189 protein-coding genes, 1 tRNA gene and 3 pseudogenes (1 of these 193 cut by a window edge) are annotated in these 182,202 nt (G+C 66.5%); 106 read left to right on the top strand and 87 right to left on the bottom strand.

The features are described 5' to 3' along the window. A protein-coding gene (locus B3Z70_RS11145) for a polysaccharide deacetylase family protein (protein WP_292045558.1) crosses the window boundary here: on the bottom strand, positions 1-612 show its start. It extends 2,814 nt beyond the left edge of the window; only the first 612 of its 3,426 coding nucleotides appear in the window; its start codon is at positions 610-612; its stop codon lies off the left edge, out of view. A 401-nt stretch (positions 613-1,013) separates the two neighbouring features. Next, positions 1,014-1,607 (bottom strand): hypothetical protein, encoded by a 594-nt coding sequence (locus B3Z70_RS11150; protein WP_292045559.1) that lies wholly within the window; start codon positions 1,605-1,607, stop codon positions 1,014-1,016. A 543-nt stretch (positions 1,608-2,150) separates the two neighbouring features. On the opposite strand from B3Z70_RS11150, the gene B3Z70_RS11155 reads away from it, so the two are divergent. The 10 genes from B3Z70_RS11155 (at position 2,151) to B3Z70_RS11200 (ending at position 11,663) form a co-directional block, all read left to right on the top strand. Next, the gene (locus B3Z70_RS11155; RefSeq protein WP_292045560.1) at positions 2,151-3,905 is read left to right on the top strand and encodes a site-specific integrase; all 1,755 of its coding nucleotides are present in this window, start codon (positions 2,151-2,153) and stop codon (positions 3,903-3,905) included. A gap of 13 nt (positions 3,906-3,918) precedes the next feature. After that, complete coding sequence (locus B3Z70_RS11160; protein ID WP_292045561.1) at positions 3,919-5,013, top strand: terminase large subunit domain-containing protein; 1,095 nt, start codon at positions 3,919-3,921, stop codon at positions 5,011-5,013. Between the two features lie 3 nt (positions 5,014-5,016). Then, complete coding sequence (locus B3Z70_RS11165) at positions 5,017-5,589, top strand: hypothetical protein (protein ID WP_292045562.1); 573 nt, start codon at positions 5,017-5,019, stop codon at positions 5,587-5,589. Positions 5,590-5,632: 43 nt separating this feature from the next. After that, positions 5,633-6,931 carry a hypothetical protein gene (locus tag B3Z70_RS11170; protein ID WP_292045563.1) on the top strand — a complete coding sequence of 433 codons (1,299 nt, stop codon included), beginning with the start codon at positions 5,633-5,635 and terminating at the stop codon, positions 6,929-6,931. Positions 6,932-6,942: 11 nt separating this feature from the next. Next, positions 6,943-7,296 carry a hypothetical protein gene (locus B3Z70_RS11175; RefSeq protein ID WP_292045564.1) on the top strand — a complete coding sequence of 118 codons (354 nt, stop codon included), beginning with the start codon at positions 6,943-6,945 and terminating at the stop codon, positions 7,294-7,296. Between the two features lie 66 nt (positions 7,297-7,362). Beyond that, positions 7,363-8,271, top strand: coding sequence for a major capsid protein (locus B3Z70_RS11180; RefSeq protein ID WP_292045565.1), 909 nt, complete (start codon positions 7,363-7,365; stop codon positions 8,269-8,271). Positions 8,272-8,459: 188 nt separating this feature from the next. Further along, entirely contained in the window at positions 8,460-8,981 is a 522-nt protein-coding gene (locus B3Z70_RS11185) for a DnaT-like ssDNA-binding protein (RefSeq protein WP_292045567.1), read from the top strand. Continuing rightward, entirely contained in the window at positions 8,978-9,982 is a 1,005-nt protein-coding gene (locus B3Z70_RS11190) for a hypothetical protein (RefSeq protein ID WP_292045569.1), read from the top strand. Before B3Z70_RS11185 ends, B3Z70_RS11190 begins: the two co-directional genes overlap by 4 nt. 152 nt (positions 9,983-10,134) lie before the next feature. After that, on the top strand, positions 10,135-10,530 hold the full coding sequence (locus B3Z70_RS11195) for a hypothetical protein (protein ID WP_292045570.1): 396 nt from the start codon (positions 10,135-10,137) through the stop codon (positions 10,528-10,530). 515 nt (positions 10,531-11,045) lie between these two features. Next, a complete protein-coding gene (locus B3Z70_RS11200) occupies positions 11,046-11,663 on the top strand; it encodes a recombinase family protein (RefSeq protein WP_292045571.1) in 618 nt (205 codons plus the stop codon). Between the two features lie 67 nt (positions 11,664-11,730). Here B3Z70_RS11200 and B3Z70_RS11205 read toward each other — a convergent pair whose 3' ends face one another. Further along, complete coding sequence (locus B3Z70_RS11205; RefSeq protein WP_292045574.1) at positions 11,731-12,531, bottom strand: hypothetical protein; 801 nt, start codon at positions 12,529-12,531, stop codon at positions 11,731-11,733. A gap of 53 nt (positions 12,532-12,584) precedes the next feature. Continuing rightward, on the bottom strand, positions 12,585-13,157 hold the full coding sequence (locus tag B3Z70_RS11210) for a hypothetical protein (RefSeq protein WP_292045576.1): 573 nt from the start codon (positions 13,155-13,157) through the stop codon (positions 12,585-12,587). Positions 13,158-13,767: 610 nt separating this feature from the next. Here B3Z70_RS11210 and B3Z70_RS11215 point away from each other — a divergent pair. From B3Z70_RS11215 to B3Z70_RS11225, 3 genes are all read left to right on the top strand, one after another. Beyond that, a complete protein-coding gene (locus B3Z70_RS11215) occupies positions 13,768-14,280 on the top strand; it encodes a hypothetical protein (protein ID WP_292045578.1) in 513 nt (170 codons plus the stop codon). Beyond that, on the top strand, positions 14,280-14,831 hold the full coding sequence (locus B3Z70_RS11220) for a hypothetical protein (RefSeq protein WP_292045580.1): 552 nt from the start codon (positions 14,280-14,282) through the stop codon (positions 14,829-14,831). Before B3Z70_RS11215 ends, B3Z70_RS11220 begins: the two co-directional genes overlap by 1 nt. Before the next feature lie 451 nt (positions 14,832-15,282). Continuing rightward, on the top strand, positions 15,283-15,492 hold the full coding sequence (locus B3Z70_RS11225) for a hypothetical protein (protein WP_292045581.1): 210 nt from the start codon (positions 15,283-15,285) through the stop codon (positions 15,490-15,492). Between the two features lie 37 nt (positions 15,493-15,529). On the opposite strand, the gene B3Z70_RS11230 is transcribed toward B3Z70_RS11225, so the two are convergent. The 3 genes from B3Z70_RS11230 to B3Z70_RS11240 all read right to left on the bottom strand — a co-directional run bounded on the left by B3Z70_RS11230 (position 15,530) and on the right by B3Z70_RS11240 (position 17,436). After that, a complete protein-coding gene (locus tag B3Z70_RS11230; RefSeq protein ID WP_292045583.1) occupies positions 15,530-16,012 on the bottom strand; it encodes a hypothetical protein in 483 nt (160 codons plus the stop codon). Further along, positions 16,009-17,136 (bottom strand): hypothetical protein, encoded by a 1,128-nt coding sequence (locus B3Z70_RS11235; RefSeq protein ID WP_292045585.1) that lies wholly within the window; start codon positions 17,134-17,136, stop codon positions 16,009-16,011. The genes B3Z70_RS11230 and B3Z70_RS11235 overlap by 4 nt, the downstream gene beginning before the upstream one ends. A 208-nt stretch (positions 17,137-17,344) precedes the next feature. Beyond that, positions 17,345-17,436 (bottom strand) — tRNA-Ser (locus B3Z70_RS11240). 125 nt (positions 17,437-17,561) lie between these two features. Between B3Z70_RS11240 and B3Z70_RS11245 the strand changes: the two genes are divergently transcribed. Genes B3Z70_RS11245 through B3Z70_RS11260 form a run of 4 tightly spaced genes read left to right on the top strand, consistent with a single transcriptional unit; the run spans position 17,562 to position 22,388 of the window. Continuing rightward, entirely contained in the window at positions 17,562-19,067 is a 1,506-nt protein-coding gene (locus B3Z70_RS11245; RefSeq protein ID WP_292045587.1) for an exopolysaccharide biosynthesis polyprenyl glycosylphosphotransferase, read from the top strand. Between the two features lie 11 nt (positions 19,068-19,078). Further along, on the top strand, positions 19,079-20,524 hold the full coding sequence (locus B3Z70_RS11250; RefSeq protein ID WP_292022731.1) for a lipopolysaccharide biosynthesis protein: 1,446 nt from the start codon (positions 19,079-19,081) through the stop codon (positions 20,522-20,524). Further along, the gene (locus B3Z70_RS11255) at positions 20,521-21,456 is read left to right on the top strand and encodes a glycosyltransferase family 2 protein (protein WP_292022717.1); all 936 of its coding nucleotides are present in this window, start codon (positions 20,521-20,523) and stop codon (positions 21,454-21,456) included. The genes B3Z70_RS11250 and B3Z70_RS11255 overlap by 4 nt, the downstream gene beginning before the upstream one ends. Next, the gene (locus B3Z70_RS11260) at positions 21,456-22,388 is read left to right on the top strand and encodes a glycosyltransferase family 2 protein (protein WP_292022719.1); all 933 of its coding nucleotides are present in this window, start codon (positions 21,456-21,458) and stop codon (positions 22,386-22,388) included. The genes B3Z70_RS11255 and B3Z70_RS11260 overlap by 1 nt, the downstream gene beginning before the upstream one ends. A gap of 7 nt (positions 22,389-22,395) precedes the next feature. On the opposite strand, the gene B3Z70_RS11265 is transcribed toward B3Z70_RS11260, so the two are convergent. Together B3Z70_RS11265 and B3Z70_RS11270 are read right to left on the bottom strand one after the other, a co-directional pair. Beyond that, complete coding sequence (locus B3Z70_RS11265) at positions 22,396-23,097, bottom strand: hfsB (protein ID WP_292022721.1); 702 nt, start codon at positions 23,095-23,097, stop codon at positions 22,396-22,398. A 48-nt stretch (positions 23,098-23,145) separates the two neighbouring features. After that, complete coding sequence (locus B3Z70_RS11270) at positions 23,146-24,585, bottom strand: GumC family protein (protein ID WP_292022723.1); 1,440 nt, start codon at positions 24,583-24,585, stop codon at positions 23,146-23,148. Positions 24,586-24,707: 122 nt separating this feature from the next. Between B3Z70_RS11270 and B3Z70_RS11275 the strand changes: the two genes are divergently transcribed. Continuing rightward, complete coding sequence (locus B3Z70_RS11275; RefSeq protein WP_292022725.1) at positions 24,708-25,460, top strand: polysaccharide biosynthesis/export family protein; 753 nt, start codon at positions 24,708-24,710, stop codon at positions 25,458-25,460. A 21-nt stretch (positions 25,461-25,481) separates the two neighbouring features. On the opposite strand, the gene B3Z70_RS11280 is transcribed toward B3Z70_RS11275, so the two are convergent. Then, on the bottom strand, positions 25,482-25,787 hold the full coding sequence (locus tag B3Z70_RS11280) for a sel1 repeat family protein (protein ID WP_248116989.1): 306 nt from the start codon (positions 25,785-25,787) through the stop codon (positions 25,482-25,484). Positions 25,788-26,073: 286 nt separating this feature from the next. Here B3Z70_RS11280 and B3Z70_RS11285 point away from each other — a divergent pair, with 286 nt between their 5' ends. The 3 genes from B3Z70_RS11285 to B3Z70_RS11295 all read left to right on the top strand — a co-directional run bounded on the left by B3Z70_RS11285 (position 26,074) and on the right by B3Z70_RS11295 (position 28,529). Then, complete coding sequence (locus B3Z70_RS11285; protein ID WP_292022726.1) at positions 26,074-26,658, top strand: RcnB family protein; 585 nt, start codon at positions 26,074-26,076, stop codon at positions 26,656-26,658. Between the two features lie 158 nt (positions 26,659-26,816). Next, positions 26,817-27,863 (top strand): RcnB family protein, encoded by a 1,047-nt coding sequence (locus tag B3Z70_RS11290; protein ID WP_292045589.1) that lies wholly within the window; start codon positions 26,817-26,819, stop codon positions 27,861-27,863. Between the two features lie 348 nt (positions 27,864-28,211). After that, complete coding sequence (locus B3Z70_RS11295) at positions 28,212-28,529, top strand: hypothetical protein (RefSeq protein ID WP_292045590.1); 318 nt, start codon at positions 28,212-28,214, stop codon at positions 28,527-28,529. A 66-nt stretch (positions 28,530-28,595) separates the two neighbouring features. Here the strand turns inward: B3Z70_RS11295 and gatB are convergent, their stop codons facing one another. Next, entirely contained in the window at positions 28,596-30,098 is a 1,503-nt protein-coding gene (gene gatB / locus B3Z70_RS11300; protein ID WP_292045592.1) for an Asp-tRNA(Asn)/Glu-tRNA(Gln) amidotransferase subunit GatB, read from the bottom strand. 96 nt (positions 30,099-30,194) lie between these two features. On the opposite strand from gatB, the gene B3Z70_RS11305 reads away from it, so the two are divergent. After that, positions 30,195-30,542, top strand: coding sequence for a hypothetical protein (locus B3Z70_RS11305; RefSeq protein WP_292045594.1), 348 nt, complete (start codon positions 30,195-30,197; stop codon positions 30,540-30,542). 72 nt (positions 30,543-30,614) lie between these two features. Here B3Z70_RS11305 and adhP read toward each other — a convergent pair whose 3' ends face one another. From adhP to B3Z70_RS11335, 6 genes are all read right to left on the bottom strand, one after another. Further along, positions 30,615-31,646, bottom strand: coding sequence for an alcohol dehydrogenase AdhP (gene adhP, locus B3Z70_RS11310; RefSeq protein ID WP_292023341.1), 1,032 nt, complete (start codon positions 31,644-31,646; stop codon positions 30,615-30,617). A 150-nt stretch (positions 31,647-31,796) separates the two neighbouring features. Continuing rightward, positions 31,797-33,314: an aldehyde dehydrogenase family protein gene (locus tag B3Z70_RS11315; RefSeq protein WP_292023343.1), complete on the bottom strand. Its 1,518-nt coding sequence runs from the start codon at positions 33,312-33,314 to the stop codon at positions 31,797-31,799. Positions 33,315-33,451: 137 nt separating this feature from the next. Next, complete coding sequence (locus tag B3Z70_RS11320) at positions 33,452-34,426, bottom strand: GAF domain-containing protein (protein WP_292023345.1); 975 nt, start codon at positions 34,424-34,426, stop codon at positions 33,452-33,454. Positions 34,427-34,509: 83 nt separating this feature from the next. Next, positions 34,510-35,988, bottom strand: a complete 1,479-nt coding sequence (gatA, locus tag B3Z70_RS11325) for an Asp-tRNA(Asn)/Glu-tRNA(Gln) amidotransferase subunit GatA (RefSeq protein WP_292023347.1) — start codon at positions 35,986-35,988, stop codon at positions 34,510-34,512. A 2-nt stretch (positions 35,989-35,990) separates the two neighbouring features. After that, entirely contained in the window at positions 35,991-36,278 is a 288-nt protein-coding gene (gene gatC, locus B3Z70_RS11330) for an Asp-tRNA(Asn)/Glu-tRNA(Gln) amidotransferase subunit GatC (RefSeq protein WP_292023350.1), read from the bottom strand. 111 nt (positions 36,279-36,389) lie between these two features. Further along, on the bottom strand, positions 36,390-36,905 hold the full coding sequence (locus B3Z70_RS11335) for a hypothetical protein (RefSeq protein WP_292023352.1): 516 nt from the start codon (positions 36,903-36,905) through the stop codon (positions 36,390-36,392). 73 nt (positions 36,906-36,978) lie between these two features. On the opposite strand from B3Z70_RS11335, the gene ruvX reads away from it, so the two are divergent. From ruvX to B3Z70_RS11360, 5 genes are all read left to right on the top strand, one after another. After that, on the top strand, positions 36,979-37,458 hold the full coding sequence (gene ruvX, locus B3Z70_RS11340; protein WP_292023354.1) for a Holliday junction resolvase RuvX: 480 nt from the start codon (positions 36,979-36,981) through the stop codon (positions 37,456-37,458). Beyond that, positions 37,455-38,378, top strand: coding sequence for an AEC family transporter (locus B3Z70_RS11345; RefSeq protein WP_292023356.1), 924 nt, complete (start codon positions 37,455-37,457; stop codon positions 38,376-38,378). Before ruvX ends, B3Z70_RS11345 begins: the two co-directional genes overlap by 4 nt. A gap of 51 nt (positions 38,379-38,429) precedes the next feature. Further along, on the top strand, positions 38,430-39,413 hold the full coding sequence (locus B3Z70_RS11350) for an aspartate carbamoyltransferase catalytic subunit (protein WP_292023358.1): 984 nt from the start codon (positions 38,430-38,432) through the stop codon (positions 39,411-39,413). After that, positions 39,410-40,684 (top strand): dihydroorotase, encoded by a 1,275-nt coding sequence (gene pyrC / locus B3Z70_RS11355; RefSeq protein WP_292023360.1) that lies wholly within the window; start codon positions 39,410-39,412, stop codon positions 40,682-40,684. The genes B3Z70_RS11350 and pyrC overlap by 4 nt, the downstream gene beginning before the upstream one ends. Before the next feature lie 66 nt (positions 40,685-40,750). Next, positions 40,751-41,674, top strand: coding sequence for an alpha/beta hydrolase (locus B3Z70_RS11360; RefSeq protein ID WP_292023362.1), 924 nt, complete (start codon positions 40,751-40,753; stop codon positions 41,672-41,674). Between the two features lie 6 nt (positions 41,675-41,680). Here B3Z70_RS11360 and ubiM read toward each other — a convergent pair whose 3' ends face one another. Both ubiM and B3Z70_RS11370 read right to left on the bottom strand, forming a co-directional pair. After that, a complete protein-coding gene (gene ubiM, locus B3Z70_RS11365) occupies positions 41,681-42,862 on the bottom strand; it encodes a 5-demethoxyubiquinol-8 5-hydroxylase UbiM (RefSeq protein ID WP_292045596.1) in 1,182 nt (393 codons plus the stop codon). A 61-nt stretch (positions 42,863-42,923) separates the two neighbouring features. Continuing rightward, the gene (locus tag B3Z70_RS11370) at positions 42,924-43,856 is read right to left on the bottom strand and encodes a glycerophosphodiester phosphodiesterase family protein (protein WP_292023366.1); all 933 of its coding nucleotides are present in this window, start codon (positions 43,854-43,856) and stop codon (positions 42,924-42,926) included. A 127-nt stretch (positions 43,857-43,983) separates the two neighbouring features. On the opposite strand from B3Z70_RS11370, the gene plsY reads away from it, so the two are divergent. Beyond that, positions 43,984-44,622: a glycerol-3-phosphate 1-O-acyltransferase PlsY gene (plsY, locus tag B3Z70_RS11375; RefSeq protein WP_292023368.1), complete on the top strand. Its 639-nt coding sequence runs from the start codon at positions 43,984-43,986 to the stop codon at positions 44,620-44,622. Continuing rightward, positions 44,619-45,689: a DNA-processing protein DprA gene (gene dprA / locus B3Z70_RS11380; RefSeq protein ID WP_292045598.1), complete on the top strand. Its 1,071-nt coding sequence runs from the start codon at positions 44,619-44,621 to the stop codon at positions 45,687-45,689. Before plsY ends, dprA begins: the two co-directional genes overlap by 4 nt. Before the next feature lie 3 nt (positions 45,690-45,692). Here dprA and B3Z70_RS11385 read toward each other — a convergent pair whose 3' ends face one another. Then, positions 45,693-45,884 carry a hypothetical protein gene (locus B3Z70_RS11385; protein ID WP_292023372.1) on the bottom strand — a complete coding sequence of 64 codons (192 nt, stop codon included), beginning with the start codon at positions 45,882-45,884 and terminating at the stop codon, positions 45,693-45,695. Positions 45,885-46,022: 138 nt separating this feature from the next. Between B3Z70_RS11385 and topA the strand changes: the two genes are divergently transcribed. Beyond that, positions 46,023-48,650, top strand: coding sequence for a type I DNA topoisomerase (gene topA / locus B3Z70_RS11390; RefSeq protein WP_292023374.1), 2,628 nt, complete (start codon positions 46,023-46,025; stop codon positions 48,648-48,650). Between the two features lie 57 nt (positions 48,651-48,707). Here the strand turns inward: topA and B3Z70_RS11395 are convergent, their stop codons facing one another. Then, complete coding sequence (locus tag B3Z70_RS11395) at positions 48,708-50,018, bottom strand: TCR/Tet family MFS transporter (protein WP_292023376.1); 1,311 nt, start codon at positions 50,016-50,018, stop codon at positions 48,708-48,710. 178 nt (positions 50,019-50,196) lie between these two features. On the opposite strand from B3Z70_RS11395, the gene ettA reads away from it, so the two are divergent. From ettA to B3Z70_RS11415, 4 genes are read left to right on the top strand one after another with little or no spacing between them, the layout of a single operon-like run. Then, positions 50,197-51,864 carry an energy-dependent translational throttle protein EttA gene (ettA, locus tag B3Z70_RS11400; protein WP_292023378.1) on the top strand — a complete coding sequence of 556 codons (1,668 nt, stop codon included), beginning with the start codon at positions 50,197-50,199 and terminating at the stop codon, positions 51,862-51,864. A gap of 24 nt (positions 51,865-51,888) precedes the next feature. Next, a complete protein-coding gene (locus B3Z70_RS11405) occupies positions 51,889-52,116 on the top strand; it encodes a DUF433 domain-containing protein (protein WP_292023380.1) in 228 nt (75 codons plus the stop codon). After that, positions 52,113-52,442, top strand: a complete 330-nt coding sequence (locus B3Z70_RS11410; protein WP_292023383.1) for a DUF5615 family PIN-like protein — start codon at positions 52,113-52,115, stop codon at positions 52,440-52,442. Before B3Z70_RS11405 ends, B3Z70_RS11410 begins: the two co-directional genes overlap by 4 nt. Continuing rightward, positions 52,439-53,365, top strand: a complete 927-nt coding sequence (locus B3Z70_RS11415) for a 2-hydroxyacid dehydrogenase (RefSeq protein WP_292023385.1) — start codon at positions 52,439-52,441, stop codon at positions 53,363-53,365. The genes B3Z70_RS11410 and B3Z70_RS11415 overlap by 4 nt, the downstream gene beginning before the upstream one ends. Positions 53,366-53,381: 16 nt before the next feature. Here B3Z70_RS11415 and B3Z70_RS11420 read toward each other — a convergent pair whose 3' ends face one another. Further along, positions 53,382-53,795: an EF-hand domain-containing protein gene (locus B3Z70_RS11420; RefSeq protein ID WP_292023387.1), complete on the bottom strand. Its 414-nt coding sequence runs from the start codon at positions 53,793-53,795 to the stop codon at positions 53,382-53,384. A gap of 119 nt (positions 53,796-53,914) precedes the next feature. On the opposite strand from B3Z70_RS11420, the gene B3Z70_RS11425 reads away from it, so the two are divergent. From B3Z70_RS11425 to metH, 4 genes are all read left to right on the top strand, one after another. Continuing rightward, entirely contained in the window at positions 53,915-54,874 is a 960-nt protein-coding gene (locus tag B3Z70_RS11425) for an ArsR/SmtB family transcription factor (RefSeq protein WP_292023389.1), read from the top strand. A gap of 1 nt (position 54,875) precedes the next feature. Next, positions 54,876-55,817, top strand: coding sequence for a methylenetetrahydrofolate reductase [NAD(P)H] (gene metF, locus B3Z70_RS11430; protein WP_292023391.1), 942 nt, complete (start codon positions 54,876-54,878; stop codon positions 55,815-55,817). Beyond that, a complete protein-coding gene (locus B3Z70_RS11435; RefSeq protein ID WP_292045600.1) occupies positions 55,814-56,896 on the top strand; it encodes a homocysteine S-methyltransferase family protein in 1,083 nt (360 codons plus the stop codon). Before metF ends, B3Z70_RS11435 begins: the two co-directional genes overlap by 4 nt. A gap of 151 nt (positions 56,897-57,047) precedes the next feature. After that, positions 57,048-59,714, top strand: coding sequence for a methionine synthase (gene metH, locus B3Z70_RS11440; RefSeq protein WP_292023396.1), 2,667 nt, complete (start codon positions 57,048-57,050; stop codon positions 59,712-59,714). 51 nt (positions 59,715-59,765) lie between these two features. On the opposite strand, the gene B3Z70_RS11445 is transcribed toward metH, so the two are convergent. The 3 genes from B3Z70_RS11445 to B3Z70_RS11455 form a co-directional block, all read right to left on the bottom strand. Continuing rightward, complete coding sequence (locus B3Z70_RS11445; RefSeq protein ID WP_292023399.1) at positions 59,766-60,320, bottom strand: hypothetical protein; 555 nt, start codon at positions 60,318-60,320, stop codon at positions 59,766-59,768. Between the two features lie 137 nt (positions 60,321-60,457). Continuing rightward, a complete protein-coding gene (locus B3Z70_RS11450; RefSeq protein ID WP_292045604.1) occupies positions 60,458-63,613 on the bottom strand; it encodes a TonB-dependent receptor in 3,156 nt (1,051 codons plus the stop codon). Between the two features lie 209 nt (positions 63,614-63,822). Beyond that, the gene (locus tag B3Z70_RS11455; RefSeq protein ID WP_292023403.1) at positions 63,823-63,966 is read right to left on the bottom strand and encodes a hypothetical protein; all 144 of its coding nucleotides are present in this window, start codon (positions 63,964-63,966) and stop codon (positions 63,823-63,825) included. A gap of 72 nt (positions 63,967-64,038) precedes the next feature. Between B3Z70_RS11455 and B3Z70_RS11460 the strand changes: the two genes are divergently transcribed. Next, entirely contained in the window at positions 64,039-64,941 is a 903-nt protein-coding gene (locus B3Z70_RS11460; RefSeq protein WP_292023404.1) for an MBL fold metallo-hydrolase, read from the top strand. A gap of 8 nt (positions 64,942-64,949) precedes the next feature. Here B3Z70_RS11460 and B3Z70_RS11465 read toward each other — a convergent pair whose 3' ends face one another. Next, positions 64,950-65,624, bottom strand: a complete 675-nt coding sequence (locus tag B3Z70_RS11465) for a DUF1499 domain-containing protein (protein WP_292023406.1) — start codon at positions 65,622-65,624, stop codon at positions 64,950-64,952. 29 nt (positions 65,625-65,653) lie between these two features. Then, entirely contained in the window at positions 65,654-67,282 is a 1,629-nt protein-coding gene (locus tag B3Z70_RS11470) for a long-chain-fatty-acid--CoA ligase (protein ID WP_292023407.1), read from the bottom strand. Between the two features lie 157 nt (positions 67,283-67,439). Here B3Z70_RS11470 and udk point away from each other — a divergent pair, with 157 nt between their 5' ends. Further along, complete coding sequence (gene udk, locus B3Z70_RS11475; protein ID WP_292023409.1) at positions 67,440-68,087, top strand: uridine kinase; 648 nt, start codon at positions 67,440-67,442, stop codon at positions 68,085-68,087. A 197-nt stretch (positions 68,088-68,284) separates the two neighbouring features. Here udk and rpsU read toward each other — a convergent pair whose 3' ends face one another. Next, positions 68,285-68,527 carry a 30S ribosomal protein S21 gene (gene rpsU, locus B3Z70_RS11480; protein WP_087120183.1) on the bottom strand — a complete coding sequence of 81 codons (243 nt, stop codon included), beginning with the start codon at positions 68,525-68,527 and terminating at the stop codon, positions 68,285-68,287. A 188-nt stretch (positions 68,528-68,715) separates the two neighbouring features. Between rpsU and B3Z70_RS11485 the strand changes: the two genes are divergently transcribed. Continuing rightward, complete coding sequence (locus tag B3Z70_RS11485) at positions 68,716-69,363, top strand: COQ9 family protein (RefSeq protein WP_292023412.1); 648 nt, start codon at positions 68,716-68,718, stop codon at positions 69,361-69,363. Positions 69,364-69,604: 241 nt separating this feature from the next. Here the strand turns inward: B3Z70_RS11485 and B3Z70_RS11490 are convergent, their stop codons facing one another. Both B3Z70_RS11490 and purE read right to left on the bottom strand, forming a co-directional pair. Then, complete coding sequence (locus B3Z70_RS11490; RefSeq protein ID WP_292023414.1) at positions 69,605-70,687, bottom strand: 5-(carboxyamino)imidazole ribonucleotide synthase; 1,083 nt, start codon at positions 70,685-70,687, stop codon at positions 69,605-69,607. After that, positions 70,688-71,179, bottom strand: a complete 492-nt coding sequence (purE, locus tag B3Z70_RS11495) for a 5-(carboxyamino)imidazole ribonucleotide mutase (protein WP_292023416.1) — start codon at positions 71,177-71,179, stop codon at positions 70,688-70,690. Positions 71,180-71,354: 175 nt separating this feature from the next. Between purE and B3Z70_RS11500 the strand changes: the two genes are divergently transcribed. Then, entirely contained in the window at positions 71,355-71,918 is a 564-nt protein-coding gene (locus B3Z70_RS11500; protein WP_292023418.1) for a GGDEF domain-containing protein, read from the top strand. A 24-nt stretch (positions 71,919-71,942) separates the two neighbouring features. Here the strand turns inward: B3Z70_RS11500 and B3Z70_RS11505 are convergent, their stop codons facing one another. The 4 genes and pseudogenes from B3Z70_RS11505 to B3Z70_RS11515 all read right to left on the bottom strand — a co-directional run bounded on the left by B3Z70_RS11505 (position 71,943) and on the right by B3Z70_RS11515 (position 76,413). Further along, positions 71,943-73,745 (bottom strand): autotransporter domain-containing protein, encoded by a 1,803-nt coding sequence (locus B3Z70_RS11505; RefSeq protein WP_292023420.1) that lies wholly within the window; start codon positions 73,743-73,745, stop codon positions 71,943-71,945. Between the two features lie 114 nt (positions 73,746-73,859). Then, the gene (gene serA, locus B3Z70_RS17205) at positions 73,860-75,089 is read right to left on the bottom strand and encodes a phosphoglycerate dehydrogenase (RefSeq protein WP_349677239.1); all 1,230 of its coding nucleotides are present in this window, start codon (positions 75,087-75,089) and stop codon (positions 73,860-73,862) included. 135 nt (positions 75,090-75,224) lie between these two features. Beyond that, positions 75,225-75,752: pseudogene (locus B3Z70_RS17210) on the bottom strand (HAD-IB family phosphatase); the annotation flags it as partial. A 121-nt stretch (positions 75,753-75,873) separates the two neighbouring features. After that, positions 75,874-76,413 carry a hypothetical protein gene (locus B3Z70_RS11515; protein WP_292023425.1) on the bottom strand — a complete coding sequence of 180 codons (540 nt, stop codon included), beginning with the start codon at positions 76,411-76,413 and terminating at the stop codon, positions 75,874-75,876. A 201-nt stretch (positions 76,414-76,614) separates the two neighbouring features. Here B3Z70_RS11515 and B3Z70_RS11520 point away from each other — a divergent pair, with 201 nt between their 5' ends. Then, positions 76,615-77,538, top strand: coding sequence for an Hsp33 family molecular chaperone (locus B3Z70_RS11520; protein WP_292023427.1), 924 nt, complete (start codon positions 76,615-76,617; stop codon positions 77,536-77,538). Positions 77,539-77,577: 39 nt separating this feature from the next. Here B3Z70_RS11520 and phoB read toward each other — a convergent pair whose 3' ends face one another. From phoB to B3Z70_RS11550, 6 genes are all read right to left on the bottom strand, one after another. Further along, on the bottom strand, positions 77,578-78,270 hold the full coding sequence (gene phoB / locus B3Z70_RS11525; protein WP_248118897.1) for a phosphate regulon transcriptional regulator PhoB: 693 nt from the start codon (positions 78,268-78,270) through the stop codon (positions 77,578-77,580). A gap of 20 nt (positions 78,271-78,290) precedes the next feature. Then, positions 78,291-79,016, bottom strand: coding sequence for a phosphate signaling complex protein PhoU (phoU, locus tag B3Z70_RS11530; RefSeq protein WP_292023429.1), 726 nt, complete (start codon positions 79,014-79,016; stop codon positions 78,291-78,293). A 4-nt stretch (positions 79,017-79,020) separates the two neighbouring features. Beyond that, the gene (pstB, locus tag B3Z70_RS11535) at positions 79,021-79,971 is read right to left on the bottom strand and encodes a phosphate ABC transporter ATP-binding protein PstB (RefSeq protein WP_292023431.1); all 951 of its coding nucleotides are present in this window, start codon (positions 79,969-79,971) and stop codon (positions 79,021-79,023) included. 4 nt (positions 79,972-79,975) lie between these two features. Beyond that, entirely contained in the window at positions 79,976-81,280 is a 1,305-nt protein-coding gene (gene pstA / locus B3Z70_RS11540) for a phosphate ABC transporter permease PstA (protein WP_292023433.1), read from the bottom strand. After that, positions 81,273-82,703 (bottom strand): phosphate ABC transporter permease subunit PstC, encoded by a 1,431-nt coding sequence (gene pstC, locus B3Z70_RS11545; protein WP_292023435.1) that lies wholly within the window; start codon positions 82,701-82,703, stop codon positions 81,273-81,275. Before pstC ends, pstA begins: the two co-directional genes overlap by 8 nt. 153 nt (positions 82,704-82,856) lie before the next feature. Next, a complete protein-coding gene (locus B3Z70_RS11550) occupies positions 82,857-84,254 on the bottom strand; it encodes an ATP-binding protein (RefSeq protein WP_292023437.1) in 1,398 nt (465 codons plus the stop codon). 150 nt (positions 84,255-84,404) lie between these two features. Here B3Z70_RS11550 and B3Z70_RS11555 point away from each other — a divergent pair, with 150 nt between their 5' ends. From B3Z70_RS11555 to ychF, 10 genes are all read left to right on the top strand, one after another. After that, on the top strand, positions 84,405-86,693 hold the full coding sequence (locus tag B3Z70_RS11555) for an ATP-binding protein (RefSeq protein ID WP_292023439.1): 2,289 nt from the start codon (positions 84,405-84,407) through the stop codon (positions 86,691-86,693). A 131-nt stretch (positions 86,694-86,824) separates the two neighbouring features. Then, entirely contained in the window at positions 86,825-87,457 is a 633-nt protein-coding gene (locus B3Z70_RS11560; RefSeq protein ID WP_292023441.1) for a 50S ribosomal protein L25/general stress protein Ctc, read from the top strand. Between the two features lie 104 nt (positions 87,458-87,561). Continuing rightward, positions 87,562-87,801 carry an antitoxin MazE-like protein gene (locus B3Z70_RS11565; protein WP_292023442.1) on the top strand — a complete coding sequence of 80 codons (240 nt, stop codon included), beginning with the start codon at positions 87,562-87,564 and terminating at the stop codon, positions 87,799-87,801. After that, positions 87,798-88,124: a type II toxin-antitoxin system PemK/MazF family toxin gene (locus B3Z70_RS11570; RefSeq protein WP_292023444.1), complete on the top strand. Its 327-nt coding sequence runs from the start codon at positions 87,798-87,800 to the stop codon at positions 88,122-88,124. Before B3Z70_RS11565 ends, B3Z70_RS11570 begins: the two co-directional genes overlap by 4 nt. After that, positions 88,121-88,729, top strand: coding sequence for an aminoacyl-tRNA hydrolase (gene pth / locus B3Z70_RS11575; RefSeq protein WP_292023446.1), 609 nt, complete (start codon positions 88,121-88,123; stop codon positions 88,727-88,729). The genes B3Z70_RS11570 and pth overlap by 4 nt, the downstream gene beginning before the upstream one ends. Before the next feature lie 49 nt (positions 88,730-88,778). Further along, on the top strand, positions 88,779-89,165 hold the full coding sequence (locus B3Z70_RS11580) for a DUF2946 family protein (protein WP_292045605.1): 387 nt from the start codon (positions 88,779-88,781) through the stop codon (positions 89,163-89,165). A 67-nt stretch (positions 89,166-89,232) separates the two neighbouring features. Continuing rightward, complete coding sequence (locus B3Z70_RS11585; protein WP_292020770.1) at positions 89,233-91,290, top strand: TonB-dependent receptor family protein; 2,058 nt, start codon at positions 89,233-89,235, stop codon at positions 91,288-91,290. Then, on the top strand, positions 91,290-92,660 hold the full coding sequence (locus B3Z70_RS11590) for a PepSY-associated TM helix domain-containing protein (RefSeq protein WP_292020773.1): 1,371 nt from the start codon (positions 91,290-91,292) through the stop codon (positions 92,658-92,660). The genes B3Z70_RS11585 and B3Z70_RS11590 overlap by 1 nt, the downstream gene beginning before the upstream one ends. 12 nt (positions 92,661-92,672) lie before the next feature. Beyond that, the gene (locus B3Z70_RS11595) at positions 92,673-93,167 is read left to right on the top strand and encodes a copper chaperone PCu(A)C (RefSeq protein ID WP_312084795.1); all 495 of its coding nucleotides are present in this window, start codon (positions 92,673-92,675) and stop codon (positions 93,165-93,167) included. 73 nt (positions 93,168-93,240) lie between these two features. Beyond that, the gene (gene ychF / locus B3Z70_RS11600; protein WP_292020775.1) at positions 93,241-94,335 is read left to right on the top strand and encodes a redox-regulated ATPase YchF; all 1,095 of its coding nucleotides are present in this window, start codon (positions 93,241-93,243) and stop codon (positions 94,333-94,335) included. On the opposite strand, the gene B3Z70_RS11605 is transcribed toward ychF, so the two are convergent. Next, the gene (locus tag B3Z70_RS11605; protein WP_292020777.1) at positions 94,328-94,867 is read right to left on the bottom strand and encodes a hypothetical protein; all 540 of its coding nucleotides are present in this window, start codon (positions 94,865-94,867) and stop codon (positions 94,328-94,330) included. The genes ychF and B3Z70_RS11605 overlap by 8 nt on opposite strands. 111 nt (positions 94,868-94,978) lie before the next feature. On the opposite strand from B3Z70_RS11605, the gene B3Z70_RS11610 reads away from it, so the two are divergent. Both B3Z70_RS11610 and B3Z70_RS11615 read left to right on the top strand, forming a co-directional pair. Then, complete coding sequence (locus tag B3Z70_RS11610; RefSeq protein WP_292020779.1) at positions 94,979-97,189, top strand: TonB-dependent hemoglobin/transferrin/lactoferrin family receptor; 2,211 nt, start codon at positions 94,979-94,981, stop codon at positions 97,187-97,189. Between the two features lie 36 nt (positions 97,190-97,225). Next, positions 97,226-98,200 carry a DUF6607 family protein gene (locus B3Z70_RS11615; RefSeq protein ID WP_292020781.1) on the top strand — a complete coding sequence of 325 codons (975 nt, stop codon included), beginning with the start codon at positions 97,226-97,228 and terminating at the stop codon, positions 98,198-98,200. 63 nt (positions 98,201-98,263) lie between these two features. Here B3Z70_RS11615 and B3Z70_RS11620 read toward each other — a convergent pair whose 3' ends face one another. Both B3Z70_RS11620 and B3Z70_RS11625 read right to left on the bottom strand, forming a co-directional pair. Then, positions 98,264-99,697, bottom strand: coding sequence for a hypothetical protein (locus tag B3Z70_RS11620; RefSeq protein WP_292020783.1), 1,434 nt, complete (start codon positions 99,695-99,697; stop codon positions 98,264-98,266). A gap of 74 nt (positions 99,698-99,771) precedes the next feature. Next, positions 99,772-100,761 (bottom strand): helix-turn-helix transcriptional regulator, encoded by a 990-nt coding sequence (locus B3Z70_RS11625; protein WP_292020785.1) that lies wholly within the window; start codon positions 100,759-100,761, stop codon positions 99,772-99,774. A gap of 92 nt (positions 100,762-100,853) precedes the next feature. Between B3Z70_RS11625 and B3Z70_RS11630 the strand changes: the two genes are divergently transcribed. After that, complete coding sequence (locus B3Z70_RS11630) at positions 100,854-101,078, top strand: hypothetical protein (RefSeq protein WP_292020787.1); 225 nt, start codon at positions 100,854-100,856, stop codon at positions 101,076-101,078. A gap of 5 nt (positions 101,079-101,083) precedes the next feature. Here B3Z70_RS11630 and B3Z70_RS11635 read toward each other — a convergent pair whose 3' ends face one another. The 9 genes from B3Z70_RS11635 to B3Z70_RS11675 all read right to left on the bottom strand — a co-directional run bounded on the left by B3Z70_RS11635 (position 101,084) and on the right by B3Z70_RS11675 (position 108,356). Continuing rightward, complete coding sequence (locus B3Z70_RS11635) at positions 101,084-102,199, bottom strand: acyltransferase family protein (RefSeq protein WP_292020788.1); 1,116 nt, start codon at positions 102,197-102,199, stop codon at positions 101,084-101,086. A gap of 45 nt (positions 102,200-102,244) precedes the next feature. Next, on the bottom strand, positions 102,245-102,637 hold the full coding sequence (locus B3Z70_RS11640; RefSeq protein ID WP_292020790.1) for a hypothetical protein: 393 nt from the start codon (positions 102,635-102,637) through the stop codon (positions 102,245-102,247). Next, positions 102,637-104,061: an NAD(P)(+) transhydrogenase (Re/Si-specific) subunit beta gene (locus B3Z70_RS11645; protein WP_292020792.1), complete on the bottom strand. Its 1,425-nt coding sequence runs from the start codon at positions 104,059-104,061 to the stop codon at positions 102,637-102,639. Before B3Z70_RS11645 ends, B3Z70_RS11640 begins: the two co-directional genes overlap by 1 nt. Positions 104,062-104,074: 13 nt before the next feature. Further along, a complete protein-coding gene (locus B3Z70_RS11650; RefSeq protein WP_087119857.1) occupies positions 104,075-104,341 on the bottom strand; it encodes a hypothetical protein in 267 nt (88 codons plus the stop codon). Next, a complete protein-coding gene (locus B3Z70_RS11655; protein ID WP_292020794.1) occupies positions 104,338-104,673 on the bottom strand; it encodes an NAD(P) transhydrogenase subunit alpha in 336 nt (111 codons plus the stop codon). The genes B3Z70_RS11650 and B3Z70_RS11655 overlap by 4 nt, the downstream gene beginning before the upstream one ends. A gap of 2 nt (positions 104,674-104,675) precedes the next feature. Next, positions 104,676-104,954 carry a hypothetical protein gene (locus tag B3Z70_RS11660; protein WP_292020796.1) on the bottom strand — a complete coding sequence of 93 codons (279 nt, stop codon included), beginning with the start codon at positions 104,952-104,954 and terminating at the stop codon, positions 104,676-104,678. Next, positions 104,951-106,084 (bottom strand): Re/Si-specific NAD(P)(+) transhydrogenase subunit alpha, encoded by a 1,134-nt coding sequence (locus tag B3Z70_RS11665; RefSeq protein WP_292020798.1) that lies wholly within the window; start codon positions 106,082-106,084, stop codon positions 104,951-104,953. The genes B3Z70_RS11660 and B3Z70_RS11665 overlap by 4 nt, the downstream gene beginning before the upstream one ends. A gap of 135 nt (positions 106,085-106,219) precedes the next feature. Then, positions 106,220-106,492 (bottom strand): aa3-type cytochrome c oxidase subunit IV, encoded by a 273-nt coding sequence (locus tag B3Z70_RS11670; protein ID WP_292020800.1) that lies wholly within the window; start codon positions 106,490-106,492, stop codon positions 106,220-106,222. A 70-nt stretch (positions 106,493-106,562) separates the two neighbouring features. Next, positions 106,563-108,356 (bottom strand): M3 family oligoendopeptidase, encoded by a 1,794-nt coding sequence (locus tag B3Z70_RS11675; RefSeq protein WP_292045607.1) that lies wholly within the window; start codon positions 108,354-108,356, stop codon positions 106,563-106,565. A gap of 130 nt (positions 108,357-108,486) precedes the next feature. Here B3Z70_RS11675 and B3Z70_RS11680 point away from each other — a divergent pair, with 130 nt between their 5' ends. The 3 genes from B3Z70_RS11680 (at position 108,487) to B3Z70_RS11690 (ending at position 112,292) form a co-directional block, all read left to right on the top strand. Then, entirely contained in the window at positions 108,487-108,912 is a 426-nt protein-coding gene (locus B3Z70_RS11680) for a DUF1203 domain-containing protein (RefSeq protein ID WP_292045609.1), read from the top strand. Between the two features lie 51 nt (positions 108,913-108,963). Then, positions 108,964-110,733, top strand: a complete 1,770-nt coding sequence (locus B3Z70_RS11685; protein ID WP_292020805.1) for a DUF4153 domain-containing protein — start codon at positions 108,964-108,966, stop codon at positions 110,731-110,733. 107 nt (positions 110,734-110,840) lie between these two features. Beyond that, the gene (locus B3Z70_RS11690) at positions 110,841-112,292 is read left to right on the top strand and encodes a sigma-54-dependent transcriptional regulator (RefSeq protein ID WP_292020807.1); all 1,452 of its coding nucleotides are present in this window, start codon (positions 110,841-110,843) and stop codon (positions 112,290-112,292) included. 158 nt (positions 112,293-112,450) lie between these two features. On the opposite strand, the gene B3Z70_RS11695 is transcribed toward B3Z70_RS11690, so the two are convergent. The 3 genes from B3Z70_RS11695 to ykgO form a co-directional block, all read right to left on the bottom strand. After that, positions 112,451-112,762, bottom strand: a complete 312-nt coding sequence (locus B3Z70_RS11695) for a hypothetical protein (RefSeq protein ID WP_292020810.1) — start codon at positions 112,760-112,762, stop codon at positions 112,451-112,453. 12 nt (positions 112,763-112,774) lie between these two features. Beyond that, the gene (locus B3Z70_RS11700) at positions 112,775-113,050 is read right to left on the bottom strand and encodes a DUF2312 domain-containing protein (RefSeq protein WP_248118868.1); all 276 of its coding nucleotides are present in this window, start codon (positions 113,048-113,050) and stop codon (positions 112,775-112,777) included. A gap of 160 nt (positions 113,051-113,210) precedes the next feature. Beyond that, entirely contained in the window at positions 113,211-113,336 is a 126-nt protein-coding gene (ykgO, locus tag B3Z70_RS11705) for a type B 50S ribosomal protein L36 (RefSeq protein WP_008263184.1), read from the bottom strand. A gap of 461 nt (positions 113,337-113,797) precedes the next feature. Here ykgO and B3Z70_RS11710 point away from each other — a divergent pair, with 461 nt between their 5' ends. Continuing rightward, the gene (locus B3Z70_RS11710) at positions 113,798-115,081 is read left to right on the top strand and encodes a lytic murein transglycosylase (RefSeq protein ID WP_292020811.1); all 1,284 of its coding nucleotides are present in this window, start codon (positions 113,798-113,800) and stop codon (positions 115,079-115,081) included. Positions 115,082-115,141: 60 nt separating this feature from the next. Here the strand turns inward: B3Z70_RS11710 and B3Z70_RS11715 are convergent, their stop codons facing one another. Together B3Z70_RS11715 and thiS are read right to left on the bottom strand one after the other, a co-directional pair. Further along, positions 115,142-115,924 (bottom strand): HisA/HisF-related TIM barrel protein, encoded by a 783-nt coding sequence (locus tag B3Z70_RS11715; protein WP_292020813.1) that lies wholly within the window; start codon positions 115,922-115,924, stop codon positions 115,142-115,144. A gap of 61 nt (positions 115,925-115,985) precedes the next feature. Continuing rightward, the gene (thiS, locus tag B3Z70_RS11720; RefSeq protein ID WP_292020815.1) at positions 115,986-116,186 is read right to left on the bottom strand and encodes a sulfur carrier protein ThiS; all 201 of its coding nucleotides are present in this window, start codon (positions 116,184-116,186) and stop codon (positions 115,986-115,988) included. Positions 116,187-116,385: 199 nt separating this feature from the next. On the opposite strand from thiS, the gene aroQ reads away from it, so the two are divergent. The 5 genes from aroQ to lepB all read left to right on the top strand — a co-directional run bounded on the left by aroQ (position 116,386) and on the right by lepB (position 120,414). Beyond that, a complete protein-coding gene (gene aroQ, locus B3Z70_RS11725; RefSeq protein WP_292020817.1) occupies positions 116,386-116,832 on the top strand; it encodes a type II 3-dehydroquinate dehydratase in 447 nt (148 codons plus the stop codon). Positions 116,833-116,877: 45 nt separating this feature from the next. Next, positions 116,878-117,369 carry an acetyl-CoA carboxylase biotin carboxyl carrier protein gene (accB, locus tag B3Z70_RS11730; protein ID WP_292045611.1) on the top strand — a complete coding sequence of 164 codons (492 nt, stop codon included), beginning with the start codon at positions 116,878-116,880 and terminating at the stop codon, positions 117,367-117,369. A 3-nt stretch (positions 117,370-117,372) separates the two neighbouring features. Continuing rightward, a complete protein-coding gene (accC, locus tag B3Z70_RS11735; RefSeq protein ID WP_292045613.1) occupies positions 117,373-118,725 on the top strand; it encodes an acetyl-CoA carboxylase biotin carboxylase subunit in 1,353 nt (450 codons plus the stop codon). Further along, positions 118,695-119,402 (top strand): leucyl/phenylalanyl-tRNA--protein transferase, encoded by a 708-nt coding sequence (gene aat / locus B3Z70_RS11740; RefSeq protein WP_292020110.1) that lies wholly within the window; start codon positions 118,695-118,697, stop codon positions 119,400-119,402. The genes accC and aat overlap by 31 nt, the downstream gene beginning before the upstream one ends. Before the next feature lie 250 nt (positions 119,403-119,652). Next, positions 119,653-120,414: a signal peptidase I gene (gene lepB, locus B3Z70_RS11745; RefSeq protein ID WP_292020108.1), complete on the top strand. Its 762-nt coding sequence runs from the start codon at positions 119,653-119,655 to the stop codon at positions 120,412-120,414. Positions 120,415-120,449: 35 nt separating this feature from the next. On the opposite strand, the gene B3Z70_RS11750 is transcribed toward lepB, so the two are convergent. Genes B3Z70_RS11750 through B3Z70_RS11760 form a run of 3 tightly spaced genes read right to left on the bottom strand, consistent with a single transcriptional unit; the run spans position 120,450 to position 121,864 of the window. Next, positions 120,450-120,794 (bottom strand): hypothetical protein, encoded by a 345-nt coding sequence (locus B3Z70_RS11750; protein WP_292045615.1) that lies wholly within the window; start codon positions 120,792-120,794, stop codon positions 120,450-120,452. Positions 120,795-120,815: 21 nt separating this feature from the next. Then, positions 120,816-121,475, bottom strand: coding sequence for a DUF2155 domain-containing protein (locus B3Z70_RS11755; RefSeq protein ID WP_292045617.1), 660 nt, complete (start codon positions 121,473-121,475; stop codon positions 120,816-120,818). Next, positions 121,472-121,864 carry an NADH:ubiquinone oxidoreductase subunit NDUFA12 gene (locus B3Z70_RS11760; protein ID WP_292045619.1) on the bottom strand — a complete coding sequence of 131 codons (393 nt, stop codon included), beginning with the start codon at positions 121,862-121,864 and terminating at the stop codon, positions 121,472-121,474. Before B3Z70_RS11760 ends, B3Z70_RS11755 begins: the two co-directional genes overlap by 4 nt. Before the next feature lie 217 nt (positions 121,865-122,081). Here B3Z70_RS11760 and B3Z70_RS11765 point away from each other — a divergent pair, with 217 nt between their 5' ends. From B3Z70_RS11765 to B3Z70_RS11775, 3 genes are all read left to right on the top strand, one after another. Then, positions 122,082-124,709, top strand: a complete 2,628-nt coding sequence (locus B3Z70_RS11765; RefSeq protein ID WP_292045620.1) for a TSCPD domain-containing protein — start codon at positions 122,082-122,084, stop codon at positions 124,707-124,709. Positions 124,710-124,766: 57 nt separating this feature from the next. Continuing rightward, positions 124,767-125,261 carry a pentapeptide repeat-containing protein gene (locus tag B3Z70_RS11770; RefSeq protein ID WP_292023543.1) on the top strand — a complete coding sequence of 165 codons (495 nt, stop codon included), beginning with the start codon at positions 124,767-124,769 and terminating at the stop codon, positions 125,259-125,261. A gap of 81 nt (positions 125,262-125,342) precedes the next feature. After that, a complete protein-coding gene (locus B3Z70_RS11775; RefSeq protein ID WP_292023541.1) occupies positions 125,343-126,233 on the top strand; it encodes a pentapeptide repeat-containing protein in 891 nt (296 codons plus the stop codon). Positions 126,234-126,294: 61 nt separating this feature from the next. Here B3Z70_RS11775 and aspS read toward each other — a convergent pair whose 3' ends face one another. After that, positions 126,295-128,127 carry an aspartate--tRNA ligase gene (aspS, locus tag B3Z70_RS11780; protein WP_292023539.1) on the bottom strand — a complete coding sequence of 611 codons (1,833 nt, stop codon included), beginning with the start codon at positions 128,125-128,127 and terminating at the stop codon, positions 126,295-126,297. Between the two features lie 164 nt (positions 128,128-128,291). Here aspS and B3Z70_RS11785 point away from each other — a divergent pair, with 164 nt between their 5' ends. The 5 genes from B3Z70_RS11785 (at position 128,292) to B3Z70_RS11805 (ending at position 133,768) form a co-directional block, all read left to right on the top strand. After that, entirely contained in the window at positions 128,292-128,579 is a 288-nt protein-coding gene (locus tag B3Z70_RS11785) for a YciI family protein (protein WP_292023537.1), read from the top strand. 87 nt (positions 128,580-128,666) lie between these two features. Then, positions 128,667-129,341, top strand: a complete 675-nt coding sequence (locus B3Z70_RS11790; RefSeq protein WP_292045621.1) for a DnaA ATPase domain-containing protein — start codon at positions 128,667-128,669, stop codon at positions 129,339-129,341. A gap of 126 nt (positions 129,342-129,467) precedes the next feature. Further along, positions 129,468-129,968 (top strand): DUF3617 domain-containing protein, encoded by a 501-nt coding sequence (locus tag B3Z70_RS11795; protein ID WP_292023626.1) that lies wholly within the window; start codon positions 129,468-129,470, stop codon positions 129,966-129,968. Positions 129,969-130,064: 96 nt separating this feature from the next. Next, positions 130,065-132,281, top strand: a complete 2,217-nt coding sequence (locus B3Z70_RS11800) for an RNA degradosome polyphosphate kinase (protein WP_292023623.1) — start codon at positions 130,065-130,067, stop codon at positions 132,279-132,281. Next, the gene (locus B3Z70_RS11805) at positions 132,281-133,768 is read left to right on the top strand and encodes a Ppx/GppA phosphatase family protein (RefSeq protein WP_292023621.1); all 1,488 of its coding nucleotides are present in this window, start codon (positions 132,281-132,283) and stop codon (positions 133,766-133,768) included. Before B3Z70_RS11800 ends, B3Z70_RS11805 begins: the two co-directional genes overlap by 1 nt. 161 nt (positions 133,769-133,929) lie before the next feature. Here B3Z70_RS11805 and rnd read toward each other — a convergent pair whose 3' ends face one another. Continuing rightward, the gene (gene rnd, locus B3Z70_RS11810; RefSeq protein WP_292023619.1) at positions 133,930-135,078 is read right to left on the bottom strand and encodes a ribonuclease D; all 1,149 of its coding nucleotides are present in this window, start codon (positions 135,076-135,078) and stop codon (positions 133,930-133,932) included. A gap of 80 nt (positions 135,079-135,158) precedes the next feature. On the opposite strand from rnd, the gene purM reads away from it, so the two are divergent. From purM to B3Z70_RS11825, 3 genes are all read left to right on the top strand, one after another. Continuing rightward, complete coding sequence (purM, locus tag B3Z70_RS11815; RefSeq protein ID WP_292045623.1) at positions 135,159-136,196, top strand: phosphoribosylformylglycinamidine cyclo-ligase; 1,038 nt, start codon at positions 135,159-135,161, stop codon at positions 136,194-136,196. A 4-nt stretch (positions 136,197-136,200) separates the two neighbouring features. Beyond that, positions 136,201-136,785 (top strand): phosphoribosylglycinamide formyltransferase, encoded by a 585-nt coding sequence (gene purN, locus B3Z70_RS11820; RefSeq protein WP_292023614.1) that lies wholly within the window; start codon positions 136,201-136,203, stop codon positions 136,783-136,785. A 249-nt stretch (positions 136,786-137,034) separates the two neighbouring features. Continuing rightward, the gene (locus B3Z70_RS11825; protein ID WP_292045625.1) at positions 137,035-139,089 is read left to right on the top strand and encodes a M13 family metallopeptidase; all 2,055 of its coding nucleotides are present in this window, start codon (positions 137,035-137,037) and stop codon (positions 139,087-139,089) included. Between the two features lie 80 nt (positions 139,090-139,169). Here B3Z70_RS11825 and B3Z70_RS11830 read toward each other — a convergent pair whose 3' ends face one another. From B3Z70_RS11830 to B3Z70_RS11845, 4 genes are all read right to left on the bottom strand, one after another. Beyond that, positions 139,170-139,370 (bottom strand): glycine zipper 2TM domain-containing protein, encoded by a 201-nt coding sequence (locus B3Z70_RS11830; protein ID WP_292020118.1) that lies wholly within the window; start codon positions 139,368-139,370, stop codon positions 139,170-139,172. A gap of 178 nt (positions 139,371-139,548) precedes the next feature. Continuing rightward, on the bottom strand, positions 139,549-139,968 hold the full coding sequence (gene ndk, locus B3Z70_RS11835; RefSeq protein ID WP_248119067.1) for a nucleoside-diphosphate kinase: 420 nt from the start codon (positions 139,966-139,968) through the stop codon (positions 139,549-139,551). A 77-nt stretch (positions 139,969-140,045) separates the two neighbouring features. Continuing rightward, on the bottom strand, positions 140,046-140,465 hold the full coding sequence (locus B3Z70_RS11840) for a type II toxin-antitoxin system VapC family toxin (protein ID WP_292020121.1): 420 nt from the start codon (positions 140,463-140,465) through the stop codon (positions 140,046-140,048). After that, entirely contained in the window at positions 140,462-140,803 is a 342-nt protein-coding gene (locus tag B3Z70_RS11845) for a type II toxin-antitoxin system Phd/YefM family antitoxin (RefSeq protein ID WP_292020122.1), read from the bottom strand. Before B3Z70_RS11845 ends, B3Z70_RS11840 begins: the two co-directional genes overlap by 4 nt. Positions 140,804-140,849: 46 nt before the next feature. Here B3Z70_RS11845 and abc-f point away from each other — a divergent pair, with 46 nt between their 5' ends. Together abc-f and B3Z70_RS11855 are read left to right on the top strand one after the other, a co-directional pair. After that, positions 140,850-142,736, top strand: coding sequence for a ribosomal protection-like ABC-F family protein (abc-f, locus tag B3Z70_RS11850; protein WP_292020124.1), 1,887 nt, complete (start codon positions 140,850-140,852; stop codon positions 142,734-142,736). Then, a complete protein-coding gene (locus tag B3Z70_RS11855; protein ID WP_292020127.1) occupies positions 142,733-142,975 on the top strand; it encodes a DUF2164 domain-containing protein in 243 nt (80 codons plus the stop codon). The genes abc-f and B3Z70_RS11855 overlap by 4 nt, the downstream gene beginning before the upstream one ends. A 195-nt stretch (positions 142,976-143,170) precedes the next feature. Here the strand turns inward: B3Z70_RS11855 and B3Z70_RS11860 are convergent, their stop codons facing one another. Beyond that, a complete protein-coding gene (locus tag B3Z70_RS11860; protein ID WP_292020129.1) occupies positions 143,171-143,872 on the bottom strand; it encodes an AIM24 family protein in 702 nt (233 codons plus the stop codon). A gap of 122 nt (positions 143,873-143,994) precedes the next feature. On the opposite strand from B3Z70_RS11860, the gene B3Z70_RS11865 reads away from it, so the two are divergent. After that, positions 143,995-144,795 (top strand): DUF4198 domain-containing protein, encoded by an 801-nt coding sequence (locus B3Z70_RS11865; RefSeq protein WP_292020130.1) that lies wholly within the window; start codon positions 143,995-143,997, stop codon positions 144,793-144,795. 24 nt (positions 144,796-144,819) lie between these two features. Here the strand turns inward: B3Z70_RS11865 and B3Z70_RS11870 are convergent, their stop codons facing one another. Further along, entirely contained in the window at positions 144,820-145,029 is a 210-nt protein-coding gene (locus B3Z70_RS11870; RefSeq protein WP_248119054.1) for a DUF3126 family protein, read from the bottom strand. A gap of 191 nt (positions 145,030-145,220) precedes the next feature. Here B3Z70_RS11870 and B3Z70_RS11875 point away from each other — a divergent pair, with 191 nt between their 5' ends. After that, a complete protein-coding gene (locus B3Z70_RS11875; protein WP_292045627.1) occupies positions 145,221-145,364 on the top strand; it encodes a hypothetical protein in 144 nt (47 codons plus the stop codon). 7 nt (positions 145,365-145,371) lie between these two features. Here B3Z70_RS11875 and cysE read toward each other — a convergent pair whose 3' ends face one another. After that, entirely contained in the window at positions 145,372-146,199 is an 828-nt protein-coding gene (cysE, locus tag B3Z70_RS11880) for a serine O-acetyltransferase (protein ID WP_292020134.1), read from the bottom strand. A 17-nt stretch (positions 146,200-146,216) separates the two neighbouring features. After that, positions 146,217-146,846 (bottom strand): NUDIX domain-containing protein, encoded by a 630-nt coding sequence (locus tag B3Z70_RS11885; protein ID WP_292020136.1) that lies wholly within the window; start codon positions 146,844-146,846, stop codon positions 146,217-146,219. Positions 146,847-146,891: 45 nt separating this feature from the next. Here B3Z70_RS11885 and B3Z70_RS11890 point away from each other — a divergent pair, with 45 nt between their 5' ends. Together B3Z70_RS11890 and B3Z70_RS11895 are read left to right on the top strand one after the other, a co-directional pair. Continuing rightward, positions 146,892-147,485, top strand: coding sequence for a nitroreductase family protein (locus B3Z70_RS11890; protein ID WP_292020138.1), 594 nt, complete (start codon positions 146,892-146,894; stop codon positions 147,483-147,485). 74 nt (positions 147,486-147,559) lie between these two features. Continuing rightward, positions 147,560-148,222 (top strand): DedA family protein, encoded by a 663-nt coding sequence (locus B3Z70_RS11895; protein ID WP_292020140.1) that lies wholly within the window; start codon positions 147,560-147,562, stop codon positions 148,220-148,222. On the opposite strand, the gene B3Z70_RS11900 is transcribed toward B3Z70_RS11895, so the two are convergent. Next, positions 148,194-149,024, bottom strand: a complete 831-nt coding sequence (locus B3Z70_RS11900) for a DUF817 domain-containing protein (protein ID WP_292020143.1) — start codon at positions 149,022-149,024, stop codon at positions 148,194-148,196. The two genes, B3Z70_RS11895 and B3Z70_RS11900, sit on opposite strands and share 29 nt — an antisense overlap. Before the next feature lie 146 nt (positions 149,025-149,170). Between B3Z70_RS11900 and B3Z70_RS11905 the strand changes: the two genes are divergently transcribed. Both B3Z70_RS11905 and B3Z70_RS11910 read left to right on the top strand, forming a co-directional pair. Next, the gene (locus tag B3Z70_RS11905) at positions 149,171-150,283 is read left to right on the top strand and encodes a sensor histidine kinase (RefSeq protein ID WP_292020144.1); all 1,113 of its coding nucleotides are present in this window, start codon (positions 149,171-149,173) and stop codon (positions 150,281-150,283) included. Further along, positions 150,280-150,681: a response regulator gene (locus tag B3Z70_RS11910; RefSeq protein ID WP_292020146.1), complete on the top strand. Its 402-nt coding sequence runs from the start codon at positions 150,280-150,282 to the stop codon at positions 150,679-150,681. The genes B3Z70_RS11905 and B3Z70_RS11910 overlap by 4 nt, the downstream gene beginning before the upstream one ends. 10 nt (positions 150,682-150,691) lie before the next feature. Here the strand turns inward: B3Z70_RS11910 and queF are convergent, their stop codons facing one another. Beyond that, positions 150,692-151,153: a preQ(1) synthase gene (gene queF / locus B3Z70_RS11915; protein ID WP_292020196.1), complete on the bottom strand. Its 462-nt coding sequence runs from the start codon at positions 151,151-151,153 to the stop codon at positions 150,692-150,694. Between the two features lie 422 nt (positions 151,154-151,575). Here queF and B3Z70_RS11920 point away from each other — a divergent pair, with 422 nt between their 5' ends. The 5 genes from B3Z70_RS11920 to B3Z70_RS11940 all read left to right on the top strand — a co-directional run bounded on the left by B3Z70_RS11920 (position 151,576) and on the right by B3Z70_RS11940 (position 154,166). After that, positions 151,576-152,508: an NAD(P)H-dependent flavin oxidoreductase gene (locus tag B3Z70_RS11920; RefSeq protein ID WP_292020148.1), complete on the top strand. Its 933-nt coding sequence runs from the start codon at positions 151,576-151,578 to the stop codon at positions 152,506-152,508. Positions 152,509-152,543: 35 nt separating this feature from the next. After that, positions 152,544-153,254 (top strand): TorF family putative porin, encoded by a 711-nt coding sequence (locus tag B3Z70_RS11925; protein ID WP_292020150.1) that lies wholly within the window; start codon positions 152,544-152,546, stop codon positions 153,252-153,254. A 175-nt stretch (positions 153,255-153,429) separates the two neighbouring features. After that, positions 153,430-153,642 (top strand): cold-shock protein, encoded by a 213-nt coding sequence (locus B3Z70_RS11930; RefSeq protein WP_292020152.1) that lies wholly within the window; start codon positions 153,430-153,432, stop codon positions 153,640-153,642. Positions 153,643-153,726: 84 nt separating this feature from the next. Then, positions 153,727-153,888: a hypothetical protein gene (locus B3Z70_RS11935; protein ID WP_292020153.1), complete on the top strand. Its 162-nt coding sequence runs from the start codon at positions 153,727-153,729 to the stop codon at positions 153,886-153,888. A 23-nt stretch (positions 153,889-153,911) separates the two neighbouring features. Beyond that, positions 153,912-154,166 carry a hypothetical protein gene (locus B3Z70_RS11940; protein WP_292020155.1) on the top strand — a complete coding sequence of 85 codons (255 nt, stop codon included), beginning with the start codon at positions 153,912-153,914 and terminating at the stop codon, positions 154,164-154,166. A 2-nt stretch (positions 154,167-154,168) separates the two neighbouring features. On the opposite strand, the gene B3Z70_RS11945 is transcribed toward B3Z70_RS11940, so the two are convergent. Genes B3Z70_RS11945 through B3Z70_RS11960 form a run of 4 tightly spaced genes read right to left on the bottom strand, consistent with a single transcriptional unit; the run spans position 154,169 to position 157,400 of the window. Further along, on the bottom strand, positions 154,169-155,329 hold the full coding sequence (locus B3Z70_RS11945) for a cystathionine gamma-synthase (protein WP_409410532.1): 1,161 nt from the start codon (positions 155,327-155,329) through the stop codon (positions 154,169-154,171). Further along, the gene (locus B3Z70_RS11950; protein ID WP_292020157.1) at positions 155,329-155,766 is read right to left on the bottom strand and encodes a DUF2442 domain-containing protein; all 438 of its coding nucleotides are present in this window, start codon (positions 155,764-155,766) and stop codon (positions 155,329-155,331) included. The genes B3Z70_RS11945 and B3Z70_RS11950 overlap by 1 nt, the downstream gene beginning before the upstream one ends. After that, a complete protein-coding gene (locus B3Z70_RS11955; RefSeq protein WP_292045629.1) occupies positions 155,763-155,990 on the bottom strand; it encodes a DUF4160 domain-containing protein in 228 nt (75 codons plus the stop codon). Before B3Z70_RS11955 ends, B3Z70_RS11950 begins: the two co-directional genes overlap by 4 nt. A 9-nt stretch (positions 155,991-155,999) precedes the next feature. Continuing rightward, the gene (locus B3Z70_RS11960) at positions 156,000-157,400 is read right to left on the bottom strand and encodes a cystathionine beta-synthase (RefSeq protein ID WP_292020160.1); all 1,401 of its coding nucleotides are present in this window, start codon (positions 157,398-157,400) and stop codon (positions 156,000-156,002) included. Between the two features lie 105 nt (positions 157,401-157,505). Here B3Z70_RS11960 and rnr point away from each other — a divergent pair, with 105 nt between their 5' ends. Further along, entirely contained in the window at positions 157,506-159,815 is a 2,310-nt protein-coding gene (rnr, locus tag B3Z70_RS11965) for a ribonuclease R (RefSeq protein ID WP_292020162.1), read from the top strand. Between the two features lie 13 nt (positions 159,816-159,828). On the opposite strand, the gene B3Z70_RS11970 is transcribed toward rnr, so the two are convergent. Beyond that, positions 159,829-160,212 (bottom strand): hypothetical protein, encoded by a 384-nt coding sequence (locus B3Z70_RS11970; RefSeq protein WP_292020164.1) that lies wholly within the window; start codon positions 160,210-160,212, stop codon positions 159,829-159,831. A 60-nt stretch (positions 160,213-160,272) separates the two neighbouring features. On the opposite strand from B3Z70_RS11970, the gene B3Z70_RS11975 reads away from it, so the two are divergent. The 3 genes from B3Z70_RS11975 to B3Z70_RS11985 are packed head-to-tail and all read left to right on the top strand — an operon-like array spanning position 160,273 to position 161,946. After that, positions 160,273-160,767 carry a hypothetical protein gene (locus B3Z70_RS11975; protein ID WP_292020166.1) on the top strand — a complete coding sequence of 165 codons (495 nt, stop codon included), beginning with the start codon at positions 160,273-160,275 and terminating at the stop codon, positions 160,765-160,767. A 44-nt stretch (positions 160,768-160,811) separates the two neighbouring features. After that, positions 160,812-161,528, top strand: coding sequence for an NUDIX hydrolase (locus B3Z70_RS11980; RefSeq protein WP_292020168.1), 717 nt, complete (start codon positions 160,812-160,814; stop codon positions 161,526-161,528). Positions 161,529-161,532: 4 nt separating this feature from the next. After that, positions 161,533-161,946, top strand: a complete 414-nt coding sequence (locus B3Z70_RS11985) for a DUF5990 family protein (protein ID WP_292020171.1) — start codon at positions 161,533-161,535, stop codon at positions 161,944-161,946. A 2-nt stretch (positions 161,947-161,948) separates the two neighbouring features. On the opposite strand, the gene B3Z70_RS11990 is transcribed toward B3Z70_RS11985, so the two are convergent. After that, entirely contained in the window at positions 161,949-162,515 is a 567-nt protein-coding gene (locus B3Z70_RS11990) for a hypothetical protein (RefSeq protein WP_292020173.1), read from the bottom strand. A 126-nt stretch (positions 162,516-162,641) separates the two neighbouring features. Between B3Z70_RS11990 and rpmG the strand changes: the two genes are divergently transcribed. Beyond that, entirely contained in the window at positions 162,642-162,809 is a 168-nt protein-coding gene (rpmG, locus tag B3Z70_RS11995; protein WP_003164451.1) for a 50S ribosomal protein L33, read from the top strand. A 74-nt stretch (positions 162,810-162,883) separates the two neighbouring features. Here the strand turns inward: rpmG and B3Z70_RS12000 are convergent, their stop codons facing one another. Further along, the gene (locus B3Z70_RS12000) at positions 162,884-164,245 is read right to left on the bottom strand and encodes a PleD family two-component system response regulator (protein ID WP_292020175.1); all 1,362 of its coding nucleotides are present in this window, start codon (positions 164,243-164,245) and stop codon (positions 162,884-162,886) included. After that, a complete protein-coding gene (locus tag B3Z70_RS12005; protein ID WP_166622562.1) occupies positions 164,242-164,607 on the bottom strand; it encodes a response regulator in 366 nt (121 codons plus the stop codon). Before B3Z70_RS12005 ends, B3Z70_RS12000 begins: the two co-directional genes overlap by 4 nt. 106 nt (positions 164,608-164,713) lie before the next feature. On the opposite strand from B3Z70_RS12005, the gene B3Z70_RS12010 reads away from it, so the two are divergent. Genes B3Z70_RS12010 through B3Z70_RS12020 form a run of 3 tightly spaced genes read left to right on the top strand, consistent with a single transcriptional unit; the run spans position 164,714 to position 168,063 of the window. Continuing rightward, positions 164,714-165,982: a DNA polymerase IV gene (locus B3Z70_RS12010; RefSeq protein WP_292020177.1), complete on the top strand. Its 1,269-nt coding sequence runs from the start codon at positions 164,714-164,716 to the stop codon at positions 165,980-165,982. Between the two features lie 8 nt (positions 165,983-165,990). Then, positions 165,991-167,286 (top strand): nicotinate phosphoribosyltransferase, encoded by a 1,296-nt coding sequence (gene pncB / locus B3Z70_RS12015; protein WP_292020180.1) that lies wholly within the window; start codon positions 165,991-165,993, stop codon positions 167,284-167,286. Positions 167,287-167,322: 36 nt separating this feature from the next. Next, the gene (locus tag B3Z70_RS12020) at positions 167,323-168,063 is read left to right on the top strand and encodes a polysaccharide deacetylase family protein (protein ID WP_292020182.1); all 741 of its coding nucleotides are present in this window, start codon (positions 167,323-167,325) and stop codon (positions 168,061-168,063) included. 119 nt (positions 168,064-168,182) lie between these two features. Here the strand turns inward: B3Z70_RS12020 and B3Z70_RS12025 are convergent, their stop codons facing one another. Beyond that, entirely contained in the window at positions 168,183-169,100 is a 918-nt protein-coding gene (locus tag B3Z70_RS12025) for a hypothetical protein (protein ID WP_292020184.1), read from the bottom strand. Positions 169,101-169,221: 121 nt separating this feature from the next. On the opposite strand from B3Z70_RS12025, the gene B3Z70_RS12030 reads away from it, so the two are divergent. Both B3Z70_RS12030 and B3Z70_RS12035 read left to right on the top strand, forming a co-directional pair. Beyond that, positions 169,222-169,680 carry a RidA family protein gene (locus tag B3Z70_RS12030; protein WP_292020186.1) on the top strand — a complete coding sequence of 153 codons (459 nt, stop codon included), beginning with the start codon at positions 169,222-169,224 and terminating at the stop codon, positions 169,678-169,680. Then, positions 169,677-170,840: a GNAT family N-acetyltransferase gene (locus tag B3Z70_RS12035; RefSeq protein WP_292020200.1), complete on the top strand. Its 1,164-nt coding sequence runs from the start codon at positions 169,677-169,679 to the stop codon at positions 170,838-170,840. The genes B3Z70_RS12030 and B3Z70_RS12035 overlap by 4 nt, the downstream gene beginning before the upstream one ends. Positions 170,841-171,058: 218 nt before the next feature. Here the strand turns inward: B3Z70_RS12035 and clpA are convergent, their stop codons facing one another. Further along, complete coding sequence (gene clpA, locus B3Z70_RS12040; protein WP_292020188.1) at positions 171,059-173,365, bottom strand: ATP-dependent Clp protease ATP-binding subunit ClpA; 2,307 nt, start codon at positions 173,363-173,365, stop codon at positions 171,059-171,061. Positions 173,366-173,378: 13 nt separating this feature from the next. Then, the gene (gene clpS, locus B3Z70_RS12045; protein WP_017504641.1) at positions 173,379-173,708 is read right to left on the bottom strand and encodes an ATP-dependent Clp protease adapter ClpS; all 330 of its coding nucleotides are present in this window, start codon (positions 173,706-173,708) and stop codon (positions 173,379-173,381) included. Between the two features lie 171 nt (positions 173,709-173,879). Between clpS and B3Z70_RS12050 the strand changes: the two genes are divergently transcribed. Continuing rightward, entirely contained in the window at positions 173,880-174,353 is a 474-nt protein-coding gene (locus tag B3Z70_RS12050) for a nuclear transport factor 2 family protein (protein ID WP_292020190.1), read from the top strand. Positions 174,354-174,412: 59 nt separating this feature from the next. Here the strand turns inward: B3Z70_RS12050 and B3Z70_RS12055 are convergent, their stop codons facing one another. After that, on the bottom strand, positions 174,413-174,904 hold the full coding sequence (locus B3Z70_RS12055) for a phasin family protein (protein WP_292020192.1): 492 nt from the start codon (positions 174,902-174,904) through the stop codon (positions 174,413-174,415). Between the two features lie 308 nt (positions 174,905-175,212). On the opposite strand from B3Z70_RS12055, the gene B3Z70_RS12060 reads away from it, so the two are divergent. From B3Z70_RS12060 to B3Z70_RS12075, 4 genes and pseudogenes are all read left to right on the top strand, one after another. Then, positions 175,213-176,691, top strand: a complete 1,479-nt coding sequence (locus tag B3Z70_RS12060) for a D-alanyl-D-alanine carboxypeptidase (RefSeq protein WP_292045630.1) — start codon at positions 175,213-175,215, stop codon at positions 176,689-176,691. Between the two features lie 65 nt (positions 176,692-176,756). Next, positions 176,757-176,996, top strand: a pseudogene (locus B3Z70_RS12065) (radical SAM protein); the annotation flags it as partial. A gap of 102 nt (positions 176,997-177,098) precedes the next feature. Then, positions 177,099-177,410: a hypothetical protein gene (locus B3Z70_RS12070; protein ID WP_312124063.1), complete on the top strand. Its 312-nt coding sequence runs from the start codon at positions 177,099-177,101 to the stop codon at positions 177,408-177,410. Next, positions 177,407-178,129 (top strand): annotated as a pseudogene (locus B3Z70_RS12075) (radical SAM protein); the annotation flags it as partial. The gene B3Z70_RS12070 and the pseudogene B3Z70_RS12075, both read left to right, overlap by 4 nt. Here the strand turns inward: B3Z70_RS12075 and B3Z70_RS12080 are convergent. From B3Z70_RS12080 to B3Z70_RS12090, 3 genes are read right to left on the bottom strand one after another with little or no spacing between them, the layout of a single operon-like run. Next, complete coding sequence (locus tag B3Z70_RS12080; RefSeq protein WP_292045631.1) at positions 178,068-178,304, bottom strand: hypothetical protein; 237 nt, start codon at positions 178,302-178,304, stop codon at positions 178,068-178,070. The pseudogene B3Z70_RS12075 and the gene B3Z70_RS12080 sit on opposite strands and share 62 nt — an antisense overlap. Beyond that, on the bottom strand, positions 178,301-178,513 hold the full coding sequence (locus B3Z70_RS12085) for a hypothetical protein (protein ID WP_292045633.1): 213 nt from the start codon (positions 178,511-178,513) through the stop codon (positions 178,301-178,303). Before B3Z70_RS12085 ends, B3Z70_RS12080 begins: the two co-directional genes overlap by 4 nt. 9 nt (positions 178,514-178,522) lie before the next feature. Continuing rightward, the gene (locus B3Z70_RS12090) at positions 178,523-178,828 is read right to left on the bottom strand and encodes a plasmid stabilization protein (protein WP_292045635.1); all 306 of its coding nucleotides are present in this window, start codon (positions 178,826-178,828) and stop codon (positions 178,523-178,525) included. A 426-nt stretch (positions 178,829-179,254) separates the two neighbouring features. Between B3Z70_RS12090 and B3Z70_RS12095 the strand changes: the two genes are divergently transcribed. Together B3Z70_RS12095 and B3Z70_RS12100 are read left to right on the top strand one after the other, a co-directional pair. Then, the gene (locus tag B3Z70_RS12095; protein ID WP_292045636.1) at positions 179,255-180,052 is read left to right on the top strand and encodes an AbrB family transcriptional regulator; all 798 of its coding nucleotides are present in this window, start codon (positions 179,255-179,257) and stop codon (positions 180,050-180,052) included. Then, a partial coding sequence (locus B3Z70_RS12100; RefSeq protein WP_292045638.1) for an AMP-binding protein occupies positions 180,049-182,202 on the top strand: 2,154 nt, incomplete at its 3' end. The genes B3Z70_RS12095 and B3Z70_RS12100, both read left to right, overlap by 4 nt.

A 182,202-nucleotide genomic window follows, 5' to 3' on the forward strand; every position in this document is an offset into this window, starting at 1 on the left:
GAAGCCGACCAGCCGGTCCATGACGTGTTGGGCATTGCCCGGCGACAGCATCCGGTCGATCCGGCCGGCGTCGAAATGGCCTTCCGTGGCGTTGCCGACGACCGGCACGATCTTGACTCCATGCGCCCGCGCCGCCGCGATCAGGGGCTTGGTGGTCGGGTTGCGCGTCGGGTCCCAGTCCTTGGTCAGGATGTCGCCGCCGTCGTCGCGCAGCTCGATCCAGGTCGGATAGACATGGGTCAGATCACCCGCGTGGCGCGTGAAGGAATCCAGCGCCCCGTCCTCCCACGGTGCGAACCAGGCGCCGGCGATGGGTGCGCCATTAGTCGATGCAACCTGGCTCGCCGGACGCTTTCTATGGGCGATGTAGTTCAGCAGAGCCCGCTCGGCCCCATGGGTGCGCCGCGCGACCACCGATGCGGCGGGCGACACCACCGACAGCCCCGTCAGGCTGGGCAGAATCATCAGACTGGCCACGAATCCCGCCAGCACGATCCCCGCGACGATCGCCGCCGCCATCGCGGCCATCCGCATCCGCCGCGCCCGACGCCCCGTCGCGTCCAGAAACACCGCCGGCCCGTCGCCATGCGGTTTAGAAGCGTCCGACGTCATCTCAGCCCAACCCCGTCGCGGCCAATCCCGCGTCACTTCGCCGCATATCCATCAAGAACGGCGGGATATGGGCGAAGCTGCGCCGAGGACGGGCCCTGCGGATCCCACGTCGCAGCGCCCAGCCGCGTCGGGGATGCCGCGATTACGCACGCTCCTTGCGCGGTGACGCGATCTGTCGATCTTTTGAAAAGAGAGAAAAGTGGCGGAGACGGTGCCACACAATCCAGCAAATCCGGACTTTTGATCCACGGGACTGTGCCAAGGTGGCACGATTACCCGTTACTTTATCGGACGTTGCGTTGACGCACTATGCGGCATCGCGTTCTTGCTCGCCCTTCACCAGTCCCTTGAGGTCGTCGGCGATGATGTGGCCGTAGCGATCAGCGGTGATTTTCAAGCTGCTATCTTTCGATACCTCTAGCTGCATCGCGCCTATCAGCGGCTTCTATGACCCGCATGATTTTTCGATGATCGACCGTGTTTTCCAAGTCGAACATCGCTCCGAATAAACTTGTCTGCCCGACAACCTCAAGCGGACCGAGTGACGCTGTAAGCCTGCCAAACTTCATCGACATCCTGAAGCCGCCCACAGTCATCATCCATAGCCGGGTGGACCCTATGACCTTCGTCCACGGCATCGCGACAAGCTTGTCGGCCTCGAAGGGCTGACCGTTAAACGACTGTCGGTATCGGCCGACCTCGATTGAAAGTCCTGGAAGCGTATCAAGCGGCGCACCGAACGCGATCTCTCCGGCTTTCCACTCGAACTCTCCTAAATCGATGTGGTGCCAATCCCTTTGGCTGGTGACGGAGGATCGCCAGATCACAGACACGATCCATCGAGCGATCACGACAGGATCAATGTCGTCGATGCGATAATAGAAACGGCCAAAACCTCTATTCCGCGCTGCAAAGCTCGTTGCGAGGTCGAAGAATGGCTCGTCCAATTCTCGTCCTAACTGTGCGTCGTGTTTGGCGCACAGGATGTCAGTCACGAACATCCCGTTGGGGTATTTCGCAGAAATCCGCTCGGGAGTGACGAGCAGATTCCCACCTTCGGACTGATCGGCTCGTATCCAACGAGCGAAACCCTGCGGAATAATGTGGGATTTGATTGTCTGAGTTTCGGGACAGTTTGGTGCGCGACACCGGCTCATTTTCGAATCCTAACGTCGTAGCACCGTGCCAGACCGTGCCAAGCTAAGTTGATAGAGGCAGCAGATCGTGCCAATCGTGCCAAGTCACGGGGCACAAGACTGATTTCATTTCCGAGAATAGAAAGCAGGGAAACCGTGCCAAGGGCCAGATTTCCCCGCTGAAACCGTGCCAACCGTGCCAAGAACGGACCATTTGGCTCGCATGGCACGGCACGATACGGCCAGATGGCCGTAAGTTATTGTTTTTACAGGGAATGAATGGCGGAGACGGAGGGATACTCTGCTGTGTGACATTTCGCGGGTTGAATCGTAAAGATTATTGGTTTTGCGCGCCTTTTTGGCTTGCGCGGTCACACATTTTGTCACACATCGCGTCTCGAAATGGCCCGCGTTCCCGCTCACCTCATCATTCGAAACGGCGTCTATAACTATCGTCGGCGCGTCCCCGCCGACCTACGCAGCAATCCTGTATTCAAGGGCCGGGATGTTTTTCAGGCGTCCTTGGGCGTGCGGACGCTGAAGGAGGCGCGCAGGGTCGTCCAAGAACTGAGGCTGGATGAGCTATTTGAGAGGCGATTCGCCCCTGTGGCCGACGTCGAAGGCGGCACGGTCCTCACCCCCTCCCTCCTAACTCACCTCGCCCGAGAACAGTACGAGCGCGGCTTGGAGTCGCTTCACCGCGAGCGGATGGAGGAAACCAACGAACACCGCGAGTGGCTGGACGAGCTGGCAGCTCAGGAACTTGGTGCGCTCAACGACCCCGTCTGGTCGAGCGACGCTCGCGCTCGGTTGCGTCGCGACGCTGATCCCTACCTTCAATCTCGCGCCGAGATCGCCGCCAAAAAGCTAGGCATCGACCACGACGCCGTCGCGGTACGAAAGATTGCCGATGCGCTTTTCGAGGCTGAAGTCAGCCTGACCGGAGCGCGGGTGGAGTTGGCATCGGGGCGCACCCTTACGACGACACCAGCCTATGCCTCATCGCCATCCGGAACCTCGAACGCCCCGACGCAACGCGAGGCGCATTGGACCTTCAAGCGACTTGCTGAAGCGACAATGCGCCAACACCCGAAAGGGGAAAGCTGGGAGCATAAGGTCAAGGTCGTCGCGGCACTGTTCGACGAGTACGTTGGCTCGGCACCGATCTACAAAATCGACCGACGCATGGTCAGAAACTTCGTGAACGATCTTCACCACATGCCCGACCGTATGACGATGCGGTTCCCGAAGATGACCCTGAAAGAAGCAATCGCGGCGAACGAAACGCGCGAGAAGCCGTACGGCACGATCTCTCCCAACACCGTGCGCGATGGCTACTTCTCAATCCTGCGCTGGGCGTTCGGCCATGCCGTCGAACTTGAGGCAATCCCCCTGAACCCCTGCACAGCGACCAAAATCCGAGGGGCGACGAAGGGCGATGGCCGACGAACCCGAAACCCCTTCAAGGTGAACGAACTGAACGCCTTCTTCCGCCTCCCGATGTTCACGGGCTGCTTGTCGGAAGATCGCCCGAACACGCCCGGCGACTACACTTTCGACAATCACCGTCGATGGGCTCCGCTTGTCATGCTTTTCACTGGCGCGCGGCCTAGCGAGATCGCTCAGCTCGCCGTCAGCGACATCAAGGGTGACGCCAAGCACCCGTACATATCGATCCTGACCGAATACGACCCCAATGATCCGGACGACGAACGCGACTTCGTCGTCTCCCACAAAACGGAAAATGCCCGACGCGACATTCCTCTACACCCGGAGCTGATCAGCCTAGGCTTCCTTCGGTACGTCGCTGATCGTCAGCGCTCCGGCGATGTGCGGCTATTCCCGGAGTGGAAGCTCCCTGCCGCCGGTCGCAAGCTCTATTCGTCCGCTTCGTGGATCAGGAACACGAATGAACGTCTGATCCCCAAGATTACTAACCGTCACCCAAGGCCGACCCTCTACAGCTTCCGCCACACGTGGAAGACGCAGATGGCGCTCCATCAGGTTCCGACCCAATATCAGAACCAGATTCTTGGACACGCTCAACAAGGCATGGACGATCACTATCTTGGCCGCATGGATATCGAACACACCTACGCTGCTATCAAGAACATTTCTTTCACTGGACTCGATCTAGACCATCTGAAATCTTACTGACGACAGTCATGACATGTGGTACTATTACCACATGTCTTATTCTGCGATGGTGTCTAGATGGCAAAACGGTTCTAGCGGCTTCTTCAACTTTCTTGACGATGTAAAGCCGGTCGTCCGGTCTTCAAAGGGCGGGTTCATCCCCTTCATCCCCGGCCCGCGCGAACGGGCCGAAATCGTCAAAGCTCTCGACGGTGATCATTCGACGGTCGTGTTCTCGTGGCCCCGGAGGCACGGCAAGACGGCCACCAGCGTCATGATCATCCTGTGGCGCTTCCTGACGCGGCGCACCGAAAATATCGCCATCGTCGCCAACTCGGAAAAGCAGGTCGTGGACACGGCGTTCCGGGCGTTGCGCGAGGCGTTCGACAACACGCCCATGCTGAAGGCCCTTGCGAGCGCCGGAACGGTCGTGGTCGGCGTGGACTCGATCCACTTCCCCGCAACGTCGTCCGTCATCCAAGCCTACAGTTCGAACCCGTCCGCATTGTGGGGAAAAAAATTATCTGCAGCCCAACTCAGCGAGCTTCACGCCTCGAAGGGTTCCGCCGTCCTAGAGGTGCTGACCGGCTCCCTGTTGGACAGCGAAGGGTCGATGATGTTGATCGACTCGACAGTCGGCCCCATGTCCTCGCCGCTGTATGACCTCTATCAGGCGCACATCGCTGGCGACGATCCAAGCCTGTTCTTTAGCCATATCAGCTATACAGACCTCGATGACGCTTGCGCGAATGGGCCGTCGTGGATCGACCCTGTGAAGCTGCGCGCGGCGTCCAGACGGATGCTCCCTTCGACCTTCAACTTGATGCACCTTAACCGCTGGGGCGATGCTTCCGGGCTGCTGATAGACGCCGACACCCTCTCGAAATGCACAGAGGTCAGCTACCTCCCTGATCCAAAAGCTATCGCCGCAGGAGCCAGCTACGTCGTCAGTGGCGGGCTAGACCGCGCATTCGGCGGGTCGAAGCACGGCGACAGCACTATCACGACAGCCATCGTCATGACCGTGCAAGACGATGAAGAGCATTACTACGTCCTAGATAGCGAAGCGGTGCTATTCTCGCGTCTCGCGGGGATCAAGGCAAACCTCAAACGCTACCATCGCGATTGAAGAATGAGCCGGTGCGGCCTCGAAACTTATGGCGCGCAGGACGTTTACGATTGGGCGCAAGCGGAGCCTTTTGCTGACGGGACCGAACTTTTCACTCCGTCTCGAAAGGCTCAGTTTCAAGCCTTCACGTTGATGGCGACCGCCGCCGCAGAGGGTCGCCTTCACATTGACCCGCGCTTCACCCGCCTGATCGACGAACTTCGCACGTTCGAGATCGTGGACGACGGCAAGGAGACGGTCGGCAACGAAGCCCTTCCCAAGTTCGGCCACCCACGCGGTCGGCATGACGACGCGGTGTATAGTTTGGCCTGGGCGATGTTCGCCACGCGCGAGGTTACGCTCAACCCTTACGAACTTCAGGGCGTGAGGTGCACCGACACCGGCCCCGCTCGTCATATGTGCGCCCTGAACGGCGGCGCGGTCATTCCTATGTGCGCGCGATCCTGTCGATCTATGCGGCGGGCCTTTGATCTCTTCGACCAGTATGCAGCCCGCAGCCCTCGCAATAACCTTCCCATCGAAAGTTTCATCATCGACAAGTTAAAAAACGTCGGAAGCCATACGATTCCTCGCTGATTGCCTGTTGCTTGAAAGCAACAATGCGTGATATACTTATGTCATGTTGGGATTTAGCGATGAAAGGAAATCGTTCCTAGATTTGGTTCGGAAATCGGAGACGCGAAAACTACGCGCCGCCGAAGCCCTAGCCTTCTTCGACGACAAACAAGATGAAACGACAGCCACGCTGATCAAGCGTCGCTTCGCTAACCCGGAGTCCTTCCGGGTGTTTCAGGTCAATATTGTCAAGAAAATCGTGTCCCGTCGCGCCACGGCATATCAGACGCCCCCGGTTCGCACATTCGAGGGATGGGATCAGGCCGCCGCCACCGAGCTTTATCAAAACGCCAACATCGACGCCGTTCTGAAGCGCGCCAGCAAACTCACCAAGCTACTCAAGACGACCACCCTGCAAGTCGTGTGGACCGAGCCGCACGGCCTTCAAGTGCGCGTCCTCACGCCCAATATTCTCGATGCGGAATGGACCGACCCGGAGCATCCCGAGCGGATGGTGGTCACTCATGCCGCCATCGACCCGGCCAAGACCACCTATGCCGATTGGACGGCGACGACCTACCAGCGTCGCAACGCCAACGGCCATCCTATCCTGACGCCCGGCAACGCCAATGGCGTGAACCCCTATGGCATCCTCCCCTTCGTCCCGCTTTTTGACCGCTTACCAGATGCCGACTTCTTCCTTCCGGGCGGCGACGACCTCATGGGCGCTCAAAAGGCGCTGAACGTCGGCCTGACAAACCTGTGGCGGGCGGTTGAACTGCAAAGTCATGGTCAGGCCGTCGCCAAGGGCCTTCCGATTGGCGACCCGATCCAGACCGGCCCGGACAAGGTGATCTTGCTCCCGAAGGATGGCGAGTTCGCCTACGCAGCGCCGAACACACCCATCCCCGACATTCTCGAGGCGCTCGAGTTCTTGATGCGCTCAACGGCATCGACGAACGACTGCACCGCTGACGTTCTCGACCTGTCGAAAACAGCTGAGTCGGGTTCGGCCCGTGAAGCTCAACGGATCGACCTGAAAGAGGCTCGCCTGGACGATATTGCCCTATGGCGCGGCTATGAGCGTCGCCTGTTCGAGGTGATCAAGCGCGTGGTCAACACACACCGCCCCGGCACGATCCCGGAGGCTGCTACCGTCCGGGCCGACTTCACCGAGCTTCAGGATAACCTCACGGAGTCCGAAGTCCTCGCCAATCTGAAGGAGCGGGCCGAACTCGGCATTTCGTCCCCGGTGGACGCGCTGATGACGCTCAACCCGGATGGTTACGCTACTCGCGAAGACGCCTACCGCGCGCTGCTTTCTCGTAAACAAGAGACGGAAGAACTGACGCTAGGGCTTTGAAAGGAAAACACATGACTGAAACGACTGAAACCCCGCCTATCGACCTCACGGAGGACCTGGCCCAACTGAAAGCCGAACTGCAAACGCTCCGCGACCAGACCGACGCCATGCGCGCCGACAACGACGTGGACGGGCTGATCGGCAATCTGACAACCCTGATCCCCGAGGCAGACCGCGCCGCCCTCCCGACCGAGGGGACCGCCTTCAATCGCCTGTTCGCTCACGTCACCGCCGCGCTGAAGGCGGCCAAGACGCCAGCCGTCCCCACTACGGACACAACCCGTCCTCCGACCACTCCCGGCCCGGACGACTTCACCAAACTGCCCGCTCACGCCCGGATGGCTCTTGGCTACGCCCAAGCCTAACCGCGCCTTCTCCACCAATACCCACCGCTGGCCGCGCCAGCAGAAAGGATTTTCAAGTCTATACACATGCTGACTCAAGTCGAATGGAGTAAACTCAACCCGAACCCCTTGCAATCCGGCGTTGTCGAAGTTTTCGCCCGCGAGAACCCCGTTATTGCCCTGATGCCGTTCGCCAACGTGGCGGGCAACGCATACACCTACAACGTCGAGGACACTTTGCCCGGCGTGGAGTTTCGTGGATACAACGAAGGTTATTCGGAAAGCACGGGCGTCATTAACCCGCAGACCGAACGCCTGACGATCATCGGCGGCGATAGCGACTTTGACGTTGCTCAAATCGCTCAACAGACCGGCGACAACGACACCCGCGCCATCCATGACGCCATGAAGGCAAAGGCCATGTCGCTGAAGTGGCTGCAAACCTTCTTCGACGGCGACACCGCCACCAATCCCAAGGCGTTCGACGGCATTAAGAAGCGTCTGACCGGCAACCAGATTATCAGCGCCGGCACGAACGGCGGGGCATTGACCCTCGCCATGCTCGATGAACTGGTGGACGCCGTTCAAGGCCAGCCTTCCGCCATCTTCGCCCGGAAATCCGTGATCCGCGCCTATCGAAACGCCCTGCGCGCGTCCGGAGGCACGACTCCCGAATCCATCATGATCCCGAACTTTGGCCGTCCGGTGATCGCTCACAATGGCGTTCCGATCCTGCCTATCGAACTGGACACGCAGGGGAATGAAATCCTGACCGGCGACGAGAGCCACGGGACGAACAACAAGACGACATCGGCCTACGCCGTCCGCTTCGATCTGGACGCGCTGCACGGCATCCAGACGGCTCCGATCAGCGTCCGAGACCTTGGCGAGGTGGACGACAAGCCCGCCTATCGGACCCGCACCGAATGGTATTCCGGCATCGTTCTGAAATCCGGTCGATGCGCCGCCCGCCTCAAGGGTCTGACGAACGTCTGACCCGCACCCCAAACGTCACCGGGTCTCCTTTCTCTCCCCGGTGACGACGGACGCCCCCTCGTAACTCAGCAAAGGCACGAGAGGGCGTCCCCACACGGCGACCGCGCCCAACACGCGAGACGCCGACAAAGCAGGCGGGCCGGGATTCGCAGCCCCGGTCCGCCTTCGCTGACTCTGGAACCCGCAGCATGGAATATTACACCGACGATCTATCCCCTGAAGACAGCCTGATCACGCTAGAGGCCGCAGACACCATTCTCGCGACAAGCCTTCATGGCCGCGAATGGACAGCCCGCGCCCAAGCCGACAAACAAGCCGCTTTCGACGACCCCGAACTTTCCCCGCAACGCGACGACGATAAGGCCGCCCTGATCGACGCCAGCGCCGTCATGGCCGCGCAACCGTGGAAGGGTCGCAAAGCGTCTTCGGATCAAACCCAGGCATTCCCTCGCATCGCTGTCTATCTCGACACCGGAGAAGCGGTAATCGGCGTTCCCGCCCCCATCCAGCGCGCCACGGCATTGCTGGCCGCCCATCTGTCCCGGCGCGCGGATATGCCGATCACCGCCGAAACGATGGTCAGCTACGCCATCGGAGAGACAAGCGGCATCTTCCGTGCGCCGTCCCTCGACGAACTGCCCCGCCACGTCCGCCAACTGATCACACCATACCTGAACGCCGGATCGGGCTGGACGGCGGTGCGCGCATGATCGTCCCCGACCACTTCGACCAGCAACACGCCACCTTCACCGGAGAGTTCCTAGACGCGCTCAAGAAGGCTTACGGCGACGCAATGGATGCCGTCGATATCAACGCCTTGATTGCGGCTCTTGAAGCTGGTGATGAAGCCGCTCTAGCCAAGGTGCTGAACCTCGACGAGGGCCTACACTCTGGCCTCGCTGTGGCGTTCAGCAACGGGCTTTTCTATGCGCTGCTCGGCAACATCGTCATCGCCATGAAGGCGTTCGCGACCCGTCATCGGTCACAGACGAATCCACAAGCAGAGGTGGACCGGCTTCGCGCCGACATAGAACGGAACATCCTTCAACCTCTTGCCCGCCGTTCCTACGAAGCGGTCACGACGGCACACCGCGAACTTCTCAAAGGCGACATGACAGCCCGCGCAAAGGCGGAACTGATCATCCGGTCAATCGCAATGGCTCCGGATCAGGCCCGATCAGCAGCCCATTTCGCCCGCGCCCTCCACGAAGCCATGACATCCAAGGACAAGACCGTTCAGGACGGCAAAACCTATGTCACACAGCCCACGGCCAAGCTGATCATCCAAAGGCACATGAAGCACCTGAACGCCGCCCAGCGATCAGCCCTCCGCACGGCCTTCGGCAACGGTATGACCCTTGAGGCGAACACTGGCCTGATCCAGCGCCATGACAACGCCCTGATCAACTACCGGCAATCGGTGATCGCCCGACAAGAGGCGACACGATCCATACACGTTGGAGAATACCTGGCCTTCAAACAGGGCAAGGCGAACCGATCCATCCCACGGGACGCCCGCCGATACTGGAAGACCAGAGGCGACGAGCGGGTTCGCCATGATCACCGGATGGTCACGGCGATGAACCCGAACGGCGTTGACGTAGGTCAGGCTTTCCAAACGCCTCTAGGCCCGGTCATGCACCCGCCGCTTGAGGTGAACTGTAGGTGCAGGATCGTGGTCAGAAGGCCATCCGATCCCGACGACGAATAGCCCTTCAACCCCGGATGGTGGGCCTGCGGATTTGAGTGGTGATGGTGCGGTTTCAAAGTTTTTGGGACCAGCCCCCTATCTATCCGCCGCTCTTACCCAGCCACTCCCTGCCGCGACCCACGAAACACCCGCCCGGAAAGGAGGGCGATACGATGAACCAAACAAATAGACACATCGAAACGGCGGACCTATCCGCCGTCTTCAACCTCGAAATCGCAGGACAGAAGGTGGATGGCCGCACCGTCGCAGCCCGATCCTTCCGGATGATCGCAGGCGACTTGATGGATCAGCTCGCCCGCCAGCCAAAACCTTCGGAAGCGGTTATGATCCGACAGGCCGCGACCTTGGCCTTCTTATGCGACCGCGACACCGCGTGCCTGATCGCCGGGGAGAAGTTCGACGAAGAGAACTACCGGCGCAACACACAGGCGCTCGGCGCGGTGCTGATCAAGCTCGGCATGGCCGCGAAGAGCCGGGATGTGACGAAGGGTGGATCAAAGGGCGGAGACCCGTTTGCCGACGCGATCAATAATGTTTGGAAGGCGTGAAATGGACGGTAGCAAATCGATCCGAGCGTTATCAGCTAATCTTTTCGAGGATTAGATGCTGTCGTGCAGCACGAGCCGCACTGTCACGAGCGGCGTCGCGCATTTGTCGAGCCATCGATTCTGCGCTTCGTTGCGCCATGCTCTGCCGTAGAGTTTTAGAGGCAACGTCTTCAAATGCCGCGAGTTGGGTCACGCATCGGTCAGCGGCCCTACTCACAGTAACCTCGATGACTTCGGGTCCTTCGGCATCCAGTGTTATCGATTCACTCAACACGCACTCACGATAAGCCTGCACGTAATCGTCCGTTGGCGTGAGGTCCAAGGGGGATTGGGCGAGGACGAAGGCGAGAGCGAGCAACATTCAGGCATTAGGTGCGGAGAAATGTCAAAAGACAAGTCTTCATCATCGGCTCAAAAGTTGTAAGTTCTGCGCCATAGCCCAAAAGATAGCTGTACTCGGATTTTGAGCTAATATATGAGCTAGGGATATCGACGCCCTATCTTTTGAGCCATCCATGCACCGCATCGCCTACTTCCGGGTCAGCACCGGCGACCAAAGCATTGAAGCGCAGCGGGCCGCGATGCCCGGTCCATTCGATAGGGAGTTCGAGGACGTGGGTGTTAGTGGTGCAATGCTCGCCGCATCCCGGCCCGGATTTGCAGACTTACTCACCCACGTCAGGGCCGGTGACACCGTGTATGTCTATGCCGTTGACCGTCTAGGCCGCGATGCGCTGGACGTTCAAGCCACGGTGCGCCGCTTAATCCAAGCTGGCGTGACGGTGGACGTGCGAGGTCTAGGGCCTATCGGGAAGGGAGTAGGAGAACTGATCCTAGCCGTCCTAGCCCAGGTCGCGGACATGGAGCGCCATCGCATTGCAGAGAGAACAGAGGCGGGCCGCAAGGCCGCGCGCGCATCCCTAGCGGTTACAGGCAGGACGCACCGTGGGAAGACAAGTCTAGGGCGACCAAAAGCCCAGGAAAGCGACGACGTGGTGACGTGGAGAAAGAGAAACAACGCCAGTATAAAAGACACGGCAACGCATTTCAGGCTTTCCACGGCTACAGTGAAGCGGTATTGTGCGATGACTAATACTGGCGATATCGAAGAACTGTCATTGATCAGTAGTTGATAGCTTTCTAGCTTCTTAGCTGCCTCCTTTTTCTAGTGTGATAGCAGGGCGACCACCCCACTCCGGATCAGGATGACGCTCTCTCTCGGCGCGTCTCTGGCAGGATTTCCTCCCCGGCGCTGGTGATGCGGAGTGTGCCGCCGTCGGGCATGGTTATCCGAATATCCGCCTTCGCGCCTTGCTCTTTGGCATTCGCTCTTGCGACAGCGACGATCACGTCGTAGGCGGCGCTCTCATCCAGTGACGAATGCAGGCGAAGTGCGGTTGCCGATGCATCCATTGTAAATAGATGAGGCTGATACTTCGCGTAATCCTCTCCAGACCAACGAAACTGCATATAGCCGCGCTGGGGATCGAAAGCGGTTCCGGCCTGAACTATTCCCTGGAACGCTGCCTTTTGATCTCGATAGGTGTCCAGCAGCTCGGCGGTTGTGTTGTGTCGGTCATCAATCACCATCATGGTTTTCATGATCTCTTGCCCACCTAGCTGACCGGCCCGCGCCACTTCCTCCGGGGTAAAAATATAGCGGGTTAAGCTGGTGGCGAACGGACGCATCTCCAATGAGAGATGATCTAGAAACGGGCGTCCCTCGCGCGCAGCAGCCTCCCGCGCCAAAGCAAGGCGCGCTGCTCCCTCGTCAGCAGCCTTTCGAATGTTCTGCTGTGCAGCGTAAATCTTATTGAGCTTGTGGATCAGCGAGAAGTCGATCTGCTGGTTACGCTCTTTCTTTTCGCTGGCCTTCGCTTCACGGGCCGCCTTCAAGCCCCATCGATATGCAGCATAAGCGCCTGCCAAAGCGCCGAAGATGCCGATGCCGCCGCCTATGATGTCACCAACATATTCGGGCCGTTCAGGCGGCAACTGCACAGCCGTAGCCGTCATCCCAGATTGGCCGGTAGAAGGAGTCGCCATACCTGCGCTCACATTCCGGACGTGAATGCGATAAAAACGCCAACCGCCATGATAGCGAGCAGCACATAGACCCACGCAGGCATCGCGTCCGAGTCCCTCAACGGCGCATTCGCTAGAAGGCCGTTCATGTTGGGATTCACCCGCTCGGCATAGGACGGGCGGCCAATAGTGGGAGGCTGACTGGGCTCGAACGTCGATTGAACAGCAGGGGGGCTGATGGCTTCCGAAGTGGAAAGAACCTCACCACAGAAGCGGCACTTAGTAGCGGCCTTCTTGATGATTTCCGCACACACTGGACAAAGGCGTTCGTCCGACACCTTCCGGACCGCGACGCCGGTCGCCTTGAGCGCCCGCCACGACGTGAGGCTGATGCCGCTATCGTAGTTGACCTTGATTACAGCATTCCCGCCGACCTTCGCAGCCAGCGCCTTCAACCGGGTATTCACCTCATCCATGCTTGGCGCACTGGAAAAGGCATGAGACGCCTCGCATTTCGCCTCTACCTGGCGGATGACTTCGAACTCGAAGTCCGGCGTCCCCGTGAAGATCTCGACTTCTTCTACCTTAGTTGCCATGCCCACCCCGGCTCTTCATCACAAACGTGAGCATGAGCTAACCGCAAAATCGCGTCAGGTGAAGGCGCAACTATCAAGAGTTGCCTTGAAATAGGGCTTGCGACCCATTCAGCTCGCAAGCCGGCACCGACATCCATCTAAGCAGCGATTGGCGTTCCACGGCCCGGAAATCGGCCTTCTTGGCGATAGTTGAAGCAACGCCGGTATGGGTTGTTTTGAGAAGGTTGCCTTCGAACGCCGGGAGCGGCTCTTGACACGCTACCCCTCTCCCACGAAGTTTTATAGAATCTGAATATTCTAATGAATCCGAATCTTTATAAGATTATATACAGCTCGTATCTTCACTCGCTACCGCTCATTCAGATACTCGCGAGGAAAGGGGGTCGTGTCAAGATGCAAATCGTTCGACCCGACACATTTTCGCTCTTTCTCCGGCAATCGGGACACACGATTGATCAAGAAAACTACATCAGGGCCGTGTCGAGGTCAGGTTTTGTCTCGGAAATAGAGACTAGCGTGATAGGAATGTAGCAATCGTGGTCCCGAAAGGAGAAATGGACTCGCTTTGACGATGCCATTGCTATACAATGGCGCCATGTCATCAACCACAGAGGCTATGCCGACCGCCACCACCCCGAAATCCCGCCATGTGCGGATCAACGACGCCAGCTACCGGATGCTCGACTTCCTGTCGGTCATGCGTGGCGAACCCAAGGGCTTGCTGCTCTACCGACTGCTCCGGGAGGGGTTGAAGATTTATCAGGAGGAAACGGCATGGAGTCCGGCTCCACCGCCGTTCGTCATCAAGCCGACCTGTGCGAAGGTCGGAAACGCTGTCCTGCTCTATAACCCCTTCATCGACGCCGCCGCTCTCACCGGCAAAGAAGCCGTCGCCCTGGCTGACGCCATCACCGATACCCTTGAAGGACGCCCGGTCGCCGCCTTCCAGATCATCACCGCCGAACACGGCCACACCATCCGGCTTAAGCCCGCTGGTCGCCGCATCCACCTCATCATCAACGACACCGACTTCCCGATGGCCCTTCCGGTCGCACGGGATGTCGCCGCCGCGCTGGACTCCGCCAGCGTCCACGCCACCGAAAACACGGTGGTCCCGAGCGTCCACTAATGGGCGCTCTTCGCATTCCGGCTTCTGATCTCGCGGAATGGGCCGATGATATGGGCGCGACCCACTTCATCACCCTGACGGCGGGCTGCTATCCGGAACGCTCGTTCGATCCGGATGTCAGCTTTCGGCCTGACCTTTCTCGCCTTGCCCGTAGGATTGGCCGGGAGCTTTGCGGCCTTCCACGCCGTAAAGACCCGACACCGGGTGACCTCCCCTCGTTCGCAGCGTTCTACGAGCCAACGACGGGATCAGGGACGCCCTATCCACACATCCACGGATGGATCAGCCTGACGGGGAACGAGGAAGAGCATCTGCGCGCAATCCTTCGAACCTATTGGGGTCAGGACGACAAACCGGAGATCACCTCACCCTTCCTCCGACACTACCCGTCACGTCCTCGTGCGCCGAAGGCCGTCTGTCGAAACCCGACGTGGGAACCGACATTCGATCTTGAGCGCATCCGATCAATCGGCGCGGCGATCTACAGCGGCAAGGGCTACGCCCGAACCGGCATGACTTACGATTGGGGAACAATCCTCAACGTCACCTGACAGCAAACGACCACCACAACGCCGCGATACAAGCCAACACGACCAAACGACCAAACGACCAGACGTATAGCCCTCCGGAGGTAGCCGCATCGGCCCGGAGGCTGGGAAGCAAGAAGTCAGTCTTCGGCCCCCACGACCAAGCCAGCAGCGCCAGCCTAGAAACGAAAGAGGCTCCGCAGCACGTCAGCATTGAAATCCGGCACTGGGGGACGCTCCGGAGCCGGACTCATAATCATGCCTACCAATCAGAAGACATAACCAATCAGAACAAACTCAATCAGAAAACATAACCAATCCAAGAGAATGACCAATCAGAAGACATCACCACTCCGTACGAAAATAATCATTCAGAAATCCGATTAACAATCCGCACAGTCAAGTATCCTAATCTAAATATCCCTCCCTCAACAACGCCTCTTCGATTCGTCGAATCCAACATGTCGGGGGACATATGCAAGACCACCATGCCGAACTGATCGACCTAGACCTGTTCTGCGAAATCATGGACCAATCCGTGATCATCGAAGCGATCCGGGAAGGCGACCTATACCTTCACTTCCTCAAGCACCCGCTACGTGGCGTCATTACAGGCGTACAAGCGGGAAGCGCAGTCCTGATGGTCCAGGGTGGCTATTCCGATATCAGGGAGCGAATGACCTAGGCAAAGACTGGAAGGGTGATCAGGCCGTCACCCTTCTTCATTTCCGAAGAGCTTCGTAGAGGTCCGGTCGTATTTCGGCGACATGGACGGCGGCTTGCGCGAAGTCGCGAGAGTCGAGTGGACCCGTCGCTTTCCTCAACCCATCATCCGCATCGACAAGCGCCTCCACGTACACATCGGCCATAGCCTTCTCACGGTCGTCCAATAGACTGTACGCGCTTTCGAGAGTGTTACGCTGCTCCACCAGATTGGCTTTGATTTTTTCCCTCGTGGGGGAAGTCAGATCGCCCTTGGAAACTTCCTGCACGAACGACACGACTAACGGGTCGAACGCCTTCGATGCTTCGACAAACTGGTTCACCTGAGCGGTACGGTCTTGACGGGTCGCTTGATAATCGGCGCTGCACATACCGACGCCAAGCGTCACCAAGCCACCTACCGCAGTCGTGCACAGAAAGCCGATTACGACGAGCAATCGGCTAGCTGGCTTTCCTTCGTGAGCTGCGATTGACATCGTCATGGCTGCGAGTTCGCGGGGTCCGGAATGACCTTTATCGCCGTGGAGAGGCCGGTAGCCTGCTCAGCGTCGCGCGCTTGAACGCAAACTTTATGCCAAGCGCCGAGGTCCATCATCTTAATCGCCGCCATGGCCTGCTCCTGCACCTCAAGCGCACAGGGATCATCCCCCGCGACCGCGCTATTGACGATTTGAATATCAACCGCCCCATCAATCCCAGCGGTCGCGACAGCTAGGAAAACAGCAGCAGTGATCGGCAAAATCTTCTTATTGAATAGGCGTAACGCACCGGGCGAGTTGATGTTCGCCGTCAGTTCGGGGACGAGGTCACGGTTGGCTTTTAGCACAGCAAGCGCAGCTGACATATCCATCAGCTTTGCCGGTTCATGCCCCTCTTCGACAGCGGCAAGCACACCAGACACATAGTTCAAGAATGACTGGATGTTGTAGTCATCAAGCGTGCTGAAATCGGCCTCAGTGGTTTTTAGCCGAGCGCTGTAGGTTTCACCGATGGCATATTGATCGAACGCGGCCTCCAAAATCTCGTGCCGAAGGCTCCGGTCAATCGCCATAATGGGCGTCGGCTTTTGAAGCCGGTCGCGGAGGATTGGGCCAAAACGGGCTTTTGGCTTCTTGCCGATCCAGCGAACCTTCCGAACAGGCACGCTCTCACCGGGGTAGAGGCTGATGTCGTTGACGACGACTGGCGGCCCCTCCAACTCGCCGATCAGCACGTCGCTGAAATAGCCCGGGCCGGGTACGACAATGATCGTTCCGATAGGAAGGGTATAATAGAGACGTTCAATCGCCCCCACGTATCGCCCCACACGACGCCCCTTTGCAGCATCGACATAGTCGGCTGGATCGCGGGACGGTTCGTCGCCGACGCGATGGGCGCGATGCCACGACCTAAGCTCCATAGACCGGACCACGGCCTGTCTTAGGGCATCCCTTTTGGGACGACCGCCAGCAAAGTTCAGGCGGATATCAGGGAAATCGAGGAAGACGGCTTTTTGTCGAACGAAGTCTTCATACAGGGAAAACCCATCACCGGGCCGGATGATGTACATGTCCTCACGTGCGCCAACGAAGCGCGTCGCGATATCGACCTTTACCGCCGTAGCCATCAACCATGTTCTCCCTCGTGTAGGCCGTGCATATCGAGGCGCGGAGAGCGTGTCTATCCATGACCCACACGTTGCAACGCGACAGAATCACCACTTTGAATGCACCCATCCACAGCAGATTGACGGCCCAAGTCGCGTCACACAAAGCGCCACACAATCCGCCGCGAAGCCGCTTTAAGCGATTGTTTTTACTGAGCTTTTAGGAAAATGGCGGAGACGGAGGGATTCGAACCCTCGGTACCGGTTACCCGGTACGACGATTTAGCAAACCGTTGCCTTCAGCCACTCGGCCACGTCTCCTGCGAGGGCGTCGATAGCGGAGGCTGATGCGTCGCGCAATCCGGTTCGCGCGAAAGGGTTCATGTTAACGCGACATAGAGGCCGAAGCGGCAGAATGGCGTTTCGTCAAACGGCTCCGGACCCCGATGCTCGACCGCCCCGACAGTCTCGCCGCCCGCGCGCCGGGCCAGGGCGGCGCCGCACAGGACAAGGGCCGCGCCGCGCGGGGACCGTTCCGGCCCGAGGTCTGGCTGAACGCGCGCCAGCGGTCGGCCGTGCGGTTGTCGGCCCATTATTTTCGTCTGATCGACGTGCTGGCCGTGCTCGGCGTGACCCTGGCGGCGATCTTTGCAGTTCGGCCCGCCGCATTAGGTGCGATGACGATGGCCGACGTCGCCCCGCTGGTGCTGGGCGCCGCCTCGGCGCTGGCCGCGCTGCGGGCGTTTCAACTTTATCGATTCGCACGCGACCAGACCTGGGTGCTGCATCTGGTCGGCGTCGCCGCGTGCGGCCTGATCGCCGGTTGCGGCGCGATGCTGGCGTGTCTGGCGGTCGGCGCCGACGACATGGGACGGGTCGGGACCTGGGCGGCGACGGTCACGGCCGGTCTGATCGGCCTTCATTGTGTCTGGCTGGGACTGATCGCGCGCTGGCGGCGGCAGGGCGCCCTGTCGCCCAATATCGTCGTGGTCGGCGCGACCAGAAACGCCCAGACCCTGATCGAACAGGCGCTGGAGCGACGCGACATGAACGTGCTGGGCGTGTTCGACGACCGGCTGGCCCGCGCCCCGCAAAGCGTCGCCGGCGTGCCGGTTCTGGGCGACGCCAACGCCCTGATGACCCACCGGATCATGCCCTATATCGACCGGATCGTGCTGGCCATCGACCCCGAGGCGGGCCAGCGGGTGCGCGATCTGACCCAGCGCCTGCAGACCCTGCCCAATCCGCTGACCGTTCTGGTCGATTCGGAGTTGGGCCGCGACGGGGTGCTGAACCGCCTGGCCAATGCGCCCCTGGCCGCCCTGGACGGCCCCGCCGACCGCGACCGTCGCGCGTTCAACAAGCGGATGCAGGATCTGCTGCTCGGCGCCCTGGCCCTGATCGCAGCGGCGCCGATCATGGCCATGGTCGCCCTGGCCGTGCGTCTGGACAGCCCCGGCCCCATCTTCTTCCGTCAGCGTCGCCACGGCTTCAATCACGAGAGCATCGTGGTGTGGAAGTTCCGGTCCATGCGCCATGCGGCCGCCGACGCCACCGCATCGCGTCAGGTCTGCGCGGACGACGACCGCGTGACCCGCGTGGGGCGCTTCATCCGCGCCACCAGCCTGGATGAACTGCCTCAGATCTTCAACGTCCTGTCGGGCGAGATGTCCCTGGTCGGTCCCCGCCCCCACGCCATCGGCATGAAGACCGGAGAGACCGAATCCGCCCTGTTGGTCGCCGAATACGCCCACCGCTGTCGCATCAAGCCCGGCATGACCGGCTGGGCCGCCATAAAGGGATCGCGCGGCCCGGTCGACACCGAGGCCCAGGTGCGCGAGCGGGTGCAGCTGGACATCGAATATGTCGAGCGCCAGTCCTTCTGGCTGGACCTGTGGATCATCGCCGTGACCATCCCCGTCCTGCTGGGCGACCGGGCGGCCGTGCGTTGAGCGAGCAGCGCATGTTCTGGCGCGGCGTCTGGGGCTATCTGCCGGCCCAGATCGTCCAGGGGGTGGTCGGTTTCCTGACCCTCTATGTCTTCACGCGCCTGCTCAGCCCCGCCGACTTCGGCCACTACGCCCTGGCGTTTTCGGTGACGACCCTGGCCCATACGGTGACCTTCAGCTGGCTGGAAGCGTCGATGGCCCGGTTCTGGGCGGCGGAGCGAACGCCGGAGGGAATGGCGACCCATTTCGCCAGCCTGTATCGCACCTCCTTCGCCATCATCGCCGTCTTCATCCCCATCGCGGCCCTGGTCGTGTGGCTGGCGCCGCTGACGCCGGCGTTCAAGGTGGCGGTCGCGTTCGGCCTGGCTGGCGCGCCCGTCCGCAATCTGGCCAAGCTGGCGCAGGAGCGGTTCCGCGCGGCGGGCGAGGTGTCCAAGGCCGCCGGCGTCGACATCCTGGTCGCCGTGCTGGGCTTCCTGGTCGGGGCGGGGTTCGCGGTGGCGGGCGCCGGCGCGGCCTCGCCGCTGCTGGGTCTGGCCATCGCCCCCCTGTTCGCCCTGCCCTTCATCCTGCCGGGAGAGTTGCGTCAGACGACGGGGGGGACGGTGGATCGGGTGCGGCTGCGGGCCTACGCCGCCTATGGCTATCCGATCGCGGCGTCCCTGACCCTGGCGCTGGTGCTGGCCTCGACCGACCGTTTCCTGCTGGCCGCCTTCATGGATGCGGCGGCGGTGGGCGCCTATCACGCCAGCTACAGCCTGGCGAACCGGACGCTGGACGTCATCTTCATCTGGCTGGGCGCGGCCGGGGCGCCGGCCATGGTCATGGCGCTGGAGCGCGGCGGGCGCGAGGCGCTTCGCAAGACGGCGCTGGAGCAGGGTTCGACGCTGATCCTGATCGGCCTGCCGGCCGCCGTCGGCCTGTCGCTGGTCGCGCGACCAATGGCGGAACTGATGATCGGGCGTGATCTCAGGGACGCCGCCGCCCTGGTCACGCCGTGGATCGCGGCCTCGTCCTTCCTGTCCGGGTTGATCGCCTATTATTTCGGCTTCGGCTTCACCCTGGGCAAGAAGACCGGGCTGCTGCTGATCACCATGGCCATCCCGGCGTTGTGCAACGTGATGCTGAACCTCTTGCTGATCCCGCGACTGGGCGTGGCCGGAGCCGCCATCTCCACGGCGGCCAGCTTCGCCATCGGTCTGATCGCCTGCCTGCTGCTCAGCCGTCGCGCCATCGCCCTGCCCGTGCCTTGGGACGCGCTGGCGCGTTGCGGCCTGGCCTCGGCCGTCATGGCCGCCATGGTCCTGATGCTTCCGCCGCTGGGCGGTCTGGTCGAGCTGATCCTGGACGTCGGCATAGGCGGCCTGGTCTATGCCGGCGCCGCCCTGGCGCTGAACGCCGCCGGAGTCCGCGATGTGCTGAAACGCCTGGTCCAGGCCCGCCGCCGGGCAGCCGCATGACCGGGGCCGCCATCCACGATAACGCCGCCTGGGCGGCCGCCCGACCGACGATCTCGGTCCTGATCCCGTTCCTGCGCGACGATCCTCAGGCGCTGATGGAGCTGCTGGATCGAGAAGCCGAGGCATTGAACGGCGCGGTCGAGCTGATCCTGCTGGACGACGGCACGACGGACGCCGCCCTGACGGAACGGCTAAGGGCTGCCGCGGACGCCTTGCGTCTGCCCGTTCGTCTGATCTCCCTGCCGTGCAACGAAGGACGCGCACGGGGACGCAACCGCCTGACCACCGCCGCGCGCGGTCACGCCTATCTGTTTCTGGACAGCGACATGCGACCCGACACGCCGCATTTCCTCCAGACCTGGCGCGCCCTGGTCGCCGAGACCGATCCGGCGGCGGCCTTCGGCGGGTTTTCGCTGGATCAGGCCCCGACCGACGCCCGTTTCGCCGTTCACCGCGCCCTGTCGGCGGCGTCCGAATGCGTGCCGGCTGCGACCCGCGCCCTGACGCCCGAGAAATACGTCTATACCTCCAACCTGCTGGTGCGGCGCGACGTCTTCGCCGCCGAATCCTTCGATCCCGGCTTCACCGGCTGGGGATGGGAGGACGTGGAATGGGCCATGCGCGTCTCGCGCCGATTCGACGTCGTTCATATCGACAATCCCGCGACACATATGGGCCTGGATACGGTTGAGGATCTGGCGCGTAAGTTCGATCAGGGCGCGGCCAACTTCGCCCGCGTCGTCGCCCTGCATCCCGCCATCGTCCAGACCTACCCCAGCTATCGCGCCGCGCGGGCCTTGAAGCGTCTGCCGCTGCTGCCCGCAGTTCGCCGGGCGATGAAACAGGCCGCCGTGACGTCCGTCCTGCCGGTAAAGGCTCGCGCCTTTGCGCTGAGGCTCTATCGCGCCGCCGTCTATGCGGATGCGATCTGATGGCCGCCGACGTCGCCGTCATCATCCCCACGCTGCGCCGGCCAGAGGGGCTGGAGCGCGCCCTACGCTCGGTCTTCGCCCAGGTCGGGTCGCTGGATCGCATCGCCGCCGTCGTGGTCGCCGACAATGATCCCGACGGCTCGGCTGCCCCGCTGGTGCAGCGGCTGCAGGCCGAGGCGCCCATCCCGCTGATCTACGCCCATGCGCCTGTTCCTGGCGTGGCGACCGCGCGTAATGTGGGTCTAGCGGCGACCGATGCGCCTCTGATCGCCTTTCTGGACGATGACGAAGCCGCCTCGACCGGCTGGCTGGCGGCCCTGCTGGACGCTCAGGCCCAGACCGGCGCCGATGTCCTGTTCGGTCCCATTCGCGGCCGCGTGCCGGAAAACACCGGCTGGACCACAACCTACCTTGAGCGGTTCTTCGGGCGCGACGGGCCGGACGTCACCGGCCTGACCGACGACATCCACGGCTGCGGCAATAGTCTGATGGTGCGCGCGACCGCCCTGCCCGGCGACGCGCCGTTCGACGTGGCGACGAATGAGACCGGAGGCGAAGACGACCGCCTGTTCACTGGCCTGATGGCGCGCGGCGGCCGCTTCGGCTGGGCCGCAGGCGCCTGGGTGGACGAGTTCGCGCCGTCGCATCGCGCCACCCTGCGCTACGCCCTCACCCGCGCCTTCGCCTATGGCCAAAGCCCCAGCCAGATGGCCGCCGACCGCCGCGACTGGCCGGGCGTCATCAAGTGGATGCTGGTCGGCGGCGCTCAAACCGCCGTATGGGGCGTCGCGTCGCTCGTATCCGCCATCCTGCGCCGTCCTGATCGGGCCGAAACCTACGACCGCTGCGCCCGAGGCCTCGGCAAGTTGTTCTGGACAAAGGGCTTCGAGCCGAAACTGTACGGTGCGGCCATGCTGGCGCGCGCCGACTGATCCAGCGTCAGCCCGTCAGACGCTGCAGGAATCCCGGCGCGCGATAGGTCGAGCGGTTCATCACCACCCCGGCGATCCGCCCGCCCACCGCCTCGATCTCGTCGCGCAGGATCACCGGCGCGCTGGCGGCCGTGCTTTCGGCCGCGACCACCATGACGGTGGTGTCGACGAAGGGGGCCAGGATGATGGCCATGTCGTTGCGGTCGGCCGCCGGGGCGTCGATGACGATGGTGTCGGCATGGGACCGCAACGCCTCCCAGTATCGGGGATCGCCCAGCGCCTCGACCCGATGCCCGGACCGCAGGGCCTCCATGTGAAAATGCGTCACCCACAGCCGGCCGCCCAGACATGGCCGGGCGGTCATCAGGCGCGCATCCGGCACGGGCCTGCCGTCGCGCCCGGTTACGCGCGGCGTCACGGCGTAGAAGCTGGACCCGTCGGGCGAGGCCTGGGCCGCCTTGCCGATCTGACCGAACCGATCCGGCTCGGCCGACACGGCCTCCAGCTGCCCCTGTTGCGCCAGGTCGCCGTCGATCAGCCACACGGGTTTGCGCGCCCGCACGGCCGCCAGACGCGCGAACTCGCGCGCCACGGTCGAGACGCCCTCTCCGGTCGCGGCGGCGGCGAACTGGATGACGCGCGCGCGGTGCGCCGGCGCGGTTCCCAGCGCGGCCCACAGACCCGCCATTTCAGACGTCAGATCGACCATCGAATCGCCAAGGCGCTCCCTCGAACCCCTAGCCTAGCACGGCTGTGGTCAGGCCGCCTTCGCCGGCGCGACGGCCAGGACCGGCATGTCCAGCGTCCGACCGACCGAGGCCGGCGTGCTGAAGCCCCGCCGCGTGAACACCCGCAGCAGCCCCACGCACAGGGCCGTGAAACCCGCGAACAGGAAGACCGCCGCCAACAAAGGAATCTTCAGGCTCTTGCCCGTCGAGGGCGGCTGGGCGCGTTCGATGACGGTGACATTGTCGGCGCCGGCGGCGACCAGGGCGTTGTCGGCCCGGCTCTGCGTCTCGCGCTGCTGGAACTCGCGGATCGAGGCGCTGAGAACCTCGCGATTGCCGGCCAGGGTGGTGTTCTCGGATTCCAGCGCCGTCAGCCGCGCCTGACGGCCGCGAATGTCGTTCAGCTGACGATCCAGGACCGACAGACGCGCCGCCAGCGAATCCCGCTCGGCGCGCGTGTTGATGCGGTTGGTCTCCAACTCGGTCCAGACGGGGTTGGGGCCGGTTCGCACCTCCTTGGCCCCCACCGCTGTCCCGGTCGAGACATAGGCTTGAAGCTGGTTGATGCGCGCCTCGATGTCCTTCACCGGCTGGGCGTCGGGCTGATAGCGCGACAGCAACTGTTCGCGCTCGGTGCGCAGCTGCAGCACCTGATCCTGGGCCGAGATGTTCAGATCCTGCTGCAGCGCCACCTCGGCCGGCGTCCCCGCCTGTTGCGCCACCAGGGTGTTCAGCCGCTGGCTGGTCTGGTTCAGCTGGCTCTGGGTCGACATCCGGTCGGTGAAGACGCTCTGATAGGTCGCCGCCAAGGTGGCTTTGGCCGCTGCGAAGTCGCCGATCTGGTTGGAGGTCAGGAAGGTCTCGTAGGCCCGATCCGCGTCGCCCAACTCATCCTCGAAGGCGACGCGCTGGCTGGCGATGGCCGGCGTCTTGTCCTGAAACACTTCGCGACGATAGATCAGATATTGTTCGATCACGGCGTTCAGCACCCGCGCCGCGCGCTCGGGATCGTCGGCCTTGTAGGTCAGATGGATGACCGCGCTGCCCGGCGCCGTGGCGACGCCCAGGCTGGCACCCACCGTCTTGATCGCGGCCGCCTGCGCGCGTTGCGGCCCGCCCTTCGGCGCCTCGCCCAGGATTGCGGCGGGGCCCAGGGCCTGGACCACCTTCTGGCGCACGGCGCTGGAACCCAGGATGGCGGCTTCGGAGTTGGCGACCTCGTCGCCCTGCGGCGCCTGGCCCCGCTCCGCCGTACCGACACGCGGCTGATAGACATATTCCTGGCCGACGCCGGCGAAGACCGATCCGGTGGCGGTGTAGCTCTTCTTCAGCGTCATCGCCGCCGCGAACCCCAACCCCAGGATCACGACGAAGACCAGGATCATAAGCAGCAGTTCGCGAAACAGCAGGCCGATCACGTCCAGCACGCCGTAGCGCGGTCTTGCCGTGACGTATGCCGTGGAACGCATCGGGCGCGCCGAATCCCTTGAAAGACCTGTTCCTCTCACCCTTCGCCCACCGGCGTTAACCGATGATTACCCATAACCGACGACCCTGCCTCCAACCGCTGCTCTAGGGCCGACCGATTCTCATGCCGACAGATCGCCGCCTGTTCCTGCTGACCCTGGGTTCAGCCTCGATCGCCGCCTCGCTGGCGGCGTGCGGCGGCGGCGCGGGTGTGTCGCATTCTTCTTTCGAGGCTTCGCGCGCGCGGGATCGCGACCTCGCCGGCATACCCTTCGCCGATTGGACGGACCGGCCGCCGGAATATCTGCTTTATCCCGGCGACGAGATCGAGGTGGCCACGCCCACGGCGTCGGAGCTGACGCGCACGGTCAAGGTCGGACCGGACGGTCGAATCGCCCTGCCCCTGATCGGGTCGGTCATGGCGGCGGACCAGACGCTGCCGCAACTGCAACAGAACCTGGCCGGCGCCTATGCGTCCCAGCTGATCCGGCCGGTGGTCGAGGTCACCCTGCGTCAGGCGGGGCCGATCCGCGTCTGGGTCGACGGCGAGGTCCGCACGCCAGGCGTGTTGGAGATGGTGGGCGAGCTGGACGCCTATCAGGCGATCATCCAGGCGGGCGGCTTCGCCCCGACATCGCGCCCGGACCAAGTGGCGCTGATCCGTCGCGGTCCCGGCGGCTCGCGCATGATGCGGGTCGTCGATCTTCGGCCGCGTCGTGGCGAGGTCGCGCCCTTGCGGCGCGGCGACATCCTGTTCGTGCCCCGCTCGACGCTGGGCGAACTGGCGGCCTTCTTCACCCAGGTCCGCGCCGCCCTGCCCATCGGCTTCAGCTATTCGATCAATGGCACGCGCGGCAACGGCTTCGCCCAGTTCTGACGCGCCATCCGGCAGGTCTGGTCAGGCGACCAGTTGCACCACGCCCTGGTCGATATAGCGGCGCGCCGCCTTCTGGGCCTCGGCGATCTCCTCGCGCTCCATCTCCATGCTCATCTCGCGGCGATAGACGCGCGCCTCGACCGAGCCCTTCATGGCCGCCAGGTTGAAGATCATATGGGCCGACACCCGGTCCATCGGGCAGCCGCCCGATCCGGCCGAATACATCATGCCCAGCTTGAACAGGTCGTCGCCGGACATGTCCGGCGTCGGCAGCGGCAGCCCGTCGTTCTGGGCCTGCAGATCATGCGCCAGTTCTTGCGCGTTCATCACCGTATCTCCCGAACGGGCGCCGTTCTGGCCCCGCCTTATGAGACCTCATCAAATACCGGCGGTTTGAAGTTAAAGTTAACGGCGAACGGCGTCGTGCGGACTTTTCAGTAAAGCAGGAATGAATACTCGCCCGGCGATTCACCGGTCGAAAACCCGGTTGCGAACGGCTTCTAGAACCTGACCGCGCCATTCAGCGGGCATTCAGCCGCCGGGCGCGAAGTTCGGGTTCATCAACGGGTCGATCCGGCGTCTTCGTCGGCCGCCCAGGAATGGAGCACTTCAGATGAACCGCCTCACCAAGGCCGCCGTCGTCGCCCTCGCCCTGTCGACCACAGCCGTGCCGATGCTCGTCCAGGCCCAGGACCGCGACCGCCGCGAATATCGTCAGGATCGACGCGACGACCGCCGCGACTTCCGCAACGAGCGGCGCGATGATCGCCGCGACTGGCGCGACGGTCGATATGCCGATCGCGGCGACTACCGGCGTGATCGCCGCGACGACCGCCGGGACTATTGGGCCGAGCGTCGCGACGACCGTCGCGATTGGCGCAACGACCGCTGGGATCGCAACAATCGCGACTGGTGGCGCGGCCGTGCGGACTTCCGCGGCTACAACGGTCCGCGCGCGGGCTACTGGTATGCGCCGAGCTACGGCTATTACCGGGTCGAGCCGCGTTACTCGGGCTATCGCTGGCGCACGGGCGGCTATCTGCCGTCGCAGTACCGCAGCTATTATGTCCGCGACCCGTATGTTTACGGCCTGCGCGAGGCCCCGCGCGGCTATCGCTACGTCCATGCCGGCAACGACATCCTGATGATCGCCGTGGCCACCGGCCTGATCGCCAGCGTCATGTCCGGCGTCTATTGAACCCATTTGACGCCAGTATCGAGAAGCCCCGCAGTCGTCTGCGGGGCTTTTTCAATGGGACGAAGCAAGCTGAAACCCATGTTCAGTCCGGGTTCATCGCCATCGCCGCATCGTCATCCCAAGCCGCCGGCCAACCGGTGTGCAGGAACGCAAAGACCATGAAACGCCTCCTGATGGCTTTCACCGCCATCGCCGCCGTCGCCGGCCCCTTGGCCGCCCCGCTTCAAGCCCTGGCCCAGGATGCGACGGAACAGCCCGCGCCACGTCGCGAACGTCCAGATCGCGGCGCAAATCGCCCGGACCGTCCCGCGATGACGCGCGAGACCCAGCCCCGCTTCGAGCGGCCGGCGCGCCCCGATGCCGGCGGTCCTCGCCCCGACCGGCCCCAGGGCGGGTGGAACCGACCTGACCGGTCGAACGGCGGCCAACGGCCCGAACGGCCGGAAGGCGGCTGGAACCGACCCGACCGTCCGAACCCTGGCGGCACGCGACCGGAACGGCCAGAAGGGGGCTGGAACAGGCCGGACCGGCCTAACACGGGCGGCACGCGCCCTGATCGCCCCGACGCCGGCGCCCCGCGCCCGGATCGGCCCACGCCGGGCGGTCAACGCCCAGAGCGGCCGGAAGGCGGCTGGAACAGGCCGGACCGGCCCGGTCCTGGCGGCGGACGCCCGGATCGTCCCGAAGGGGGATGGAACCGCCCAGACCGGCCGAACCCTGGCGGCTCGCGTCCCGGACGTCCCGACGGCGGCTGGAACCGGCCCGATAGGCCAGACGGCTGGAATCGACCGGACCGTCCCCGCCCGGGCTGGAACAACGATCGCGAGCGGGAACGTCTGCGCCGCGAGTTCCGTCAGCGGTTCGACGCCGAGCGCTGGCGGCGCGACTTCTACCGCAACCACCGCGCCGACTGGTGGCACAACGACAACCGCTTCAGGGGCTATGACGGCTTCCGGGCCGGCTTCTATTTCGCGCCTGGCTGGGGCTATTACAGCGTGCCGCGATCCTATTGGGGTCGCAACTGGTCTGTCGGCCAATATCTGCCCGAGGCCTTCTGGCGCTACCAGCTTCAGGACTGGCGCACCTATGGCCTCGGCTATCCGCCGGCTGGAACCCGCTGGGTTTCGGTCGACAACAGCCTGTATCTGATCGACGAATACGACGGCTATATTGTCGACGTCGTCCGAGACGCCTGGCGCTGGTGATCCCCAGCAAAATTTTTCTTCCTTAGGCCCGACAACCTTGGATGTCGGGCCTTTTTCTTGCGTGACGCGCCGACATTGCGCCGTTCGGATGTCGCCGGACGCCCAACCTTGTCGATCTCTTGACCTGCCGAGGCGGCTTTCGACACTGAACGGCCTGCGCCTTGGTCAGTGTTCATCCCGTCGATTTGGCGGTCGTCGGCTTGGACGCGCGACATAGACAGCAACGTGCCATCTGAAGTCTTCGATTGGCCACGGCCAGAAAGGGCCGCGATGGACGACGATCCTCCGTGTCGTCGCAACCCGACGACGCCCCGTTTTTTCAAGACGCCCTCACGGAAGGATATTCACATGAAGATCGCCTTGACCGCCTTGGCTTCCAGCCTGTTGTTGGCCGGCGCCGCCGTGGCGCAGGAAGCGCCCGCCGCACCGCCGCCTCCCCCGCCCGTCGATCACGCCGGGCCGCATGACCCCGCACACCAGCCGCCTTCGCAGCCTGACGCGCCGGTCCCGCCCGCTCCGCCGTCGCCGCCGATCGAACAGCCTGCGCCGCCCCCTGCGCCGCCTGCCGACCCGAACACGCCGCCAGCGCCGCCGGAATTCCCCGAACCGCCAGCGCCCCCTGCGCCTCCGGCGCCGCCCGAACCGGCGACCCCGCCTTCGGTCTGAACCGATACTGAAAAGGCCCCCGCAGATCGCTCTGCGGGGGCCTTGTTCTTGTAGCCGCGTCGGTCGTCAGAGGCCCAGCTTGGCCTTCAGGATGTCGTTGACCGCCGCCGGGTTGGCCTTGCCGCCCGTGGCCTTCATGACCTGACCGACGAACCAGCCGATGGCCTGGGGCTTTTCGGCCACGGCCGCCGCCTTGTCGGGGTTGGCGGCGATGATCTCGTCCACGGCCTTTTCGATGGCGCCGGTGTCGGTGACCTGTTTCAAGCCGTGCTTCTCGACCACCTCGGCCGGCGAGCCTTCACCGTTCCAGACGTGATCGAACACTTCCTTGGCGATCTTGGACGAGATGACGTTGGTCTCGATCAACTCCACCAGTTGCGCGACGTGCGCCGCCGGCAGCGGATTTTCGCTGAAGTCCTTGCCTTCGGCGGCCAGGCGCGCCGAGACCTCGTTGGTGACCCAGTTCGACACCAGCTTGGCGTCGCGGCCCTTGGCCGCCGCTTCGAAATAATCGGCCTTGGCCTGCTCCGAGATCAGCACGATGGCGTCGTATTGCGACAGCCCATAGTCGGCCATCAGACGCTTGCGCTTGTCGTCCGGCAGTTCGGGCAGGGACGCCTTGATCTCGTCGATCCACGCCTGTTCCAGATCCAGCGGCAGCAGGTCGGGGTCGGGGAAGTAGCGATAGTCCTGCGCCTCTTCCTTGGACCGCATGGAGCGCGTCTCGCCCTTGGTCGGGTCGAACAGGCGCGTCTCCTGCGTGATCGAACCGCCGTCCTCCAGGATTTCGATCTGGCGGCGCGCTTCATATTGGATCGCTTGAGAAATGAAGCGGAAGCTGTTGACGTTCTTGATCTCGCAGCGCGTGCCCAGATAGCCGAAGTCGCCGCTGGCCTTGAACTTCTCGTAGTTGCCCGCGCGACAGACCGACACGTTCACGTCGGCGCGCAGATTGCCCTTCTCCATGTCCCCATCGCAGGTGCCGAGATAGATCAGGATGGTCCTGATCTTCTTCACATAGGCCACCGCCTCTTCCGGCGTGCGCAGGTCGGGGCGCGACACGATCTCCATCAACGCCGTGCCGGCCCGGTTCAGGTCGACGTAGCTCTCGGTCGGCGACAGGTCGTGGATCAGCTTGCCCGCGTCCTGCTCCAGGTGCAGGCGCTCGATGCCCACGTTGAAGAAGCTGCCGTCCTCGGCCTCCACCTCGACCACGCCTTCACCCACGATGGGGTAATAGAGCTGGCTGATCTGATAGCCGGTCGGCAGGTCGGGATAGAAGTAGTTCTTGCGGTCGAACTGGCTGCGTTTGTTGATCTGGGCGCGCAGGCCAAGGCCCGTCTTCACCGCCTGTTCGACACAGTGTTTGTTCAGCGTCGGCAGCATGCCGGGGAAGCCCGCGTCCACCAGCGACACCTGCTCGTTCGGTCCCGCGCCGAAGCCGACGGCGGCCCCGGAGAACAGCTTGGCCTTGGACGCCACCTGGGCGTGGATTTCCAGCCCCATGACGATTTCCCAATCGCCGGTGCGGCCCTTGATCGTTTTCGCGTTCGAAACAGTGTCGGTCATGCGCCCGTCCTAGCGCCCTCGTCGGCGGCGAGAAAGGGGGCTGTCTTGATGATGTCGCGAAAGGCGATCAACTTCCGCCTCTCAACGGAGATTTCCATGATCAAGACCCTGTTCGCCGCCGCTGGTGCGGCCTCCCTTCTGGCGGCCGGCGCCGCCTCGGCCCAGACGGCGCCGGCCCCTGCCCCGGCGCCCGCCCACGACCATCACGCCGCGGATCACCAAGCCGCCCATCCGACGATCGACAGCACCATCGAGGCCCTGGTGGCCGACCCGGCGACCAAGGCCGTGCTGGACAAGCATCTGCCCGGCATCGACCGTCATCCCGCCTACGCCCAGTTCAAGGGCATGACCCTGCGTCAGGTCGCGCCCTTCTCTCAGGGCAATATCACCGACGCCAAGATCGCGGCCATCGACACCGATCTGAAAGCCATCCCGGCCGCCTGATCGCGCCTGCGGGCAAAAAAAGGGGCGGTCGGTTCGCCCGGCCGCCCCTTTCATCGTCTGACCCGCATTGGATCAGTTGATGTTCATCACCACACGGCCCTCGATCTGGCCCTTGTGCATCCGCAGGAAGATGTCGTTGATGTTCTCCAGCGGCTCGACCGAGACCGTCGCCTTGACCTTTTCGTCGGCGGCGAACTGAAGCGCCTCCTGCAGGTCCAGCCGCGAACCGACGATGGAGCCGCGGACCGTCGTTCCGTTCAGCACCATGTCGAAGATCGACAGCGGGAAGTCGCCGGGCGGCAGGCCGTTCAGCGCGATGGTGGCGCCGCGCGACGTCATGTTGACCGCCTGTTCGAAGGCCTTGGGCGACACGGCCGTGACCAGCACCCCTTGCGCGCCCCCGTCCGTCTGGGCCTTGATGTCTGCGGCGGGATCGTTTGACGTCTTCGCGTTGACGGTGACGGTGGCGCCCAGCCGCCGCGCCAGGTCCAGCTTGGCGTCGTCCACGTCCACGGCGGCGACGTTCATCCCCATGGCCTTGGCGTACTGGACCGCGACATGGCCCAGGCCGCCGATGCCCGAGATGACCACCCAGTCGCCCGGCTTGGTCTCGGTCATCTTCAGACCCTTATAGACCGTCACCCCCGCGCACAGGATCGGGGCGATGTCGTTGAAGCTGACGTTGACCGGCAGATGACCGACGTAGTTCGGATCGGCGATGGCGTATTCGGCGAAGCCGCCATTGACGGAATAGCCGGTGTTCTCCTGCTCGTGGCACAGGGTCTCCCAACCGCCCAGGCAGTGTTTGCAATGGCCGCACGAGGAATAGAGCCACGGCACGCCCACCCGGTCGCCTTCCTTGACCAGCTTTACCCCGGCGCCCACCGCCGAGACGTAGCCGACGCCTTCATGGCCGGGAATGAACGGCGGGTTGGGTTTGACGGGCCAGTCGCCCTCGGCGGCGTGCAGATCGGTGTGGCACACGCCGGAGGCTTCGATCTTGACCTGGATCTGACCCGGACCCGGCTGGGGCACGGCGACCTCTTCGATGGTCAAGGGCTTGCCGAACTCGCGCACGACGGCGGCCTTCATGGTCTTGGACATGGAATGTCCTCCTCGATTTCAAGGGAAGGCGACGGACGGGCCGAAAGCAGGACATCGGCCCGCCCGCCGGGCAGTTTCGCACGCCATGGAAGTGGTTCGGCGCGCAAGGCGAAGGATGGCCGATCCGAGGTCGGCCATCCTTGATTCAGATCAGAAGAAGCCCAGCTTGTCGGGGCTGTAGCTGACCAGCAGGTTCTTGGTCTGCTGATAGTGATCCAGCATCATCCGGTGGTTCTCACGCCCGATGCCCGACTTCTTGTAGCCGCCGAAGGCTGCGTGGGCCGGATACTGGTGATAGCAGTTGGTCCAGACCCGCCCGGCCTGAATGGCGCGGCCGGCGCGATAGGCGGTGTTCATGTCGCGCGACCACACCCCGGCGCCCAGGCCGTATTCGGTGTCGTTGGCGATGGCGATGGCCTCTTCCAGCGTCTTGAAGGTGGTCACGGCCAGGACGGGGCCGAAAATCTCCTCCTGGAAGATGCGCATGTTGTTCGTGCCCTTGAACACGGTCGGCTCGACGTAGAAGCCGCCCGACAGGTCGTCCTTCAACACCGCCTGATGGCCGCCGGTCAGCACCTCGGCGCCTTCGTCCGCGCCGATCTTCAGATAGCCGAGTATCTTCTTCAGCTGCTGGTCCGACGCCTGGGCGCCGACCTGGGTTTCGGGATCGAGCGGATCGCCCTGTTTGATCGCCTTCACCCGCGCGATCGCCTTCTCGATGAAGGCGTCATAGATGTCTTCATGCACCAGGGCCCGGCTGGGGCAGGTGCAGACCTCGCCCTGGTTCAGCGCGAACATGGCGAAGCCTTCCAGCGCCTTGTCCAGGAAGGCGTCGTCGTGATCCATCACGTCCTTGAAGAAGATGTTCGGCGACTTGCCGCCCAGCTCCAGCGTCACCGGAATGATGTTTCTGGTGGCGTATTCCATGATTTTCTGACCGACGGCGGTCGAGCCGGTGAAGGCGATCTTGGCGATGCGCGGATTGGTGGCCAGCGGCTCGCCGACCTCGACGCCGGTGCCCGACACGATGTTCAGCACGCCGGCCGGCAGCAGGTCCTGGATCAGTTCGACGACCAGCAAAATGGAGGCCGGGGTCTGTTCGGCCGGCTTCAGCACGATGCAGTTTCCCGCCGCCAGGGCGGGAGCGATCTTCCACGCCGCCATCAGGATCGGGAAATTCCAGGGAATGATCTGCCCCACCACGCCCAGCGGCTCGTGGAAATGATAGGCGACCGTGTTGTGATCCAGCTCCGAAATCCCGCCTTCCTGGGCGCGGATGCAGCCGGCGAAATAGCGGAAATGGTCGATGGCCAGCGGTATGTCGGCCGCCAGCGTCTCGCGCACCGGCTTGCCATTGTCCCAGGTCTCGGCCTCGGCGACGGCCTGCAGGTTCTGTTCGATCCGGTCGGCGATGCGGTTCAGCAGCAGGGCGCGTTCCGCCACGCTGGTCTGGCCCCAGGCGTCCTTGGCGGCGTGAGCGGCGTCCAGCGCCTTTTCGACGTCGGCCGCGTCCGAGCGCGCCACCTCGCACAGGACGCGGCCGTTCACCGGGGAGGTGTTATCGAAATAGCGGCCGTTGACCGGCGGGACCCACTGTCCGCCGATGAAGTTGTCATAGCGCGCCTTGAACTTGGGGGTGGCGGCGCGGCTGAATTCGGGCTTGTTCATGATGGCTTCCTGACGTGTTCCTCGGGCGTCGCTTATCGACGTCGTTGGGACCGGAAGCTCGTCCTCGGCGCGCGTGGGCGCCAGACCGCCCGCTCATGGTGCGCTGCAAACCTGTCGCAGGTTTGCGACAGTCGCGATCAGTGGGCGGCGCCGGTCAGACCCAGCCGGTGCAGTTTGCGATGCAGGGTCGCGCGGCTGACGCCCAGCCCCCGCGCCGCCGCCGACACATTGCCATTGTTCAGCGCCAGAGCTCGCCGGACCGCTCCACGCTCGGCCTCCAGAAGGTCCGCCTCGATGGAGCCGCCGCCCAGAACCTCCGACGCCGCCAGCTGTGCCGCGATCCGCTCGTCCGTGATGGCAAGGGCCAGTCGCGCCGCGCGCGTCGCCCCGACCACCAGGTCGTCGCGGTCCACCGCCAGCAGGGCCGACGTATTGCGTTCGGCCACGTCGCCGGCCAGCACGATCCGCGCTTCGGAAAACGCCTTGCGGAAGGCCTGGGCCTCGATGGCGCGCGCCGCGTCGGCCACGGCGGCGGTGATCAGCCCCAGCATGGCCTCGGTCTGATCCGCCCGGCACGACGACACGTCCAGCGCCCCGGCCAACCGCCCCAGATGATCGTAGATCGGATGGCTGGAACAGCTCAGGCCGGTGTTTCGCGCGTGAAAATGCTGGTCGCGGTGAATCGTAACCGCCCGCTTTTCGGCCAGGGCCGTGCCGATGCCGTTGGTGCCCTCCACCGCCTCGGACCAGACGGCGCCGGGCCACAGGCCCCAGCGATGGAAGGTGTCGTCGTCGCTGGCCATGCCGCGGCGCTCCACCGGCACGCCCGAGGCGTCGCACAGCAGAACGCAGCATCCCGCGTCGCCCACGGCCAGGAACAGCCGATCCAGCACGCCTTGGGCCGCCTGCGTCACCGGCTCCATCGCCTCGCGCGCGGCCCGCAGTTGCCCTTCGGTCAGGGTGACCACCTGGCCTCGACTTTCAGGGTCCAGGCCATACAGCGTCATCGACCGTCGCCACGACGCCGCCAGCGCCGAGCGCGCCGGCCCGGCCCCATCGTCCAGCACCTGTTCGATCAGGCTGCGGTGGTCGTTTCCCGTTCGCTCGCCCATGGTTGGCTCCCAGGTCTTGCAACTGGAGCCATCAGACGCCCGCGGACCGCGGGCGTCAATGCGACCTTCCTACGCCGGACGGCCTACCACCAGCGGCCCGGTTTGGCCGTAAAGCCCGCCGCCCGTTCCAGCGCCGCCCCGACCTGGAAGACCGTGGCCTCGTCCAGCGCCTTGCCGATGACCTGAAGCCCCAGCGGCAGACCGCCGGAATCCACGCCCGCAGGCACCGAAATCCCCGGCAGACCGGCCAGATTGGTCGTCACGGTGAAGACGTCGTTCAGATACATGGTCAAGGGGTCGATCTGCTTGTCGCCCAGAGCGAAGGCGGCCGAAGGCGTCGATGGCGTCAGGATGGCGTCCACCTGACCCCAGACATTGTCGAAGTCCTCGGCGATGCGGCGACGCACCTTCAACGCCTTGACGTAATAGGCGTCATAGAAACCGGCCGACAGCACATAGGCGCCGATGGTCAGGCGACGCTGGACCTCCTTGCCGAAACCCTCTGCGCGCGAGGTGGCGTAGAGGTCGTCCAGCGACTTGAACTCTTCCGCCCGATGCCCGAACCGCATCCCGTCGTAACGGGCCAGGTTCGACGACGCCTCGGCCGGGGCCACGATATAGTAGGTCGGCAGGGCGTATTTGGTGTGCGGCAGGCTGATCTCGACGATCTCGCAACCGGCGTCCTTCAGCCAGGCCACGCCCTGATCCCACAGCGCCTGAATCTCGGCCGGCATCCCGTCGACGACATATTCGCGCGGCACGCCGATGCGCAGGCCCTTGACCGACTGACCCACCGATTTCGTCCAGTCGGGCGTCGGGACGTCGAGGCTGGTGGAGTCCCTGGCGTCGAACGAACACATGGACTGCAGCAGCAGGGCCGCATCCTCCACCGTCTTGGTGATCGGTCCGGCCTGATCCAGCGAACTGGCGAACGCCACCATGCCGAAACGGCTGGCGCGGCCATAGGTCGGCTTGATGCCGACCGTGCCGGTGAAGGCGGCGGGCTGGCGGATCGAACCGCCGGTGTCCGATGCGGTGGCGGCCAGGCACAGGTCGGCGGCGACAGCCGAGGCCGAACCGCCCGACGAACCGCCCGGCGTCAGATCGGCGTTGGAGCCGCTGGACTTCCACGGGTTCTTCACCGGACCAAAGGCCGAGGTTTCGTTGGAGGAGCCCATTGCGAACTCGTCCATGTTCAGCTTGCCCAGCATGACCGCGCCGTCGCGCCACAGATTGGCGGTCACGGTCGATTCATAGGGCGGCACGAAGCCGCGCAGCATGTTGGAGCCTGCCGTCGTCTGCACGCCCTCGGTGCAGAACAGGTCCTTGATGCCCAGGGGCGCGCCTTCCAGCGCCCCGCCCTCGCCCGCAGCCAGACGGGCGTCGGACGCCTTGGCCATCTCCAGCGCCTTGTCCGCCGTCACCTCGACATAGGCGTTCAGCGTCGGGTTCGAAGCTTCGATATTGGTCAGGAAAGCCTGGGTGATCTCGGCCGAGGAAAATTCCTTGGCCTTCAGGCCATCGACGGCCGCCTTCAGGGTCAATTTCGTCAGGTCGCTCATGATCAATCGACCACCTTGGGCACGACGAAGAAGCCGTCGGCCGATTTCGGAGCATTGGACAGCACGTCTGCGATCTTGTCGCCGTCCGTGACCACGTCTTCGCGCAGGCGCAGCGGCTGAGCCACGTTAGAGGTCATCGGCTCCACGCCTTCGACGTCCACCTGATCCAACTGCTCGATCCAGTTCAGGATGCCGTTCAGCTCCTGCGCCAGCGGCTCCAGCCGATCCTCGGGGGTCTTGATGCGGGCGAGATGCGCAACCTTGCGCACCGTCGCAGCGTCGATGGCCATGCGGCCCTCCAATCGAAAGTGTTGGGTTGAATGCCCATTGGCGCTTGTCGATCGCCGCCATTCAACAAGGCCCAACTAACCGCCCAACCCTCGATTCACAAGGTTACAGCCTCATTGCGTCGTGCTGACGTCGATCCCGTCCGGCGGCGTCTCGCCGTTCCGGGCGAAGTCGATCTGCACCGTTCGGTTCGTCTTCAGAATATTCCCGTCCGGCCCCGCCGTGTCCTGACGCACCGCGAGCACGACCCGCCCGGTCTTCGCCTCGGCCACCCGCCATTCAGCGTAGTCACCCAGCGGATAGGCGCTCCACCCCTCGGACGGGCCGCCGAACAGGGCGAAATAGGTGACCAGGCCGTTCACCGCTGGATCGCCGCCCGACAGGCTGAACACTTTGGCGTCCAACGTCGGCAGGGCATGGAACTGCGAGATGTCGGCCGCCGTGCCCATCTCCTCGCCGGGAATGACCGGATGACGCGCGGGCGGACCGACGGGTCGGGCCGGCGCCTTGGTCACGGACATCGGCGTGGGCGCGGGCTTGGCGCCCGCCGTCTTGCGCGGCGCCTCGGCCGGTCCGCAGCCGCACAGACTTAGAGCCAGAACCGCCGCCGTCATGGAAACTCCGCGCATTTCGCCGTCCTCCATCCTCGCCGCCGTCACCATCGCCTTTGACTTCGCCGCGCGCCAGTCCTAACCGCAGGCCGTGCCCGTTCTCGACCTCCTCGATCTGCCCGCCGCCTGCCCGCCCGACACGCCGTGGATGGGGCTGGATCTGGGCGAGAAGACCATCGGCGTCGCCGTGTCGGACGCCACGCGCCTGATCGCCTCGCCGCTGGAGCTGATCCGCAAGTCCAAGTTCACGCATGAGGCCGAACACCTCTTCAAGCTGATGAACCACCGCAAGGTTTCGGCCCTGGTCATCGGCCTGCCCGCCAATATGGACGGGACGGAAGGCCCCCGCGCCCAGTCCTGCCGCGCCTTCGCCCGCAATCTGGAGCGGCTGCGCCCCGTCAACATCGCCTTCTGGGACGAACGCCTGTCCACCAGCGCCGTCGAACGCTTCCTGATCGAGGACCTGGACCTGAACCGCAAACGCCGCGCCCAGGTCGTGGACCGCACCGCCGCAGCCTGGATTCTGCAAGGGGCGCTGGATCGGGTGCGGGATCAGGCGACCTGGATTTGACGGCCCTGATCGCGGGCATCCTGCCCGTCTTTCTGATGATCGCCCTGGGCTATGGCCTGCGCAAATCGGGGTTCCTGCCCGACGACGCCTGGCGGCCCATCGAGAAGCTGTCGATCAACATCTTCTATCCCAGCTTCCTGATCCCCGCGATCTGGCACGCCGATCTGGCGGGGGGCGGAGCAACGGTCGCAGGCGCGGCGGCCGTGGGGGCGACCCTGATCGTGGCGGCGGCGACGCTGGCGGCCAAGCCCCTGATCAAGCTGGACGGCCCCGCCTACACCAGCGTCTTTCAGGGCGTGATCCGTTGGAACAGCTTCGTCTTCGTGCCGGTGATCCAGTCGGTCTATGGCTCGGAAGGCACGGCCCTGGCCGCCGTGGCCATCGCCTTCATCATTCCGGTGACCAACATCGCCTGCGTGGCCGTGCTGGCGAAGTGGGGTTCGCTGCGGCGCGAGCCCTCGGTGCTCGGCCTAATCAAGTCAATGCTGGCCAATCCGATCCTGCTGGCCTGCCTGATCGGTCTGGCGCTGAACCTGCTGCGCGCGCCGCTGATCCCCGGCCTGTCCGAGGTCATGGACCTGCTGGGCGCCGCCGCCCTGCCGCTGGGCCTGATCGTGGCCGGGGCCGGCCTGTCCTTCGCCGAGGTGAAACGCCGTCGCAAGACCATCGCCGCCGTCACCCTGGTCAAGCTGGGGATCATGCCGCCGCTGATGTGGTTCATCGCCTGGACGCTGGGCGGCGACAGTCTGGCCCAGGGCATCGCCCTGATCTGCGGCGCGGCGCCGGGGTCTGCGGCATCCTATGTGCTGGCGCGTCAGATGGGCGGCGACGCGCCCCTGATCGCAGGCGTCATCGCCCTGACCACCGTGGGGAGCGCCGTCGTCATTCCCATCCTGCTGGCCCTGTTCCACTTCGCGTGACGGGCGCGAAGTCTGGCGTTTGGGGCGAGTCACGCCTATAGCCGCGTCTCGATGACCCAGCCGCCCACCGTCACCGACCAGACCATTCAAGAGCGGCTGATCCCGTTCCCGAAACCCCACTTTCTCGCGGCATCGGACCTCAATCCGTTCGTCACGCCGCAGTTGCTGGAGCTGGGCGACGCCTTCGTCGACTTCAATCGGCAATCGTCCAAGGCGTTGGATGTGCTGCACGGGCGAACGGTGGTGAACCTGTTCTTCGAGAACTCGACCCGCACCTCGTCGTCGTTCGAGATCGCGGCCAAGCGTCTGGGCGCCGATGTCGTCACCATGCCGGTCGCCTCCTCCTCGGTGAAGAAGGGCGAGACCCTGATCGACACGGCGGTCACCCTGAACGCCATGAAGCCCGACATTCTGGTCGTGCGCCACTCGGCCTCGGGCGCCGCCGAACTGCTCAGCCAGAAGGTCGGCTGCGCCGTGGTAAACGCCGGCGACGGCCGCCACGAACACCCCACTCAGGCCCTGCTGGACCTGTTGTCCCTGCACCGCGCCTTTGGCGATGTGACCAGCCTGACCGTCGCCATCTGCGGCGACATCACCCACAGCCGCGTGGCCCGATCCAATGTCGCCCTGCTGCAGATGATGGGGGCGCGGGTCCGCCTGATCGGCCCGCCGACCCTGGTGCCCGGCGACGCCGACCGCTGGGGCTGCGAGGTTTTCCACGACATGCGCGAGGGGCTGCAAGGCTGCGACGTGGTGATGATGCTGCGCCTTCAGCTTGAGCGGATGGCCGGCGCCCTGGTGCCCTCCACGCGCGAATATTTCCGCTTCTGGGGTCTGGATCGCGAGAAACTGGCCTGGGCCAAGCCTGGCGCCAAGGTCATGCACCCCGGCCCGATGAACCGGGGCGTCGAGATCGATTCCGACGTCGCCGACGACCTGAACGTCTCCCTGATCCAGGATCAGGTCGAGATGGGCGTCGCCGCCCGCATGGCCGTTCTGGCCTCCCTCTCCGCCCGTTGGGGAGACGCCCGATGACCACTCTGGCAATCGTCAACGCCCGCCTTCTGGACCCCGCCAGCGACTATGACGGCCCGGGCGCCATTCTGGTCGAAGACGGCCGCATCGCCCGCATGATCCACGGCGCCGCGCCGGATCTGGCCGCCGATCGGATCATCGACGCCGACGGCCTGTGCCTGTCGCCCGGCCTGATCGACATCCGCGTCAAGACCGGCGAACCCGGCGCCGAGCCCAAGGAGACGCTGAAGTCCGCCAGCCTGGCCGCCGCCGCCGGGGGCGTCACCACCATCGTCGTCCAGCCCGACACGGACCCCGCCATCGACGACCCAGCGGTGATCGACTTCATCCAGCGTCGCGGCGCAGCGCTGAACCTGGTCAATGTCCGCGCCGCCGGCGCCGCCACCAAGGCGCTGGACGGCCAGCGCATGGCCGAGATCGGTCTGATGGACGAGGCCGGCGCTCTGTATTTCACCGACGTGGACAAGGTCATCGTCAACAGTCGCACCCTGCAACGGGTGATGAGCTACGCCGCCGCCTTCAACGCCCTGATCGCTTGCCGCCCGTCCGATCCCTGGCTGACCGAAGGCGCCGTCGCCGCTTCCGGCGAACTGGCCACGCGCCTGGGCCTGTCGGGCAGCCCCGCCATCGCCGAACGCATCGGTCTGGAACGCGATCTGGCCCTGGTCGAACAGACCGGCGCCCGTTTCCTCGTTGACCAGATTTCGACCGAAGGCGCGCTGGAGACCCTGGCCCGCGCCCGCGCCAAGGGGCTGGAGGTCGCCGTCAGCGTCTCGATCAACCACCTGTGCTTCAACGAGGTGGACATCGGCGACTATCGGACGTTCTACCGCATCGACCCGCCGCTGCGTTCGGAGGCCGATCGTCAGGCGCTGATCGAGGCCGTGCGCGACGGCCTGATCGACGTCATCACCTCGGCCCACGCCCCCGCCCCCGCCGAGGACAAGCGCCGCCCGTTCGCCGAGGCCGCGCCCGGCGCCATCGGGCTTGAGACCCTGCTGCCCGCGGCCCTGACCCTGCATCATGAGGACGGTCTGGATCTGCTGGACGTGCTGCGGCCCCTGACCCAGGGGCCCGCCACCCTGTTGGGTCTGGACGCCGGCGTCCTGGCCGAGGGCGCGCCTGCGGATCTGATCCTGTTCGACCCTGGCGCCCCCGTCATCATCGACGCCGACGCCCTGCACTCCAAGTCCAAGAACTCCCCGTTCGACGGTCGCAGGCTGCAAGGCAAGGTGATCGGAACCTGGGTCGCGGGCCGCAAGGTTCACTGAGCTTCCGCCTTTCCGCCATATTTCGACCTAGGCTCTGCGACAGTGAAGCTTGTCGAGGAATCGGTCATGACGCTCTTGAGACGCCCCGCTGGCCTAGGCCTGGTGCTTGTCGTCGGCGCCGTCATGGGGTGTTCGAAGCAGGCCGACGCCCAGTCCTCGCCAACGCCCGATGCGGCGGAAGGCGCGCCCTATGTGTTGAAGGGCACCCAGGTCTGGACGGCGCCCGACCCCGTCTCCGGTCGCGACTACGAAGTCTTCGTCAGCCTGCCCGCCAGCTACGAGACAAGCCCGAATCGCCGCTATCCGGTCGTCTATGTGACCGATGCCGACTACGCCTTTCCGATCATCCGCCAGATCGCCCGGCGGGTGAACCTGGACGGACCCGTGATCGAGGAATTCATCCTGGTCGGCCTGTCCTATTCGCGCGGCGACAACGGCACGGTCAGCCGCAACCGCGATTATACGCCGACGCCAAACGGCCCCAGCAGCGCCAGTTCAACCCTCCACGGCGGCGGCCCTGCCTATCAGACCTATCTGAAAACCCAGGCCCTGCCCTTCGTCGAGAAACGTTTCCGCGTCGATCCTGCCCGCCGCGTCTTTCTGGGACATTCCTACGGCGCACTGCTCGGCGCCCAGATTCTGTTCACGGACCCCGGGCTGTTTCATGCCTATGTTCTGGGCAGCCCGTCCTTCTGGTATGACAAACGACACATGATGGGGATTGAGGCGGAATACGCCAGAACCCATCGCGACCTGCCCGCCGACGTCTTCATGTATATCGGCGGCTGGGAGGTTCCCGGCCCGGACCGCCGCAACACCTCGGGCGCGGACATGGTCGGCGACGTCGGCGCCATGGAACGCGCCCTGAAATCGCGGGGCTATCCGCATCTGACCGTCCAATCCGTCGTCTTGCAGGACGAGGACCATCTGACCGTCGCCCCGGTCGGTTTCACGCGCGCGCTGACGGCGGTGCTGCCCGCCCGTCCATGACGGCGCCTAGGCCGTCAGCATCCGCTTCACCACCGCCTTGAACGGCGCGGTCGCCTGACCGGCGCGCAGCATCGCGCCGCGCGCCAGTCTGGCGGGCGGCGTCTCCTGGGTGAAAAGCCGCACCAGGGCGTTCGTGCCCTGATAAAGCGGCCAGCTGGCCAGTCGATGTTCGTGCTGGTATCGCGCCAGCAGACGCCCCGAACCGATGTCCGCGCCTCGCGCCCCGCGCACCACCTTGGCCAGCGTCTCCTGCCCGCGCAGACCCAGGTTGAAGCCGTGGGCGGTGACCGGATGCATCCCCACCGCCGCATCACCGATCAGGGCGAAGCCCTCGCCCGCGAACCGATGGCTCCAGGTCGTGGCCAGCGGATAGGCGTGGCGCGCACCGACCAACTCCAACCCGGTCAGCCGCCCCTGCAACCGCCGCTCCATGGACGACGCAAAGGCCTCGGGCGATTGCGCCATCAGGTCGGCGATGGCCGGCGCCGCCAGGGTCATCACCACCGAGGACATCCGCTGCTGGGGGTCCGCGACCGGCAACAGGGCGATGGTCTGGCCGTGGTCGAACCATTCGGTCGCCACATGACCGTGCGCCTGATCGTGCCGCATCCGGCAGACCATCATCGACCGCCCCAGCCGATTGATCTCGGCCCCCACGCCCAGTCGGTCGCGCATGAAGGAAAAACGCGAATCCGCCGCCACGATCAGATCGGCCCGGATCGTCGTCCCGTCGTCCAGCGTCAGCCGCCCGCGCGGCCTCCGAGGCCCGATCCGACAGTCGGCCACCCGCCGTCCGAGCATCAGGTCGACGCCCGCCTGCCCCTCGACGACCTCGAACAACGCGCGCCGGATCAGGTGATTGGGGATCAGCACGCCCAGCCGATCCGCATCCGCCGCTCCAAAGGTCAGGGCGAAGGGCGAACCGCCGTCCAGCACACGCGCCTGACGCAAATCCGAGAGGTCATCCGCCGGTATCCGGTCCCAGACGCCCATCGCCTTCAACAGACGCATCGAATGGTGGGTCAGCGCGATTTCGCGTCCGTCGAAGGCCGGATCGCGCAGGCTCGTCTCTGACTGCCCCTCGATCAGGGCGACGGACAGCCCGGCTCCCGCCAGCGACCGGACGAAGGCCAGGCCGGCCGGCCCGGCCCCGACCACGGCGATATCGAACGTCAGATCCTGGCTCATCCCTGCGCTCCTGCCCGATCGCGCGGCCGCCGCCCTTGATGCAGCGCAAACCTGGCCGAGGTCAGCGCGGACGCGGACAGGTCGCGGCCCTGGCCACCTCGGCGCCCAGCACCGACTTGACTGCCAGCGGCGTATCGGTGGCGATCACCGTCACCCCCTGGCGCACCAGGTCGCGATATTCCGATACGTCGCCGTCGGCCGCATAGCGGTCGTCGCGCCGAACGCCCTCGGCGCCCAGGGTGCCGAACTGCACCTCCACCCCGGCTTCGCGCAACGCCCGCCACAGCGCCGGCCGTTCCTCGCGCGTGCCGGTCCAGGCCAGGATTTGCGGCGCGTTCAGCCCCTGCAAGGCGTCCACGCCGCTCAAGCCCGCCGAAATCATCATCTCCGGCGCCATCGTCGCCACCGCCCGCGCATCGGCGTCGTTATAGGTGATCAGGATGACGCGGTTCGCCGCGCCCGACCGCCGCACCTGGTCGATCACCGCGCGCGCCAGATCGACGGTCGCGCCGCCCTCTGCGGGTTTCAGATCGATGCTGGCGATGGCCCCCACGCGACCGGCGGCGTCCAGCGCCTCGCCCAGCGTCGGCGGCGCGGCGCGTGTCAGGGCGCCGTTCGACGCCTTCAGCCTCGCCCGCTTCACCTGGGCCAGGGTCAGATCCGCAACCCGCCCGCGCCCGGTCGTGGTCCGCTCCATCGTCTCGTCGTGCATCAGCACAAGATGCCCGTCCTTGGTCAGAACCGCGTCCAGTTCCAGGATCGCATTGGGAATGGCCCGTCCCGTCGCCTCGATGGCCGCGATGGAGTTTTCCGGCTGGTCCGGCGCCGAAACCGCCCGGTGCGCCGAGATCGCTGCGCCGCCCTCGCGCACGCAGTCGAAATAGGCGGCCATCGCCGGTTCTTCGGCAGGCGGCGCGGCAGGCGCCGGCGCGCCGACGCAGGCGGCCGTGAACATCAGCAAGGCGACGGCGGCGACAGTCGGGATTTGGCGCATCGAACTCTCCTGCAGGGCGGGCGGACCAGACGCTGCACAGATCGCCGGGTCAAGAGGTCGGATCGCCCTTGCTCCGCGCCGTCCGCCGACGCATTTTGCCGCAACGACACGCGGGGAGCGAATCAAAGTGCACGATCTGGCGGGCCCGGCGGTGGGAACCTTGGCGCTGGTCGCCTTAGGCGGCTATCTGCTCGGCTCCATTCCGTTCGGCGTGGTCATCACTCGCGCGGCGGGCGCCGGCGACGTGCGCAACATCGGCTCGGGAAATATCGGCGCGACGAACGTGCTGCGCACCGGCCGCAAGGATCTGGCCCTGACCACCCTGCTGCTGGACGCCGGCAAGGGGGCCGCCGCACTTCTGATCGCAAGGCATCTGTTCGACAGCGAACTGGCCGGCGCCATCGCCGGCGGCGCGGCCTTTCTGGGCCACCTGTTTCCCGTCTGGCTGGGCTTCAAGGGCGGCAAGGGCGTCGCCACCTTCTATGGCATGCTGCTGGCCGCCGCCTGGCCGTTGGGCCTGATGGCGGGGGCCGTCTGGCTGCTGTCGGCCTTCCTGTTCCGCTATTCGTCGCTGGCCGCCCTGATCTCGTCGGCGACGGCGCCGTTGCTGGCGCTTCTGCCCCTGGCGGCGGTGGGGCTGCCGGTCGGGTCGCCCGTCCTGCTGCTAACCGTTTTCGCCGCCGTGCTGATCTGGGTGCGTCACCACCAGAACATCGCCCGGTTGCTGAAGGGCGAGGAACCGCGCATCGGGGCCAAGAAGGCGTGAGCCTGGCCCCGGCCGAACGTTTCGCGCGGCTGCGGCTGGCCCGCACCGACCGCATCGGTCCCGTCGCCTTCACTCAGCTCTTGGCGCGCTACGGCTCGGCCATCGCCGCGCTGGACGCCCTGCCCGGCCTGATCCGCAAGTCCGGCGCCTCCACGCCCCCGCCGGTCGAGGCCGTCGAGCGTGAACTTGCGGCGGGCGAGGCCCTCGGCGCGCGCCTGCTGGTGCTGGGCGACGCTGGCTTTCCCGAAATGCTGGCCGCGCTCGATCCGCCGCCGCCGATCCTGTGGACGCGCGGCGACGCCGGACTGCTGAACCGCCCCTGCGTCGCCATCGTCGGCGCCCGCATCGCCTCGGCGGGCGGCCAGCGGATCGCGCGCGGTCTGGCCCAGCAACTGGGTCAGGCGGGCCATGTCGTCGTTTCCGGCATGGCGCGTGGCATCGACGCCGCCGCCCACGAAGGCGCCCTGCCGACGGGGACCGTCGCGGTTCTGGGCGGCGGGGTAAGCGATATTTATCCGCCCGAACACGCCGACCTCTACGCCCGCCTGACGGAGCGCGGCTGCATCGTGTCCGAAAGCCCTGTCGGCGCCCGCGCCCAGGCGCGCGACTTCCCGCGCCGTAATCGCATCATTTCCGGCCTGTCGCGCGGCGTCGTGGTGGTCGAGGCCGAGCTTCGGTCCGGCTCCCTGATCACCGCGCGCCTGGCCGCCGAACAGGGTCGCGACGTCTTCGCCGTGCCCGGCTCGCCGCTGGACCCCCGCGCGCGCGGCCCGAACGAACTGCTGCGCCAAGGCGCCATCTTGTGCGAGGGCATCGAGGACATCGAGCGCGCCTTCCACACCCTGCGCACCCTGCGCGAGCCGCCGTCCGAGCCCTTGCGCTTCGATGACAAACTGGACCAGGCCTTGCTGGATCGGGTCGCCGCCCTGCTTTCGCCCACGCCCACGCCGCGTGACGAGATCGCCCGCGCCCTGAACGCCCCGGCTGCCCAGGTCGCCGCCGCCCTTCTGGAACTCAGCCTGGTCGGCCGCGCCGAACTGCTGCCCGGCGGTCTGGCGTCGATCTAAGGGCTAGCCGGGCGGCAGCGCCGCCGCGCCGGCCGCATCCTCCAGCAGGCCCGCCAAACGGCCGTCGCCTTCTTCACGCGCCATCCGCGCCATTTCCAGCGCCATGGCCCCGATATATTCTCGTGTCGGAAAGGCCCCGGCCTCGATGTCGTTCTGATCGTCCGGCGGAGCCGCCGGTTCCCTCGCGCTGGCCATGATCGTCTCCGTTGTCCCGACCGCAATCTAACCGCGCCTATACAAAAAACAACTACCTATGGATGTAAGGCGACAGGTGCGATTGACACACGGCTCCGCTCCAACCACGTTCGCGCCCCTTCCCGAGACCGGACCGATATGAACCTCGTCATCGTCGAGAGCCCCGCAAAGGCCAAGACCATCAACAAATACCTGGGCTCGGACTATGAGGTCCTGGCCTCGTACGGTCACGTCCGCGACCTGCCGTCCAAGGATGGTTCGGTCCTGCCCGACGACGACTTCTCCATGCACTGGGAGGCCGACGCCAAGGGCGCCAAACGCCTGTCCGAAATCGCCGAGGCCGCCAAGCGCGCCGACCGCGTCATCCTGGCGACCGACCCCGACCGCGAAGGGGAAGCGATCAGCTGGCACGTTTTGGAAGTGCTGAACAAGAAGAAGGCGCTGAAGGACACGCACGTCGAGCGCGTCACCTTCAACGCCATCACCAAGTCGGCCGTGCTGGAGGCCATGGCCAATCCGCGTCAACTGGATATGGAGTTGGTCGAGGCCTATCTGGCCCGCCGCGCCTTGGACTATCTGGTGGGCTTCACCCTGTCGCCGGTTCTGTGGCGCAAGCTGCCGGGCGCCCGTTCGGCGGGGCGGGTGCAATCCGTCGCCCTTCGCATCGTCGTCGATCGCGAAATGGAGATCGAGAAGTTCAGGCCTCAGGAATACTGGTCGATCGAGGCCGACCTGAACGCCGACAGCCCGCCCTTCACCGCGCGCCTGGTCAAGCACGCCGGCAAGCGGGTTCAGCGTCTGGACATCAAGGACGAGGCGACCGCCAGCGCCGCGCGTGCCGCGATCCAGGCCGGCGACTTCACCATCAACTCGGTCGAGAAGAAGCCGGTCCGCCGCAATCCGTCGCCCCCCTTCACCACCTCGACCCTGCAGCAGGAAGCCTCGCGTAAGCTGGGCTTCACCGCCCAGCGCACCATGCAGGCGGCGCAGAAACTGTATGAAGGCGTCGACGAGACCGGCGGCCTGATCACCTATATGCGGACCGACGGCGTGTCGGTCAGCCCCGAAGGTCTGGCCCAGGCGCGCGAGGTGATCGGCAAGGAATACGGCCCCGCCTATGTCCCGACCGAGCCGCGCTTTTACAAGGTCAAGGCCAAGAACGCCCAGGAAGCGCACGAGGCGATCCGCCCGACCAATATCGCCCGCCATCCCGATTCCGTCCGTCTCGATTCGGATCTTCAGCGTCTGTACGAGCTGATCTGGAAGCGGATGGTCGCCTCGCAGATGGAGGCCGCGCGTCTGGACCGCACCACGGTCGAGATCGAGACGCCGGACGGCCAGACCGGCCTGCGCGCCACCGGCCAGGTGGTCACCTTCGACGGCTTCCTGGCCGTCTATGAGGAAGGCCGCGACGAGAAGCAGAAGGGCGCGGAGGGCGACGAGGGCGAGGACGACACCAGCCGCCTGCCCGCCCTGAAGGAAGGCGCCAAGGCCAAGGTCGACGCCATCCGCACCGACCAGCATTTCACCGAACCGCCGCCGCGCTATTCGGAAGCCACCCTGGTCAAGAAGCTGGAAGAACTGGGCATCGGGCGCCCGTCGACCTACGCCTCGACCCTGTCGACCCTGCGCGACCGCGAATATGTCCGCGTCGACAAGAACCGCTTCTATCCCGAGGACAAGGGGCGGCTGGTCACGGCCTTCCTCGAGCAGTTCTTCAAGAAATGGGTCGAATACGACTTCACCGCCGCGCTGGAGACCCGTCTGGACGAGGTTTCGGCGGGCGACCTGAACTGGAAGGTGCTGCTGCGCGAGTTCTGGCAGGACTTCCACGCCGCGACACAAGCCGCCGGCGAACTGCGCACCACCGCCATTCTGGACGCCCTGAACGAAAGCCTGGGCGCCCATATCTTCCCGGACAAGGGCGACGGTTCCGATCCGCGCGAATGCCCCCTATGCCACCAGGGCCAGCTCAGCCTGAAGACCAGCCGGTTCGGCGCCTTCATCGGCTGCTCGCGCTATCCCGACTGCAAATACACCCGCCCCGTCGCCAGCCCCTCGGCCGAGGACGGATCGGCGGAAAGCGGCGACCGCGAACTGGGCCTCGACCCGGCGACCGGCCAGCCGGTGCAGCTGAAGATCGGCCGCTTCGGACCCTATGTCGAAATCGCGCCGCCGGACGGGGAGAAGCCGAAACGCTCGTCCCTGCCCAAGGGCTGGTCGCCGGCATCGCTCGACCTTGATCGGGCGCTGCGCCTTCTGGCCCTGCCGCGCGAGGTTGGGGTCCACCCGGAAGACGGCAAGATAATCACGGCGGGCCTGGGTCGTTACGGGCCTTTCGTCCTGCACGCCGGCACCTATGCGAACGTCTCGGACATCGACGAGGTGTTCGAGGTCGGCCTGAACCGCGCCGTCGCCTTGCTGGCCGAAAAACGCGCGGGCCGTCCCGGTCGCGGCGCCGCCACGGCCCCGCTGAAGGACCTGGGCGCCCACCCGGAGACGGGCGAGCCGATCCACGTCATGGCTGGTCGCTTCGGTCCCTACGTCAAGTCGGGCAAGATCAACGCCACCCTGCCCAAGGGAACCGCGCCCGAAGACCTGACCCTGGAAGACGCCCTGCCCCTGCTCGCCGCCAAGGCCGGCGCCGCGCCCAAGAAGAAGGCGCCCGCCAAGAAGGCCGCCGCTCCGAAAAAGGCTGCGGCCAAGAAACCGGCGGCCAAGAAGGCTCCGACGAAAAAGGCTGCAAAGCCCAAGACCGAAGACTGATCCGTCGTCGCCCTTTCCGTCACGCCGTGACGGAAAGGCGCGTTCGGCGCGGCTGCGTCAGCGCGGGTTCGTAACCATCGCCGAACCCCTCTCGGCCCGTTCCGCCCGGCGCGCGGTGATCCAGGCGATGACGCCGGCCAGCGCCAGGACCACGGCGGAGATGTAGAAGCTCAGGCCCGGGGCGTGGACGACGGCGTCGACGAGGCCCAGGCCGTGCCGGTCCAGCCAGGTCGTCAGAGGGGCGAACCCGCCGCCGACCGACAGCGAATAGATCCAGCCGAAGAACAGCGGCGAGGCGACGCCGGCGATGGAGGCCACGCTCATGGTCGCGCCCTGAAGTTGGCCCTGTTCGCTCTCGGACACCTGTCGGGTCATTAGCGACTGAAGCGTCGGCATGGCCAGCCCCCAAAGGGCGTTCGGCAGCATGGCGGCGACGAACATCCATCCCGTCGGCGCCCAGCCCATCAGGCCGATGCCGACCGTGCCGCCGACCAGGCCCAGCAGCATGGTCTTGCGGTCCCCCAGCGCCTTCGTCACCGGCCCCACTACCAGCCCCTGCATCCCCATGTCCAGCGCCCCGACCATGGCCAGCAGCAGACCCACCTCGCGCGGCCCCCAGCCATAGCGATACTGGGCATAGAGGACGAAGACCGCCGAGAAGACGTGGTGGGCGAAGTGCAGCAGGAAGGTCACCCCGGCCAGGCCCGTCAGCTCCGGGTGACGGCCCAGCAAGACCATCGCCCCCACGGGATTGGCGCGCCGCCAGCTGAACTTCATCCGCTTCTCGACCGCCAAACTCTCGGGCAGGATGATCAGGCCATAGAGGAAGGCGATCCCCGACATCAGGGCGGCGGCCCAGAACGGCGCACGCGGGCTGATCTCGCCCAGGAACCCGCCGATCACGGGACCCAGCACGAAGCCCCCGGAAAAGGCCGCGCCGATCAAACCGTAGGCCTTGGCGCGCCCCTCGACCGGAGTGACGTCCGCCATATAGGCGTAGATGGTGGTGAAGCTGGACGAGGTGACGCCCGCCACGATCCGCCCGACCGCCAGCCACCACAGGTTCGGCGCCACCGCCATCAGCACATAGTCGATGGCCAGCCCCGCGCAGCTCAGCAGGATCACCGGCCGACGCCCGTACTGGTCCGACAACGACCCGATGATGGGCGAGGCGACGAACTGCATCCCCGCCCACAGCGCCACGAAGACGCCGTTGATCACGCCCGCCTGGGCGTTGGAGCCGACGAAATCCTCGATCAGCTGCGGCAACACCGGGATGATGATGCCCATGGCGACGATGTCGAGCACCGCCGTCACGAAGATGAAGCCGATGGCCGCCTTCAATCGACGGTCCGATATTGCGGTCATGGGGCAGGTCTCTGCTGTTTGGTCAGGCTCAATACGCGCCGGATACCGCTTCGCACAGCGCCGATTGGGCGCCGTCGCCGGCCTGCCCGCCCCTCGCCTCATTTGCTCTCGGGCCTCAGGATCGCTACATCCGCGCCATCCTCCCATCCGACGAACCCGAAGGGCGACACCGCACCTCATGGCGCAGCAATATATTTTCCAGATGCAGGGTCTGACCAAGACCTTCCCCGGCGGCCGCAAGATCTTCGAGAACATCTGGCTCAGCTTCTACAACGACGCCAAGATCGGCGTCGTCGGCGTCAACGGCTCGGGTAAGTCGACCCTGCTGAAGATCATGGCCGGCCTGGACACCGAGTTCACCGGCGAAGCCCGCGCCGCCGACGGCATCAAGCGCGGCTATCTGGAGCAGGAGCCCCAGCTCGATCCCGCCTTGAACGTTCGCCAGAACGTCGAGGCCTGGTGCGAGGAGAAGCAGTGGGTCAACCGCTTCAATGAGGTCGCCGCCGAGCTGGGCGAAAACTACACCGACGAACTGATGGAGGAGATGACCTCCCTTCAGGAAAAGATCGACGCCGGCGACGTCTGGGACATCGACAGCCGCATCGACCAGGCCATGGGCGCCCTGCGCTGCCCGCCCGACGACTGGGAAGTCACCAACCTGTCCGGCGGTGAAAAGCGCCGCGTCGCCCTGGCTCGCCTGCTGCTGTCCAAGCCGGACATGCTGCTGCTCGACGAACCGACCAACCACCTGGACGCCGAATCCGTCGCCTGGCTGCAGCACCACCTGGAAAACTTCCCCGGCTGCGTCATCCTGGTGACTCACGACCGCTACTTCCTGGACCTGGTCACCAAGTGGACGTTGGAGCTGGATCGCGGCAAGGGCCACCCGCACGAGGGCAACTATTCCTCGTGGCTGGAAGCCAAGACCAAGCGCGTCGTGCAGGAACAGTCGGAATCCGAAGCCCGCCAACGCGCCCTGACCCGCGAACTGGAATGGGTTCGTTCGGGCGCCAAGGCCCGTCAGGCCAAGTCCAAGGCCCGTCTGGCCGCCTACGAGCGGATGGTCGAGGAACAGGAATCGATGCGCGGCGCCCAGACCCACGCCCACATCCAGATCCCGCCCGGCCCGCGCCTGGGCAATGTCGTGCTGGAAGTCGAAGGTCTGCAGAAGACCTATGGCGACAAGACGCTGTTCGATAACCTGACCTTCAAACTGCCGCCCAACGGCATCGTCGGCGTCATCGGCCCGAACGGCGCCGGCAAGTCGACGATGTTCAAGCTGATCACCGGCCAGGAACAGCCCGACGGCGGCACGATCAAGGTCGGCGAAACGGTCAAACTGGCCTATGTCGATCAGTCGCGCGACGACCTGAAGCCGGACGAAACCATCTGGCAGGCCATCTCGGGCGGCACCGACGTGATGATGGTCGGCAAGCGCGAGATCAACACCCGCGCCTATGTCGGCAGCTTCAACTTCAAGGGCGGCGACCAGCAGAAGAAGGTCGGGCAACTGTCCGGCGGTGAGCGCAACCGCGTCCACCTGGCCAAGACCCTGGCCTCGGGCGGCAACCTGATCCTGCTCGACGAACCGACCAACGACCTGGACATCGAAACCCTGCAGAACCTCGAAGAGGCTCTGGAAGAGTTTGCGGGCTGCGCCGTGGTCATCTCCCACGACCGCTGGTTCCTGGACCGTCTGGCCACCCACATCCTCGCCTTCGAGGGCGACGGCCATGTGGAATGGTTCGAAGGCAACTTCGAAGCCTACGAACAGGACAAGATGCGCCGCCTGGGCGCCGACAGCATCATTCCCAAACGCATCCAGCACCAGAAGTTCGGGCGCTGATCGAACTGTGATAGGATGCGGGACATGAGCGATCTTCTGTCCCGCATCACTATCGAAGACGGCAAGCGCGGCGGTAAACCGTGCATCCGAGGCATCCGCATCACCGTTGCCGAGGTGCTGGGCATGTTGGCGGCCGGCGAAAGCGCCGAATCCATTCTCGACTACCATCCCGACCTTGAGATGGACGATATACTCGCCTGCCTTGCCTACGGTGCCCGCGAGGTCGATCATCCGGTCATCATCGCCGCGTGAGGATCGTCATCGATCAGCAACTGCCGCCGGTCCTCGCGACTTGGTTGCGGTCGCAAGGTTTGGACGCCATCCATGTACGCGACCTTGGGCTTCATGACCGACCCGATCACGACATCTGGCGGGAAGCCTTGCGCGACGGATCAGTCGTTCTGAGCCGCGACGCTGATTTCGCAAACTTCGCAAGACAGGACGCCAAAGGTCGCTTGGTGTGGCTCCGCATCGGCAACTGCAGCAACGCAATCCTGATCCAGACATTCGAACGCCATTGGCCTGCGATCCTCGCCCGGATCAATGGCGGCGAACGACTGATAGAGGTCCGTGCATGACCCAACGCCCCGCCGTTCTCATCATGCAGCGGCATCTCGCTCCGCTCTCGGGCTTTCTGGAGAGCGCCTACGATGTCTATCGCTTCTGGGAAGGTCCGCCCATCGAGGCCGCGCACGACATCCGCGTCATGGTCGTGGCCGGCGAAGCGCCGCTGGACAAGGCGCTGATCGAGCGGCTTCCCAATCTCGACCTCTTGGCCTGTTTCACCTCGGGCTATGACGGGATCGACATCGACTGGTGCCGCGCGCGCGGCCTGCCCGTCACCCATGCGCCCGGCGTCAATCACGAGGATGTGGCCGATCATGCGCTGGGACTGATCCTGGCCGCGCGCCGCCAGATCGCCTCGGGCGACCGACAAGTGCGTTCCGGCGAATGGACCGCAGCGACCCGCACCATCACGGCCTCCCTCGGCGGCCAGAAACTGGGTATCGTCGGTCTGGGCCATATCGGCAAAGCCGTCGCCGACCGCGCCGAAGCCTTCCGCATGTCCGTCAGCTGGTGGGGTCCACGTCCTCACGACGCCGAATGGCCCCGCGCAGAATCCCTGCTGGCGCTGGCTAAGGCCAGCGACATTCTGGTCGTGGCGTGCAAGGCCGACGAGAGCAATCGCGGCCTGATCTCACGCGAAATCCTGGAGGCGCTCGGCCCCGACGGCCTGCTGGTCAATGTCTCGCGCGGACAGGTGGTCGACGAGGATGCCCTGATCGCCGCCCTGACGTCCGGCGCCCTGGGTCAGGCCGCGCTGGATGTCTTTGTCGAGGAACCGACCGATCCCGCGCGCTGGGCCGACGTGCCAAACCTGGTCCTGACGCCCCACACCGCCGGAGCCACGACCGCCGGGGTGCAGGGCATGTTGATGCTGCTGATGCAGAACCTGCAGGCGCATTTCGCGGGCGAGCCGCTGAAGACGCCCGTGGCCTGACCGGGGCGCGAAGGCGTCAGTTCGGGCGCTGAGGCCGTTCGTCCGTCGTCACGACGCCATCGCCGTTCTTGTCCATCGCCTTGAACTGGGCGTCGAGGCCCACGGTGAACTCCTCGCGCATCACGCGCCCGTCGCCGTTGGCGTCGAACCGCGCCAGCATCCGGCCGCCACGCGCATTGGCCAGTTCGGCGGCGTCGACCACCCCGTCGTGATTGGCGTCCAGACGGTCGAACATCTGGGTCATCCGCGCCTGCATCTGCGCCAGCGTCTCGCGCGGCGGGGGCCTCATTCCGCCCATGCGCGGCCCACTTTGCGGCCCGGACATCTGACCATCCGGCATCTGCGGCATAGACATCTCGGGGGCGTCGCTTTGAGCCAGGGCGGGGCCGGCGACGGCCAGGGCGAAGGCGGCGATGATCAGGGTGCGCATGGGACCACTCCAAAGGGGCTGCAAAACCTTGAACGCACGCATGAACGCTTCCCGTCGCGCCGGCGTCGAGAAAACGATTTCGCTTGCCAAATCATATAAGGATATCTTTATATGATCGCATGAGCCTGTCCGCCGATCAGACCGTCGAAGCCCTGCGCGCCGCTGGCGAGCCGACCCGCCTGCGCATCCTGTCCCTGCTGGCCGGGGAAGAGTTGTCGGTCATGGAGATGTCGCGGATTCTGGACCAGAGCCAGCCGCGCGTGTCGCGCCATCTGAAGCTGATGACCGACGCCGGCCTGATCGAACGCTTTCCCGACGGCGCCCGCGTTTACTATCGCCTGTCGCACGACGCCCAGGCTCGTCGCCTGATCGACACCGTGCTGGACATCCTGGCCGAGGACGCGGGCGAGGCCGATCACCGCCGCCTGGACGAGGTCCGCAAGGACCGTGAGGAAGCCGCCGTCAGCTATTTCGAACAGGTCGCGCCCCAGTGGGACCGCCTGCGCAGCCTGTATGTCAGCGAAAGCGCCGTCGAGGCCGCGCTGGAAAAGGCGGTCGGCCCCGGCCCGTTCGAGCGCGTCGTCGATCTGGGCACCGGCTCGGGCCGGATGCTGACGCTGTTCGGCAAGAAGGCCAAGATGTCGGTCGGGCTGGATCTCAGCCAGAACATGCTGAACATCGCTCGCACCAATGTCACCAAGGCGGGCGTGGAACAGGTCGAGCTGCGCCACGGCGACATCTTCGCCACCCGCCTGCCCGCCGCCAGCGCCGATCTGGTGATCGTGCATCAGGTGCTGCACTACCTGTCCGACCCCGCCGCCGCCGTCGCGGAGGCAGCCCGCCTGGTCAGCCCGGGCGGCCGTCTGGTCATCATCGACTTTGCCCCGCACGACTTCGAACATATGCGCGAGGCGCACCAGCATCGCCGCCTGGGTTTCGCCGACAGCGAGATCAACGGCTGGCTGCAGGACGGCGGCTTGTCGCCCTCCGCCCCCATCGCCCTGCCGCATGACGCCGAGGGCCTGACCGTGACCATCTGGACCGCCGAACGTCGCGTCCAGGACAGAAAGACCGCATGACATGGCATCGCTTGCTGAAGCCCGCGCCCTGCTGCTGTCCCCGCTCGGCCCCGTGGCCCGCGCCGGATCGAACCGCGACGCCGTGCGCGTCTCGTTCGAGTTCTTTCCGCCCAAATCGGATGAGGCCGAGGCCAATCTGTGGAAGGCGATCCGCCGTCTGGAGCCGCTGAACCCCGCCTTCGTCTCGGTCACCTATGGGGCCGGCGGATCGACCCGCGAACGGACGCACCGCACGGTCCAGCGCATCATCGCCGAAACCAGCCTTCGCCCCGCCGCCCACCTGACCTGCGTCGACGCCAGCCGCGAAGAGGTCGATGAGGTCATAGAAGGCTACAAGACCATCGGCGTCGATCACATCGTCGCCCTGCGCGGCGATCCGCCCGGCGCATCCGGCATCGGCGGCGCCTATCAGCCCCGCGCAGACGGCTACGCCAACGCCACCGAACTGACCGCCGCCATCAGCCGCATCGGCGGCTTCGACGTCACGGTCGGCGCCTACCCCGAACGTCACCCCGAAAGCCCCTCCATCGACCATGACATCGAGGTGCTGAAGGCCAAGGTGGACGCCGGCGCGACCCGCGCGGTCAGCCAGTTCTTCTTCGACATCGACGCCTTCCTGCGGTTTCGCGACCGGGTGCGGGCGGCGGGCGTGACCATTCCGCTGATCCCCGGCGTGATGCCGGTGTCCAACTTCAACGGCCTGAAGCGGATGTGCGGATCGTGCGGCGCCTCGGTGCCGGACTGGCTGGCCGGGCATTTCGACGGGCTGGATGACGACCCGGAGACGCGCAAACTGCTGGCCGCCTCGGTCGCCGCCGAAACCTGCGCCCGCCTGCAGGAAGAGGGCTTCTCGGACTTCCACTTCTACACCCTGAACCGCGCCGATCTGGTCTATGCGATCTGTCGGGTGCTGGGCGTACGTGAAACGGCGGCGGCGCAATGACCCGCACTCAACGCATCGCCGCCCTGCATCAGGCCGCCAAGGACCGCATCCTGGTCCTCGACGGATCGTGGGGCGTGATGATCCAGCGTCGCGGACTGGACGAGGCCGACTTCCGCGCCGAACGTTTCGTCGCCGCCAACGGCTATGACGAGAAACACCAGATGAAGGGGAACAACGACATCCTCTGCATCACCCGCCCCGACGTCATCGCCGACCTGCACGACCAGTATTTCGCCGCCGGCGCCGACATCAGCGAAACCAACACCTTCTCGGGCACCACCATCGCCCAGGAAGACTACGCCCTGGACGCCCAAGCGGTTTGGGACATCAATCTGGAGGGCGCCCGGCTGGCCCGCGCCGCCGCCGACCGCTGGACGGAGAAGGAGCCGCACAAGCCCCGCTTCGCCGTCGGCTCCATCGGCCCGCTAAACAAGATGCTGTCCATGTCGTCCGACGTGAACGACCCCGGCGCCCGCAGCGTGACCTTCGATCAGGTCTATGAGGCCTATCGCCATCAAGTGAAGGCGCTGAACCAGGGCGGCGTGGACCTGTATCTGATCGAGACCATCACCGACACGCTGAACTGCAAGGCCTGCATCAAGGCCATCAAGGATCTGGAGGACGAAGGGCTGGAGCCCCTGCCCATCTGGATTTCCGGCACCATCACCGACCGTTCGGGCCGCACCCTGTCGGGCCAGACGGCCGAGGCCTTCTGGAACAGCGTGCGCCACGCCAAGCCGTTCGCCGTCGGCTTCAACTGCGCGCTCGGCGCCGACCTGATGCGGCCCTTCATCGCCGAATTGAGCCGCGTCGCCGACACCCTGGTCGCCGCCTATCCCAACGCGGGCCTGCCCAACGCCATGGGTCAGTACGACGAAGAACCGCACGAAACCGCCCATTTCATCGAGGAATGGGCCGCCTCCGGCCTGGTCAACATCGTCGGCGGCTGCTGCGGCACGACGCCGGATCACATCAGACACGTCGCCGAAGAAGTCGCGCCGCTGAAGCCGCGCGCGATCCCTGAACGGCCGGTGGCGTTGCGTCTGAGCGGCCTCGAACCGTTCGAGTTGGTGGCGTGATGGCTGTCCTAAACCGCTCATCCCGGCGGAAGCCGGGACCCAGGTCTTTGGGCGATAGCCGCCGATGTGTCGCGGCCGCCCCTCACCCCAGACATCGTGCCTCCCAAAAGCACTCGGTCCCGGCTTTCGCCGGGATGAGCGGAGTTCCTGCGTGAGACCCGTCTTCATCAATGTCGGCGAGCGGACCAACGTCACCGGCTCGGCCAAATTCCGCAAGCTGGTGGTCGAGGGCGATTATCCCGCCGCCCTGGACGTCGCCCGCCAGCAGGTCGAGGCCGGCGCCCAGATCATCGACATCAACATGGACGAGGGCCTGCTGGACGGCGTCGTCGCCATGCGGACCTTCCTGAACCTGATCTCGGCCGAACCCGACATCGCCCGCGTGCCGGTGATGATCGACAGCTCCAAATGGGAGGTGATCGAGGCCGGCCTGAAATGCGTCCAGGGCAAGCCTATCGTCAATTCGATCTCGATGAAGGAGGGCGAACAGGCCTTCCGCGATCACGCGATCAAATGCCTGCGCTACGGCGCCGCCGTCGTGGTCATGGCCTTCGACGAGGTGGGCCAGGCCGACACCGCCGCCCGCAAGATCGAGATCTGCACCCGCGCCTACGACATCCTGGTCAACGAGGTCGGCTTTCCGCCCGAGGACATCATCTTCGACCCCAATATCTTCGCCGTGGCGACGGGGATTGAGGAGCACGACAACTACGCCGTCGACTTCATCGAGGCGGTCAGGGTCATCAAGGCCACCCTGCCCTATGCCCGCATCTCGGGCGGCGTGTCGAACGTCTCGTTTTCGTTCCGCGGCAACGAGCCGGTGCGCCGGGCGATCCACAGCGTGTTCCTGTACCACGCCATCAATGCGGGCATGGACATGGGCATCGTCAATGCGGGCGACCTGCCCGTCTATGACGACATCGACCCTGTGCTGCGGGAAGCCGTCGAGGATGTCATCCTGAACCGTCCCCAGCGGACAAACGTGTCCAATACCGAACGGCTGGTGGACATGGCCCCGTCCTACAAGGGCGAAAAGGGCGCGGCCAAGGTGGTCGATCTGAAATGGCGCGAAGGCACGGTCGGTGAGCGCATCACCCACGCCCTGGTCAACGGCATCACGGAATTCATCGAGGCCGATACAGAAGAAGCCCGCCTGTCGGTCGAACGCCCGCTGCACGTCATCGAAGGTCCGCTGATGGACGGGATGAACGTCGTCGGCGACCTGTTCGGCTCGGGCAAGATGTTCCTGCCGCAGGTGGTGAAGTCCGCCCGCGTTATGAAGCAGGCTGTCGCCTGGCTGGAACCCTTCATGGAGGCCGAGAAGGCCGGCAAGCCGCGCGAGCAGGCGGGCCGCATCCTGATGGCCACCGTCAAGGGCGATGTCCACGACATCGGCAAGAACATCGTCGGCGTCGTGCTGCAATGTAACAACTACGAGGTCATCGACCTCGGCGTCATGGTCCCGGCCGACCGCATCCTGGACGAGGCCAAGGCCCACAATGTCGACATTATCGGCCTGTCCGGCCTGATCACCCCGTCGCTGGACGAGATGGTCTTCGTCGCCGCCGAGATGGAGCGGCGCGGCTTCGACATCCCCCTGCTGATCGGCGGCGCCACCACAAGCCGCACCCATACGGCGGTCAAGATCGAACCGGCCTACCGCCGGGGATCGACCACCTATGTCGTCGACGCCAGCCGCGCCGTCGGCGTGGTGTCCGGCCTACTGTCCGCGACCGACAAGGCCCGGAACGAAGCCGCCACCCGCGACGAATATATCCGCATCCGCGAGCAATACGCCCGCGGTCAGGAGGTGAAGGCCCGCGCCACCCTGCCCCAGGCGCGCGAGAACCGTTTCCGCACCGATCCCTCCCAGCCCATGCCCGGCGCCCCCTCCTTCATCGGCGTCAAAGCGTTCGACGCCTGGGACCTGCAGGACCTGGCCGACCACATCGACTGGACACCCTTCTTCGCCAGTTGGGAGTTGATCGGCCGCTATCCGCTGATCCTCGAAGACGAGACCGTGGGCCAGGCCGCGCGCGACCTGTTCCAGGACGCCCAGGCCATGCTGAAGCGCATCGTCGAAGAGAAATGGTTCACGGCCAGGGGCGTCGTCGGCTTCTGGCCCGCCCGTGCAGTCGGCGATGACATCGCCGTGTTCAGCGACGAAACCCGGTCGAAGGAAATCGCCCGCTTCCACACGCTGCGCCAGCAGATCAAGAAGTCGAACGGCAAGCCGAACCTGGCCCTCTCGGACTTCATCGCCGAGGACGGCGACGACTATATCGGCGCCTTCGCCGTCACCGCCGGTCATGGCGAACTGGAGATCGCCAAACGGTTCAAGGATACGGGCGACGACTATTCGTCCATCCTGGCCACCGCCCTGGCCGACCGCCTGGCCGAAGCCTTCGCCGAACGTCTGCACAAGGAAGTCCGCACCCAATTGTGGGGCTACCGGGCGGACGAAATCACCAGCGTCGACGACCTGATCGCCGAACAGTATCAGGGCATCCGCCCTGCCCCCGGCTATCCGGCCCAGCCCGACCATACGGAAAAGGCCACTCTGTTCCGTCTGCTGAACGCGGGCGAGAACGCGGGCATGGCCCTGACCGAAAGCTACGCCATGACGCCCCCGGCCTCGGTCTCGGGCCTCTATTTCGGCCATCCGGGCAGCCATTACTTTGGCGTCGGCAAGATCGACCGCGATCAGGTCGAGGACTACGCCCGCCGCAAGGGCATGACACTCGCCGAGGTCGAACGCTGGCTGTCCCCCATCCTCAACTACGATCCCCACGCCGCACCACGCGAAACGGCGGCCTGAGCCAGGGCTCAAGCCGCCGTTCGAGATCAGACCGGCAGAGCCGTAATCGGCTCAGTTGATGCCGACGCTTTCCAGCGTCGCCGGCGGCGTCGTGATGTTCTCGCGGATGCGGCGCGCGGCGTGTTCGCACCGCCCCGGCAGGCCGAAGAACAGACCGAACGACTGGCTGCGGGCCTCGGCGTCCGGGTTTTCGATCAGCGTGGCCCATTGCGCCTTGACCGCAGCGACGGCCCGATCGGCCTCCGCCTTGCTGGCGGCGGACTGACGCGGCGCGGCGGCGGCCAGGGCCGTGCGGAAGTCCTGCGCCTCAAGCCGTCCCAGACGCACCAGTTCGACATCCTCGGGCGCATGGGCCGGCAGGGTGTCGCCCAGATCGGCATGACCGCTGACCAGCGCATCGCACCAGGCCACCAGCGGATAATCCGCGCTGGGCGCCCCACGCGGCAGCGGTCGCGCATAAGCGATCGCCTCGCGCGTCTTAAGCGCATCGGCGCTTTCCGCCGAGCGATTGCCCGTGACGATCGGACCGTCCTGCGATTGCGCCATGACGGACCCGGCGGCCAGCACGGACAGAACGGAGAGAGCGGGAGCGAGCAGTTTCAGCATGATCTTCCTTCAATGCGACACAGACGAGCGCCGATCACCAACGCTCGCCCGCGCCGATGGTTTTTCTACGGCGACGCTCAAACGAAAAAGGCGGCGGAGCGTGGCCCCGCCGCCTCAGTTCGTGGTCTTGTTAAGACTTAGAAGCGGTAGCGCAGACCGAAGCGGACCGTTCTTGGGGACTGATAGCTCCGAGGCAGCCCATAATACGGCGCACGCGCGGTTGCCGTATTGGCGCTTGTGCGAACAAGTCCTTGCTCGACAACACGGGTGACTTCATCGTTATCGAACACGTTAAAGATGTCGATCGAAGCAGTCAGAGCCCCCTTCGTCTCGGTCTGAAGCAGATTGAAGTTCATATTCAGATCAAGCTGATAGGTCCAGTCGGTCTCCCCTTGCGAACCACGCGGCGTCGAAATCACAGCATTGTTCGCACCAATGGGGCAGTACCATCCCGAGGGCGTGCCCGTTTGCGGAGATAGGGGATCGACGGATACTGGTACACGTCCCAAGCAACCATAGTGCCTTCCCGACTGCGCGGTAAAGTTGGCGCCCACGCTAAAGAAATCATTGGGAGCATAAGATCCAAACAACTTTAGAGTATGCCGGTGGTCGTTCGGCAAATACCCGTAAGCACCGAGAGAATTCGCGGCGTGATCATAATCCTGAGTAATAGATGTATCGGTCTGACCAATGTCGGACTTCACAGCACCTTCATAGTTACCCTTGGATTCCGACAGGGTATAGGAACCTTGTAATCCCCACACACCGTCGAATGGACGCTCAAACGTGAACTCGAGAGCCTGATAGGTGCGCTCAACTGCCGGCAGCTTCAGGTCATCAGCGGTGAGTTCAATCTGTTGCGGATTGTAGGCCGGGTTCGGCGAGCCGTCTGCAAGTGTTCGAGTATCGCCCTGAAGATCGATGAACACGGATGCGCCATCACCCGGGTTGATCAGAACGTAAGGGAAGATCGACGCGAATGCCGAGTCGCCGATCCCTGTCTGCCCACACGCAGTGTTGGTGCGCACGCAGTACCGCACGATGGCGTCCCCGATAGCCGTATCTTCAATGGCCTGTTCTAGGTTGCGGTTTACGTACCGAACACCTGCTGACCAGTCAGCAAACATTCCATCTGTGAAGCTATGCTCGTAGCCGAGTACGAATTCACGCTCGAACATCGGCTTCAAACCAGCCTCAGACACGGTGCGTGGATCAGGCGCGCCGGGAGGGCTGAGATAGTCGATTTGACGACGAGTACCGAGAACAGGATAATTCCCATTCAGCACCAGTGGGCCTGTAGCGCCGCCAGTGCGACTGGCATCGAAATACTCGTCCGTGTAAACCTCACCAGAAGATGCACGAATAGACGTATTTGTTGCAATAGGCAGATAGTAGTCGCCAAACGAACCGTAGATGCGGTTGACACCGTCATCAAGAGGATCCCAGTTGAAGCCCAAACGCGGAGCCCACTGGTCGTCTACCTTGATGTAGCTCTCTCCATCGACGTTCTTGTAATCATACTGATCGTTACGAACGCCAAGCTGCAGAGTCAGATTTGGCAGAACATCCCATGAGTCTTGAACGTAAAGTGCTGTCTGCTGCGCCGTAAAGACACCGTTATTTGCGAACGTGAGTTTTTCAACGCATCCGGCCGCCGGAGTACCCGCAGGACAATCGCCCTGCGCAAGCGCGTAGTAGAGCGCACCACCGGAGTAGGCACTGCTAGCGGAAGACGTAAGATCTTCCTTGTCATAGCCAACGCGAATATGATGCTCGCCCATCAGCTTGACATAGAAGTCACCGTCTACACGATAGGTCTCACGAACATCTTCACCCTCAAGGTTATAGGGGCCCGCATGAAGACCGGCAGTGATGAAGTTGCCGCCGGCCGCCACATAGTCACGGATGCCAGGCAGGCTGATCGGGTCTCCATAATCAAGGTAAGCGTTTTCCTGCCGACCATACAGCGCCGAGAGCGTAAACCAGTCGGTGAATACGCCAGTGTATTTATATATTTGGGTTATGCCGCCAGCATCTGCGTAAACAGGCGCTGTTTCACGAAGATAAGCATCCGTATTAGCGTCATAGGTCTTCGTAATAGTCTGAGTAGTTGTCTTGTCGTTAATGATGGTGGCTTCCAGCCGGTGTTCCGGATTCAGCACAAAGTCCAGCTTCACAGCCCATCTTGGATCGTCGTAAGATGCATAGCTTTGAGTACGAGTATCGACAGGATTTCCGTTCGGATTTGAGGCGCTGTATGCGTAAGTACGCGACCGAGCACCAGACGTTTCTACATCTCGAATATTATATACGCCGAAAACAAAGAGGTGATCCTTCCAGATCGGTCCACCAAGATACGCTGTGTAATCCTTGAGCTCGCTCTCCGAGTATTGGTTGAAGTTCTGGATGCCAGCCGCGTTATTCCCTCCAGCCTGATAGGAAACACCCCGCGTGCTACGCAGCCCGTTAGGCGTCCAGTACGTGCTGACGCCACCCGTCCATTCGTTGGTTCCCGATCGCGTGACGATATTGACCACCCCGCCCGTCGCACGGCCATACTCGGCTTGGTAGCCACCGGTCTTGGTGTCGATGGTTTGAATGAAGTCGAACGGCAGTTCGCCATAGCCCAGGAAGCTACGCTGATCCGTAACGTTCAGACCGTTAATGTAGTAGACGCTTTCGGCGGCAGAGGTGCCCGACAAAGAAACGAGAGATTGATTCCGACGCGAGCCGGCCGCGATGGTTGCATCAGGCGCACTGGCGCCGGGTGTAAACAGGGTGACAGCATTGATGCTACGACCAGTCGGGACACGATCAGCGAATTCCTGCACATCAACGCTCAGGCCGGTATCGGTCCGGCTGAAATCTTGGGTTTTGCGCGCGCCCGTAACCACGATGTCGCCCAGATTTGTCGCGGTGCCAGCCTCCGCCACCGTGAATGCGTAGCTACTACCCCCAGGGGACACGGTAATACGGTCGGTGGTCGAGCCGGAAGACGAGGTTATGGATATTTCGTATGACCCAACTGCCAATGCAGGCAGACGGAAGGCGCCGTTTGCGTCGGTGGTCGTCGTGCGCACCGTACCTTGCCCCGACGTGGTGGAGACGGACGCTCCTGCTACTCGCGCACCAGACGCATCGGACACCGTCCCAGAAAGGATGCCGCTCGTGTAGTCTTGGGCTACAACCGACGTGGGCATCAACATAGCCGCAGCCGGCACTGTAAAAGCCAGGAGGGCTCCCCCAATCATTGTTGATTGCAGCAGCCGCTGACGGATCGTTTTCGATGTCAAAATTCGTCCTCCTCCGACAATAACCCGATGATTGCATAGCCATCAGCGCGGGTTTTCATGCGACAAACGCATGATGCGACAGTGACTATGGCGTGATGAGCAAGTTACGGTAGGGCAAATCGCCACGCCCACTTGAAGTTTAAGCAGTATGTCGCAATCTCGCCACAGGGTGGACACTTCGTGTATCCGGCCTGGCTTTCCAATTCGCCTCAGCGCTGGATTGTCACTCGCGACGCATAGGGCGCCGGTTCAGGGGTGCAGGAGGCGGCGAGCTGGATTGTGGCGAGACACAGCACGGCGGCGGCGACGAGCGCGAGCCGATTTGATACAGCGGCGAGGATCGAACGGGCCATGGCGGGCGCTCCGGCAATGATGACCGAAATCCTGACGCAAGCGGCGCGCCAAGCGGGCGGAGTGATGAGCGCATGATCCCGTTCGTGCGGACGTTCGACTTCGCCTATGGGCGGCGCGATCAGGTTTCGCCGCTGGTGCAGCGGGTGGTGGCGGACAATCCGGGGCCGTTCACCTTCACCGGCACGGGGACCTACATTGTCGGGCGGCCGGAGGCGGGCGCGGCTGTGGCGGTGATCGATCCGGGACCGATGGATATGACGCATCTGGATGCGCTTCTGGCGGCGACGGCGGGGCGGCGGGTCAGCCATGTGCTGGTGACCCATACGCATCGGGATCATGCGCCGCTGGCGCGGCCGTTCGCCGATGCGACGGGGGCGCCCATTCTGGCGGCCCGGCCTCCAGCCCGCGAAACCCATGCGTCCGGCGCGCTGGACGAGGAGGAGGACGGCGATTTCGCGCCCGACGTCGTGCTGAACGGCGGAGAGGTCCTTGAGGGCGACGGCTGGACGCTGGAGGCGATGTTCACGCCCGGCCATGCGTCGAATCACATGGCCTTCGCCCTGCGCGAGGAGAACGGCCTGTTCTGCGGCGACCATGTGATGGGCTGGTCCACGACCGTCGTGGCGCCGCCGGACGGAAACATGCGCCACTACATGGCCAGTCTGGACGCCGTGATCGCGCGGGACTTCGACGTGTTGTGGCCCACGCACGGTGCGCCGATCACCGAGGTTCGGCCGTTCCTGGCGGCCTATCGCGCCCACAGGCTGGATCGCGAGGCGCAGATCGCGGCGCGTCTGTCGGCGGGCGATCGGACCATCGCCGACATGGTGCCGGTCCTTTACGCCGCCGTCGATCCGCGCATGTGGCCGGCGGCGTCGCTGTCGGTGCTGGCCCATCTGATCAAGCTGGTCGAGGACGGACGGGCGGTCTGCGACGGCGATCCGGGCCTGGGGGCGCGGTTCAGGCCCGTTTGACCCGAGGATCAGCGGGCGTCGGCCAGTTCGTCTGCAATGCGCGCGGCCAGGCGGCAGGTCGCACCCCCGTCTGGGCGGGAATCGCGGGCGGCGACGCGGATGTCGGTGCGGCCGGGACGGATGCGAACCACCGCGTCGCTGACGAAGCCGAACCATGCGCCTTCATGCGTGGCCTCGACCTCGAAGGTTGTGGCGCGGTTCACCACGAAGCCGGCGTCCACCAGGGCCGACGTCGCCTGCTGCGCCAGAATCTGGCTGGGGATGGCGACCACCGCCTCGCACGAGGCCGGCGTCGATCCGCGATGCAGGGCGGCGACGGCGCGCGAGAAGGCCGGCGGCTCCGCGACATTGGTCGTGACGTCGCGCGGCGTCGGCGTCGCGTCCCGGCCCTGACGCTCCATGAAGCCCGCCACCGCCGCGCCGGCGAACACCAGGGCCGCGAGCGCGTAAGCCCCCCTGCCCCGTATGTCGCGCAGGGCCAGCACCACGGCGACCAGGGCTCCCGCCAGACCGAACCAGGCCAGGGCGCGCGCCACCGTCCAGGTCAGCAGATCATAACCGACCGAAAGATCGACGCTGCCGAACCGCACCGCCGCGACGGCCGCCACGATCAGCACCAGCGGCGCCGCCGCGAGCGCCGTCAGCCACGGCAGGATGGCGGGAACGGGCTTTCGGATCGGCATTCAGGCTCCGGTTCGGCTCAGGCGCCCCATCAGGCGGCGGTCGGCAGACGGTAGTCCTTGAACCGTTCGCGCAACAGCTTCTTGTCGATCTTGCCGGTGGCGCCCAGGGGGATTTCGTCCACCGCGACGACATCGTCGGGCATCCACCATTTGGCGATCTTGCCCTGCAGGAAGTCCAGATGCTCCTGCGGATCCAGCGCCTGGTCCGGCTTCAGCTTCAGGATCAGCACCGGCCGCTCGTCCCATTTGGGATGGGCCGCGCCGATCACGGCGGCGATCTCGACCTTGGGGTGGCCCACAGCGATGTTCTCGATCTCGATGGAGCTGATCCATTCGCCGCCCGACTTGATGACGTCCTTGGCCCGGTCGGTGATCTGCATGAAGCCGATCTCGTCCACCGTGGCGACGTCGCCGGTGTCGAAGAAACCTTCGTCGTCCAGGATAGAACTGTCGTCCTTGAAATACCCCTTGCTGATGGTCGGCCCCTTGACCATCAGCCGGCCGAAGGTGGCGCCGTCGTGCGGAAGTTCGGCGCCCGCCTCGTCCTTCAGCTTCAGTTCGATACCCAGGGGCGGCACGCCCTGTTTGAGCCGGTACTTCATCTGCTCGTCATAGGGCAGTTTCAGGATTTCGGGCGGCAGGTTGGCGATGGTGCCGATGGGCGAGGTCTCGGTCATGCCCCAGGCGTGGGTGACCTCCACGCCGAAATCCTCCTGGAAGCCGCGGATCAGGCTTTCGGGACAGGCCGAGCCGCCGATCAGAACCCGTTTCAGGGTCGAGAAGCCCAGGCCGTTCTGCTTCATATGGGCGAACAGCCCCTGCCAGACGGTGGGCACGGCGGCCGAGAAGGTGACGCCTTCCTGTTCGATCAGCTCATAGATCGACGGACCGTCCATCTTGGCGCCCGGCATGACCAGTTTGGTCCCGGCGGCGGGCCCGGCGAAGGCGATGCCCCAGGCGTTGGCGTGGAACATCGGCACGACCGGCAGGATCACTTCCTTGGGCGTCGCGCCCATGACGGTGGCCTGCAGCCCCATGAAGGTGTGCAGGAAGTTGGAGCGGTGCGAATACAGCACCCCCTTCGGATTGCCCGTCGTGCCCGAGGTGTAGCACAGGCCGCAGGCGGTCTGTTCGTCGAAATCGCCCCAGACCACCTCGGTCGACTGGCCGGCTATGGCGTCCTCATAGGCCACGGCCTTGGGCAGTTTAGTCTGCGGCATATGGGCGGCGTCGGTCATGATGACGACGCGCTCGACCTTGGGGATGTGCGGCAGGATGGCGTCCAGCAGCGGCACGAAGGTCAGGTCGACGAAGATGATCCGATCTTCGGCGTGGTTGATGATATAGACTAGTTGTTCGGGGAACAGGCGCGGGTTCAGGGTGTGGCACACCGCCCCGATGCCCATGATCCCGTACCAGGCCTCGATATGGTTGGCGCTGTTCCAGGCCAGGGTGGCCACACGGTCGCCCGGCTTGATTCCCCAGTCCTTCAGGGCGTTGGACACCCGTTTGGCGCGGTCGTGGATGGCGGCGTAGGTCGTGCGGACGATGGGCCCCTCGACCGAGCGGGTCACCACTTCGCGCTCGCCGTGCCAGTTCCTGGCGTGATCGATGATCTTGTCGACCGTCAGCGGCCAGTCCTGCATCAAGCCCAGCATATCGTTTCCTGTTCCTTGGGTGCGTCTGGTTGGATGCGACGCTTGGGTGGACGCTAACATTGGTGATCAGCGATAAGCAACGTGCCGCAACGTCAGCCGCAGCGCGACGGATCGTCCCCCGTGGCGCTGGCGGCGCGGCCGCTCTAGAAGGCGCCGCATGACCATATTGATCGCGATCACGGGCGGCTCCGGCTCGGGCAAGAGCACTCTGGCGGAGGCGCTGGTTTCCGCCCTGCCGGACGGCGCGGCCGTGCTGGTGCGCGAGGACAGCTATTACAAGGACGCCGCCTCCCTGCCCGGCTTCGACGCCGCGACGTTCGACTTCGACGACGTGTCGGCGCGCGATCACGACCTGATGATCGCGGACCTGAAGGCGCTGAAGGTCGGGCGGCCGGTGACGGCGCCGGTCTATTCCTTCATCCACCATGGGCGCGAGCCGGGCGGCGAGCCGATCCCGGCGTCCCAGGTGGTGATCGTGGAGGGCACCCATGTCCTGTGCACCCCCGACCTGACCGCCCTGTTCGACATCCGGGTGTTCGTGGACACCCCCGCCGACATCCGCTTCATCCGCCGCCTGCTGCGCGACCAGGCCGAGCGCGGCCGGTCTGCGGATTCGGTCGTGGCGCAATATCTGGCCACGGTTCGTCCAGGCCACGAGCGCCTGACAGAACCGTCGCGCACCCACGCCGACTTCATCGTCGCCGACGCCACCGCCGCCGTGCGCCTGGAAGACCCCCAGGCCGTGGTGCGCCTGGCCGCGCCGGTCCTGGCCCATCCGCTGTTGCAGGCCCTGCTGGACGATTAGCGCCAAAGATCCCTGATGCAGTGCATCGGCGGGACCGTGGGGACCGGTTGTTGGTCTGCAGCGCTGGCGGCGAGGTCGCGGGCCTCTTGCGCCTCGGCCTCGCGTTTCATCGCCTTGATGCGTGCAAGACGAAAGGGAACGAAAAAGGCCGCCTCCTTTCGGAAGCGGCCTCTGATCTTGCGGCTTTCGCCGGGGTCTTAACGACCGCCGGGAACGCGCGGCTTCGGCGCGGGCAGCAGGCCCTCGCGTTGGGCGCGCTTGCGAGCCAGCTTACGGGCGCGACGGACGGCTTCGGCCTTTTGACGGGCGCGCTTTTCCGACGGCTTTTCGTAATGCACGTGGCGCTTCATTTCACGGAAGCTGCCTTCGCGCTGCATCTTCTTCTTGAGGGCTTTCAGCGCTTGATCGACGTTATTATCGCGAACGAAAATCTGTACCAGGTTGAACTCTCCTTTGGCCGCCCGCCGCGTCCTGTGAGGGAGACGGGCGAACAAAATAAAATCGTCTTCCGATGGCCGAGCCGTCGGATGAAGGCGCGCTGATACACGAGCCGCCCCTTCCTGTCCAGATCGTCGCGACCATTCTTCATGGCTCGAAACACGGCAACGACAGGCGTATGATCGCGGCCATGACCGATGCGACAGACTGGGCCGAGCGGACCGAACAGACCGTGCTGGACGCCGCCATCGCGCGTGCGCCGGCGCTGGGCTGGAACGCGCGTCTGGTGCGGGAGGCGTGCGAGGCCAGCGGACTTTCGTTGGGCGACGAAGAGTTGCTGCTGCCCAATGGCGCGCGCGATCTGGCCGCCCTGCTGTCGCGCCGCCACGATTCGCGCGCCTTGCTGGCCCTGTCGACCATCGCGCCCAAATCGTTGAAGATTCGCGAGCGAATCGCCCGCGCCGTGTCCGAGCGGATGGAGGCTGGCGCCGCCGACCTGGAGGCCACGCGCCGATGCGCCGCCTTCCTGGCCCTGCCCGTCAACGCCGATCTGGGGCTGAAACTGGCGTGGGAGAGCGCGGACCATCTGTGGCGCTGGGCCGGGGACGAGGCGACCGACTGGAACCACTATTCGAAGCGGACCATCCTGTCGGGCATCCTGATCCCGGCCCTGACCATGCGCTGGTTCGACGGGCGCAAGGCGGCGGAAGCCTTCGTCGCGCGCCGGATCGAAAATGTCATGGCGTTCGAGAAGTGGAAGGCCGGCAAGGACTTCGATGCGCCGTTCCGCAAGGTGAGCGAGACGTTGAGCCGGATGCGGTATGGGGCGAAAGCCTAGAGATCACACCCAAATTGCCTACGCCAACAACCCATGCAACCATCGCACCAAACGGAGGTTGCGGGATGCGGAAGACTATCGTCCTGAGTGGGGTTGGTGCTTTGGCAGGGTCAGCGCTTTTAGGCGTACTGTCTTATCAAGAGCCGCCGTCGCGAACGAAACCGAAGGTCTGCTGGGTCGAAAGCAAAGCGATCCCCAATGGCGTTTTCAGCGTCTTGAGATGTAACGAAGCGAAGATCGGCTAGATCGAGCCCAGCACCCGGTTCACATGCGCCATTTTGCGACCGGGGCGGGCCTCGGCCTTGCCGTAGAGGTGCAGGCGTTCATCAGACTTGGCCGACAGTTTCCGCCAGGCATCGACCTCGTCGCCTAGCAGATTGGTCATTTCGATGCGGGCGTGGGCGGTCGTGGGGCCAAGCGGCCAACCCGTCACGGCGCGGATATGCTGTTCGAACTGGTCACAGACGCAGCCGTCCTGGGTCCAGTGGCCGGTGTTGTGGACGCGCGGGGCGATCTCGTTGACCAGAATGACGTCGTCTCCGAGGTCGAACAGTTCGACGCCCAGCACCCCGACATAATCCAGCCCGTCCAGAATCGCCTCGGCGATGGCGCGGGCGCGGACCTGGGTCGTCTCGTCCACCGCCGCAGGGGCCAGGGTGGTGCGCAGGACGCCGCCCTCGTGCCGGTTCTCGCCCAGGGGATAGACCGCCATATGACCGTCCCAGTCGCGCGCGGCGATGACCGACAGTTCGCGCACGAAGGTGGCCTTGGCCTCCAGGATCGCCGGGCGGCCGCCCAGGCTCTCCAGCGCAGCGGGCGCATCCTCGATGGCATGGATCCAGACCTGGCCCTTGCCGTCATAGCCCTCGCGGCGGGTCTTCAGCAGAGCCGGCACGCCCAGCGTCGCCAAGCCGAGGACCAGATCGTCCAACGTATCGACCACGGCGAAGGCCACGGTCGGGGCGCCGACGGCGTTGAGGAAGGTCTTTTCGTCCACCCGGTCCTGCGACACGCGCAGCGCGGTCGGTCCCGGCGCGACCAGGGCGCCCGCTTCCGCCAGACGCTCGATGGAATCGGCCGGCACGTTCTCGAATTCGAAGGTGACGACATCGGCGGCGCGGCCCAGGGCCGTCAGGGCGTCGGGATCGTCATAGGCCGCAACGATCTGATGCGCCGAGACGCGGCCCGCCGGGCTGTCGGCCTCGGGGTCCAGGATGACGACGTCGAACCCCAGGCGCGAGGCGGCCTGGCTCAGCATCCGGCCCAGCTGGCCTCCGCCGATGATGCCGAGGGTCGAACCAGGGGGAAGCGGAAGGCTGGGCACTCAGTCCTCGACGGATTCTGCGACGGAGTCGGTCTGGGCGGCGCGGAAGGCGGTCAGCCGTTGGGCCAGGGCCGGATCCGACAGGGCCAGGATTTGCGCGGCCAGGATGCCGGCGTTGGCGGCGCCCGCCTCGCCGATGGCCAGGGTCGCGACCGGCACGCCCGCCGGCATCTGCACGATGGACAACAGACTATCCATCCCCTTCAGCGCCTTGGATTTCACTGGCACGCCCAGCACCGGCAGTTCCGTCATCGACGCGGCCATGCCGGGCAGATGGGCGGCGCCGCCGGCGCCCGCGATGATGACTTTGAACCCTGCGGCCTTGGCGCCTGTGGCGAAGGCGACCAGACGTTCCGGTGTGCGGTGGGCGCTGACGACCTTGGCCTGCCAGGCGACGCCCAGCTGGTCCAGCTTGTCGGCGGCCAGTTTCATCGTCGGCCAGTCCGAACGACTGCCCATGATGATCGCCACCGGGGTTTCGGAAGTCGCCATGTCTGCAAGGCCCCTCGCGGAAAGGCGCCCGTTACAGCACCGACGGGGCCCCCGCAACCGCAAGCCCGCGGTTTCCGACGCGCGGCGGCTTCAATGTCGTGGAATCACGCTCTACCATCGCTCGACCCTGCGCGACGCCTTAAGTGAGTCGCGCGACCGGAGCCCTTCCTGCGCCGTGACCGACGTGGCCGAACACGACCTGACCGCCGAGATCGCGCGCCTGCGCCTGGAGCTGGACGCCTGGAAGTCGCGCGCCGCCGCCGCCGAGGCCGCCGCCGATCACGATGTGCTGACCCCCGCCCTGAACCGACGCGGCTTCATCGGGGCGTTGCAGAAGACCATGGCCTATTGCCAGCGGCACGGCGTGCCGGCGGTTCTGCTGTATCTGGACATGGACGGCTTCAAGAGCGTCAACGACCGTCTGGGCCATGCGGCGGGCGACGCCGCCCTGATCGCCGTCGCCCGCCTGTTCCTGGCGAACCTGCGCGAATCGGATGCGGTCGGCCGTATGGGCGGCGACGAGTTCGCGCTTCTGATGCTGCACGCCGGACTGGACGAGGGCCGGGCCAAGGCGCGCCAGCTGGCCGAGGCGCTGCAGACCGAAGGCTTCGTCTGGGACGGCCAGAAGACGGAGTTGGGCGGGTCGTTCGGCGTCCGGGCCTGGGACGGTCACACCGACGCCGAGGCCTGGCTGGCCGAGGCCGACGCCGCCATGTGGGTGCGCAAGAAGGGGCGCTGAGCGCGCCCCTCCCCGTCCCGCCGCCTATAGCGGCAGTTTCAACTGGATGCCGCCCATGTGGCTGTCGGCGTGGTCGCCGAAACGGCCACGATAGCCGACCGTGACCTTGACCGGCCCGACCGCGCCCTCCACGCCCGCAGACGCCAGGAACTGACCGCCGAACGGATCGTCGATCTCGCGCGACAGGACCTGGGCCGGGTTGTTGTAGAGGCCGACGCGGACCGGATCGGAACTGTCGTCCAGCGCGTCGCGATAGCCCCCTTCGGCGAACAGGCCGAACCGCCCCATCTCCGCCTCGGCGCGCAATGAGACCTCGCCGGTCAGGGCCTTCACGGTGCGGTCGCCATACTGATACTGGGCCGCGACGCCCCGTTCGTAATAGCCGTCCACGTCGCTGGAGACATAGGCCAGGGCCGCGCGGGGCGACAGGGCGACGCCGCCCATGTCGAACCACATCCCGCCCTGCAATCGCGCGCCCGTGCTGAGCGCCCGCGTCTCGGCCGTATGGACGATGGGGGCCAGGCTGGTGGTGCGCTCGATGTCGTCGATATTGTCGCGCGCCACGCCGACCGCCGCGTTGACGAACATGTCGCCCGAGCGCCAGCCGCCATAGACGTCCAGGCCGAAGCTTTCGACGTTGAACCGCAGCGCCTGGCTGTCCACATCCGACTTTCGCGCCGATCCGGCCAGGCCGAAGCGCCAGTTGGCGGACGGCCCCGCCTCCAGCGCGATCCGCGCGCCCCAGCCATCGCTGGAGGCGCTTGCGACCGGGCCGCGCGCATCGGTGTCCACGCTGTCGATCAGGGCGGCGGTGGTGACGGCCACGCCCGCCTCCCACGGCTGACGGCCCGACAGGGCGTCGCTGGCCGCGTCCAGAGCATCCTCGCGGTGGCGATAGGTGGTCTCGCCCTGCAGGGTCGATTGGGCGCCGATGTCGCCGTAGTAGAGGTAGTCGGTCGCCAGTTGGGCGATGATCCGATGCCCGGCCGCCGTCGGGTGAACGCCGTCGAAGTAGAAATAGCTGTCGGGGTTCGAACAGACCGTGACGCCGTTGAAGCAGGTCTGAGTGATGTTGGTGATGCCGAACAGGCCTGGATTGGCGGCCAGTGTGTCGCCGATCTTGAACAGGTCCATCATGATGATGTTGCTGCCCGGCCGCGCGCCGGCCGTGGTCGTCAGCCCCGTTTGCAGGGCGGTATTGAACGTCGTTACGGCGTAATCGGCCAAGGGCGCGGCGGCCGTTCCCCGGAACTGAGGCGTCAGGCTGAGCTTGGGCAGGTTGGTGACCAGAACGGTCCCGGCGCCCGCGCCCGCCACGGTGTTGACCAGGGTATTGATGTTGGCGGCCGCCCCGGTGGCGACGGGCGTGATGGCCGCGACCGGGCTGGCCGAGGCGCCGGCGGCGGGCAGCCCCTGGAAGATGTCGTTGGCGCCGCCCAGGACGCTGACCAGATCGGTCGAACTGAACCGTCCGCCCGCCGCCGTATAGCGCGACAGCTGGTTCAGCATGCCGAACGGCACGCCGGCCGAGGCGTCGGTGCGCGAGCCGCCGAAGGCGTAGTTGATGCTGCCCGTCACCGAGCCGTTGAAGTTGGCGGCGTTGAAGCCCAGCAGTTCGACGAAGGTCGGGCCGTTCGAGAACCGGCGGGCGTAGGGTGGCGACGGCGGCTGCGTGCCGCCCCAGATCAGATACAGATTGCCGTTGTCGCTGAGACTGTCGCCGAACACGACGAGACGGTTGTAGGTCTGGGCCGAGGCCGACCCTGCAAAGGCGCAGGCGGCCAGCGCCAAGGCGGCGACGGCGCCGCCGGTGATGAAGCGTGACATATGGATCCTCCCCAGCCGTCGTGTGTCGCGGCCGTTGCGGCTGAGGATGCGCCAGTCAGCGCAGATGGCAAGATGCCGTTACGTCAGCCTTCGGAAGATTTTCCGCGCTGTGGCTTAATGCAGGGTACGGAACTTCAGCGTGCCGGGCACGGTCTTCAGCGCCCGCAGCGCCTCCGGGTCGTAATCGCGATCGACGTCGGTGATGACATATCCCGTGCGCTCGTCCGTCTTCAGGTGCTGGCCCAGGATGTTCAACCCCGCCGCCGCAAGCGCCCGGTTCAGTTCGGCCAGGACGCCCGGCTGGTTCCTGTGGATGTGCAGGATGCGGTGTGCGCCCGACACCTCGGCCAACTGCACGTTCGGCAGGTTGACGCTGAAGGTGGTGTCGCCCCGGTTCAGATAACCCAGCAGTCGTTCGGCCGCGAACTCGGCAATGGCTTCCTGCGCCTCTTCGGTCGAGCCGCCGATGTGGGGCGTCAGGATCATGTTCTTCAGCCCCTGCAGCGGGCTTTCGAACGGATCGGCGTTGGTGCGCGGCTCCTCGGGGAAGACGTCCACGGCGGCGCCGGCGATCCGGCCCGATCCCAGGGCCTGCGACAGGGCGCCGACGTCCACCACATGGCCGCGCGACAGGTTCAGGAAGAGCGCCCCCTCCTTCATCCGGGAGAATTGGGCCGCGCCGAAGATGTCGGCGTTCTCACGCCGCCCATCCACGTGCAGCGTCACCACGTCGCTTTCGGCCAGCAGGGCGTCCAGCGAGCGCATCCGCCGCGCATTGCCCAGCGCCAGCCGCTCGGACAGGTCATAAAACAGGACCCGCATCCCCAGGTTCTCGGCCAGCACCGACAACTGACTGCCGATGGCGCCGTATCCGACGATGCCCAGGGTCTTGCCGCGCAGCTCCTTGGAGCCGGTCGCCGACTTGTTCCACTGGCCGACATGCATGGCCGCCGACTTGTCCGCCACGTCACGCATCAGCACGATCATCAGGCCGATGGCCAGTTCGACCACCGAGCGCGTGTTCGAATAGGGCGCATTGAACACCGCCACACCGTGATCGGACGCTGCCTCCAGATCGATCTGATTGGTGCCGATACAGAAGGCGGCGACGGCCATCAGCCTGTCGGCCTCTTCCAGCACCCGGCGCGACACCGTGGTCTTTGAGCGGATGCCCAGCACATGGACGCCCTTGATGGCGGCGATCAGGTCGTCTTCGTCCAGCGCGCCCTTCTGGGTTTCGACCGAATAGCCCGCCTCCTCCAGCCGTTCGACGGCGGCGGGGTGGATGTTTTCAAGCAGCAGCATCTTCATGCGGCTGCGCGGGAAGGACCATCGGCCGGCCAGACCCTCGGCGTGCAGCACCTCGTCCAGAGACGCGGCTTCTGCATCGGCAACTTCGACGACCGGTGCGCGGCGCGCGACCTCGGTAAAGGCGTAGAAGGCGTCGGCGGCCCCGGCGATCTTGACCTCCGCGTCGTTCCAGCCGTCGCCGATCATCACGACACGGCCCGACAGGTTCAGGGCGTGGATGGCGGCGGGCTTGCCATTGTCGCGCGACAGGGGGTTGGCGTCGTCGACGCCCGTCACACGCCCCTCGGCGTCATAGATCAGGTCGTTGCACAGCACGCGGTCCGGCGAGACGCCAAGTTCCCGAGCGACCGGCGCGATCACGTCGCGGAAGCCGCCGGAGAGGATGACGATCTTGCCGGTATTCTGCTGGAAGAAGTTGAGATTGCGCCGAACCGACGCCGTCAGCCGATCCGGCGCGGTTTGCGCCAGAGCGTGCACGTGGTCGCGGGTCAAGGGAAGCAGCGCCAGACGCTGGCGCAGCGCTTGGCCGAAATCCAACGCCCCGGCCATGGCCTTGTCGGTCAGCGACGCGATTTCGGCCCTGATCGCATCGGCGTCCGGCGACCCCGCCAGGGCGATGTCGGCCAGGGCTTCAAGGGTCTCGAAATCGACCAGGGTCGAATCGAAGTCGAAGATCAGGGTGGGGCGCGCAGTCATGGGGCGCGTCTTAGCGGCCTTCGCGCACGCAGCATAGCCAAGCCGTGCTGATGACGGCGCACAGTTGCGCTTAAACCATGCCGCCCGGCGGGGATTTCACCCGCCGGGCGGCACGTCTATGTCAGAAACGCACGATCCGGCGCACGCGGCTGTCCGGGCGGCGGCTTTCCAGCACGGCGGCGCCGACGGCGGCCGCAATGGTGGCGACGGCCAGAAGCGCCCCGCCCTCTCGCGCATGATCGCGGGCGTAGGCGCCGGCGTCATCCGCATAGCGACGTGCGGTCTTGCCGTGCTTCTTCATGGCCTTCTTGGAGCCCTTGCGAGCCGAGCGGAACCATTCGTCGGCGCGGTCGCGCGCATCATAGGCGACATCTGCGGCGCGGTGGCGAGCTTCGCGCGAGAAGTCGGCGGTCTGCTCGCCAACCTCTTCCGCCCGGTGGCGGAAGGCGTCCACCGCGTCGTGGAATCGGTCGCGCAGTTCGGCCGTATCCACCCATCCGCGCGGGTCGATGCGGGTCTTGATCCGTTGATAGCGGGTCGGGCCGGTGCGCTGCGTCAGATAGACGACCGCCACAGCGCCCAGCACCAGGGCGGCCAGGCTGCCGGCCGTGATGCCGGGATGTTTGCGAATTTCTTCAATCGGATCGATGTCGCGGATCATCGGCGGGACCTTTTCGTCGGAATGGCGTGTCAGGCGGAGCGACGGCTCCGCTTGTCGCAAAAGAGCGAACCGCGCCGAAAAGGGTTCCGTCGCGCATGCGTCGCTCGGCCCTGACGCTGCGCGGGATTGCCCCCTTATCAACGGCCGCCCGGGCGCCTACATAGCCGCGATCCCGAAATAACGTCGCCAAAGGACCTCGCCGTGACCGATCACGCGCCCGAAACTCCCATTTCCGACGATCTGGCCGCCGCCTTCCAGATCGAGGGCTGGCCCGTGCGCGGCCGCCTGGTCCGCCTGGGCGCCGCCATCGACAGGATTCTGGCCGCCCACGCCTATCCCGAGCCGGTCGCCGCCCTGCTGGGCGAAGCCTGCGCCCTGGCGGCCCTGATCGGTTCCAGCCTGAAGTTCGAGGGTCGGCTGCTGGTCCAGGCCCAGGGCGACGGTCCCGTGCGCTATGTCGTCGCCGACTACGGCACCGACGGCTCCTTGCGCGGCTATTGCCGCTATGACGCGGCCGAGGTGGCGGAGGCGTCGAACGGTTTCGCCCGTCCCGGCGCGCGGTCGCTGTTGGGCCAGGGCGTCTTCATCATGACCCTTGATCGCGGCCCCGACTTCGAGCGCACGCAAGGCATCACCCCCATCGAGGGCGAAAGCCTGTCGCTGGCCGCCGAACACTATTTCCAGCAGTCCGAACAGGTGCCGACCAAGGTGCGCCTGGCGGTCGGCGCGGTCGAGACCGAGGCCGGGTCGCAATGGCGCGCCGGCGGGGCGATGATCCAGATCATCGCCGGCGACGAGGCGCGTGGATCGACCGAGGAGGTGTGGGACCGCACCCGCGCCCTGTTCGGCACCCTGGCCGACGACGAACTGATCGACCCGACGATCTCGCCCGAGACCCTGCTGTTCCGCCTGTTCCACGAGGACGGGGTGCGGCTGGAAGGCGCGCGCGAACTGACCGCCGTCTGCCGTTGCTCGCGCGATCGGATCGCCTCGGTCTTGGCGTCCTTCGATCCCGCCGAGCGGGCCGACATGCTGGAGGACGACGGCAAGATCCGCGTCACGTGCGAATACTGCGCCACAGTCTATGCGCTGGACCCCGACGAGGTGGTCGCCGAACAGATCTGAACGGAAAAAGGGCGGCTCCGAGAGCCGCCCTTTTTTGATCTAGCCTTCCAGATCCAGCGAATAGCCCGCAGAGCGGACGGTGCGGATCGGATTGGCGCTGTCGTCGCCGATGGACAGGGCCTTGCGCAGGCGGCCGACGTGGACGTCCACCGTGCGGGCCTCGACATAGACGTCCGAGCCCCAGACCGCGTCCAGCAATTGCTCGCGGCTGAACACCCGGCCCGGGTGCTGCATGAAGTGGTCCAGCAGGCGGAACTCGGTCGGGCCGAGGTGAACCTCCTTGCCGTCGCGCTTCACGCGGTGAGACACCCGGTCGATGATGATGTCGCCGTGGTTCAGCCGGTCGTCGGCCAGACCGGGGCGAATCCGGCGCAGCACGGCGCGGATGCGGGCGATCAGTTCGACCATGGAGAAGGGCTTGGTCAGATAGTCGTCGGCCCCGGTGTCCAGCCCGCGCACGCGGTCGCTCTCCTCGCCGCGCGCCGTCAGCATGATGATCGGCAGGTTGCGCGTCTCGGCCTTGCCCCGAATGCGACGGCAGACCTCGATGCCCGACAGTTTGGGCAGCATCCAGTCCAGCAGGACCAGGTCGGGCTGGCGCTCGTCGATCTGGAGCATCCCCTCCTCCCCGTCGGCGGCGACGGTGACGTCGTAGCCTTCCTTTTCCAGATTGTACTGAAGCAGGGTCGCCAGTGCGTCCTCGTCTTCCATCACAAGGATATAGGGCTGCACGTCGGGTCTCCGGTCTCGGGTCAGTGCGTGGAAAGGTTCGGCGTCGGATCGGAATCCTCGGCCGTGGGCTGGGCGCGCGGACGTTCGCCCAGAATGTCGTCGCCGGTGATCTCGTAGTGGACGGTCTCGGCGATATTGGTCGCGTGGTCCCCGATCCGCTCCAGGTTCTTGGCCATGAACAGCAGATGGGTGCAGGCGCCGATCGTGCGCGGGTCGCCCATCATATAGGTCAGCAGTTCGCGGAACAGGGCGTTGTAATGCTCGTCCACCTCGTCGTCGGTCTGCCAGACGGCGACGGCGCGATCCAACTCGGACGCCGTATAGGCGTCCAGCACGTCGCGCAGCCGGGTCGAGACCAGCCGGCCCATCCGTTCGATGGAGCGGGTCAGGGGCTGCATCGGCTCGCCCTCGGCCAGGATCAGGGCGCGTTTGGCGATGTTCTTGGCCAGGTCGCCGGTGCGCTCCAGATCGGTGGCGATCTTCATGGCGCCCAGGGTGCGACGCAGGTCGCTGGCCACCGGCTGGCGCAGGGCGATCAGGCGAATGGCCTTCTTCTCGATGTCCCGGTGCAGCGCATCCAGCTTCAGGTCGCGTTCGACCACCGCGCGCGCCAGGGCGATGTCGCGCCGGGCGACGGAGTCGATGGCGTCCGCGACCTGGGCCTCGGCCAGGCCGCCCATGCGTGCGACCTCGGCCGTGATCTGGTTCAGTTCGTCGCCATAGGCTTTGACGGTGTGCTGGTTCATCGGATTAGCCGAAGCGTCCCGTGATGTAGTCGAGCGTGCGCCGTTCGCGGGGATTCTGGAAGATGTCTTCCGTATCGCCCGTCTCGACCAATCGTCCCATGTGGAAGAAGGCGGTCCGTTGCGACACCCGCGCGGCTTGAGCCATGGAGTGGGTGACGATGACGATGCAGAACCGCTCGCGCAGTTCGTCGATCAGCTCCTCGATCCGCGCCGTGGCGATGGGGTCCAGGGCCGAGCAGGGCTCGTCCATCAGGATGACCTCGGGGTTCACGGCGATGGCGCGGGCGATGACCAGACGCTGCTGCTGACCGCCCGACAGGCCCATGGCCGACGACTGCAGACGGTCGGCGACCTCGTCCCACAGGCCCGCGCGCTTCAGGGCGCTTTCGACCACGCCGTCCATCTCGGACTTGGCCGAGACCAGGCCGTGGATCTTGGGCCCGTAGGCGACGTTCTCGTAGATCGACTTGGGGAAGGGGTTCGGTCGCTGGAACACCATGCCGACGCGGGCGCGCAGCAGCACCGGGTCGATGGAACGGTCGTTGATGTCCTCGTCGTCCATCGCGATCCGGCCGGTGACCTTGGCTCCGGCGATGGTGTCGTTCATGCGGTTCATCGTCCGCAGGAAGGTCGACTTGCCGCAGCCCGACGGGCCGATCAGGGCCGTGACGGTCTTGTCCGGGATGTCCAGCGAAACGTCGTAAAGCGCCTGCTTGCCTTCGTAGAAGACCGAGACGTCGCGCGCGGCGATCTTGATCGGTCCGGTCGGCTGGGTGTCCACTACGGTCGGCGCGTTGGCGGGCGTAGCGTCTTCCACGCGCGGTTCGGCGGGTGCGGCGTTGGAGGCCGGCGCGACCTCGGGCAGGACCTGGCCGCCCATGCGCGGGGTCTGGGTCGGATCGACCGGCCCTGCGCCCGTCTGGTCCTCGGCGGAGCGGAAAATACGGAATTTCATTCTCTTACCACCGACGCTCGAAGCGCCGCCTCAGGATGATGGCCGCCGCGTTCATGATGATCATGAAGACCAGCAGGACGATGATCGCCGCGGCGGTGCGTTCGTGGAAGGCCCGCTCCGAGGCGTTCTCCCAGATGTAGATCAGCGACGGCAGGGCGCCGACCGGCTGGTCGATGGCGTGCGGCACGCCGGGCACGAAGCTGACCATGCCGATCAGCAACAGCGGCGCGGTCTCGCCAAGCGCGTGGGCCATGGAGATGATGGCGCCGGTCATGACGCCGGGCATGGCCAGCGGCAGGACGTGGCTGAACACCGTCTGCGTCTTGGACGCGCCCATGGCCAGGGCCGCCTCGCGGATCGAGGGCGGCACCGCCTTCAGGGCCGAACGGGTGGCGATAACCAGGGTCGGCAGGGCCATCAGGGCCAGGACCAGACCGCCCACGATGGGGCTGGCGCGCGGCAGGTGCATCCAGTTGATGAACAGGGCCAGACCCAGGAGGCCATAGACGATCGACGGCACGGCCGCGAGGTTGTTGATGTTGACCTCGATGATGTCGGTCAGCTTGTTCTTGGGCGCGAACTCTTCCAGCCAGATGGCGGCGCCGACGCCCAGCGGAATGGCGATCAGGGCCGTGACCAGCAACATCAGGGCCGAACCGACCACGGCGCCCAGCACCCCGGCCAACTCGGGCTGGGTGGAATCGCCGTTGGTGAACAGGGCGGTGTTGAAGTGGGCGCCGATCACGCCATCCGCCTTCATCCTGTCCAGCCAGGCGATCTGCTGATCGGACAGGCGGCGCTGATCCTCCGGCGTGGCCTTGGAGATTTCGCCCTTCAGATAAAGGTCGGCGTCATCCGACAGCGGCACCGCCAGGGGCACGGTCTCGCCGATGACCTCGCCGCGTTTGGCGACCAGATCGGCGGCGACGAACTTCAACTCAGACGAGAACAACCGCTTCATCTGCGCGGCCCTGGTCCCGGCCGCATCGTCGACGACGCCCATGCGCTTGAGCTGCTGCTCGGCGGCGATCTGTTCGAAGTTGGAGCCCTGCGGATAGGCGCGGTCGATGCGGGCGGGGTCCATATAGACCGGCACCGTCACCGTGTGGGTGTAGAAGGCCGTGTGGCCCTGTTCGACGATACGGACCAGCAAGACCGCCAAGAACAGCATGGCGGCGGCGATGGCCAGGCGGCCATACCATTTGAAGCGCGTTTCCTTGGCGTGGCGGCGCTTCAGCCCCGCACGCAGACGCTCCAGCCGCCCGGTGGCGGATGCGCCGTCGATCCGATCGGGGGTCGCGTCAGTCATATTGTTCCCGATAGGTCTGGACGATCCGGTGGGCGATGATGTTCAGCGCCAGCGTCACCAGGAACAAGGTCAGGCCCAGGCCGAAGGCCGACAGGGTCTTGGCGCTGTTGAACTCCTGGTCCCCGGTCAGCAGGGTTACGATCTGCACCGTGACGGTGGTCACCGTATCCAGCGGATTGAAGGTCAGGTTGGCGGCCAGGCCCGCCGCCATGGTCACGATCATGGTCTCGCCGATGGCGCGCGACACGGCCAGCAGCAGGGCGCCGGCGATGCCTGGCAGGGCGGCGGGCAGCAACACGCGCTTGACCGTTTCGGACTTGGTGGCGCCCATGGCGAACGAGCCGTCGCGCAGGCTCTGCGGCACGGCGTTCAGAATGTCGTCGGACAGGGACGAGACGAAGGGGATCAGCATGATGCCCATCACGGCGCCGGCCGTCAGAGCCATCTGGTTCTGCACCAGCGCCAGATACTGGCCCAGCCCGTCCAGCGGCCCGCCGATCAGGAACAGGCCGATCTCGTTGAAGAAGACCCGCAGGATCGGCCCCACGGTCAGGGCGGCGAAGAAGCCGTAAACGACGGTCGGCACCCCGGCCAGGATCTCCAGCAGCGGCTTGATGACCGCGCGGGTCGTGCGGCTGGCGTATTCCGACAGATAGATGGCCGACAGCAGGCCGATGGGCGCGGCCACGCACATGGCGATCACCATGATCAGCAGGGTGCCGGCGAACAGCGGCACGGCCCCGAAGGCGCCCGACGACCCCACCTGATCGGCGCGGATCGCGATCTGCGGGCTCCATTGCGTGCCGAACAGGAAGTCGAGAACCGGCACCTTCTGGAAGAAGCGGAAGCTGTCGAAGGCCAGGGAGGCGATGATGCCCAGCGTGGTCAGGACCGCGATGGCCGAGCAGACGAACAGGGCGCCGTAGATCCAGCCCTCGACCCGGTTGCGCGCGCGGGTCTTCGGCTTGATCTGGGTCATGGCGAACAGACCGCCTAAAATGGCGGCCAGGATGGCGGCGGCGCCCCCGCCCCACGACAGGGTGCGCTCGATACGGACCATGCGGCGCGCCTCGACCGGCAGCTGTTCGGCCAGGGGGCGCTCCCAGATCTGCAGGGCGGCTTCGCCGCGACCCACGCGATAGGCGTCGGCGAAGAAGGCGTCGCGGCGGAAATGATCTAGCGAAGCGACCGCTTCAGGCGTGCCCGAGGCCGTCAGCTGACGCTGCAGCGGCGCGGAAAAGACCGAGGCCAGGACCAGCACCAGCAGCGCCGGCGCGGCCACCCAGATCAGGGCGTAGGCGCCGTGCTGGCCAGGGCGCGAATGCGGCTTGGCGCCGATCGCACGACGACGCGCCAGCTCCCGACCGCCCAGAAAGGCGGTCGCGCTCAGCGCCATGAGGATCAGCAGATAAATCCAGATCATTCGAAGTCCGAAGCGACGCGCGCGAATCGGCGTGCGGTCCTGAACATCGGGACCGACGCGGCGCGACTACTGCCCGCGAATGGTCAGCGGATTAAGACGGGTCCATGACAGTTGGGTGACAGCGAAGGTTCCCGCCATCGCCGCCGGCAGAACCTATCGCCGCTCGGCCGGTTGGGGGAACCAGGCGGTGAAGGCCGCCCCCATGCCCGGCGCGCTTTCCACCACCAGGCCGCCCTGGTGCCGGTTCATGATGTGTTTGACGATGGCCAGCCCCAGGCCCGTGCCCTGACGCTCGCCGCTCTTCTGACCTTCGACGCGATAGAAGCGCTCGGTCAGGCGCGGCAGATGTTCGCGCGCCATGCCCGGACCGTGATCGCGCACCGTGACGGCCGCATAGAGAACGCCCGCCGTCCGGTCCGGCGTGACCAGCGGCAGGCGCGTTGCGCCCGGCATCCGCGAGGCCCAGGCCTCGTCGAACGACAGGTCTGACCGAACGGAAATCTCGACCGTGCCGCTGCGTGACGAATATTTGACGGCGTTGTCGAGCAGGTTCTGGACCACCTGCAGGATTTCGTCGCGGTCGCCGCTGACCGACGCCCTCGCCTCCCCCTGATCCAGGGCGATGGCGATCTGCTTTTCGCGCGTCAGGACGCTGATGGCGTCCACCACGTCTGACGCGGCGCGATCCAGATCGACCCGGCCGGAGGGCGGAATATGTTCGTTCAGTTCGATGCGGCTGAGCGACAGCAGGTCCGCGACCAGCCGCCCCATCCGGTCCGCCTGCGCCGACATGATGTCCAGGAAGCGGTCGCGCGCCGCCACGTCGTCGCGCGCGTGCCCCTTCAGCGTCTCGATGAAGCCGCTCAGCGACGCCAGGGGCGTGCGCAGTTCGTGGCTGGCGTTGGCCAGGAAATCGACCCGCATCATCTCGGTTCGCCGCGCATCCGTCTCGTCGCGCAGAATCAAGAGCGCCATCTCTCCGCCGGGCGCGACGCCGTCGGCGACCGACAGCGGCCGGGTCCAGGCCCGCCAACGCCGATCCCTCTGGCCGCCGGTGGCGTAGTCGGTGATGCGCGAGGCGCCGCCGAACAGGGCCTCGTCCACCGCCTCCAGCACGCCCGGCTCGCGGATGACCTGGACCAGCAGGGCGCCCTGGCGCTGGATGCGCAACAGGTCGCGCGCGGCGTTGTTGGCCATGACGATGCGTCGGCCCGCGATGTCGTCCGGCTCGCCGCCGCTGACGACCAGAACCGGGTCGTCCAGCGCTTCGAACACCCGGTCCAGCAGTTCGCCGGCGGCCGCATCGGTCGGCGCATCGGCGGCTGCGCCGTCGATGGCGGCCGGGGCGGCGTCGGCCGCGCCGGGCATGTTCAACAGCCAGGCCGAAGCCGCCACGATCACGGCCCCGCCCAGCAGCCAGTTCGCCAGTTCGGGATGCAGGATCGCCAGCACCACCAGGATCAGGATGGCGACGCTGATGCTGGCCCCCACTGTCCACAACCGCGACGACGACATCGGCGCGACGGGCGAAGGCGAGATTTCATAAGGCATGGACGGGCGGGGACCTCGAAAAATGCACGGCGATATCCGATCCTTGCACGGATTCTGTGACGGCGCTTCGACACGCTGACAGATCCGTGAAGCGTCGCCGCACGGTTTCTTTAGGATTATCAGCCAGGGTGCGTCCAAGGGGGAGGCCTCGTGGACCGCATCATCGTCTGTATTGCGCGCGATCACGATTGGCGGGTCACACTGCTGGCCGCCCTGATCTGCATGGTCGGTATCGGCGTTTCGACCCACGTGATGGAGCGGGTGCGGCCGCGCGATCCGGCGGGAAGCCGCCGCGCCGTCGCCATGGCCACCATCGTCGGCGCCCTTTCGATCTGGTCGACCCATTTCGTGGCCATGCAGGGGTTCGTCGCCGGCGTGCCGGTTCGCTATGACCTGATGCTGACGCTGGCGTCGCTGATCGTGGCCCTGGCCATGATCGGCCTGACCATCGCCTCGACCCAGTTGGGCAAGGGGCGCGCCTGGCGGGTGATGGCGGCGGTGATCGCCGTCACCGGCATCGGCTCCATGCATTATCTGGGCATGGCCGCGATTCAGGGGCCGGCTCAGATCAGTTGGGATCCGGCGCTGGTGGGGGCCTCCCTCGTCGCCGCGATGATCGTCGGCGGAACCACCTCCTTCTTCTACAGACGCGGCGGCCCGGCGAACCTGCTGATGACGACGATCGGTTTGTCGATGACCGTGCTGGTGCTCCATTTCCTGGGCATGGCGGCCATGACCGTGGTCCCCGACCCCACGGTGCTTCACGACGACGGCCTGTCGCCCGCCGCCATGCGGGTGCTTGTCGGCGTGGTTCTGTTGCTGGTTTGCGGCGTCGGCGGGGCTCTGGCCGCCATGATCTATACGCGGCGCTCGTCTGATCTGCGCCGCATCCGCGAGGCGGTGGACGCCATGCCGGATGGGCTGGGCTTTTACGATTCGAAGGATCGACTGGTGCTGTGGAACGCCCGCTACGCCGAGTTGAACCCGGAACTGCAACCGCATCTGGTCGTCGGGCTGGCGTTCCGCGACGCCTTGCGCATCGGCATCGACCAGGGCCGCTACGACGAGGCGCTCGGTCGGGAGGACGAATGGCTGACCGAGCGCATTCAGGCGCGCCGTCAACTGTCCTCCAACATCGAACAGCAGGTCGGCGGCGGGCGTTGGCTTCGCGTTCAGGACCGTCGGACATCGGAAGGCGGCACCGTCGTCGTCTGCAACGACATCACCGATCTGAAACGCGACGCCGAGGCCCTGGCCGAGGCGAAGGATGCGGCCGAGGCGGCCAATGTCGCCAAGAGCCAGTTTCTGGCCAATATGAGCCACGAGATCCGCACGCCGCTAAACGGCGTGATCGGCCTGTCCCAGGCGCTGGCCAAGACAGAACTGACCGCCGACCAGCGCGAGATGCTGGATCTGATGCAGGCCTCGGGCAGGACTTTGCAGACCCTGCTCAGCGATATCCTGGACCTGGCCCGCGTCGAATCGGGCAAGCTGGAGCTGACCGAGGACGCATTCGAGCTGGCGGTCGTGGTGCGAGAGGCGGCGCAGCTCTATGCCGAGAACGCCCGCCAGAAGCGTCTGGATTTCCATGTCGACATCGACCTGGAGGACGGGGTCTGGGTCATGGGCGACGCGGTGCGCGTCAAACAGGTGCTGACCAATCTGATCTCCAACGCCGTGAAGTTCACCAGCCAGGGCTTTGTCGGCCTGGTCGTGCAGCAGGGCCAGGATCGGGATGGCCGGCCTGTGTTGCGCTTCACCGTCGAGGACAGCGGCATCGGCTTCGACGCGGCGACGCGCGAGCGCCTGTTCACCCGATTCGAGCAAGCCGACGGCGGCATCACGCGCAAGTTCGGCGGCTCGGGCCTGGGCCTGTCGATCTGCCGCCAGCTGGCGGACATGATGGGCGGCGATCTGGATTGCGAGAGCGAGCCGGGCAGCGGCGCGGCCTTCATCCTGACCCTGCCGCTCAAGCCCTGCGCCGCCCCCAAGACGCAGGAACCGGCCGACACGGCGGCGCAACACGCCGATGGCGCACGCGCGGTCCGCATTCTGGTCGCCGACGACCACCCGACCAACCGGCGCGTTATCGAACTGATTCTGGCCCAGACTCCGGCCAAGATCGTCATGGCCGAGAACGGTGCCGAGGCGTTGGAGGCCTTCCGCGCCGACGTCTTCGACCTTGTGCTGATGGATATGCAAATGCCGGTCATGGACGGCCTGACGGCGACGCAGGAGATTCGTCTGCACGAGGCGGCGATGGGTATGGCGCGCACGCCGATCGTCATGCTGACGGCCAACGCCATGCCCGAACACGTGGCCGCCGGACGAGCGGCGGGCGCCGACCATCACCTGGCCAAGCCTTTCAACGCGGCCGAACTGCTCAGCCTGGTGGCCGCGCCGGCCGCTCTCGTCAAGGATCGAGCGCAGGCGGCCTAGGCGCGCCTTTCATAGTTGCGCCGCCGGTTCGATGCGTGTAATAGCCCGCGCTCTTGAATTCGAGGGTTCATGACCCCGCCGCGCGGGCCCAGGGTTGGCGCGGCGTTTCTGTTGTTGTTGAGGCGAGCCACATGGCCGAGATCATTCTGAACGTGGACGTCCGCGATGGCGTCGGCACCGGCGGCGCTCGCGCCGCGCGTCGCGCGGGTTTCGTGCCGGGCGTCCTTTACGGCGGCGACAAGGCCCCCGTCGCCATTTCGGTGAACGAGAAGGACTTCCGCAAGTCGCTCTACACCGGCAAGCTGCTGGGCCACCTGGTCACGCTGAAATACGGCGAAGAGACCCAGCCGGTCATCGCCAAGGACGTGCAGTTCGACCCGGTGTCGGACCGCCCCCTGCACTTCGACCTGATGCGCGTCGATGAAAAGGCCCCGGTCAAGATCGAGGTTCCGGTTCACTTCCTGAACGCCGACGAGGCGCCCTTCGCCCGCCAGGGCGGCTCGCTGGAAGTCGTTCGTCACGCCGTGGAAATCCTGGTCCGCGCCGACCAGATTCCGGAAGAACTGGTCGTCGACTTGGCCAAGTCGCAGATGGGCGACACCATCCGCATCTCGGACATCACCCTGCCCAAGGGCGCGGAAGCCACCATCACCGACCGCGACTTCGTGATCGCAACGATCAAGGTCTCCTCGGCCGCCCTGTCGGCCGCCGCCGACGAAGCCGCCGAAGCCGAAGCCGCGCCGGTCGAGAAGACCGAAGGCTAAACCTTCGTCTCTCCGACAAGATCACGCCCCGCCCGGCTCGCCGCGGCGGGGCTTTTCTTTGCCCGTGGTTGCACGGCGACAGGTGGCGCGCTACCTTTCTCGACATGAACCTCCATGCGGCTCGGCCGGACAAGTACAAGCGCTATCGCGAGCGCAAGAAGGCCGCCGGGCTCAAGCAGGTGCGCGTCTGGGCGCTGGATCCCGATGCGCCCGGTTTCCGCGAACGACTGACGGCCGACCAGGCTCGCATTCGAGACAGCGAGAGCGAACGTGGCACGATCGCCTTCATCGAAGCCATGCTGACTGAAGATCTTGCACAGGATGACGAGGCGGAAGCCTATTGAGGCGCGGGGACCTCATCACCGTCGCCGTGTCGGGCGACCACGGCAAGCCGCGCCCCGCCGTCGTCGTGCAGGCCGATATCGTGGAAACGGGAACCGTTCTGGTCTGCCTGATGACCAGCGACATCGATAAGACCGCTCCCTATCGCCTGGCGTTGCAGCCCACGCCGGACAACGGGCTGAGAAAGCCCAGCCTCATCCAAGCCGACAAAATCTACCCGGTCGCCCTCGCCCGTTGTGGCGAAGTGATCGGCCGCCTCGCTCAAACGGAACGCGACATGCTCGACCTCCATCTCCTTTTCGTCCTCGGATTGGGCGCGGAATGATCATAATCGCAGGTCTGGGCAACCCCGGCGCCAAATACGAGAAGAACCGTCACAACATCGGCTTCATGGCGGCCGACGAGATTTCGCGGCGGTGGCGATTCGGGCCGGAGCGCGCCAAGTTCCAGTCGATCATCGCCGAGGGCGACGTCGACGGGACCAAGGTCCTGCTGATGAAGCCCCAGACCTATATGAACGAAAGCGGCCGGGCGGTCGGCGAGGCGGCGCGCTTCTACAAGATCAAGCCCAGCGAAATCATCGTCTTTCATGACGAGATCGACCTGGCGCCCGGCCGTTTCCGTATGAAGACCGGCGGCGGCGCGGCGGGGCAGAACGGCATACGCAGCCTGATCAGTCATCTGGGCGCCGACTTCCGTCGCGCCCGCATGGGCATCGGCCATCCCGGCGAGAAAGAGCTGGTCATGCCGCATGTGCTGGGCGACTTCCACAAGGCCGAACAGCCCTGGCTGAACGCGCTGTTGCAGGCCTGCGCCGACGCCCTGCCCTTTGCGGTCGCCGGCGACGACGAACGCTATCAGGGCGAGGTCATGCGCCTGGCCCCCGCACCCAAGTTCAGCCCGCGCCAGGCGGCGCGCGGCGAGATTTAAGACCGGGCGCCGTCTTCCGCTGTCGGTCGAAACGCCGTAGAGGCGAACGGTGACCCGATCCCAGGCCGACAACTGGTCGATTGCGAAATCGCTGGCCTTCCTGGCGGCGGTGTTCGCGCTCGTGATCGGCGCGCTGCTGCCGTTCGCGGCCCTGGCGGCGGTCCAGCCGGGCCATCCGCTGGTCATCTGTTCCGCCGAGGGGCCGCAGACGATCCAGTCGGGCGGCATGGACGGGCCGGTCAACAAGCACGTCGGGGCCAAGTGCGCCGCCTGCGTCACCCCGCCCGTCGCCGCCCTGCCCTGCCCGCCGGCGCCCCAGCCTGCAACGCTCGTGCGCACCTTCGAGACGGTCGTCTATGCGCCCCTGGGCGTCAGCCCGCCGCCGCCCGCGCGGGCCCCGCCCCGCCCGCCGTCCACCGCCCCGCCCCAAGCCTGAAATCCAGACCGCATCCGCGACCGGCCTGCGCCGGTCGTGCCCGATCCGCTGATTTTCAGGACCTTCAATGCTTTTTAGAACCCCTGCTGCTCCGTGCGCGCTGCTGGCGGCGGCCGTGGCCAGTCCGTCGCTGGCGCAGACCGTCGCCCCGACCCAGGTCGACAGCGTCGTCGTCACCGCCCGCCGCAGCGCCTATGATCCGCCCGTCGTGGCCGAGGCGCGCGCGCGTCTCAGCCGCACGCCCGGCGCGGTCGCCGTCATCTCTGCCGAATCCTACGCCGATCGCTATGCGCCCAATCTGGCGGACGTCCTGCGCGACGCGCCCGGCGTCTATGCGCAAAAGAAGTGGGGCGGCGACATCCGCCTGTCGATCCGGGGATCGGGCATCGGCAACGCCAGCCATAACCGAGGCGTGCTGCTGGCCCAGGACGGCGTGCCGTTCAACGAGGCCGACGGCTTCGGCGACTTCCAACTGATAGATCCGCTGATCGCCCGCTACACCGAGGTCTATAAGGGCGGCAACGCTCTTCGGTTCGGCGGTTCGCTGCTGGGCGGGGCGGTGAATCTGGTCACGCCAACGGGTCGAACGGCGGATGCATATCTGGGCCTGCGGCTGGATGGCGGATCTTACGGCACGGCGCGCCTTCATGGCGAGACGGCGGGGGTTCGCGGCGATTGGGACGGTTTCGCCGCCGTCACGGGCCAGACGGCGGACGGCTGGCGCGACCACAGCGCGGGCCGATCCGTGCACCTGTCCGCCAATCTGGGCCGCGCATTCGGTCAGGATCGCGAGGTGCGACTGCTGGTGTCCGGCGGCGACATCCATCAGGACATCCCCGGAAGCCTGACCCTGCCCCAGCTGAAGACCGATCCGACCCAGGCGGCGACCGCAAGCACGACCCTGAACTACCAGCGCAACATGGCCGCGCTGCGCACCACGCTGCAGGCCCGCTGGCGGCTGGACGATGCGACCGTGTTCGAGGGCGCCGTCTATGGCGCGTGGAAGGATCTGGACCATCCCATCTTTCAGGTCGTCGATCAGCAGAGCCGAAACCAGGGCGTCTTCGGTCGATTCGATTGGCGGGGTTCGGTCGCGGGCCTGCGCGCCGACGCCTTCTACGGCGCCTGGTATCGGCAGGGCGATCTGGACGCCAAACAGTGGATCAATCAGGCGGGATCGCACGGCGACCTGCGCGCCCGCAGCTTCCAGAACGCAACAGCCCTGGATGTCTTCGCCGAGGGCCGCCTTTTCGTGACCGAACGCCTGGCCCTGGTCGGCGGCGGCACGTGGGGCAAGGCCCGGCGCGACTATCGCAGCTATGCCGTGCCCGGTGTGGCAGAGACCTTCGATCTGACGACGCGCGCGACCTACGACGGGTTCTCGCCGCGCATCGGCCTGTTGTGGGAAGCGCAGGACGGGGCCCAGGTCTTCGCCAACCTTACCCGGTCGATGGAGCCGCCTAACTTCTCGGCCCTGTCGCCCACGGCCGGCGGCTTCCAGCCCCTGGTTCCGCAGCAGGCGACGACCGCAGAGATCGGGACACGGGGCCGACGCGGCGCCCTGACCTGGGATCTGACGGCCTATCGCGCCGAACTGAAGCACGAACTGCTGAACTTCATTCCCGACGCGGCCTTGGGCCTGCCGGCCGCGACGTTCAACGCCGGGCCGACCGTTCACCAGGGAATCGAGGCCGGACTTGACTGGCGTTTCGCGCCGCAATGGCGTCTGCGCCAGACTTATGGCTGGTCGGACTTCCGCTTTGACGGAGACAAGGTCTATGGCGACGCCCGTCTGCCGGTCGTCCCGCCGCATCTGTATCGGGCGGAGCTGCGCTATGACCACCCGTCAGGCTGGTTCGCTGCGCCTTCGCTGGAATGGTCGGTGGCGGACGCTTGGGTCGATTATCGCAACACGCTGAAGTCGCCCGCCTACGCCGTGGCCAATCTGAATCTGGGTTGGACCGTGCGGCCGGGGTTGGCGGTCTTCGCCGACGCCCGCAATCTGTTCGACACGATCTATGTGTCCAACTTCGGCGCGGTGACCGACGCGCGGATCGCGTCGACGGCCGTCTTCTTCCCCGGCGAGGGCCGCTCCGCCTACGTCGGCGTCAGGGTCAGCTACTGATGGCGGGGCGGCCGAACCCTCAGGCGTCGCACGCCTTGTCCGGCGCCTATCGCGCCGTATGGCGATGGCATTTCTACGCCGGCGTCTTCGTCATGCCCGTCCTGATGCTGCTGGCCCTGACGGGGGGCCTGTATCTGTTCAAGGACGAGATCGACGGTCTGGTCTATCGCGACATGATCTGCGTGCCGGTGGCCCAGAGCCAGGAGGCCCAAAGCCAGGTCGGGCCCGAGACCTGGGCGGCCCATGCCGCGACGGCCGCCGGCGGCGGGCGGGTGGCCAATCTGGTCGCGCCTGCACGGGCCGACGAGGCCGTTCGGCTGCGTGTGGACCAGCCGGATGGGGCGCAAAAGACCGTCTTCGTCGATCCCCATACCGGGCGCGTGACGGGCGTGATCTCGGCGGGCGGGGTGATGGAGCTTATCAAGAAGCTGCACAGCCTCACCCTGCTCGGTCGGCCGTTCAATATTCTGGTCGAGATCGTCGCCGGCTGGACCATCGTCCTGTTCGCCACGGGCCTTTATTTGTGGCAGCCGCGCGGGCGTGCGGTGGCGACCTTTGCGCCGCAGACGGCCGACAGCCGGCGTCGGCCCTTCTGGCGCGACCTGCACGCCCTGACGGGCTTCTACGTCGGCGGGGTCGTGCTGTTTCTGGCGGTTACGGGCATGCCTTGGTCGGCGGTCTGGGGCGACCGCGTCATGGGCTGGGTCAAGGAGACCGGCTGGGGCCGTCCGCCCGCCCCGGTCGCCGGCGCCTGGCAGCGCGCCCAGCACCATGATGCGCCCATCGGCGCCGGCTGGACCATGGAGGGCATGGTGATGACGCACGATCACGCCGGTCACGGCGCCCTGGCGCAGGTGATGCGCGCCGCCGACGCGGCGGGCCTGGCCCGCCCCTATGCGATCAACATCCCAGCGAGCGAGGGCACGGCCTATACGGTCACGACCCAGGCCCGCCGCGTTCAGGACAGCCGCTCCCTCTATATCGACGGCGCGTCGGGCCGGGTGCTGGGCGACATCGGTTATGACCAGTTCGGCGCGGGGGCCAAGGCCATCGAACTGGGCATCTACACCCACCAGGGCACGCAGTTCGGCCAGGCCAACCGCATCGTCATGCTGCTGGGCTGCATCGGCGTCTGGGTGCTGGCGATCAGCGGCCTGGTCATGTGGTGGAAGCGACGACCGCCCGACCTGTCTCGCCGTCGCCTGGGCGCCCCGCCCGCCCCGCCCGGACCCCGCGTGCGCGCCGCCGTCCTCGGCATCGTTCTTCCCCTCGCCATCCTCTATCCCCTGACGGGACTGAGCCTGGTCGCGGCCGTATTGCTCGATCGAGCCGTTCGACCGATGATCCGGCGCCGTTCCGCCGCCTCCTGAAAGGCCCGACCCATGACCATCAAATCCGCACTCTCCGCCGCACCCGTCCTCCTTCTGGCGCTGAGCGCCTGCAATCCATCGCAGCCGGCCAGGACGCCCGCCGATGCGGGCCCGGCCGCCGCCGTCGCCGCCGCCGACGCCTGGTGCCGTCCGTCGCCGAACGGGGCCAAGGCGGGCGGCTGCTACGTCACCCTGACGGCCGCGACCGACGACCGATTGACCGGCGGCTCCACCCCGCGCGCCGGAATGCTGCAGGTTCACGAGATGAAGACCGAGAACGGCATGATGACCATGAGCGAAATGGCCCAGGGCCTGCCGCTGCCGGCGGGCGAAGCGGTCGCCCTGGCGCCCGGCGGCGCCCATCTGATGCTGATGGAGCTGACCGCCCCGCTGGTCGCCGGCGAGACCGTGCCCCTGACCCTGAACTTCGCCGACGCCGCGCCGGTGACCGTTCAGGCCAAGGTGCGTCAGCCGGCGATGGCGGGCATGGATCACGGCGCCCATTGAGCCCTTTTGAAGCGCGAGCCTGACAAACCCGTTCGAACGGGTTAAAGGCTCGCGCCTTCTCCAAGGAATACCCATGGCCCTTAAAGTCGCGATCGTCGGCCTGCCCAATGTCGGCAAGTCCACCCTGTTCAACGCCCTGACCAAGACGGCGGCGGCCCAGGCGGCCAACTATCCGTTCTGCACCATCGAGCCGAACACCGGCGACGTCGCGGTGCCCGAGGCGCGTCTGAACGCCCTGGCCGAGATCGCGGGCTCCAAGGAGATCATTCCGGCCCGCATCACCTTCGTCGACGTCGCCGGCCTGGTGCGCGGCGCGTCCAAGGGCGAGGGCCTGGGCAACCAGTTCCTGGCCAACATCCGCGACTGCGACGCCGTGGCCTTCGTGGCCCGCTGTTTCGTCGATGACGACATCACCCACGTCGAGGACCGGATCGATCCGATCGCCGATCTGGAGATCATCGAGACAGAGCTGATGCTGGCCGACATGGAGAGCCTGGAACGCCGCCGTCCCCAGTTGGAAAAGCGCGCCAAGGGCGGCGACAAGGAATCGGCCCTGACGCTGAAACTGGTCGATCTGGCCCTGGCCCAGTTGAACGCCGGCAAGCCCGCCCGCACCGCCGAAGTGTCCAAGGAGGACGCCAAGGCCTGGCACATGCTGCAACTGCTGACGGCGCTTCCCGCGCTCTATGTCTCGAACGTCGAGGAAGGCTCGGCCGACAAGGGCAACGACCTGTCCGACAAGGTCGCGGCCCGCGCCGCCAAGGACAACGCCAACTCGGTCGTCATTTCGGCCCAGATCGAATCCGAGATCGCCGTGCTGGATGACGAGGAGCAGCGCGAGTTCCTGGAGACCCTGGGCCTGGAAGAGCCCGGCCTGAACCGTCTGATCCGCGAGGCCTACAAGCTGCTCGGCCTGCAGACCTATTTCACGGTCGGTCCGAAGGAAGCGCGCGCCTGGACCATCAACGTCGGCGACACCGCGCCTCAGGCGGCAGGCGTGATCCACACCGACTTCGAAAAGGGCTTCATCCGCGCCGAGACTATCGCCTTCGACGATTTCGTGGCCCTGCGCGGCGAAGCCAAGGCCCGCGAGGCCGGCAAGTTGCGCGCGGAAGGCAAGTCCTATGTCGTCAAGGACGGCGACGTGATGAACTTCCTGTTCAACTAGGCGGCGCGGCGGGCGGGGTTTCGGCCCCGTCCTTCTTCATCATCTTTTCCAGAGGGTTGGCGGGGTCCGGCGCGCGTGGCGAGCCGGGGCAGCGCGCCAGCTTGGTCGTCAGCATGTCCCGATCCACATAGGTCAGGGTCAGGACGTCGCCCGCCGTGCCCATGTGGACGCGCTCGTTCACGGCCTTGCCCTGGGCCATGCAGGACAGAGCCGCGACATAGCCTGATCCCCGCTCGTCGATTCGCGCAATTTCGCAGTTGTGGCCATAGGCGTCGAACCGCATCGGGGTGATGGTGATCGGGCTGTTCGCCCCTTGCGGTCTGGCGCACCAGGCGGGATTGGCCGCCCACACCCCCACGAAACTGCGCGGTCCGCGAGACGCCAGAGACGACGGCCCCGGCGGCTCCACCGGCTGCATGGCCTCGGGCGTGCGAAGCGGCGCGGCCGGTTCGTTAGGCGGGTTGACCTGATCGTCGCCGCACGCGGGCAGCAGGGCGAAGGCGGCAAGCGCCGGAAACAGGGCCGTTTTCATCTCGTGACAACGCAACGGCCAAGGTTCGGGTTCAAATCCTCACATTCATTGCGGTTGATTCTAATAATCGTTCGCAGTAACACCCCCGCCAATCACAAAGCGGGGCCATTGATGCGCACTCTCCTTCTCCTCTCCACCGCCGCGGCGGCCGTCGGTTCGGCCCTGGTCGTTCAGCCCGTCCATGCCGAGGCGCCCGTCGCGGCCGCCCCCGCCGCAGAGGTCGATCCGGTTGTCGTGCTGGGCACGCGGTCGCGGCGTCTGGCGTCCAATGTTCCCGGCACAGTCAGCGTCATCGACGCGGAACAGATCGAGACGATTCTGGCGACCGACATCAAGGATCTGATCCGGTTCGAGCCCGGCGTCAGCGTTCCGACCTCGCCCGCCCGCTTCGGCCTGGCCCTGTCGGGCGCCGGTCGCGACGGAAACTCGGGCTTCACCATTCGCGGCATGGGCGGTGACCGGGTGCTGATCGTCAACGACGGCGTGCGTCTGCCCTCGGGCTTCTCCTTCGGGGCCCAGGCGGTCGGACGCGGCGGCTACAACGATCTGGACCTGATCAAGTCGGTCGAAATCCTGCGCGGCCCCGCCTCGGCCCTTTATGGTTCGGACGGCATCGCCGGCGCCGTGGCCTTCACCACCAAGGATCCGTCCGATTTCCTGGTCGGCGACCAGACCTTCGGCGCGCGCGCCCGCGTGGCCTATAACTCCGCCGACGAAGGCTGGACGGAAGGGCTGGCGCTGGCGGGCCGTTCGGGTTCGCTGTCCGGCCTGCTGGCCTATACGCGCCGCGACTCCCAGGAGACCGAGAACAAGGGCTCGGTCGGCGGCGTCGGCGCGACCCGCACCCAGCCCAACCCCCAGGACCTCAGCTCCAACGCCTATCTGGGCAAGCTGGTGTGGGAGGTGAACCCCAACCACACCCTGCGGCTGACCTACGACCACCTCGATTCGAAGATGGACGGCGATGCGCTCAGCAGCCGGTCTTCGACCGTCCTGGCGGTTACCGCCCATGACGAGACCCAGCGCGATCGCGTCAGCGGGGATTGGCGCTTCCAGGACTTCGCCGGTCTCAGCGACGGTTCGGTCTCCGTCTATTGGCAGGACTCCACCACGCGCCAATACACGTTCGAGGATCGCGCCACCCTGGCCGACCGGGTGCGCGACGTCACCTTCGACAACACCGTCTATGGGCTGGCGGCGCAAGGTTCGCGCGTCTTCGGTCAGGGCGCGGCGGTGCAGCACCGCGTCACCCTCGGCGGCGACTGGTCGATGACGACGCAGGAAGGCGTTCGTGACGGCGTGGTCCCGCCGGTCGGCGAGACCTTCCCCATCCGCGCCTTCCCCAAGACCGAATACCAGCTGGCCGGCCTGTTCGTGCAGGACGAGATCGAGCTGATGGACGGCGCGCTCAGCATCATCCCGGCCGTCCGTTACGACTGGTACGATCTGTCGCCCAAGGTCGACGCCCGGTTCCCCGCCGCCGCCTCGGGTCAGAGCGACGATCACATCTCGCCCAAGCTTGGCGTGGTTTATTGGACCGGCGCGCACCTGGGCGTCTTCGCCAACTACGCCCTGGGCTTCCGCGCACCCTCGCCGATGCAGGTGAACAACTTCTTCGAGAACCCGGTCTTCGGCTATCGCTCGATCCCGAACCCGAACCTGTCGCCCGAGACCAGCGAAAGCTTCGAGGCCGGCTTCCGTCTGCGCGACATCGATGTGGCGGGCGGCAAGATGCGGCTGAACACCACCGCCTTCGCCACCCACTACGACGACTTCATCGACCAGGTGGCGGTGGCCGGCAGCGGCGTCCCCGGCGTCGATCCGCTGGTCTATCAGTACGTCAACCTGACCGAGGTCGACATCAGGGGCCTGGAGGCCCGCGCCGACATCTATTGGGACAACGGCTTCAGCCTGGTCGGCTCGGCCGCCTACGCCGAGGGCGAACAGACCACCGACGGGCGCCGCACCCAACTGGGCAGCGTCGATCCGTTCAAGCTGGTCGCGGGTCTGAACTACGCCGCGCCATCGGGCGCCTGGGGCGGTTCGGCCACCGTCACCTGGTCGGGCAAGAAGGATCAGGCGACCTATAATCTGACGTGTGGGACGACCTGCTATCTGGGCGACAGCTTCACCCTGTTGGACCTGACCGCCTATTGGAACGTGACGGAGCGGGCCACGCTGCGGGCCGGCGCCTTCAACGTGTTCGACGAAACCTATGGCTGGTGGAGCGACGTGCGCGGCCTGTCCGCCGCCTCGACCGTCAAGGACGCCTACACCCAGCCCGGCCGCAACTTCGGCGTCTCCCTGACCCTGCGACTGTAAGCGACCATGTCCTCTCGAACCTCAAGGAAACGCCCGATGCGCGCCATCCTGATCGCCGCCGCCCTGCTGACCGCGACCGCGCCTGCCGCCCTGGCCCAGCAGGCCGCCGCCCCAGTTGCAGCCACAGCGCCCGCCAACGCTTTCGAACGGGATCGCCAGTCGATCCTGGCCCAGGCCGGCCAGTACCGCGTCCACTTCGACATGCGCGAGAACGTCAGCTTCCGCGCCGACTACGACCCGCTGGAGGAGAAGCTGTCCGGCGGCAGCGAGATCGTGCGCGTCGTCTATGACAAGGGCGACAAGATCAGCCTGCAGCACATCCTGGTCATGGAGCATGGCGGTCAGACCGTCGTGGTCAAACACTGGCGCCAGGACTGGACCTATCAGCCCGAGACGGTCCTGACCTACGCCGGGCCGAACCAGTGGACGCTGACGCCGGTTCCGGCCGACCAGCGCGCCGGCGCCTGGTCCCAGACGGTGTGGCAGACCGACGATTCGCCCCGCTATGGCGGCGTCGGCCATTGGACCTACGACAACGGCCTGTCCGCCTGGACGTCGAACCCGACCTGGCGGCCCCTGGCGCGGCGCGATGCGGTGCGCAATCCGGTCTATGACCGCTATCTGGGCACGAACCGCCATATCCTGAAGCCGGACGGCTGGGTGCATATCCAGGACAATATGAAGATGTCGGGCAAGGCCGGCGGCGAACCCATCGCCATCGTCCAGGAAGACGTCATCAACACCTACGACCGCTCCACCAGCTATTCGCCCCAGGCGGGCGACGACTATTGGGCCAAGACGCAGGGCTTCTGGGCCGCCGTCCGCGACGCCTGGGACGCCGCTGTGGCCGCCCACAATGGCGTCCATCTCGAGGAGGTCGGAGACACAGGCTCGGTCACCGGCACGCCCCTGATGGACCTGGCGCAGTCGGTGGCGGACGGAAAGACCGCCGAGTCCGCCGCCATCGCCCAGGCGCGCACCCTGATCGAACAGGCCACGACACCCCGCTGACCCTTCCCCAGCGCGGACGACTGAAACGGCGGCCGGGCGACCGGCCGCCGTTCTTTTTTGCATTCAGCTCAGGACGACCCGGCCGTTCTCCATGCGGAAGGCGACACCCGTCCGTTGGAACAGCCTGGCGATGACGGCGGACGGATCGGCCGCGCCCTGATCCAGCAACCGCTCGACATCGCCGCGCAGCGACGGATCGCGCGACACCCGCGTCAGGCCGCTCAGCCATTCCTCGCGGCTCAGAACGCCGTCGGGCTGGCGCAGCAGGGGCTTCAGGAAGTCGAACCAATCCCCGCCCGTCCGCTGTCGCTGCGCGCCCTCGGCCGCCAGGGCGAAGACGGCGCCGCAGGCGTAATAGGCCCGGTGTTCGCCGCGCGCGCCCGCCTCGGCCACCGGCCGTTTGGCCAGGTCGGCGCAATCGTCCACCTCGGACTGCAGTTCGGCGCGGTCGTCATAGGTCGCGTCCAGATGCTTCAGCGCACGCACCGCCATCAGGTCGGCTCCGCCCTCGGTGATCCAGGCCTCGTCGGCGAACTGATAGCGGATGGTCTGGCCCAGCCAGAAGTGCGCGCCCTCGTGACCGATGAACCAGCGCGACCGCTCGCGGATTTCCGCCTGGGGCGTGGTCACGCCCCGCCCCTCGAACGACATCACGATCAGGCCGGGCAGGACGCTGCCGCCCATGCTGGTCATCCTCTCCGTCGGGCCGTTCCAGGCCGCCATGACGATGGGCGTGTCGCCGCCGGCGCCGGGCGCGCCCAGCCGGTCGCGATAATATTGACCGACATGCGGGGCGAATTCGCGGATCTCCTCGCCGATCCACGGGGGCAGGTTTGGGTCGATCACGGTGGACAGGCCCTGGCCCGGCGTCACCGTGGCGTCGCCCAGCAAAACATAGTTGCGCTCGTCCGTGGTGGTCAGGGCGTCGCGGCGGCGGCCGTTGAACAGCACCGGCCCGCTGTCGTCGCGCCAGGTCACGCGCGCCGGGCCGCCATCGACCTTTGTACGGTTCAGGTCGTCCGGCACCGCCTCCGCCGCCTGGGGCGAGGCCAGGGCGAAGACGTCCATCTGCCGCGTCGGCAGGGCGACCGCGCCGTTGGAAAACAGCAGGGTCGGATACTCCGCCTCCAGGTCCACGGCCTTCGGCTGGACGCGGAAACGCACCTCGCGCGGCACAGGGCCGCCATCGACGTTGCGGATGATGTCGTAATGGCCGCGCCGCTCCATCACCACGCCGGGCGTCTCCACCGTCCATTGACGCGGCCGCCACGGCTGGCGCGAATCCGTCTCCAGCGCCGAATCCATGAAGGCCCAGACCGGCGCGTCGCGCCCGAACCGATAGTCGATCATCAGCTGTCCGCCCTGGCGCGTCACCATCACCTGGGCGCCGGCGTCATCGAGCGCTGCGGGCCGCGAGATGGTCGGGCCGGCGGCGCAGGCTCCGCCGGTCAGGGCGACAGCGGCAAGCGCAGAGGCGGCGAAGGCGTGGACGCGCAAGGGCGATCTCCTGGCAGTCTGGTGAGGCGAAAAGCTTAGCCGCCGTCAACGCGCCGGGTCAGCTTACGGTTTCGTCACGCTGAGGTCCGATCGAGGGCGCGGCCCGCCGCCGCCAGCTCCCCGGCCATCACCGCCTTCAGCCGTTCGGGCGCCAGGATCGACGCCTGTTCACCCCAGGTGAACAGATGCCAGGCCAGTTCCCGCATCCCCGAGGCGCGAAACCGCACGATCACGCCGCCGTCCGCCTGATCCTCGAAGCTCTGCGTGGGGTGCCAGCGCCAGCCCCTGGCCTCGGCCGCGCCTTCCGGCGCAATGCGGATGACCACATCCTCGATCTCGTCCTGATAGATGCCGAACGACTGGCTGGCGAAGACCGCCAGGTCGAAATCGGCGGGCGGCGCGGCCAACCCCTCCTGCGGGGCCACATGGCTCATCCGGTCCAGGCGGAAGGTCTGGATGCGTCCGGTCTCGCGGTCGGCGGCGACCAGATAGTTGGCCCGGCCGAACATGACGCCGCAGGGCGCCACGCTGCGCCGACGCGGCTCGGCCCCCGGTCGGGAATAGGTGAAACCCAACGGCTGCTGCGCCAGCACCGCGCCCCGGATGGCGGTCAGCATCGCCTCGTCCGCCGATGGGCGCGGCCCCGCCTGGACAGCGATGGTCTCCGCCCGCACCAGCGCTTCCAGGTCCGGCGCCATCCGGTTCAGGGTGGTGGATCGCATCGCGGCCTTCAACTTGCGCTCTAGCGCCTCCAGCGCCGCCGCCCGCGCCGGCTCGCCCGCCGCGCGCAAGGCCGAAGCGGCCTTGGTCAACTCCAGCATCTCGGTCGCCGTCGGCGCCTGTTCGAACGCCGACAGGCCGCCGCGGATGCGCCAGCGTTTGGTGGGCGGGTCGGACACCTCCTCGGCCTGGGGGAACAGCATCAGGACGGCGTCGCGCATCCGTTCGGCGGTGCGGCGCCCGGTGCGCATGTCGCGCGCCATCTCGTCCAGCGTCAGCCCCTCGGCGCTGGCGGCCATGCGCCGCGCCAGCTCGATCACCATGGCCGCCTTGTCGTGTCTCACCGCGCCTCCCGAATGCTACGTCCGTTTCTGACGCAACAGTGGTGCAAAACATCATCATCGACAAGAGGCCCCCGCTTCCAGGAGATCGTCACATGGCCCGCTTTCAACCGACGTCCGCCGTCAACGCCAGCCGCTACATCATCGTGCCCTGCGAGGCGGAGGGGTCGTCCGACCTGGCGGTGATCTGGGATCGGCTGGAGGAACAGGTGGTCGATGTCATCTCGGCCGCCGCCAGCCGTCGCTACTCCGACGAGGACATGCTGTGGGACGAAGGCCGGGCCGCCGAAACCGCGACGGAATGGCGGATGGCGGCCTGAACCGTTCAGGCTGTCCTGGGCTTGGTCCAGCGGTCGATCATCCGCTGGGCCGGCTGTTCCACCAGCCGGTGCGCGACGACGGCGACCGCGACGATCAGGCCGAACATGGCGATGGCGAACAGGTCGTTCAGCCACACCGAGCCGAAGTCGATCCGTCGCCCGTTCGGCAGCCAGTCCAGCTTGCGCCCGACGATCAGCATGACCGTCAGGATGAACATATGGACCATGTAGATGGCGAAGGACCATCGCCCCAACGTCACCAGCGCAGGCCGGTCCAGCAGGCGTGACAGGGCCCCGTTCTCGCCCGCGAACACCCAGACCAGCCCGACGAAGACCAGGGTGACGGCCACCGTGATCGGCCCCGTGGCCCAGCCGATGAAGACACAGGCTGCAATGACGGCCGCGACCTCCAGCCCCGTGGCCGCCGCGCCCTTCAGGCGGGGAATGCGGGTCCATACGCCCTGCAGCAGACAGCCCAGGAAGAAGCCATAGACGGCGCGCGGCACCGCGAAGTCGAACGTCGTGTTCATCCAACGGCGGGCGTAGGCCAAAACCAGCAGGCCGCCTATGATCGCCAGGACCAGGCCGATCCAGCGGAACCGTCTAGGCGCGATCAGCACCAGTCCGGCGAAGATCAGATAGCAGGCCCACTCCGCGCTCAGCGTCCAGGCCGGCCCGTTCCAGGTCAGATAGGGATGGACGTGCCACGCCTGAATCAGCGCCAGATTGGTGAAGATGGCCTCGACCGAGCGATCGCGCGTGAACGGCGCCGCCCCGTCGAAATGGAAGACCAGCCGCGCCAGCTCCAGCCCCAAGAAAGCCCCAAGCATCAGCAGATGCAGCGGCCAGATGCGCCCGAACCGCCGCAACATGAACCGCCCCGCATCCCGCCCCGACTTCAAGCGCTCGGCATAGGCATGGGCGATGACGAAGCCCGACAGCACGAAGAAATAGTCCACGAACAGATAGGCGTGCTGGATGAAGCCCCAGTCCCGCCAGTGGCTGGCGACGGGCATATGGAACATGACCACCAGGATGGCGCAGACCCCGCGCAGGGAATCCAAGGCTTCGAAACGTTGGTGCGCGACGATCTTCACGGGCGCGTGATAACGGGTCTTCAAGCGGTGCGATAGAGGCAAGCATGGGCGCTGGCGCGCTGAGATTTCTCAGCGCCCCGTGACGACTTTCCAGCCATCGTTCAAATAGATGAACTGGATCGAGCCACCTGCGCCTTTCGATGAGGCGAACGCCTCATAAAGTATGCCGGGTTCGAGCGGGCGCGCCGAGGTCCTCGGCTCGAAATCGGTCGGCGCGTGTCCGTATGTGATCTCCGAACCCGGCGCACACGCGCCATTTCTCGCCACCACATCCCACAGCCGGTCTTGAGGGTCCGACGCCTTGACGACCCACAGCCGATCCAGACACGTCGTGGGCTGCATGATCCATGGCGCGGTGATCGCGATGCGGGGCGCCTCCAACTCACCATCGATCCTCAGCCACAGTTGATAACTGCATCCCCCCAGGATCAGCAGCAGTCCCAAGATCGTCAGCCGCCGCATCACAGCCCCTTCACGATCCCCTCGACCATCTTCTTGGCGTCGGCGAACAGCATCATGGTGTTGTCGCGGAAGAACAGCTCGTTCTCCACGCCCGCATAGCCCGAGCCCATGCCGCGCTTGATGAACAGCACGGTCCCCGCCTTCTCCACGTCCAGGATCGGCATGCCGTAGATGGCGCTGGTCGGGTCGGTCTTGGCGGCCGGGTTGGTAACGTCATTGGCGCCGATGACGAAGGCCACGTCGGCTGTGGCGAACTCGGCGTTGATGTCCTCCAGCTCGAACACCTCGTCATAGGGGACGTTGGCCTCGGCCAGCAGGACGTTCATATGGCCCGGCATCCGGCCGGCGACGGGGTGGATGGCGTATTTCACCTCGACGCCCTCTTCCTTCAGCTTGTCGGCCATTTCGCGCAAAGCGTGCTGGGCCTGGGCCACCGCCATGCCGTAACCGGGCACGATGATGACCTTGGAGGCGTTCTTCATGATGAAGGCGGCGTCCTCGGCCGAGCCCTGTTTGACCGGGCGCGTCTCCTTGGCGCCGCCGGGACCGGCCGCCGCATCGCCGCCGCCGCCGAAGCCGCCCAGAATGACCGAGACGAAGCTGCGGTTCATGCCCTTGCACATGATGTAACTGAGGATCGCGCCCGACGATCCGACAAGGGCGCCGGTGATGATCAGGGCGATGTTCTCCAGCGTGAAGCCCAGGGCCGCAGCCGCCCAGCCGGAGTAGGAGTTCAGCATCGACACCACGACCGGCATGTCCGCGCCGCCAATGGGGATGATCAGGGTCGCGCCCAGGATCAGGGCGATCAGGAAGACGCCCCAGAAGGCCCATGTCGCCGCGCCAGCCGTGCCGATCAGAATGCCGATCAGGAAGACCAGGCCCAGCGCAAGGCCGACGTTGATCAGGTGCCGCGCGGGCAGGATGATCGGCGCCCCGCTCATGTTTCCATTCAGCTTGGCGAAGGCGATGACCGAACCGGTGAAGGTGATGGCCCCGATGGCGACGCCCAGGCTGAGTTCGATGATCGACAGCGTCTTGATGCCCACGCCGTCGTCGGACAGGATTCCAAAGGCGTCGGGCGCATAGATGGCGCCGATGGCGACCAGACAGGCGGCCATGCCGACCAGACTGTGGAAGGCGGCGACCAGCTGCGGCATGTCGGTCATGGCGACCCGCTTGGCGATCAGCGCGCCGGCCCCGCCGCCGACGATGACCCCGCCCGCGATCAGGGCCAGGGTCACCGAGTCCAGCGCCCCTGTCGTGCCCAGCGTCAGCAGGGTCACGCCGATGGCCAGGGCCATGCCGATCATGCCGAAGGTGTTGCCCTGCCGGCTGGTCTCGGGGCTGGACAACCCCCGCAACGACAGGATGAACAGGACCCCCGAAACCAGATAGGCCAGTGCGGCCAGCGATGCGTTCATCACGCCCCTCCCCTCAAGACGTGCGGGCCAGCCGCCACAGGGCGGCGGCGATGAACAAGGGGCCGATGAAGAACAGGGCCCATTCGAAGACGCCCAGCGGCCGATCCTGCGTCACCACGCGAACCAGGATGGCCGAAAAGACCAGGGCGATGCCGCAGTCGTGCAGCCGCTGGCGCTTGATCGGAACCTTGGTCCCGAACCACCCATACAGCCACAGGCCGAAGCCGACGCCGGTGGCGATCCATGATCCGGTGACGGCGATCTGCGCGGCGTCGGTCACGTCGTGACCTTGGGAGCCGGCCGCTCCTTCTTCTTGTACATGGCCAGCATCCGCCGCGTGACCATGAAACCGCCGAAGATGTTGACGCTGGCCAGGGTGACGGCGACGACGCCGGCGCCCTTGGCGATCCAGGCGCTAGGGCCGGTCGCATCGCCCGACACGGCCGCCGCCGCGATCAGGCCGCCGACGATGATGACGCTGGAAATGGCGTTGGTCACGGCCATCAGCGGCGTGTGCAGGGCCGGCGTCACCGACCAGACGACATAATAGCCGACGAAGATCGCCAGCACGAAGATGGCCAGACGGAAGACGGTGGGATCGACGTGTTCCATGGTCAAACCTCCTGTTTCGTTTTCTGTGCGATGCGACCACGATGGGCGAAAAGGTCCACCGCCAGCCAGACGGCCTGGGCCGCCAGATAGACGACGCCCGCATCCCATCTCGGCGGCCCGCCATTGGCGAAGCCCGCCGCCGCCAGCACCATGGCGATCAGGCCAGACGCCAGATTGACCACGACGTAGCGAGCATAGCCTGCGCGCCAGGCTTTCGTGAGCCAAAGCAGAAGGCGGCTGATCAGAAAGGTCGGAACCAGAGCAGCAATGAAGGTGATCATCCCCTCACCCCCTCATGCACCACGGCCCCGGCGTTGGTGACGATCGCCGCCTTCAGGATTTCGTCTTCCAAGTCGACGCCGATAGCCCCGTCCTTGATCAGCAGGCCGACGAAGGCGGTCAGGTTGCGGGCGTAGAGGGCGCTGGCGTCGGCGGCGATGCGGCCGGGCAGATTGGCCCAGCCGACGATGGTGACGCCGTTCGAAGTGGTCACGACCTCGTTCAGTTTTGAGCCTTCGACATTGCCACCCGCCTCGACCGCCAGATCGACGATGACCGAGCCGGGCTTCATCGAGGCGACGTGGGCGGCGGTCAGCAGCACCGGGGCGGCGCGGCCGGGGATCAGGGCGGTGGTCACCACCACGTCCTGTTTGACGATGTGGGTCGCGGTCAGTTCGGCCTGTTTGGCCTGGTATTCCGCCGACATCGGCTTGGCGTATCCGCCGGCGGTCTGGGCGTTCCTGAACTCCTCGTCCTCGACGGCCAGGAATTTGGCGCCCAGGCTTTCGACCTGTTCCTTGGTGGCGGGGCGCACGTCGGTGGCGGTCACGACGGCGCCCAGGCGACGCGCGGTGGCGATGGCCTGAAGCCCGGCGACGCCCACGCCCATGATGAAGCATTTGGCGGCGGCGACGGTGCCGGCCGCCGTCATCATCATCGGAAAGCCCTTGCCATAGGCGTAGGCCGCCTCGATCACCGCCCGATATCCGGCCAGGTTCGCCTGGGACGACAGCACGTCCATCACCTGGGCGCGGGTGATGCGGGGCACGAACTCCATGGCGAAGGCGGTGGCCTCAGCGCCGCGCAGGGCCTCGACCGTGGCCTTGTCGCGATAGGCGTCCAGCATGGCGATCACGATGGCGCCGGGTTTCAGCGCGCTGGTCTCCTGGGCCGTGGGGCCGCGCACCTTCAGCACGATGTCGGCGGCGTCCAGCACTGCGCGGGTGTCCGGCTTCACAACCGCGCCGGCGGCGGCGTAGTCGGCGTCGGCGATGGACGAGCCCAGGCCCGTCCCGGCCTCGACCGTGACGGTCGCGCCCAGGGCGATCAGCTTCTTGACGGTCTCGGGCGTGACGGCGCAGCGCGTCTCGCCTTCGCGACGTTCACGGGTGACGGCGATAGCGACGGCCAAGCGAATCCCCTCGTTCTTCTCGTTGAACGAAGGTTAGGCCGTTCCGGCGCAAGCCGTCAAAGCACGGTTATGCCAAAGCTTGGAGAGACGCCGCGATTTCCGTCCGCGCAAAGCGTGAACCGCGCACGCCTTGGATCAGTGCGCGGCGCCGGGCTTGGACTTCAAGGCCACGAAGCCCACCCCGCCCAGGACGACGGCGCCGATAAGCGCGACCATGAAGCTGCCGCCCGGATGGAACCACAGCGTCAGGAAGACCAGCAGAACCGCGATGGCCAGACTGCCCCATTTGGCCAGGGTCAGGAACAGGCGGTAGGTCGAGATCTGCTCGCGCACCTCCATATGGCCGCGCATATAGCTCTGCGCGTCGGCGTCCGCAGGACCTGTGGCGGTGTGGTCGTGGTCGGCCATGGCGTTCTTCCCCTCGTCGTTCCTTGCGCGCGACTATACCCGCGCCGTCGCACGGCTCAAGCCCGGCTGGTCAGCCCAGCGCCTCGAACTGATCGACCAGCCGCTCCAGTCGCTGGCAACCCACGCTCCAGAACGCCGGATCGCGCGGGTCCAGGCCGAACGGCTTCAGCGCCTCGACATAGGTGCGCGATCCGCCCCCGGCCAGCAGTTCCCGATACAGCGGCGTGAAGCCCGCCGGATCGTTGCGCCGCGCCTCCATCAGGGCCGCGACCAGCAAGTCCCCAAACGCATAGGCATAGACGTAGAAGGGCGAGTGGACGAAGTGGCTGACATAGGCCCACCAGTGTTCGTAGCCGGGGTTCAGCTTGACCGCCGGTCCCAGCGAGGCGCCCATCTCCTCCAGCCATATCTGGTTGATGCGCGGCTGGGAGACTTCGCCCTTCAGCCGCTCGTCATGGAATCGGGTCTCGAAACGGTGGAAGGCGATCTGGCGGACCACGGTGTTCAGCCCGTCCTCGATCCGGCCGGCCAGCAGGCCGCGCTGCTCGGCCTTGGGCGCCGTCGCCAGCAGCCGGTCGAACGTCAGGCCCTCGGCGAAGATGGAGGCCGTCTCGGCCAGGGTCAGCGGCGTGTCGGCCAGAAGCGTGCCCTGATCCGCCGCCAAAGTCTGGTGAACGCCGTGTCCCAGTTCGTGGGCCAGGGTCAGGACGTCGCGCCGCTCGCCCATCCAGTTCAGAAAGACATAAGGGTGCCGGTCAGCGGTGACGGGGTGGGCGTAGGCGCCAGACTGTTTGCCCGCCCGCGCCCGGCCGTCGATCCACGGCTTGTCGAAGAAGCCGCCGGCCCGTTCGGCGAAATCGCCGCCCAGGTCCGAGAAACTGTCCAGCACGATCTCTCGCCCCTGGCTCCAGGTGAAGGCGCGCGGGGTGGTGGTCTCGATGGGGGCGTTGCGGTCCCAGTGGTCCAGCCGCGTCTTGCCCATGGCCTTGGCCTTCAGGGCGTAATAGCGATGCGACAGGCGCGGATAGGCGGCCGCCACCGCCTCGGCCATGGCGTCCACGGCCTCGCCATCGACCTCGTTGCCCAGGTGGCGGCTGTCGGCGGGGCGTTTGAAGCCGCGCCAGCGATCCTCCATCGCCTTGTCGGCGGCGACGGTGTTCAGCACCAGGGCCAGCGTCGGGGCACGGGCGGCCAGGGCCTCAGACAAGCCCTCGACGGCGGCCTTGCGACGCGCCGGCTTGGCGTCCGACAGGCGGTTCAGCGCCTCGGCGAGGGTCAAATTCTCGTTTCCCGCCTTTGCCCGCAACGCGGCCAACTGCTCGTCGAACAGGCGCGGCCATTGGGCCGTGATCGGGCCGCGTTCGGCGATGAACGTCTCCAGCTCGGCCGACAGTTCGTGCGGCTTCATCGCCCGCACCCGCCGCAGCCACGGCCGCCAGCGCGCGGCTGCGGCGTGGGCGCCCAAGGCCGCCTCCAGCCGCACGTCGTCGATCTGATTGATCTCCAGCGTCAGCCAGACGGTGGGGGTGGCGATGGCGGTGATCTTCTCGCGCACGTCCGCCTCGAACCCCTGGGCCGCCGCATCGTCGCGCGCGGTCGAGGCCGACAGGAAGGCGTAGGCGCCCAGGGCGCCCAGCACGTCCGACGCCTGCTCATACAGATGGATCGCCTGGTCAAGCAGCGCGCTCAGCGCGGCCGCATCCCTCTCTGCGGCCAGTCGCCCCTGAAGCGCGTTCAGGGCGTCGACCAAATCCCTGGCTCTTTCCAGATCCGCCCCGACCCGCGCATCGTCGCGCGAGGCGTAGAGGTCGGTCAGGTCCCACAGCGGGGCTTCGGCGTTGGGCGTCTTGAAGGGCGCGTTCATGGCCTTGTTTTGGGGATTGCCCGTCCCAGATGCAACGTCCGAAAGACGCCAGACCGATTTCCGCCCATGGCCTACATCACGGCTCATGACCTGGCGCATCCGATCCCTTCCCTTCAGTCCGTTCGCGTCGATGTTCGCGCTCGACGCCGCCGCCTTGGCCGCCCAGGGCGCGCGTCGCATGACCGCGACCCAACCTCACGCCGCCCCCTGCCGGGTCAGTCTGACGGACGCGGCCGTCGGCGAAACACTGATCCTGACGAACCGGGCGCACATTGACGATCCCGCCTCCCCCTACCGCGGCGCCGGCCCGATCTTCGTGCGCGAGGGCGCGCGTCGCGCCCATCCCGAGGCTGGCGATATTCCCGACATGCTGGCGCGTCGCCTGCTGTCTGTTCGCGCGTATGACGCCGACTGGATGATGGTCGAAGCCGACGTGGTGGACGGCGTGCGCCTGGGCGATCAACTCGATGCCTGGTTCACCCGAACGGATGTGCGCGAAATCCATCTGCATACGGCGAGGCGCGGCTGCTACATGGCGGCGGTCGACCGGGGCTGAGACCTTTCGCCTGACGTGGCGAGCGTCGCCATCCTGGGTTAGGACGGTCCCATGACCGATCAGACGCATCACGATACAGGCCGGATCGCTCTCGGTGGATCGACCGGACGGGCGGTGGGCAGGCTGGCGACCGGCCTGGTCCAGGGGGTGGCGCTTTATCTGCTTTATCTGGCGGCCGATGGTCGGGTGTGGCCCGCGACCCAACCGGCCCTGTTCGGCGCCCTGGCGCTGGCGATGGGCTATGGCCCGGTGGTCGTGCTGGCGGCGGCGGGGCGGATCAAGCCGGCGGCCGTGATCCTGTGGACGACCGTCGCCGCACTCGTTCTGGCGCTGCTGGGGGCACACGACGTGGCGCGTCAGACGATGGACAGTTCGCGTCAGCCGCCCTTCCTCGCCTTTCCGATCCTGGCGTTCGGGGCGGCGGCCCTGTTCATCGCCCATCATCTGATCGTGCCGGCGATCCGCGAGCGGCGCTGGGTCGTCGATTACTCCGAATATTTCGACATCGCCTGGAAAGCCGGGGTGCAGCTGGCGCTGTCGGTGGGCTTCACCGGCGCCTTCTGGCTGCTGCTCCATCTCGGCGCGGCCCTGTTCAAGATGATCGGTTTGTCCTTTCTGCAGACGATGCTGGGCGAGGCCTGGTTCTCCATTCCCGTCACGGCCCTGACCTTCGCCACGGCGGTTCAGCTGACCGATGTGCGCGACGGTCTGATCCGGGGCGTGAGAACCGTCGCCCTGATGCTGCTGTCGTGGCTTCTGCTGGTCATTACGGTTCTGGTCGCCGGTTTCCTGGCCGCCCTGCCCTTCACCGGGCTGGACGGATTGTGGGAGACGCGCAGCGCCACGGCCCTGGTCCTGTCGGCCGCCGCCGCCCTGATCGTGCTGATCAACACGGCCTATCAGGACGGTCGTCCCGACAATCTGCCGCCTGCTGCGTTGAGATACGGCGTCCGCGCCGCCTCGGTCCTGATCGCGCCGCTGGTCGTATTGGCGGTCTGGGGACTGGCCCTGCGGATCGGCCAGCACGGTCTGACGCCCGACCGCATCATCGCCGCCGCCTGCGCCCTGGTCGGCGCGGTCTATGGCGCTGGCTATCTGTTCGCGGCGTTTAGGCCCGGCGGCTGGATGAGGCCGCTGGAGCGGACGAACGTGATCGCCGCCGTCCTGTCGGTCTTGATCATCCTGGCCCTGTTCAGCCCGTTGGCCGACCCGGCGCGACTGTCGGTCAGGGATCAGATCGCACGGCTGGAACGCGGCGCGGTGTCGGCGCGGAACTTCGACTACGATTTCCTGCGGTTCAAGAGCGGCAAGGCCGGCGTCGCCGCGCTGGACAGGCTGACGCGCTCCGCCGATCCCGAAACCGCGCGCCTGGCCCGCGCCGCCAAGGCCCGGACCTATCCCTCAGGGACCACGGCGGCGGAACGCGACGCCTGGATCGCCGGCATCCGCATTCGCCCCGCGCCCGGCCAGACCGTGCCCGCCGACTTCATGGCGCAGTTGGAGCGTCAGGACGACCTTCTCCATGTTTGCACCCAAACGACGCCGTGCCTGTCGCGCCGCATGGATCTGAACGGCGACGGTCGCCAGGATCTGCTGGTGGCCGGCAGCCGCTTCATCACGGCCTATGGTCTGGACGACGCGGGCCAGTGGCGACGCCTGGCGCGCTATACGATCCCCTGCGACACGGCGGAGGACGCCCTGGACGCGGAACTGGCCAAGGGCGCCGCCGCCGCCCCGTCCGCCCTGCCCGACCTGATCGTCAGCGGGCGAAAACTGCAGGCTCAGCCCGAGACCGACTGTGACGCCGGCCGCCGAGGTTAATGCGGCGAACACCATGCCCTCTCACCCGATTTTCACCTCGCCGGCCTAGAAATCGTCCCGAAACGATCCATCCCGACAGGGTGGGCGAAAGTGCAAGGGACCGCTCCATGGCCAAGACCATTCTGGTCGTCGACGACGATCCGACCCAGCGCCGGCTGATCCAGGCCGTGCTGGAGCGGGATGGATACGCCGTGGTCCATGCGGCCGGCGGCGGCGAGGCCATCGACCGGATGACCCAGGGCGGCGGGGCGGACCTGATCCTGCTGGACATGGTGATGCCCGAGATGTCGGGCCTGGAATGTCTAGCCGAACTGCGCAGCGCGGGCGTCGCCGAGCCGGTGATCGTGCTGACCGCCAACGGCGGCATCGACATGGTGGTCAAGGCCATGCAGGCCGGGGCCCAGGACTTCTTCGTCAAGCCTGTGGGGCCGGAACGGCTGCTGGTCGGGGTGCGCAACGCCCTGCAGATGAAGCGGCTGACGGCCGAGGTCGGACGTCTGACCAAGCGCGCCCAGGGCCGCACCAGTTTCGACGACATCGTGGGCGACAGCGCCCCGATGCGTATGGTCAAGGCGCTGGGCGCCCGCGCCGCCAAATCCTCCATCCCCGTCCTGATCACCGGCGAGAGCGGCGTGGGCAAGGAGGTCATCGCCCGCGCCCTGCACGGCGCCAGCGACCGGGCCGGCAAGCCTTTCGTGGCGGTCAACTGCGGCGCCCTGCCCGCCAATCTGATCGAATCCATCCTGTTCGGGCACGAGAAGGGCGCCTTCACCGGGGCGGTCGACAAGACGCTGGGCAAGTTCCGCGAGGCGGACGGCGGCACCCTGTTTCTGGACGAGATCGGCGAACTGCCGCTGGACATGCAGGTCAAGCTGCTGCGCGCCCTGCAGGAAGGCGAAATCGATCCCGTCGGCGGCAAGCGGCCGGTCAAGATCGACGTCCGCATCGTCTCGGCGACCAATCGCGACCCGGCCCAGCAGGTCAAGGACGGCGCCTTCCGCGAGGACCTGTTCTATCGCCTGAACGTGTTCCCGATCGAGGCCCCGTCCCTGCGCGACCGGCGCGAGGACATTCCGGCCCTGGTCGAACATTTCATCGCCCGCTTCAACGCCGAGGAAGGCAAGCGGATCGCGGGCTGCGCGCCCGAGACCCTGGCCCTGCTGCAAGGGTTCGACTGGCCCGGCAATGTCCGTCAGCTTGAGAATGCGGTGTTCCGCGCCATCGTCCTGGCCGATGCCCCCTTCCTGCAACCGCACGATTTCCCCGCCATCTCCGGCGTCGCCGCCCCCCTGCCCGACGCGCGCCCGCTCCAGGCCGCAACGGCAGCCAACGCCCAGACCGAGGCGGCCGCCGCCGGCGACCAGCCCATCCGCATCCTGGACGACCGCGGCCATCTGCGGACCCTGGAAGACATCGAACGCGACCTGATCCAGCACGCCATCGAGGTCTATGCCGGCCACATGAGCGAGATCGCCCGTCGCCTCGGCATCGGCCGCTCGACCCTGTACCGCAAGGTCCGGGAGCAGGGGCTGGAGGGGCAGTTGAAGGAGGCGGGGTGAGGGCCAGCGAGTCTCCCCCCTGCTTCGCGGGGAGGTGGCGCGGCGCTTCTTCAGCGCCGTGACGGAGGGGCCGGTTCCGCATCACCGGTGCCGATCCTGTTTCAAGAGCCCTTCCACCGCTTCGCGGTCCCCCTCCCCATTTCACGAGGAGGAGACAGTCAGTCCGGCGTCTTGCGCCCCCACCGCCGTTTCGGCTCCTCGCCCTTGGCCTTGGCGGTGATCTCTTTCAGCTTGCGGCCCTGCATGGCGGACAGGGCCTGGCCGGGGGCGCCTTTTTCAGGGTCGGCGAAGGCGCGGCCGTGGGTCTTCACCCGCTCGCCGACCGAATCGAGGAACTCGCCCTCCCAGTCGGACAGAGAAACGCCCGCCTTCTCTGCCGAGCGGCGGGCGCGTTTCAGGGCGTTCAGGGCCGCGCGCTGAGCGGCCTTGCGTTGGGCTTCAAAGGGGCTTGGCGGCGGTTTTCGCTTCAAGCCGGGTCAGCCTCAGATCTCGCCCAGCGCCGACATATAGAGGTCCAGGATGGCGTCCTCTTCCTGGCGCTTGGCCTTGTCCTGCTTGCGGATGCGGATGACCTTGCGCAGGATCTTGACGTCGTAGCCCTCGCCCTTGGCCTCGGCGAAGACCTCCTTCATGTCGGTCATGACGGCCTGTTTGTCCTCTTCGAGGCGCTCCAGCCGCTCGATGATGGTGCGCAGGCGCCCTTGCGCGGTCGAGGTGAGAACGTCGGGACCACCGTCGAACGAAGCGTCGTCAGCCATGGGGAAATACTCCAGAAATCAGGCGCGGACGCTAACCATGACGGCCGGCGCGCGACAACCGCGAACACGAAAAAGGCCGCGGATGAAAATCCGCAGCCTGTGGATCGTCAGCAAGACGCTGCGCGCGCACGCCGCCGAAGCGGCGCGCAGGCCCGTCAGCTTAGCCCTGCTTGGCCTTGAAGCGCGGGTCGGTCTTGTTGATGACGAAGACGACGCCCTTGCGACGCACGACCTTGCAGTCGCGGTGGCGGGTCTTCAGGGACTTGAGCGAGCTACGGACCTTCATGGTCGGACGTCCTGAGAGAAACCAATAAGAAAGCCGCTGACCCGGTCGGATCGCGGCGGAGGCGGTCGTATAGAGAGAGGGGTTCAGAAGGTCAAGCCGCCAAAGGCCGAAACCGCAGAAAACCCAGTCCCCGTCTGCTCTGCGAGCTGTTTCCCCTAACGTGCTAAGTGGCGCGAAGCGCGATGGCACGACAAAAACCATGGAGGCCTGACCTCCGAGTCGAACGGAGGGTTTACGGGGTTGCACGCCCGTTGCGTCGCCACTCCGCCATCAGGCCGTCAGAGGACGGTGCGATGATACGCCGCAGGCGTTAAGGCGTCGACGAAAAACAGGGTTAATGACGCCGATGCGCGAACGGCAAGGCAACGCTTTCGCCTCACGGGCGCTTTAATCGCCGTGAAACTAGGCATTCGCGCGGATGTCATTTCACGTCGGACCCTGGGGGCTTTAGTTTGAATCTCATGCGCTTTTCCTACCGCCTTCTTCTGATCGGGTGCGTCTCGGCCTGTGCGCCCATGCTGCCCGAGCCGCAGGTCGCCCTGCCGACGCACCAGCCCCAGCCGCAACCGGGCGCCCCCGTCACGGCCCCCGCCCCCACGCCGCAGACCCCGCCGCTGGCCGCCTATGACCAGCAGGGGTTCGAGGGCTGGAAACAGGGGTTCCTGGCGCGCAAGGGCGGCGCCCGCCGCGCCGAATACGCCCGCGAACTGGACGGCCTGACGCCCGACCCGACCGTGGTGCGGCTGGATCGGAACCAGCCGGAATTCTCCAAGCCCGCCGGCGCCTATGTGCAGAACGCCGTGACCTCGGTGCGGATCGCCCAGGCCAAGCAGCGAATCGATCGCGTGCCGTGGTCGGTGGTCCAGCGCTTCGGCGTGCCCAGCGAAATCCTGGTCGGCGTCTGGGCGCAGGAAAGCGCCTTCGGTCAGGTGCAGGGCGACTATGACGTCATCCGTTCGCTGGCGACCCTGGCCTATGACGGTCGCAGGCGGGATTGGGCCGAAGGCCAGTTGAAGGATGCGCTGGACATCGTGGTGGACGGCCGGCGCGAGCGGTCGGGGCTGAAGGGCAGTTGGGCCGGCGCCATGGGCCAGACCCAGTTCATGCCCGACAACTATCTGCGCCTGGGCGTGGACCAGGACGGCGACGGCAAGGTGGACATCTGGGGCGACGACGCCGACGCCCTGGCCTCGGCCGCCAACCTGCTGGCCCAGGCCGGATGGAAGCGCGGCCAGGGCTGGGGTTATGAGGTCGTCCTGCCCTCCGGGTTCGACTATGCCGAGGCGGAAGGGCCCAAGCACGACTGGGCCTATTGGGCGGCCAAGGGCGTGCGCCTGGCGCAAGGCGGAACGCCGAACGGCGCCGAGGCGCTAGAAGAGGCGACCATTCTGTTGCCGCAAGGGGCGAACGGACCGGCCTTCCTGGCCCTGCCGAACCACTATGTGATCCGCCGCTACAACAACTCGGTCAGCTATGCGCTGGCCATCGGCCTGACGGCGGACGGCATCATGGGCAAGCCCGCCCTGACCAAGGCCTGGCCCAACGACCCGTCGATGTCGCGTGACCAGCGGATCGGGGCGCAGCGGGCGTTGACCAAGCTGGGCTATGACACCCAAGGCGTGGACGGGGTGATCGGGTCCAACACCCGCGCGGCCCTGCGCCGCTGGCAGATCGCCACGGGCCGGATCGCCGACGGCTATCTGACGCCGACGCTGGCGGACGAACTGATCCGCCGGGCGGGCTGAGAGCGTAACGCCAGGAATGGTTCGACGCGCCTGCCGTTCACGGGCGGAAGGGATGGAAGGCTAGATCAACCCCGCCAGGGGCGACGAGGGGTCGGCGTACATCCGCTTGGCCATCCGTCCGGCCAGATAGGCGTCGCGGCCGGCGATGACGGCGTGTTTCATGGCGCGGGCCATGCGGATGGGGTCTTTCGCTCCGGCGATGGCGGTGTTCATCAGCACGGCGTCGCAGCCCAGCTCCATCGCGCGGGTCGCGTCCGAGGCGGTGCCGACGCCGGCGTCGACCAGCACAGGCACCTTGGCCTGTTCGACGATCAGGCGGATGTTGACCTCGTTCTGGATGCCGAGCCCTGAGCCGATCGGCGCGGCGGCGGGCATGATGGCGGCGGCGCCGGCGTCTTCCAGCCGCTTGGCCATCACAACGTCGTCGGTGCAATAGACCATGACGTCGAACCCGTCCTTGATCAGCAGGTCCAGCGCCCGCAGCGTCTCGATCATGTCGGGATACAGGTGGGCGGTGTTGGACAGCACCTCCAGCTTGACCAGGCTCCACCCGCCCGCCTCGCGCGCCAGGCGCAGGGTCCGCACGGCATCCTCGCCGGTGAAACAGCCGGCGGTGTTGGGCAGGAAGGTGAAGCGGTCAGGCTTCACATGGTCGACCAGCATCGGCTGGGTCGGGTCCGACAGATTCACCCGCCGCACGGCCACGGTCACGATCTCGGCCCCCGCAGCCTCGGCGGCGGCGGCGTTCTGGGCGTAGTCGGCGTATTTGCCGGTGCCCACAATCAGGCGCGAGGTGAAGGTGCGGCCCGCGACGGACCAGGTTTCGGAGGCTGTATCGGTCATGGGGCTGACCTAAGCCTCCGACGGCCTCAGGGAAAGCCGTCGTTGCCGGATTTGATCGCGATCACCCCCCCCCCACGAACTGGACCAGTTCGATGCGGTCGCCCGACGCGATGGGGGTGGAGGCGTGAAGCGAGCGGGGCACGATTTCCAGATTGCGCTCGACCGCCACCTTGCGCGGGTCCAGCGCCAGTTCTTCGACCAGGGCCAGTATGGTGACGGCTTGGACCAGGCGGGGTTCGCCGTTCAAATGGATCTGGTTCATGGCGGCTCTCCGTCTGGCGTGTTGCGCAGATAGACGGCGGCGGGCGACTTCGCCAGACCGCCGCAAGCCGCCGGGACGATTGCCCCGGCGTAAACTTCGATACGGCGACCGTTTGACCCGCGAGCCGCGTCCGCTAAAAGGCCCCTCTTGCGCTGCGATGCGCAGGCTCGATTCCTGGAACCCCACTTTCACGCGCCCTATGTCGGACATCCCCGTCATCCATGTGCTGAACGGCCCCAATCTGAACCTGCTCGGGGTTCGGGAGCCGGACATCTATGGCCGCGACACCCTGGCGGACATCGAGCAGCGGTGCGTCAAGGCGGCGGGCGGGGCGCAGGTCGTGTTTCGCCAGACCAACCACGAGGGCGTGCTGGTCGACTGGATCCAGGAGGCGCGCGAAGCCGCCCAGGCTCTGATCCTGAATCCGGCCGCCTATGGGCATACGTCGGTGGCGCTGCACGATGCGTTGAAGACGCTGTCGATCCCGGTGATCGAGCTGCATCTGTCCAATCCGGCGGCGCGCGAGGCGTTTCGCCATCACTCCTATGTGTCGTCCGCGGCGACCGGCGTGATCGCCGGTTTCGGCGCGAGCGGCTATGAACTGGCCGTCCAGGCGGCCCTGACCCTGATCCGGGAACGGCCCTGAGGGCCGCCCGTTCGCTTACACACACGAAAGACAAGGCGCATTCCAATGGCCGATGACAAGAAACACGCCGAGATCGACGCCGCCCTGGTTCGCCAGCTGGCCGAGATACTGAACGAGACCGACCTGACCGAGGTCGAGGTCGAACGCGGCGAACTGCGCATCCGCGTCGCGCGCGAGATCACCGTCAACGCCGCCCCGGTGCAGTACGCCGCCGCCCCGGCCCCGGTCGCCGCCGCGCCCGCCGCCGCTACTGCTCCGGCCGCCATGCCCAGCGATCCGGCGACCATCGTCGCCCGCGCCGGCGAAGAGGTGAAGTCGCCGATGGTCGGCACCGCCTATCTGCAGCCGTCGCCCGAGGCGCCGGCCTTCGTCCAGCCGGGCGACAAGGTCAAGAAGGGCCAGACCCTGCTGATCGTCGAAGCCATGAAGACGATGAACCCGATCCAGGCCCCGCGCGACGGCGTGGTCGCCGACATCCTGGTCGGCGACGCCCAGCCGGTCGAGTTCGGCGAAGCCCTCGTCCTGCTCGAGGCGTAAGCCATGTTCACCAAGGTTCTGATCGCCAATCGCGGCGAGATCGCCCTGCGGGTCCACCGGGCCTGCAAGGAGATGGGCATATCCACCGTCGCCGTCCATTCCGAGGCCGACCGGGGCGCCATGTGGGTGCGTCTGGCGGACGAGAGCGTCTGCATCGGCCCGGCCTCGGCCGCCAAGTCGTATCTGAACATCCCCTCGATCATCGCGGCGGCGGAAATCACCGGCGCCCAGGCGATCCACCCCGGCTATGGCTTCCTGTCGGAGAACGCCCGCTTCGCCGAGATCGTCGAGGCCCACGGCATGACCTTCATCGGTCCCAAGCCCGAGCACATCCGGGTCATGGGCGACAAGATCAGCGCCAAACAGACGGTCAAGGACGCAGGGATTCCCGTCGTCCCCGGTTCGGACGGCGAGGTCGAGACGGTCGAGGCCGCCATCGAGGCGTCCAAGTCCATCGGCTTCCCGCTGATCGTCAAGGCGGCGGCGGGCGGCGGCGGACGCGGCATGAAGGTCGCCCTGACGCCCGACGATCTGGTCGAGGCGGTGCAGACCGCCCAGTCCGAGGCCAAGGCCGCCTTCGGCAACGGCGCCGTCTATATGGAGCGCTACCTCCAGAAGCCGCGCCACATCGAGATACAGGTCATCGCCGACAGTCACGGCAATGTCGTGCACTTGGGCGAACGCGACTGCTCGTTGCAGCGCCGTCACCAGAAGGTGCTGGAAGAGGCTCCCTCGCCCGCCCTGTCGGCGGAGGGTCGCAAGCAGATCGGCGAGACGGTCAACAAGGCCATCGCCGCCATCGGATACCTGGGCGTCGGCACGATCGAGTTCCTGTGGGAGGACGGCGAGTTCTTCTTCATCGAGATGAACACCCGCCTGCAGGTCGAACACCCGGTCACCGAAATGATCACCGGCGTGGATCTGGTTCGCGAACAGGTGCGGATCGCCGCCGGTCTGCCTCTGTCGTTCACCCAGGACGACATTGAGTTCAAGGGCCACGCCATCGAGGTGCGGATCAACGCCGAGAACCCCGAGACCTTCACCCCGTCGCCGGGCAAGATCACCGACTTCCACGCGCCGGGCGGCTTGGGCGTGCGACTGGATAGCGCCATCTACGCCGGCTATTCGATCCCGCCCTATTACGACAGCCTGATCGGCAAGCTGATCGTCCACGGCCGCGACCGCGAAGAGGCCATCGCGCGCCTGAAGCGGTCGCTGGGCGAGGTCGTCATCGGCGGCGTCGACACCACCATCCCCCTGTTCCAGAAGCTGCTGGCCGAGCCGGACATCCTGTCGGGCGACTACGACATCCACTGGCTTGAGAAATGGGCCGCCCGTCAGAAGGGCGACGCCTGACCGACCGCGATTTCAGCGCCAGCGGGCCTTTCGGCGGTTTCGGCCCCGAGGACCTGCTGGCCTGTTACGCCCGGGGCGTGTTTCCGATGGCCGAGGCGCGCGACGATCCGCGCGTCTTCATCATCGAGCCGGACCAGCGGGGCGTCATTCCGCTGGACGCCTTCCATATCCCCGGCCGCCTGCGCCGCACCGTCAGGGGCGAACCGTTCGAGGTGCGGGTCGACACCGCCTTCGAGGCGGTGCTGGACGGCTGTGCGGCGGCGCAAGGGCCGGATCGCGAAGACACCTGGATCAACGCGCCGATCAGGCGGCTGTATGCGGCCCTGTTCGCCATGGGTCATGTCCACTCCATCGAATGCTGGCGCGACGAGCGGCTGGTCGGCGGGCTGTATGGCGTGTCGCTGGGCGGGGCCTTTTTCGGCGAGAGCATGTTCAGCCGCGAGCGCGACGCTTCGAAGGTGGCGCTGGTGCATCTGGTCGCGCGATTGAGGAAGGGCGGCTGGACGCTGCTGGACGCGCAGTTCCTGACCGATCACCTCAGCCAGTTCGGGGCGGTGGAGACGCCGCAGGCGGCCTATCTGAGGCGGCTGGCGCCCGCGCTGAAGGTCGCGCCTGATCAGACGGCCCTGACCGCGCCCCTGACCGGCGCCGAAGCGGTCGCTTCAGCCAGCGCCTAAGTCCGAAAAGAGCGGTCTTTCAGTTCGTCATTCCGGGGCTGAGCGGAGCGCGGAACCCGGAACCCAGGGCCACATGCGCGTTGCTGCCCCATTCAACGGCCCACGCGCCTTTCCTGGGTTCCGGGATCGTCCTTCGGACGCCCCGGAATGACGTCAGTAGAATTGAACCTGGTCTGTCCGGACACGATTTCTCGCCTGTCCCGACACGGATCCGCTGGCGTCGTTCCCGCGTGTCGGCCTCGATGGCGGCATGACCGACACATCGACACCCCCGCCCCGCCCGTCCGCCTTCAAGGCAGCGCGAGAGATCGCCCTGACGCTGGTCGTCGCCCTGATCGTGGCGACGCTGCTGCGCATCCTGCTGTTTCAACCCTTCACCATTCCGTCCTCGTCGATGGAGCCGGGGCTGGTGGTCGGCGACTATATCGTCGTGTCCAAGTTCGCCTATGGCTGGAGCGAAGCGTCGCTGCCGCTGGCGTCCTCGGTCCGGCCGGGGCGGCTGATGGGGGCGCAGGCGCGACGCGGCGACGTGGTGGTGTTCCGCCTGCCGCGCGATCCCAGACAGGTCTGGATCAAGCGGGTCGTGGGCCTGCCCGGCGATACGGTTCAGGTGCGGGGCGGCGTGGTCTTCGTCAACGGCGTGGCCGTGCGCCAGACGCGGCTGGATGTCGTCGCCGATCACGATGCGCCGCAGCGCCGGGTGCAGCGGGTGCGCGAGACGCTGGCCGACGGCCGCAGCTACGTCACCTATGACGGCGGGCCGGACCTGCCCGGCGACGACACGCCGCCGCGCCGCGTGCCGGCGGGCCATTATCTGATGATGGGCGACAATCGCGACAACTCGCTGGACAGCCGCTGGCCGCCGGAGATCGGCGTGGGCCTGCTGCCGGCCGAGAACATCGTCGGCCGCGCGGAGATGGTGCTGGCGTCCTGGAAACCCGGCGCCGGCCTATTCAAGCCCTGGACCTGGCTGAACCTGCAAGGGGACCGCTTCCTGGTTCGGGTGCGGTAGACCGCCCCCGGAATTGCGACGGACGGCTGCGCCTACTAACCCGCCCGGTATTCGTCGAAACTGACCAGGCCGTCGTGGTTTCGGTCCAGGCGGTCGAAGGCGGCGCGGCTGGGCGCGGCCGACCGGGATTGCGCCAGGGCGGGCGCCGCGACGGCGCCAAGCGCCAGGCCGGCCAGGGCGGCGGCCGCCAGCTGACGCCAGCCGGTGGAAACGGAACGACGGGCGGCGGTCTGGCTCAGTTCGGCGTCGATGAAGCGGCGGATCGCCTCGCTGGCCGTGCGGCCCTCGGCCTGGCAGCGGGCCATGAAGGCGGTCTTGGCGGCGTGGGACAGACGGACTTCCACCGTCTCGTCCTTCTTCAGCGGTCGTTTGCGATCCATGCCGGTCTCCCCGCCGTTCGGTCAGTTCTTACAGCCGACCACCCAGGCGTCGTAATAGGGGTTCTGCACGCCGCTGACCGCCGGGGACGAGGCGAACATCCAGCCCCGGAAGATCTGCCGCGACGCATTCTGGCCGCGCGGCTGCAGCGAGACGTCCATATAGGCGATGGCGTCCTCGGTCAGTTCGTCGGGCGTCGTCACCTCGCAGGCGCGGGCGGCGAAGACCAGGTTGCGGTTGAAGCGCACGGGCCGGCCGCCGACCTCGACCTCGAACTTCATCGTCTCGGCCGTGACCTTGTCGATGGCCTGGATGACCGCGAACTTGCGCCGTTGGCGACGGCCGGGCGTGGCGGGCTGGTCGATGGCCTTTTCGGCGACGGGGCGTTCGGCCTTGACCTCTTCCTCGGCCTTTTCCTCGACGGCGGCGTCCTCGGCGATGATGACGGCCGGGGGCGGCGTCACCGCGACGGGCGCGCGCGGGGCCGGCGCGCCTGCGGGCGGCGTCTCGGTCGGCACGTTCGACGCCGGCTGGGCCGGGGTCTTGCGCAGGATGTCGCCGATGGGATCCTGAACCGGGCGGGCATCGCGCGGCGCGTCCTGAAGCACGCTGGCCGTGACGGCCCCCGCGCTCAGCACGCCGATCAGGGCGCCCGCGCCCATCAGGATCCGGCGGGTTTTCACTCGGGCGTCCAGGCCTGATAGTCGCCGGTCGCGGCCGGGCGCTTGGCCTCGTTGGCCAGCGAGCCGGGCGGGCGCCAGGCCAGGGGCGTGCCGGTCAGGTTGGGCAGATGCTCCTTCTCCCACGAACGACGCGGCAGCGGCTGCTCGGTCGGCGGCAGGTCGAAGGTGTAGTGTAGCCAGCCGTGCCAGTCGGGCGTGACCTTGGACGCCTCGGCATAGCCGTCGTAGATGACCCAGCGACGCTTGCGGCCGTCATAGCTGACGTTGTCGCGGCTCTCGTAATAGCGATTGCCGTTCTCGTCCTGACCGACAAAGCGACCGCGCTTGGCGATGGTGAAGCGGGTGCCGATCGTGGCGCCCTCCCACCAGCCGAAAATCTTGCTCAACACGTCGTGAAATCCAACCGTAAGGGTTCGCCGGACTCACGGCCCGACGCTCGGCGCGGATCATAGAAACCCGCGCCCTCTTCGTCCAGCGTCCAGGCGGCGGCGGCGGGCTCAAAGGTCGAATCGATATCTTGTGGGCAACCTGACCCTGCGACACCAGATGTATTGGCGAAGGGCGGTCTTGGACCTAGGCTGGCGCGAACCCATCGGAGAGACCGCCATGCGCCTTCAATCCGTCTTCGCCCCGCGCGCCGCACGAGTCGCGATGGAGCACCGCATCGTGGAGCGGCCCGCCGGCGTGCGGCCGGTGCTGGCGCCCGCCGGCTGGTCGGACGCGCAGATCGAGGCCTGGCTGGACTGGATCGCGGCCGAGGGGCTGTCCGACGACGCCTGCGGCGACTGGCTGGATGGGGGTGTGGACGCCTGGGCCGCCCGGCTGGCCAGGACGGGTGTGGCGGAGGGCGTGTTCGACGCGGCCCAGGCCACGCTGTTCGCCGAGGAACTGTCGGCCGTCATGATGCTGGGGCTGGCGGCGCCCGCGCGGTCGGGCGCGGCGGCGATGGGGGTCGTGGACCTGAACGATCCGGGCGCGGCCGCCGTCCTGGCCGATCACGGCGGACGCCAGACCGCCGCGCGCCTGGGAGCCCAGGCGGCCCAGGCCCTGGCCGACGCCCTGGCCGGGGTGGCCGATGCAGTGGATCGGTGCGAGGGGCCGCGCGGCGACTGCGGCGATCCTGCGCGCAATCCGGCCCTGGGGCGGGCGGCGGCCCTGGCCCGGCGCTGCGGGGCGTCGGACGCCGACATCCTGCGGGCGGTGGACGGCGAACGCCCCCTGCCCGACCTGACCCCCGCCATAGAGGCCCTGCCCCTGGTGGCGCTGGCGGACCGGACGCAGATCGCGGCGGGCGCGCCCGAGGCCCTGCTGGCGGCCAAGGCGGCGCTGGACGGCGGGCTGATCCTGGCCTTCGATCCGCGCGATGCGGAGACGGCGACGGCCGCGACGACCGCGCGCATGGTCGTCGACCTGCCCGCCGTGATGGCGCTCGACGGCGAGACGGCGGACGATCTGGCCGCCCTGACGCGACTGCTGACCACGGCGCTGGACCTGGCGAGCCCCAGGCCGGGCGTCCTGGCGTTGGGTCTGGAAGGCTTGCTGGAGGCCGTGGCGCCGTTGGGCGAGGCGCGGACGGCGCGGGCGCAATCCCTGGCGGCCCTGGTCGCGGCGACGGCGGGCGAGGCCTCGGCCGATCTGGCCGCCCTCCGAGGCGCGGCGTCCGACTGGGACGAGGTTCAGGCCGCCGGCCAGCAAACCCGCGCTGCCCGACGCCGGGCGCTGCAGGGGGACGCCGATCCCATCGCGGACGCCGCGCTGAAGACGCTGCAGGCAAAGCCCCGCTCGCGACGGCATTCGGCCATCGGCCTGTTCGTGGACGATGCGGAGGCGCGACTGCGGCTGGGCCGGGGCCGCATCGCCGCCGTCGATCTGTTCCAGACGGCGGACGGCGAGATCGGGCGGCGGCTGCATCCGACGCTGGCGGCGGCGCTGGGCGCGGCCGGCGGCGACATCGAGGCGGCCGAACGCCATGTCTTCGGACGCCGCACCCTGGTCGAGGCGCCGGGCCTGGATCATGGGGCGCTGCGGGCGCTGGGCTTCACCGACATCGAACTGGCGGCCATCGAACAGGCCCTGGCCGGGGCCGAGGATTTCGACGCCGTCTTCTCCGCCCCCGTGCTGGACGCCGGTTTCATTCGCGACGTTCTGGGGATCGAGGACGGCGACGGCCTGCTGCTGACGCTGCTGGGGGTGTCGGACGAGGCCGAGGCCGCCGCCGCGCGCTGGGTGTTCGGTCACGGCGACCTGGCGACCTGGCCCGAGGCGCCGGCGGCCATCGCCGCCCTGCTGGCCGATCCCGAAGGGGCGGCGGCGGAACTGCGCCACGCCATCGCGCCGTTCAGCGACCTGGCCGACATCGCGCCCGAGACCACCCACTGGCGCACCACGGCGGGCCAGGCGGCGCGGCTGATGGGCCAGGCGGCGCTGGACGGCCGCCGCGCCATCCGGCTGCAACGCGCCGCGCCGCCCGCCCGCCCGCTGCTGACCCTGCCCGCCGTCGAGACGGCCGCGCGGCCCGAACCGACGCGCGAGGCGCCGCGTCCGACCGAGCGGGTGGTGGAACGGGTGGTCGAGCGCGAGCGCGCCCGCCGCAAACTGCCCGACCGCCGCAAGGGCTATATCCAGAAGGCCGCCGTGGGGGGCCACAAGGTCTATATCCACACCGGCGAATACGAAGACGGCGAACTGGGCGAAATCTTCATCGACATGCACAAGGAAGGCGCCGCCTTCCGCAGCCTGATGAACAACTTCGCCATCGCCATCTCCATCGGCCTGCAATACGGCGTGCCGCTGGACGAGTTCGTGGACGCCTTCGTCTTCACCCGGTTCGAGCCGGCGGGCCGCGTGACGGGCAACGATTCCATCCGCTCGGCCACCTCGATCCTGGACTACATCTTCCGCGAGCTGGGCGTTTCCTATCTGGACCGGCACGAACTGGCCAATGGCGAGGCCGAGGCGATGGACGGCGACGGGCTGGAGGGCGCCGCGCCGCAGGGCCAGGCCGTGCCCGCCGCCCGCTTCATCTCCAAGGGGTTCGCGCGCGGGTCCGCGCCCGACAATCTGGTGGTCCTGCCGTTCGGCAAGAAGACTGAACCCGAGGCCCGCGCCTCGACGTCGGGCGAGGCCGTCGCCTGCCCCGCCTGCGGCGACTTCACCCTGCAACAGCGCGGCGGCGGCTGGACCTGCGACACCTGCGGGGCGGCGCCGGCGCTGAAGGGCGGCGATCAGGGGTAGGTTAAGGGTTATGGCCTAGGGTTTGCTTCAGGACGATCAAACGGCGGAGCCCGATCCATGAAACGCACACTCTCTCTCGGCCTGATCGCAACCGCCTTGCTGGCCGCGGCGACGCCCGTCCTGGCCCAGAACGCGGGCCAGATCGCCAGCGTGAGACGCGGCGCCTCCTGCGCCGGCTGCAACCTGTTCCAGGGCGATTTCTCGGGCCTGGAGGCGCGCGGGCTGAACCTGGCCGGGTCGCGCCTGCGCCAGTCGGACATGAGCCTGAGTGTGATGAACCGCACCCGCTTCTCCGGCGCCGATCTGCGCGACGTCGAAGGCTATGGCGGGGTCTTCTCCGGCTCCAACTTCACGCGCGCCAACCTGACCAACGCCAGTTTCGTGGGCGCCTATCTGGAAGGCGCGAACTTCTCGGGCGCGACGCTTTCGGGCACGAACCTGTCCGGCGCCCAGCTGGCGCGGGCCACCGGCCTGACGCAAGGCCAGTTGAACCAGGCGTGCGGCGACGGCTCCACCGTCCTGCCGCGCGGCCTTCGCATTCCCGCCTGCTGAGGGCCGCCGACCTTGCCGCGATTTAACGAAGTTACCTCGATTTAAGTAGGTGGCGCAGGGGTTTCGGGGCATTCAGGTCTCGTGAAACAGATCGCTGAACATATCCGGTTTCGACCCTCCCTGGCCCTGCTGGCGATAGGCGCGGCGCTGATGGCGTCGCCCGCCATGGCCGGGGTCGAGATGTCGATGCAGGACCGCGACGTGGCCCGCACCGTGTCGCTGGGCGGGTCGTGCAACCGCTGCGAACTGTCGGGTCGGAACCTGTCGGGCGCCACCTTCACCGGCGCCAGCTTCATGAACGCCACCCTGGTCGGGGCCAATCTGCGCGGCGCCGAGATGATGGGCTCCAACTTCTCGGGCAGCGACTTCAGCCGCGCCAATCTGTCGGGCGTCCAGATCGTCGGGGCCAACTTCGGCTCGACCAACTTCACCAGCGCGGTCCTGACCGGGGCCGAGGCCCAGGGCGCCGGCTTCGTGCGCGCCAATATGAGCCGGGCCGAAATCTCGGGCGCCGAAATGCACGGGGTTAACTTCAACGGCGCCACCCTGTCCGGCGCCAAGTTCATCGGCGCGGAACTGTTCGGCGCGACCCTAGCCAATGTGGTCGCCGTGGGCGCGGACTTCACCGGCGCCGAGATCCAGGCCTCCAACCTGTCGTCCGGCGATTTCAGCAATGCGCGCTTCACCGGCTCGACGCTGGACGGCGCGCGCCTGACCGGCGGACGCTTCTCCCGGACCGACTTTTCCGAGGCGTCTATGCACCGGACGGACATTCGCGGCGCCGATCTGTCCGGCGCGCGCGGCCTGACGCAGGATCAGATCAGGACGGCGTGCGGCGACGGCTCGACCCGCCTGCCCGGCGGACTGACGGCCCAGGCCTGCCGCAGCAGCTCGATCCGGGTGATCCGCACCCCGCCGGCGCCGCCCGTGCCGCCTCGAGTCAGGAACTTCGTCTCGGTCGCCGAGAACTGAACAGCAAAAAGGGGACGCCCAGCGGGCGTCCCCTTCTTCGTTTCAACGATGACCGCGCCGATCAGACCTTGATCGGCAAGGCGGTGCGGATGTGGACGTCCTTCAGCTGGCGCTCCTCGGCCTCGGTCGGGGCGTTCATCAGCAGGTCCTCGCCCTGCTGGTTCAGCGGGAAGGCGATGACCTCGCGGATGGCCGTCTCCCCGGCCAGCAGCATGACGATGCGGTCGATGCCGGGGGCCAGACCGCCGTGCGGCGGGGCGCCGAAGCGGAAGGCGTTCAGCATGCCGCCGAACTGCTCCTCGACCACCGAGGCGTCGTAGCCGGCGATCTCGAACGCCTTCAGCATGATCTCGGCCTTGTGGTTCCGAATGGCGCCCGAGCACAGCTCGTAGCCGTTGCAGACGATGTCGTACTGATAGGCGCGAATGGTCAGCGGGTCCTGCGTCTCCAGCGCCTCCAGCCCGCCCTGCGGCATGGAGAACGGGTTGTGGCTGAAGTCGACCTTCTTCTCTTCTTCCGACCATTCGAACATCGGGAAGTCGACGATCCAGCAGAATTTGAACTGGTCTTCGTCCACCAGCTTCAGCTCCGTGCCCACGCGGGTGCGGGCCAAACCGGCGAACTTGGCGAAGGTCGCAGGCAGGCCGGCGACGAAGAAGGCGGCGTCGCCCTGGCCCAGGCCCAGCGACGACATCAGGGCCTCGGTCGGCTCCTGACCCAGGTTCTTGGCGATCGGGCCGCCCCAGGCGCCCTGATCCTCGGACCAGAAGATATAGCCCAGGCCCGGCTGGCCCTCGCCCTGGGCCCAGCTGTTCATGCGGTCGCAGAAGGCGCGCGATCCGCCGGTCGGCGCCGGGATGGCCCAGACGGCGTTCTTGTCGTCGACGCCCAGAATCTTGGCGAACAGGCCGAAGCCGCCGTCGCGGAAGTGGTCGGACACCACCTGCATCTTGATCGGGTTGCGCAGGTCCGGCTTGTCCGAACCGTACCAGGCCATCGACTGGGCGTAGGTCAGGCGCTCGAAGCCCTTGTGCTCGAACGTCTCGCCGAAGTCGTTGGTGAAGACGTGCGGCTGGTCGATGGGCGACACCGGCTTGCCCTCGCCGAACTCCTCGAACACGCCGTGCATCAGCGGTTCGATGGCGGCGAAGACGTCTTCCTGGGTCACGAAGCTCATCTCGACGTCCAGCTGATAGAACTCCAGCGAACGGTCGGCGCGCAGGTCCTCGTCGCGGAAGCAGGGCGCGATCTGGAAATAGCGGTCGAAGCCCGAGACCATCAGCAGCTGTTTGAACTGCTGCGGCGCCTGGGGCAGCGCATAGAACTTGCCCGGATGCAGCCGCGACGGCACCAGGAAGTCGCGCGCCCCTTCCGGCGACGAGGCCGTCAGGATCGGTGTCTGATATTCCAGAAAGCCCTGGCCGACCATGCGCTGGCGGATCGAGGAGATCACGCGCGAGCGCAGGACGATGTTCCTGTGCAGACGCTCGCGGCGCAGGTCCAGGAAGCGGTTGGCCAGACGGATGTCCTCGGGATATTCCTGATCGCCGAAGACCGGCATCGGCAGTTCGGCGGCTTCCGACAGCACCTCGACGCCCTGGACGCGAACTTCGATCTCGCCGGTCGGCAGGTTCGGGTTCACCACCGAGGCGTCGCGGGCCACGACCTCGCCGTCCACCTTGATGACGCTCTCGGCGCGCAGGCGCTCGACGGCGGCGAAGCCGGGCGTCTCGGGGTGCAGCACCAGCTGCGTCAGGCCGTAGTGGTCGCGCAGGTCGATGAACAAGAGGCCGCCGTGATCGCGCTTCCTGTGCACCCAGCCGGACAGGCGGACGGCGGAACCGGCGTCGGAGGCGCGAAGCGCGCCGCAGGTGTGAGAGCGATAGGCGTGCATGGAACGAACCGTCTGGAGACTTTGGCGGTGGAATCCGTCGCCGTCGGCGCCGGAAATCGAAGCGGCGTAGGGCGCATCATCGCCCCGGAAAGTCAAGGTTTCAGCCGTTGCAAAGCCCCGCGCGGCGAACGATATCTTGCGTCCATCGCGTTGAAGAGGCCGCCATGTTCGTCGTCACCATCACCTACACCCAGCCGATCGAAGCCATCGAGGCGCGGACGGTCGAGCATCGCGAATGGCTGGACCAGCACGTGACCAGCGGCCTGGTCATCGCCGCCGGGCCGATGGTTCCGCGCACCGGCGGGGTGTTGGTCGTCGCTAGCCGGGGCACGAAGGAAGAGTTGGAGACCCTGCTGAAGGACGACCCGTTCCAGATTCACGGTCTGGCCGACTATGCGGTCACGGAGTTCAAGGCCGGCAAGCTGAACCCCGCCCTGGCTCCGTTCGCCTGATTTCATCCACAGCGACGCGGCTTCCCTCCCCGGAACCAACAGAGGCGCGCCGACGCGGTTAATCCCGGCCTCTGCTATGACGGGGTCATGACCGCGCTGAGCGCCCCGTCCCGTCCGACCGCCGAACAGCTGCGCCTGCCGCTGGAGCGTCATGCCGTGGGCGAGGCCTTCGTGGTGTCGGACAGCAACGCCGAGGCGGCCGCCGTGCTGGGCCGCTGGCCGGACGGGGTCGCGCCCGTGCTGGCGCTGCATGGCCCGGCCGGGTCGGGCAAGAGCCGCCTGGCCGCCGACTGGGCAGAACGGGTCGGGGCCGCGCCGCTGACCGGCGCGGAGGCGGCCCTGATCGATCCGCAGGAGCTGGAGGGCCGGCCGGTGCTGCTGGACGACGCCGACCAGGCCGACGACGAGAGCCTGTTTCACCTGATCAACCTGGCCGGTTCGGGCGGGGGGGCGCTGCTGATGGCGTCTCGCCTGGCGCCGCGTCAGTGGTCGGTCGCCCTGCCCGACCTGCGCTCGCGGCTGGACGCGATGCGGACCGTGGCGGTCCAGGCGCCCGACGACGCGGTGCTGTCGGCCATCCTGCGCGCCCGTTTCTCGGAACGCAGCATCACCCCGGCCGACGAGGTGATCGACTATCTGGTGCGCCGCCTGGACCGATCCGGCGACGCCGCCGCCACGGTGGTCGAGCGGCTGGACGCCCTGCATCGTCCGGTCACGCGCGTCCTGGCCCGACAGGTGCTGGACGCGATGGACGCCGGCTGAAATCCCGACATTCGGGATATGCACAACTTCGCGTTGGGAATCGTGGCTGAATTTTGAACGCTTAGCTTTGCCTTGGCGTTGAGCCGCCGGAGCGACCTTGCGCTCCAGCAAACGGGAAACGTCCAAATGCGTGTTCAGCTTGTCTTGATTTCCGCCGTCGCCCTGCTCGCGGCCTGCTCCAACGGCGACAACGCCAAGACGGCCAAGGGCGAAACCGCCGCGCCGGAGACCGCCTCCATGCCCGCGCCGCAGCCGGGCCTGTGGCAACAGACCGTATCCGCCGCGCAAATGCCGCAGCCGACGACGATGAAGATCTGCATCGGCGAGACCGCGCCCGGCTCCAACCCCTTCAACGCGCCGCAACAAGGCGTGACCTGCAGCGAGAACAGCGTCAAATCGGCGCCGGGCGGGGCCGAGTTCCACGCTGTCTGCAACGCCCAGGGCATGACGGTGACGTCGGACGGCAAGGTGTCCGGCGACATGCGCACAGCCTATAAGGTGGACATCACCACCAAGACCACCGGCCCCAACGTCCCGCCGGCCATGGCCGAGATGAAGATGACCATCGACGCCAAACGTCTGGGCGACTGCCCGGCCGGCACGGCGCCGAACACCATCGTCCAGTAACCGACACAGCCGGGGCGGCCGTTTCGTCGCCCCGGCGCTTCACGATTTTCGCCGCGCCCGCTTGCGGCCGTCACAGACGCGCGCGAGAACCGGACCATGACCGACGCCGCGATCCATGACGACACCCGAGGCGAAGAGGTTCCCGCCTCTCGCGCCCCCCAGCTGGCCCTCAGCGAAGAACTGATGACCTCGCCCAGCCGGTTCTTCAATCGCGAGACCTCCTGGCTGGCCTTCAACGAGCGGGTGCTGGAGGAAGCGGCCAACCCCAACCATCCGCTGCTTGAGCGGCTGCGTTTCCTGTCGATCTCGGCCAATAATCTGGACGAGTTCTTCATGACCCGCGTCGCCGGCCTGAAGGGCCAGTTGCGCGAGCGGGTGCGGGTTCTGTCTTCCGATGGCCTGACGCCGGCCGAACAGCTGGAGCGGATCAATGTCGCCGCCGGCGAACTGATGGCCGAACAGCAGCTGCGCTGGCGCCAGCTGAAGAAGGAGCTGACCGTCGCCGGCATCGAGGTCGTCGACCGCCAGCGCATCACCAAGACCGAGCGCGAGCGGCTGGAGCCCGAGTTCCTGAACCAGCTGTTCGCGGTTCTGACGCCGCTGGCCATCGACCCGGCGCACCCCTTCCCCTTCCTGCCCAACCTGGGCTTCTCCCTGGCGCTGAAGCTGAAGCGCAAGGGCGAGACCAAGACCTTCTACGCCCTGGTGCCGGTGCCGACCCAGGTGCGCCGGTTCTGGGAGCTGCCCACCGACGGCCGGTCCACGCCGGGGCACAAGCGGTTCATCACGTTGGAAAACGTGCTGCTCCTTTTCATCGACCACCTGTTCCCCGGCTGCGAGGTCCAGGAAAAGGGCGTGCTGCGCCTGATCCGCGATTCGGACATCGAGATCGAGGAAGAGGCCGAGGACCTGGTGCTGGAGTTCGAGGAGGCGCTGAAGCAGCGGCGCCTGGGCTCGGTCGTGCGGGTCAAGATCGAGGCGTCCATGCCCGCCGACCTGCGCGACTTCATCGTCGGCGAACTGGAGGCGGCGCCCCAGGACGTGGTTCTGGTGGACGGGATGCTGGGTCTGGCCCAGTTGTCGGACCTGATCGGCGGCGGCCACCCGGATCTGAAGTTCAAGGGCTATGAGCCGCGCTATCCCGAGCGGGTGCGCGACAACGGCGGCGACGTCTTCGCCGCCATCCGCGAAAAGGACATGCTGATCCACCACCCGTTCGAGAGTTTCGACGTGGTGGTGCAGTTCCTGCGTCAGGCCGCGCGCGACCCGAACGTCATCGCGATCAAACAGACCCTGTACCGCACCTCCAAGGACAGCCCGATCGTCGCCGCCCTGATCGAGGCGGCCGAGAACGGCAAGAACGTCACCGCCCTGGTCGAACTGAAGGCCCGGTTCGACGAAGAGGCCAATCTGCGCTGGGCGCGGGCGATGGAGCGGGCCGGCGTCCACGTCGTCTTCGGCTTCGTCGAATACAAGACCCACGCCAAGGTCAGCGTGGTGGTTCGCCGCGAGGGCGATGCGCTGAAGACCTATTGCCACTTCGGCACCGGCAACTATCACCCGGTCACGGCCAAGATCTACACCGACCTGTCGCTGTTCTCCTGCGATCCCGTGCTGGGGCGCGATGCGACCAAGGTGTTCAACTATATCACCGGCTATGCGACGCCCGACCATCTGGAAGCCCTGGTGGTGTCGCCGCTGAACATGAAGTCGACCCTGATCGAGCTGATCGGCAAGGAGATGTCGGCCGCCGCCATGGGCAAGCCCGCCGCCATCTGGGTCAAGCTGAACTCGCTGGTGGACGTGGAGATCATCGACGCCCTTTACCGCGCCAGCCAGTGGGGCGTGCGGATCGACCTGGTGGTGCGCGGCATCTGCTGCCTGCGGCCCGGCGTGACGGGCCTGTCGGAGAACATCCGGGTCAAGTCCATCGTCGGCCGCTTCCTGGAACACAGCCGCATCGTCTGTTTCGCCAACGGCAAGGACCTGCCGCACGACAAGGCCAAGGTCTTCATCTCCTCGGCCGACTGGATGACGCGCAACCTGGACCGCCGGGTCGAGCTGATGACGCCGATCCGAAACGCCACCGTCCACGACCAGGTTCTGGACCAGATCATGGTCGCAAACCTGAAGGACGACGCGCAAAGCTGGGTTCTGGACGCCGAAGGGCGCTATACCCGCGTCGCGCCCGCCGATCCCGAGCGGCCCTTCTCGGCCCACAAATACTTCATGACCAACCCCAGCCTTTCGGGACGCGGCCGCAAGGCCAAGAGCCTGCCCGCCGTCCTGCGCTACGAGCGTCCCGGCCGCTGATGCCCGACGCCGTGCTGACCGACCGCGACATCGCGGCCATCGACATCGGCTCCAACTCGGTGCGGCTGGTGCTGTACCGGCTGGAGGGCCGGGCGATCTGGACCGTCTATAACGAGAAGGTGCTGGCCGGCCTGGGCCGCGACCTGCCGACGACGCGCAAACTGTCGTCGGAAGGGGTTGTCATGGCGATGACGGCGCTGCGCCGCTTCGCCGCCGTGCTGGAGGGCGTGCGGCCGGATACGACCCTGATCGCCGCCACCGCCGCCGTGCGCGAAGCCCTGGACGGGCCGGAGTTCTGCGAGCGCGTCGCCGCCGAGACCGGGCTGAACATCCGCGTCCTGTCGGGCGAGGAAGAGGCCAAATACGCCGCCATGGGCGTGCTGGCCGGCGCGCCCCTGGCCCACGGCGTCTCGGCCGACATGGGCGGCGCCAGTCTGGAGCTGACCCGACTGAACGGAGACGGGGTGGAACATGGGCTGACCCTGCCGCTTGGGCCGTTCGCCCTGGCCGACGGCAAGGGGTTCGACGCCGACCGGATCAAGGCCCGCATCGACCAGGCGTTGAAGCCCGTCGCGGCCCAGTTCAGAAGCGACCGCCTCTACGCCGTCGGCGGCGCCTGGCGCACTCTGGCCCAGGTGCAGATGGCGCTGAAATCCTATCCGCTGCGGGTCGTGCATCAGTATCAGATGTCGGCCGAGGACGCGCTGGAGACCGCGCGGCTGGTGGCGCAGCAGTCGGTCGCCAGCCTGGCCAAACTGCCCGGCGTGTCCAAGAAGCGCGCCGAGACCCTGCCCTACGCCGGCCTGGTGCTGGAGGGGCTGATCAAGCATCTGGGCCTGAAACAGATCGAGATGTCGGCCTGGGGCGTGCGCGAGGGCCTGTTGTTCGAGACGCTGGACGAGGCGACGCGCACGGCCGATCCGCTGCTGGCCGGCTGCACCGCGCTGGGCGGACGCCAGGGCGTGGCCCCCGCCCTGCCCGGCGCGCTGAACGGCTGGATTTCCGAGATCGTCGCCGCCCTGCCCGAGGTGTTCGGGACGGAGCGCGACGCCGTTCTGGTCGGCGCCGCCTGCCGCCTGGCGGATCTAGGCGCACGGCTGCATCCCGACCACCGGCTGGAGCTTGTGTTCGACCAGGTGCTGCGCGCCCCGGTCGCCGGCATCAGCCACGTGGAGCGCGCCTTCCTGGCCAGCGCGATGAACGCCCGATACGGCGGCGCGCCCGCCACGCCCCAGCCCGAGGTCATCGACCGGCTGCTGGACGGCGACGCGGCCAAACGCGCCCGCGCCCTGGGCCTGGCCATCCGCCTGGCCTGCGACCTGTCCGGCCGCTCGCCGCAACTGCTGGCCAACGCCACGGCGCGCGTGAAGGGCGGCGACCTGCGCCTGACCGCGACGGAAGGCTATGCCGACGTCCTGCTGGGCGAGCAGACGAAGAAGCGCGCCAAGGCCCTGGCCGAGGCGATGGATCTGGGGCTGAGGATTTGAGGCCAAGGTCTCCTCCCCACTGAGTGGGGAGGTGGCGCGGCGCGCCTTCCGCGCCGTGACGGAGGGGCTCTAAGCCGTGTCACAGGCGCCTGTGGGACTTCAAGAGCCCCTCAACCGCTTCGCGGTCCCCCTCCCCGCAAAGCGGGGAGGAGACGTTCAGCCTACTCGATCTCGACGACCTCGACCCGCGCGCCGTTCAGGACCAGGGCGATCTCGCCGCGCTTCAGCTTCAGCGCGTCCTCGCCGAAAATCTGACGGCGCCAGCCCTTCATGGCGTCGATGTCGGCGTCGTCGCTGATGGCGATCTTCTCCAGGTCCGCGACCGTGGCGATCAGTTTGGAGGCCACGCCGGCGTTGTCGCTCTTGGCCTTCAGCAGCACCTTCAACAGCTCCACCACGGACGGCGGGGCCGGCTGTCGGTGGGCCGGGCGCTCCATCTCGGGGGCGAAGGCTTCAGGATCGGCCAGGACGCGCTTCAGCTCATCGGCCAGCTCCAGCCCCAGGCGCGAGCCGCCGAATCCCTTGGGCACCGAACGCAGACGGTTGAAGGCGTCCGGGTCGGTCGGGGTCTGCTGGGCGATCTCGTCCACGCCCTCGTCCTTCAGGATGCGGCCCCGCGGCTGGTCCCGCTCCTGCGCCGCCCGCTCGCGCCAGACGGCCACGGCCTTGAAGGCGGCCAGGTATTTGGCCGAGAATTTCTTGGGTTTCAGCCGCTTCCAAGCGTTCTCGGGATTGGTGTCATACAGGGCCGGATCGGTCAGGCCCTCCATCTCCGACATCACCCAGTCCAGCCGGCCTTCCTTCTGCAACCGGTCGCGCAGCTTGGGATAAAGCGCCGCCAGATGGGTCACGTCGCCCAGCGCATAGACCAGTTGGTTCTCCGACAGCGGCCGGCGCGCCCAGTCGGTGAAGCGGCTGCCCTTGTCCACCTCGATCCGCAGCGTCTGCCGCACCAACGAATCATAGGCGACCTGCTCGCCGAAGCCCGCCGCCATGGCCGCGACCTGGGTGTCGAACAGGGGTTTGGGCATGGTGCCCAGCCGCACGAAGATCTCCACGTCCTGACGGCAGGCGTGGAAGACCTTGACGATCCTCTCGTCGCGCAACAGGTCCAGGAACGGCTCCAGGTCCAGCCCCTCGGCCATCGGGTCGATGATGGCGGCATGGTCGGCCGAGGCGGCCTGGATCAGGCACAGCCGGGGCCAATAGGTCGTTTCCCGCATGAACTCGGTGTCGACCGTGATGAAGGGGGCGGAGGATACGCGGGCGCAGAACTCGGCCAGCGCCTCATTGGTGGTGATCGGCGTCATTCCGGTGCTATAGCCCCCCGCAACCCATGTGTGGCAAGACCCGCGCTGCATTTCCGCCCCGATTCCAGGCCCAAAGATCCATGAGCGACACCCAAAAGCCTCTCGAAAACGGCCTGACCTACGCCGATGCGGGCGTGGACATCGACGCCGGCGAAATGCTGGTCGAACACATCAAACCGCTGGCCAAGTCCACGGCCCGCCCCGGATCGGAGCCTTCGCTGGGCGGTTTCGGCGCCCTGTTCGACCTGAAGGCCGCCGGGTTCGAGGATCCGCTGATCGTCTCCACGACGGACGGCGTGGGCACCAAGCTGAAGATCGCCATCGAGACCGGCCGTCATGACGGCGTGGGCGTCGACCTGGTCGCCATGTGCGTCAACGACCTGCTGGCCCAGGGCGCCGAGCCGCTGCTGTTCCTCGACTATTACGCCACGGGCCGCCTTGAGATCGACGCCGCCCGCCGCGTCGTCGCCGGCATCGCCGAGGGCTGCCGCCAGGCCGGGGCCGCCCTGGTCGGCGGCGAAACCGCCGAAATGCCGGGCATGTACACCGACGGCGACTACGATCTGGCGGGCTTCAGCCTGGGCGCCGTCGAACGCGGCCACGCCTTGCCCTATCTGGATCGCCAGGCGGCCGGCGACGTCATCATCGGCCTGGCCTCCACCGGCCCGCACTCGAACGGCTATTCGCTGGTGCGCAAGGTGGTCGAGAAGTCCGGCCTGGCCTGGGGCGACGACGCCCCCTTCGCCAAGGACCGTTCGCTGGCCCAGGCCCTGATGGAGCCGACCCGCATCTATGTGAAGCCGGTCCTGCCGATCATGAAGGCGGGCCTGGTCAAGGGCGCGGCCCACATCACCGGCGGCGGCCTGATCGAAAACCCGCCGCGCTGCATCGCCGAGGGTCTGCAGGCCAAGTTCGACTGGGACGCCTGGCCCATGCCCGCCGTGTTCCAGTGGCTGGCCGAGACCGGCGGAATCAGCGACCACGAGATGCGCCGCACCTTCAACTGCGGCGTCGGCTTCATCCTGATCGTCTCGCCCGAGAACGCCGAGCCGGTCCTGGCCGCCCTGCTCAACGCCGGCGAAGTCGCCTTCGTCTGCGGACAGCTGGAAGCGGCCTGATACCGTGAAGACGCGCGTCGCCGTCCTGATCTCCGGGGCGGGCTCCAACATGGCGGCCCTGATCGACGCCGGACAGGCGCCGGACAGCGGCTATGAGGTCGGGCTGGTGGTGTCCAACGTCGAGGGCGCGGGCGGGCTGGCCATCGCGGCGGCCAAGGGCGTGGCGACCGCGACCGTGGCCCACAAGCCTTTCGGCAAGGACCGCGAGGCGCATGAGCGGGCCGTGGACGCCGTGCTGCGCGACGCCGGGATCGAGGTCGTGGCCTTGGCCGGCTATATGCGGGTGCTGACCCCCTGGCTGGTCGGCGGCTGGCGCGGGCGGATGCTGAACATCCACCCCAGCCTTCTGCCGCTGTATCCAGGTCTCGACACCCACGCCCGCGCCATCGCCGCCGGCGACGCCGAGGCGGGCTGCACCGTGCATCTGGTGACGGAAGGCGTCGACGAAGGCCCGATCCTGGGCCAGGCGCACGTGCCGATCGTCGCGGGCGATACGCCGGACGCTCTGGCCGAACGGGTCAAGACGGCGGAGCATGGGCTGTATCCGAGTGTGCTGGACACGTTCTGCCGGGGTTTGGGGCGGGGTTAAGGCCCCTTCCTCCTCCCCATCCGTCATCCTAGGCCTTGTGCCTAGGATCCATAATCCCGGTGTTAAGCGCAGCCTGCGCCCTGTTCGAACAGCGAGCGTATGGATCCTAGGCACAAGGCCTAGGATGACGGATTCAAGTGTAGGCAGCGCTTCCCGATCAACCCGCCCCAAAGATTACAAAAACGTCATGCGACAGACCGCCGCACCGGCGCGATGGTGCCGCCGATCAAAATCGGGACCCTGTCTTCCATGACTCGCATTCGTCTGATGGCCGCCTGTTCGGCCTGTATCGTCGTCGCCCTGACCGGCGGCGCGGCCTCGGCCCAGGAGCATTCGCACGGTCTGGCGGGCGCGCCGTCGCCGTTCGGGACCTGGGGCTTCGACCTGGCCGGTCGCGACACCACGGTGAAGCCGGGCGACGACTTCAATGAATACGCCAACGGCACCTATCTGCGCACCACCGAGATTCCGGCGGACAAGGCCCGGTTCGGCCCGTTCGACGTGCTTTACGAGAACGCCCAGGGCCAGTTGAAGGCCATCATCGAATCCAGCGCCGCCAACCCGGTCAACGCCAACGCCCAGAAGGTCGGCGCCCTGTACGCCAGCTTCATGGACGAGGCCCGGGTCAATCAACTGGCGGCGACCCCGCTGGCCGCCGATCTGGCGGCGGTCAAGGCCGTCGCCGACCACGCCGGCATGGCCCGGCTGATGGGGCAGAGCCACGAAGGTTTCGGCGCCTCCCTGTTCGGCATCGACGTGTTCGAGGACCTGCAGAAGCCGGACATGAACTCGGCCTATCTGGGTCAGGGCGGCCTGGGCCTGCCGGACCGCGACTACTATCTGAAGCCGGACTTCGCCGCTCAACGCGAGGCCTATCTGGCCTATCTGACCCGCACCCTGACGGCCATCGGCTGGACCGATCCGGCCAAGTCCGCCGCCGACATCCTGGCCTTCGAGACCAGGGTAGCCGAGAAGCACTGGACCACGGTCGAGCGCCGCCAGATCGACAAGCTGTACAATCCGGCCAAGGCGGCGGACCTGCCGACCCTGGCCCCCGGCGTCGACTGGGCCGCCTTCCTGTCGGGCGCCAAGGTGTCGGACGTCGAGACCCTGGTGCTGATGGAGAACACCGCCATCCCCGGCATCGCCCAGGTGTTCGCCGACACCCCGATAGAGACGCTGAAGGCCTGGCAGGCGTTCAACGTGGTCGATCAGGCCAGCCCCTATCTGTCGCAGGCCTTCGTCGACAGCCGCTTCGAGTTCCGGGGCAAGACGCTGCGCGGCCAGCCCGAGAACCGACCGCGCTGGAACCGGGGCGTGGCCCTGGTCGACGGTCAGCTGGGCGAGGTCCTGGCCCAGGAATATGTCCGCCTGCACTTCCCCGCCTCGTCCAAGGCGCAAATGGAGGCCCTGGTCGGCAACATCCGCGACGCCATGACCGAGCGGCTGAAACACGTCGACTGGATGAGCGAGCCGACGCGCGAACAGGCGCTGTACAAGATGTCCAAGTTCGGGGTGAAGATCGGCTATCCCGACAAATGGCGCAGCTATGACGGGCTGGAGCTGAAGCCCGACGATCTGTACGGCAACGTCGAACGCTCGGCCGCCTTCGAATGGGATTACAAGCGCGGCAAGATCGGCAAGCCCGTCGATCCGCTGGAATGGGGCATGACGCCCCAGACGGTGAACGCCTACTACAACCCGCCGCGCAACGAGATCGTCTTCCCGGCCGCCATCCTGCAGGCGCCCTTCTTCGATCCGAACGCGGACCCGGCCGTCAACTATGGCGGCATCGGCGCGGTCATCGGCCACGAGATCACCCACGGCTTCGACGACCAGGGCCGCAAGTCCGACGGCGACGGGGTGCTGCGCGACTGGTGGACGCCTGAGGACGCCGCCCGTTTCGAGGAACGCGCCAAGGTGCTGGGCGCCATCTACGACAAGCTGGAGCCGATCCCCGGCGTGCATGTCAACGGCGAGCTGACGATGGGCGAGAACATCGCCGACCTGGGCGGCCTGCTGCTGGCGCTGGACGCCTATCACAAGTCGCTGAACGGCCAACCGGCGCCGGTGATCGACGGTCTGACGGGCGATCAGCGCGTCTTCCTGGGCTGGGCGCAGGTCTGGCGCGAGAAGTCGCGCGAGGCGGCGCTGAAGGAACAGCTGACCACCGATCCCCACTCGCCCGGCCCGGTGCGCGCAGCCACCTCGCCCCGCAACATCGACGCCTGGTACGCCGCCTTCGGCGTGTCGCCGGACCAGAAAGAATATATCGCGCCGGACGCCCGCGCGCGCATCTGGTAAGCGCGCCTGACGTCGGACGCAGAAAAGGCCCGGAGCGCACGCTCCGGGCCTTTTTGTCATCCGGGCCTTGGGCCTTGGATTTAGCGGGGCTTGGTCGCCGCGCCGGCGACTGCGCCGATGGCGGCGCCGGCCACGGTCGAGCCGGTGTTGCCGCCAATGGCCTGGCCGGCGACAGCGCCGCCGATGGCGCCGGTGGCGGCGCGTTGTTCCATGGTCTGACCGCAGGCGGCCAGCAGGGCCACGACGCCGACGACGGGGGCCAGTTTGATGAGGGTCTTCATGGGTCTTCTCCGAAACAGCGAGGGGGACGATGCTGACCGAACGGAAAAGGCCCGCGTCCGGTTCCGAACGCGGGCCTTTCGTTTTAGGGGTCGCTAGGCTCGGGACGCGGTCCCTCGCGACTTGAGCGACAGATCGCTGGCCACGGGCGGGATGCGGTCCCGAACGCGGCCTGGAGCCTTAGCCGACGATCTGGTCGTCGGTGAAGAACTGGGCGATCTCGATCTTGGCGTTGTCCTGGCTGTCCGAACCGTGGACCGAGTTCTCGCCGATCGACAGGGCGAACTGCTTGCGGATGGTGCCTTCGGCGGCCTGTTCCGGGTTGGTGGCGCCCATGACTTCGCGATAGGCGGCCACAGCGTTGTCGCCTTCCAGCACCTGAACGACGACCGGCTCGGCGGTCATCTGCTCGACCAGTTCGCCGTAGAACGGACGCTCGGCGTGGACTTCGTAGAACTTCTTGGCCTGGTCGGTCGACAGCTTGACGCGGCGCTGAGCCACGATGCGCAGGCCGGCGCCTTCGATCACGGCGTTGATCGCGCCGGTCAGGTTGCGGCGCGTGGCGTCGGGCTTGATGATCGAGAAGGTGCGTTCGGTCATGGGATGTGACTTCTTGTTCAGTCGATTGAGGGTCGCGGGCTTATAGCGACGCGCCGTCGCCGCGCCAAGCCGCCGTTTCAGCAGGCGACGGCGCGCACGTGACCAGCCGCCGCATAGGCCAGAATGGCGCGGTCGCGGGTGATAAGGATGAGATCATTTGCTCGCGCGGTTGCGATCAGCATTCGATCAGTCGGGTCTCTATGGGCTAGATCAGGCAACTCGCCCACATCAAGCATGAGATCGACGTCAAGAGACAGCAGATGCGCGCGCGTGGCCCTTACTGCCTTAGACAGCCAGCCCCTGACGTCTCCACCGATCACGACCTCCAACGACCGTTTCTGGCGGATTATTCCCAGCTCCCATGCCGTTGCAGCGGAAACGTGGACACCGCCATTGGCGCTGGCCGCCACAACCGCAGCGGCAGCTTCCTCGCGAATGGACGCCCCCAAAACGATCCAGATCAGAGCATGGGTGTCGAGCAGCACACCGTCGCTCATTCCTCGCCTAGTCCGAGCTTGAGGTCGTAGTCAGGATCGTCCACGCCCATATCGGCCTCGACCGTCGTTCCAAATACCTGTTCGTAAATGGGTTTCGCCAAATCGATGCTTGGGTCGATGACGAGCGAGCCCTTCATGCTCCCAAACATGCTGTGTGGATTCCAGGGCTCTTCGGCCGCCGCTTCTGGAGCAACCAGAACGGCAGCCTCCTTGCCCCGTTTAGTGATGTGAACCTTCTTCACAGCGCCCGAGTTCACGCGGTCCAAGAGGTCCAGACACTTGGCCTTGAACTCCGTCGCCGTTATGACGACCTCGCCGCTTACAAGATCATACGTCATGACTGGTCATATAGAGATGACCAGTCAGAAAGTCCATGCGCCGACCATGCTCCAGATCACCGACCTGACCTTCAACGCCTGGGGCCGCAAATTCCTCGTGGACGCCTCCGTCAGCCTGCCGCCGGGCGCCAAGGTCGGGCTGGTGGGGCGCAACGGCATCGGCAAGTCCACGCTGTTCAAACTGATCCTGGGCGAGCTGAACGCCAATGGCGACGAGATCAGCCTGCCCAAGACCGCCCGTATCGGCTCGGTCGATCAGGAACATCCGGCGACGCCGGTCAGCGTCATCGACACCATTCTGGAGGCGGACGTCGAGCGCCACACCCTGCTGGGCCGGCTGGAAACGGCCGAGCCGGAGGAGATGGGCGAGATCTGGTCGCGCCTGATCGAGATCGACGCCGACGCCGCGCCCGCGCGCGCCGCCGAAATCCTGGTCGGCCTGGGCTTCGATCAGGAGAACCAGGCCCGGCCGATGTCCGAGTTCTCGGGCGGCTGGCGGATGCGCGTGGCCCTGGCCGCCGCCCTGTTCGCCGAGCCGGACATGCTGCTGCTGGACGAACCGACCAACTACCTCGATCTGGAAGGCGCCCTGTGGCTGGAGGCGCGGCTGAAGAAATACCCGCACACGGCACTGATCATCTCCCACGACCGGGAAATGCTGAACGAGGTCTGCACCCACATCCTGCACCTCGCCAACCACACCCTGACCCTCTACACCGGCAACTACGACGCCTTCGAAAAGGCCCGGGCGGAAAAGGCCCGGCTGCAGCTGTCGGCCAAGGCCAAGCAAGACGCCGAGCGCGCCCACCTTCAGGCCTTCGTGGATCGGTTCAAGGCCAAGGCGTCCAAGGCCGCTCAGGCCCAGTCGCGCATGAAGCGGCTGGAGAAGATGCAGCCGGTGGCCACCACCATCGAGGAGCGGGTCGCCCCCTTCACCCTGCCCTCGCCGCCGCGCCCCCTGGCGCCGCCGCTGATCCGGCTGGAACGGGCCAATGTCGGCTATGAGACCGGCAAGCCGATCCTGCGCAATCTGAACCTGCGGATGGACCTGGACGACCGGATCGGCCTCTTGGGCGTCAACGGCGCGGGCAAGTCGACCTTCGCAAAGATGATCGCCGGCGCCCTGAACGTGTCTGAAGGCGAACTCCATCGCGACAAGAAGATGAAGGTCGGCTGGTTCCACCAGCATCAGATCGAGGCGATGGACCCGACCGACACGCCGCTGGAGATCATCCGCCGCGCCATGCCGGATGCGCCCGAAAGCGCCCGCCGCTCCAAGCTGGCGCAGTTCGGCCTGGGCTATGAGAAGCAGGAGACCACGGTCGACAGCCTGTCGGGCGGCGAGCGCGCCCGCCTGCTGCTGAACATGGTGGCTATGGACGCGCCCCACGTCCTGATCCTGGACGAACCGACCAACCACCTGGACATCGACAGCCGCCGCGCCCTGCTGGATGCGCTGAACGACTACACCGGCGCCGTCATCCTGATCACCCACGACCGTTCGTTGATGGAGATGGTGGCCGATCGCCTGTGGCTGGCCGCCGACGGCACGGTCAAGCCGTTCGACGGCGACATGGACGACTACGCCAAGTTCGTCCTGGACCGCGCCAAACAGGCCATCGCCAAGCCCAGTCAGATCAAGAAGGAAGAGGCGGCGGCCGCTCCCGTCCAGAACAATAAGGGCAAGAAGAACGACAAGAAATCAGGCCCTTCGCCCTCGACGCTGCGTCATGCGGTGAAGAAGGCCGAGGAGACCATGACCCGCCTGACCGCCGAGATCGCCCGCATCGACGACGACATGGCCACCGCCTCGGTCAGCAATCCAAAAGCCCTGGAGGGCCTGACCCGCGCCCGCGCCAAGACCGAGGCCGATCTGGCCGCCGCCGAAGCGGCCTGGGTCGCGGCGGAGGAAGCCCTGGCCGAGGTCGCATGACGCCCATCCGCTTCAGCCGCGAGGAGGTCGCCGCCATCACGGCGAAGCTGCGCCCCTATTTCCGGGACGAGCTGGACGTCGAACTGCGCGACCTTCCGGCCGAGATGCTGATCGACTTCCTCGCCCGAGAAATCGGCCCTTTCTTCTACAACCGCGCCCTCTATGACGCCCAGGCCGTGCTGAAGAAGAAGGCCGACGACATCGGCGAAGCGATCGCGGGGCTGGAACGCGCGGAGTGACGGCGGGGCCTCCATCTCAAGGGGTAGGTCGATCGACAATCAGCCTAGTGACGTCATTCCGGGGCGTCCGAAGGACGAACCCGGAACCCAGGAGGCGCGCATCAGGCTTTAAATGCGTTCAGCAGAGCGCTTGCGGGCCCTGGATTCCGGGTTCTTCGCTCCGCTCAGCCCCGGAATGACGACTGACCTGGGCTGTCAGCCTCCGCTATTGGCCTGCATATAGGTTTCCTCATAGGGCTGCACGACGACCCAGCCCTCGCCTTGGAATTTCATCTGGATGCTCTCGCCCGAGCCGCGTCCGACCAGGGTCTTCAGCGAGATGTCGGTGGCGATTTCGGGCGACAGGCTGCCCGACCAGGCCACGGTGGCGTTCGGATCGGTGAACACCGGGCCGGTCGCCGCGCTGACCTTCAGGATCAGCGGGTCGTAGTGGGAGGTGATGGCGACGATGCCGCTGCCGCTCAGCTTCACGTTGAACAGGCCGCCGGACATCATGCCCGCGACCCGCTTCATCATGGTGATCTGGTTGCTGATTCCGTTTTCCAGCGCCAGCACGTCGTTGCCGTTGACGAAGATGGTCTCGTTATCCAGGCGCAGCAGGGTGATCTTCTTGCCCGTGTCGGCCAGATAGACGCGGCCCTGGCCCTCCATCTTCATCAGCACCATGCCCTCGCCGCTGACGGCCTTCTTCAGCAGGTTGCCCAGGCCCTGCTCCATCAGGCCCTGGCGCGTGAACTTCACCTGGCCGGTGCGCGCGACCATGGCGCCGGACTTGGCCCAGACCGATCCGTTCAGCCGCACCTCCAGCAGATAGGCGTTTTCCAGTTCGAAGGCGTCGGTGCTGACGTCCTTCTCTCTGTAGGCGGCCACGAATTCGGCGACGGTTTTCACGGGCATGGAGACCTCGAAGGGTGTTTCAGGGACGCCCAGCCTGGCCGCACATCGCCGCCTCACGCAAGGCCATAATGTTGCAAACGCCTCGCAATCTTATATTATCCGACGAACGCAAGGGGCCCAGCATGAGCAGACCCTTCCTCCACGCCAGTCTTCTGGCCAGCCTGGTCGCCGTCTGGGGCGCGGGCGCGGCCCAGGCCCATTCGCCCTATTTGCGGCCCAACGTGTTCGACGCCACCAACCGCGACCATGTGACGGTCGAGGCCGCCTTCACCGAGGATGTGTTCAACGCCGAGGTGGTCATGCGCTCCGACCATTTCCACGTCGTCGGGCCGAACGGCGACACGCCGATCACCACCGTCACCTATTTGCGCGATCTGGCGGTGTTCGAGGCGCCGACGCCGGTGGACGGCCTTTATCGCCTGTCGTCCGGCGCGCGCGAGGGGCGGGCCGCCAAGATGTACCAGACCCCGTCCGGCTGGAAGATGGTGGGCGAGGAGGATGCGCCGCCCCCGCCCGGCGCCGAACTGGTCGATGTGCAGAGCATCACGGTCGCCGACGTCTATGTGGTGCGCGGCGCGCCCGACGACGCGGCGCTGAAACCTTCGGGCCACGGGCTGGAGCTTCAGCCCCTGATCCAGCCCGGCGACATCGTGGCGGGCGAGGACGCGCCCTTCCGCCTGCTGTTCGACGGCCAGCCGGTCGCGGGCGCCGACGTGACCGTGTTTCGCGAGGCGGGCCAGTACGACGGACGCAAGATCGAGACCGAAACCCGCACCGACGCCTCGGGCCGGATCACCCTCAGGGTCGCCGAACCGGGGGCCTATATGACCCAGGTGCGTCACCGCATCGCCACCCCGGCCGGCGCCGCCACGCCCTGGCGCAGCTACACCCACACCCTGACCTTCATCGCCCACGCGGGCTGAAGGCCAGGGGGGCTGGTCTCCCGTTCAGTCCGGCAGGTCTTCGGCCAGGATGGCCATTTCGAACATGAAGGAGCCCTCCTCGTCCTCGTCCTCGAAGACGATGCCGATGAACTCGTCGCCGACATAGACCTCGGCCGAATCGTTCTGCTTGGGGCGGGCCTTCACGATGATGCCGCCGGTGTTGAAGGTGCGCTTGAGGTGGCCCTCGATGCGCTTCAGGTCGGTGTCTTTCACGGATGGCCTCATGGTCTTGGATTGGCGGCGGACCCTAGAGAAGTCCGGGGGTCAGGGGAACCGCCGCCCGTCATTTTCCACCGCCGCGACCGGCTGAACGGAAAATGTGCGGCGTCGTTCATTTTCCTTTACGGCCCCCGACGCGCGGCGACGTCAAATAAGTGTCACCGTTCGTTTCGGGGGAAACGCAGATGCTGCTGTCGATCATGGTCGGCGAAGCGCTTTACATCGCTCACCGCTGTCGGCGGGCGCTTCTAGCGTCGCCGGTCGTCCTGGCCTGCGCCATGACGGCCATGGCTCTGTTCCATTACGGGGCGGCGTCGCCCCACGGCTGACGCCCGGTCAGATCACGAAGTCATAGACCACGTCGGCCAGGGTGTGATCCATGGTCCGCGCCGGCTCGGCCCCGGTCGGGCAGTTGACCAGACGCGCGGGCACGCCCGCCACGGTGCAGCCGGTCGGCACGGCCTTCAGCACCACCGAGCCTGACGCCACCTTGGCGTAGTCGCCGATGTGGATATTGCCCAGCACCTTGGCCCCCGCGCCCAGCAGCACGCCCTTGCCGATCTTGGGGTGGCGGTCGCCGCGTTCGGCCCCCGTCCCGCCCAGGGTCACGTTGTGCAGCATGGACACGTCGTCGCCGACCACCGCCGTCTCGCCGATGACGATGCCGGTGCCATGGTCCAGGAACAGCCCCTTGCCCAGCCGCGCGGCGGGGTGGATGTCCAGTTGGAACAGCTCCGAAATCCGGCTCTGGAAATGGAAGGCCAGGGTCTCGCGCCCCTGCCCCCACAGCCAGTGCGCCACGCGCCAGCCCTGCAGCGCCTGAAAGCCTTTGAAATACAGGAAGGGCTGCAACAGGTTGCGGATCGCCGGATCGCGTTCGGCCACAGCCTGCAGGTCCGCTTCCGCCGCCTCGACCATAGACGGATCGGCCTTGAACGCCGACAGGCAGACCTCGCGCACCGACATGGCGCTCATCTCGCCGTCCGCCAGCTTGCGCGCGATCTGGAAGCTGAGCGCGCCGGCCAGGTCGTCGTGCGATAAAATCACGGCATTCATCTGCGAGCCGAGTTGCGGCTCCTCGCGCGAGGCGGCCTCGGCCGAGGCGCGCAGCTGGCGCCACACGCTGTCGGTTTCGTTTTCCGCGACGACTTCAAGCTTGGCCATGACAGGCTCCTTCGCGCTCATCCTACCCGCCTCAGCATGGCCTGCGCCAGCGCCTGCGGCAGTTCGCCGACCATCGCCATATGGTAGGCCCTGTAGGCCGTCGCCACCGTCAGCCCGTCGCGCACCGTCCCCCGCCCGATCTCCTCCAGCAGATCCAGGAACGGCACGCGAACCACGGCGATGATTTCGGTCGGATCGGGCGCCGTCGGGGCGGGCGACAGGCCCCAGGCGATCCAGGTCATGCCGATCTCGTCGGTGATGGAGTTGGACATCTCGACCTTCACCGCCGGCGCCCAGTGTTCGGCGCGCAGCCCCGCCTCCTCGGCCAGTTCGCGCCGCACCCCGTCGAACGGGTCTTCGTCCAGCGGCGCCCCGCCCTCGGGCATTTCCCAGCTGTAGTTGGCCAGGGCGAACCGCTGCTGCCCCACCAGGGTCACGGTCCCGTCGTCATGCACGGGCAGGACGCCGGTGCCCACATTCTTGAACCGCACCACGGCGTAGTCGGCCTTCATCCCCGTCGGCGCCGTCGCCGGATGCCGCGTCAGGGCCATCCACGGGCTGTCGAACACCGTCTCGGTTCCGTCGTTGCGCCAGGCCGGCGGCTTGGCCAGACCCTCGGCCCATTTCGGTTCGTCGGTTTTACGCATGGGCGACCTATGGCGGATGGGGGGTCGAAAGCCTAGCTAGACGGCATGACCGCGCTTAACGAGCCCCTGCCCCCGCCCGTTCCGTCCCAGGCCTTCCTGGATCGGCTGGCCCAGCGCCGCTCGGCCCCGGCCCAGGCCCTGACGACGCCCGGCCCGTCGGACGCCGAGCTGGACCACATTCTGGCCTTGGGCGCCCGCACGCCGGACCACGGCAAGCTGTTTCCCTGGCGCTTCGTGGTCCTGGGGCCGCAGTCGCGCGCCGAGATCGCGGCCCGGCTGGCGGTGCTGGTCGAGCTCAGGAACGGCCCGGCCAAGGATCAGACGGTGCTGGCCAAGCTGACCGCCGCGCCCGTCACCATCTTGGTCGTCTCCACCCCCGTCCCCAACGCCAAGCCGATCTGGGAGCAGCAGTTGTCGGCCGGGGCGGTGTGCATGAACCTGGAGCACGCGGCCGGCGGCTTCGGCTACTCCGCCAGCTGGATCACCGACTGGTACAGCTACGATCCGCAGGCCCTGCCCCTGTTCGGCGTGGGCGAGAACGAGAGCGTCGCGGGCTTCATCCACATCGGCACGCTGGACGAACAGGCGCTGGAGCGTCCCCGCCCGGATATGTCGGCCAAGGTCACACGCCTGCCGTAAGCCGGTGACATAAGGTCGCCCTGCGTCGGTTCGCCCCCTCGACCGACCCCGCCTTTCTCCCCCAAGGCCTTCGTATGGATTCCCTGTTGCAAGCCGTGGGCGACTTCATCGCCCGCAACCATATGTGGGCCGGCGTCCTGTTGGGCCTGATCACCTTCTTCGAATCGCTGGCCGTCGTCGGCGCCTTCGTGCCCGCCACCGGCCTGTTGGTCGCGGCCGGCGGCCTGATCGCGGCCGGGGTGCTGGATCCGGTCAATGTCATCGTCGGCTGCGTGGTCGGCGCGGTGATCGGCGACGCCGTCTCCTACTGGGCTGGACGGCGCCTGGGCGTGCGGTTCCTGCAGCGCCCGATGTTCAGGCCGCACCGCCGCCGCATCGCCTGGACGCGCCTGTACTGCCGCCGCTACGGCGTCATGTCGATCTTCGTGGGCCGCTTCTTCGGCCCGTTGCGCGCCTTCGTGCCGCTGACGCTGGGGATGCTCAGGATGCGCCAGCGCGCCTTCCAGTTCGGCAATGTCACGTCGGCGGTCGTTTGGGTCCTGGCCATGCTGGCGCCGGGCTATCTGGCAGCCCAAGGACTGGCGCGGATGGAACTGCTCAGCGAGGCTCACGGCCCCACCCTGCTGATCGGCGCCATCGCCCTGGCCATCCTGGTCGTCGCCGTCGCCTATCGCCTGCTCAAGGCCCGCATGAGCCGCAGGTCCGCCGTCATGCGCGGGGCGCTGGAGAGCCGCTGACCTCGTCTTCCGGCCGGTGGACCAATGAGACCAGCACGACCGAAATGATCATCAGCAGGAACCAGCTGCCCAACTTGGCCAGGGACACAATCTCCCACCCGTCCGCCTGGCCCGGATAGACCCAGGCCCGGCCCAGCGTGCCCAGGTTCTCGGCGAACCAGATGAACAGGGCCACCAGGAAATAGCCCAGCAGCAGCGGCATCGACCGCCGCTTCCGATCCGCCGTGAAATAGAACCACCCCCGTCCGAACAACAGGGCGGTCGCGATGAACAACGCGATCCGCACGTCCGGCAGCCAATGATGGGCGAAGAAGTTGACGTAGATGGCCGCCGCCAGCACCCAGGTCGTCCAAAGCGGCGGATACCCCCGCACCCGGATGTGGAAGATACGCTGCACCCGCGCGATATAGCTGCCGACCGCCGCATACATGAAGCCCGAGAACAGGGGCACGGCCCCGATCCGCAACAGGCTGTCCTCGGGATAGACCCACGACCCATGCGCCGTCTTGAACAGCTCCATGATCGTGCCGGCGACGTGGAACAGGAAGATGACCCGCGCCTCCTCCCAACTCTCCAGCCGAAACGCCAGCATCGCCGCCTGGATCAGCACCGCCCCGACCGCCAGGAAATCGTAGCGCGACACCGGCGCCTGGTCGGGCCAGAACAGGAAGGTCCCCAGGATCAGGGCCAGCATCAGCCCGCCGAACAGACACGCCCACCCCTGCTTGAGACCGAACCACAGGAATTCGTAGGCATGGCGGCGCGGACGCGACCGATCGGCCCAGCCCTCGGCTCGCGCCATCAGACGTCGGCCCCAGGCTTCTAGAGGGAGGCGGTAAAGGTGTTCCATGGTCAGGATAAGCCACGCCTGCGCCCGCTGCTGTCAACGATCATCGTCACGCGGAAATCCTTGCGACGTCGCGGGATTCCGCCATAAGTCGCAAGGACATGTCGTCCGAAAACCCTCCGACCGCCGAGCCTCTCGAACCCGCCCTTCGGTTCCTCGCAGGCGGCGGGGCGGCGACGCGGTTGATCCTCGACCGCGACTGGTCCGACCACCCGCTCGGCCCGCCTCAGGACTGGCCGCCCGCGCTGAAGACCGCCCTCAGCCTGGTTCTGAACTCGCCCGAATCGATGATCCTGGCCTGGGGCGAGCAGGACCTGTGGTTCTTCTTCAACGAGACCTATTTTCCCTTGCTCGGCCCGCGCCTGAACTGGGCCATGGGATCGGCCTTCATCGAGGTCTGGGCCGACGGATGGGAACAGGCCAAGCCGATCATCGACGAGGCCTTCGCCGGCCGCAGCCGCCGGTTCGTCGACCTGCCGTGGAAGCTGGACACCGACCGGGGCGTTTCCGACACCTGGTGGACCTTCTCCTATTCGCGCGTTCTGAACGCCGAGGGCGGCGTCGACGGCCTGTTCATCTTCACCAACGAAACGACCGGCCGGGTGCTGGCGGACGCCGCCCGCCTGCAGGCCGAGGATCACAACGCCATCCTGACGGCCGAGACCACCCACCGGCTGAAGAACACCCTAGCCATGGTTCAGGCCATCGCGCGCCAAAGCCTGAAGGGCCTGGACCGCGAGCGGGTTCGCGCCTTCGAGGACCGGCTGCTGGCGCTGGCCGCCGCCCACGCGGCCCTGACCCAGAAGAACTGGCAGAGCGCGGACCTGCGCTCCCTGATCACCAAAGCCCTGGGCAATGTCATGGAGGCCGACAGCTTCCGCCTGGACGGTCCCGCCTTCTCCGTGTCGGACCGCGCCGCCCAGACGATCATCCTGCTGATCCACGAAATGGCGACCAACGCCGTCAAATACGGGGCGGCGTCCGTGCCGCAGGGCTGTGTGTGGATCGACTGGCGGCTGGATGGCGACGATGTTGTCGTGACCTGGCGCGAGGTCGGCGGCCCGCCTGCGGAACCGCCCACCCGTCGCGGCTTCGGCTCCAAATTGATCGAGCGCGGTCTTTCTGGAACCGGGGGCTCCGATCTTCGCTATAGTACGACAGGGTTGGTCGCGGTCTTCACGGCTCGCTCCGAGAGTTTGGCTCCCACTTCATGAATAGCGACCGAACCCCTGCGCCCACCGGCCCGCTCGTGCTGGTGGTCGAGGACGAACCGTTGCTGCGGCTGGCGGCCGTGGAGATGGTGGAGGACGCGGGCTATGTTGCGGTCGAGGCGGCCGACGCCTTCGAGGCGGTTCGCATCCTGGAAAGCCGCGACGACATCCGCATCGTGTTCACCGACATCGACATGCCCGGCGGAATGTCAGGCGTCACCCTGGCCGCCGCGATCCGCGACCGCTGGCCGCCCATCGACATCATCATGACGTCCGGCGCCGTCGTTCCGGCCGATGCGATGGTGCCCGAACGCGGCGTCTTCCTGGCCAAGCCCGTGTCGCAACGTCAGTTCGAGCGCACGCTTGAAGGCTTCAGGACCGACCCGCCCACGGTGATGTGAGGCGCTCGCCTCACCCTCGCCCGCGATAGGTCGCCACCCCCTGGTCCGGCAGCCACAGCCCCTCGGGCGGCGCGCCGGTCTGCCAGAAGACGTCGATCGGGATGCCGCCGCGCGGATACCAGTATCCGCCGATCCTCAGCCATTTGGGCTCAAGCAGGTCGGCCAGCCTGCGGCCGATGGCGACGGTGCAGTCCTCGTGGAAGGCGCCGTGGTTGCGGAAACTGGTCAGATAAAGCTTCAAGCTCTTGGATTCGACCAGCCAGTCGCCCGGCGCATAGTCGATGACGAGGTGGGCGAAGTCCGGCTGGCCGGTGACGGGGCACAGGCTGGTGAACTCCGGCGCCGTGAACCGGGCCAGGTAAAGCGTGTCCGCGTGCGGGTTCGGCACCCGCTCCAGCACGGCGGTTTCGGGGCTGGTCGGGGCGGCGGTCTGGGCGCCCAGTTGGCTCAGGTTGTCGGTGTAGTGGGTCATGCTGGGCATTTAGGCGCTTGCGGCGCGTATGAAAATCCTCCCGCATCAGGGAAGACCAAAGACACGCCGCCCATCCTATCTCTCGAAAACTTCGGTCGCCCTTTCAACGTCTTGATGACCGGCAGCGTCAATCGACCGACCGTCCCCTCAAACGCCCGTATGATGCGCCGTTTCGCAGCAGGACGAAAACTTGGACTCACTTGGACTCGTTGGACTGTTTTTTTCGGAGTCCAACTCCACCCGCCTAATTGCACGCCCTTGCACTTTGCACTCCATTTCCGCGTGCAGTGCAATTTCACGCCCGCCCCGTTTTCAGACGATCGAGACTCTGTTTTTTCGCACCGCAGACTCAAATCCCTTCCCATTTGCCTTCCCCCGCGACAGCCCGCTAAGCGTAGCGAAAGAAAACCAAGGAGACGCCCGTGGCCATTCCCGCTTCGCTGCAAAAAGGTCTGACCCTGCCGATCATTTCGGCGCCCATGTTCCTGGTCTCGGGGCCGGACCTGGTGGTCGAGGCCTGCAATGCGGGCGTCATCGGCACCTTCCCCTCGCTGAACCAGCGCACGACCGAGGGCTATCGGGAGTGGATCCAGGAGATCAAGTCGCGACTGAAGCCGGAGGCCGCCGCCTTCGGCGTCAACCACATCGTCCATCCGACCAATCCCCGGCTGATGGCCGACATGATGGTGTCGGTCGAGGAGAAGGTGCCGCTGATCATCACCTCCCTGGGCGCCGTGCGCGACATGGTCGATGCGGTCCACGGCTATGGCGGTCAGGTCTTCCACGACATCGCCAACATCCGCCATGCGCGAAAGGCGGCCGAGGCGGGCGTCGACGGCCTGATCCTGGTGGCCAACGGCGCGGGCGGCCATGCGGGCATCATCAACCCCTTCGCCCTGGTCAACGAGGTGCGCAGCTTCTTCGACGGAACCATCATCCTGTCGGGCGCCATCTCGACGGGTCAGGACGTGGCGGCGGCCCTGATGCTGGGGGCCGACTTCGCCTATATGGGCACCCGCTTCATCAACACGACCGAGGCCATGGCGCCCGACGCCTACAAGCAGATGGTGATCGACAGCGGCTCGACCGACATCGTCCACACCCCGGCCGTCTCGGGCATTCCGGCCAACTTCATGACCAAGTCGCTGGTCGACAACGGCATCGACCCCAAACACCTGCCCGAGCACAAGCTGGACATGGGCGACGAGGCCAAGGCGTGGAAGACCGTCTGGTCCGCAGGGCAAGGCGCGGGCGCCATCCACGACGTTCTGCCGACCGCCGAACTGGTGGCGCGCCTGCGACAAGAGTTCGCTCAGGCCACGGATCAATTCGCTATCAAGACCGGAGCGCGTTAAAGGCGCCGAACCGCATTTCGCGCGTTGGAGCCGTCATGATCCGCACATCCGTCCCCATGTTCGCCGCCTTCGCCCTCGCCGCCGCCGTGGCCGCGCCTGCTGCGGCCCAAACCGCCTCGGGTCCGTCGTGGCGGGACGCCTGGTCGTTCGAACTGGGCGCCGGCACGGACAACCGATCCAAGAATGCGTCGAAATCCGGCAACGACGGCTACGCCTTCGGTTCGGCGACGTGGCAGAGTGCGGACGGCCTGTTCTACGCCGGCCCCGGCTTCGAGACGGTCCAGTCGGGCGGCTCGAACGTCGAGGCCGAGTTCGTCGCCGGCTATCAGCCCGAGGCCTTCGGCTATCAGTTCGACTTCAACGTCGCCTACAAGAACCGCCTGGGCGCCGAGGGCGGCTACGACCAGGACGCCTGGGAGCTGACCGGCAACGTCAGCCGCTCCATCGGCCCGGCCAGCGCCCGGCTGCAGGTCCAGTATTCGCCCGACGTCGCCGGCCCGACCGAGTCCTTCACCTGGGTCGAGGGCCAGATCGGTTGGGACTTCACCCCCCGGCTGAACGGCACGGCGGCGGTGGGGCGGCGCAACCAGACGGGCGGGCCCGACTACACCGGCTGGAACGCCGGCGTCACCTACGCCATGACCGACGCCCTGTCGCTGGACGTGCGCTATCACGACACCGACGCCGACACCTTCGGCGAGCAGTATAAACAGGCGCTGGTGGCCAAGGTGTCCTACGACTTCTGACCCCGCCCTTGCACAACGGGGACCGGCTTCCCATCTAGGGCCTGTCGATCTCTCTCTGCGTAACGCCGCTGCTCCCTTTGCATCACGCACCGAGGTCCAAAAGCCGATCCCATTCAGACCCGACAGGCCGACCAGGGATCCCTCCCTGCGGTCAACGCCAGACGGAGGTCTCCAAATGGCTACCGGCACTGTTAAATGGTACAATCCCACTAAAGGCTACGGCTTCATCGCGCCCGACGATGGCGGCAAGGACGTCTTCGTCCACGTCTCGGCCGTTGAAACCTCGGACCTCGGTTCGCTGAACGAAGGCCAGAAGCTGTCCTATGAAATCGAGCGAGACGCCCGCTCCGGCAAGGAATCCGCCGGTCGCCTGACGGCGGCGGAGTAGGACACGCTCCAGACGTCCAGCACGAACGCGCCGGTCTGTGAAAGGGCCGGCGTCATCGCCTTCGACGGCGAGGTCATCACGCTGATGCCGCTCGGCGGACGACGGGTTCGTCTGGACAACGGCCACCTGATCGCGGTCCTGCCCTCGCTGGGCGCCCAGACGGGCGTCTCGCTGCCGGGCGACCGCGTGACGGTGGAAATCGCCTTCAATTCGCTGAAGGGCTGGCGCCTGTCGCGCCGGCCCTGAGGCCTCTGCATACGGATGCCGACATGACCCCGCTCGCCGACATGATCCCCGCGATGACCGACGCCGACCTGGCCACGCTGCGCGCCAACGCCGCGCGCCTGGTGGAACACGGCGCCTCGACCCAGGTCATGGCCGCCAGCGACATCATCCCTATCATCGACGTCGAGATCGCCCGCCGCGCCGCTTTGCCCAAGCCCGCCAAGGCGCCGGTGAAGCGCGCGGCCCCCAAGAAGAAGCTGCCGCCCGTCACCGGCCACCAGACCGCCCTGCCCGGCTGAAATCAGCCCAGGGCCTGATCCAGGTCCGCGATCAGGTCCTCGACGTTCTCCACGCCCACCGACAGCCGGATCAGGTTGTCGGTCACGCCGCCCGCCTCGCGGACCTCCTTGGGGACCGAGGCGTGGGTCATGATCGCCGGGTGGTTCACCAGGCTTTCGACGCCGCCCAGCGATTCCGCCAGGGTGAAGACCTGAACCCGCTCCAGCACCCGTTTGGTGCGCTCCAGATCGCCGTCCAGGATCACCGTCACCATGCCGCCGAACCCGCCGTGCATCTGGCGCGCGGCCAGCTCATGCTGCGGGTGGGCGATCAGGCCGGGATAGATGACCCTAGCGACGCCCGCCCGCGTCTCCAGCCAGCGCGCCACGGTCAGGGCGTTCTCGCAGTGGGCTTTCATCCTGAGCGCCAGGGTCTTTAAGCCGCGATTGGCCAGGAAGGCGTCGAACGGTCCCATGATCCCGCCGACCGAGTTCTGCAGGAACTTGATCCGCGTCGCCAGCTCTGCGTCTGCGGTCGCCAGCACCCCGCCGATGATGTCCGAATGGCCGTTCAGATATTTGGTCGCCGAATGCATGACCACGTCGGCCCCCAGGCTCAGTGGCTGCTGGCAGAAGGGGGTGGCGAAGGTGTTGTCCACGATCAGCAGCAGGCCATGCGCCTTGGCCACCTTCGACAGGGCGGCGATGTCGGCCAGCTTCATCAGGGGATTGGTGGGCGTCTCGACCCACAGCATCTTCGTCCTGGGCGTGATCGCCGCCTCGACCGCGGCGATGTCGCTCAGGTCCACATAGGCGAAGTCCAGCCCCATGGTGCGCCTGCGCACCCGCTCGAACAGCCGCCACGATCCGCCGTACAGATCGTCGCCGGTGACGATGTGGTCGCCCGCGTCCAGCAGCTCCAGCGCCGTCGAGGTCGCCGCCATGCCCGAGCCAAAGCCGAACCCGTGCGTGCCGCCCTCCAGGTCCGCGATACAGGCCTCGAACGCCTCGCGCGTGGGGTTCTTGCCCCGCGCATACTCATACCCCTTGTTCACGCCGGGGCTTTCCTGGGCGTAGGTCGAGGTGGCGTAGATCGGCGTCATCACCGCACCCGTCGTCGGGTCGGGATGCTGGCCGGCATGGATGGCGCGGGTCGAGAAGCCCTGGCTGTTCTTGTTCTTCATCAGGCGGCTTTCAAGGCGTCCCAGCCCTTGCAGGCCAGTTGAATGGATCGAGGCACCGTCGCCTCTGTCGAATATCTGATCACGCTGGCTCGCGAGATGCCCAAGGCCTCGGCCGCCGCAGTCGCGGAAAAGCCGTTGCGAAGCCGCCATTCCAGGAACGACCGCGTGTCCTCACGTCCCCAGGACGACAGGCTGTCCAGCCACAGGGAGTCTGCGCCGATTTCGACGCCGCCGGGCCACACCAGACTATGGCCCCAATCGCCCAGATCGACGGCCGTGAAAACGGCAGGCTCGCGCAACGCTTCATAGGCCTCGTCGCCCATCGTATTGCTCAGGTCGACCCGGGCTTCCCGACCATCGCCCCAGCGCAAATCAAGCCAATACGGAGCGGACCCCTGCACACCGATCAGTTCAGGTTGTTGTTCGACGCCCATCATGGGTTCAACTCGTTCCACACATCCAGCAACTCGGGCTGCCGCCCGCTGGCCCAGGCGATGGCGGCTGCGAGCGATCTCGGATCATAGGTTCCTATGATGACCTCCAAGGTGGCGATTGCAACCGAACACCGCCAGCCGCGCCCCTCTACATGAAAGTGGGGGACGCCATGATCGCGCCCGTAAACCGAGATCTTCCAGGCCGGCGCGCGATGCAGCGTCACCATCGATAAGCCTCAGCGGTTCAGGCTGAGGTGGTTGATCAGGTCGGTGCGGGTGATCAGGCCGACGAAGGTCTCGCCGTCCAGCACGATGGCCACCCGGTCGCGGTCGAAGACGGGGATCAGGGCGTCCAGCGGCTCCTTGACCTGCACCGTGTCCAGATCGCGCGTCATGGCCGAGGACACCGGCTTGGCGAACCGCTCCTTGCGGGTGATCTCGTCGGTGTTCATCACCTGGATCAGGTCGCTTTCGTCCAGGATGCCGACCAGACGGCCATCGTCGATGATCGGCAGTTGCGACACGTCGGCGCCCTTCATCCGCTTGAAGGCGGTGTCCAGAGTGTCGCCAGGCCCGGCGACGACCACGTCGCCCTTGTCGTATTTGCGGTTGATCAGGTCCGACAGGTCGCCGTGGATCTCGCGCTCGCCCAGGCCCTGATCGGCCAGCCAGGCGTCGTTATAGACCTTGGACAGATATTTGGCGCCGGTGTCGCAGACGAAGGTGACGCAGGTCTTGGCCTCGGTCTGTTCGCGGCACCAGCGCAGGGCCGTGGCGATCAGGGTGCCCGACGACGAGCCGGCCAGAATGCCCTCCTTCAGCAACAGTTCGCGGGCCGTGGCGATGGCCTCGGCGTCGGGGATGGAATAGGCCCTGTCGATCAGGCTCATGTCCGCCGTGTCGGGCACGAAGTTCTGGCCGATTCCCTCGACGGTGTAACCGCCCTCCGGCCCCGGCACGCCGTCGTTGACGATGCCCGCCAGGGTCGAACCGACCGGATCGGCCAGGATGATCTCGGCCTTGGAACCGACGCTCTTCAGATAGCGGGCCGTGCCGGTGATGGTGCCGCCCGAGCCGATGCCGGCGACGAAGGCGTCGATGTCGCCGCCCGTCTGTTCCCAAATCTCCGGTCCCGTCGTCTTCACATGGGCCTCGGCGTTCGACGGATTGGCGAACTGATTGACGTAATAGGCGCCGGGAATGGCCTGCGACAGGCGCTCGGCCATATCGGTGTAGTATTCCGGGTGGCCGTGCGGGACGTCCGAACGTGTCAGGCGAACATCGGCGCCCATGGCCCTGAGATGCTGGATCTTTTCCTTGGACATCTTGTCCGGGATGACCAGAAGCACCTTATATCCCCGCGCCCGGCCGACCAGCGTCAGCGCCAGGCCCGTATTGCCTGCGGTCGCCTCGACGATGGTTCCGCCCTCCTTCAGCCAGCCTTCCCTTTCGGCGGCGTCCAGCATCTCGATGGCGATCCGGTCCTTGATCGAGCCGCCGGGGTTCTGGGACTCCAGCTTCAGCAGCAGGCGGCATTTCCCGGTGTCGATCTTCGTCACCTCCACCATCGGCGTCTTGCCGATCAGATCCAGCGGCGACGAGACGGTCGCGCTCAGGGCGGGGGCGTTGAGGGACATCGAAGACTCCATTCGGGATCGGCGAAAGCTGAAGCCCCACATCCACCCGGTCAAATCACGCAAGATTTGACCCAAACGCGCGGTTCCGCGCTACGTAAAGACCTAATGACCAAATCATCCAAGAGGCCGCCCGCCGGTCTCCCCGACAAAGACACCCTCGTCGCCTTCCTGCGCGAGGCCGGATCGGCCGAGAAGACCGATATCGCCCGCCACTTCGGACTGAAGGGCGGCGACCGCCGGGCCTTGCGCGAAATGATCCGCGAGCTTGAAGCCGAAGGCCGGCTGGGCAAGCGCGGCCGCAAGGGCTTTTCCGAAGCCGGCGCCCTGCCTCCCGTCGGCGTCGCCGATGTGATCGAGCGCGACGGCGACGGCGAACTGTATGTGCGCCTGGTCGAGGCCAGCCCCGACGCGCCCCACGCCCTGCTGATCCCCGACAAGACCAAGGCCGCCCCTGGCCTGGGCGACCGCCTGCTGGTCAAGTTCCAGCGCGGCGCCGACGGCTGGGAAGCCCGGCTGATCAAGAAGCTGGACGTGGGGACCAACCGCGTCCTTGGCGTCATCCGCAAGTCGGCGCGCGAGACCCGCGTCGAGCCGGTCGACCGCCGCTCCAAGGACATGCTGCTGGTGCCCCAGGCCCAATCCGGGGACCTGCGCGACGGCGATCTGGTTCTGGCCGCCATCGAAAAGGGCGACCAGCGATATGGTCCCAAACGCGGCAAGATCCTGGAGCACATCGGCAAGGAAGACGATCCCCGCGCCGCCTCCCTGATCGCCATCTACACCCACAGCATTCCGACCGGCTTCTCCGAGGCCGTGGAGCGCGAGGCCGAGGATCAGGAACTGCCGACGCTGAAGGGCCGCGAGGACCTGCGCGATGTTCCCTTCATCACCATCGACCCCGCCGATGCGCGCGACCACGACGACGCGGTCTATGCCGTGCGCGACGAAGACCCCAGGAATGAAGGCGGCTGGATCGTCTGGGTCGCCATCGCCGATGTCGCCGCCTATGTCCGCCCCGGCTCCCAACTGGACCGGGAGGCGCGAGAAAAGGGCAACTCGACCTACTTCCCCGACCGCGTCGAGCCGATGCTGCCGGAAGTGCTGTCGAACGGCCTGTGCAGCCTGAAGGAGGGCGAGAACCGCGCCTGCCTGGCCGTGCGGATGGTCTTCGACAAGGACGGCCGAAAGACGGGCCACAGGTTCGTGCGCGGCCTGATGCGGTCGCACGCCAAACTGTCCTACGAACAGGCGCAGGCCGCCATCGACGGCCAGACGGACGACGCCACCGGCCCGATCATGGAGGCCATCCTCTATCCGCTTTGGAACGCCTATCACGCCATGCTGAAGGGCCGCCTGAAGCGCAGCCCCCTGCAGATCGAATCGGCCGAGCGCCGCATCCGCATGGCGCCGGACGGCGGCATCGCCTCCATCGAGAAACGCACCTCGCTGGAGGCGCACCGGCTGATCGAGGAGATGATGATCCAGGCCAACGTCTGCGCCGCCGAAACGCTGGAGCAGAAGAAAACGCCTCTGATCTACCGCATCCACGACGCGCCCAGTCAGGAGAAGATCTTCAACCTGGCCGACTTCCTGCACACCATCGGCAAGCCGTGGAACAAGGGCGAGCCGGGCACGACCAAGCGGTTCAACAAGCTGCTGGACGAGACGCGCGACACCGAACACGCCGACGTGGTCAACGAGGTCGTGCTGCGCACCCAGATGCAGGCCATCTATTCGCCTGAGAACGTGGGCCACTTCGGTCTGAACCTGGACCGCTACGCCCACTTCACCTCGCCGATCCGGCGCTATTCCGACCTGATCGTGCACAGGGGCCTGATCCGCGCGCTGAACCTGGGCAAGGACGGGCTGACGGACCGAGAGATCGCCGAACTGCCGGCCATCGCCGAACAGGTCACGACGACCGAGCGCCGCTCGATGGCCGCCGAACGCGACGCCATGGACCGCTACATCGCCGCCTATCTGGAGGAGCATATCGGCGCGACCTTCGCCGGGCGCATCACCGGCGTCACCCGTTTCGGCCTGTTCATCCGGCTCGAGGACACCGGCGCGGATGGTCTGGTCCCCGTCTCGACGCTCGGCAGCGAATATTTCACCCACGACGACCGCGCCCACGCCCTGGTCGGCGAACGCACCGGCAAACGCTTCACCCTGGGCCGTATGGTCGAGGTCAAGCTGCGCGAGGCGACGCCCGTCACCGGCGGTCTGGTCTTCGAAATGCTCAGCGAGCCGGAGCCTCGCGACCCCAACGCCCCGGCTCCGCGCTATGGCATTCGCGGACGCGGCGGCGACGGCCCGGCCATGCGCGGCAAGAACCGGCCTGGCGGCCCCAAGCCCCGCAACGGCTCCAGACCCTCTGGCGGCCTGAAGGGCGTGCGCAAGGGCAAACGGAAGTGACTAGAACAGCCGCTCATCCCGGCGAAAGCCGGGACCCAGTGCTTTCGTTCGCACTGGCGGTCGGGATCGAGTCCCGAGGATCATCTCGAAAACGGATCGCCCAAAGATCTGGGTCCCGGCTTTCGCCGGGATGAGCGGGATGAAAGATCAGCCTTTCGACGCCACACTCGCTCGCCTGAACGCGGCTGAACGCGAGTTGCTGATCCTCCTTGGGCGAGGCCACACGGCCAAGTCCATCGCCGTCCTGAAGGGGCTGTCCGAACTGGCGGTGAACGAACGTTTCAGGTCCGCACGACGCAAGACCGGCATCGGCTCCAGTCGCGAAATCGCCCGCCTGTTGGTCGCCCAAGAAAATCGTGACGACTTTATCGGACTGGCCGAACCGGCTGGCGCCCATCCAGACCTCCCTCGCCCCGACGCACCGCACCGTGCGTCATCTCAACGATGGAGACTTCCCATGGCCGCCGCCGTCCTTATCGCCGCCGCGATCCTCGCCCAGCAGACATCCGTCGCACCGACCGTTCCGCCGGCGCCGAGCCGTCCCGTTTCGCCGGCTGTCCAGGCGCTCTTCGCGCCGCGCTCGCCAGAGCCCGACATCTCCGCCCTGCACGCCGAGGTCACGGGCGGAGGCGTGGACCCCGCCTGGTCGGCCGCCACCGAGGCAGCGCTGCAGGGGATTTACGGCAAGGCCATCGCACCCGGCGCCCTAGCCTCGTTCGAGGTCACGTGCAGCGCCTCTCTGTGCGAAGCCCTCGGCGTCGGGCGTCCAGGCCTCATCGACGACGCCGTCACTGTCTTCACTGATGCGGTCCAGGGGCCGGAGGTCAATCAGGCGGCGAACGCCCTCGGCTTGCGCTCAGTGATGAACAGTTTCACGGTGACGCGAGACAATGCGGCGAACGGCAAGCCTTCGGTGCTGGTGTTCGCCGCCTACTGGCGTCGCATCGACTAGGCGCCGCGCTTTCCTTGAGGGTCGGCGCGTGGCATCGATCATCAATGCCGACGCCGCCCCACCCCTTCGACGCCGCACAGGACCTAGCGGACGCACCGCGCGCGCAAGGGGTTCGTCAGAGGCCCAAGGATGCGGCGACCCTGATCCTGACACGCGGAGGGTCGCGGCCCGAGGTGCTGATGGGGCGCCGCGCGCCGGGGCATGTGTTCATGGCGTCGAAATGGGTGTTTCCGGGCGGGCGGATCGACCGCAGCGACTTCACCGCGGCCGCGACCGGCGCGCTGTCATCCGATGTCGCGCGGCGGCTGGAGGGCGAACTACCGGCACGCCGCGCGCGCGCCCTGGCCCTGACCGCAGTGCGCGAGACGTTCGAGGAGACGGGTCTTATCCTGGGCCGGCCCGCGCCGTCCGCCAGCGTCGCCGGGCCGTGGCGCGAGTATCGCCAGGCGGGCGCCCTGCCCGATCTGTCGGTCCTGTCCTATATCGCGCGCGCCATCACCCCGCCCGGCCGTGCGCGCCGGTTCGACGCGCGGTTCTTCATGGCGCCGGCGGAGGCCCTGCTGACGCCCGAGCCGACGGCCGGATCGGGCGAACTGGACGAGATCGCCTGGCTGCCGCTGGAACAGGCGCGCGCGCTGGACCTGCCCGCCATCACCCGGTTCGTGCTGGGCGAGTTGGCCGAGCGACTGGAGCACCCGCACTGTCCCCTGCCCTTCGTGCGGATGGTGCATGGACAGCACCGGGTCGAACACAGGGACTGAACCCATGGCCGCCGCGACCATCACCCTGCGTCTGACCATCGCCGATCCGGTCGTGGGCGTCGCCTACAGCCTGCAGGACAAGGCCAACACGCCGGTCGGGCCGCGCATCGCCGGCGACGGCCCGATCAGTTTCGACGCGCCGGCCACACTGTCCGACGACGGCCGCCTGACCGGCCCCTTCGTGCGGCGCGAGGGGCCGACGCGGCGGTTCGTCTATATCGCCATCGGAACCTCGGCCGGTCAGCACGCCAGCGAATGGAGCCGCCGCGCCAAGATCGACGTCCACGACATCCCCGCCGACCTGCTGGCCCAGGCGCGTCAGGGGCGTGTGCTGGAGGTGGTCCTGCCGGGCCGCGCCCGGGACGGCGGCCCGGGCTGCGCCACGGTGCGTCCGCTTCAAGGCTGGCGCGCCGTCTGACCTTAGTCCTTGATGGGCTTGGTCAGGTCGAACTCGACGCGGAAATGCCGGTTGGGGCGGAGCAGTTCATAGGCGAACATCCGGTCGGGATGGACCTCCATCGCCCAGACATTGGTGGTCGAGACCGCGGCGTCATTGGCGTTGAACAGGGCGACAGATTCGGCGTCGACCGGGAATTCCTGCCGCTCGGCCGTGCCGGCGTTCGCCGTGTCGCCGCCGTACCGGTGCAACACGTCCGTCGTGCCGTCCTCATGCCGATGATCGTGCTTCAGCCGCAGGCCCGCGTCGGTCTTCGTCACGACCCAGGTCCGCGAACGATCCGACCCCACGGCGAAGGGAATGCGCACCTCGTCCGTCGAACAGTCGCGGACGTGCATGATTAGCCGCTCGCTGGCGAACCTGGCGTCGGCGGCGTCGGTGGTGACGACCCGGCCTTCGAATCGCTGGCCGCACAGGGCGTTCAACCGCGCCAGGAAATCGTCCTGCACCGGCGCGGCAGACGCGGCCGCCCCGCCGGCGGACGACAGGGAGATCAGGGCCGCAGCGGCCAGCAGGGATGCGATTTTCATACGGTCAGACTATATGTGCGCCCCGCCTCATCAACGCGGCAACGCGCCCGTTGACTTTGGGGCGATCCTGAGTATGTTCCGCGCCTCTTATTTTAAGCGGCTTTCGCCGTCGCAGAGGTAATTCCGATGGCCAAACCGGCTTCCATCAAGATCCGCCTGAACTCCACGGCCGACACCGGCTTCTTCTACGTCACCAAGAAGAACGCCCGCACCATGACCGAGAAGATGGTCGTCAAGAAGTACGACCCCGTCGTGCGCAAGCACGTCGAGTTCAAGGAAGGCAAGATCAAGTAAAACCTTGATCGGCTGAAAATCGAGAACGCCCGGCTGGTCTCCAGCCGGGCGTTTTTCGTTGTTCGGGCTTGATCTCAGGCTGCGCGGGCGATGACCCGGTTGCGGCCGGCGGCCTTGGCTTCATACACCCCTTCGTCGGCGCGTTTCAGCAGGCCCTCGGGCGTGTCGCCGTCGCCGACGGTGGCGGCCACGCCGATCGAGATGGTGATGGTGATCTGCTCCTTGCCGCCCATGACCCGGAAGGGGGCGGAGGCGACGTCGCGGCGGATGCGTTCGGCGACGCGACCGGCGTCCTCCAGACTGGCGCCCGGCATGACGACCACGAACTCCTCGCCGCCCATGCGGCACGGCAGGTCCACGGCGCGGACGTTGGTGGCCAGGCGCACGGCGAACTCGACCAGAACCTCGTCGCCCGCATCGTGGCCGAAGCCGTCGTTGACCGATTTGAAGTGGTCGATGTCCAGCACCAGCACCGCCACCTGGGCGCCGCCCTGGGCCGCGCGGCCCACCAGGGCCTGAAGCTGGCCGGTCATGTAGCGGCGATTATGCAGGCCGGTCAGGGCGTCGGTGACGGCCATCTCCATGCTGCTGTCCAGCTTGTGCCGCAGGAAGTCGGTGTAGCGCTTGCGGCGGATCTGGGTGCGGACCCGCGCCGACAGCTCCTCGGTGTCTATCGGACGCGGCAGGATATCGGCGGCCCCAAGCTCCAGCGCCTTGACCATGCGCGGCCGCTCGGCCGGATCGACGATGGCCAGGATCGGCGCCCGGCGGGCGTCGCCCGACTTGGCCTGGGCCACGATCCGAAGCCCGTCGAAGGCCGCCGCCGCCACATTGACGATGATCAGATCCAGCACGCCCCGCGCCGCCGCCAGAGCCGAATCGGGGTCGGATTCGATGGCGACGCGGTGTTCGACACCCAGTTCCTGGGCGATCTTTTCGGCCTGGCGCAGATCGTCGTCGACGATCAGGACGCGGCCGCCCTCGCTGCGCAACCGGGCCGCGCCTTCCGAATCGACGCCCAGGCGCCGGCCGCTTTCCTCGCGCTCGCGCAGTTCGTCCATCACCTGTTTCAGCCGGGTCAGCGACTTGACCCGCGCAAACAGGATCACGTCGTCGATGGGCTTGGTCAGGAAGTCGTCGGCGCCCGCCTCCAGCCCGCGAATCCGGTCCTGACGCCCGTCCAGAGCGGTGACCAGGACGACCGGGATGTGGCGCGTGGAAGCCTCGGCCTTCAGACGTCGGCAGGTTTCGAACCCGTCCATGCCGGGCATCATGACGTCCAGCAAGATCAGGTCCGGCTGATGCTCGGCCGCCAGCGCCAGCGCCGTGACCCCGTCGTTGCAGGTCAGGACGTCGTAATATTCGACCGTCAGCTTGGCTTCGAGCAGGCGGACGTTCACGTCCACGTCGTCGACCACGAGGATGCGCGCGCTCATCCCAGGTGCTGCCGGATTGTGTCGAGGAAATGCATGACCGAGATCGGCTTGGAGATATAGGCCTCGCAGCCGCCCTGGCGGATCCGCTCCTCGTCGCCCTTCATGGCGAAGGCGGTCACGGCGATGACGGGGATGTGGTTCAGTTCCTCGTCGTCCTTCAGCCATTTGGTGACTTCCAGCCCCGAGATTTCCGGCAACTGGATGTCCATCAGGATCAGGTCGGGGTGGTGGGCGCGGGCCAGGGCGAGCGCCTGCAGCCCTTCGCGGGTCTGCAGGGTCTCATAGCCCTGGGAATCGAGCAGATCATGAAAAAGCTTCATGTTCAGCTCGTTATCCTCGACGATGAGGACTTTCTTGGACATCATCACCTGACCTGCGCGCCCCTCGAACGCGGGACGCCTCGTTGGTCGCATTCGTAGGCGGCCAGTCTTAAGTTGGGGTGAAGCCAAACTTACGGAGACCTTAAACGTGGCCATCAAGGCCATCTGTCGCGACTGTCTGTGGACCGGCGAAGACCCCGCCGGACCGCTGGATGGCCGCTGCCCGGCGTGCGGATCGCGACGGATCGTCGCCGATCCCGAACTGGATCAGCTGTCCATCGCCCACATGGATTGCGACGCCTTCTACGCCTCGGTGGAGAAGCGCGATCGGCCGGAGTTGCGCGACAAGCCGGTCATCGTCGGCGGCGGCAAGCGCGGCGTGGTCTCCACCGCCTGCTATGTCGCGCGCCAGTACGGCGTCGGCTCGGCCATGCCGATGTTCAAGGCGCTGAAGGCCTGTCCCGAGGCCGTGGTCATCCGGCCCGACTTCACCAAATACGTCTTCGAATCCCAGCGTATCCTGGGCGCCCTGGGCCAGCTGACGCCGCTGATTCAGCCCCTGTCGCTGGACGAGGCCTGGGTCGATCTGTCGGGCACCGAGCGGCTGAACGGCGGGCCGCCCGCGTTGCAGCTGATCCGGTTCCAGAAGCGGATCGAGGAGGAGACCGGCCTGACCGTCTCCATCGGCCTGGCGCCCAACCGCTTCCTGGCCAAGATGGCGTCGGAGATGGATAAGCCGCGCGGCTTCTCAGTCGTGGGGGCGGCGAATGCGCAAAGCCTGCTGGCGCCCCGCCCCGTCACCGCCCTGCCCGGCGTCGGGCCGGTGTTCGGCAAGGCGTTGCGCAGCGACGGCTATTCGACCATCGGCGATCTGGCGCGGGCGGACGTGCGCGATCTGGTCAGACGCTACGGCGAATCGGGTCTGCGCCTGCACGACCTGGCCCACGCCCGCGACGCCCGCGCCGTGAACCCCGAGCGGGACCGCAAGGGGATGAGCGCCGAAACCACCTTCAACGAGGACCTGACCACGGCCGAGGCGCTGGAGGCCGAGTTGTGGCCGCTGTGCGAGAAGCTGGCGTCCAAGGCCCGCCGCGACGGGGTGGCCAGCCGCGTTCTGGTGCTGAAGCTGCGGCGCGCGGACTTCAAGATCGTGACCCGCCGCATCACCCTGCCCGATCCGGTCCAGACCGCGCGCGCCCTGTTCGCCGCCGGGCGGGACCTGCTGAAACCGGAACTGGGCCGCCCCTATCGCCTGATCGGCATCGGCATGGCCGATGTTCAGGACGCCGAAGACGCGCCCGCCGGCCTGTTTCAGACATCGGAGACCCGCGCCCTGAAGACCGAGCGCGCCATCGACGTGCTGCGCGAGAAGTTCGGCAAGGACGCGGTGGTGGCGGGCCGGGCACTGAAGCCGTAGGACAGAGCATGGATCTCGCCAAACGCGCCTATGACCACGGCTTTCGCCTGGACCCGATCGTCCGCAGTCTGCTGGACACCGACTTCTACAAGCTGCTGATGCTGCAGATGATCTGGCGCGAGCATCGCGACGTGCCGGTGACGTTCCAGGTCATCAACCGCACCAAGACCGTTCGGCTGGCCGAAGAGGTCGACATCGCGGCCTTGCGCGAACAGCTGGATCACGCCCGGACGCTACGCTTCACCAACAAGGAGCTGGTCTGGCTGTCGGGCAACAGCTTCTATGGGGTGAAGCAGATCTTCTCGCCCGACTTCATCGCCTGGCTGACCGACTACCAACTGCCCGAATACGATCTGTCGGTCGAGGATGGTCAGTATGTGCTGACCTTCTCCGGCGCCTGGGCCGAGGTGACGCTGTGGGAAATCCCGGCGCTGGCCATCCTGAACGAGCTGCGCTGCCGGGTCGGTATGCAGCGGCTGGGCCGGTTCGAACTGGACATCCTGTATTCGCGCGCCAAGACGCGGCTGTGGTCCAAGGTGGAGCGGTTGCGGGCCTTGCCCGACCTGGCCCTGTCGGATTTCGGCACCCGTCGTCGCCACGGCTTCCTGTGGCAACGCTGGTGCATCCAGGCGCTGAAAGAGGGTCTGGGCCGGTCCTTCATCGGCACGTCGAACGTGCTGCACGCGATGGAGAACGATCTGGAGGCCATCGGCACCAACGGCCACGAACTGCCGATGGTGATGGCGGCGCTGGCCCCCGACGACGCGGCCCTGGCGCAAGTGCCCTACGCCGTGCTGGACGAGTGGCGCAGGCATTACGCCGGCAATCTGCTGATCGTCCTGCCTGACGCCTTCGGCACCGAGGCGTTTCTGGATCAGGCGCCGGATTGGGTGGCCGACTGGACCGGATTCCGTCCCGATTCCGCGCCGCCGATCCCGGCCGGCGAGCGTCTGATCGACTGGTGGACAGCGCACGGGCGCGATCCGAAGGAGAAGCTGCTGATCTTCTCGGACGGCATGGACATCGACGGCATCGAGGCGACCCACGCCCATTTCCACGGTCGCGCCCGTCTCAGCTTCGGCTGGGGCACCAATCTGACCAACGACTTCCGCGACTGTTCGCCCGCCCCGGCGCCCGAGTTGGAGCCGATCTCCCTGGTCTGCAAGGTGGTGGAGGCGGGCGGCCGACCGGCCGTCAAACTGTCGGACAACCCGGCCAAGGCGGTGGGCGATCCGGCCGAGATCGAACGCTATCGCCGCGTGTTCGGCGTGCGCGGCCTGACCGCCCAACCCGTGACGGTGTGAAACCCGGCCTTAAGCCCGTCGTGGCATAAGGCGGTCATGAGCGCCTTCATCGACAAGATGCGCCGCCGCGCCGGCCGCTATCTAGACGTCCGCCCCGTCGATATCCGACCGTCGCGCGGGATTATGAGCCTGTCGTTCGACGACATCCCCGCCTCCGCCTGGACAGAGGCCGGGCCGATCCTGGCCGAGCATGGCGTCAAGGCGACCTACTATGTCTGTGGCGGGCTGGCCGGCGGCCGCAATCTGGATCTGCCGCAGTTCGAGGTGGAGCATCTTCAGGCCCTGCACGCAGCGGGGCATGAGGTCGGCTGCCACACGTATGAACACGTCTCGACCTTGACGCTGTCGCCGGCCGAACTGGACGCCAGTCTGGCCCGCAACGCCGCCTGGGTGGCCGAGCGGCTGGACGGATACGAAATGCAGACCTTCGCCTATCCGTTCGGCGATTGCGCCCTGGCGTCCAAGCCGGTGATCGAGCGGCGCTTCCTGTGCGGGCGCGGCGTGCGCGACGGCGTGAACCGCGCCAGGGCCGACCGCAACCTGCTGCAAGCCATCGGACTGGAGAGCCGCCGCCTGCCCGGTTACGACCTGAAGGCGCTGGTCGAGGAGACGGCGGCGTCGAAGGGCTGGTTGATCGCCTATGGCCACGATGTCGGCGACGCGCCCACGCCTTACGGCTGCCGGCCCGACGACATCGACCGTCTGATCCGACTGGCCAAGGCAGCTGATCTGGACATTCTGCCCGTCGCAGCGGCGTGGCGGATGACGACCTCCTAAGTTCGTCATCCTAGGCCTTGTGCCTAGGATCCATACGCCCGGTGTCAGCCGCTTAACGGCCATTGTCTGACACCGCGAACAGCGGCGAGGTCTGAGTCTATGGATCCTAGGCACAAGGCCTAGGATGACGGCTGGAGGGGATCGACGCCTTGAGCCCTCCGCCGATCCGCCCAGGCGATCAGTTCCTTCCGCGGCCAGATCATCAGCCACGACCGCGCGGTGTATTCTCCGCTGTCGATCAGCGCCTTCCTCGACGGCGAGGCCGTGCCGGCTCGTTCGGTGTGGATCGGCGCCGGGCCCTGATGCACCATGAAGGCGCCGCCGTTCAGCGGGTTCAGGCGCAGATGGGCCAGGCGGGGGCTGATCTCGGTCAGGGGCGGGTCGTAGAACCAGCTGGAGCCGATCATGCCCGCCAGTTCGGGCCGCGCGCGGCACAGTTCGGCCGCCGTGGCCCAGGCCGCGTTCCAGCCGTCCTCGTTGAAACCGCGCAGCCAGCGGCTTTCGGTATGCACCTCCAGCCACGGCTCGCGCTTGGCGCCCGCCGCCAGATAGCGGAACAGCGGCTTGAGGCCCCAGCCGTCGCGAACGTGTTTGACGATCTGGCCCGGCCCGACCGGCGACGACAGGTCTATGACTTGGCTCTTTGCCCCCGGCACGCTGAGCGCCAGGGTGAAGCGCACGTCCTTGGACCAATGGTCGAAAACGTAGTCGCCCTCGGCCTTCTCCAGAAAACCCGCCAATTGGTCGATCCAGTAGGGATAGAGGGCCATGACCTCGGCCGGCAGGTTCATCGCCGCTGCACGGTCGGGCAGTTGCAGCGCCCAGGCGGCGACCAAGCCGCGACGCACATTGTCGGATACATCAGCGCCCAACAGCGCATCCACCGCCTTGGCCGGCATTTCGAAATCCCAATGCGGCGCGGCCTCGGCGGCCTTTTGCGCGGCCGGAGTGGCGGCGGCGTCCACCCGCGCGCGGTCCTGGGGCGACAGGCGCGCCAGAACGGCATGGAAGGCGGCGACGTCGGGGGTCAGATGCATATCCATGTTCGCACAATGGCACGATGCGGTTGGCGAACCTTTAAAGCGCGCCAAGCCGTTAAGTGCGGGTGACGCCGCACGCGCCCCGCGCTAAACCGCGCCCATATCAAAAGGAGCCGCCATGAGCATCGAAGCCCGCATCGCCGAACTGGGCCTGACCCTGCCCGAACCCGCCAAGCCGGTGGCCAGCTATGTCTCCTTCGTCCGCTCGGGCGATCAGGTCACGATCTCGGGCCAGCTGTCGAACGACGCCAATGGCGGGATCAAGGGCACCGTCGGCGTGGACGTGACGCCGGAACAGGCCGTGGACGCCGCCCGCCTGTGCGGCCTGAACCTGATCGCCCAGATCAAGGCCGCCTGCGACGGCGACCTGGACCGGGTGGTCCGCATTGTCAAACTGGGCGGCTTCGTCCAGGCCGGACCGGATTTCGACGCCATCCCCGCCGTCATCAACGGTTGCTCGGACATGATGGTCCAGGTCTTTGGCGAGGCGGGCAAACACGCCCGTTCGGCCGTGGGCGTCTACAAGCTGCCGCTCGGCTTCGCCGTCGAGATCGACGCGATCGTGGAGATCCGCTGATCTTTCAGATCTCGGTTCACGACGCGATCGCCGACATCGGCCGCGAGGCCTGGGACGCCTGCGCGCGTCCCACCGGCGATCCCTTCGTCTCCTATGACTTCCTGCACGCCTGCGAGGCGTCCGACAGCGCCACGCCGCGCCAGGGCTGGGCCCCGCGACATCTGGCGCTGCGCGATGACGGCGACGCCGTGCTGGGCGTGATGCCCCTCTATCTGAAGGGCGACAGCCAGGGCGAATATGTCTTCGACCACAGCTGGGCCGACGCCTATGAGCGGGCCGGCGGTCGCTACTATCCCAAACTGCTGGGCGCCGTGCCCTTCACCCCCGCGACCGGACCGCGCTTCCTGAACCACCCGGACGCCGACGCCGCCACCGTGCGCCAGGCCCTGCTGCAAGGCGCCCTGACCCTGGTGGAGCGGCTCGGCGTCTCGTCCCTGCACGTCAACTTCCCCACCCGGCCGGAGTGGGAGGCCATGACCGAGGCCGGCCTGCTGCCCCGCCAGGACATCCAGTTCATCTGGCGCAACGACAGCTATCAGACCTTCGACCACTTCCTGGCCGCCCTGTCTTCCAATCGCCGCAAGTCGATCCGGCGCGAGCGGCGCGACGCGCAGGCCGACCTCGACATCCGCATCCTGACCGGCGCCGAGATCGAGCCGGCCCATTGGGACGCCTTCTTCGCCTTCTATATGGACACCGGCTCGCGCAAATGGGGCCGCCCCTATCTGACACGCGACTTCTTCGACCGTATCGGGGCGACGATGGCCGACCGGATCGCCCTGGTCATGGCGTTTCGCGACGGCGCGCCCATCGCCGGCGCCCTGAACTTCATCGGCCGCGACGCCCTCTATGGCCGTCAGTGGGGCGCGCTTGAGGACGTGCCCTTCCTGCATTTCGAGCTGTGCTACTATCAGGCCATCGACTTCGCCATTTCACGCGGCCTGTCCCGCGTCGAGGCGGGCGCGCAGGGCGAGCACAAGATCGCGCGCGGCTATCTGCCCTCTCCCGTCTACTCCGCCCACTTCATCGCCGACCCCGCCCTGCGCGACCCCGTCGCCCGCTATCTGGAGCGCGAAGGCCCGGCGGTCGAGGAACAGAGGGCCGCGATGACGGCCGAACTGTCGCCGTTCAAACAGGTTGATGGCCCCACGCCGCGATAGCGTGCGACAGAAGGGTTCATCACAACGCCCACAGCGAGGCACGACGACCACGACGAGATCGTCTCCGTTGTGATCGCCGTGTCCCGTCGTATTCGTTGTGATGAACCGAGCTTTCGACCGGGCCCAGACGCCCGCTGACGCGAGACTTGCGATCACGAAAAGAAAAATGGCCCAGCTGTCGCCAGCCGGGCCTTTCGTTTCTACAGGTACGGCGCAGATCAGGCCGTTTCTTCTTCCTCTTCCGACTTCGCCGGGGCGCCCGAGGGGCTGGCGATGTCGAAGTCGATCTTGCCGTCCTTCAGCTGGACCTTGACGTGTCCGCCGCGCGTCAGGCGGCCGAACAGGATGTCGTCGGCCAGCGGCTTCTTGATCGAGTCCTGGATGACCCGCGCCAGCGGACGCGCGCCGTACAGTTCGTCGAAGCCGTTCTTGGCCAGCCAGTCGGCGGCTTCGTCGGTCAGTTCGATGGTGATGTTGCGGTCCGCCAGCTGGGCTTCCAGCTGCAGCACGAACTTGGTCACCACCGAACGGATCGTCTCGGCGCCCAGCGACTTGAAGGCCACGATGGCGTCCAGGCGGTTCCTGAACTCCGGCGCGAACAGGCGCTGGATGGCCTTGTCGTCCTCGCCCTCGACCTTGCCCCGGCCGAAGCCGATGGAGGCGCGGGCGTTGTCGGCGGCCCCGGCGTTGGTGGTCATGATCAGGATGACGTTCCTGAAATCGACCTTCTTGCCGACCGCATCGGTCAGCATCCCGTTGTCCATCACCTGCAACAGGATGTTGTAGACGTCCGGGTGCGCCTTCTCGATCTCGTCCAGCAGGATGACGGCGTGCGGATGCTGGTCCACGGCGTCCGTCAGCAGACCGCCCTGGTCATGACCGACATAGCCCGGAGGCGCGCCGATCAGGCGGCTGACCGTGTGACGCTCCATATATTCCGACATGTCGAACCGCTGCATCTCGATGCCCAGGGTGGCGGCGAGCTGCTTGGCCACCTCGGTCTTGCCCACGCCGGTCGGGCCGCTGAACAGGAAGCTGCCGATCGGCTTGTTCGGGTCGCGCAGACCCGCCCGCGCCAGCTTCATCGCCGCCGACACCTGTTCGATGGCCTGTTCCTGACCGAAGACGACGCGCTTCAGATCCGTCTCCAACTCGCGCAGGCTCTCGGTGTCGGACTTGGACACCGACTTGGCGGGGATGCGGGCCATCTTGGCGATGACGGCCTCGACCTCCTTCTGGCCGATGACCTTCTTGCGCTTGGATTCGGTCAGCAGCATCTGGCCGGCGCCGGCCTCGTCGATCACGTCGATCGCCTTGTCCGGCAGTTTGCGGTCGGTCATGTAGCGGGCCGACAGCTCGACCGCGGTGCGGATGGCGCTGTCGGTGTAGCGGACCTTGTGGTGCTGCTCGTAATAGGTTTTCAGACCCTTCAGGATCTTCACCGTATCCTCGACCGTCGGCTCGTTGACGTCGATCTTCTGGAAGCGACGCACCAGGGCGCGGTCCTTCTCGAAGTGCTGGCGATATTCCTTGTAGGTGGTCGATCCCATGCAGCGCAGGGTGCCGGACGCCAGAGCGGGCTTCAGCAGGTTGGACGCATCCATCGCCCCGCCCGAGGTGGCGCCCGCGCCGATCACCGTGTGGATCTCGTCGATGAACAGGACCGCGTTGTCGTGGTTCTCCAACTCCTTGACCACCTGTTTCAGGCGTTCCTCGAAGTCGCCGCGATAGCGGGTGCCGGCCAGCAGGGCGCCCATGTCCAGCGAATAGATGGTGGCGTCCTTCAGGACGTCGGGCACCTCGCCGTTCACGATCTTACGGGCCAGACCTTCGGCGATGGCGGTCTTGCCGACGCCAGGATCGCCGACCAGCAGCGGATTGTTCTTGGTCCGGCGGCACAGAATCTGGATCGAGCGTTCGACCTCGGCCTGACGACCGATCAGCGGATCGACCTTGCCCTGGCGCGACTTCTCGTTGAGGTCGACGCAATAGGCTTCCAGCGCCTCGCCGCCTTGTTTGACGGCCGAGTGGTCCTCGGCCTCTTCGGGCGAAGCGCCCTTGGCGGGCTTGGCCTCGGAGGCGCCGGCCTTCTTGGCGATGCCGTGGGCGATGAAGTTGACCGCGTCATAGCGCGTCATGTCCTGCTCCTGCAGGAAATAGGCGGCGTGGCTTTCGCGCTCGGAGAAGATGGCGACCAGCACGTTTGCGCCGGACACCTCTTCGCGGCCCGATGACTGGACGTGGATCACCGCGCGCTGGATCACGCGCTGGAAGCCGGCCGTGGGCTTGGCGTCCTCGCCGTCGGCCGTGGCCAGGGCGGCCAGGTCGTTGTCGACATAGAGGGTCAGCGCCGCCTTGAGCGCGTTCAGATCGACGTTGCAGGCGCCCATGACGCCGGACGCATCCGGGTCGTCGATCAGCGCCAGGAGCAGATGCTCCAGCGTGGCGTATTCATGCCTGCGCGCATTGGCGTATCCCACCGCGCGGTGCAGGGTTTCTTCGAGAGGACGGGAAAATGAAGGCATTGGGAGGCTCCTCTCAGTCCTTTTCCATCGTGCATTGCAGAGGGTGCTGGTGGCGGCGCGCGGTCTCGATGACCTGCGCGACCTTGGTCTCGGCGACCTCGTAGGTGAAGACGCCGCAGACCCCCACGCCATGCTGGTGCACATGCAGCATGATGCGGGTCGCTTCCTCGCGGCTCTTCTGGAAGAACCGCTCCAGCACATAGACGACGAATTCCATCGGCGAATAATCGTCGTTCAGGATCAGCACCCGATACAGCGAGGGCTTCTGAAGTTTCGGCTTGGTTTCGGTGACGACGGCGGTTCCTTGACCGCCGCCCGTCTCGCCGGGCCTTTGAATGGGCATTCGTGTTCCGTAATCGGGGAGTCGTCTTGGCTAACAGATAGGGAATGATGGCCTGATTTGAAGCGGCGTCCAGTCACGGCTTTCGTGAAGGCCGTCTGACAAAGATTTCACGTGATCGCGGCGCAGCTTGGCGACAGGTTGAGGCGCTCGCTTGAAAGGCTCACGATCACCATGCCAGTCGCCCTATTCGCCGCCCTCGCCGTATCCGCCGTTGCGCCGCGCACGCCTCTGGAGACCGCCGTGATCGCGGCGGACGCCCGGCTGTTCTCGATGTTCTTCGAAGGCTGCGACCCGGCCGCGCTTCGGGCCATGCTGACCGATGACTTCGAGTTTTTCGACGACCGTGGCGGACGTGTGGCGACCGACGCCGATGGGTTTGTCGCGCAATACGCCGCGCGGTGTCAGGACCGCAGCGCGCCCGACGCATGGCGGACCCGGCGCGAGGCCTTGCCGGACGGCCTAGCGGTCTATCCCATCAACAACTACGGCGCCGTCGAAACAGGACAGCACTTCTTCTACGAACGTCAGGGCGACGGACCCGAAACGCGCGTCGGACGCGCCCGCTTCACGCAGATGTGGAAACAGGAGGGGCCACAGTGGAAGCTGGCGCGCGTGTTCAGCTATGACCATTCCGCCTTGCCCTGAACGCAAGAAAGGCCCCGGAGCGAACTCCGGGGCCTTTTCGATCTACAAGGTCGCTCGGCTTAGCGCGCGGCCTGGAAGCTTTCTACCGAGGCGGTGACGCGCTCGTTGATCGGCTTCAGGCTGTCCTTGACCGTGGCGGCGACGATCTCGTTCGTCTTGGTCATTTCGGCGACGTAGCGTTCCATGGACTTCTTGGCCCAGGCGGTCTGCAGTTCGAAGAACTCCTGCACCGAGCGGGCGGTCGACAGTTCCTTGGAGGCGGCGACGCCGTCTTCCCAGGACGTCTTGGCGAAGCCCAGAGCCTGTTGCGACAGGGCCTCGGCGCCCTTCTGGGCGACGGTGGCCGACTCGACCATGGCGTCCAGGTTCTTCTTGCCGTGGGCGTTCAGTTCGCCCAGCGAGGCGACCGACTTGTCGATGCCTTCGCGGAAGGCCTGGGTTCCGGCGGCCTGAAGGGTCTCGGCCTGGGCCTTGACCTTGGCGCCGGCCGAAGCGGTGGCGGCGGCGGCTTGATCGGCGGTCTTCTTCATCGTTTCGGCGGCGTCGGCCATGATCGTCTCTCCGGTGTTTGCCCGCCCGGGGGTGGCGGCGGTGCGGAAAATCTGACGCGAGGCGAACCCTCGCAGAACCGCAATATGCTGCGAGTGCGAAGGGAATGCAAGGCCGCATTGTGCGTTGCACAATGTGATCGCCGATAAGCTGTCAGGGATAACCCCGATAGACGGTTCAAATTCGCGTTGACGGGCGGTTAACCACCATGAAACCCCAGGTTCCTATGCTAACCCTTTCGTCGCGTCGGCCGGGGGGCCTGCCGCACCCTGCTCGCCAAGGGCTTGATTACCAAGGGGTTGTATCGCCCATGATCGCCTTCCTCCGCCGCGGCCTCTTGGCCCTCCTCGCCGCCTCGCTGGTGTTGGGCTTCCATGTCCGCCCGATCGAGGCCCAGTCTCAGGAAAGCAGTCGCTATGCCGCCATCGTGATCGATGCGGCGACGGGAGAGGTTCTGTTCGCCCGTAACGCCGACAGCCGCCGCTATCCGGCGTCCCTGACCAAGATGATGACGCTGTATCTGACGTTCGAGGCGCTGTCGCAGGGCAAGGCGAACCTGAACGACGTGCTGACGATTTCTCCCCGCGCCGCCTCGCAGCCGCCGTCCAAACTGGGTCTGGCGGCGGGTCAGACCATCACCCTGGACAACGCCATGCGCGCCACCGCCGTGCGGTCGGCCAACGACATGGCCCTGGCCATCGGGGAGCATATCGGCGGGTCCGAGGCGCGCTTCACAAACATGATGACGATGAAGGCGGAACAGCTTGGCATGACCCAGACCCGCTACGTCACCGCCAACGGCCTGCCCGATGCGCGCCAGCTGACCTCCGCGCGCGACCAGGCCATCCTGGCGCGGGCCATCATGCGCGATTTCCCCCAGTATTACAGCTATTTCGGCCTGCACGACTGGGCCTACAACGGCCGCAACTATCGAAACACCAACGGCCTGCTGCCGACCGGGCGCGGCTATGACGGGATGAAGACCGGCTACACCAACGCCTCGGGCTACAATCTGGCGGCCTCGGCGGTGCGCGACGGGCGTCGCCTGATCACCATCGTTCTAGGCGGTCGTTCGACGGCCAGCCGCAACGCCCACGTCGCCGAACTGATGGACACCGGCTTCGAGGTCGAGCGCCGTCGCGCCCAGGGCGAACGGATCCAGGTCGCCCAGACCTTCTTCGAGCAACGCGGCTTCGGCATCGGCGGGGAGTCCGCGACGGGCGACGCGCCCATCGCCTACGCCTCGATCCGCGACGACGAGGACGGCGACATCGCAGGCTCCACCGCCGTCGCCTATACGGCCGCCCCGGCCCCTGTCGTCCTGCCGACGCGCGTCGCGCCAGCGCCGTCCGAACGCGCGGCCAGCCAGCGCGCGGCGGCGACCGCCCAGGCGGCAGGACAGGCCGCCGCGACGAGCGCGCGCGCGCCGCATAACGTCACCGCCTCGCTGAACGGCGCGCCGGCGAGCGCGGCCATCGCCCCCTCCACCACGCCGCGTCGCGCCACGCCGCCGCCCGCACGGGAAGCGGCGCGCACGGCCGCCCGCGCGCCCGCCGGACGCTGGGCCGTCCAGGTCGGCGCGTTCCGCGACGAGAAGGTCGCCAACGACTGGCTGACCGAACTGAACCGCCGGTTCCGCACCCAGTTCGCCAGCGCGGAGCGCAACGTCCAGACCGCCGGCGACTGGTATCGCTCGCGCTTCACCGGCCTGACCGAAACGGCCGCCAAGGGCGCCTGCGAGGCCCTGGCCGAACGCCGCGTCACCTGCATGGTCATCGGCCCCGACTGAACCGCCTGACTGCGCTGGAACAAATGTTCTTGCTTTGTTCCAGTCAATGACGCATCCTCCTTCCCATGGAAACCGCCAAGGGAAGAGGCGCGCGTTCGAATGCCACCGGCCGCTACGAACCTGAGCAGCACCTGTCGTTCGACGACGGCTGGACGCGCGACGACGCCGAGGCCGCGCCCCTGCGCACCACCCTCACGCCGGAACACGCCCGCACGATCATCGCCCGGAACGACAGCCCGGACATCGGATTCGACCGCTCCATCAACCCGTACAAAGGTTGCGAACATGGCTGCGTCTATGCCTACGTTACACACTGACCAGATGCAGGCCCGGCCTATGCCGAATTGGGCGTTCCCGCGCGCTTACCTGAAACGCCCGGTCGTCGGCGGCCCGGTCCAGCGGGTCGCTTGGAATCACGCGTCGAGCCCGTCGGCCTAATCAGCATGGTTGCTGCGTCGCTCGCCAAAGGCACCCGAGGTCGACGCGCCAAGTCAAACGCCAGCGGCAGGTTCGAGGCCACGCAGGTCGAGGCATTTGATGACGGCTGGACGGACGACGACGCCGCCCTCCCCATCCAGATCGCGACGACGGTGACCCCGCTACGATCGCGGACGATCATCAGCAAGAACCAGTCGCCCGACATCGGGTTCGAGCGGTCGATCAATACCTACAAGGGATGCTCGCACTGCTGGCTCTATTATTCTGTTACACAGCCATGAGCGAGGCAGTGAAACTGAGGCCCGCCATCCGGGGTCGGGGTGCCAAATCCAACGCCAGCGGTCGGTTCGAAGCCACTTTGGTCGAGGCGTTCGACGACGGCTGGACCGATGAAGATGTCCCCTCCTCCACCCAGATCCCAACAACAATAACCCCGCTCCACTCCAGAACCATCATCAGCAAGAACCAGAGCCCAGACATCGGCTTTGAGAGTTCCATCAATCCTTACACAGGTTGCAGCCATGGATGTAGCTACTGCTATGCTCGCCCGTCCCATGCCTACATGGGCCTATCCCCGGGCCTGGATTTCGAGAGCCGGATTTTCTACAAGCCCGACGCCGCGCGTCTCCTGGAACAGGAACTCAGCGCCAAAAAATACGTCTGGAAACGAATCCACATAGGCGGCAATACCGACCCCTATCAGCCGGATGAGCGCGACCTGAAGATCACGCGTGGCGTGCTGGAAGTGGCGACCCGATTCAACCAGCCGGTCAGCGTCATCACCAAGTCCACCCTGATCACTCGGGACTTGGACATCTTGGGGCCGATGGCGCGCGAGGGGCTGGCGACGGCCTTCATCTCGATCACGACCCTCGATCGAGGACTGGCCCGTGCGATGGAGCCACGCGCCTCGACGCCGCAGCGAAGGTTGGATGCGATCAAGGTTCTGGCGGATGCCGGCGTGCCCGTCGGGGTTGGTTTTGCTCCGGTGATTCCGGGGGGGATAACAGCTCGATTTGCTCCGGATCGGGCCGGGTCTGGGTGTCGGCATGGTGTTCGATGCGACCGCTTTCGACCTCGGCGCGAGAGAAGACCTCCTCCTGGCCATCCTCAAGCAACTGGTCCTCAGGGCCGCCAAGGCCGCCCTGAATTAAACCGGAAGCGCCGCCGGTCATGTGATCTGATCCGGGTCGGTCTGAGTTCCCGGCGGCGGGGCATCGACCTCCTGATCGGGATCGTCCGTCTTGATGATGCTCAGGATGGCTTCGCCCGTCTGCATCAGCTCGGCCGCCGCGTCCGCAGCTTGGACGTCGGTTTTGGACGGGACCTCCACCTCGCGGCTGGGTCCGCCTTCGCCGCCGATGGAGACGCGATAGACCTTCATGGCCATGGCTCAGTGCGCGGCCTTCCGGCGCCGCGTCTCCCAGCCCTTCTTCGCGGCGGCGGAACGGTCGGCCTTAGAGCGGCTGGCCGCAGCCTCCCCGCCCTTGCGCCCGCCCTTGTGCGCGGCGGGATGACCGGTGTGTTTGCCGCGTCCGGAGCCGCTCTTCTTGCCGCCGCCGTCGTCCTTGTTGACGGTGGCCCAGGCGCGCCGTTCGGCTTCCTTGTCCGACACGCCGCGCTTCTCATAGCCGGCCGCGATGTGATCGGACTTGCGTTCCTGCTTGTCCGTATAGGCGGACTTGTCGCTTCTAGGCATGGGACTCTCCTCTCCGGATAGGGAAATCTCAATGCGCGCAACAGTTTCAGCTTGAGCGCACATATACCTCCGGCGAGGTCGTGCTGCTTCGAACGGCGCTCGATCACCCATGAACCAAAGTCGATCCTCGGCCTTTACCTGCCATGCTCACGGCGGCGGAACGTCTGGAACGTGCGGTCGAACTGGAGCGACTGGCCGACAGCGATCCCGAACCGTTTCGTCAGACTGCCTACCGTCAGATGGCCGCGTTCTGGCGAGCTTCGGCGAAGGTGCGGCCATACGATGGTCCCGACGACGAATAAGCCCGATTATAGCAGCGTGAGCTGGGAATGCGGCCGATCCATTCTGCGAGAACCTCTCGGCAGGCCCATCCGCTCGGCGGGATCAATCACTGTCCGCATTCAACGGTTCCATATGCGGCACGGCATGGGCCTCGCCTTTCTTTCCGGACAGATGGGGCTGATGTCGCCCGCCACGGCCGTCTGGGGGCTGGCTCCGGGGTCCGCCACGGCCATGATGGTCTTCGCCGAAGCGGCGGGCGGCGACGCCCGCAAGGTCGCCCTGATGCAATACGCCCGCATCGTCCTGGTCGCGTTCGCCACCCTGGGTGTGGCTCACGGCATGACCCATGCGGCGATTGGACAGGCGGCCCGGAACTGGTTGCCCGAATTGTCGCCGATCGGGCTGTTGGCGACCATTGTCCTCGGCGGCGGGGCGGTCCTGCTGAGTCTATGGACGCGGGTCGGCGTCCTGGCCCTGCTCGTCCCGATCCTAGCTGGGATGCTGCTCGGCGCGGCGGGTGTTCCCTTCCAGACGCCGCCGCTGATAACGGCCGCAGCCTATGCGGTGATCGGCTGGACCATCGGATTGAGCTTCACCCGGGCGAGCCTGGTCGACAACCTCTACAGCCTGCCCGTTATCGTCGGCGGCGCGATCCTCCTTATCGGCGCGTGCGCATTCGTCGGCCTCGTGCTGGGCCGCCTGTTCCACATCGATCCACTGTCGGCCTACCTGGCGACCAGCCCGGGTGGCATCGACGCCATGCTGATTATCGCGGCGTCGACGCCGGTCGATCTGCCGTTGATCCTCTCCGCCCAGCTTGTCCGCTTTCTGATGGTCCTCGCCTTTGCGCGCCCCATCGGATCCCTCATCGTCCGGCGTACACGGCTCATTTCTAGCGGGCCACTGACGGCCGTGACGGAACACCTTCGAGATTCCCGATGAGCTATCGCGCCCCCGTCCGTGACCTGGCCTTCACCCTGGAGGCCATAGCCGGCGTGGCCGACGTCGCCGCCACCGGCGCCTTCCCCGACTATGACGCCGACGTCGCCGGCGCGGTGCTGGCGGCCGCCGGCCAGTTCTCGGAAGAGGTGCTGGCCCTCCTGAACCGCATCGGCGACCAGAAGGGGGCGACCTATGCCAACGGATCGGTCACGGCCGCGCCGGGCTTCGCCGACGCCTATCGCCAGTTCGCCGTCGGCGGCTGGACCGGCCTGTCGGCCTCGGCCGAGGCGGGCGGCCAGGCCCTGCCCAAGGCGCTGGAGCTGGCGGCCTATGAGACCGTCCACGCCGCCAACATGGCCTTCGGCCTGTGCCCCATGCTGTCGCTGGCCGCCATCGAGGCGCTGGAACAGGTCGGCACGGAGGATCAGAAGGCCAGATATCTGACCCGGCTCGTCAGCGGCGAATGGACCGGCGCCATGGTGCTGACCGAACCGGGCGCGGGCTCTGACCTGGGCTCGCTGACCGCGACCGCCGCGCCGAACGGCGACGGGACCTATGCGCTGAACGGCCAGAAGATCTTCATCACCTGGGGCGACCACGACGCCACGGACAACATCGTCCATCTGGTGCTGGCCCGCCTGCCCGACGCGCCCAAGGGACCGAAGGGCATCAGCCTGTTCCTGGCCTCCAAATTCGCGGTGAAGGACGACGGGACCCTGAGCGACCGCAACGCCTTCCGCCCGGTCGGAGTCGAGCACAAGCTGGGCATCCACGCCTCGCCTACCTGCGTCATGAGCTATGAGGGCGCCCGCGCCGAACTGGTCGGCCGCCCGAACGAGGGCCTGGCCCACATGTTCGTGATGATGAACGCCGCGCGCCTGGCGGTCGGCGTCGAGGGCGTCGGCGTCGCCGAACGCGCCTATCAGCACGCCCTGGCCTATGCACTGGAGCGTCGCCAGGGCCGCTCGGTCTGGACCGGCGAACAGGGCGCGTCCATCTTCGACCACCCCGACGTGCGCCGCATGCTGGGCGTCATGAAGACCAAGATCTCGGCCGCGCGCGCCATCTGCCTGTCGACCGGCGTCGCCGCCGACCTGGCGCGCCACGCCGGGACCGAGGGGGAGCGTCGCCGCCGGAAGGGCCGCGAGGACCTGTTCACCCCCATCGCCAAGGCCTGGTCCACCGATGTCGGCTGCGAGGTCGCCTCCCTGGGCGTCCAGGTCCACAACGGCATGGGCTTCATCGAGGAGACCGGCGCGGCCCAATACTATCGCGACGCCCGCATCGCCCCGATCTACGAAGGCACCAACGGCATCCAGGCCATGGACCTGGTGGGTCGCAAACTGTCGATGGACGGCGGGGACTCGGCCAAGGCCCTGATCGCCGACATTAAGGCGACCCTGACGGACCTGGGTCGCCTCTATTCCGGCAAGCCGGTCGAACGCTTCGCCACGGCCGTCGAGGCGGTCGAGGACGCGACCCTGTGGCTGCTGGACCGCAAGGCCGATCCCGACGCCGCGGCCGACGTGCTGGCCGCCGCCGACGCCTATCTGAAACTGTTGGGCGACGTGGTCGGCGGCTGGATGCTGGCCAAGGGCGCCCTGGCGGCCAAGGCGAGGCTGGACGCGAACGACGGCGATCCGGCCTGGCTGCAGGGCAAGCTGGTGATGCCGGGCGCCAGGATGGATGGAGCAGCGCTCTACGAGCTGATCGCCTCGGAAGGCGTCACCTTCTCGGCCGCCGTGCCGACGGTGTGGCAGGGTCTGTTGGCCCAACTCCGAGAGAACAGGTTGCAGATTCCTGCGATGAAGCGGGTCCTGATCGGAGGATCGGCGGTTCCGGAAAGCCTCATCCGCGCCTTCCATGACGAGTTCGGCGTGGAGGTGACTCATGCGTGGGGAATGACGGAGACCTCTCCTGTCGCCTCCGTTTGCACGATGCCACCCGAACTGTCGGCCCTGCCTTACGATGAACAGATGAAATGGCGGATCAAACAGGGCAAACCACCGCTCGGTGTGGAGTTGGCGCTGAAGGACGACGCCGGCCGGTCCCTGCCGCATGACGGACAGACCTTCGGTCGACTTCTGGTGCGGGGCGCCACCATAGCCCGCGCCTATTTCAGGGAGCCGACGATATCCGTGCTAGGTTCA

The sequence above is a fragment of the Brevundimonas sp. UBA6550 genome (assembly GCF_002434505.1).
Lineage (GTDB): Bacteria > Pseudomonadota > Alphaproteobacteria > Caulobacterales > Caulobacteraceae > Brevundimonas.

Bases quoted from the DNA above. Each gene is read 5' to 3' on its own strand.
- B3Z70_RS11155 (WP_292045560.1), top strand. From the start codon at position 2,151: ATGGCCCGCGTTCCCGCTCACCTCATCATTCGAAACGGCGTCTATAAC.
- B3Z70_RS11160 (WP_292045561.1), top strand. From the start codon at position 3,919: ATGTGGTACTATTACCACATGTCTTATTCTGCGATGGTGTCTAGATGG.
- B3Z70_RS11165 (WP_292045562.1), top strand. From the start codon at position 5,017: ATGAGCCGGTGCGGCCTCGAAACTTATGGCGCGCAGGACGTTTACGAT.
- B3Z70_RS11170 (WP_292045563.1), top strand. From the start codon at position 5,633: ATGTTGGGATTTAGCGATGAAAGGAAATCGTTCCTAGATTTGGTTCGG.
- B3Z70_RS11175 (WP_292045564.1), top strand. From the start codon at position 6,943: ATGACTGAAACGACTGAAACCCCGCCTATCGACCTCACGGAGGACCTG.
- B3Z70_RS11180 (WP_292045565.1), top strand. From the start codon at position 7,363: ATGCTGACTCAAGTCGAATGGAGTAAACTCAACCCGAACCCCTTGCAA.
- B3Z70_RS11185 (WP_292045567.1), top strand. From the start codon at position 8,460: ATGGAATATTACACCGACGATCTATCCCCTGAAGACAGCCTGATCACG.
- B3Z70_RS11190 (WP_292045569.1), top strand. From the start codon at position 8,978: ATGATCGTCCCCGACCACTTCGACCAGCAACACGCCACCTTCACCGGA.
- B3Z70_RS11195 (WP_292045570.1), top strand. From the start codon at position 10,135: ATGAACCAAACAAATAGACACATCGAAACGGCGGACCTATCCGCCGTC.
- B3Z70_RS11200 (WP_292045571.1), top strand. From the start codon at position 11,046: ATGCACCGCATCGCCTACTTCCGGGTCAGCACCGGCGACCAAAGCATT.
- B3Z70_RS11215 (WP_292045578.1), top strand. From the start codon at position 13,768: ATGCCGACCGCCACCACCCCGAAATCCCGCCATGTGCGGATCAACGAC.
- B3Z70_RS11220 (WP_292045580.1), top strand. From the start codon at position 14,280: ATGGGCGCTCTTCGCATTCCGGCTTCTGATCTCGCGGAATGGGCCGAT.
- B3Z70_RS11225 (WP_292045581.1), top strand. From the start codon at position 15,283: ATGCAAGACCACCATGCCGAACTGATCGACCTAGACCTGTTCTGCGAA.
- B3Z70_RS11230 (WP_292045583.1), bottom strand. From the start codon at position 16,012: ATGACGATGTCAATCGCAGCTCACGAAGGAAAGCCAGCTAGCCGATTG.
- B3Z70_RS11235 (WP_292045585.1), bottom strand. From the start codon at position 17,136: ATGGCTACGGCGGTAAAGGTCGATATCGCGACGCGCTTCGTTGGCGCA.
- B3Z70_RS11245 (WP_292045587.1), top strand. From the start codon at position 17,562: ATGCTCGACCGCCCCGACAGTCTCGCCGCCCGCGCGCCGGGCCAGGGC.
- B3Z70_RS11250 (WP_292022731.1), top strand. From the start codon at position 19,079: ATGTTCTGGCGCGGCGTCTGGGGCTATCTGCCGGCCCAGATCGTCCAG.
- B3Z70_RS11255 (WP_292022717.1), top strand. From the start codon at position 20,521: ATGACCGGGGCCGCCATCCACGATAACGCCGCCTGGGCGGCCGCCCGA.
- B3Z70_RS11260 (WP_292022719.1), top strand. From the start codon at position 21,456: ATGGCCGCCGACGTCGCCGTCATCATCCCCACGCTGCGCCGGCCAGAG.
- B3Z70_RS11265 (WP_292022721.1), bottom strand. From the start codon at position 23,097: ATGGTCGATCTGACGTCTGAAATGGCGGGTCTGTGGGCCGCGCTGGGA.
- B3Z70_RS11270 (WP_292022723.1), bottom strand. From the start codon at position 24,585: ATGCGTTCCACGGCATACGTCACGGCAAGACCGCGCTACGGCGTGCTG.
- B3Z70_RS11275 (WP_292022725.1), top strand. From the start codon at position 24,708: ATGCCGACAGATCGCCGCCTGTTCCTGCTGACCCTGGGTTCAGCCTCG.
- B3Z70_RS11280 (WP_248116989.1), bottom strand. From the start codon at position 25,787: ATGAACGCGCAAGAACTGGCGCATGATCTGCAGGCCCAGAACGACGGG.
- B3Z70_RS11285 (WP_292022726.1), top strand. From the start codon at position 26,074: ATGAACCGCCTCACCAAGGCCGCCGTCGTCGCCCTCGCCCTGTCGACC.
- B3Z70_RS11290 (WP_292045589.1), top strand. From the start codon at position 26,817: ATGAAACGCCTCCTGATGGCTTTCACCGCCATCGCCGCCGTCGCCGGC.
- B3Z70_RS11295 (WP_292045590.1), top strand. From the start codon at position 28,212: ATGAAGATCGCCTTGACCGCCTTGGCTTCCAGCCTGTTGTTGGCCGGC.
- gatB (WP_292045592.1), bottom strand. From the start codon at position 30,098: ATGACCGACACTGTTTCGAACGCGAAAACGATCAAGGGCCGCACCGGC.
- B3Z70_RS11305 (WP_292045594.1), top strand. From the start codon at position 30,195: ATGATCAAGACCCTGTTCGCCGCCGCTGGTGCGGCCTCCCTTCTGGCG.
- adhP (WP_292023341.1), bottom strand. From the start codon at position 31,646: ATGTCCAAGACCATGAAGGCCGCCGTCGTGCGCGAGTTCGGCAAGCCC.
- B3Z70_RS11315 (WP_292023343.1), bottom strand. From the start codon at position 33,314: ATGAACAAGCCCGAATTCAGCCGCGCCGCCACCCCCAAGTTCAAGGCG.
- B3Z70_RS11320 (WP_292023345.1), bottom strand. From the start codon at position 34,426: ATGGGCGAGCGAACGGGAAACGACCACCGCAGCCTGATCGAACAGGTG.
- gatA (WP_292023347.1), bottom strand. From the start codon at position 35,988: ATGAGCGACCTGACGAAATTGACCCTGAAGGCGGCCGTCGATGGCCTG.
- gatC (WP_292023350.1), bottom strand. From the start codon at position 36,278: ATGGCCATCGACGCTGCGACGGTGCGCAAGGTTGCGCATCTCGCCCGC.
- B3Z70_RS11335 (WP_292023352.1), bottom strand. From the start codon at position 36,905: ATGCGCGGAGTTTCCATGACGGCGGCGGTTCTGGCTCTAAGTCTGTGC.
- B3Z70_RS11350 (WP_292023358.1), top strand. From the start codon at position 38,430: ATGACCCAGCCGCCCACCGTCACCGACCAGACCATTCAAGAGCGGCTG.
- pyrC (WP_292023360.1), top strand. From the start codon at position 39,410: ATGACCACTCTGGCAATCGTCAACGCCCGCCTTCTGGACCCCGCCAGC.
- B3Z70_RS11360 (WP_292023362.1), top strand. From the start codon at position 40,751: ATGACGCTCTTGAGACGCCCCGCTGGCCTAGGCCTGGTGCTTGTCGTC.
- ubiM (WP_292045596.1), bottom strand. From the start codon at position 42,862: ATGAGCCAGGATCTGACGTTCGATATCGCCGTGGTCGGGGCCGGGCCG.
- B3Z70_RS11370 (WP_292023366.1), bottom strand. From the start codon at position 43,856: ATGCGCCAAATCCCGACTGTCGCCGCCGTCGCCTTGCTGATGTTCACG.
- B3Z70_RS11385 (WP_292023372.1), bottom strand. From the start codon at position 45,884: ATGGCCAGCGCGAGGGAACCGGCGGCTCCGCCGGACGATCAGAACGAC.
- topA (WP_292023374.1), top strand. From the start codon at position 46,023: ATGAACCTCGTCATCGTCGAGAGCCCCGCAAAGGCCAAGACCATCAAC.
- B3Z70_RS11395 (WP_292023376.1), bottom strand. From the start codon at position 50,018: ATGACCGCAATATCGGACCGTCGATTGAAGGCGGCCATCGGCTTCATC.
- ettA (WP_292023378.1), top strand. From the start codon at position 50,197: ATGGCGCAGCAATATATTTTCCAGATGCAGGGTCTGACCAAGACCTTC.
- B3Z70_RS11405 (WP_292023380.1), top strand. From the start codon at position 51,889: ATGAGCGATCTTCTGTCCCGCATCACTATCGAAGACGGCAAGCGCGGC.
- B3Z70_RS11415 (WP_292023385.1), top strand. From the start codon at position 52,439: ATGACCCAACGCCCCGCCGTTCTCATCATGCAGCGGCATCTCGCTCCG.
- B3Z70_RS11420 (WP_292023387.1), bottom strand. From the start codon at position 53,795: ATGCGCACCCTGATCATCGCCGCCTTCGCCCTGGCCGTCGCCGGCCCC.
- B3Z70_RS11425 (WP_292023389.1), top strand. From the start codon at position 53,915: ATGAGCCTGTCCGCCGATCAGACCGTCGAAGCCCTGCGCGCCGCTGGC.
- metF (WP_292023391.1), top strand. From the start codon at position 54,876: ATGGCATCGCTTGCTGAAGCCCGCGCCCTGCTGCTGTCCCCGCTCGGC.
- B3Z70_RS11435 (WP_292045600.1), top strand. From the start codon at position 55,814: ATGACCCGCACTCAACGCATCGCCGCCCTGCATCAGGCCGCCAAGGAC.
- B3Z70_RS11445 (WP_292023399.1), bottom strand. From the start codon at position 60,320: ATGCTGAAACTGCTCGCTCCCGCTCTCTCCGTTCTGTCCGTGCTGGCC.
- B3Z70_RS11455 (WP_292023403.1), bottom strand. From the start codon at position 63,966: ATGGCCCGTTCGATCCTCGCCGCTGTATCAAATCGGCTCGCGCTCGTC.
- B3Z70_RS11460 (WP_292023404.1), top strand. From the start codon at position 64,039: ATGATCCCGTTCGTGCGGACGTTCGACTTCGCCTATGGGCGGCGCGAT.
- B3Z70_RS11465 (WP_292023406.1), bottom strand. From the start codon at position 65,624: ATGCCGATCCGAAAGCCCGTTCCCGCCATCCTGCCGTGGCTGACGGCG.
- B3Z70_RS11470 (WP_292023407.1), bottom strand. From the start codon at position 67,282: ATGCTGGGCTTGATGCAGGACTGGCCGCTGACGGTCGACAAGATCATC.
- udk (WP_292023409.1), top strand. From the start codon at position 67,440: ATGACCATATTGATCGCGATCACGGGCGGCTCCGGCTCGGGCAAGAGC.
- B3Z70_RS11485 (WP_292023412.1), top strand. From the start codon at position 68,716: ATGACCGATGCGACAGACTGGGCCGAGCGGACCGAACAGACCGTGCTG.
- purE (WP_292023416.1), bottom strand. From the start codon at position 71,179: ATGGCGACTTCCGAAACCCCGGTGGCGATCATCATGGGCAGTCGTTCG.
- B3Z70_RS11505 (WP_292023420.1), bottom strand. From the start codon at position 73,745: ATGTCACGCTTCATCACCGGCGGCGCCGTCGCCGCCTTGGCGCTGGCC.
- B3Z70_RS11515 (WP_292023425.1), bottom strand. From the start codon at position 76,413: ATGATCCGCGACATCGATCCGATTGAAGAAATTCGCAAACATCCCGGC.
- phoU (WP_292023429.1), bottom strand. From the start codon at position 79,016: ATGAACCAGCACACCGTCAAAGCCTATGGCGACGAACTGAACCAGATC.
- pstB (WP_292023431.1), bottom strand. From the start codon at position 79,971: ATGAAATTCCGTATTTTCCGCTCCGCCGAGGACCAGACGGGCGCAGGG.
- pstA (WP_292023433.1), bottom strand. From the start codon at position 81,280: ATGACTGACGCGACCCCCGATCGGATCGACGGCGCATCCGCCACCGGG.
- pstC (WP_292023435.1), bottom strand. From the start codon at position 82,703: ATGATCTGGATTTATCTGCTGATCCTCATGGCGCTGAGCGCGACCGCC.
- B3Z70_RS11550 (WP_292023437.1), bottom strand. From the start codon at position 84,254: ATGCCTTATGAAATCTCGCCTTCGCCCGTCGCGCCGATGTCGTCGTCG.
- B3Z70_RS11560 (WP_292023441.1), top strand. From the start codon at position 86,825: ATGGCCGAGATCATTCTGAACGTGGACGTCCGCGATGGCGTCGGCACC.
- B3Z70_RS11565 (WP_292023442.1), top strand. From the start codon at position 87,562: ATGAACCTCCATGCGGCTCGGCCGGACAAGTACAAGCGCTATCGCGAG.
- pth (WP_292023446.1), top strand. From the start codon at position 88,121: ATGATCATAATCGCAGGTCTGGGCAACCCCGGCGCCAAATACGAGAAG.
- B3Z70_RS11585 (WP_292020770.1), top strand. From the start codon at position 89,233: ATGCTTTTTAGAACCCCTGCTGCTCCGTGCGCGCTGCTGGCGGCGGCC.
- B3Z70_RS11590 (WP_292020773.1), top strand. From the start codon at position 91,290: ATGGCGGGGCGGCCGAACCCTCAGGCGTCGCACGCCTTGTCCGGCGCC.
- B3Z70_RS11595 (WP_312084795.1), top strand. From the start codon at position 92,673: ATGACCATCAAATCCGCACTCTCCGCCGCACCCGTCCTCCTTCTGGCG.
- ychF (WP_292020775.1), top strand. From the start codon at position 93,241: ATGGCCCTTAAAGTCGCGATCGTCGGCCTGCCCAATGTCGGCAAGTCC.
- B3Z70_RS11605 (WP_292020777.1), bottom strand. From the start codon at position 94,867: ATGAAAACGGCCCTGTTTCCGGCGCTTGCCGCCTTCGCCCTGCTGCCC.
- B3Z70_RS11610 (WP_292020779.1), top strand. From the start codon at position 94,979: ATGCGCACTCTCCTTCTCCTCTCCACCGCCGCGGCGGCCGTCGGTTCG.
- B3Z70_RS11615 (WP_292020781.1), top strand. From the start codon at position 97,226: ATGCGCGCCATCCTGATCGCCGCCGCCCTGCTGACCGCGACCGCGCCT.
- B3Z70_RS11630 (WP_292020787.1), top strand. From the start codon at position 100,854: ATGGCCCGCTTTCAACCGACGTCCGCCGTCAACGCCAGCCGCTACATC.
- B3Z70_RS11640 (WP_292020790.1), bottom strand. From the start codon at position 102,637: ATGCGGCGGCTGACGATCTTGGGACTGCTGCTGATCCTGGGGGGATGC.
- B3Z70_RS11645 (WP_292020792.1), bottom strand. From the start codon at position 104,061: ATGAACGCATCGCTGGCCGCACTGGCCTATCTGGTTTCGGGGGTCCTG.
- B3Z70_RS11655 (WP_292020794.1), bottom strand. From the start codon at position 104,673: ATGGAACACGTCGATCCCACCGTCTTCCGTCTGGCCATCTTCGTGCTG.
- B3Z70_RS11660 (WP_292020796.1), bottom strand. From the start codon at position 104,954: ATGATCACCTTCATTGCTGCTCTGGTTCCGACCTTTCTGATCAGCCGC.
- B3Z70_RS11670 (WP_292020800.1), bottom strand. From the start codon at position 106,492: ATGGCCGACCACGACCACACCGCCACAGGTCCTGCGGACGCCGACGCG.
- B3Z70_RS11675 (WP_292045607.1), bottom strand. From the start codon at position 108,356: ATGAACGCGCCCTTCAAGACGCCCAACGCCGAAGCCCCGCTGTGGGAC.
- B3Z70_RS11680 (WP_292045609.1), top strand. From the start codon at position 108,487: ATGTTCGCGCTCGACGCCGCCGCCTTGGCCGCCCAGGGCGCGCGTCGC.
- B3Z70_RS11685 (WP_292020805.1), top strand. From the start codon at position 108,964: ATGACCGATCAGACGCATCACGATACAGGCCGGATCGCTCTCGGTGGA.
- B3Z70_RS11690 (WP_292020807.1), top strand. From the start codon at position 110,841: ATGGCCAAGACCATTCTGGTCGTCGACGACGATCCGACCCAGCGCCGG.
- B3Z70_RS11700 (WP_248118868.1), bottom strand. From the start codon at position 113,050: ATGGCTGACGACGCTTCGTTCGACGGTGGTCCCGACGTTCTCACCTCG.
- ykgO (WP_008263184.1), bottom strand. From the start codon at position 113,336: ATGAAGGTCCGTAGCTCGCTCAAGTCCCTGAAGACCCGCCACCGCGAC.
- B3Z70_RS11710 (WP_292020811.1), top strand. From the start codon at position 113,798: ATGCGCTTTTCCTACCGCCTTCTTCTGATCGGGTGCGTCTCGGCCTGT.
- B3Z70_RS11715 (WP_292020813.1), bottom strand. From the start codon at position 115,924: ATGACCGATACAGCCTCCGAAACCTGGTCCGTCGCGGGCCGCACCTTC.
- thiS (WP_292020815.1), bottom strand. From the start codon at position 116,186: ATGAACCAGATCCATTTGAACGGCGAACCCCGCCTGGTCCAAGCCGTC.
- aroQ (WP_292020817.1), top strand. From the start codon at position 116,386: ATGTCGGACATCCCCGTCATCCATGTGCTGAACGGCCCCAATCTGAAC.
- accB (WP_292045611.1), top strand. From the start codon at position 116,878: ATGGCCGATGACAAGAAACACGCCGAGATCGACGCCGCCCTGGTTCGC.
- accC (WP_292045613.1), top strand. From the start codon at position 117,373: ATGTTCACCAAGGTTCTGATCGCCAATCGCGGCGAGATCGCCCTGCGG.
- aat (WP_292020110.1), top strand. From the start codon at position 118,695: ATGGGCCGCCCGTCAGAAGGGCGACGCCTGACCGACCGCGATTTCAGC.
- lepB (WP_292020108.1), top strand. From the start codon at position 119,653: ATGACCGACACATCGACACCCCCGCCCCGCCCGTCCGCCTTCAAGGCA.
- B3Z70_RS11750 (WP_292045615.1), bottom strand. From the start codon at position 120,794: ATGGATCGCAAACGACCGCTGAAGAAGGACGAGACGGTGGAAGTCCGT.
- B3Z70_RS11765 (WP_292045620.1), top strand. From the start codon at position 122,082: ATGCGCCTTCAATCCGTCTTCGCCCCGCGCGCCGCACGAGTCGCGATG.
- B3Z70_RS11770 (WP_292023543.1), top strand. From the start codon at position 124,767: ATGAAACGCACACTCTCTCTCGGCCTGATCGCAACCGCCTTGCTGGCC.
- aspS (WP_292023539.1), bottom strand. From the start codon at position 128,127: ATGCACGCCTATCGCTCTCACACCTGCGGCGCGCTTCGCGCCTCCGAC.
- B3Z70_RS11785 (WP_292023537.1), top strand. From the start codon at position 128,292: ATGTTCGTCGTCACCATCACCTACACCCAGCCGATCGAAGCCATCGAG.
- B3Z70_RS11790 (WP_292045621.1), top strand. From the start codon at position 128,667: ATGACCGCGCTGAGCGCCCCGTCCCGTCCGACCGCCGAACAGCTGCGC.
- B3Z70_RS11795 (WP_292023626.1), top strand. From the start codon at position 129,468: ATGCGTGTTCAGCTTGTCTTGATTTCCGCCGTCGCCCTGCTCGCGGCC.
- B3Z70_RS11800 (WP_292023623.1), top strand. From the start codon at position 130,065: ATGACCGACGCCGCGATCCATGACGACACCCGAGGCGAAGAGGTTCCC.
- B3Z70_RS11805 (WP_292023621.1), top strand. From the start codon at position 132,281: ATGCCCGACGCCGTGCTGACCGACCGCGACATCGCGGCCATCGACATC.
- rnd (WP_292023619.1), bottom strand. From the start codon at position 135,078: ATGACGCCGATCACCACCAATGAGGCGCTGGCCGAGTTCTGCGCCCGC.
- purM (WP_292045623.1), top strand. From the start codon at position 135,159: ATGAGCGACACCCAAAAGCCTCTCGAAAACGGCCTGACCTACGCCGAT.
- B3Z70_RS11825 (WP_292045625.1), top strand. From the start codon at position 137,035: ATGACTCGCATTCGTCTGATGGCCGCCTGTTCGGCCTGTATCGTCGTC.
- B3Z70_RS11830 (WP_292020118.1), bottom strand. From the start codon at position 139,370: ATGAAGACCCTCATCAAACTGGCCCCCGTCGTCGGCGTCGTGGCCCTG.
- ndk (WP_248119067.1), bottom strand. From the start codon at position 139,968: ATGACCGAACGCACCTTCTCGATCATCAAGCCCGACGCCACGCGCCGC.
- B3Z70_RS11840 (WP_292020121.1), bottom strand. From the start codon at position 140,465: ATGAGCGACGGTGTGCTGCTCGACACCCATGCTCTGATCTGGATCGTT.
- B3Z70_RS11845 (WP_292020122.1), bottom strand. From the start codon at position 140,803: ATGACGTATGATCTTGTAAGCGGCGAGGTCGTCATAACGGCGACGGAG.
- abc-f (WP_292020124.1), top strand. From the start codon at position 140,850: ATGCTCCAGATCACCGACCTGACCTTCAACGCCTGGGGCCGCAAATTC.
- B3Z70_RS11855 (WP_292020127.1), top strand. From the start codon at position 142,733: ATGACGCCCATCCGCTTCAGCCGCGAGGAGGTCGCCGCCATCACGGCG.
- B3Z70_RS11860 (WP_292020129.1), bottom strand. From the start codon at position 143,872: ATGCCCGTGAAAACCGTCGCCGAATTCGTGGCCGCCTACAGAGAGAAG.
- B3Z70_RS11865 (WP_292020130.1), top strand. From the start codon at position 143,995: ATGAGCAGACCCTTCCTCCACGCCAGTCTTCTGGCCAGCCTGGTCGCC.
- B3Z70_RS11875 (WP_292045627.1), top strand. From the start codon at position 145,221: ATGCTGCTGTCGATCATGGTCGGCGAAGCGCTTTACATCGCTCACCGC.
- cysE (WP_292020134.1), bottom strand. From the start codon at position 146,199: ATGGCCAAGCTTGAAGTCGTCGCGGAAAACGAAACCGACAGCGTGTGG.
- B3Z70_RS11885 (WP_292020136.1), bottom strand. From the start codon at position 146,846: ATGCGTAAAACCGACGAACCGAAATGGGCCGAGGGTCTGGCCAAGCCG.
- B3Z70_RS11890 (WP_292020138.1), top strand. From the start codon at position 146,892: ATGACCGCGCTTAACGAGCCCCTGCCCCCGCCCGTTCCGTCCCAGGCC.
- B3Z70_RS11895 (WP_292020140.1), top strand. From the start codon at position 147,560: ATGGATTCCCTGTTGCAAGCCGTGGGCGACTTCATCGCCCGCAACCAT.
- B3Z70_RS11900 (WP_292020143.1), bottom strand. From the start codon at position 149,024: ATGGCGCGAGCCGAGGGCTGGGCCGATCGGTCGCGTCCGCGCCGCCAT.
- B3Z70_RS11905 (WP_292020144.1), top strand. From the start codon at position 149,171: ATGTCGTCCGAAAACCCTCCGACCGCCGAGCCTCTCGAACCCGCCCTT.
- B3Z70_RS11910 (WP_292020146.1), top strand. From the start codon at position 150,280: ATGAATAGCGACCGAACCCCTGCGCCCACCGGCCCGCTCGTGCTGGTG.
- queF (WP_292020196.1), bottom strand. From the start codon at position 151,153: ATGACCCACTACACCGACAACCTGAGCCAACTGGGCGCCCAGACCGCC.
- B3Z70_RS11925 (WP_292020150.1), top strand. From the start codon at position 152,544: ATGATCCGCACATCCGTCCCCATGTTCGCCGCCTTCGCCCTCGCCGCC.
- B3Z70_RS11930 (WP_292020152.1), top strand. From the start codon at position 153,430: ATGGCTACCGGCACTGTTAAATGGTACAATCCCACTAAAGGCTACGGC.
- B3Z70_RS11935 (WP_292020153.1), top strand. From the start codon at position 153,727: ATGCCGCTCGGCGGACGACGGGTTCGTCTGGACAACGGCCACCTGATC.
- B3Z70_RS11940 (WP_292020155.1), top strand. From the start codon at position 153,912: ATGACCCCGCTCGCCGACATGATCCCCGCGATGACCGACGCCGACCTG.
- B3Z70_RS11945 (WP_409410532.1), bottom strand. From the start codon at position 155,329: ATGAAGAACAAGAACAGCCAGGGCTTCTCGACCCGCGCCATCCATGCC.
- B3Z70_RS11950 (WP_292020157.1), bottom strand. From the start codon at position 155,766: ATGATGGGCGTCGAACAACAACCTGAACTGATCGGTGTGCAGGGGTCC.
- B3Z70_RS11955 (WP_292045629.1), bottom strand. From the start codon at position 155,990: ATGGTGACGCTGCATCGCGCGCCGGCCTGGAAGATCTCGGTTTACGGG.
- B3Z70_RS11960 (WP_292020160.1), bottom strand. From the start codon at position 157,400: ATGTCCCTCAACGCCCCCGCCCTGAGCGCGACCGTCTCGTCGCCGCTG.
- rnr (WP_292020162.1), top strand. From the start codon at position 157,506: ATGACCAAATCATCCAAGAGGCCGCCCGCCGGTCTCCCCGACAAAGAC.
- B3Z70_RS11970 (WP_292020164.1), bottom strand. From the start codon at position 160,212: ATGGGCGCCAGCCGGTTCGGCCAGTCCGATAAAGTCGTCACGATTTTC.
- B3Z70_RS11975 (WP_292020166.1), top strand. From the start codon at position 160,273: ATGGCCGCCGCCGTCCTTATCGCCGCCGCGATCCTCGCCCAGCAGACA.
- B3Z70_RS11980 (WP_292020168.1), top strand. From the start codon at position 160,812: ATGCCGACGCCGCCCCACCCCTTCGACGCCGCACAGGACCTAGCGGAC.
- B3Z70_RS11985 (WP_292020171.1), top strand. From the start codon at position 161,533: ATGGCCGCCGCGACCATCACCCTGCGTCTGACCATCGCCGATCCGGTC.
- B3Z70_RS11990 (WP_292020173.1), bottom strand. From the start codon at position 162,515: ATGAAAATCGCATCCCTGCTGGCCGCTGCGGCCCTGATCTCCCTGTCG.
- rpmG (WP_003164451.1), top strand. From the start codon at position 162,642: ATGGCCAAACCGGCTTCCATCAAGATCCGCCTGAACTCCACGGCCGAC.
- B3Z70_RS12000 (WP_292020175.1), bottom strand. From the start codon at position 164,245: ATGAGCGCGCGCATCCTCGTGGTCGACGACGTGGACGTGAACGTCCGC.
- B3Z70_RS12005 (WP_166622562.1), bottom strand. From the start codon at position 164,607: ATGTCCAAGAAAGTCCTCATCGTCGAGGATAACGAGCTGAACATGAAG.
- pncB (WP_292020180.1), top strand. From the start codon at position 165,991: ATGGATCTCGCCAAACGCGCCTATGACCACGGCTTTCGCCTGGACCCG.
- B3Z70_RS12020 (WP_292020182.1), top strand. From the start codon at position 167,323: ATGAGCGCCTTCATCGACAAGATGCGCCGCCGCGCCGGCCGCTATCTA.
- B3Z70_RS12025 (WP_292020184.1), bottom strand. From the start codon at position 169,100: ATGCATCTGACCCCCGACGTCGCCGCCTTCCATGCCGTTCTGGCGCGC.
- B3Z70_RS12030 (WP_292020186.1), top strand. From the start codon at position 169,222: ATGAGCATCGAAGCCCGCATCGCCGAACTGGGCCTGACCCTGCCCGAA.
- clpA (WP_292020188.1), bottom strand. From the start codon at position 173,365: ATGCCTTCATTTTCCCGTCCTCTCGAAGAAACCCTGCACCGCGCGGTG.
- clpS (WP_017504641.1), bottom strand. From the start codon at position 173,708: ATGCCCATTCAAAGGCCCGGCGAGACGGGCGGCGGTCAAGGAACCGCC.
- B3Z70_RS12050 (WP_292020190.1), top strand. From the start codon at position 173,880: ATGCCAGTCGCCCTATTCGCCGCCCTCGCCGTATCCGCCGTTGCGCCG.
- B3Z70_RS12055 (WP_292020192.1), bottom strand. From the start codon at position 174,904: ATGGCCGACGCCGCCGAAACGATGAAGAAGACCGCCGATCAAGCCGCC.
- B3Z70_RS12060 (WP_292045630.1), top strand. From the start codon at position 175,213: ATGATCGCCTTCCTCCGCCGCGGCCTCTTGGCCCTCCTCGCCGCCTCG.
- B3Z70_RS12080 (WP_292045631.1), bottom strand. From the start codon at position 178,304: ATGACCGGCGGCGCTTCCGGTTTAATTCAGGGCGGCCTTGGCGGCCCT.
- B3Z70_RS12085 (WP_292045633.1), bottom strand. From the start codon at position 178,513: ATGAAGGTCTATCGCGTCTCCATCGGCGGCGAAGGCGGACCCAGCCGC.
- B3Z70_RS12090 (WP_292045635.1), bottom strand. From the start codon at position 178,828: ATGCCTAGAAGCGACAAGTCCGCCTATACGGACAAGCAGGAACGCAAG.
- B3Z70_RS12095 (WP_292045636.1), top strand. From the start codon at position 179,255: ATGGGCCTCGCCTTTCTTTCCGGACAGATGGGGCTGATGTCGCCCGCC.